Origin of the sequence: Streptomyces sp. NPDC048560 (assembly GCF_040650955.1) — a bacterium.
Classification (GTDB): Bacteria; Actinomycetota; Actinomycetes; order Streptomycetales; family Streptomycetaceae; genus Streptomyces.
In genome coordinates this window covers 402,718-627,378 of the sequence record NZ_JBEZIJ010000003.1, presented here as the reverse complement: position 1 = coordinate 627,378, position 224,661 = coordinate 402,718, and the positions used below count along the sequence as shown (strand labels likewise).

Genomic DNA, 224,661 nt, shown 5'->3' with positions numbered 1-224,661 from the left:
CGGCCGGGCAGCAAGCACCACATCCTCGTCGACGGCCAGGGCATCCCGCTCGCGGTGTCCCTGACCGGCGGAAACCGCAACGACGTCACCCAGCTAATGCCGTTGCTCGCCAAGATTCCGTCGGTCCCGGGGCTCGTTGGACGGCCACGTCGACGGCCCGATGCACTGCTCGGTGACCGCGGTTACGACCACGACAAGTACCGCCGCCTGGTCTGGGCTCGGGGCATCAAACCGGTCATCGCCCGCCGCGGTGTCCTGCACGGTTCCGGCCTCGGAGTTCACCGATGGGTTGTCGAGCGCACCATCGCCTGGTTCCACGGCTTCCGACGTCTGCGCATCCGCTGGGAACGGCGCGACGACATCCACGAAGCCTTCCTCGGCCTCGCCACCTGCCTCATCACCCACCGCCACGTCCAACGCCTTTGTTAGGACCTCTTAGGCCCAGTCCGCACCGTCGGCGCCCTTCAGCTGCCGCACCCGCCCCGGTCACTCGAAGGCCTGCACGGCATCCCGGCCACCAGGGCGGGCGGCAGCCGTCGAGGTCGCGCAGGGCAGGAGACCGGCCGCCCGGGCCACCCAGGGCGGGGTCCGCGGGAAGGGCAGTTCTGTGGCGGCATCGACCGCCCCGGCCGCTCAGGGCGGGATCGGCCCGGACGGTTTGCCGCTCAGGGGCGGGAGCGGCAGGCCGTGCTGCCCAGGGGCTTCTCCAGAAGCGTGAACGACTTGGGCGGCGCGCCGCCCGCCTGGGGCTTACCCGCCTTGTGGCCGACGACCTCGTAACCCTCGGCCACGTAATAGGCGTTCAGGCGGGTGTTGCCGGCCAGGCAGTCCAGCCGTACGCTCATCCGCCCCCGCTCGGCCACACGGCGCTCCGCTGCCCGCAGCAGCTGCCGCCCGGTGCCCGGCCAGGCTCCGCCCCGGTCCACCATCAACCGGTGCACATATCCGGCCACCGGCGGTTGCGGGCCCCAGGCGTCCTCGTCCTCCCACCACAACTCCCATGCGCCGACCACCCGGCCGTCGTTCTCGGCCAGCCACGCCTCGCCGTCGGTCATGATCCGGCGGAAGTGGTCCTCGTCCAGCTCACCGGGGTGCCACTGATCGTTGATGCCCTGGGTGAGCATCCAGCGGGCGGCGTCGTCGCGCAGGCGGACGAGAGTGGCGAGGTCGGTGTCGGCGGCGAGGCGGACGTGCAGATCGTTCACGCCGAGATCCTCGCACGCGTCGATCCACACACGGACCGCTCCTCACCTGGCCGGGTCCGTGGCCCCGGCCGGGTGAGGAGCCGGGGCCACAGCCGCGTGACTCCGGTCAACGACCGGATGTCGCACGCTGCTCAGGCGTTGGGGTCGAACGCGATCCCTGCCGGCTTGGCCTTCTCCAGGTGGGCGTTGAAGCTGCCGTCCTTCAGCCCGAAGACGGCGCTGCCGAAGTTGGCCTGGCTCAACTTGTCGCGAAGACCAGCCGGGTAGCCGTTCCAGCCGACGAGGCTGGGGAACTGCCAGCTGTGGTGGTGGTTCTCCGGCGGCTCGTCGTTGGTGTTCGCCGGGCGGAAGCAGTGCGTACTCACGCCGTCCTTGTGATAGACGACCTTGGGGTGGGTGCCGTCCCAGCGGATCCGGTCACGGCTGTATATGTCGAAGTTGCCGTGGGCGGAGGTGGACACGTACCGGGCCTCGTTGTTCTGCACCCAGACCACGACGTGCTCCCAGTCGTGGCGGTGCCCTCCGAGGCTGCTGCCGGCCAGGGCCTGGTCCTTCTCGAAGTACAGGCCGTACATGATGGCGCACCAGCCGTTGTTGCACTTCGAGCGCGAGTATCCGTTGGTGTTGTCGAGGTCCCACGCGTCACGGCACTGGCCGTTCAGCGCTCCGCTCGGGTTGAGGCCGGTGGCGACGGTGCCGTCCGGCCCGATGGCGGCCGTGGAGTAACAGCCGTCCGTGTCGTAGTCGTAGGCCGGTTGGAACGTCTGCTCCAGGCCGTCCGCGGCGGCGGGCAGGGCCGAGGGCGGAGCCGCGTAGGCTCCGCCCGGGAAGGCTATGACCAGGGCGACGGCGCTGCCAAGGGTCAGCGTCACTCTTCGAATCCGCGAGCTCTTCTTCAACTGCGTCCTCCTGATTGACCGCGGTGTGGGGCGCGCGACGTGATTGACATGCCCATATCAGCCTTCGCGAACCTCTTTGCGGGACTGATCCCTTGGGGTGTCACCACGGTGAAGCGACGGCCAACACGAACGGCGCCGAGAACGCACCCGCCGCTACGCCCGCCCGACTGGTGTCAGGCAGGCAACACCCGAGCCTCGGCGTCGGGGAGCTTGGCCCACCAGTGGTTGTAGCGGCTGTACACCCGGGGGTCCCGGCCGGCCAGCACCGCCGTCAGGGAGCGCGCTTCCGCCCCGAGTGCGTCCCACACCGCAGGCGGCAGCTCATGGAAGGCGGTGGCCTCGATACCTCCGTCCACCGGACGCCACACACCTGCGACGTAACCGTCGACGAGGAGAGTCGGCAGCACGTCGCCGTTGTTGCGGATCACGAGTCGGCGGTAGTCCGGCGGGATCACGCGGCTGCGGTCGGCGTACGCGAGGAGAGTGCTGTCCCACATGGCCATGAGCCGAGGTGGGGCCGGGGTGTGGGCGGGCGGTCGGGAGGCGCCCGGGATGTCGTACAGGACTGCGCCCCCGGGGCCTTCGAGCTGCTCGACGGACTCGCCGAGCGCGATCAGTGCCTCGCGGATCGGCGCGCGCCGCACCATGGCGAACTGGGCCACATCCAGGACCGAGGCAGGCCCGAACCCTTCCAAGTACCGCAGGATCAGGGCTTGCAGGGCCGGCGCGACCGTGTCCCGGCCGCTGGGCACCGGACCGGTCCGCGCCGAGACGAACGACGCCCGGTCGGCGAACGACCACGGCCCACCCGTCGGAGCGTGATGCAGCGGTGCGTAGGCACGAAGTCCCCACCAGGCCCCCGGCTGCTTGTCGGCACCGAGCCGGGACTCGAGCCACGTCTTCATCTCCACGGTCGTCCTGGGCCGGTCGGCGAATGCGAGCAGCTCCGGCACCAGCTCATGGCCGTCATCGGGCGTGAGCCCGGAGGCAGCGAACCGGAAGCCGAGACGCGAGGAGTACAGAGTCGGCTGCATCGCCTCGCGGAACGCCTGGTAATCATCGGCATGAACCGTGTGCAGCGTGATCCGCATCAACGTCGCCTTGACCACCGAGCGGGCGGTGAAGCCCGCGTCCAGATCGGCCGGGTCGAAGTCCACCACCCGGTTCCACAGGGCGACGTACGGCGAGGGTGCGTGCTGCGCCTGGACGGCAACGACACGGCGCACCGCCTCGGTGGCGCTCAAAGCCCCACGCTGCAGCAGCAGTTGTCGGTCGAGTGTGGCACGGTTGAGCTCGCGCGCAGTGATCTTCACGCCTTGGATTCTGCCGCTAACCGACCGCCGGACGCCAGGATGATCTGACGCATACGCAGACAGGGCCCCCGGGAGAGTACCTACACACGCTCCAACGGACGGGGCGGACCGGCGGGCAGCTCGACCCCGACAGCGTCACCGGGGTGCACGTCGCCCCCCTTCCTGACCACCCCCATGATCCCTGCCTTGAAGGTGAACTCACCTGTCTCCAGGCTGATTTCGAACATTTCCTGGAGCAGGCCCTTTTGAAAATCGTTGATCTTCGAGCACGGGTTCCTGAGCCCCGTCACCTCGACGACCGCCTCCTCGCCGAGACGCAGAAGGGCCCCGGTGGGCAGTCCGAGCAGGTCGATCCCCCGGGTCGAGATGTTCTCGCCCAGCTGACCAGGGGCCACGGTGAAACCCTTGGCGGCCAAGTCGTCGAAGAGTTCCTCATGGATGAGGTGGACCTGGCGCAGGTTCGGCAGGTCCGGCTCGTACGTCATGCGGAACTGGTGCCTGATGGTCTCCCCCGCATGGACGTCCCCCTCGACGCCGAGACCGGCGAGCAACGTGATGCCCGTCCGGTTCGGCTTGCTGAAGGAGTACGTCCCCTTGCTGCTCACAGCCGTAACCCGTGCCATTGCGCTGCCCACTTCCCCTCGCCGTCGCACTCCGAGCCGGCCGGCGTGTGCGGGCGCCGGACGGCAGGGACATCCGCCGTGATCCGTACGGCCCTGTGAAAGTGCCCCTACTGTGACCTGGTGACAACTCGGATGATCATTCTCAATGGCGGATCCAGCTCGGGCAAGTCCGGGATCGTACGGTGTCTGCAAGCCGTGCTGCCGCAACCGTGGCTGGCGTTCGGGGTCGATTCGTTCGTGGACTCCCTGCCCGCGAGAATGCAGGACTCGGAGGCGGGTATCGAGTTCGCGGCTGACGGCCGAGTGAGCGTCGGGGCCGACTTCCGGGCGTTGGAGGCGGCCTGGATGGAGGGCATCGCAGCCATGGCGGGTGCGGGAGCCTCGGTGATCGTCGACGACGTCTTCCTCGGTGGGGCGGCTTCTCAGCAGCGGTGGCAGAAGGCTGTCGGCGGACTGACGGTGCTGTGGGTCGCCGTCAGGTGCGAGAGCACGGTGGCCGCTGGGCGTGAGGCAGCACGAGCGGACCGGGTTCAGGGGATGGCGGCGTCGCAGGCGGACGTGGTCCATCAAGGGGTGACCTATGACGTGGAGGTGGACACGACGCATACCGAGGCGATGGCGTGCGCGCGAACCATCGCCGCGTATGTGAGCTGATCAGCGAACGACGGATCGGCGAATCCACCGAAACTCGTGGGTCTGCGGACCGACGGATCGCTCGACCGGCGGATCGCTCGACCGGCGCCCGCAGAACACGACGTCGGGATGCGGAGCCCAGCCGCGGAGCCGTTCACGAACCGATTACGGACCCGATTTCGGACCCGATTGGGGACTCGACTGGGGACCCGACCGAGGATCTGCGAGCGCATCGGCCGGTCTGTCGATGCGGTAGACGAAGTGAGTGCGGTCATCATCCGGGTTGTCCGGATCGAGGTCGGCAGTGCCGGTCCTGCGCAGCCCGGCCTTCTCCAGCGCCCGCCAGGACGCTCGGTTGGCCGTGTGGACGGGGACGACGACGGCGGAGGCTTCCGAATAGTCGGTCCAGGTCGCCTCGACGATCGCCCGGATGATGCGCGGGCCCAGCCCTTGCCCTACCCTCGCCGGATCTCCGACCAGGTAGTCGATCGTGACCGCCGTGTCGGGCAGTTCCGTCTGGTCGGCCAACTCGGCCACGTAGTCAGGGAAGTCCGCGAATCTGCACCGCTGGACGAGTGCGACCGGGGTGCCGTCCAGCATGACCAACAGGTCCTCGGAGGGATCCTCACCACGGGCCGCGGGACCGAAGTCGCGTGCGACCGCCTCGACGGACGTGTCGTGATGCCACCAGCGGGCGACATGGGGCTGCGCGAGCCAGCTCCGCAACAACCCGAAGTCGTCCTCGGTCAACCGCCGCCATGTGATCACGACGCCTCCTTGCAGCCGCCCTGGGTATCGACGCATTCTGTTGGCCGGAAATCAGCATCCGGCGCACGGTCGACGGCGCTGCCGTCCGGCTTACGCCCGAACGCGGCAGCAAGGACCGCGGGCAGGTCGGTCGCCGGGACTCCGGCACGTAGCCGGGTCAGGACCCGGGCGAACTCATCGTCGTCGATCATCCCCAGATACTCCTGCCGCATGCCGGACACGACCTCCACGAGCTCTGGCCTCAGCCGCATCCAGGCCCGGGACGTCCGGATCTCCTCGTCGACCTGGTTCATGAACCATCGCATGACCTCGTACGGGATGTCCGTATGTGCGCCGCGGGTGTCGAAGCAGACGGTCGGCTCCCGCGCCGGGTCCTCATCGGGAACGATCGCGGTCACGAGCGTGCGGTCGTCAGCCAGGAGGTCCAGTTCCAGGTACCAGGCGGCGTCGGGTACGGAGTACATCACGGTGACCGCGTAGTCGCCGTGAGGGATGGTGGGCATGGCGGCATGTTGTCAGTCCCGGCCCCGGGAGAAAGCGAATACTTCGCTGCCGGGCACGATTGGGCCTTGGCCCGATATTTCGGCTGGCGGCGTCCGGCGTGCTGGTGCTTGGATGCCCTGCGTGACGTCTACGAATCTTGATGACCGCTCTGAACGAGTACTGCTGGAGCAGATCGAGCGGTACTACGACGCGGTGCCGCGTCACAGTGCCCGGGTCGAGGAACTCGGGGCGCTGACGCTGTTCGTACGGGAGGGCCGAGGGTGGCCGTTCTACGCGCGGCCGGCCCGGGGCTGGACCGGTGAGGTGAGCGCCGCCGCAGTCGCCCGGGTCCGCGCGCGGCAGCGTGAACTCGCGGTGCCGGAGAGCTTCGAGTGGATCGACGAGGTCACGCCCACGCTTCGGGCCGCGGTCGAGGGCGCGGGGCTCGTCGTGCACGAACACCCCTTGATGGTGCTGGACCCGGACGCCCGAGTGACCGGCGCCGAGGCGGTGTCCGGCGACTCGGCGGTGCGGATCCTGGGGCCGGACGACCCGGCGCTGGCGAGCGCACTCGCGGTGCCGCACCTGGCTTTCGCTGAACCCGGAACGGGCGTCGGCGCGGCAGGAGTCGCCGAGCTCGCGGAGATCGTGCGATCCCAGGAGGGCGACGGATCGGTGGAACCCTTGGTGGCACGGATCCGGGCGGGACTGACGTCCGTGGCCGCGGTCGTGAAGGACGGAGCGGCGCTGTGCGCGGGCCAGCACCAGCCGGTCGGAACCGTCAGCGAGATCGTCGGCGTCGGAACGCTGCCCGCTGCGCGGCGGCGTGGTTTTGGGCTCTCGGTCACGGTGGCACTGGTCGCCGATGCCCGGTCGCGGGGCGTGGAGACCATCTTCCTGTCGGCAGGTGACGACGACGTCGCCCGGCTCTATGCCCGCCTCGGCTTCCGCCGTGTCGCCACCGCCCTGATCGCCGAGCCCTCTGAGTGACGAGCCGGCCGACCCGGGGGCGGAACGCTGACCATCTGCCGGTATGCACTCCTCGCACGACAACGTGCCTGGAGAGGCTGACGCTGCGGTCCGTCAGATACCCCAGCCCCTAGGAGTTGTCCGGCCGATCATGCTGCTCGTTAGGCTGGCGCCCAGGGAGGCTGTGATGGGTGCCGTGAAGATGAGCCGGACTGGAGCGGTCGCGCTCGTGCAGCGGGTCATGGATGCGGACTATGCGTCCGAGGACGAGGCGGACGGGTGGTTGGACATGCTTGACAGAGCCCTGGCCTGTCCATCCGGCCACGTCAGCGGCCTGATCTTCTGGCCGCCAAAGCGAGAGCTCTCTGCCGATGAGGTGGTCGATCAGGCATTGGCCTATCGGGCGATCGCGTTGTGACACACGGGCTCAGGTGCGAAGCCAGATAACGAGGCCTGCTGCCGTTGCGGTGCCGAGGAAGACGTAGCTGCGCTTGTCGTAGCGGGTGGCCACTGCTCTGGCGTGCTTGAGCCGGTTGATCGCCCGTTCGACGGTGTTGCGTTTCTTGTACCGCTCTTCGTCGAAGCCGGGTGGCCGCCCGCCATGTCGAGAACGCGGGAGGGGGTGATTCATCCCTCCGGCGACGGTGAGGCGAGCCAGCTGCCGTCCTGCAGCTCAGCGGGCACCTCGTCCTCCCACGGATCGATCCCGCGGCGTTCCAGCTCGTCGAACCACCGGTCTCGCTGCGACTCGGGGAGGCGCTGACCACACCAGGGACAGAAGTGGATCCGCACGCTTGATGTGCCGCCGTCGTGGATGATCAGCCCGTACTCCTGGAACTTGGCAATGAAGCCAACCAATGCGTCCGGCAGGCAGTGACGTCATCGTGTCGGTCGCAGGACACGTTCACGCGGTTGTTCATCGTCTCGCAGCAGTGGCTGGTCATGCATCGGCCCTCTCGTTGATCGGGACGCAGGATGCCCACTGCCGACCGCCCGGGGCCGTTTCGCTTGATCTCCTACGGTCCGCCCGGTGATCCGAACGAACTGCCCGGCTCACTCGCCTTCCAGCGCTGTGCGCACAGTCTTCGAGTCCATACTCTTGGGCTCGAAGAGGTTGACCACCTGATCGACGAGCCAGGTGCCGCGTTCGTCGGGAACGAGTCGCAGCGCGATGTCAACGACCACGGCGAGTCGCTTGGAGTCCATGGTCATTCCCAGTCCGATTCCCGCCGGGTGCGGGCCGAAGGCGGAGACCTCTACCGCTTCCCTCGTGCTCATCCGCGCGTCGCGGTCGTCGCCGGGTTTGGGCGCCGTAATAACCTCGACGCACTCGGCGATGGTGTTCATCCCTCGACTCCGTCGCAGGCGTTCGGTCATGGCCTCGCAGGCGGACTCCCAGTCATGGTCCCATTGGGCCTGCTGATAGGCCCGAGCCGCCTCGATCGCAGCCTTCGCACGTTCCTTGCTGCTCCCCCCGGTCGCAGTGCCGTCGGTGCCGCCGCAACCGGCGAGCGACAGAGACACGGCCATAACGAGCACCCCAGCGAAACGTCCCACCCAAGCAGCCAACTCCCCGCCCCCTCACCTCGGATCGGCCCTTCCCGGAACGGGTAGGGCCGATTACAACAACCACCTGTCGGTGGCCCCTCCACCGCCCACCCCGCCTCGGCGAACGGTCCGGTAGCAACGGCTCGATCCTCGCCCCAGCCACGGGAGTTCATTCGGGTCAGCGTGCACCCCTACGGCATCCCACCGGCGGTAGCAAGTTGTGCCATGTGTCCGCAAGTGCCTTTGCAGTACGTCCGCCTGCGGCGGGTGTCGGCAAATCATCACCGAGGGGTTAGCCGAAGGCGGGCGGCACGGCTCCTCGGGGTCGCGGTCCGCCGGTCGATGGCCTCTGGACGATTGCGGAACCTTTGGAGCCATAGGCAGGCCGCAGGTTCCGCAATCGTCAACAGGGGGCACTTCGTGGCGAGTGCTGTGTGGCTACGCAGGGACCCTCGCGCCGGCGAGCGAGTCGTCGGGCTCGTCGGGCTCGGGATCCGCCTGAGGCTCCGGACCGGCCGATGGGTCGCTGAGCTGGTCGCGCACGTAGTTCCAGACCACCGCGATCAACGCCGCCACCGGGACGGCGAGCAGGCTGCCCACGATGCCGGCCACGCTGCCGCCCAGGGTCACCGCCAGCAGGACCACCGCGGCATGAAGGCCGAGCCCGCGGCTCTGGATCATGGGCTGGAACACGTTGCCTTCGAGTTGCTGCACCACGAGGATGATCGCCAGCACGATCAGCGCGTCCGTCAGACCGTTGTACACCAACGCGATGAGCACCGCGACGAGACCGGCGAACAGGGCGCCAACGATGGGGACGAACGCCGAGATGAAGGTGAGTACGGCCAGCGGAAGCGCCAGGGGCACTCCCAGGATCCAGAGACCGAGGCCGATGAAGACGGCGTCGAGCAGGCCGACGAATGCCTGCGAGCGCACGAAGGCACCCAGCGTCTCCCAACCACGTGAGGCCACGATCGGGACGTCGGTGGCCAGACGGCCGGGGAGCTGACGGGTGAGCCACGGCAGGAACCGCGGGCCGTCCTTGAGGAAGAAGAACATCAGGAAGAGCGACAGGAAAGCGGTGACCACACCGTTCAGCACGGTGCTCAGACCGGTGCCGACCGCGGTGACCATGCTGCCGATGCTGTCCTGGACGCGCGCGATGGCGGAGTCGAACGCACCACTGATCTGGTCGTCGCCGATGTTCAGCGGCGGCCCGGCTGCCCACTCGCGCAGTTTCTGAATACCCTCGACCACTCCGTCGGTCAGCTCGCCGGACTGGGAGGCCACCGGCACAGCGATCAGCGCCAGGATGGCCGCGAAGAAGAGGAGGAACAGGACGGTCACGACCGAGGCCGCGAGCGCGGGGTGCCAACCGTGCCGGCGCAGGAAGCGGGCGGGTGGCCAGGTGAGAGTGGTGAGGAACAGGCCGACGACGATCGGCCATACGATCGGCCACATCCACCCCAGCATCCACACGGCCGCGGCCGCCGCGACGATGACCAGCAGCAACTCGACGGATACGCGTGCCGTTGTTCGCAGCGCGGCGGCCGTCTTTATGGAGTTCAATGTGGCAGACATGGGGCCACCCTAGTGAAATCCTGGTCGTCCTTCGAAATGACCGTCGTGCGGCACACGTTGCCGTCCCGTCACTCCCGTCCCACCGGCGCGGTGTCAGGCCCGGAAGCCCGGATCCCCCGCGCCGTCGTCGCGCCGGGCCGTACTCCGCCGAAGGGGCACGGCCCGGCCCGCCGGGGTCCCGAGACCTCCGTCGCGCGATCGTGGGTCAGCAGGTTCGGCCGACGTAGAAGGCCCCCTGGATCCTGCTCGCCGAGCCGAGCCAGGTGTCGCCGGGGCCCACACAGCGCTCGTAGTTGGGGCCGAAGACCTCGACTTCGATGATGACGTTCGACCCGTCCGACGTGCAGTGGTTGTACCGGGCGTCGGAGCCCGTCTCGTAGAACCCGCAGGGGTTCATGGCCGTGGCGGCGTGTGCGGGGGCAGTGGCCGTCGCGGCCGGCGCGAGACCCACGGTCAGTACGGCCGCGGCAGCGGCGGACAGCAGCGAATGGCGAATACGCATCGCGATCTCCTCATCGAGCATGTGCCGGGCGCTGATCACCCGGACACTCGATGATCACGGAGCCGCACATCGGGTGGCTGCCACATTGCCCCGTACGGAGCAGTGAGTACAGCCGATCGGGACGCAGGTGGTGACACTGCCGGCTTCCTCGGCGCCTCGGGAGCCGAGCGGTTCACCGACGAGCACACCGGCGCGGCTCAGCGGCGCCGCGCGTCCACCGGCAGGCGAAGCGAAAATGTGCGCAGAACCCGCGCGCGCCGTCGCGCTCGTCACGACCAGGTCATCGATACGGCCGTGACGGTCACGAGCACTTCGCGCGAGGCGACCGACGGGCCGACGATTCCCTTCGCCCTGGCTTCCCCGATCGACCTGATCCGTGTGGCGTCGAGTTCCGCGGGACAGTCGTACAAGTCGCCCGTCGGGGTGCGTGCCGGGGCGGGCGAACAAGGACGCACCCCCGCGAGCGCACCACTGACGCGAAGTGGGGAGCGGGGGTTGTGCCGTATGCGAGAACGTCATGAAAACGCCTTCTCCCGGTTACGCAAGCCGCCTTCGCCCCGTGCCATGCTCCCGATGACAAAAAGTCAACACGCGTAGAACGCGGCGCCGTTGGGGCAAAAGCCGCGTTGCGGCGCGTGACGTTTCCGGAAAGGGCACCCCCCATGTCCGTTGCTCACATAGGAAGATGGAAGGTGCTGGCGACAGCCATAGCCACCGTCCTCCTCGGCCTCACCCTTCCGACGGTCGCCGCGAGTCCCGCGAGCGCTACGACCACCGCGTACGACAGTACGTACTACAAGAACGCGATCGGCAAGACCGGCACGAGCCTCAAGTCCTCGCTGCACACGATCATCAGCCCCCAGACCAAGATCTCGTACGACGCGGTCTGGAACGCGCTGAAGGTCACCGACCAGGACCCTGCCAACAGCGGCAACGTGATCCTGCTGTACAGCGGTACGTCACGCAGCAAGAGCCTCAACGGCGGCGACGTCGGTGACTGGAACCGTGAGCACGTCTGGGCCCAGTCGCACGGCAACTTCGGCACCTCGGCCGGCCCCGGCACCGACCTCCACCACCTGCGCCCCGCGGACGTCCAGGTCAACAGCATCCGGGGGAACAAGGACTTCGACAACGGCGGCAGCGCTGTGAGCGGCGCGGCAGGCAGCTACACGGACACCAACTCCTTCGAGCCGCGAAACGCGGACAAGGGCGATGTGGCCCGCATGATCCTCTACATGGCCGTCCGCTACGAGGGGGACGACGCCTGGGCGGATCTGGAGCCCAACGACTCGGTGTCCAACGGCAGCGTTCCCTACCACGGCCGCCTCTCCGTGCTGAAGCAGTGGAGCGCGCAGGACCCGCCGAGCGCCTTCGAAGAGCGGCGCAACCAGGTCATCTTCGACACCTACCAGAAGAACCGCAACCCGTTCATCGACCACCCGGAGTGGGTCGAGGCGATCTGGTAGACCGCACGTGACGTCGGCTCATCTCCCCGCCGCCGCGGGAGGATGAGCCGACGGGCAGCCGGCCGGACCCCTACGCCAGGTGGGCGAGCATCCCCTCCGCGCGGATCTTCAGATCCGCGGCCAGGTCCCCCTGCATCGCTTCGAGTTCAGTGATGAAAGCGGCCACTCGACCGGTGGCGTCGTCCGCACGGCCGAGTTCCTTCTCCGCCCGCGCGGCGTAGAGCTCGCACTGGAACCGGTCCACGAGCACGTCGTCGCCCAACTCCGCGTAGAGCGCTGCAGCCCGCTCGAACAGGTCCGCTATCTCCTCGCGTACGGCCCGTACCCCCTCGGGCGAGGACTTCTCCCGGCTCTGGCCGTCACCCTCACCGCCGCCGACGCCGACGTCCTCGTCCTCGTCCTCGTCCTCGTCCTCGTCGAGTGTGTCCTGGAGCAGCCGGGCGAACTGCTGCCAGGTCTGGGCCCGCTCCTCCCGCATCGAGGGCTCATCCGACGCGTCACCGACGGCCAGCGCCTGCTCCATCAGGTCACGCGCGCGTCCGCGCCCCGAGTCCCCCTCCTCGTCCTCCTCGTCCTCCTCGTCCTCCACAGCGAGCCAGGCCAGCGAGCGCAGCAGCCTTACCTCGGCGCCCGGATTGCCGCCGTCGCGCCGCCAGAGCTCCAGGGAACGCTCGTAGGCGGCCACGGCCTCGCTGTGCAGGCCGGCGGCGCCGAGCGACTCCCCGGCCGAGTGCGCGAGGCCGGCCTCGTACTGCGGTTCGTCCCACCCCTTGGCGGTCTCCGCGGCCAGCAGATACTGCTCCGCCGCGGCACGCGGGTCGTGCAGCTCCCGGAGAAGTCCGCCGAGCAGCTCCCTGGCTTCCACGCCTTCCCACTGGCCGTGCTCCAGGAGGTCGGGCAGGGCCGACTGGAGCACCTCCCCGGCCTCGGCGGTGCGCCCCGCCGCCGCGTACGCCCTCGCCAGGAGCAACCTGGCCCGGGCCCCTGCCCCTGCCGCGAGACCGGCCTGGTCGAACCAGTGGGTCGCGTCGAGGGCATACGGCACCGCGTCCTCGGCCTCGCCCCGGCGGAGCAGGATCTCGGCGAGTGTCAGCCGCAGTCCGCCCTGGGACGCGCCGTCGGTCAGCTCGGCGGCGTGGTCGAGTGCGGCGCGGGCGGCGGCCTCCGCGCTCTCCAGTTCGCCGCGCGCGGCGAGCACACCGGCGTGGAATGACAGCGGTCCGACGGCGTCCCATGGCTGCTCCGCCGCCTGGAGGCGTCGTGCCGCCGAGTTCAGCAGTGGCGTCACCCGCTCGAAGTCGTCGACTGCCATGGCCATCTGCGCGAGAAGCAACTCGCTGTCAGCGACGATGTCGGCCACGCTCCCGGGACCGGCCGTCAGCGCCGCGGGCTCGCCGCCGTACGTGGTGACGAAACCCTCCAGGCCGGCCGCCAGACAGTGGTCGACGGGCGACGCCGGGTCGTCCGTCACCCGCAGGCGCAGGTACGACTCGATACGCAGGACGGTGACTTCGGCGGCGGCGATCCGGCGCGGGCGCTCGGGGTCGGCCCCGTCCAGTTCCTGGGCCGCCAGCTGCGCCGTGGCGAGCAGCTCACGTATCTCGTCGGCGTCGGTGTCGGACTGGGCGGCGCATCCCGCGACGGCCAGCAGGGCGTGGGCGGCGCGGCTGTGGTGTCCGGCAGCCCGGTAGGACGCGGCCGCCTCGGCGTAGAGGACGCGGGCCTCCGGGTCGCCCGCGCCGGCGGCGGTCATGGCCCTGTGCGCGAGTAGGTCCCCGGCCAGCGCCGGGTCGGGCAGGCAGCCTTCGCCCGTGCCTTCGGCGGCGTCGACGAGCCGGGCCACCTCGGCCCACAGTCCGGGGGCGGACGGGTGTCCCTGTCTCCGGGCGGCCCGTGCACGTTCGACGAGCTCGGCCGGATCCGGTCCCTCGCCGCCCTCGGCGGGGCCGGGTTCCGTGGCGCGCGGGCGTCCGCTGCGGTCCTGCGCGGCGGCCTGGCCCGGCAGGGGCAGCTCCGCACTGCGTACGCCCAGGGGAAGCGACTGCACCAGGGGCTGCTGTCCGATCCGGTCGACCAGCCGCTGGGAGACGAGCGTCGTGCCGTTGCGTGCGTCGAAGCGGGCGGCGATGTCCGTGGCCGCGGCGTACAGCAGCTCGTACAGCTCCTTCACGCCGCGGACTGCGCCCCGGTGGGAGACGGTCGGGCTGTCCCCGTGTCCCAGGTCGGTGAGCCTGCGCAGCAGGACGAGCACTCCCCCGGCGAACTCCATCTGTGATTCGACGTCCGCCAGCGGGCCGAGGTGTCCGGCGTGCTCGGCCAGGATCTCCAGGCCGCGTGACTCGTTCCCGGTCAGCGCACAGAATTCGATGTGCTCGCCGACGGAGCGGAGCAGGTTCTCCTTGCCACGGACCATGCGGTAGCCGCGCACATGGTACGTACGCGCCTCGTCGGTGCGGCCGAGCCGCGCGAGCGGGAGCAGGGCGTGGGCCAGCACCCGGTGGGGCTCCTCCATACAGCACAGGCCGTCGGTGAGGACCGGCTTCCAGACCTCGATCGCCTTCGCGTCGTCGCCCTTGCGTGCCCAGTACCAGCCCTGGGTGTTGATCTCGCAGGCGTGGCAGTCGCTCATCGAGTCCCGCTCGGCCGCCGCCCACCCGGTGATCGCCCGCTCCATCCGGGCGTGGTCGCCGGTCGCGTCGGCCAGGTGGAACTCGGCCTGGCGTACGGCCCGTTCGCTGTATCCGGCCATCCTGTAGCGGCGTTCCATGTCCATCAGCCAGCCGTCGACGGCCGAGAGCGGGATCTCCGGGGACTCGACGATCCGCCCGGCCACCCACTTGAAGCGCCAGAACAGCCGGTGCACCTCATGGGCGGCGAAGGCGCCCGGGTCGCGGTCGTACTCCTGGAGCAGCCGGGCGAAGGGAACCACCATCTTGGTGCGCTCGGCGCTGTATTCGTAGGCCTCGATCATGGCGACGAGGGCCCGGCGGAACAGCTCTCGGTCTCCCGTGGCCTCGGCGGCCGCGCCGAGTGCCTCGGCATGGGCATTGCGCGCCGTGCCGTGGGGTGCGCGGGCGTTCTCGACCAGCTCGCGAAGGATGTCGTCGGGGGTCATGGTGGTCACTTCTGGTTCTCCTGGGGGTTCGCGTGGGTCGCCCATTCCAGAAGCCCGAGGAAGGCACGGTTGAGCAGGGTGGAGTCGGCGGGGCGCAGGGGCCGCTGCGACATCAGCAGGGCCTGGCCGTACAGCGACTCGACGGCTGTGCCGGTGAGTTCGACGTCGGGCAGACCGGCGATCCGGCGGATGAGCGGGTTGTTGTGGTTGAGGACCAGCCGGGCCCGGGGCGCCGAACCCCGCAGGGAACCGAGGATGTCGGTCCACAGCGAGTCGGCGTTCTCCTGGGCGGTGACGCGGTCCCGCTCGTGGCGCGCCTGACGGTCGTCCAGGAAGAGCGCGGGCACACTCACCGGCTGGAACGCTCGCAGCGCCACGTCGCAGCCGTGCGGGTCCAGCCGGGTGCGGGCCGTGGCGAGGAAGGAGGCGAGGGCCAGCTCATCGGTGGTGGAGACCGGGTCGAGCCGCTCGGTGACGGCTCCGGCATCGAGTTCGGTGACCTTCAGACCCGGACGGATCGTGGGGAGCAGGGTGAGCAGTTCGGCGTCGTAGGTGTATCCGGCGTTGACGACACCGAGGCCGTGGGCGGCGGCGATCGGGGCGATCTGCCGGAACTCCTCCACGGTCCGGGTGAAGTGGATCTCCTTGTGCGCCGCGGCGAACTCCTCGAGACCGAGGTTTCCGTCGCTGGTCTCGAACGGCAGCCAGGGCAGCATGAGTTCGAAGAGCTCGGCGTCGTGGCGTGCCAGCGACTTCACGCCGAGGTGGTGGACGCGCAGGAAGTCCGCGAGTCGCTGGGGGTCGCCTGCGGCGAGCTCGGTCAGCCATTGCCGTACCCGTCCGCCGAGGGCGTCGCGCACGGCGGCGAGGGTTTCGTCGTCGTACAGGTTCTCGCGCGAGGCCGTCGGCCGCAGCGAGTCCGTGTCCACCACGGCCCGGACGAAAAAAGCCCAGTCGGGCAGCAGGTTGCTCGCGTGGTCGGTGAGCAGCATGCCCTTGAGGTAGGTGCGGTGACCGGCCTTGTGCGCGGGGCTGGTCGGTTCGGGGAGTACGTACGCGACCCCGCGCACGCCGGCCACCGGCAGGTCGAGGTCGATCGTGTCGAGCGGCGTGAATCCGAAGACGTTGGAACAGTGCCCGGCGAGCGCCACGCGGCGGGAGGCGGGGGTGGGGTATGTACGGTCCCAGACCGCGGGCCGGTCCGTGACGGGGCGTTCGGTGCCGTCGGCTCCGGCGAACGTGATGTCGTACGGGAGCAGGGAGCCGAAGTCGCGGGCCAGGGCCTCCACGCGGGAGGGCTCCATCCACTCCGTCGAACCGGGGCGCGCCTCCAGGTACACGGTGGTGCCCGCTTCGGGACGAGCGTCGTCGGTCAGCACCCGGACGGTGTACGAACCGTCGTCGGACGCGAGCCACTCCACCGGGAGGGCATCGGGGGTACGCGCGGAACGGGTCACCACCCTGATCCGCCGCGCCACGACGAAGCAGGCCAGCAGACCGATGCCGAACTGGCCGAGGAACTCCCGTCGGGCGGACTCCAGTCCGTGCTCGCCACCGCGCTTGGAACTGCGCCCGATGGTGGCGAGCAGGGTGTGCACCTCGTCGGAGGTCAGACCGATACCGCTGTCCTCGATGGACACCGTCCCGTCGGCGGCGCGGAGCCGGATGGCGGACTGGGCGGAGGGGTCGAGCGCCTGACGGGCGGTGACGGCGTCCACGGCGTTCTGCAGGAGCTCGCGGACGTATACCCGGGGACTGGAGTACAGGTGGTGGGACAGCAGGTCGACCAGCCCCCGCAGGTCGACCTGGAAACTGTTGACGTCCGGCGCCGTCTCTTCGTGCGGGATGGCGGAAGTCATGGTGCATCACCTCGTGTGCGCATGGGTAAACAGACGACCTCGAGGTACCCCCCCTCACAGATCGCGAAGTGAGACACAGCGTAGGCGGCGGCACCGACAACCGCCCGCGAGATATGGCCGTCAAGCCGCTGGAGTGGATGGCTCCGCGTACGCCGTCCGCTCCTGCTCGCCGTCGGAGTTGGAGGGCGCATGTCTCCCGGTCACACCCGGCACCCACCGGGCGGGTAGGCCCCCAGGATTTCGCAGACTGCCCGCGCACGAACAGCTACGCCGCGACGGCCCGGCGCGGCTCCTCCCGGTCACGGCCCGGTGAGTTAACCGGCGCCGTCCGAGGCAGTGACCAGGCGGACGTCGGCCGTGGTCAGGCCGGCCGGGTGCAAGGCGAAGACCTCGCTGTGAGCGGGCAGCGTGATGTGGCCGCGCAGCAGGCAGGCGAGCGAGGCCTGCGTGATGTCGGCGTCCGGCACGTCGGCGGGCGCGGGCGTGCCGAGCCGGGCGGCGAAGGCGCCGTACAAGGTGCGTTTCGCGATCGCACGGCCTTGGGCCGCCCCCTGTGAAGGCAGCGGCCACTCAGGGAAGGCGGGTCGAGTACGTGACGCGTTCGAGGTGGTAGTAGTCGGCTACGCATCCGGCGGGCCAGGGGCTGCGCCCTTGTCGGCTGAACGGCTCCAGCATCCCGCTCACGGTGACCGCCTTGTACGGGAGCACCTCGGAGCCCGCCGCCTCCCGCTCGCGCAGCCAGCGGTCCTGATGGTCCCAACGCTGGGCGCGCGCCTGCATGTTGGTGTCCAGGCGCACGAGCGAGACAGCGGGTCCGAGACACGCCAGGACACACAGCGCGGCGCAGGCGGCCTTGACCGGCGCGGTGTTGCGGGCGAGCAGCCGAACGGCCTGGCCGAGGAGCAGACCCGCGCCGACGAGCAGCACGACGTAGAGCAGCAGATAGTCGTTCCAGAGCCGGTTGGCGAGCGCGACGCGCTCACGGAAGACCGGGTAGGTGATGACCGTACAGAGATACCCGGAGACGAGAAGAGCGAGTGTCCCTGTGACGGCGAGCAGTGGCCAGCGTGTGTGCGGACGCATCGGTTGTCCGTCGGCCCGGTCGGCGACCAGACCCAGCAGGATCCCGACGGCGACCGCTCCGATGTACTGCCACGTCGTGGCGACCGTGACGATGATCTCTCCGAAACCTCGCAGCGATCCGATGAGCGAGTCGGGGGCGAGCAGGGCGGCGTTCTGCGCACCGAACCGCTCGCGGCGGGTCTGCGAGCCTGGCGAGGCCAGCAGTACGAGGCCGCCGATCGCGGTCCCGGCGAGGCCTGCCGCGCACCAGGCCCAGCAGTAGCCCCGGTTGCCGGCCGGGAAGACCCAGCGGCCGATCAGCATCGCCGCGACGAGCACGACCCCGACGACGACGGTGGTCTCCTCCGAGAGCGTGCCGATGAACAGCCCCATGAGGGCGCTCACGGCCAGCGCGAAGGCCTTCCCCCGACGTGAGCGTGCCCGCAGCAGCGGAATCACCGCGGCACAGGCGAGCACGGGAGGCAGGGTGTGCGAGACGGAGGCGGCGGGCCAGTAGAACGTCTTGTACGTGTTCGTGGTCACGAACAGGAAGAGCGCGGTGACCATGGCGGCGATCAGGAGCGCCGTGCCGCGGGGCACCGTGACTCCCGCCCGTCGAAGGGACGACACCGTCACCGCCCACAGGATGCCCAGCATCAGCACGCCGCTGAAGAACGCGAACCACTGGTGGCCCGCGACACCGAACTCGGCGTAGGCGCCGACCAGCAGCCCGTTCGCGATCCGTCCGTTGTCGTCGAGATAGAACTTGCCGACGATACCGGCGAGGCCCTCGTCCCGTACGACCGGGAGGAAGCACCAGTCGTCGGCACTGGGACGGACCCAGCGCCCGGACCAGGACGCCGCGGCCAGCAGGGCCAGGGGCACGAGGGCGAGGGCGCTCACCCAGAGGCCGGTCCACGGTCGCTGCTCCGGCGGGCGGCGCGCCTCGTCCGGCGCCGGACCTCCCCCGGCGGACCGGCCCTCCGTGACCGGCCTACGTTTCTCGTCCGGCGTTGCTCTCTTGTCCGGACTTCCCTTGTGGTCCGGACCTCCCTTCTCGTCCGGCTGTTCCGGAACGGCGGTTCCAGGGGCGCTGCCAACCATGTGCGGAGGTGCCTTTCGACGCCGGAGGGGGTGTGCGCGCGGCGGGGGCCACGGAATCGGGGGCTGCCGCTCAGAGGCTGTCGGACTTGATCATCGGCGGCTCGGGAGTCCTGTCGTCCGGCCGGTCGGGCGGCGCGCCGGCACGGCGGCCGGAGGTGATCGCCCAACGGGCCAGCAGGAAGGAGATCGGTGTGACGAGCACTCCCGCGACCAGGGCCGCGAGGTTCTTGTCCATGTCCAGGCGGGTGACCGCGAAGTGGAGCAGAGCACCGGATGCCACCAGGTTGATGACACTGGACAGCGGGTAGCGCACGAACCCGCGCCAGGTAGGTCTGGTGCCCACGGTGATGTAGGAGTTCAGCAGGAACGAGCCGATGACGCTGACGGTGAAGCCCACGGCATGGGCGGCCAGGTACGGGATCACCTGGTTCAGCACGTAGTAGACGCCCAGATACACCGCCGTGTTGGCGAAGCCGATCAGGACGAACGAGGCGAACTGACGCATGGTGCGCGACCGGCCCGCGGCGATCTCACTCAGCTCACCCGGGACGATCGGCTCCGGGGTGCCGGGCAGCACGGGACACGATTCGCTCGTCTCCCGTACGACATACGGTGGCCGGTGTTTCGCCTCGTGGTAGATGCGGCCCACGTACTCCCCGATGACGCCGAGTGTGACCAGCTGGATTCCGCTGAGCGCGACGACGGCGGTGAGAAGGGTGGCGTAGCCGGGGGTCTCCGCGCCGTTCAGCGCGACGTTCACGACCGTCCACAGCGCGTAGACGAGCGCCGAGACGAAGACCCAGAATCCGGTGTAGATGGCGAGGCGCAGGGGTCGGTTGTTGAAGGACAGCAGTCCGTCGATGCCGTAGTTCAGCAGCCTTCTGCTGCCCCATTTAGACTGCCCGGCCGCACGCTCCCTGTTGCGGTAGCGGAAGCTGACCGTGTCGAAGCCGATCCAGGAGAAGATCCCCTTCGAGAACCGGTTGCTCTCCGGAAGCGAGAGCACGCTGTCCACCGCTCGTCGTGACAGCAGCCGGAAGTCTCCGGAACCGTCCACGACTTCCACGTCCATGCAGCGGCGGACCAGTGCGTAGTAGGTGTGGCTCAGCGCGTTGCGCAGCACACCGTCGCCCGTACGGTCACGGCGTGGGATGACCTGGTCGTAGCCGTGCCGGTGCAGTTCCATCATGCGGGGAATGAGTTCCGGCGGGTGCTGCAGGTCTGCGTCCATCAGCACGACCGCAGCACCCCGGGACATCCGGAGACCGGCGAGCATGGCCGCCTCCTTGCCGAAGTTGCGGCTGAAGGCGGTGTAGCGGACGCGCTGGTCGAGTGCCGCGAGGCCGCCCAGCAGCAGGCGCGTTCCGTCGGTGCTTCCGTCGTCCACGTAACAGATCTCCAGCTCGTCCCCCAAAGACTCGAGGGCGGCGAGCAGCGCGGCGTGGAAGGTCTCGATCGCTTCCGCCTCGTTGAAACAAGGCACCACGACGGATAGCTGAAGGGCAGTCATGTCACGCTCCCCGGAATCGGCTGACCGCCTGTCTCTGGGTAACCGGTAACGACCCGGACCTGCGCATCGGACTGGGCGTCACTTTCCGACGCCGTCCACTGTGCGGTCTTCCGCCCTTCCCCACGGTTATCCGGGCTCCGCACGCGCGGACGGCGCCTCCTTTTCATACGAACAGCGCACGCGTCGCCCTGATGACGGGCGGCACGGCGGGAGCTTCCACCGGGCCCGGCGGCACTTTCCGGGAGGTGGCCAGTAGGGCGTCCGGACACTCCCGTCGTTGCGGGCGCGGGTGGATCCGGCGAGGCCGACGAGCAGCCGCGCGAGCCCTCCGACACGGCCGGCTTCCGGAGTGATGCCGGTGACGGAATGCCGGAGGGCGGTCATGCGGTGCTCACCGAGGGGGGCGGGCGGTGCTCGCAGGGGTGAGCCGCTGCCACAGGAACGTGTGCACCAGCGCGTTGTTGTGGGCGGACTGCTCGTTGTCGGTGGCGCCCGCGTGCCCTCCCCCCGTGTTCTCGTACAACAGCACGTCGTGGCCCAGTTCTCGCAGTCGGGCGGCCGTCTTGCGGGCGTGGCCGGGGTGCACACGGTCGTCCCGGGTGGACGTCATCAGGAGGACCGGCGGGTAGTCCCCGTCCGCGTCGAGCCGGTGGTACGGGGAGATCGCGCGGAGGTGGGGACGGTCCGCCTCGTCGTCCGGGTCCCCGTACTCGGCGATCCAGGAGGCGCCGGCCAGGAGCCGGTGGAAGCGGAGCATGTCCAGCAGCGGCACCTGGGTGACGATCGCGCCGAAGAGGTGCGGGTAGCGGGTGAGCATCGCGCCCATGAGGAGGCCGCCGTTGCTTCCGCCCTCGGCGCCCAGCATCGCCGGCGTCGTGATGCCGCGTGCGACGAGGTCCTCCGCGACAGCCGCGAAGTCCTCGAAGGCGCGCGGCCGTTCGGCGCCGAGGGCGGCCTGGTGCCAGTCCGGCCCGTACTCGCCGCCGCCCCGGCTGTTGGCGATCACGTAGGTGCCGCCCCCCTCCAGCCACGCCCGTCCCGTCACGGCACCGTAGTGCGGGGTGAGGGAGACCTCGAAGCCTCCGTATCCGTAGAGCAGGGTGGGGCCCGGTCCGGTGGTGGTGCGGTCGGGACCGATCACGAAGTACGGGACCCGGGTGCCGTCCCGCGAGGTCGCGAAGGCCTGTTCCACCGTCAGGCCCGTCGTGTCGAAACGCGCCGGGACCTGCTTGACGATCTCCGTGTCCGCGCCGATCTCGCCCCGGTAGAGGGTCGAGGGCTGCAGGAAGCCGGAGACGTCGAGGTAGAACTCGTCGGAGACGTCCGGGTCCGTGTCCACCACCGTGACGGCCGACAGGGCCGGCACGTCCGCGAGCGGCTTCCGTGCCCAGCCACGACCGCCGGCGGAGGCGTCGGAGCCCGGGGTGAGGACCTCGATGCGGGCGCTGACGTCCCGCATCGTCTCCAGGATCAGATGGTGACGGGTCCATGAGTGCCCGGCGAGAGCCGTCCGCTCGTCCGGGGTGAAGAGCACCTCGGCGGTGCGGTCACCCGCGAGGAAGGCGTCGAAGCCGAACGCCAGCAGGGATCCCGCACGGTGTCCGAGCCAGTCGGACTTCAGGGTGACGATCAGGTACTGGCGGTGGGCGTACGCACGGGCGTCGTCGGGAACGTCGATCTTCACGAGCGTGTCGTCGGGCGCCAGGAGGTAGGTCTCGCTCCGGAAGAAGTCCATCGAGCGCCCGACGAAGTCCCGCTCGAAGCCGGGGGTGCTGTCGTGCCAGGCCGCGGCGGACACGTCTCCCGCCCCGGCCTCGAAGACGAGGGCGGCGTCCTCCAGCGGCGTGCCGCGCCGCCATCTGCGGACCGTGCGCGGATAGCCGGAGTCCGTCAGGGAGCCCGGGCCGAAGTCCGTACCGACGAAGACGGTGTCCGCGTCGATCCAGCCGATCCGCGTCTTCGCCTCCCCCACCTGGAACCCGTCGTCGACGAAGGTCCGGGTGGCCATGTCGAACTCGCGGACCACGAATGCGTCGCCGCCGTCGCGCGACAGGCACACCAGCGCCCGGTCGTAGGCGGGGTGGCGCACCCGCGCACCGGCCCACACCCACTTCTCACCCTCGGCGGCACGCAGGGCGTCGACGTCGAGGAGGATCTCCCACTCCGGGAGGTCCTTGCGGTACTGCTCCGGTGTCGTACGCCGCCACACCCCGCGTACGTGCTCGGCGTCCCGCCAGAAGTTGTAGAGGAACGCTCCCCGGCGGACGGGGTACGGAATGCGGTCCGAGGCGTCCAGCACCTCCCGCAGGCGGCCCTTCAGGGAGGCGAAGCCCGCGTCGGCGGTCAGCGCGGCCTCCGTCTCGGCATTGCGCTCGGCCACCCAGTCGAGAGCGGCCTCACCCTCGACATCTTCGAGCCACAGGTACGGGTCGTCATCCATCACAAGCGAATTGTGCAGGCACGTGAAGCACCGCGCGACCACCTTTCCCGTGTCCCCGGCCGCGCGGGCACGACGTATGCCGGACGTCGGTCCCCGCCGCTGACCGTGCGGGAACGCGATCAGGACAGCCGGACTACCCGGGCGAAGGGGAATGATTGAGGCATTAACCAGATGCCGAACAGATGCCACCGTCACACTCACGGCCCTCGGGCGACGGCGCCGCGACGACAGACCTCACCAACACCAACCCGGGGGCGACGACCGTTTCCGTGCGAATCTGTGCGCCAGCGACGCCCCAGGAACGGGGACGGAATCCGCCGGGCCGGGCGGGGACCGCGCCCGTCGCGCCGGACGGGCGGGCCGTGCGGCGCGACGACTGAACTGGAGAAACGGTACGAGAGGTTCCGCTCCGGCCCCGCACCTCCGTCACGTCACCGGCACGCTCTCCGCGTCCACTGAAAGACCATCAGCAAACGTCCGCAAGCATTTGCGATGCACCTCCCCTCCGCCCGCCGGGCGGATGCCGGGCCGGCCGCCAGGCCGTGCCTCGGCACGCCACGCCACATGAACGCGCGTAGACGGCCGAAAGGCGTCCTTGCAACGGAACGCCGCCTGCACCCAGGATTCGTCTCGGCGAGATTGGCAGGTCCATGGCGGACTATCCCCACCTGGACGTGCCCGTCCCGCAACGACGGCCCGCCCACCCAGCGAGCCCCCCACTCCCACCGGAGGATGCAGTGAATCTCAAGCGTCTGTCCCCCCTCGGCAGCGTCGCGAACGGCGCACGGCTGATCGCCGTGGCCACCGCGCTCGTGGCTGCCGCAGCGCTTGCCGCACCCACCTCGTCCGCGGCCACCACGGCCGACAGCCGGGCCACCACCGCCCAGCTCGCCGTCGCCAGCGACGCCGTGCGCGGAGCCGACGTCGCCGGAACCGCCTGGTACACCGACGGGACGACCGGAAGAATCGTCCTCACCGCCGACTCCACCGTCTCCGCCGCCGAGATCGCGAAGATCAAGAAGGCGGCCGGCGACCGGGCCACCTCGCTGGAGATCAAGCGCACCCCCGGCACGTTCAGCAAGCTCATCGCGGGTGGCCAGGCCATCTACGCGGGCGGCGGGCGCTGCTCGCTCGGCTTCAACGTCCGCAGCGGCAGCACCTACTACGCCCTGACCGCGGGCCACTGCACCAACATCGGCAGCACCTGGTACACCAACTCGTCCAGCACCACGCTGCTCGGCACCCGCACGGGCTCCAGCTTCCCGACCAACGACTACGGCATCATCCGCCACTCCAACGCCTCGGCGGCGGACGGCCGTGTCTACCTCTACAACGGCAGCTACCGCGACATCACCGGCGCGGGCAACGCGTCCGTGGGCCAGTCGGTCCAGCGCAGCGGCAGCACCACCGGCCTGCGGAGCGGAACGGTCACGGGTCTCAACGCGACCGTCAACTACGGCAACGGTGACGTCGTGTACGGCATGATCCAGACCAACGTCTGCGCCGAGCCCGGCGACAGCGGCGGCTCGCTGTTCTCCGGCACCACCGCCCTCGGCCTCACCTCGGGCGGCAGCGGCAACTGCTCCAGCGGTGGCACGACGTTCTTCCAGCCGGTGACCGAGGCGCTCAGCGCGTACGGCGTCAGCGTCTTCTAGGACCGGCGGAGCGCTGCACCCCGGGACTCCCGGGCGGGCAGTTGGCAGTGACGTTCACGGACACCTTGGGCCGGCGATCCTTTCCCGATCGCCGGCCCTCGGTCGTGCTCCGCGGGCTCCGGCCGCTGCCGGGCGGTCAGTCGCGCGGCAGGAGGGAGCCGAGCGGCCCGAGGTCGAGATTGAGGTCCTCCGGGCGCACGCCGTGCTGCTCGCACAGCTCCTTCATGCGGTCGTCGAGGAGCATGAGCGTCGTCCCGATCTCGTCGGCCTGCTCGTCGCTGAGGTCGCCCTGTTCGACGCGGCGGATCGCCTGGCGCTCCATCAGCTGCCGCAGGAGCTCGACGACGGTCAGCACGAGAGTGACGAGGTCCTGCCCCATCCGCTCCCGGTCCAGGTCGACACGCGCGCTCGTCACAGCGGGCCGCTGTCCGCCCATGGTGCGGGCACGCGTTCGTTGACGGATGACAGCAGGGCGTGCAGCGACAACCGGACGAGAGGTACGTCCGCGATCGCGATGACCAGGTCGCCACTGATCACCACACCCGTGGCGAGGAGGCGGTCCAGGAGGTCGACGAGCGGCACACCGATCGGGCCGCTCAGGGGTTCGGGCGTGTCCCAGGGCACCACCTGCGAGGGCACGGTCACACCTCCCCGACGAAGGAGTACGGGACCCAGGGGCCGGACAGCTCGATCGCGGCGCCGGTCCGGTCCCGCAACACCTCCGCGAGCCGGGCCAGTTCCCCGGCCCGCTCCTCCGCCACCAGGTAGGTGGCGTTGAGCACCTGCACCCGGTGTTCCCCGGGCTGCTGCGGTCCGTGGGGCCGCAGGCGACGGAACGCCGTGGCGAGAAGCCGCAGCTCGGCGTCGACCTCGTCGGCGGCGCGCGCCGCCTCCTCCTGCCGCCGCTCGCGCGCCTCCTGAAGCCCGCGCTTGCGGTTCAGATAGGCCAGGCCCGCCCCGGGCGCCGGGCGGGCTCGCTCGGCGGGGGCGGGCGTGTCGGGGACGACCGGGGTCCGGGCAGCCGGGGCGAACACCTTCACCCCCCACTCGGCATGGTGGGCGATGCGCCGCAAGGCGGTCTCGAAGCGATCCGACTCCCGGGCCAGCGCCTCGCGCGCCCGGTCCTCACCGTGGTACAGCGTGGCGAGCGGCAGCGGGACCGTGGGGCACCGCGCGGCCACCGCGCTCACCACCGCATGGTGGGCGCGCGCGTAACGTTCCAGCTCGCGCTCGTCGGCCAGGCGCGCCTGCCAGGCCTCGTCGGTGAAGTCGGCGGCGCGCACGGACTGCACTACCGCGGTGAGCGGGCCGAACGGCAGAGTCCGTACGGGTCGGTCATCCGGGACACCGGGCAGACCGGGCAGACCGGCCACCAGCGCCGCACCGGGAGCGCGGCAGGCGGCGAACACGTAGAGAGCGGTGGCTTCCGGGACTTCGGGGCCGCGCTGGGTCATGTGCCTTGCTTCTCCTTGATCGCTGCGGGCGTCCCGGTGTCGTCGTCCTCGGACTCCAGCTCGTCCAGCCGTCGGCGCAGTTCGCGGTTCTCCTCCCTGAGTTCGTCACGCGCCGCGCGCGAACTCAGGGCCGGGTCCGTCTCCCACCAGTCGATGCCGGCCTTCTTCGCCGTGTCCACGGAGGCCACGAAGAGGCGGAGACGGATGGTGAGCAGCTCGATGTCGAGCAGGTCGATCTTGATGTCGCCGGCGATGACGATGCCCTTGTCCAGGACGCGTTCCAGGATGTCTGCGAGATTGGTCGTCTGGGGGCCGGGCACCGGGGAGACTTCCTGACGGAAGTCGATGTCAGTCACGCCGACGGCCCCTCTTCTTCTGCTTCTGCCTGGGCTGGGGCTCCTCGTCCGGCTCCGCCTCGTACTCCTCCTCTTCCCCGGGTTCCTCCTCCTCTTCGTCCTCGGGCTCCTCCTCTTCCTCGGGCTCCTCCTCCTCTTCCTCGGGCTCCTCCTCCTCTTCCTCGGGCTCCTCCTCCTCTTCCTCCTCGGGTTCCTCCTCGCCTTCCTCTTCCTCTTCGCCTTCCTCTTCCTCTTCGCCCTCGTCCTCGTCCGCGTACTCGTCCTCGGGCTCCTCCTCGTCCCGGTCCTCCTCAGCCTCCTCCTCGTCGCCCTGCGACTCCTCGGACTCGGCCTCTTCCTCCTCGATCGCCTCGTCGTGGGACTTGACGACCTCGCCGTCGCGGATCTCGCCCCGCCAGCCGTCGGCTTCTTCCTGGGCGAGCGTGACGTGCCGCTGGAAGTTCTTGAAGTCCAGACGCATACGGCGCCCCTGGGCGCGCCACAGGTTGCCCGTCTTCTCGAAGAACCCGGAGGGGTAGTACTCGACGACGAGGACGATCCGCGTCAGGTTCGGCGCCAGTTCGTGGAAGCTCACAGCGCCGCGCGTCGTCCCCTTGGCCCCTTCCGAGGTCCAAACGATGCGGTCGTCGGGCACCTGCTCCTGGACCGTCGCCTTGAAACCACGGGTGGAGGGGCCGATCTTGACCTTCCAGTCGCTCACCATCTCGTCGTTCTTCGAGACGTCCTGGACGCCCTTGGCGAAGCTGCTGAACTCCTCGTACTGCGTCCAGTGGTCGTAGGCGAACCGCAGCGACACTCCCACATCGAGGACCTCGATGATGTTCATGAGCTTGCCGCCGCTCGACTTGCGCTTCCCCTTCCCGCCACCACCGCCGAAGGCCTCCTTGGCCTTGCCCACGACCTTGTCCTTCATATCCTTGGTCTTCTGCCCGAGGAATGCCTTCATCGGCGACTCGCCCTGCAGCACGCGCGCGCCGATGGCGGGGAGCGACCCACCGCTCTGAGCGACATCGCTGAGCTGACCGGTCATGTCCGTCAGCTTGTCGCCCGCCTTGGCCGCCAACCGCTCCACCTGCGCACTGAGAAACCCCGACACCTCTTCGCGGAGACGGTCGACGCCCGACTCCCCTTGCTCCTCGCGCTCGTCCGATTCAGTCCTGGCCATGGCCGCCTACCTCCTACGGTCCGCGCGCTTGGACGCTGCTCGCTTCGATGACGTCGTCTTCTTCGCTGCCGACTTCTTGGCAGGCGCCGACTTCTTTGCAGCGGACTTCTTCGCCGGAGCCGACTTCTTGGCCTGGCCGGTCTTCTTGGCCGGAGCCGTCTTCTTCGCTGCCGTCTTCTTCGCTGCCGTCTTCTTCGCTGCCGTCTTCTTAGCCGGAGCCGTCTTCTTGGCCGCCGTCTTCTTCGCGGGGGCCGACTTCTTCGCGGGCGCCTGCTTCTTGGCCGGAGGGGCCTTCTTGGCGGCCGTCTTCTTCGCGGGGCCCGTCTTCTTGGCCGCGGCCTTCTTCGTCCGGGCGCCGGACGGTTCACGGGACGAGGGCTCGCTCTTGCCCCTTCGCGCCGGCCGCCGCTGAGGCTCTTCCGGCTCCTCTTCTTCTTCCTCCTCCTCCTCTTCTTCCGGCTCCTCCTCTTCGGCCTCCTCCTCTTCCTCTTCTTCTTCCTCCTCCTCTTCCGGCTCCTCCTCTTCCGGCTCCTCCTCTTCCGGCTCCTCCTCTTCCGGCTCCTCCTCTTCCTCCTCCTCGCCTTCCGCCCCTTCGTCCTCGGGCGCGTTCTCGTCCTCGTATTCCTGGTCCTCGTCCTCGTCGCCCTCGTCCTCGCCGGCGACCTGGGGTACCTCGCCGAGCCTGGCCGTGCGCTCGCTGATGACATCGGCGAGCGAGTTCATGCTGCGGTTGGCGGCAGCCGTCACCGCCTCTCGGCCCGCATTGAGCACTTCGCCCTTCAACTGTTCCTGCAGCGCCGCGAACTGGGGCATCTCCCCGAGCCGACGCATCCCCTCAGCTGCGAGCTGGCGTGGTTCGAGTCCGAACCGCCGGCCGGCGAGGTAGGTGGCGACGGTGATCGCCATACGCCCCTTCTTCGTGCGGCCGAGTACGTAACCGCCCACCACTGCGGCCGCAAGCGTCACTTTGGTCGTGTCATCCATCGCTAGTCACCTTCGCTCGTGCGGTGCCGGGCCGACTTCCTGCAGCGTGCAGCCGGTCGAGCAGCCGTTCCTCTTCCCGCTCGAATTCCTCCAGTTCGATGTGTCCGTCTTCGAGTTCCCGGTTCAGTGCGGCGAGCTGGGCGCGGATCACACCGGGATCGTGCAACTCGCGCTCGGCCGCCTCGTGGACCTTCTCCGCCACCCAGACCACACCGCGGACGGGGGCCAGGGGGAGCGTCAGAAGCCCGGTGATCAGTCCCACGTCAGACACCCGCCGCGGTGACGGGACCGGTCTCGGCGCCGACGAAGCTGTAGCAGGGCAGGGGCCCCGCGAGACGCAGTTCGGCGTGGTCGCGGTACTCGTCGGCGAGCCCGAGCGCCGTGGCCCGGAAGGAGTCGCTGTCGCTCCGGTCCACGAGGAAGGACACGTTGACCGCGCAGCCCTGGACCTCTGGTCCCGGGCGAACCGACCGCGCGAGGGGTGTGAGCGTGCGAAGCGCCTTCCTGCCGGCTTCCGCGGCCCGGCGCGACAGGGCCGCCGCGACGGCTTCGCCCAGGCGCACGCTGGCGTCGTAGTCGGGGCGGCGGCGCACCTCCTCGCGCAGGCGCCGGACGTTCCTGTCCTCGGCCACGAGCGCCGCGAGCGCGTCCTGCGCGGGAAACGCCTTGAGATTCACCTCGACCCGGCCGGCCAGTTGTTCAAGGGTGGCGAGGTGCGCGGATTCGGCCCGTCCCAGTTGCGCGGTGACGGTCTCCTCGTCCGGCGCGACCATGCCGAAGCGCATCGGCAGGACCGGCCCCCCGTCGGTGAGACGAAGGAGCAGGTCCTGGTGTGCCAGGAGGTCACGCCGTCGTGCGCGCAACTGGGCGGGGGCCTCGCTGACCACTGCGGCGATCTCTCCCTGCCGGACCGTTCGCACGGTGACGGCCGGGCCGCCCACTCCGCCGACGCCGTCCGGCAGAGCCCGGTCGGCATGGATGATCGCGTAGACGTATACGCCGTTGGCTGTCACCGTCACGCCTCCACACGTCGACGGCGGGCCGCCGTGCCGCTGCCGCCCGCGGGGGCACGCCGCTTCCGGGGCTTTTCCTCGCGCTCTTCGTCGTCCTCGTCGACCTCGTCGCCGTCGTCACGCCCGCCGACCGCCTTGCGCACGGTGTCGCCGACCGACTCGGCGGCCTTGCGGACCTTGCGCTTCCCGATGGATTTGGCCGCTCCGCCGCCCAGGAGCTCGGGGATGGTGGTGCTGCCCGAATCCCGCTCCAGGTCGAGCCGGTTGCACGCCTCGGCGAAGCGGAGATAGGTGTCCACACTCGCGATGACGATGCGGGCGTCGATCTTGAGGATCTCGATGCCCACCAGGGACACCCGGACGAAGACGTCGATCACCATTCCCCGGTCGAGAATGAGCTCGAGTACGTCGTACAGCGTGCCCGCACGCGGCGGGCATGGTGCCACTTCGTCCGAATAAGTCGTCGTGGGCATGGGTGTCCTTCCAGCTGTTCGGGCACGCACGGATCACTCGTCGGCGGCGCCCCGCCGATATCTGCGGACCCTGCGGTACTCCAGGAGGTCGCCGTCCTCGTCGAGTTGCACCTCGTAGGCGGCGAGAAGGCTTGTCGTATCGGGGATGCGCGGCACTTCCAGCACATCGACGACGACACACCAGCCGTCATCGCTGCGCCGCACGGCGGAGACCCCCTCCGTGGGATGGCCGAGCAGGCTGTCGAGGCTCTGACAAGCGGCCTGAGCGGCCTGAGCGGGCCCTCGCACGGACGTCGAAATGCTGCGGGAGTGGGGCGCTGTCGAAGTCTGCGCACTGCGCTTGCGACGTTGCTCTGCCATGAATCCCAGTCTGATGACCCTGGCCCAGCTCGCATCTCGGGCGGGTCCATCGGCAGGGATCGGCAGGTGCGACCCGGGCTTCAGCCGTGGACGGACGGCCCGTCCGGACCGGGGTGTACGCGTGCGGGACACGGCCCGAACGGCACCGTCGGACCAACGGGCCGTACGGGTGGCATCAGGCGCCGTTGCGGCGCCGGTTGTCGCTGTGCCGGCGCAGGGACTCGGCCCGGCTCGTGATGTCGGCGACCTGGGCCGCGAGGTCGGGGTGGGCGGGGCGCAGGTGGCGCTGTGTGTCGCTCAGCGGGGCGACCAGCAGCGCGGCGTCGTTCTGGGCGAGTGCGTGGGTCAGTTGCGTCACGGAGCCCCGCGCCGGGGCCGGCAGGTCGAGTGCGGTGATCTGCCCCGCGAGCCGCCGCAGGACCGCGGCGTTCTCGCGGGCCCAGGCGACGACGCTACGGTGCGCGGCGCGGTGGTCCCGCGTCGCCTGCACGCGCTGCTCGCCCGTACTGCCCGAAGGGCCGGGGCGCAGGCGCAGATACCGGCGCTCAGCCGCCTGACGGCTCGTGACGCCCAGCGGTCCCGCCAGGTCGGCCCAGCTGATCCCGTCCGCGCGGGCCTCCTCGATGAGGCCGGGCTCCCAGGCGGCCAGCCGCTGCCTGATCTCGCGGAGGAGGAGAAGCGCCGCCAGCGCCTCCTCGCCGTTGGGGGCCGGCGGGGCGCCGACGGGCCGGGGACGTGCGTCCGGCGACTGGGCACCCGCCACCGCGGCCTCGATGACGCTCAGGGCATCCATCGCCGCGAGGGCCGTGGAAGCCCCGGCCGCCGGCTCCGTCCGCACTTGCTCCCGCATACGCCGGACCGCCTTCCGGAGTGTCGCCTTTCAGGCGACATTTCGTTTGTCATCACTTCGATGACATGTTACAACGGAGTGGAGGCGAAGCGCATGGCGCACTGACTCACAGGAGGTGTTCACCGATGCTGATGCGCACCGATCCCTTCCGCGAACTCGACCGGCTCGCCGAGCAGATCACCGGCACGTGGTCCAAGCCGTCGGCCATGCCGATGGACGCCTATCGCGACCAGGACTCCTACGTGGTGGCGTTCGACGTCCCGGGTGTCTCCAAGGACGCGATCGACATCGACGTCGAACGGAACATGCTGACGGTCCGGGCGGAGCGCCGCCCGCTCCAGAGGCCCGAGGACGTGCAGTTCGAGCTCTCGGAGCGCCCTCTTGGTGTCTTCTCCCGGCAGATCGTCCTGGCCGACACCCTGGACACGGAGAACATCCGCGCCGACTACGAGGCGGGCGTGCTGACTCTGCGCATCCCGATCGCGCAGCGCGCGAAGCCGCGCAGGATCAGCATCGGCAGCCCGGAGACCGCCCGCACGGAGATCGACAGCTAGCCGGGCCTGATCCGGCCCGAGAGCGGCGGGGGACGGGACACGTTCTCCCCCTCCCATGACCCGCCCCCCGCTTCCTCCCCGGACCACGACGGGAGGTACGAGGTGACTCATATGAACTGGTCGGCGTTTCTGGACGCCGTCCGGGATCGCGGCAGCTACCGCTCGCCGCACGAAGCGGAACGGGCAGCACGCACCGTTCTCGCCCTGCTCGGCGCCCATGTGGTGGGCAAGGAGCGTTCCGAACTGGCGGCGAAACTGCCGGACACGTTCGCCCTCATCCTGATGAACCCTCTGCAGGCGGCCGAGCCCCTCTCCCCCGAACGATTCGTCCGGGCCACGGCTGCGTGGATCGACGGAGCGACCGAGCGGACCGCCGTCTGGGATGTCGGCGCGGTCCTGAGCGTGACCGCCGATGCCGCAGGTGAAGACCTCACCCGGAGGCTGCTGCTCCAGCTGCCCCCGGGCTACGACCTGCTCTTCGGGCACCCTGCCCCGCCCGTGTCCGCCGCCGAGGACTGAAGGAGAGTGCCATGATCCACGGCAGCAGCGTGATCGCGGAGATGCGGGCCGATCACCGTGAGACCGAGCAACTCCTCGCACGTCTCGAAGCTCTGCCCTGCCAGGAGCTGCAGTGCCGTGCCCTGGCCGACGAGCTGACGGCTCACCTGGTGCGGGCCGCGGTCGCCGAGGAGACGCATCTCTATCCGGTGGTGCGCGAGCGCCTCGCGAACGGCCGGGAACTCGCCGACGAGGAGGTGTCGGCCCAAACCCGTATCGAGAAGATCCTCAAGGAGATGGACGACCTGGAGGCCGACGACCCCCGCTTCGCCGAGGAGCTGGGCAGGCTGAAGACGGTCGTCTCGGCCCATATCCGTGACGAGGAGGTACGCCTGTTCCCCGAGCTCGCCCGCGTCTGCTCGGAGGAGGAGCTGAACACCCTGGGGCGGTTCGTTCGGCGTACGAAGGAGACGGCACCCACCCGGCCGCATCCCTCGCTGCCCACCTCGCCGCCCGCCATCAAGGTCGTGGCGCCAGGCGTCGGATTCGTCGACCGGCTCCGCGACACCCTGAGCGGGCGCCCGCACTGAGCACGGACGTCCGTCCGTGACTCACTGTCCCGCCCGGCCGCCCCCACCGGAATCGCGGCGGCGGCCGGGCGACATCTCCCGCACCCCGGCCTTGATGCCCTGATGTCCTGGCGCAGGGCGCGTACGCCGGGCTACCGGCCGCCGTACGGAAGGGGCTGTACGTGGGGGCCGGTTGCCACCGCCGCCTTCGACGCGAGCTGTCTCTGCCGCTCGGCGCGCTCCTGGACCAGGCGGCGGAAGCCGATGAGCGCGGCGCGTTCCCGGGGGTACCCGCTGCCGCCGGGCAGCTCGGCCAGGGCCTCCATGACCTGCTGGGGCTGGGCCTGCCATCCGACGACGAGCACGCGCAGGCCGCGGGACTCCGCCCGCCGGTGCAGGTCGAGGAAGAGAAGCAGGCCGGCCGAGTCCATGAACGGCACTCCGTGCATGTCGAAGATCACGACGGCGGTGCAGAGCGGCAGGCTGTCGAGGGCGCGGGCGAGAGGAGGCCGGGCGGCGGCATCCAGATCGCCGGTGGCGCTGACCAGAACGGAACTGCCGGTGTTCTGAAACGCTGTTCCGAAAGTGACTGTCACACCCATGTCCTCCATCCGCCGAGGTGTTCCATTCGCCATCGGCCCAGATCAGCCACACAGAATGCCGCACCCACGGGGAGGCGGCGGCGAGGCGCGCCGACCGCCGGCCGACCGCGGGTCCAGGACCGCTCGGTCAGCCGAGAAGGCGGCACGCCGTCATTTCCCGGAGGTTCGGCGCCTTGCGGATCCGTCGCTTCCTGCCCTCGCCCGCCGGCGCGAACTTGAAGTGCTTCACCGCGTTGGTGAAGTAGACCTGCTCCTCATCCATGTCCGCGTCCGCGAGTGCCCTGCGCAGGAGCCTTCCGGCCGGTCCGACGAAGGGCTCACCCTCCCGGTCCTCCCGGTCGCCCGGCTGTTCGCCGACGACGACCGTGCGCGCGTGGACGGGCCCGGCCCCGAACACGGTCTGTGTGGCGTGGAGCGGACAGCCGCGGCAGCCGGCTGCGGCGCGGCGGAGCGCGGCGACGCCGCCCCGGGCGGGGACGTACGCAAGCGCTCCGTCCGACGACTTCGGCGGCGCCGTATCCGACGCCTCGCGCCGCTTGTGCGAAGTGGACACGACAGACACCTCCCGCGTCGCCACACGCTCGCCGGCGCCTCCGTACGCGTGTTCACGCGGCGTCAGGCCAGAGCGGGCCGGTCCCAGAACCTGTGCCTGCCGATCGCCGCCGCGAACGCCGTACGGAAGCCGTCGTCACCGGCCGCGGCGGTGATCACGCCGTGCGCGTCCCCTTGCGTGCCGGTCACGGCCGCCGGCAGCAGCTCCGCCAGGGCGGATACGGCTTCCCCGTATCCGCCGATGGGCTTGCCGTGGCGGTAGGAGTTGCGGACGAACCTGCGGACCGGGTCGTCGGAGAACTGGGCGCCGTCCGGCAGCAGGACCGCGTCGTACAGCACGGCGGCCACCGTGGGCAGTGCCCGGTCCACGGGGAGCGTCCCGCCCCCTGCCGTGCGGACCGTGCCGTCCTGCGGCGCCAGCAGGTCGACGATCGCGCCGTCCGCGGTGAGTGCCTCCTTGACCGCCGTGACCTGGCTGTCGTCGATGCCGTCGGTGACCAGTACGGCGATCTGCCGGGTGGCGATCGACCCGTCACCCCTGTTGTTCTCCAGGCTCAGGGCCGGTGAGGGCTCGGGGGTCGGGGTCTGCGAGCCCTCGGGCGCGTGCACGCCGACGCCTTCGGCGACGGCCTTGGCGAGGGCCGCCGACACGAGGGCCAGTTGCTCGACGGTCCGGGCGCGCACGTCCTTCGCCGAGACCTTGCCGAGCTCGAAGCGGAACGCGTCGATGATGTGCTGCTGCTCCCAGGCGCTCATGCTGCGCCAGAACAGGGCGGCCTGGAGGTAGTGGTTGTCGAAGCTCGGGCTCCGGCGCCGGATCTTCTGTCCGTCGACCTGCTCGGTGAGGTGGCGGTACGCGCCCGCTTCGGTCGAGGCGAGGACCGGGCAGCCCGCGCCCAGGGAGTTCGGTGTGTAGTTGGTCCCGGTGTGGATCTGCTCCTGGTGGAAACCGTCGCGCTGGTTGTTGCGCACACCGGCGACGGGCCGGTTGACCGGGATGTGCGCGAAGTTGGGGCCGCCCAGCCTCAGCAGCTGGGTGTCCAGGTAGGAGAAGTTCCGTGCCTGGAGCAGCGGGTCGTTGGTGAAGTCGATGCCGGGCACCACGTTGGCGGTGTGGAACGCCACCTGTTCCGTTTCCGCGAAGAAGTTGTCCGGGTTGCGGTTGAGGACCATGCGACCGATGGGACGGAGGGGGACCTGTTCCTCGGGCACGATCTTCGTGGCGTCGAGCAGATCGAAGTCGAACGAGTGCTCGTCCTCCTCCGGGATGAGCTGCACACCGAGTTCCCATTCCGGGTACTGGCCCGCCTCGATGGTGCCCCACAGGTCGCGCCGGTTGAAGTCCGGGTCCCGGCCCTGGATCTCCTGCGCCTCGTCCCAGACGAGGGAGTGGACGCCGAGCTTGGGCTTCCAGTGGAACTTGACGAATGTGCCACGTCCGGCCGCGTTCACGAAGCGGAAGGTGTGGACACCGAAGCCCTGCATCATGCGGTAACTGCGCGGGATCGCACGGTCGGACATCAGCCACATGATCGTGTGCAGGGTCTCGGGCTGGAGGGAGACGAAGTCCCAGAGTGTGTCGTGCGCGGACGCGCCGGTGGGGATCTCGTTGTGGGGTTCGGGCTTCACCGCGTGTACGAAGTCCGGGAACTTGATGCCGTCCTGGATGAAGAAGACGGGGAAGTTGTTCCCCACCAGGTCGTAGTTGCCCTCGGGCGTGTAGAACTTCGTGGCGAACCCTCGTACGTCCCGGACCGTGTCGGCCGAGCCGCGCGGGCCCTGCACGGTGGAGAACCGTACGAACACCGGTGTCCGCAGGGAGGGGTCCTGAAGGAAGGCGGCACGGGTGAATTCGGCGCACGACTCGTAGGGCTGGAAGAAGCCGTAGGCGCCCGCACCTCGGGCGTGAACCACCCGCTCGGGAATCCGTTCATGGTCGAACCGGGTGATCTTCTCCCGGAAGTGGAAGTCCTCGAGCAACGTGGGACCACGGTCCCCGACCGTGAGCGAGTCGTCCGTGTGCTCGACGGCCACGCCCTGATCCGTCGTGAGCGGACCGTCCGACGGGTCGGGCGCACGCACGCTGTCGCGCTGCTTCTGCTTCTCGTCAGTCATATGACTCTCCTGGTGGCGGTTCGATGCCTCACATGCCTCGGCGCGGGCCCGCCCCCGGTGCGCCGGGCTGCTGTGTATCCGCCCCGCGGCGCGCCAAACACCAGGTCATCCGGATGGGTGCGGATCAACGGCCCAAGGTGCTCCGGGGAGGGTGCGAGTCGGCGGCCCGACGTGTCCCGGGGGCAGGTCAACGGCCCGACCTGTCCCGGGGGGCCTTCGCCCGGTCTTCCGCCTGCCGGGCCGCGGCTTCCAGATTCCGTCCCTCTTCCCGGCGGCGTGCGTCGTCCAGCGCGGCACCGTCTTCCCGGCGGCGTGCGTCGTCCAGCGCGGCACCGTCCGCCTTGAGCTTGGCGGCTTTCACTCTTCGGGCCGTGGCCCGGACAAGGTCCGCGTGCCTTCCCATATCTCTCCCTCGGCCTGTGCCGTACCACGCGACGGCGCCGGGTGCTTCCCTCTGCGCGACTGGGTTCCCCCGATGCGATGCTTCAATCGGGACCGCACATCTTCCGGCCATCGCGTTTGTGCCGGAGGGCACGGGTACCCCGTACAACACGCCGCCGACGTACGCGGCGGCGCAGGCGCTGATGGTTGGGAAGACAGCCCCAGCGCCGCCCGCTCCTGCCACGGGGCCGGGTCGCTGAGGTGAACCCCCCGCGATGTTTGGCCCCCGGGCGCGGGGGGACCCAGGGAGTCGGCCGAGCGGCCGGCCACGATGGACCGGGCCGGGGAGATGGGATTCAGGGGCCTTCCCCGGCCCGGTCCGCCGCAACACACCGCACGCATCGCTCCGGCGGACGCAGGTGAGCCGCGCACATCGCTTCGGACCAAGCTCGGCCGCGCACATGGCCGTTGACTCGTGACGGCGTCCGCGGGCGCGCGGTCGGACGACTGGAGACTATGAGCCTCCTCCTGCCACCACCGAAGGCTGGGGAGCGGGGCTGAGCTGGGCGTAAACCCGTAGGATGCCGTCAGTCGCCTCTTCCCAGGTGTACCGGGCAAGGGCGTGGGCCCGGCCGGCTACTCCGTAACGGGCCCGCCTGGCCGAGTCGTCGAGCAGATCCCTGATGGTGGCCGCGAGGTCGTGGTCGGGGGTCCCCCAGGGCGGCACCAGGGTGCCCGTCACCCCGTCGGCCACGGTGTCCAACTGGCCGCCGACGGCCGTGGCCAGGACCGGTGTGCCGCAGGCCATGGCCTCGATGGGGACGAGACCGAACGGCTCGTAGCGCGGCAGGGAGAGCAGCAGGTCGGCGCCGGACATCAGCTGCGGCATCGTGTCCTGCGGTACGCAGCCGAGCAGCCGCACCCGCTCGGCCACCCCGTACTCGAAAGCGATCTTGCGCAGCCGTTCGGCTTCCGGGTCGGCGAACAGCAGTGACGCTTCCGGGCCGCCCGCGATGAGCAGTTCGGCGTTCGGGACGGCCGCCAGGGCCTTGATCGCGCGGTCGAATCCCTTGCGGGGGTCGAGCCTGCCGACGGACAGGAGCCGGTAGGGGGCTCCGGGCCAGCGGCCGCCGACGGGTGAGGGCGAGAAGTGGGTGGTATCGACTCCGCAGGGCACGACAGTGATCCGGGTGCGCGGGATACCCATGGCTACGAGTTCGTTCACCTCGTCGGCGCAGGTCGCGATGATCCGGTCGGCCTCCCGCCCGATGCGTGACTCGATGTCGACACGTTCGCGCGGGCTGGTGTCCTCGGTGCCCTCGTAGCGCCGCTTCACGGTGCCCAACGCGTGGAACGACTGGACGACGGGGATCCGGGCCTCTCTGGCCCCGGCGAGGGCGGCCAGGCCGGACATCCAGTAATGGGCGTGCACGACCTCGGGACGCGCGAGCCGCCACATGCGGGACAGATAGGCGCCGAAGTCGGGCATCCAGGGCAGCAGTTCGTCCCTGGGCACGACGGCCGGCGGCCCGGCGGGCACATGGACGACCTTCACGCCCTCCGGGGTGCGCACCATCGTCGGCGTACCGGCGCGGTCCCGGCGGGTGTACACGGTGACGTCGTGTCCGCGCCGGGCCAGCCGGCTCGCCAACTGCGCCACGTACACGTTCTGGCCTCCCGCGTCGGGGCTGCCCAGCTCGGCGAGGGGACTCGCGTGCCCGGACACCAGGGCGATCCGGCCGCGGCGGGGCGAGGGAGGCGTCATCGCGTGACCTCCTTCATGAGTCGCTCCCGGTCGTCCAGCGGGACGGCGGCCGGCCGCAGCGGCAGGGCGGCCGGCGGAGGGCACCGCCGGAGGGGGCCAGGACGAGGACGGCCTCACCGGCATGTTCGCGCGGCCTGGTGACCGGGCCCATGACGTCGGCCTCCTCGCCCGGTCCCGGGTGAGCGCCGTCCCGCGACGCCTGCCGGACGATGACGTCGTCCACGCCGGGGTTCATGGGCGCGGCGGGCCCGGCGATCAGGGCCACGCCGAAGCTGCCGGGCCGTTCGACGACTACGTTCATGCCGGCCGCCTGTCCGTACGCGGCACGTCCTGGGGCTGCGCGGGGCGGGCCAGGAGGCGCAGGACGGCGCTGAGGACGTCGGGGGCCGGTTCGGCCTCGGCCGCGATCTCCTCGGGGAGGGTCGCCCCGTTGGGAACCAGGATGGCTTCGGCGCCGGCCGCCCTGGCCGCGAGCACGTCGTCGCCGACGTCGCCGATGAGCACGCAGTCGCTCGGTCGCACGCCGAGGCGCCGGGCAGCGTCCGTGACGAGGCCGGGACGCGGTGTGCGGCAGGGGCATCCAGTGTCCGGGTGGTGGGGACAGTAGACCCAGACGTCGAAGGGCCCGATCAGTTCGTCGACGCGGATGTTGACCCGGCGCACCTCATCGTGGGAGAGCAGGCCACGTCCGATGCCGGACTGGTTGCTGACGACTCCTGTGGACATACCGGCCTCGCGTACGAGCCGTACGGCCTCGGCGGCGCCACGAACCGGGCGGACCCGCTCGGGGTCCCCGTTGTGGGGCACGTCGTGGACGAGCGTGCCGTCGCGGTCGAAGAGAACGGCTACCGGCCGGAACGGTATCGGGCCGGTGGGCGGGGGCGACTGACTGCGCCGGTGCTCGGTCATGGGGTGCCTCCCCGGGGAGTTGCTCGGCAAGTGGCGTCTGACTCATCGCAGTTGACGTAACGGAATCCATCGCGTCCGGCGAGGTGCGCCACGTCGGCGGACGACCCGGACGACAGGTTGCCGGCGCAGCCCATCCCGACCCCGCCGTCCGGCAGGCGCTCGCGGAGATGCGCGCCCAGGAATCCGGCGCCGCTCCCCACCGCGCGTCGCCGAGGGAATCGCTCAGTCGTCCGGTCGTCATGCACCCACTTCTCCCTTCCGGCTGTGCGACGAATTCGCGCAAGGAATAGAGGAACGCGCACCTAGGACATCGCATCGTCGCGTCCTGGACGATCCGCGGGGAGCAGATGGATTTCGTACGCCCGTGCTTGCTCGATACGGCCGACGATCACGGGAACCGTGGCACCGTATTCGGCTGACACGGAAATCGGGCTGCCCCGGTGGAATGCCGCGTCCTGTCATGCCGCCGCTTTCCTGACGGCACCGAGCGGAGTTCTTCGCCGCTCGGTTCTCACACGTTGATCCTGCCGGACCGTGTCTCCGCCGCATCTCCGCGGCTACCGTTGGAATGAATCGAGGAGGGGGCGCGAGCAGGCCCGCCGCGGTGCTCCCGGCTCTACCGGGCGTCGGCGGCCGTGCCGGTACCGCCGTCGGTGAGTCCTTCCGCGGCGATCGCCATGTGGCCCACGATCATCTCCACGCACTTGGCCTCGGCCATGGAGAACGGCGGGCTCGCCCCCGTCCGCAGGAGGGTCAGCGCGCCGCGTGCCGGTGTCTCGCCGGCCACGGCGGCGAGCGGCACGGTGAGGAGGGAGCTGACGTCGGCGCGTCCCATCAGCGGGGCTCCGTTGTCGTCCGCGCCCAGCCGGTCGAGGGACTCCGCAAGTGCGTCGAGGACCATGGATCCCGTACTCACCACCTGAACGACGACGGGGCAGCGGCGTGGGTCCTGCTGCACGAGCGTCTTCTCCAGCCCGGGGTCCTCGTTGCCCTCGGGTGCCTGCACGGCACTTCGTGTCAGCCCTCCCCCGGCCAGGAGGTCGAGCACGGCCCAGTCGGCGATCCGGTCCCTGATCAGACCGGTCACGGTCCGCAGCGCCTCGGCCGCGTCGCGCGCGCCTCCTCTCAGAAGGATGCTGGTGGTCCGGTCCATCAGGTCCGTGAGCTCGGCCTCACGGACCGCCGCGCGCACAGCCCGTGCCGGGCGCTCCGAGACTTCCGGGGCTCTCGGAAGCCCGGAGGACGGCCAGAGCGCCACGAGCACGGTGGTGTCCGTGTCACCGGGCAGGACGAGCTCACTGAGAGTGACCCGGACGTGGCTGCCCGTCCGGGGCTGGAGGTGGACGGAGAGGCTGCGGCTGCCCTCCCCCCGCGCGACAGCGGCCGTCTGGCTCCGCAGCGCCGGCCTGTCACCCGGGCGCAGGATCCCGCTCAGCGGTCTGCCCGCCGCGTAACCGGGAGGCAGGCCGGTCAGGTCGGCGGCCGCGGCATTGAGGCGCCGCACCACCGTTTCGCCGTCCACCAGGACCACGGGAACCGGCAGACCTTCGAAGACAGCCTTGAAGAGTTGCTGTTCGGCCTTGCCACCGGGGTGCCTGCCTCCCGCGCCGGTGACGAATTGCTCGTACGCCGGGCGCAGGCCGTCGACCGCGTGCTGCAATTCCAGGATGGCCGCGTCGAGCAGAACCGAGCGTTCGGCATCCGGGCGGGCCCGCGCCGCACGCAGTTCTTCCACGCGGGCGACGAAGTCCTGAAACTCGCTGCCGAAGTCCTCTGACGGGGTCATAAAGTGAAGTTAACGGATTCGGCCGGATTCCGGACGGGAGGCAGGCTGAATCGTTCCGTGCGAAGGAGGGATCGGAGTGTCTCCACCGACCGAGGTGAATACGGAATCCGCGTCCGCCGTGCAGCGGACGACTCAGTTGAGTATTCGGGCCCTGGAATGCGCACCGGCCTGCTGCGGCACCGCCGTGACTCTGCGGGTACCGGGCGGCGGACACCGGACCACGGCCACCCATCCCGACCTCGCAGCCCTGGCCCGGCTCCAGGAGACTACGGGCGAAGGCCCCGAAGCCGACGCCTTCGCGCTGTGTGAACCCGTCGTCTCCCAGGACCTGATCACGGATACCCGGTGGCCGCTGTTCCGCGCCCAGGCGCTGGCGACGGGGCTCAGGGCCTGCCTGGCCGTTCCGGTCCGCACCAAGGACCTGCTCACGACGGTCACGCTGTACGCGTTCCGGCAGGACGCACTGCCTCTCTCGGTCCGGCAGCCCGTCCGGGCGCTCGCCGAGGACTTCGCCGACGGGCTGCTCCGTGATCACGCCTATGCGTCGGCCCAGGTCGAGGTACGGCAGCTGAAGAAGGCCATCACGTCCCACGCGGTGATCGACCGTGCGTGCGGCATCGTCATGCGGGTGGTGGGCTGCGACGCGGACGAGGCGTTCGCGCTGCTGCGGGCGATTTCGCAGGGGACGAACCACAAGCTGGGCGAGATCGCGGAAGAAGTGGTCGCGTCGAACGGTCACGGCCTGGCCCACAGCCTGCGGCGCCTTCGTCACACGGCCCCGCCGTCCCGTCGTAACGGGACGGCGAACCGCTGAAGGGGCCTTTCCCCGGCAACCGTTCCCGCAGTCCGCACATCCAGGGCTTCCCGCTCCGGGTAAACGGTTGAATCAGCTGGACGCCCCGGCCGGAGCGGGCGCCCGGTCGTCCTGAGACGCATGTCCACGGATTTCGGGGGAACCCAGGGAGCTGCGATCGACGCAGGCGGCAACGTCCGGGAAAGGTGACCCTTGATGACTGAGAATGACGTGAGCAAGCGGAACGTACTGGCCATCGTCACCAATTACGGTGTCGAGCAGGACGAGCTCGTGGTCCCCGTGGAGCACCTGCGCGGCTGGGGCGCCCAGGTCGACATCGCCGCCACGTCGATGGACGACATCGAGACGCTCGTCGGCGACAAGAAACCCGGCAGGACGGTCCGGCCCGATCTGACCCTGGCCGACGCCGACCCCGCGGGCTACGACCTCCTGCTCGTACCCGGCGGCACCCAGAACGCCGACACGCTCCGGTTGCAGGAGCCCACCACAAAGATCGTCCGCGCCTTCAGGGATTCAGGGCGGCCCGTCGCGGCGATCTGCCACGGATCGTGGGCTCTCGTCGAGGCGGGCGTGGTCGAAGGGAAGCGGCTCACCTCCTACGCCTCGCTGAAGACCGACATCGGCAACGCGGGAGGCGACTGGACCGACGCGCCGGTCGTCGTCGACGACAACGGCGGCTGGAAGCTCATCACCTCACGCAATCCCGGTGACCTGGACCCCTTCGTACGTGAGATCGACGAGGCGCTCGCCGTCTCGCGGTAGCCGGAGTCCACGTCCACCCAGGACCGAGGTGCAACCCCTGGGTTGCACCTCGGTCCTCGTCGTGCAACCCTGGAGTTGCACGCGATATCGGATGAACGAGACCGAGGAGTCACGTCATGAGCGAGGACCGGATCGAACGCGAAACCCTCATCAACGCATCCCTGGACCGGGTCTGGTCACTGGTGGCCCAGCCGGGCTTCTGGGTGGCGGAGGAGTCGGCTCTGGCCGGCACGGTGGCCAGGGAGGGAGAGTCCATGGTGGCCAAGAACCCCGAGTACGGCGACTTCCCCGTGCGGGTGGAGAAGGTCCGGCCGCAGTCGTACCTGGCGTACCGCTGGGCCAGCGCCTTTCCCGGGGAGCAGCTGCGCGAGAACAACAGCACGCTCGTGGAGTTCACCCTGACCCCGGAGGGCGACAAGACGCGGCTTCGCGTCGTCGAGAGCGGGTTCGCGGCCCTGGCAGGCTCCGACGAGCTGCGGGACAAGGCCGTGGAGGACAACACCGGTGGCTGGCCGCAGGTGCTCGACGCGTTCAGGAAGCGCGCCGAACAGTCGTCCACGTGACCGACGAGGGCGGGGCGGAAGCGGTGGACGGCGTGCTGGCGGCACTGGCCGATCCGACGCGGCGTCAGTTGCTCGACCTGCTCGCCGCGCAGGGCGAGGCCACCGCGACGACACTCGCCGCGCGGCTTCCCGTCTCACGCCAGGCGGTGGTCAAGCACCTGGCCGTCCTCGACGCGGCCGGTCTGGTCTCCGGCAGCCGGGTCGGCCGCGAGATGCGGTACACCGTGCGGCCCGCGGCCCTGGACGCGACGTCCCGGTGGATGGCCGCGCTGGCGTCGGACTGGGACCGCAGGCTGGCGAGCATCAAGCGGATCGCGGAGACGGCGGAACGTGAGGAACGGGAGCAACAGGAGGATCGGACCTCGGATCCGTAGCCGGCTCACCGGCCCGGGCCCCGGATAGCCCAACCGGGGCCCGGGCCGGGCCGGACGGCATGTCGCGGGTCCGCCCGGCGGACCTGGCTCTACTGTCTCCCGGACGGGCCCTGGGCCGCGGGCGGCGCGACGGAGTCGCTGCCGCGCGGGCCCCTTCGACGGCCGCCGACCCGAGGCAGCCATGCCACGCAGGCCCCGGAGGACCCACAGAGTGCCCGAAGTCACCGACCCCTTGCTGAATCTCGTCCGGCGGCACAACGAGCCGGTGGTCGTACAGACGATCCGGTCGACCGTGGCTGCCGTGATCTCCTACGTCGTCGCCCTGATGCTGAGCAGTGAACCCGCCCCGCTCACCGCCCCGCTGACCGCGCTGCTCGTCGTCCAGGTCACCCTCTACTCCACACTCACCACGAGTATGCGCAGGGTGAACGCGGTGGTGGCGGGCGTGGTCATCGCCATCGGCTTCAGCGCGTTGGTCGGGCTGAGCTGGTGGAGCCTGGGCCTGATCATCCTCGCGTCCCTGACCCTCGGCCGCTTCGTACGGGCCGGTGAGTTCGTCCCCGAGGTGGCGATCAGCGCGATGCTGGTGCTGGGCGTGACGCGCGTGGCCGCGACGGCCTGGGACCGGGTGCTCGAAACGCTCATCGGGGCGGCGGTCGGGCTGCTGTTCAACGTGCTCTTCGCACCGCCGGTGTGGGTGCAGCCGGCCAGCGAGGCCATCGAGCATCTCGCGGGCCGTATGGGGCGGTTGCTGGTCTGCCTCAGCGACGAGGTGGTCGGCCACACGAGCGTGGAGGTGGCCGCCGACCGTCTGCACGAGGCCCGTCGGCTGGATCACGACATCGTCCAGGTGGACGCGTCACTGCGGCAGGCGGAGGACAGCCTCCGGCTCAATCCGCGCGTCAAGGAGGGAATGCTCTTCCGGGTCGTGCTGCGGACCGGCCTCGACACCCTGGAGATCTGCGCGGTCGTACTGAGGACCGTGTGCCGCACCCTGACCGATCTCGCCAAGGCACGGACCGACGAGCCGCTCTTCCAGCCCGAGACCTCCGCCGCCCTCCATGAACTCCTCTCCCATATGGCCCTCGCCGTCGAGAGCTTCGCCGAACTCATCACCACCCAGGTCAGCGCCAATGCCGACGCGGCGGAGGACCGGCTGGTCAACGAGCTCGCCGCCAGCCGTGCGAGCCGGGAGACCGCGGCCTTCCTTCTGCTCGGCGTCGTACAGCAGCATCCACGCCAGTGGCAGTTGCACGGTGCGCTGCTGGCCGAGGTCGACCGGATCCTGGACGAGCTGGACGTGGAGAAGCGGTCGGAGCGACTGGTGGAGGAGCTGGACCGCCAGTCCCGCGAACAGCGGGAGAAATACCCGCTGGTGGACAAACTGCGGAGCCGGTGGCGCATCGGGCGCTCGCGTCCGTCCGACGACGAGATGGCCGGCCTGTCCGACGAGCGCGACCGGGACTGACCCCGCACCGGCCGCCGGGCCGCACCGTCAGAGACCCCCGAGCTCCGCGATGAGCTCGGGGTCACGCATACCGGGCAGGGCATACCCCTCGGTCTCGTGCCACGGGACGTCCAGGTCGTCCATATGGACCCGCCACTCCGCGCCTTCGACCGCTCGGCGCAGTTCGGTCACGGAGTCGAGCACGCAGGCGATCAGCGGCAGGAGCCGGCCCGGATCGAGCGGCATCTTCGTGGAACCGCCGAGGATCTCGCGCTCGTCGGTGCCGTCCGGAGCATAGAGATACAGGGAATCCTCCTCTCCGCCGTACGGGAACGAGGCCATGTGGGCGGCGACGACCCGCTCGACGGAGGCCCTCTCGGCCTCCGTCAACGCGTGGTCGCGGCGCGCGCCGTAGTACAGCGAAACACTCATGCGGTGAGCGTACGACGCGGGTCCGACAACGCCGCTCGCCCGCGCGCCGCCCGTGACGTGAAGGCGCGGGGGCAGCTCCGTGGAGAGATCTCACGCATTTTGTTACCGGGGGTAGGCCTGCGCGCCGCTCTTGTTGTACCTTCCGCCTAACAGCTTGCTAGACGCCGTGTCTAACAAGCGTGGATGGCGCGCGGCGGCCATCGCTCCTCACGAGCGGGCACGGGGTGGGGAGCGGCACGGCTGCCGGCGTCGGGCCGACCTCTCGATTCAAGGAGCCGCAGCATGTCAAGCAGCACACTTCGGCCGGAGGAACAGGACCGGCTCCAGGAGCAGGACGTCGCACGGCGACTGCTCGACTCATCCGCGAAACTCTCGTACGACCCGGCCACCGAGGTGGACTGGGACACCCCGCTGGACAAGGGCTTCCACGGCGCGAGCCCCGAGTGGAGCACGCTGTACGGAACGGCCTACTGGCGGGAACTCAGTGACGCCCAGCGCAAGGAACTCACCCGTCAGGAAGCCGCGTCGGTGGCAAGCACCGGCATCTGGTTCGAGATGATCCTGCAGCAGATGGTGCTCCGTGACATCTACACCAAGGACCCGACCGACGCGGAGTTCCAGTGGGCGCTCACCGAGATCGCCGACGAGTGCAGGCACTCCATCATGTTCGCCCGGGGCGCCGCGAAACTGGGAGCCCCCGCCTACAAGCCCCGCCGCGGCGTCATCGAACTCGGCAGGGCCTTCAAGACACTTGCCTTCGGCGAGGCCGCGTACGCCGCGATCCTCGTGGCGGAGGAGGTCCTCGACGTCATGCAGCGCGACTGGATGCGCGACGAGCGGGTCGTGCCGTTCGTCCGGACGATCAACAACATCCATGTCGTCGAGGAGTCACGGCACATGAAGTTCGCCCGCGACGAGACCCGCAAGCGGCTCCGTCACGCGGGTCCGGTGCGCCGGCAGCTGAACGCGCTCGTCATCGCGGTCGCCTCCTACTTCATCGTCACCAGCATGGTGAACCCGGGCGTCTACGCGAACGCCGGGCTCGACACGAAGCGCGCCCTCACCGAGGCGGCGACGAACGAGCACCACAGGTCCCTGATGCGTTCCAGCTGTGCGGGCCTGATGGAGTTCCTGTCCTCGGCCCGCCTCCTCACGAAGCCGGCGCTGTTCTTCTACAAGCGCGCCAACCTCATCTGATCCGAGACCTTCCCCCGAGGCCGACCCGGGATCTCACCCCAGATCTCACCCGAGCCGATCGCCCGACCGGAGCCGAGCCGACGCCATGACCTACGCCATCACCCAGACCTGCTGCAGCGATGCCACATGCATCGCCGTCTGTCCGGTCAACTGCATCCATCCCACCCCCGAGGAGCGGGAGTTCGGCAGCACGGAGATGCTGTACATCGACCCGAAGACCTGCATCGACTGCGGGGCCTGTGCCGACGCCTGCCCGGTCGACGCCATCTTCCCGGTCGACAGCCTCCCCGTGGCGCAGCGGGAGTACGCCGCCGTCAACGCGGACTACTTCGCGGACAGCCGGCCCGAACCGGTCGGTGCGGGGCCGAACTTCCACACGTGGGGCGCGCCGAATTTCGAGCGCCAAGTGCCCGCCGACTTCGCGCCGATCCGGGTCGCGATCGTCGGCACGGGCCCGGCGGGAATGTACGCCGCGGAGGACCTGCTGCTGCACACCAACGCGGAAGTGACCCTCGTGGACCGGCTTCCGGTCGCCGGGGGGCTCATCCGGTACGGCGTCGCTCCGGACCATCCCGCGACGAAGAAGATCGGCGACACCTTCGCACGCTTCCACGCCCACCCCCGGGCCCGGACGGTGCTCGGCGTCGAGGTGGGCAAGGACATCAGCACGGGGGAACTGGCGGCGCATCACGACGCGGTCATCTACGCCGTGGGGGCCTCCACGGACCGCCGGCTAGGCGTCGAGGGCGAGGACCTGCGGGGCAGCATCGCCGCCACCACCTTCGTGGCCTGGTACAACGCCCATCCAGAGGTGGCGGCGGACGCCGTCGACCTCTCGGGCGAGCGGGTGGTCGTCGTGGGCAACGGCAACGTGGCGGTCGACGTGGCCCGCATTCTCGCCACGGATCCCGAGGCGCTGGCCGGTACGGACATCGCCGACCACGCCCTCGCCGCCCTGCGGGCCTCGAAGGTGCGCGAAGTGGTCCTGCTCGGCCGCCGGGGTCCGGAGGACGCCGCGTACACCGCCTCCGAACTGCTCGCTCTCAAGCACCTCCCGGGTGTGGAACTCGTCGTCGACGACCACGATCCGCGTACCGGCGCGACGATCGACAGCGCATCAGCCGCGGAAAAGGGGAAGGGCAAAGGGAAGGCCGCGCTGCTGCGGGATGTGGCGAGAAGGACGGTCGACTGGTCGCCCACCCCCGCGACGGGACGCCGCATCGTCCTGCGTTTCCACTCCTCCACCGTGGAGGTGATCGGCACGGACTCGGTGCTGGCCGCACGGGTGACGGGAGTCGGGGGCGACGTCGACATACCGGCCGGGACGCTCCTGCGGGCCGTCGGCTACCGCGGGGTGCCCGTGGCGGGACTGCCCTTCGACGAAGCGACGGCCACCGTCCCGCACGAGGCCGGCCGCGTGACCGGACAGCCCGGGACGTACGTCGTCGGGTGGATCAAGCGCGGGCCCTCGGGCGGCATCGGGGCCAATCGCACCTGCGCGGCGGAGACGGTCAGCACGCTCCTCGCCGATGCCGTCGGGGGCGCGCTGCCCGCACCGGCCCGGTCGGCGACGGCGTTCCGCCGCCTCGTCAGGAACCGCACCCGTCATCTGATCGACGCCCGCGGCCTCGCGGCCATCGACCGGGCCGAACTGGCACGCGGCAGGGGTCAGGGACGGACGCGCGCCAAACTCGGCAGTGTGCCCGAACTGGTGGCCGCGGCGAAGGGCAGCCGCTGGGTGAGGCGCTGAGCGGTGCGCCCGGACGGGCGGGCCCGGAGGTCACGGGCCCGCCGCGTCCTGTTCCACCAGGGATGACGGGACAGCCCGTAGACTCGGCGGATGGCGAAGTACTTCGACGTGCACCCCGAGAATCCTCAGCGGCGCACCATCAGCAGCGTGGCCGACAGCATCCGCTCCGGCGCACTCGTCGCGTATCCGACGGATTCCTGTTACGCGCTGGGATGTCAGCTCGGCAGCCGCGACGGCATCGGCCGCATCCGCTCGATCCGCAACCTGGACGACCGGCATCACTTCACCCTCGTCTGCGAGAACTTCGCCCAGCTGGGCCAGTTCGTACAGGTCGACAACGACGTGTTCCGGGCCATCAAGGCGGCGACACCCGGCAGTTACACGTTCATCCTCCCGGCGACGAAGGAGGTGCCGCGCCAGCTGATGCATCCGAAGAAGAAGACGGTCGGAGTGCGCATCCCGGACCACGCCGTGGTGCAGGCGCTGCTCTCGGAACTCGGTGAGCCGATCCTGTCCAGCACCCTGCTCCTGCCGGACGAGGAGGAGCCGCTGACCCAGGGCTGGGAGATCAAGGAGCGGCTCGACCACGTCGTGGACGTCGTGGTCGACTCGGGCGACTGCGGTACCGAGCCGACCACGGTCATCGACTTCTCCGGCGGCGAGCCGGAGATCGTACGCAGGGGGGCCGGCGACCCCTCACGGTTCGAGTAGCCACGCACGACGGGGCAGGCCCGGGGCCGCCGTGCCGTCCTGGTCGCACAGGTGCCCCAGCACCGTGCGTACCGCGTGCTCGACCGCTCGGCGCGCCTCGTCCGTGTGGTCGATCGCTTCGAACGAGTGGTGCCCGGAGGGCACGTCGACCACTTCGACGTTCGCGTCGCACTCCTTGGCGGCGGTCAGGAACTCCTCGACCGTCGCCATGATCTCCGGCTGTTCCAGGCCGACCCGCGTCAGCACGATCGGCAGGCGCCCCGCGCCCCGCACCGCCGCCGAGGGCCGGAAACGGGGATCGACGAGCGTCCAGTTGGGCAGCGGCGCGAGCACCGGGTACGTCGCCGCCACGCACCGCAGCCACGGCGGGGGCGCGGCGAGCGGGTCCGCCGACAGCAGCCCGCCGCCGGAGAAGTACCAGAGCGCCACCCGGTCCCCGTCGACGCGCGGATCTGCGCGTACGAGCTCGACAGCGTCGAGGACGTCCTGAGCCGCGCGCCCGTAGTCGGTGAAGTCGTGGAGCCGGTGGTCGAGCGTCACGCCCACGCCACCGAGGTGCGCCACGTACTGCCCGTAGCCGACGAGGGTCGGCCAGTCCCGGGGGGTGGGCCGCGCTCCGGCGGGCAGCGGGCCGCCGTGCACGAACACCACAGCGGGCCGGGGGCCTTCGCCGCCTCGCCCGTCGTCCGGCAGATGGAGGTCGACCCGGCCGATCCGCTCGCGGGGCCGCTCCGGTACGTCCAGGAGGAACGGCCGCAGATGGACGGGCCGCTCCTTCGCCGTCGCGGCCAGCCGGTGGCCCTCTCCTGCGGCGGCCCGGACCAGCACCCCGGCCAGTTCGCCGGGGACGGAGAGCATCGGCCAGTGCCCGGTGGCGAGTTCGAAGAACGTCACGCGGGGATCGGTGAGCGCCTGGAAGCGCGGGTCCCCGAACCCCACCGCCGACTCGACGAGTTGGATGCTCGACCCGTTGGCGGTGCACAGGACGCCGGTCAGCGGAAGCTTCCCGACCGCTTCGGTCAGCGGAAGCGGCTGGGTGAGCGTGGCCGCGGGCTGCGGCACGGCACGGCGGTCCAGCTTCGCCAGCCCCTCCGCGTCGATGCCCTTCACGCTTCCCCAGCGCTGCCAGCCGTCGAGCGGTGGCGGGGCGAGCGGTCCGTCGTCATCGGCCGCCCCGGAAGGATCCAGCAGCCGGTCACGGAGTGCCTGGTCGGGTACGAGGCCCAGCGCCGGGTCGCCGTCCTGGGGCAGTCCGCCGTCCACGTTGACGATCCGGGCAACACGCTCCGGGCGCCGGCCGGCGGCGCCGAGCACCGGGTACAGGCCGTAGGAGTGGCCGACGAGCACCACCTGGGCCGCGTCCACCCGGTCGATCTGCCGCACCACATCCTGGATGTGGGTCTCCAGATCCGTGCCGGGTGCCGCCGGAGGGCCGCCCTCGCCCATGCCGGTGAGCGTCAGCGGATGCGCCTCGGCGCCCGACTCCCGTAGCCCCGCGGCCACCTCCTGCCAGATCCAGCCGCCGGTGAAGGTGCCCGACACCAGGATGAACGCCGTCATGTACGTCTCCTCGCACGCAGTCGTCCGACGGGCCTGCCACCTGGGCCGCCCGCCCTCGCCGGTACCGTAGTAACTCCCCCTGAGGGAGGTTCAAGCGTTGTCGCCTGACGGCATGTGGAGCATCGGAGAGCTTGCCCGGCACACGGGCGCGTCCGTCAAGACCGTCCGCTTCTACTCGGACCGGGGTCTGCTGCCGGAGGCTGCCCGCAGCACCGGCGGACACCGGAGGTACGGGCCCGACGCGGTCGAGCGGCTCCGCCTCATCCGCTCGCTGCGGGCCCTCGGCCTGCCCGTACCGGAGGTGGGCCGCGTCCTCGACGAGGAGGGCGCGCTGGAGGACGTCGTCGCGGCGCAGCTGAAGGAACTCGGCTCCCGGCTGGCGGGCCTGCGCTGGCGCGAGGCCGCTCTCCAGCTGCTCCAGGACTGCACCCCGCGGGAACGGGCCGAGCGGCTCCGGCTGATCGGCGCCGTACCCCTCCCGCCGGACACCACCCTGCTGGCGCGCTTCTGGCGCCGCTGGCTGCCCCCGCGCCTGCCGGCGCCCGTGGTCTCCGCGGTCGTCGACGAGGCCGTCCCGCAGCCGCCCGCCGACCCCACCCCTGCCCAGGTCCTGACCTTCGCCCGGCTCCACGCCTTCGTGTCGGGCGTGCACGTCGCCGCCGCGCACTGCCAGCCGGAAGCGCACAGGACCGGGAAAGGGTACCGCCCGGACGTGCTCTACGACGGTCTCGGCGAGGCGTACGCGCTGGCGTCACCGCAGCTCCGTGCCCGGCGGCCGGGGCGCGAGGGCGAGGCGCTCGACTGCTTCGTCTCCGCCTACGCCCGCTCACACGGCACGCGTGACACTCCGGGCTTCCGCCGCCGGCTCGCGGGAGTGCTCGCGCAGGACCCTCGTATCGACCGCTACTGGCAGCTGGTGGCCGAGGTGTCCGGCCCGTCCCGGCCGACGGCCGGGGCCGCCCACGACTGGCTGCTCGCCGCGCTGGACGCTCAGACCGGCCGGGCCGGGAGCGCGCCCTCGACGTCGAAGGACACCTGGTCCTCGTAGCACCACCACCAGCTCTCGCCCTTCTCGAAGGAGCGGATGAGCGGGTGGCCGCTCGCGGTGAAGTGCGCGGTGGCGTGCTTGTTCTTCGAGGAGTCGCAGCACCCGACGTGGCCGCAGGTCTGGCATTCCCGCAGGTGCACCCAGGTGTCGCCCTGCGCCACACACTCCGGGCACGCGTCCGGGCTGTCGGGGTTCACGGGCCGTACGTCGTCGAGGTGCCGACAGATCCGGAACGTCTCGTCGTCCTTCATCGTCCGTCCTCCTTCACGTCGCTCGCGCGGCCGACCGCTGCCGGGCGGGGTGGCGGACCGGCACATCGACAACCCTCCCACCCGGCCGCCGCATGTCAAACGGAACCGGATTCGACCCTCCGGACACGGGCCTCCGCGGCGCCCGGCGGCTCGGCGCTGCGCGGGGCCGGTACGCGTACGGTGTCCGGCGAGGTCCGCTCGCGGCGCACCAGCGTCGCGCCGATCGCACAGGCGGCCCCGGCGAGGACGAAACCGTAGGGCGGGGTGCTCCCCGTGGGGTGCGTCTCGTACACGAGACCTGCCGAGAGGACGGCCACCACGAGGCCCGCGCGGCTGTGCGCGGCGGTGGCGGCGACGACGGCGGTCCCCCACAGCAGGTACCAGGGCTGCACCATCGGCGAGAGGGCGACGAGGGCGAGGAGCGCGAGGCCCAGGGCGTGCACGGGTTCCGTCCGGCCTCGCAGGGCGCGCCAGGCGAGATGGAGGATCAGAGCGACCGCCGCGGCGAGGCCCAGCGTCTGCACGACGGACTTCACCGTGGCGGGGTCGGAACCGGTCAGCGGGTGGAGCAGGTGCCCGAGGCCGAGCCCGATGTCGCTGGTCGCGGAGAGCGCTGTATGGATGGTTCCCGCGACGTTCTGCGTGGCGAGCCAGCCGAAGCCGGTCCCGGCGAGGAGGGTCGTGGCCACGGCCACCGCCGCCGCCACCAGGCCGGGGCCCAGGAGGCCCTTCACCAGCCGTCGCGCGTACGGGCCGGCGACCACGCTGATCATGATCACACCGATGAACAGCAGCGCGACAGCCGCCGGGGACTTGATCATCATGGCGAGGCCGACGAGCACGCTGCCGGAGATCCAGCGGCCCCGCAGGGTGAGGACCACGCCGGCCAGCATGAGTCCGATCATCAGCCCGTCGTTGTGCATACCGCCGACGACGTGCATGAGGAGCAGCGGATTGAGCGCACCGAGCCAGAGAGCGGTGCTCTCGCTCCTGCCGTGCTCGCGCGCGAGGTTCCGCAGCGCCCACACGATCAGCAGGAGCGCGGCCACGGCGATGAGCCGCATACCGAGGACCGCGGGCACGATCGTGCCGCCGGTCAGCCAGGTCACACCGCGGGCGAGCACGAGGAAGAACGGCCCGTACGGCGCCGGGGTGTCGGTCCAGTGTCCGCCGACACTCGCGGCCGCGTCGCCGCCGAGCCCGCCAGGGTCGAGTACCGAGGGCCCCACGACGTAGACGTCGTGCCCCTCGATGACCATGGCGCCCTGGGCGATGTAGCTGTAGACGTCGGCGCTGTACAGCGGCGGCGCCAGCAGCATCGGTGCGGTCCACCAGGCGAGCGTGACCAGCGACTCGCGCACCGAGGCGCCCGCACGCCCGTACTGCCACCAGGCGACGACCAGCAGGGTCAGTCCGGCGTACGCCAGGACGGCGGCCGACGTGGTCAGCAGGGCCCCGTGGGGCACCCACAGACCCCACGGATCATGGGCCGGCAGCTTTCCGGCGGCCCAGCCGCCCAGAACGGCGGCGGCGGATCCGGCCGCGCCGAGCCGACGGTATGCGACAGCGCTCAATGCCCACATGACCGGTCAACCTATCGAACGGGTGAACGGTTTCCCAGTGAGGACCGTTCGGCCGGGTACTCGGTGATCAGTGGGCCGGTGTGGCCGGGATCACCGGAACGCCACGGGCGCCCGAAGGTCGCTGAAGTCGATTGCGCGTTCCGCGTCGCGGAGTGCCTGCTCGGCCACCCGGCGAACCTCGGCCAGCACATCTCCGTGCTCCTGCACGAGACTGGCGTAGATCGGTGCCTCGGACCTGTCTGCGGAACTCATGTCGAACTTCTCCGTCAATCAGTTGCGTACACTCCCCGCCGGTGGGCGCGAGTGCGGGCCGAGTGTACGTGCTCCGCCATACGCGCCGCAGCCCGTATCGCGCCAAGGGGTCTCGGCCACGCGTTCACGTACCGCGTCACACCGTGGTGACGTACCGCATCACACCGTGGTCACGAACCGCGTCGAGCGGTCATCTCGCGGGCGGGGAGGAGCCGGGCGGTTCCGGCCCACGCGGCGGCATCGCGGCCGATTCACCGGTCCCGGCCTTCTCCTCGGGGACGTCTCCGGCCGGGACCGCGGGCAGGGCGCCGCCACCGCGCAGCCGCTCCAGGTCGTCGGGGCGCACCTGGATGACGATCAGGGCGATCAGTGCCGCGACGATCGCCAGGACGGCGGCTCCGATGAACGCGCTCGAGATGCCCGAGGTCAGCACCTGGTCGCCCCAGGTTCCCGGCAGTTCCCCCGTCCTTCGGAACTCGGCGAGTTCGGCCGGGGTCGCCTCCGCCAGGAAGCTCGGCACCTGGTCGGTGGCCTCGTTGCGGCTGGCCGTACCGAAGATCGTGACAAGGATGGACAGACCCAGGGATCCGCCGACCTGCTGGGTGGCGTTGAGGATGCCGGAAGCCGCCCCGGAGTCCCGGGCGCCCACCCCCGACACCGCCATCAGCGTCAGCGAGACGAACTGCATGCCCATGCCGAGCCCGAAGACCAGCATCGGACCGAGGATGCTCCCCAGATACGTACTGTCGATGTCGGTAAGCGTCAGCCACCCGAGCCCGACCGCCGCCAGGACCGCCCCCACCACCATGAACGGCTTGGGCCCCCAGCGGGGCAGCAGCTGCGAGGCGATGCCCGCTCCGATCGCGATGATCACGCTGACCGGCAGGAACGCGAGACCGGCCGCCAGAGGGCTGAATCCCAGGATGTTCTGCACGAACAGCGTCAGGAAGAAGAACATGCCGAACATCGCCGCGGCGAGGCTCAGCATCATTCCGTAGGTACCGGCGCGGTTGCGGTCGCGGAACATCCACAGGGGCGTGATGGGCTGCTTCGACCTGGTCTCGATCAGCAGGAACACGGCGAGCAGCACGATGGCGGCGGCGAAGGAGGCGAGCGTCAGGCTGTCGCGCCAGCCGTCCTCGGAGGCGCGGATGAAGCCGTAGACCAGCAGCACCATGCCCGCGGTCGAGGTGAGCGCGCCCAGGATGTCGAAGTGTCCCGGGTGTCGTTCCGACTCACGGATGTAGCGAGGCGTGGCGAGCACGATCAGCAGACCGATGGGCACGTTCACGAAGAGGATCCAGCGCCAGTCGAGCCATTCGACGAGCAGTCCTCCCGCGAGCAGCCCGATCGCGCTGCCGCCCGCGGATACGGCGGCGAACACGCCGAACGCCCGGTTCCGCTCGGGTCCTTCACGGAAGGTCGTGGTGATGAGCGCGAGGGCCGTGGGGGAGGCGATGGCGCCGCCGACGCCCTGGAGGGCACGGGCGGCGAGCAGTTGCCAGGATTCCTGCGAGAGTCCGCCGAGCAGGGAGGCGAACACGAACAGCAGGATGCCGAATATGAAGACCCTGCGACGGCCGAGGATGTCGCCGAGCCGGCCGCCGAGCAGCAACAGGCCGCCGAAGGTCAGCGTGTAGGCGTTGATCACCCAGGACAGGGTCTCGGTGGAGAAGCCCAGCGACGTCTGGATGTGTGGCAGGGCGATGTTCACGATGGTGATGTCGAGGACCACCATCAGCTGGCAGGATGCGATGACCAGCAGGGCCATTCCACTGCCGCGGCCCCGCTCCGGGGCTGCGGCGACTCGGGAGGATGGTGCGTTGGGGCTTGTCATGGCATCTACGCCTCGCGTCAGCGGTGAAGGCATTCGCTCACCCCACCGACGTTAAGCCTCGCCTCCCGGCCCCGCCAATCGAGCGCCCTGGTCAGTCCCCCACGGCCGCCCGGTGCAGGATCGCGGCCAGTTCGCCGGGCCGCGAGAACATCGGCCAGTGCCCGGTTTCGATGGTGACCAGCCGCCAGTGCTCGCTGTTGAGCAGTTCGGCGACGTCCGCACCGGGCTCGTCGCCGTCGAGCAGGCACTTGACGTACGTCACCGGAAGACCGCCGAGCGGACGGGTCAGGACAGCCGGCTCGGTGAGCGTGGCACCGGGATGCGGGGTCGACCCACCCACGAGCCGCGCCGTCTGCTCGGCAGTCAGGTCCTGACCCTCGCAGTCCGCGGCGGTGAGCGGAGCCCAGAAGCCACCGTTCTCCCTGATCGGGGTCTCCAGCTTCTCCGGGCCCTCCCACCACGCGGAGGCGAACGACTCACCGTCGGCCGGAACGCTGGAGTCCACGAACACGACGTGGGCCAGCCGGTCCCCCAGCCGCTCGGCGGCCTGGCCGACCGGAATGCCCGAGTAACTGTGCCCCACCAGGACGACGTCGCGCAGACCGAGGCGCTCCACCTCGTCGACGATGTCCTGGACGTGGGTCTGCTGGCCGGCCGCGATGCCCTTCTTCTCGGCGAGGCCGGTCAGGGTGAGCGGATGCGCGCCGTGCCCCGCGGCCCGTAGTCCGGGCACCACCTCGTCCCAGGCCCACGATCCCAGCCACGCCCCTGCCACCAGTACGAATTCGCTCATGAGTGCAACCTAGCGGGTGGGTACGACAGTCGGGCTCCGCCCGGAGCGGGACCGGCGCCCGCCCCGGGCCGTGAGGCCCTGGGACGGACGCCGGTCATCGGTCATCGGTCATCCGGACGTGCCGCGGATCAGCTCACGTGGAGGGTGACGTCGTCCACGACGTAGGAGGTCTGGAGGGACTGGTCCTCCACGCCGTTGAACTTCAGGGTGACCGTCTGCCCTGCGAACTCGGAGACGTCGTAGGACTTCAGCGCGTATCCGGTGTTCGCGTCCAGGTTCGACAGCGTCGCAAGGGTGCGGCCGCCGACCGACACGGTGAAGGTGTCGTAGGCGACGCTCTCGGTCTCGTCGGTGTCGATGTGCAGATAGAACGACAGCCGGTGAGTGGCGCAGCCCGACGGGATGGTCAGCGACTGCGCGGCGCTGTCCGTACGTGCGGTGCCCCACCCGTTCAGCCATGCCTTGTAGGAACCGCCGTGCGGTGGCTGTCCCGCCTGGTTGGTGATCACGCCCGAGGTGGTGGTCCACGGGCTGGTGCCGCTCTCGAAGCCACCGTTGACGACGAGCTGACGTGCGGTGCAGGTACCGCCGCCTCCGCCGACGGTGAGCGTGTAGGTGGTGCTGTGGCTCACCGTTCCGGAACCGGTGACCGTGAGGGTGTAGGTGCCCTGCTGGGCGGAGGCCCCGATCTGCACGGAGAGGGTCGAGGAGTTGCCGGACTGTACGGAGGACGGGCTCAGCGTCGCCGTCACGCCGCTCGGCGCGCCGGAGACCGAGAGCGCGACGGTCTGCGCACTGCCACTCAGGGTGGTGGTGTTCACCGTCGAGGTGACGCTGCCACCCGGTGCGGCGCTGCCCGAGGACGGGCTGGTGGAGAGGGAGAAGTCCTGCGCCGGGATGTCACTGCCGACCGCCTGCTTCCAGACGGCGTACGCGATCCCGTCCGCACTGCGGTCCAGGACGGTCGCGTTGATGTTGTTCGTCGTGTCGCAGGAGCTGTGGTAGCAGGGGTCGTAGGCGGCGTTGGCCGTGCCGCCCCACTTGGCCGCCTGCGCCGAGGTCTTGCGGGTACTCGCACCGGCCGCGTACCCGGAGGTGGGGATGCCTGCGGCCTGGAACGACGCGTCGTCGCTGCGCCCCTGGCCCTCGACGTTCTCCTCGGGTGCGAGGTTGAGGGAGGTCCAGTACGCCTTGAGCGGGGCGGAGGTGGTGGAGTTGACGTTGTTGATGAAGTAGCCGGCGTTGGTGGAGCCGATCATGTCGAAGTTGTAGTAGCCCTTGATGGCCGTGCGCTGGGAGCTGCTGAGCTGGTTGACGTAGAACTCCGAGCCGTTGAGGCCCTGTTCCTCGTCCGTCCACCAGGCGAAGCGCACGTGCTTCGTCATGGTCGGGTTCTTCTGCGCCAGGACGAGCGCGTTCTCCAGCAGGGCCGCGGAGCCTGAGGCGTTGTCGTTGATCCCGGGGCCCGCCGCCACGCCGTCGAGGTGAGCGCCGAACATGACGGTCTGGTCGGCGGGACCGCCGGGCCAGTCGGCGATGAGGTTGTTGGACGGGTAGGTGCAGGTGGAGCAGGTCTGCTCGGTGACGGTGTAGCCGGCCGCCTGCAGCTTGGCCTTCACATAGGCGAGCGACTGGGTGTAGCCCGCGCTGCCCGCCCGTCGGTGGCCGCCGTTCTGGGCGGCGATCGTGCCGAACTGCGCGAGGTGCGCCTGGACGTTGGCGACGGCGATGTTCGGCGGGTCGGTGCCAGGCTGTGTTCCGCCGACGTTGAGCGTGTAGTCGACGGTGTGCGACAGGGATGTGCCCTGCCCCTTGATGACGACGGTGGACGCGCCGGGCGCGGCGGTGGTGGCCGCGGAGAGGGTCAGGACCGAGGACTGGCCGGACTGGACCGTGGCCGGGCTGAAGGAGGCGGTCACTCCGGAGGGCAGGCCGGTGGCGGTGAGGGTCACCGACTGGGCGGTGCCGGTGGTGGTGTTGGTGACCACGGACGTGGTGACCGAGCCGCCCTGCTGGACGGTGCCGGCGGAGGGGTTCAGAGCCAGGGAGAAGTCGCTGTTCTGCCCGGTCGGTGTACAGGTCGGGTCACCGGCCTGGGCCGGCACGCTGATCGCGTCCCACGCGGCCTTGGTCTTCTGGAAGAGGCCGCAGGTGGCGAGGTCGAGCGACTTGGCCGAACTCAGCGTCGCCGTGCGGTATTTCTTGTACGACATGCTGCTGGTCTTGAGCAGCATCCCGCCGTAGAAGATCTTTCCGGCGTTCTGGATGCCGACGCCGGTCAGGGTGGTCTGGTTGCAGGTGGTGCTGCTCGGCTTCCCGCCGCCCGGGTTCGTCCCTTCGGCGAGCAGGTAGAACCAGTGGTTCAGTGGCCCGGCCGCCGCGTGCACCTCGGTGCCGGGTATCGCGGAGCTGTAGCAGGCCGGGTCGTTGTTGACGGCCGGCGGGTTGTACATGTTCCGGATCGGTCCCCGGCCCTGGAGGTTGATCATCTCACCGACGGTGTAGTCGGGGACGTCGTACGGCGAGGGCTGGTTCATGTACGCCTCGGTCAGCGCGCCGAAGATGTCTCCGGTGCCCTCGCCGAGTCCCGACTCCTGACCGCCGGTGCCGCCCGGGGTGGTGGTGTCGATGGCGTGCCCGTACTCGTGGGCCACCACGTCCGCTCCGGCGATCCACTCGTTGGCGCTGTTGCGGCCGATGGTGACCTGGCTGCCGTCCCAGTAGGCGTTCATCTCGGGCAGGCCGACCTTGGCGGGGAAGGTGCGGCCACTGCCGTTGACCCCGTTGCGGCCGAGCCACTGGCCGAGCATGTCCCACTGCTTCTGCGCGGCGAACATGAGGTCCACACAGCCGGTCTCCTTGGATGTGGGGTTCCCCGTGCCCCAGGAGTCCGACGCCTTCGAGAAGACGGTGCCCGTGCTGTAGTCCGCGCAACTCAGTCCGGCCCGGTTCGGGTCGCGCAGGCTGTAACTGCCGCTGGAGGCGGTGGTGTCGATGGTGAGCGGCCCCGGACCGTTCCACTTGCTGGTGCCGCTGCCCGCGGCGACCTCGTCGTGCGTTCCGACGACCTTGCCGGTGCGGGCGTCCACGTAGACGTGGAGTCTGCTGGGCGCCTTCCTCGTACGGCCGGAGAGGACCGTTTCCCAGGCAAGGGTCTGCCTGCCCCCGTCCAGTCTGACGACCAGCCGGCTGCTGCGGACCTTGTCGACCTTGGCCAGTTTCGCCCGCGAGACGGTTTCGGCCTTCTTCGCGGTGACGACCGGTTCGGTCGCCACGTCGATCCGGGTGGAGGACGCCGACTGAAGGGCGCGCACGTCACCGTCGCCGTCGGCCAGCACGACCGCGTCGCCGCCGACGACCGGCAGGCCGCGATAGCTGCGCTCGTAGGCGACGGAGTAGAGGCCCTTCACCCAGGGTGTGACGAGGCGCCGTTCGTACTGTTCCTGCGAGGAGTTCACCAGGGAGTCGAGACCGCTGTCGACGGCCCGGTCCGCTGCGGCGACCGCCCGCGCGAGCGGAGTCGTGCGGGCGTCGGCGGTGCTCGCCGGGGCTTTCGTCTGCTGGGCGACCGAGGTGCCTGTCAGCCCGGCGAGCATGGCGAGTGTCAGGCCGGCCGTCACCGTTCTTCGTTTCATCGGGGCTCCAATGCGTGGGGGAGGCTGGTTCGTCGCCGCCGAGTATGGGCGTGAGCATGACCAGTGAGGGACATCCCGCCAGGCATAAGGCGCGAGTTATGGTGCGACGGCGGCACGCTGCGTACGCTGCTGAAATGCAGCTGGAACTGAGGCATCTGCAAGCCGTCTGCCGGATAGCGGAGGCGGGCAGCCTGGGTCTCGCGGCGCGCCGGCTCGGGGTGTCACAGCCCGCGCTCTCCGCTCAGCTGCGCCGGATCGAACGCGTCGCGGGCGGTGAGCTCTTCGTCCGCACCAGGCACGGCGTGGAGCCCACGTCGCTCGGCCAGTTCGTGCTGGGCAAGGCCCGCCGGGTGCTCGACGAGATGGACGCCCTGGGTGCGGAGTCGCGCGCGTTCGTCACGGGCAGGCCGCTGCGGCTGGGCTGCATCCTGCTGGTGCTGGTCGACGGACTGCTGGAGCAGACGGATCTGGCCATGTCGGGGCAGGAGATCACCGTCGATCTGGAACACTCGGCGACCGCGCTTCTCCGTATGCTCGGAGCGGGGAAGTACGACGCCGTCGCGTACGGAGAGGTCAACGAGCACGAAGTCCCGCTCCCCACCGGTGTGATGGCCAGGACCTTGATCCCCAAGGAGCCGTTCTGTATCCGGATGTCGGCCGGACACCCCCTCGCGGACCGGGAGTCCGTCGAACTCGCGGACCTGTCCGACGAGTCGTGGATGACGCTTGTCGAGGACGACGACGGCGGCCCCGAGGCGCTGGTCGCGGCCTGCGCGAAGGCAGGGTTCGTTCCGTCACTGCGCTACCGGATCACCGACCGCAAGATGCACTACGGGCTGATCGCCGCGGGCCGCGCGATCTCGCTCAGCCAGCCGACGGCGCCGTACGCCCGGGGCACGGTCCTGCGGCCCCTCGTCGGCACGCCGATCACCGGCCGTATCCGCCTGGCCTGGAACCGCTCGACGGTCTCGGCGGGACAGGCGGAACTGCTGTACCGGGCGGCCGCCCGCGCCTACCTGGCCAACGTGGACAACAACCCCTTCCACCGGGCCTGGTGGGACGCACGCCCCGAGCTGCATCCGGCTCTCGACTGAGGCGCGCAACCCTGCCGCAACGTCGGAGCGGGTTCACTGGGGCGGTCAGCCGTAGTCATCGTTCTCAGAAGGGCGGCGCGCAGGTGAACGCGTACGAGACGGACGAACCCGGCGGCGCGGCGGCCCCCGCGGTGGAGCTCACCCCGGCCGCCGCCGCTCTGCTGCGTACGCTGCGGGCCGATCACGGCCCGCTGATGTTCCACCAGTCCGGCGGCTGCTGTGACGGCAGTGCGCCCATGTGCTACCCGGCCGGCGAGTTCCGGACGGGCAACTCGGACGTGCTGCTCGCCTCCCTCGACGTCACCGGCGTCGCGGAACCGGTCCCCTTCTGGATGTCGAGGAGCCAGCACGAGGTGTGGGCCCATACGCGGCTGATCGTCGACGTGGTCGAGGGGCGCGGGAGCGGGTTCTCGCTGGAGGCTCCCGAAGGGGTGCGGTTCCTGATCCGCTCCCGGCTCGTCGGAAGGTGACGGCGCTCAGCGCTGCGGCTTCCGCGGAGGCTTCGGGTGCTGCTTGCGGGAGCGGTTGTCCAGCATGGCCCGCCTGATCTCGGATGCGGTGGCACGGGCGTGCGCCGTGGTCGCCGTGTGGTCGGCCACCGCCGTGACGAAGCGGTGCGTGGGCTGCCGGCACCGTCCGCACGGCGTGTCGCCGGTGACGAGGTAGCCGTCCTCGCACTGGGGGTCGGAGCAGTGGCCCGGCTGCAGCAGCTGCTCCGCGATCCCCTCGACGGTCCAGCGGCGGCGGCCGTCCTCGTCCTTCTCGTGCAGGGCGTGGGACCAGCGCGTGTTCCACCGGCGTTCCATCCGGTCGACGAGCTGGGCGGGCGTGCGGCGCCCCAGTTCCTGGTGGATCAGCTCATGGATTTCCGACGGCATGCGGCGGCCGAGCGCCTGCGTGAGCGGCTGCGGAATGGCGCGCAGAACGTAGCCGACGGGATCGGCGCCCGCCCGCTGGTGCCAGGTCCGGCACCCGCATTCGCCCTCGGGCGGCATCGGGGTGTGGCAGCGTGCGCACAGCCCCCGGCACTCTCCGCAGAGCCCGTCGTTCAGCCCGTCCAGGTGGGGTGCGGGTGATCTGCCGCACTCCCGGCAGCAGGCGGCGCACAGTCCGCAGAGCCGCTCATTGCCCAGCTTCGTCGTCCAGGAGCGCTGCTGGCACCGGCAGCAGAGCCCCGTGTTGCAGTACTCGTGGTGAGCGGCGCCCGACTGCCGTCCGGGGGGCGGGAAGGACATTGCTGCGTTCTCCAGATACGTGGCGGGGGCCGTCCGGAGCAGTGCGCGGCCGGGTTCCGTCGCCATTGTCCCGTATCGGACGCGGGTGTGTCGTGCGAAGGGCCGGTTACGGGGATCCGTGGCAGGTCAGGGGTGCAGGCTGCTCACGATGTCCGCGGTGGCGGTGATCCCGTCCTGGATGGTCGGCGCCATGCTCGTACCGGCGAGGAAGAATCCGAGCAGGGCGCAGACCACCGCATGGGAGATCTTGAGTCCTCCGTTGCGCAGGAAGATCACTGCGAGAATCAGCAGGAGCAGCACCAGTGAGATCGAAATGGCCATGCCAACCTCCTCCGCCGCGCCGGAATTGCGGCATTCGGCCGCCAGTGTGGCGTAGGGAAGGGGCCGTCCGGCGCACTGGCGTGTCCGCCGAACGGGTGTTGACTCGGCGTGACCGTTTCGGCGCGGCGGAGAAGGTCAGGCCGTGCGCCCGTCGCGTGCGCGGGCGCGCAGGAAGGCTGCCAGTCCGGCCAGGTCATCGGTGTTGAGGTGGTCGACTCCGGCCGCCAGGAGCTCCGTCCACAGGGCGTCGCGGTCAGGTCCCGGTACGTCGGGTGTCGCCCAGAAGCGGACACGCCGGCCCTGGCTGTGCGCGGCGTCGACGAGGGTGCGGAGCCTGTCCCGCTCGGCGGTGGGGAAGGGGCCTGCCCCGCGCCAGGCGAAGCTCTGCGTCCAGTTGGCGCTGATGAGCGGAATGAAGGAGGCGGCCGCCGGGCCTGTGAGGTCGTCGAGCCTGCCGTCGTAGAAGGCGTACCGCGTGCGCTGGGGCTCCATGGGTACGCGAGCGGCCCGGTCGCCGGAGATCACGGGGGTGACCGCACCGGTGTGGATGCGGCCGTTGCGGTAGCGGGTGAGGATCTTGCGGTAGGGCTGCAGCTGCCGGTCGAGTTCGGCGTAGGCGGCTGCGCCCTCGTTCTTGATGTCGATCAGCAGTTGCAGCGGGGCGCGGTGTCCGGCGTGCACCGTGCCGTGGTTGGCCGTGACGCGGGCCAGCAGGGGGTCGAGATAGAGCGAGGCGAGGGTGCGGGTGGGGTCGAGCCCGGCGGGTTCGTGGGCCACGAGCAGTTCGCCGCCGACGAGGAAGATGTCCGCCTCCACGCTGGTGAATCCCTGGTCGAGCGCGTCGTGCAGCGGGCGCGGGTGCAGATAGTCGTTGTGCGCGTGGGCACGGTCCAGGGGGCGCGGGCCCGGCCGGCCGGTGGAGGCGGCGGCCGTCTGCGCGGGGATCACCACGCCCGCGGCCGCGGTGACGAGGGCGGTGGTGACGACTCTGCGACGGGTCGGATCTGCCATGGCGTCTCCCTGGGGCGAAGGGCTGGACCGGAGGACGGACGCGACCGAGTATGGAGCCGGGCCGCCCCCGGCGGTCAGGTACCTGCCAAAAATTGGACCGCCCTTCGCCCGTCCGTCGACCGCGACGCCTCTGCTGTTCGCCGGTGCGGCGGAGCAGTCGATCGTCCGCCGCAACCGGAGCGGCTACCCGCGCGGGCCCACGGCGTCGGCGTGCTCGTGCTGCCCTGCCAGCTCCTCCCACCGCACGGTCCGGTCGCACCAGCGCTCCAGGAGCACCCGGTCGTGACCCACGGCCAGCAGCGCGGCACCGGACCGGGCGCGGTACGTCTCCACGACCGCGACGAGAGCGGCGGTCGTCGAGGCGTCGAGCATCGCCGTCATCTCGTCGCAGATCAGCAGCCCCGGCCGGAGCACCAGGGCGCGGGCGAGGCAGGCCCGTTGCAGCTGCCCGTCGCTGACCGCGTGGGGGCGGCGTCCCAGGAGTTCCTCGGTGAGCCCGACCTCCCGCGCCAGTTCCCCGACGCGCTCCGTGACTTCGCGGCGCCGTCCGGTGGACCTCAGGGGCTGGGCGATGAGCTCGCGCAGACTCAGGCGGGGATCGGCGGAGAGGCGCGGCTGCTGGAACACGACACCCACGGCGGTTCGCCGCTCCTGCGGGGCTCTGTGCCGCCAGCCCCGTACCGCGGTGCCGTCGAGGACCACCGAACCGGCCTCGGGGCGGTGCAGCAGCGCGGCGACCCGTGCCAGCGTCGACTTGCCGCAGCCGCTCGGGCCGAGCAGCCCGACCGACTCCCCCCGCGCGACGCCGAGCGAGACGTCACGCACGACGGGGGCGCGCCGGTCGTATCCGGCGGTGATGCGGCTGAGCTCAAGCATCGGCGGGCTCCTCGGCTCGGCGGATCCCGTCGCCGGCGACGTGGTGGCAGGCCACCCCGCTCTTCAAGGCCGGCTGCAGCGCGCACCGCGCGTCGGCGCGCGGACAACGGGCGGCGAAGGCACACCCCGCGGGCAGGTCGCCCAGCTCGGGCGGCATCCCCGGGATCGGCGCGAACTCCCGCTCCGGCAGGGCGTCCAGGAGACCCCGCGCGTAGGGGTGGCGGGGGCCGGGCCGGCCGAAGAAACAGCTCGCGTCGGCGAGTTCGACGATGCGGCCCGCGTACATCACGGCGACCCGGTCGGCGATCCGCTCGGCCGCCGCCAGATCGTGCGTGATGATCAGCAGCGCCCTGCCCCCGTCGGTGTGGCGCCGCAGTTCGTCCACGGTCCGCTCCACGAGTTCCCGGTCGAGTCCCGTGGTCGGCTCGTCGGCGAGGAGCAGCGGCGCGTCACCGATGAGGGCGAGCGCGGTCGCGGCGCGCTGCGCGAGCCCCCCGGAGAGCTCGTGCGGGTAGCGGTCGAGGTGATCGGCGGGGAAAGCGGCGCGTCCGGCCGCCACCGGCGCCGCGTCACGTACGGCGGCTCCCCGCATTCCGGTCAGTTCGCGCAGGGTCTCCTCAAGCTGCGCCCGGACCGTTCGTACGGGGGTGAGGTGGGCGGCGGGACTCTGCGGTACGAGTCCGATCCGGCGGCCCCGCACGGTGCGGGCAAGGGTGCGTTCATCGGTGGTGAGGAGGTCGGGGCCGCCGTCGAGGAGCGCGGTCCCCGAGGTTTCGGCGTTCGCGGGCAGCAGTCCGAGCAGCGCCGACGCGAGGACGGACTTACCGCAGCCGCTCTCGCCGACCAGGGCGAGGCACTCCCCCGCCGCCAGGTCGAAGGTGGCGTCGGTGACCGCGGCGACATGCCGCCCGCCGCGCATCCGGAACCTTACGGACAGTCCCGACACGGAGAGCACGGGTGGTGTGGCGGATGTCTGCTTCACAGCATCAGCTCCGATCGGCGGCGCGGGTTGATCCGCTCCCGCCAGGCGCCGGCGAGCCCCGCGAGCGCGAGGGTCGGGATGATCAGGAAGAGGCCGGGGAAGAGCGTCGGCCACCAGTCCCCCGCCAGCAGCGAACCGCGCGCGGACTGCACGAGGTTGCCGAGGCTCGCCTGATGGGTGGGCAGGCCGAGGCCCAGGAACGACAGCGCGGACTCGTGCCACATGGCGTGCGGCACCATCAGCACCGCCGCGAGACCGGCCTGCGGCAGCACTCCGGGCAGCAGGTGCCGGACGATGACCCGGCCCCGTGAGGCGCCGCCGGAGATCGCCGCGTCGATGAAGGGCCGTGAGCGCAGCGACAGCACCTCGGAGCGCACGATCCGCGCGGTCGAGAGCCAGTGGGTCAGTGCCACGGACACGATGACGGGCCAGACCCCGGGCCGGAACATCGCCACGACGAAGATGCCGAGCAGGAGGTGCGGGACGGACGAGAAGGTGTCGACGAGCCGCATGACGACCCGGTCGGTCCAGCCGCCGGACGCCGCGGCGAGCGCGCCGACCGCCGTACCGATCACGGTGGCGGTGAGCGCGGCGACGAGGCCGACGAGGAGGGAGACCCGCAGCCCGTACACACAACGCAGCAGAAGGTCCCGTCCGACGTCGTCCGTGCCAAAGGGGTGGGCCGGGGAAGGCGGCCGCAGCTTGGCCCCGAGGTCGACGGCCTGCTGGTCGAGCTGGACCAGCGGGGGCACCAGGAGGACGGCGAGCACCACCGTCACGAGGATCGCGGCCGAGGTGACCACCCGGGTGCGGCGGGCGGCGCCGCGTGCGGGTTGCCGGAGTGCGAGGTCAGCCATCGAAGCCCACTCTCGGGTCGGCGAGTCCGTACAACAGGTCGGAGAGGAGGTTTCCGAGGAGTACGGCCGCGGTGGCGAGCACGGTGAGTGCGGCGAGCAGGGAGAAGTCCACGGATGTGGCGGCCTGCACGGTGGCCGCCGCGATACCGGGCCAGCTGAAGACCGTCTCGACGAGCAGGGCGCCGGTGATGAGTTCGGGCACGCGGGAACCGATGAGGGTGAGCATGGGGAGCATCCCGGAGCGCAGGGCGTGGCCCAGCAGCACGGTGCGTTCGCGCAGTCCGCGGGCCCTCGCGCCGCGTACCGGGTCCTCGTCGAGGGCGTCGGTGACTCCCTGGCGTACGTACAGGAAGAACCAGGGCAGTTGGGAGATACCGAGGACGCCGGCGGGCAGGACCAGGTGCGTGGCGACCTGACCGAAGGTGACGGTGTCGCTGCCGGCGTCGGTGAGTCCTCCTGCCGGGAGGACGTCCAGCTTCAGGGCGAAGAACCAGATGGCGAGCAGTCCGAGCCAGAAGGCGGGCGCCGCCTCAAGGGTGTACGCGGCGGAGCTGACGCACCGGTCGAGCGCGCCGCCGGGGCGGCGGGCGGCGAGGACGCCGAGTCCGGTGCCCAGCAGGATCGCGATGACGAACGCGCAGGTGGCGAGCAGCGATGACCAGCCGGCGCGTTCACCGATGACGTCGGCGACCGGCATGCGCATCACGCTGGAGTCACCCAGATCGCCCTGGACGGCGGACGTCAGCCAGTCCCACCAGCGGGTGACCAGAGGCTGGTCGACGCCGAGGTTGGCCCTGAGCTGGTCGAGGTTCTCCTGCGAGGCGGTCAGGCCGGCGGTGCCGGCGTACGCCTTGACGGGGTCGAAGGGGGATGCGGCGGCGACGGCGAAGACGCCGAACGTGACGGCGATCAGGACCGGCACGGCGGACAGGGCCCGCCGTGCCGCCATCCGTGCCATCGGCCCCCAGGGGAGGCGGTGGCTCACTTGTCCGCGCCCTCGGGGTTCCACTTCTCGACGTTCCACCACGGACCGGAGGCCAGGCCGTGGTCGTGCGGCTCGACCTGGGTGCTGAGGTGGCCGTACCGGCTGCCGACGACGTACACGTGGTCGATGTGGGTGAGGAAGGTGTAGCCGGGGTCCTTGGCGAGTTCGCGCTGGACGGTGTCGTACGCGGCCTTGCGTGCGGCCGGGTCGCCGCTCCTGCGGCCCGTCTCGACGGCCTCGTCGACGGCCCTGTTGTCGTACCAGGCCATGTTGTTGAAGCCGTCGCCCGCCAGCGTGGACTTCAGCAGGGCGTACTGGTCGAAGTCGGGGTCTGCGGGCGATCCGCCGCCCGCGAGCACGGCGTCCTGCTTCATCCGGGGCTGGATGACCTCCCAGGTGCCGGCCTCGGTGGTGATGCCGATGCCCGCCTTCCTGGCGTCGGACGCGTAGGCGAGTGCGTGTTCCTGACGGAGCTTGTCGCCGGTGAGGTACCAGAGCGGGAAGGCGGCGCGCACCCCGTCCTTGCTGCGGATTCCGTCCTTGCCGGGCTTCCAGCCGGCCTCGTCGAGGATCTTCTTCGCGGCGTCGAGGTCGTGGACACGCTCGGTCCCCTCCGCGAACCACTCGCTGCCGGTGGGGACGGGGCCGTAGGCGGGCTTGCCCGCACCGTTGAGGATGGCGTCGACCATGGCCTCACGGTCGACGGCGACATCGAGGGCACGACGGATGGCGCGGTCGCCCGCGATCCTGTTGTGGGTCGGGAGGGTCACCGTGCGGTAGTCGTACGTCTTCGCCGCGTACGTGCTGAGCCCGTTCTCGTCCTTGAAGCCCTCGGCCAGGTTGGGCGGGAGGATCGCGCCGTCGAGCTCACCGGAGCGCAGCCGGGTGGCACGGACGTCGTCGTCCTTGATGACCGCCATGGTGAACCGCTTCACCTTCGGCTCGCCGCCCCAGTAAGCGGGGTTGGCCCGGAAGCTCAGCTTCTCGCCCTTGGACCACCGGGTGAGGAGGTAGGGCCCGGTGCCGACCGGCTGTGTGGTGAACGCCCCGGTGTTGACGTCCTGCTTCCCCGCGATGTGTTCGGGGGCGATGGGCAGCACCGTGCGCCGGGCGAAGGGCGCGTAGGGGTACTTGAGCGTGAAGACGACACGGTCGTCACCGACGGCCTCGACGCCCTTGACCGCGTCCAGTTCGGTGCGCGAGGGGTTGTTCGTCCTCTTGTCCAGGATGGTCCGGTAGGTGAAGACGACGTCCTTGGCACCGAACGGTTCGCCGTCACTGAACTTCACGCCCTGGCGGAGCCTGTACGTGTACGTGAGCCCGTTGTCGCCGACGTCCGGCAGCGCGGTGGCCAGCGCGGGCCGCAGCTCCAGGTGCTCGTCGAGGGCCAGCAGCCCGTCGAATATCTTGGAGTTGCCGTCCTTGCCGTAGCCGAGCAGGGGGCTGAGGCTGTCGGGCTCGTACGCGATCCCCACGACCGCGGAGTCCGCGGAAGCGGCGCCCTTGCCGGAACCGCCCGGATTCGAGCAGGCTGCCGCGCTGATCGAGAGCACGGCCGCCAGCGCGGCCGAGATCCCTCCCCGTACCGATCGGGCCCTCATACGCTGCACACCCCTATTGAAGATCAACTGTTATTGCGAACGATGCGCAATTAAACAGCACGCGCAGGGGGCGCCGGTACCCGGCCTCGGCGGGACATGCCGGAGCGGGGGCACGCACGTGCGTACCCCCGCCCCAACTACATTGACCTGTCGGCCCGTTCGGCTACGGCGCCGGAAGGTCGACCAGTTCCGCGATCACCTCGCGATGCCGGCCCGCCGTTCCGTACGCGATCGAGTCGGCCTTGGCGCGCTTCAGGTACAGATGCGCGGGGTGCTCCCAGGTCATGCCGATCCCCCCGTGCAGCTGGACGCACTCCTCGGCCGCGTGGACCGCGACTCCCGAGCAGTACGCCTGGGCCACGGCCACCGCGAGCGGTGCCTCGTGGCTGCCGGTGGCCAGTTCGCCGGCGGCGTGGCGGGCGGCGGCCCGGGCGGAGACGATCTCCAGCCAGAGCTGTGCCATCCGGTGCTTCAGCGCCTGGAAGGAGCCCACCGGCCGGTTGAACTGGTGGCGTTCACGGGTGTACCGGACGGTCTCGGTCAGACACCACTCGGCGATTCCGAGCTGTTCGGAGGCCAGCAGACCGGCGCCCACGAGGAGACCGCGCGCCACCGCCGGGACGGCGGAAGCCGCGTCGGCGACCAGGACACCCGTCGCACCGTCCAGGACGACCGTGGCGAGAGGGCGGGTCAGGTCGAGCGCGACCAGCGGTTCGACGGTGACGCCGTCCGCCGCCGTCTCCACCGCGTACAGCCCGTCGGTGGTGGGGACGAGCAGCACATCGGCGGTGGCCGCGTCGGCGACACCCGTGATGGTCCCCTCCAGCTTGCCGTCCACCGCGCTCGCGGGCTGGGCCTCGTCGGCCGCCGGTGCGGAGAACGACACGGCGAGGGCCGCCGTCCTGCGCCCCGCGGCCAGTTCCCCCAGGAGCTCGACGACGGCGCCGTCCTGCGCCGCCAGCGCGAGCAGCGTCTCGGTCGCGACGACCGAACTCGTCAGGTACGGCACGGGCGCGACGCTGCGCCCGAGTTCCTCCAGGACCACGGCGGCCTCGCGGTAGGTGGCTCCCTGACCGCCGAGCTTCTCCGGTACGAGGAGTCCGGCGGCGCCGATGTCGGTGGCGAGCGCCTTCCACAACCGGGCGTCGTACGGCGTGTCGGACTCGACCCGGGCGATGACGCCCGGCGCGTCGGCCCGGTCCGCGAGCAGCGCGCGGACGGCGGCACGCAGGTCCTCCTCGGCCTCCGAGTACAGGAGGACGGGCATCGGGCTCGGTTCGTCCTGTCCCGGCTGTGCTGTCTGTGCGGTCATCGGGAGAGGTCCTTCCAGGCGATGTCCTTGTCGTTGCGCGGCTCCGAGGGCAGCCCGAGCACCCGCTCGGCGACGATGTTGAGCAGTACCTCGCTCGTACCGCCCTCGATGGAGTTGCCCTTGGAGCGCAGATACCGGTAGCCGGCGTCGCGGCCGGTGAAGTCGACCAGTTCCGGGCGGCTCATGGTCCAGTCGCCGTACAACAGGCCCTCGTCGCCGAGCAGTTCGACCTCCAGCCCACTGATCTGCTGGTTCAGCCGGGCGAAGGCGAGCTTCATGGCCGACCCCTCGGGGCCGGGCTGCCCCGCGACGAGCTGCTGACGCAGCCGCTCACCGCTGAGCCTGGCGACCTCGGCCTCGACCCAGAGGGTGAGGAGTCGCTGGTGCAGGTCGTGGGTGCGCAGTTCGGGGCGTTCGCGCCAGGTCCGCGCGACGGTGCCGATCATGCCTCCCTCGCGCGGGATACGGGCCCCGCCGATCGACACGCGCTCGTTCATGAGGGTCGTCTGTGCGACCTTCCAGCCGTCGCCGACCGGGCCGAGCCTGTGGCTGTCCGGGATGCGTACGCCGGTCAGGAAGACCTCGTTGAACTCGGCCTCGCCGGTGATCTGCCGCAGCGGCCGCACCTCGACACCGGGGTCGGTCATGTCGCAGATGAAGTAACTGATGCCGCGGTGCTTGGGCAGGTCCGGGTCGGTGCGGGCGATCAGGATCGCCCAGCGGGCCACATGGGCGCTCGACGTCCAGACCTTCTGCCCGTCCACGACCCAGGAGTCACCGTCCCTGACCGCGCGCGTACCCAGCGCGGCGAGGTCGGATCCGGCTCCCGGTTCGCTGAAGAGCTGGCACCAGACCTCCTCGCCGACCCACAGGGGGCGCAGGAAGCGCCGCTTCTGCTCGTCGGTTCCGTAGCCGAGGATCGTCGGGGCCGCCATGCCGAGGCCGATGCCGATGCGGCGCGGGTCGTTGTCGGGGGCCCCTGCCGCGGCGAGTTCGGCGTCCACGATCTGCTGCATGGAGCGGGGCGCGTCGAGACCGCCGAGCCCGGCGGGATAGTGCACCCAGGCGAGGCCGGCGTCGAAGCGTGCCTTGAGGAATTCGGTACGGTCCGTGGTGGCCGGAGGGTACGAGGCCACCAACTCATGCGTGAGGCGCCGGACTTCGCCGGCGTCGACGGGGGCGGTCATCGTGCACCCCCCGCCGGGAGGACGACGATGCGGCCGGTGCTCGTACCGTCCGCGACACGCTGAACGGCGTTCGCCGCGTCGGCCATGCCGACGCGCTCACTGATCAGCGGCCTGACGACTCCCTGCGCGGCGAGCTTGGTGAGTTCGTCGTGGCAGGCGCGTACGGCGGCGGGGTCCTTCGCGTTGTACAGCCCCCAGTGGAGGCCGGCGATCGTGTAGTTCTTCACCAGGGCGTGGTTGAGCCCGGGGGCGGGGATGGTGCCGCTCGCGAAGCCCACGACGACGACGCGCCCCTCGAAGGCGATGCACTTCACGGACTTGGCGTAGGCGTCGCCTCCGACCGGGTCGTAGACGACGTCCGCACCGCGCCCGCCGGTGGCTTCCTTGACGAGCGCGACGATGTCCTCAGCGCGCCGGTCGATGACCACGTCGCAGCCCAGCTCACGTGCCACGCGGGCCTTCTCCGGGCCTCCGACGACCCCGATGACCGTGGCCCCGGCGGCCTTGCCGAGCTGCACGGCCGCACTGCCGACACCGCCGGCCGCCGCGTGCACGAGCAGCGTCTCGCCCGCCTGGAGGTGGGCGCGCCGGTGAAGTCCGAACCAGCCCGTCTGGTAGCCGATGTGCATCGCGGCCGCTTCGGCGTCGTCGAGCGTGTCGGGAGCGGGCAGCAGGGCCGCCTCGTCCGCGACGACGTATTCGGCGAAACCGCCGTGGGGAAGGGCGGGTGTGGCGAGCACCCTGCGTCCGTCCTCGGTCTCCCCGCAGATCTCCACACCCGGCGTGAACGGCAGCGGCGGCCGCGTCTGGTACTGCCCCCGGCAGAGCAGCGCGTCGGGGAAGTTGATGTTCGCCGCGCGCACCCTGAGCAGCACCTGCCCGTCCCCGGGGGTGGGGCGGTCGGTCTCCTCGAGCTCCATCACCTCGCTCGGCTCGCCGTTCCGGTGCACTCGCCATGCCTGCATGAGGGGCCTCCACAACACTGTCGGCATTACCACTGCTCCGGCGCATACTAAGCGGTCGCTTGCCCATCTGGGAACACCTTGGCCGCCCCGGGAGCGACGCCCGTCACTGCTTGGGCCGCGCCTTGACGTGCATCCGCTCCCCCTGCGGTCCGAAAAGGCTCAGGTACTCCACCGGCTGCTCCCCCACCGGCCCGAACCAGTGCGGCAGCCGGGTGTCGAACTCCGCCGCCTCACCCGCGTCCAGCACCAGATCGTGCTCGGCCAGCAGCAGCCGCAGCTTCCCGGAGAGCACGTACAGCCATTCGTAACCCTCGTGCGTGCGCTGTTCCGGCTCCTCGGTGCAGCCGACGCGGTGCACCACCTTGTACGCCTGGAGCCCGCCCGGTCTGGCGGTCAGCGGCATGATGGTCCGCCCGTCGCGCTCGATCGGCTTGACCCGGATACGGGGGTCGCCGACCGGTGGCGCCCCGATGAGGTCGTCCAGCGGCACCTCATGGGCGCGGGCGATGGGGAGCAGAAGCTCCAGACTGGGGCGCCGGCCACCGGATTCCAGCCGCGAGAGGGTGGACACGGAGATGCCGGTGGCCGCGGAGAGTGCGGCCAGCGTGACGTCCCGGTCCTTGCGCAGGCGGCGCAGGCGGGGCCCCACACCGGTGAGCACCGCGTCGATCTCCGGGTCGTCCCGGCGCTGTTCGTTCATGCACCCATTGCAGGATCGGCAAACGCCGTTGTCAATCGGATGCGACGATCGCCGGGCGGGCCCGGAGCCCGGCCCCGCCCGGCGGTCCATGATCCCGGGCGCGGCAGGGGCCTTCTTCTACCGCGGGACGACCGCCCCGGCGTAGACGTTCTTCGGGGTGACGACCTCGGTGATCGCCCGGGCGAGCAGCGTGGACGGCTCCTGGCCCCCGCTCAGGGAGTCAGTGTTGATCATGACGACCAGCGTCGCCTTCTTCGAGGGCAGGTAGACGGTCACGGTCTCGTACCCCGGCAGGGAGCCGTTGTGCCCGATCCATCCGTTGGTCTCCAGAATGCCGAGGCCGTAGGTGGTACCCGGGAAGCCGGTCGGCAGCGTCTTGAGGCGCTGCGCCTGGGTCTCGGGGCTGAGCAGCTCTCCCGTGGCGACGATCCTGGCCCAGCGGCGCAGGTCGTGCAGATCGGAGATCATCCCCCCGGCGGCCCACGCCCAGCTGGGATTCCAGTCCGTGGCGTCCTCTGTCTCGCCGCTCAGCGTCTGGTCGGTGTAGCCGCGCGGGTGCGGCTCGGGGAACTCCGACCCCGTGGGGAACAGCGTGTTGCGCAGGTGGGACGGGCGGAGCACCCGCCTCTCGATGAAGCGCTCGAGCTTGCGTCCGCTGACCTTCTCGACCACGAGGCCGAGCAGGATGAGGTTGGTGTTGGAGTACTCGAACGTGGCGCCCGGCTTGAAGGTGTTCTTGTGCTTCATCCCGTACGCGAGCAGTTCCTGCGGGGTGAAGGAGCGATGCGGGTCACTCAGCAGGTCGTGATCGAAGTCCGGGTCGGACGTGTACGGGAACAGACCGCTGCGCATCTCGGCAAGGTGGCGGAGAGTGATCCGGTCGCCGTTGCGCACGCCGGGGACGTACGCCGAGATCGGGTCGTCGAGCTCGACCAGGCCGTCGTCGACGAGTTCGAGCAGCGCCGTGACCGTGAAGGTCTTGGTCTCGCTGCCGATCCGGACGAAGGAGTCGGCGGCCATCGGCTCACCGGTGGTGGTGTCGGCGACGCCGGTCGCGCGGACGTAGCTCCCCTTGCCCGGCATCCAGAGCCCGACGACGACACCGGGGATACCGGCCTCCTCGCGGACGTCGGCGATGGCCTTGTCCAGCCGGGCGTTCACCTCGTGGCCGAGGCCACCGGGCGGGCAGTCCTCCTGGCCGTGCCGGTCCACGCCTGCGGCGTGGACCGCGGGGGCGGGTGCCACCGCCATCGGGGCCAGCACGGACGCCACGAGCAACGCCGCGGCGAACAGACGTCGGGTGGAGGTGCGACTCATGTGGGGATGCCTCTTCCAGGTCGGGGAACGGACGGCAACATCACCATCCGGACGCCGGGCGGAGGGCCCCGTGCGCTACGCGCTCCTCAGAGTCCACTCGTTCGGACCGCGTGGATTTCGGGGGCGGCTCGGGGGCGGCCGAGGTCCCGCTCCGGGGGCGCCTGCCGCACGGACCGGGGCCTCGCACGGCCGCCCGCCGAGCGGCCCGCTCAGCGGGCGAACACCTCGAACGCCACGGCGGGACGATCCCCGAACCGGCCGGCGGCCATCCGGGACATGCCCTGCAGAAAGTGCGGCAGTACGTCTCGGGGTCTTCCTCGGTCAGCACCTCGATGTACGTGCGGTGAGCGAGCAGCGCCTCGACGGAGCGCTCGAAACCCTCGGTCGCGTCCACCGCGTGCGTGGGCCTGTCCGTCCCCGCCACGGCGATCCAGCGCACCCCGTCCCACGGCTCCAGTCCCTGCTCGGTCAGCTCCGGGAAGATCCACCGGTTCCCGGCGTCGCCCGCCGCGTCGAGCGTCGCCCGGCCGACCGCGCGGTGGTCAGGGGTGTTCCAGGCGCCACCGCCCCAGGTGTCACGGTGGTTGAGCGTGATGACGAGTTCGGGACGGTGCCGGCGGATGGCCGCCGCGATGTCCCGGCGCAGCCCGAGGCCGTACTCGATCACCCCGTCCGTGTGGTCGAGGAACTCCACCGTGCTGACACCGACGACCGCGGCGCTCTTCCGCTGTTCACGCTCCCGGAGCGGGGCGCACTCCTGCGGGGCGATCGTGTCGATGCCCGCTTCCCCGCGGCTGGCGAGGAGGTAGACGACGTCACGTCCGGCGTCGGTCCAGCCCGCGACGGCCGCGGAGCAGCCGTACTCCAGGTCGTCGGGGTGGGCGACGACGGCCAGCGCGCGCCGCCAGTCCGTGGGCATGGGCTCCAACTGCTGCGTCATGCGGGCAGGCTATCGGCGCGGGGGCCACGTGAGCCGGCATTCCCCCGGGCGGGCCGGGCCCGGCAGCCGGTCGGCCGACCAGGCGGGTCGACCGACCAGGCGGTCGACCAGTCGCCCCGGGTCGGAAGGGGTCAGCCAGTCGGCCCGTTGCGGCCCGTCGGTCAGTCGAGTCCGGCCTCTGCCGAGTCAGTCGGTCAGGCCAATGAGAGGAAGAGTTTCTCCAGGCGGGCCCGCATCCGGTCGCGGTCGGCGGGCTCCGCTGTACCGTCGGCCATGCAGTGCTGAAGCCCCGTCGCGATGATCGCGAACCCGGCGCGGTCGAGCGCCCGCGAAACGGCCGCCATCTGCGTGATCACGTCCTCGCAGTCCCGCCCCTCCTCGATCATCCTGATGACCGCGCCGAGCTGCCCCTGGGCGCGGCGCAGGCGGTTGAGGACCGATTTCAGTTCATCGGCCGCCATGTCGAGTTCCACACATCCTCCTCGCATACCCGTGGGGGTATTCTAGCCCGTCCGGGGCAAGAGAGACGGAGTCTCCTGTCCGGCCCGGTGACCGAAAGGAATCTCAGATCGTGACCAGCCCCGTTTCCCTCTCCCCCGCACAGGCGGCAGCCCGTCTGCAGGAGTTCACCGTCATCGACGTGCGGGCTCCCGGCGAGTACGCCTCCGGCCATGTGCCCGGTGCGCTGAACATCCCTCTCGACCGTCTCCAGGAGGCCGTGCCCGCACTCAAGGCCGCCGCGGCCCGGGGTTCGCTGCTGGTGGTGTGCGCCTCCGGCGTGCGTTCCACGCGGGCCTGCGAGATCCTCTCGGGCGCCGACATCGACGCCTGCGCGCTGAGCGGCGGCACCTCCGCCTGGGAAGGCGAGGGCCGCGACCTGGACCGCCCCGTGGGCGCCCGCACCACCTGGCCCATGGAGCGCCAGGTGCGGCTGGCGGCCGGTTCGCTCGTGGTGGCAGGACTGCTGGCCGGGACCCGCTTCCCGGCGGCCCGCTGGCTGTCCGCGGGCATCGGTTCGGGGCTCGTCTTCTCCGCTGTGACCAACACCTGCGGCATGGCGGCGGTCCTGTCGAAGCTCCCGCACAACCGCGCCCCGCTGGGTGCCTCGGACCTCGGCGCCACGCTGGACGCACTCCAGAGGTGAGCCTGACGCGAGAGGGAGCCGGCCGCGCGTGACGCGCGGCCGGCTCCCCGGTTCACCGAGCCCGTACGGCTCAGATCTCGTCCCTGACCAGGGCAAGCAACCGGTCCAGTACGCGCGGCCCGCCGGCCCGCAGGCCGTCGTGCTCGAACTCGTCCGTCACCCACGTACGCAGTCCGCGGATGGCCGCCGCGGTGCGCAGCGCGTGCTCGGTGTCGACGTACATGTCGTCGTGGTAGACGGCCGCGGCCACCGGTACGTCATTGGCGGCCAGCCGCCCGGCGTCGTAGAGCGGGGCCCAGTCCGTGCGGGCCGCCAGCAGCTCGGCCGTCTCCCGCAGCGGCCGGAGCGCCGGATCCACCTCGAAGTGCCAGGGGTGGATCGACTCCCCGGTGAACAGCACGGGCCCGTCGCCCTTGAGCGCTTCCGCCGCGTCGAACCGCGGGAACTCGGCGCGGACCCGTTCGGCGGCCCAGCCGGTAGGGCGCTCCCCCTGGCCGTAGATCGCCTCGTGCAGAAGGGCGTACAGGGGGTGACCGGCGAAGGAGTTCGCCGTGCGCATGGCCTCCTGGAAGGTGTCCGAGAGTTCGGTGCCGTACGGAGTGCGGACGAAGGCGTTCTCCAGCAGGTAGTGCAACTGGTGGCTGCCGTTCCCGCCGCCCAGCATGATGCCGAGGGACTGGAAGCCTTCCACCGTCAGCCGGTGACCGGTGCTCTCCGGGCGGTGCTCGAAGAGGTGGGCCGCGATGTCCCGGGCACGCTCGACGTCCTGCGGGTAGCGGGCGTAGTGGGCCGCGACCTTGCGCTCGATCCGCGGATACGCGGCGCGGTACACGTCATCGGCGTGGGAGTCGAGCGACGGCAGTCCGCCGGTGATCAGCACCGCCGTGAGCCCTTCCGGGGCCGTCGACAGATACCTGACCGCGCAGAAACCGCCGAAGGACTGGCCGAGCACGGTCCAGGGGGCACCGCCGGTCAGCTGCGGACGGATCAGTTCGCAGTCACGGACGATGGAGTCGGACCGGAAATGGGCCAGGTAGTCGGCCTGTTCGCGCGGACCGCCGCGCAGCGGGAGCGTCTGACGGTTGGCCGGGGTGGAGAGACCCGTACCGCGCTGGTCGAGGAGCAGCACCCGGAACTCGCGTACCGCCCGGCCCAGCCAGGCTTCCGTTCCGACGAACCGGCGGGCACCGAAGCCGGGACCGCCTTCCAGATAGACCAGCCACGGCAACGCGTCGTGCGCCCTGCCGCTCGCCACGGCCTCCCGGCCGAAGATCTCGATCTGCTCCCCGCCCGGGTCCGTGTGGTCGAGCGGGACGGTGAAGCGACGGTCGGTGAGGACGACGCCGGGCTGACGGTAACTGCTCAAAGGGGGGCTCCTGAAATCCGATGGTCCGAGGACAGTCCAGCACAGGGCCGGCACCCGGACAGTCCCGGCCCGTGTGCGCCGCGCGCGGGAGGCTCCTAGCGTGCAGTCATGATCCGGTTCGAGCAGGTCGGCAAGGTCTATCCGGACGGTACGACCGCGGTCGACCAGCTGTCCTTCGAGGTGGGCGAGGGGGAACTCGTCACGCTCGTCGGCCCTTCGGGCTGTGGCAAGACCACGACGATGATGATGGTGAACCGGCTGACCGAGCCGACGTCCGGCCGCATCCTGGTCGACGGCGAGGACATCGCGACGATCGATCCCGTGAAGCTCCGCCGAAGGATCGGCTATGTGATCCAGCAGGTCGGCCTCTTCCCGCACCGGACCGTTCTGGAGAACACCGCGACCGTCCCCGCGCTGCTCGGCTGGAAGCGGACGAGGGCCCGGGAGCGGGCGGCGGAACTGCTGGACCTCGTGGGGCTCGATCCGAAGACGTACGGCTCCCGCTACCCCGCTCAGCTCTCCGGCGGGCAGCGCCAGCGGGTGGGGGTGGCCCGGGCGCTGGCCGCGGATCCGCCGGTCCTGCTGATGGACGAACCGTTCGGAGCGGTCGACCCGGTGGTGCGCGAGCGGCTGCAGAACGAGTTCCTGAACCTGCAGGCCACCGTGCGCAAGACCGTGCTGATGGTGACGCACGACATCGAGGAGGCCGTGCGGATGGGCGACCGGATCGCGGTGTACGGCGAGGGTCGCATCGAGCAGTTCGACACACCGGCGGCGGTGCTCGGCACGCCCGCCACACCGTACGTGGCACGGTTCGTCGGCGCCGACCGCGGTCTGAAGCGCCTGTCGGTCACGACGATCGAACCGGATGACCTCCAGGAGCCGCCGGTGGCCGGGATCGACGAACCGGCCCACGCGGCGGCACAGCGGCTGAACGCCTCGGGAGCGCGATGGGCCGTCGTGCTCAACGCGGACGGCGAACTGCACGGCTGGGTATCGGCGGACGCGCTCCGCGTCGCCGGGGAGTACGGCACGGTCGGTGAGCTTGCGCGGCGCATGGACGCCTGGGTGCCGGTCGGTGCTCCCCTGAAGCAGGCGTTCAGCGAAATGCTCCAGCACGATGCGGGGTGGGTGGCGGTCCTGGACGGGGCGCGCTTCCTCGGCGTACTCACCCCGGCCAAGCTCCACGAGGCGCTGCGGCGCTCGGTGGACGCGGACGCGCGGGGGGTCGGGCGGGACAAGGTGCGGTTCGACTCGGTGGCCGACGCGTAGGGGTGCCGTTCGCCCGGGCACCGGTTCGCCGGGAGCCGCCGCCCCGCGGAGCACCGAGCCGCCGTGGAGAAGAATCCGGTCCGGCTCCGATGCCGACCGCGGCCGCACGCCTGTTCATACCGGCGTGGGAACCGGGCCACGCAGGCGCACGGCGGCCGAGGTCGGAACAGAGCGACGAAAAGGCGGTTCGCCTCGGCCGATGCCTTCGAACCTCCGGAGCCCGCGCCGTCATGGCCGCGCTGGGCGATTCACCGGGCCGGCTTCAACGTACGTGCCCCGGAAGAGAACTGGCGCCGCGTCAGCTTAGCCGCCGGTAGCTGCTGCCGTCCTTCGGCCGGACCAGCAGCCCCGCCACGACCAGGTAGCGCCGTAGCGCCGAACAGTCCTCGTGCACGGTGCGCAGCGCCTCGTTGACCTCGTACTCGCTGTAGACCCGGTCTCGTTCGAACAGGGTGTGCGCGAGGTGGTGCAACAACTGCTCCCGGCGGGCGGCCTTGCGCGGGATCGCCGTCAGGCGTCCCTGCGAGAAGAGGTCGGCCACCTGGCGCGTACTGCTGGAATCTCTGACGGACATGCCGCGAAGCGTCGCAGCCGCCCGCCCGACGGGCAACGTGTTTTCGCGCGTCCGGGGTTCGGCTGCGCCGCGTTGACAGCCGACGGCCGCCTCGTTCTAATGGTCTGCGTGCAGCGTGGCGCCGGCCGAGAGATGTGGGCAGGCCGACAGCCGGGCCGGCACCTTCATCCAGGGACGACGCCATGAGTTCACTCTCAGCCCCCTGCTTCTGATCCACACGTCAGGCCCTCTGTGCCGTCGTGCGTCGCCGTGCTCCCGCGCGGCCCATCCCCGCGCACCGACGTCGTACACCCGCCTGTCCGTCCTGCCTCCGGCCGCTCCGGGACCACCGAGTGACGCCCCGGGCAGCCGCACACACCTTTACGGAGATCCGGCACCCCATGTCCCTGTCCTTCAACCAGTCCGTCATCGAGGAGTTCCGCTCCCACGCGGGCAAGGTCGGCGGCCCCTTCGCGGGCGGCGACCTCCTTCTCCTCACCACCACCGGCGCCAGGACCGGCCGGCCGCACACCACACCGCTCGGTTACGTCGCCGACGGCGACCGGCTGCTGGTCGTCGGCTCCAACCTCGGCGCTCCTTCGCATCCCGCCTGGTACCGCAACCTGCTCGTCCGCCCCGTGGTGGACGTCGAGGTGGGGACCGAGAAGTACGAGGCGATCGCCGTCCCCGCCGAAGGAGCCCGGCGTGACGCGCTGTTCGAGCTGATCGTCCGGGTCGCGCCCGGTTACGGCGACTACCAGGCAGCTACGGAGCGCGTCCTGCCCGTGGTGGCACTGGAGCGGTCCGAGGCCCCGGCGGGCGAAGGACCCGCCGAGGTCAACACGCTCGCCGACAAGATCCTGGAGGTACACACCTGGCTGCGCCACCAACTGCGCGAGGTGCGCGCCGAGGCGGACGCCCACTTCGCCGCATCGGCCGCCCACCGCGCGTCCGGGCAGCCCGGCGGGCCGCCCGCGCCCGGGCTGGGTCTGCAGATCCGGCAGCGCTGCCTGGCGTTCTGCCAGGCCCTGGAGTTCCACCACACCGGCGAGGACGGCCACGTCTTCCCCGTCATGGCCGGCTATCACCCGCACCTCGCCGACGTGTTCGAGAGACTGCGCGAGGAACACCTGGCCATCGGCGCCGTCCAGAGCGAGCTGGCCGCTCTGCTGGACGGCGTCGGCGCCACCGTGCCCGAGCGGTTCCGCACCGAACTGGCCCGGATGTCGCAGCAGCTGAACGCCCACTTCGCCTACGAGGAGGAGCAGTTGCTCCCCGTTCTGGCCGATGTGCCGTGGCCGCCGGCCAAGGGGCCTGACACCGCTCCCTGAGGGCGGCCGCCGACCGTAGGGTGTGATCACTGAGCCCTGCGACGAAGGCGGTTTCCCATGTCCTTGTTCGATCTGCCCCTCGACGAACTGCGCACGCACCGCAGCACGTCGGTGGAGCCGGAGGACTTCGACGCGTTCTGGTCCAAGACGCTCGACGAGGCGCGCTCCCATGATCTGGACGCCCGGTTCGAGCTGCGTTCCGACACCGCGCTGAGCACGGTCGAGGTGTACGACGTGACCTTCGCGGGGTTCGGCGGGCACCCCGTCAAGGGCTGGCTCGTCCTCCCCGCGGGCACCACGCGCCCGCTGCCCGTCATCGTGGAGTACATCGGCTACGGCGGCGGGCGCGGGCTGCCGCACTCGCACCTGCTCTGGGCGTCGGCGGGCTTCGCCCACTTCGTGATGGACACACGAGCGCAGGGCAGCACCTGGCAGCCCGGCGACACCGCCGACCCGGTGGGCAGCGCCCCGTCCTTCCCCGGCTACATGACCCGGGGCATCGAGGACCCGGAGACGTACTACTACCGGCGGGTGTTCACCGATGCCGTACGAGCGGTGGAGGCCGCGCGCTCGCATCCCCTGACCGATGCCACGCGTACCGCGGTGATCGGCGAGAGCCAGGGCGGCGGCATCACCCTGGCCGTCGGCGGGCTGGTGCCCGATCTGGTGGCCATCGCACCGGACGTGCCGTTCCTGTGCGACTTCCCGCGCGCCATGACCGTCACCGACCGGTCGCCCTACCGCGAGATCGGCAACTACCTCAAGACCCACCGGGGCAGGACCGAGCGGGTGCGGGCGACGCTTGCCTACTTCGACGGGGTCCACTTCGCGGCACGCGGACGGGTTCCGGCCCTGTTCTCGACGGGCCTGGAGGACCAGACCTGCCCGCCGTCGACGGTCTTCGCCGCCTTCAACGCCTACGCCCACGAGGACAAGGAGATAGAGGTGTACCCCTTCAACGACCACGAGGGCGGTGGCCCGTTCCAGCAGGCCGCGCAGCTCGCCTGGCTGCCGGCGAAGCTGCTGGCCTGACCACCGGGCACCCCTTGACCCGGCTCCCCGATCGAGCCTAGGTTCCGGGGAGAAAGCGCTTGCTACCAGGCAGGCGCACCCTCTCTCCCACTCAGGGGTGCCTGTCATGCCCGCATTCATGCCGGACGCGAAGCCGGTCCGGGTCGCGATCGTCGGCACGGGCGCGATCGCGCGCGGCAGCCATCTGCCCGCAGTCCTCGCGCTCGCCGCCGAGCAGCCGCTGGAGATCGTCGCGGCGGTCGACGTGGATGCCGGGTCGGCGGAGGCGTTCTGCGCGGACGCGGGCGCCGGCCGCCCGTACACGGACCTCGGCCTCATGCTGGCGCGGGAGCGGCCCGACCTGGTCACGCTCTGTACGCCGCCCCGGTTCCACCGCGACCAGACCATCGCCGCGCTGCGGGCCGGGGCCTGGGTGTGGTGCGAGAAGCCTCCGTGCCCCTCGCTGGAGGACTTCGACGCGATCGAGGCGGCGGAGGGGCCGGAGGCCGTGGGCCCGTTCGCCGCCATCGTGTTCCAGCACCGCTTCGGATCTGGCTCCGGTCATGTCCGCGAGCTGCTGGCCGGGCAGTCGATGGGCCGGCCGCTGGTGGCCCACTGCCAGACGACCTGGTACCGCGACGAGGAGTACTACGCCGTTCCCTGGCGCGGGAAGTGGAGCACCGAGGGCGGCGGCCCCGCGATGGGGCACGGCATCCACCAGATGGACCTGCTGCTGGATCTCCTGGGCCCGTGGTCGGAGATCCGCGCCATGGCCGGCCGGCTGGTGCACGACATCGAGACCGAGGACGTCTCGACCGCCCTCGTCCGCTTCGAGAGCGGCGCGATGGCCACGATCGTGAACAGCGTCCTCAGCCCTGACGAGGTCAGCCGGATACGGATCGACTGCGAACGCGCGACGGTCGAGCTCACCCATCTGTACGGGCACCGCAACGCGGACTGGCGCATCACTCCGGCGCCAGGTGTGACGGCGGAACAGTCCGACGCGTGGAACGACTTCGGACCCGACGTCCCCAGCTCGCACGAAGCTCAGCTGCGCGGGCTGCTGGCCGACATGCGCGCCGGGCGCAGGCCGCGCAGCAGCGGGCCGGACGGCCGCACGAGCCTGGAACTCGTAGCGGCGCTCTACAAGGCGGCCTTCACCGGGCAGCCCGTCCGCGCGGGCGAGATCGCGGCGGGCGACCCCTACTACAGCGCGCTGCACGGCGACGCGGAGGGCTGGGCCCCGGCGCGGCAGGGGCTCAGCGAGGGATGAGCCGCCGGGACGTCAGGTAGTTCCGCGCGACGTCCTCGGGCAGCCTGCGCCAGCTGTCCACCTGTTCGTTCATGCGCGCCAGGTCGGCGGTGGTCAGGACGGTGTTCAGCTTCGCGAGGGCGTCGCGTACGCCGGTGCTGCCCGCGCGGGAACGATTGACGACGGGGACGAGGTGGTCGGCGTTCTGGAGGCCCTTGTCGTCGGCCAGGAGCACGAGTCCGAAGTCGTCCAGCGTGGCGTCCGTCGTGGTGGTCAGGACCAGCTGGTTCTGACCATTCTGGACGGCCTGTTTGGCCTGGGTGGTGCCTACACCCCTGGGATCGACGGCGGTGACGTCGATGCCGTACGTCTTCCTGAGCCCGGGCGCGCAGTAGGGGCGCTGCACGCATTCGTCGCCTGCGGCCAGCCGTACGGGGAGCTTGGTACGGCCCAGGTCGCTGAGCGTCCTCAGCCGGTGCTCGGCGGCGTACGCGGAGGAGACCGCGAAGGCGTTCTGGTCAACGGCCCGGCCCGGGTCGAGCACGGTGAGGCCGCGCGGCACGGCGAGGGTACGCAGTGCCTTCATCGTGGTGGCGAGGTCGGGCGAGCCGACGGGCGGTGCGTCGGCTCCGTTGGCCTTGGCGTTCAGCCAGTCGGCGAAGGTCGCGGCGTATTCGGGTACGACGTCGATCTGGCCGTTCTCCAGGGCCGGTTCGTAGAGCTCCCTGTTGGTCACCGAGATGATCTCGGTGGAGTATCCGGCGTGGTCCAGCAGGAGGGCGTACATCTGGGCGAGGAGGTCGCTCTCGGTGAAACCCGCCGAGCCGACGGTGAGTTCCCTGCTGTCGCCGGGCGGCGTGGTCACCTCGCCCTGGTCCTCCAGGCTGGGGCCGGTGGAGCAGGCGGTGACGACCAGCAGGGCGAGGAGTGCTGCGGCCGTACGCGCGGTCCTCATACCGCCGCCCGCTCGCGGGTCCGCTCGGGGGCCAGGCGCAGGCCCAGTTCGAAGAGGCCCTCGACGAGGAGGGCGAACAGGGCGACGAGGACGGCTCCCGCCACGACCTGCGGCGTCGAGGCCAGGTTGAAACCGGCGGTGATGATGCGGCCGAGTCCTCCGCCGCCGGCGAGTGCGGCGAGCGTCGCGGTGGCGACGAGCTGCACGGCGGCGATGCGTACGCCGGTGAGCAGGAGCGGCAGCGCGAGGGGCAGCTCCACCCGTACCAGCATCTGGCGGCCCGTCATGCCCATGCCCCGCGCCGCCCGTACGACATCGCGGTCCACCTCGCGCATCCCCACGTACGCGTTGGTGAGCAGGGGCGGGACGGCGAAGAGCACCAGCGCGATGATGGTCGACCACTGGCCGTGCGTACCGATCGGGGTCAGGAGCAGCAGCACCAGGACGGCGAAGGTGGGAACGGCCCGGCCGATGTTGGAGATGTTGACGGCGAGCGCTCCGCCCTTCCCCAGGTGGCCGAGGACCAGGGCCACGGGCAGGGCGATGAGGCAGCTGATCAGCAGGCAGACGACGGTGAGGTAGAGATGTTCGGCCAGCCGGTTCCAGACGCCGTCGGCACCCGACCAGTTGGCCGGGGTGGTGAGCCACGTCCAGGACTCGGAGAGCGTCGTCATGACCGCGCCCTCGTCCACGGGGTCAGGATCCGCTGCACACCGAGGAGCAGGAGGTCGGCGGCGACGGCGATGACGACGCAGAGGACGGACGCGGTGAGCACCTGGGCCTTGAAGTAGGTGTTCATCCCGGAGTAGATGAGGTTGCCCAGCCCGCCGTGGCCGACGATCGCGCCGACCGTGACCAGCGAGACCGCCGATACGGTGGCGATGCGCAGGCCCGCCATTGCGGCCGGCAGGGCGAGTGGGAGCTCGACGGCGAGAAGGAGCCGTACGGGGCCGTAGCCCATGCCCCGCGCGGCCTGCCGGGTCTCCTCGGGCACCGCCCGCAGTCCGGCGAGGATGTTGCGTACGAGGAGCGTCAGGGAGTAGAGGACGAGCCCCGCGACGACGAGCACGGCGGATAGCCCGTACACCGGGAGCAGCAGCGAGAACATGGCGAGCGACGGGATCGTGTAGAGGATCGTCGTCAGGCCGAGGACCGGCCCGGCCGCCCAGCGCAGGCGGCGGGCGGCGAGGGCGAGCGGGAGGGCGAGAGCGACTCCGACGAGCACGGAGACGACGGTCAGCTGGACATGCTGGACGCTCGCGTCCATGAGGATCTCGCTGCGACTGGACAGGTAGTCGCCGCAGATCCACTCGTTGCGCGCGAGGCAGTCGTCGGGAGGCGCGGTCACAGGTCCATTGCAGCCCGGGGGCGGGATGATCGCGCGTGGTGATCGACTGTTCGTGGAGCCGCGTCCCTCAGGACGCGCTCCTGGTGTAGCGGAGAAGGACCACCCCGTTGCCGAAGGTTCTGCTGCCGGCCGGGGTGAGTGCCGTCCTCGTCTCCGACTGCGGGAAGAGCGGTGTGCCCCGGCCGAGGAGGATGGGGTGGACGTAGAGACGGAACTCGTCGATCAGGTCGTGGCGCATGAACGACGCGGCGAGGTTCGGCCCGCCGATCGCCATGTCTCCGCCGGGCTGGGCCTTCAGCGCCCGGACCTCCTCGGGCACGACCTCCCGCTTGATGGTGGTGTTCCACTCCGCGCGTTCCAGGGTCCTGGAGTAGACGATCTTCGGCATCTCCCGCCAGATCCGGGCGAATTCCGCCACCGGTGCTTCCGCAGCGGGATCGGCGTCCGCGGTCGGCCAGTAACCGGCCATGAGCTCGTGGCTGACCCGTCCGTCCAGGAACGCGCTCATGGTCCTGAGCTCGTCGTTGAAGTGCTGGTGGAGTTCCTCGTCGACCAGATGCCAGTCGAGCTCACGGCCGGGGCCCTCGATGTACCCGTCGAGTGACACAGACATGGCCAGGATGATCTTTCTCATGCGGGTGCTCCTTCGCACGTGGTTCCACCGGTACCGGAACGTGAGCGCCATGGTGACGAAGTCCGGCCCCGGCCGCCCGCATGACGGAGAATCTCGGCGCGGCGGACCCGGGGACGGCACCTCCGTGGTGTGCCATGCCCCTCGGGGGTGCGCATTCCGTCGGTGACCCGCGCACTACGCCGGGTCGAGGCACATCCGCATGTTCCGTGGACATCACCCTGCGGTTACAGACCACATCGGTGGGCACGCTGCCCCGACAACTCGTCGTCTCCGCACGGCATTTGAGTGACCGCGTGCCTGTTGTGGCACAGGTCACCCCGCCCGAGACTGTCGCCCCCGGAGCAACGGGAGCGCGAAGAATGAGAGAGGGTGCGCAATGTCAGACAAACCCACACGTGAGGTCCAACGGCTCAAGGCGAATTCGGTGGGGCTGGTCGGTGTGGTCTTCATGGCGGTGGCCACCGCCGCCCCGATCACGGCCATGACCGGGAACCTGCCCATCGCCGTCGGCTTCGGCAACGGGACGGGCGCCCCGGCCGGATACCTGTTCGCGACCGTGGTGCTGACCGTCTTCTCGGTCGGCTACGTCGCGATGGCGAAGCGCATCACCGCGGCGGGCGCCTTCTACGGGTACATCTCGCACGGTCTCGGCCGGATCGCCGGCCTGGCGTCCGGCATGCTGGCCGTCCTCGCGTACATCGTGTTCGAGGCGTCGATCGTCGGGATCTTCGCGTACTTCGGCCGGACGACCGTCGCCGACCAGCTCGGCATCGACATCCCCTGGATCTTCTACGCCCTCGGAATGCTCGCTCTGACCGCCGTGCTGGCCTACTTCGACATCAACATCACGGCCAAGGCACTCGGTGTCATGCTCGTCGGCGAGATCGCGGTGCTCTTCGCCGTCGCCACGGCCGTCCTGCTCGCCGGCGGCGGGCCGGACGGCATCCCGGTCGAACCGCTGAACCCGGTCAACGCCTTCACCGGCACCTCCGCCGGGCTGGGGCTCTTCTTCGCCTTCTGGTCCTGGGTCGGCTTCGAGTCGACCGCGATGTACGGAGAGGAGTCCCGCGACCCGAAGCGCGTCATCCCCAGGGCGACGCTCATCTCCGTCATCGGCGTGGGCATCTTCTACATCTACGTCTCCTGGATGACGATCGCGGGCAACGGGCTCGAAGGGTCCGTCAAGGTGTCCTCGTCCGCCTCACCGCTCGACCTGTTCTTCAACCCGACCGAGTCGTTCATCGGGCCCTGGGCCGTCGACGCCTTCCAATGGCTCCTGCTGACAGGCTCGTTCGCCTGCGGCATGGCCTTCCACCAGTGCGCCTCGCGCTATCTCTACGCCATCGGCCGTGAGGGCTTCCTGCACCCGGCACTCGGCAGGACCCACCCCTCCCACGGCTCCCCCTACATCGCCTCGTACGTCCAGACCGGCATCGCCACCGCGCTCGTCTGCGCGTTCTGGCTGGCGGGCGAGGACCCGTACATCCACCTGTACACCCTGCTCGCGATCCTCGGCACGATGGCGATCCTGATCGTCCAGACCCTCTGCTCCTTCGCGGTGATCGGGTACTTCCGGAGGAACCACCCGGAGGACCGCCACTGGTTCCGGACGTTCACCGCACCGCTGCTGGGCGGCATCGGCATGATCGCCGTGGTCGTCCTGCTCATCCTCAACATGGAGACCGCGGCCGGACTCGCCGCCGACTCCCTCTTCTTCAAGCTGATCCCGTGGATCGTCGGCGCGGTCTTCATCGGCGGACTCGGGCTCGGCTTCTACCTCAAGGCCAGACGGCCGGAACGCTACGAGATCATCGGCCGCATCGTCCTCGACGACGCGACCGAACGCACGGACGCCGATACCGGTTCCGATTCCGATTCCGATTCCGATTCCGATCAGGCCACCGCGAACGTCTGAGGAGCACCCGTGTCCCGTACGCACACGATGCACGCACTACGCCGACTCGCCGCTGAGCACGCCGCGGCCCGCAGACTGCGCATGCCCGTCGCCGACGTCCGCGGCTCCAGCCGTCGCCAACTGCTCGGCCGGGCCGCGGCGCTGGGCCTCGGCACAGCGCTGGGAACCGGCCTCGCCGCCCGGCCGGCCGCCGCCACGGGTACCTCCGCCGCCCGGCCGGTGACGGATGCCCGGTCCCCCGTCATCGCCGTGGTCGGCGCGGGAATCGCCGGGCTGACCGCCGCGCTGACACTCCAGGACGCCGGGCTCGACTGCACCCTGTACGAAGCGAGCCGGGAGCGGGTCGGCGGGCGGATGTGGACGCAGCGCGACCACTGGGCGTACGGCCAGACGTCGGAGATCGGCGGCGAGCTGATCGACACGAGCCACAAGAAGATCCTGGAGCTGTGCCGCCGATTCGGCCTCGCCACCGAGGACTTCCTCGGCGGCGGGCCGAACGGCGCCGAGGAGATCCTCTGGTTCAACGGCGCCTACTACCCTCGGAGCCAGGCCGACGAGGACTTCAAAGCGGTCTACCAGGCACTGCACCGCGACCTCCAGGAGTCCGGCGAGGTGCGGTGGAACGGGACCACGCCCGCCGGGACGGCGCTCGACTCCATGTCGGTCCACGAGTGGATCGACTCCCGCGTCCCCGGCGGTCACGCCTCCCCGCTCGGCCGTTTCATGGACGTCGCGTACAACGTCGAGTACGGCGCGGACACCACCGAACAGTCCGCGCTCGCCCTCGTCCTGCTCATGGGGTACCAGACCAATCCGGGACGGTTCAACATCTGGGGGCTGTCCAACGAGCGCTACCACATCAGGGGCGGCAACGATCAGCTCCCGAACGCCATCGCGCGCACCCTGCCCGCCGGAACCCTGCGCATGGGCAAGCAGCTGACCGCCCTGCGCGCCAACAGCGACGGCACCCAGACCCTGACGTTCACGGACGCCGGCACCGTCACGACCGTCGTCGCCGACCACACGATCCTCTGTGTCCCGCTGCCCGTCCTCCAGGGGCTCGACCGGTCGGCGGCCGGCTTCGACCCTCGGATGACGAACCTGCTGCGGGACGCCCGCATGGGCCACTGCACCAAGCTCAACATGCAGTTCACCTCACGGCCCTGGCGCGGCACGGGGCCGTGGCACGGCGTCAGTGCGGGCGACTGCTTCACGGACAGCGACGTCCAGCAGACCTGGGACACCACCAAGATCCAGCCGGGCAGCGGCGGCATCCTCATCCAGTACGGCAGCGGCCGGCTGGCCAGGGACCTGACACCCGCCACGCCCTTCGCCACCGAGTCCGACCCGTACGTACGGGACCTCGCGTCGCGTCGCCTCACCGGCGTCGACGCGTTCTTTCCCGGCACGAAAGCGGCCTGGACAGGCAAGGCGCAGCTGTCGGCCTGGCACCGCAACCCGTACGCCCTGGGAGCGTACTCGTACTGGCCCGTCGGCTATCTGCACCGCTACGCGGGCTACGAGGGAACACCGCAGGGCAACATCCACATCGGCGGAGAGCACTGCAGCTACGACTTCCAGGGGTTCATGGAGGGCGGGGCCACGGAAGGGGAACGTGCGGCCAGGCAGGTGATCGGCAAACTCACCGCGTGACGCGCGCCCTGGTTCGCGGCGGCGTCCGGAGGATCCTCCGCCGCGAACCAGGCCCGTCACGGCCGGCAAGGGCTGGTCACTCGCGCCGCCGATGACCGGCGGACGAGCCCTGTGCCGTGTCGCGGGACAGCTCCCGGACGCCATCCGAACGACAGGCTATTCGCTCGGGTAGATGTCGCCCGCGGCCATCGAGCTCAGCTGTTCGCTCTGGCTGCGGAGCCGGGCGGCCTTCTCCTTCAGCCGTCGGCTCTCCTTGTCGTCGGACGCCTGCTTGGCGGCCTCGGACAGCTGATCGGCCTTCTCACGCATCTGATGAACCTTGTTACCGATCTCGTCAGCCATGATCATCACCCATTCCCGGCACTCGCGAGGATCTCGTTGACCGTGCCCCGATTTTCCCTCACCGTCCGCTCCCCAGCCATCCGGCAAGCGGCGGGAGGTGCCGCGCGGGCCTGGTCAGCGGGTCAGCGGGTGTCGCCGCGCCAGTCCCACTTCAGCGGGTCGGTGCGTCTGCTCCGGTACTCGGCCCGCCCGCCGGGGCCGTACGCTCCGATCTCCGTGATCAGCGCCGCCCCCTCGCACAGCGCCGCGTCGGTCCACCCGGTCACGTCCAGGAGCAGGCCGTCGAGAGGACCGCCGACCAGCTCCCGGTAGTCGTGTCCCGGCTTGGGGCCTGGGTCCGGGTCGTCGTGGTCGGCGCCGTAGACCCGGCGCTGCCGCATGAGCTCGTCCATGCGGACAGCATTCCACCGGGCACTGACAACGGCCTGTCCGCCGCCCGTCCGCCCGGGGCGGACGCCCGCGCCCGAGCGGTCAGGAATCGAGAAGCGCGGCTCCGGGGCCGGGGCTAGCGTGACGTTCATGGACAGCACGACCGGATCCACGACATCAGGAGCGATCATGACCAACTCTTCCACCGAGGGAATCAAGACGGTGCTGCACCCCGTCTCCGACCTTGCGGCGGCCAAGGCGGTGTACACCGCACTGCTCGGTGTCGCCCCGCAGACCGACGAGTCCTACTACGTGGGCTTCGAGGCGGCCGGCCAGCACATCGGGCTGCTGCCGGGCGGCGGACCGCAGAACATGACCGCACCCGTCACCTACTGGCACGTGCCGGACATCGAGGCGAAGCTGGCCGAGGTGACGGCCGCCGGAGCGACCGTGACGGAGAAGGCGCACGACGTCGGCGGCGGCCGGCTGGTGGCCACCTTCACCGACCCCGACGGCAACGTGCTCGGGGTACTCCAGGACAGCTGAAACCCCTGCGTGCGGGCGCACGCGCGATATAGGGTCCGGAGCCTGCCGGACGAGCAGGGCGAGGCCCACGGGACCGCGCGGCGGCCCCGCGTAACAGATGGAGACACGATGAGCACGGCCAAGAGAACCGGTGCGCAGCCTGCGCCGCACGCTGCCGACGCGCACGATCTGATCCGTGTGCACGGTGCGCGCGTGAACAACCTCAAGGACGTCAGCGTCGAGATCCCCAAGCGCCGCTTGACGGTGTTCACCGGTGTCTCCGGTTCGGGCAAGAGCTCCTTGGTGTTCGGCACGATCGCCGCCGAGTCGCAGCGGCTCATCAACGAGACGTACAGCGCCTTCGTGCAGGGTTTCATGCCGACGCTGGCGCGGCCCGAGGTCGACGTACTGGACGGCCTCACGACCGCCATCATCGTCGACCAGCAGCGGCTGGGGACGGACCCCCGCTCCACGGTCGGCACGGCCACCGACGCCAACGCCATGCTGCGCATCCTGTTCAGCCGCCTCGGGAAGCCGCACATCGGGTCGCCCAACGCGTTCTCGTTCAACGTCGCCTCGGTGAAGGCGAGCGGTGGGGTCACCGTCGACCGCGGGGCCGGCAAGACCAGGACCGAGAAGGTGACCTTCACCCGCACCGGCGGCATGTGCACGCGGTGCGAGGGCCGGGGCTCCGTCTCCGACATCGACCTCAGCCAGCTCTACGACGACTCCAAGTCGATCGCCGAGGGCGCGTTCACCATTCCCGGCTGGAAGTCCGACAGCTTCTGGACGGTACGGACGTACGCCGAGTCGGGTCTGCTCGACCCCGACAAGCCCATCCGCAAGTTCACCAAGAAGGAGATGCAGGACTTCCTCTACCGGGAGCCCACCAAGGTGAAGGTGGAGGGGGTCAACCTCACGTACGAGGGGCTGATCCCCAAGATCCAGAAGTCGTTCCTCTCGAAGGACCGGGAGGCGATGCAGCCGCACATCCGGGCGTTCGTGGACCGGGCGGTCACCTTCACGGAGTGTCCCGAGTGCGAGGGCACCCGGCTCAGCGAGGCGGCCAGGTCCTCGAAGGTCGGCGGGATCAGCATCGCGGACGCGTGCGCGATGCAGATCAGCGACCTCGCCGAGTGGGTGCGCGGCCTCGACGAACCGTCGGTCGCGCCCCTTCTCACCGCGCTCCGGGGGGCCCTCGACTCGTTCGTGGAGATCGGCCTCGGCTACCTCTCGCTCGACCGTCCCTCGGGCACGCTGTCGGGCGGCGAGGCGCAGCGCGTCAAGATGATCCGCCATCTCGGCTCCTCGCTCACCGACACCACGTACGTGTTCGACGAGCCGACGATCGGAATGCACCCGCACGACATCCAGCGGATGAACAGCCTCCTCCTGCGTCTGCGGGACAAGGGCAACACGGTGCTCGTCGTGGAGCACAAGCCGGAGACGATCGCGATCGCCGACCATATCGTCGATCTCGGTCCCGGCGCCGGTACGGCGGGCGGCACCGTCTGTTTCGAGGGCACCGTCGAGGGGCTGCGGGCCGGTGGCACCGTGACCGGCCGTCACTTCGACGACCGGGCCGCCGTCAAGGAGTCGGTGCGCAAGCCCACCGGGGCGCTGGAGGTCCGCGGCGCGACGCGCCACAACCTGCGCGGTGTCGACGTCGACATCCCGCTCGGGGTGCTCTGTGTGGTCACGGGTGTGGCGGGCTCCGGCAAGAGCTCGCTCATCCACGGGTCGATCCCGGTGGGCGACGGCGTCGTCTCGGTCGACCAGGCCGCCATCAAGGGTTCGCGGCGGAGCAACCCGGCGACGTACACGGGGCTGCTCGACCCGATCCGCAAGGCGTTCGCGAAGGCCAACGGCGTGAAGCCCGCACTGTTCAGCGCCAACTCCGAGGGGGCCTGTCCGACCTGCAACGGCGCCGGTGTCATCTACACCGACCTGGCGATGATGGCAGGGGTCGCCACCCCCTGCGACGAGTGCGGTGGCAAGCGGTTCGAGGCATCGGTCCTGGAGTACCGCTTCGGCGGGCAGGACATCAGCGAGGTGCTCGCGATGTCGGTGCGCGAGGCCGAGGAGTTCTTCGGCGCGGGCGACGCACGTACGCCGGCCGCGCACCGCATCCTTGAGCGGCTCGTCGACGTGGGACTCGGCTACATCACCCTCGGCCAGCCGCTCACGACCCTGTCCGGCGGCGAGCGGCAGCGGCTGAAGCTGGCCGGCCACATGGCCGAGAAGGCCGGGGTCTACATCCTGGACGAGCCCACCACCGGTCTCCACCTCGCCGACGTCGAGCAGCTGCTCGGGCTGCTCGACCGGCTCGTGGACTCCGGCAAGTCGGTCATCGTCGTCGAGCACCACCAGGCCGTGATGGCGCACGCGGACTGGATCATCGACCTCGGCCCGGGCGCGGGTCACGACGGCGGGCAGATCGTCTTCGAGGGCACGCCGGCCGACCTGATCGCCGCCCGTTCCACGATCACCGGCGAGTACCTGGCCAAGTACGTCGGCGCCTGACGGAGACCTGGGGCCCGCCGTTCGCGTCAAGCCGGGCTCGTGGGCTCCGGCCTGATCCGGGCGAAGGACCCTGGGCCGCCCCACACGGAAAGTAGACTGGACCGCACAGTACTGACGACAGTGCTGTGCGGTCCGGTTGCATGTCGTGCGGGTCATGTCGTACGGGTCCCGCACCCCGGTGACTCGCGCGTATCAAGGGGGAGTTCTGATGGACACGGTGTTTTCCGCGGACGGTACGGTCATCGCCCACGAGCGGGCCGGCCAGGGGCCGGCTCTCGTACTCGTGGGCGGAGCCTTCCAGGTCCGTACCGATTTCGCGGAGCTGTCCGCACTGCTGGCCGAGCGCTTCACCGTCATCACCTACGACCGTCGGGGCCGGGGCGACAGCGGAGACACGCCGCCGTACGACGTCCGGCGGGAGGTCGAGGACCTCGACGCGGTGATCGGGCGTGCCGGTGGGTCCGCGCTCGTCTTCGGTATGTCCTCCGGCGCCGCCCTGGCCCTTGAGGCGGTGTCCCGTGGCAGTGCCGTCTCCCGGCTGGCGCTGTACGAGCCGCCGTTCGTCGTCGACGACACCCGCCCGCCCCTGCCCGAGGACTACATCGGCCACCTGCGCGCGCTGACGGCCCGCGATGCGCGGGGGGAGGCCGTCGAGTACTTCCTCACCCGGGCGGTGGGTGTGCCGGCCGAGGTGGTGGCCGGTATGCGGCAGGCGCCGTTCTGGGCGGGCATGGAGGCGGTCGCCCACACCCTCTCCTACGACGGCACGGTCATGGGCGACACGATGTCGGGGCGCCCGCTGCCCGCCGGACGCTGGGACGCGGTGCGCATCCCCGTCCTGGTGGGCGAGGGCGGCGCGAGCGAGGCGTGGATGCGCAACGGTGCACGGGCGCTCGCCGGTCTGGGCGCGAACTACACCCTGCACACCTTCGCGGGCCAGGACCACGGCATCGCTCCGAAGGTCCTGGCCCCGGTACTGGCGGACTTCTTCTCCGAGGCGCGGGTGTAACCGAGCCGGCCCGCCGCCGGTGTCAGGAGGAGGTTCCGGGAACGGGCTCGGCGGCGGCCCGCCGACGCGGCCGGGCGACGAGTTCGCCTCCGCAGTTGGGGCAGGTGGCGTGCATCGCGTCGGCGCACGCGACGCAGAAGGTGCACTCGTACGAACAGATCCGGGCGGCAGCCTCCGGCGGCAGCTCCGCGGTGCCGCAACGCTCACAGAGCGCACGCATGTCCAGGGCCATGACTCTCCCGAGGGTCGTGCCGGTCCGCACGGGCGGAAGGCGGACGAGACGTCCATACTCCACGATCCGCCGACCGCGCCTGAACCGGGGGCCGATCCGGCGGAGTTGGGCGGTCGGCAGACCGTCGGAGAAGCCCTTTTCGCGTACGCAAGCAGGCGGAGAGGCCGCGTGGGCAACGGATTTCGCATACTCCGGATACAGCTCGCGCGGAGCGCACTACACAACGGAAAGCCCGCAGGTGGCGAGACTGATCGGATTTCCTCGACGGGGCACCCGGGGACAGTCGTGGTCTGCTCGGCGCACTGTGGTCGGCTTCCGGGTACATCGCCGCGTTCATCCGCGCTTCGAACGCCGTCTACGACATTCCCGAGGGCCGACCGGCCTGGAAGGTACTGCCCGTACGCGTCGGCCTGACCCTTGTCCTGATGGTCCTCGCGTGCGTGAGCGCGCTGATCGTCCTCACCGGCGGCCTCGCCCGCCAGATCGGCACGGCGCTGGGCATCGGGGACACGGCTCTGACCGTCTGGCCCTTCGCCAAGTGGCCGGTACCCGTGGCGCTGGTGACCCCATCATGATCGCGATCCTGTACTGGGCGGCACCGAACGCCAGGAACCGCGGCTTCCGGTTCGTCACCCTGGGCAGCCTGCTGGCCCTGCTGATCTGGCTGGTCGCCCTCGGTGGCGTTCGCCTTCTACGTGGCCAACTTCGGCTCGTACAACAAGACTTACGGCACGCTCGCCGGAATCATCATCTTCCTGGTGTGGCTGTGGATCACGAATCTGGCGATCCTGCTGGGGCTCGAGTTGGACGCGGAGATCGAACGCGAACGAGCGGTCATCGCCCGCCAGGACGCGAACGAGGAGCCCTACGTCGAGCCGTGTGACACCCGCAAGTGGACGGATGAGGACCGGAGAGACATGGGCGCGGCCGGGCCCCGCGAGGAACGGAGCAGGCGCGACTGATCGTCCCGGCCGCAGGAGCAGGAGTCGCCGGCAGCTCGATGAGGAGTACACAGAGGCCTCCCGCGCCGTTCTGGCCGAGCGGCGTCGTGCCGCACGGCGTGGCATCGTAGGGGCATGACCATCGAGGTGCGCCCGGCTTCGGTCTTCGAGGACGTTCGTGCGCTGCTCGGCCCGAAGTCGCCCACGGCCAACGTCTGCTGGTGCCTGAGCTACCGGATCCCGTCCAAGCTCAACAACGCGCTTCGCGGCCCGGCCCGAGGAGAGTACGTCGCCGAACTCTGCCGCACAGGGCCCCCGCCGGGCGTGCTCGCGTACGACGGCGAGGAGCCCGTCGGCTGGGCCGCGGTGGCCCCCCGCTCGGAGACCTCGTTCGCGCGCAGCCGCAGGATCCCGCACGTCGACGACCTGCCCGTCTGGTCGCTGTGGTGCATCCGCGTGCGACCTGGTCATCGCAAGCAGGGGATCTCGCACGCTCTGATCGCCGGGGCGGTCGACTTCGCCCGCGCCCAGGGCGCACCGGTGGTCGAGGCCTATCCCCTGGACAACGGCGACGCCAAGGTAGATCTGACGATGGCGTACGCCGGGATCCGGAAGAACTTCGAGCGTGCCGGATTCACCGTCGCTGCGGACACCACGTCGGTACTCGCCGGCCACCCGCGGGTCCTGATGCGGCTCGACCTGCGCTGACGGGCCCGGGAGGCATCGCGCCGCTCAGCAGACGGCGACCTGCGGCTTCGTGATCGAGATCGACTTACCTGCCTCGGTTCACCATCTGCGAGGACCTCTTCAACGAGGGCATGGACTTGGACGCCTGCTCGGAGCTGTCGTACGCGGCCATAGGGAGCGGCACATGGCGGGCCTCGGCGCCTCGGCGGCCTCCGCGGGCAGCCCGGGGCAACATGAGCATGGTCCTGGCCCGTGTGCGTAAGACGTCGTCGTGGTGGCTCGTGAGATCGAGAAGTACCCTCGCCGCCGGAACGTCTCCCTGGCCGGCGCGCTGGGCGGTCTCTCTTCAAGTGCCGCCATGCGCAGTGAGTGCGACGACCCGCATCGTGTAGAGGTCGAAGCCTCGAAGTCGGCAGCGAAGCGGACCACCCCCACCCCCGACGACCAGTCGCGTCGGCGTAGGACAAGATGATCACGTGAGCGCCTCCGCAGAACCGCCCGCCCTGCGCCCCGTGCAGGGAGTGACCCACGTCGCCGTCGCCGCCCTCCTCCTCGCCGGAGCGGCCTGGGCCGCTCTGGCGGTGTGGCACGTCCGGCTCGCCGCTGCCGGGCAGCCGGCGTCCGGGCCGCCGGACCAGGGCGGCGGTCGGCACCGCCCGCTGAACGAACTGGAGAACGCCTACCACCTCGTCAGTTCCCTGACCGAGGTGGCGACAGCGCTGTGCGCGATCGTCTTCCTGGCCTGGCTGTGGAGCGTCCGCGACAACGCGCGCGCCCTCTCCGGGGAGCGCCCCCGCTACGCCTGGCCATGGGTGTACGCGGGCTGGGTCGTCCCCGTCGCCAACCTGTGGGTCCCCCGCGGGATCATCGCGGACATCCACCGGTCGAGCGCCCCGGACGAACGGTTGCCGCGCGCCCTGAACTGGTGGTGGGGCCTCTGGCTGGTCGGCACCCTGACCGGGACGGGCCTGCTGCACGCCGACACGGCGGACAACGTGATCGCCCGGGCGTACACGGACGTCGCACCCCTGCTGTTCGTCGATGCCGCCGTCATCGGTACGGCCGTGGCCGGGGCCCTGATGATCCGCGCCGTCTCCGCCGTACAGCGGAAGCACATGCCGGAATCGGCGCCGCGGGCCACCGGCACCGATGCCCCCGCCGGGTGGTGACGTGGGGCTGATGGACCGAACGGGGGCCGTCGTCTGCGACGGCCCCCGAGCCGTTATCCGGCGTAGGTCTCGAATTCGGCGACCTTGGGGGTACCGGTCGAGCTGGTGATCTGGAAAGTGATCTTGCTCAGAGAGGTCCGGGCGAAGGAGATGACGCCCGCCCCGCTGCCGGAGGTCAGGACGGCACCGGTGTCACCGTTGATGACCTTCCATGCGCCGATGCTGCCCGCCGAACCCGACGCCTCTCGGATGTTGACCGAGGACACGGCGGTGGCGGAGCCCCACTTGACCGAGACGGAACCGGTCGAGCCGGCCGGCGACCAGAAGGTGCTCATGTCACCGTCCCGCACGTTGCCGTAGCTCGTTCCGTCGGCCTTGCTGGTGCCGTCGGAACCGGCGCCGATGCTCAGGTTGGTGCCGCTGGGCTGGGTCGGACCCGGGGTGGGGGTCGTCGGTGACGGCGTGGGGTCGGTCGGCGTCGGCGTGGGGTCGGTCGGCGTGGGGGTCGGCGTCGGCGTCTGCGGCGTGCAACTGCCGTCCGACACCTTCAGCCCCTTGTTGGCGCCCGCGGTCGCAGCCACGACGGCGGGCACGCAGCTCGCGGCGTCGAGGCTGTAGGCGTAGGGGATGCTGACCGTGGTGTTGGACTGCGGGTTGGGGCCGGCGGGGTTGTGCTCGCTGGTGCGGGCGGACCAGGTCACGTTGTCGAAGGTGTTACCGCTGACCTGCCAGTACCCGGCCGCCGTGGTGTAGAAGGTGCCCAGGACGTCCTTGGAGTCCTTGAAGTAGTTGTTGTCCACCTTCGCGCGGGCCCCGGCACGGGAGTTGATGCCGGACTCGTTGAGCTTCACGTAGTGGTTGTTGTACATGTGGGCGATACCGCCACGCAGCAGGGGCGCACGGGAGTCGATGTTCTCGTACAGGTTGTGGTGGTACGTGATGAAGCCGTTCGACAGCTCCGTCTCACTGGACCCGACGAGGCCGCCACGACCCGAGTTGCGCAGCGTGCTGTAGGACAGGGTGACGTACTGGGTGTTGTCCTTCATGTCGAACAGGCCGTCGTAACCCTCCGACTCACCACCCGACGCTTCGAGGGTGGCGTGATCCACCCATACGTTGCGGACGTCGCTCTCCATGCCGATGGCGTCACCACCGTTGGACGTGGGCGAGCCGGACTTCTTGACGTTCCGGACCGTCACGTTCTGGATGATGATGTTGCTGGACTCGCGGATGTGGATGCCCAGTTGGTCGAAGACCGCGCCGCTGCCCACACCGACGATCGTGACGTTGCTGATCTGCTTGAGCTCGATCACACCGTCGGCCGTGTTGCAACTGGCACCGGACACCTTGGTGGTGTTGCCGTGGTTGATGGTCCCTTCGACCTGGATGGTGATCGGGGTGGCGCTGCTGGCCCGGCCGCACAGGGCCGCGTGGATCGCGGTCCCCGTCGTGGCCCGCACCGTCTGCCCGCCCGCACCGCCGGTGGTCCCGCCGTTCTGGGTCGCGTAGCCGGTGACGCCGCCGGTCGCCGCCGAGGCCTCGGGCGTCGAAAGCACCACACCGCCCACAGCCGCGACGGCCAACGTGGCCAGCGCCGCACTGAGTCGGAGTACGAATGGTCGTCTCATTCCGGTCTCCTCATTCCTCTTCGCATGTGTCGGATATCGATAGCAATGCCATGCACATGTCAGACAACCCCCTGAGGTTGCCCGGACCGCCGCTGAGCAGGTCCTGGTGTTCCACACATCCGAGGGCTCTTCAATGCGGTCGGGTCGCACCGCGTACTGCACCCACCCCCCGCGCCGAACCGATAACGACTCATGTACCGATGCGGCCACACCAGAGGGAAAGCGCTTTCTGGCGCGCAGCTTAGGGCTGGTTCCGCAGGACTGGCAAGACTCCTGTCGCTTTCCGGATCCGCCAACTCGTCCAACCTCTCCCCCTGTTGCCGTTCCCGCTACCCCCCGATCGAAGAGATCGCATATCAGAGGCTTGGAACCGCCCCCTCACGACACCCCGGCCCCGACGCCCGGGGCTCGTGACGCCGTTGTCTCGACCGAGGGGTCCAACACCCGGAACCCGGGGAGCACCACACCGGTCACCGTCACAGCAAGCGCTATCACCGCTCCTTCAGCAGGCCGACGACAGCAGTGAACCTCCGCCTGCGAGGAGACCTCCAGCGATGGCCCCGGCTCTGGACACGGGGCGAAGGAGGTGGGGTGCGTACATGCCGCTGAGCCGACGTGCGTGACCGACGTGAACGACTGTCGGTGAGCGACCGCTGTCTCCGAGGAAGGAACCATGCAACTCGCCCACGTCTACCGCGTCACCAAGTACGACCCCGCCGACCGTGACGAACGCGGGCACTACGTCGGCATCGAGGACGTCACCAGCGACCACGGGACGGTCGAGGCCGCATATCTCCACGCGTTCGCGGCATTCGCCGAGGATTCCGGCATCGAGCACCTGGCTGTACGCGAACCGCAGGTTCCCGCCTACGCGCACTTCGGCATCGAACCTCCGGTGGAGGGTCTCGGGCTGGACGGGCTCCTCCCTCTCGGTCTCTCCGGTTTCCATGACGGCGCCGAGGTCCCGCTCGCTGTCGCGCTGGAGCTCGTGCGGGCCATGCTGCGCGACGAGGGCGTCTGGTGCCGGCTTGAAGTCGAGGGCATGTTCTCGGTCCACGTGGGGTGGGACCAGTACCTCAACATCGGCAGCAGCCGCCCGTGCGTGGACGCGCTGCGCCGGACCCGCCGGCTCGGACTTGTTCCCCGAACGCCTGAGCGCCTCCCCGTACGCCTTCGAGGCCGACGAGGAAGGCATCCAGCGGCCCGGCGACGACGACTACTGGGCATACGTGCGCCAGGCGGTCCACAACGGAAGCGCCGGGATCCTGGAAGCGATCGGTTTCGCGCCGATGTGGCGGGCGATCCGGAGCCGTGGTACCGCTATCGTGCAGCCGTGACCGCCACTCCCTCACGTCCGCTGCTCTTCCTCGATGTCGACGGACCACTCATTCCCTTCGGCGCGTCACCGCAGGAGTATCCGGACGGCTACCCGACCTACCGGGCCGCTCATGAGGCCGGTCCGCCCACGTCGAATCCGTTGCTGGCCAGGATCGACCCCGAGCACGGACGGCAGCTGATGGCCCTGCCCTGCGATCTGGTCTGGGCCACGACGTGGATGCATGAGGCGAACGACTGCGTCTCTCCGCGGATCGGACTGCCGCGGCTGCCCGTGGTGGTCTGGCCCGAGCCCTCCGATTCGGCGGACGAAGAGGCCGACGAGCGGGAAGGGCTGCACTGGAAGACGCGGGCCCTCGTGGAATGGGCTGCGGGGCGCGCGTTCGCGTGGGTGGACGACGAGATCAGCGAGGCCGATCGGGCCTGGGTGGCCGCCCACCATCACGGGCGGGCCCTGCTGCACCGCGTCGATCCCAGGCATGGGTTGCGCGGTGCCGACTACAGGACTCTCAGCGCCTGGTTGCACCAGGCAGGCGCGCGACAACGGCCGCACCGAAGCGGGGCTTGAGCCGGGTCCGCGCAGGGCGTGGCGGGACCGAAGTGGTAGCAGCCTGCCGGGCACCCTGGTGCCGCCGTACCCGACGCCTGGCGGCGTACGGGACACGGCGGCACGGTGAACACGTCGGTGCGAAGGCGTCGGGTCACACCGCGGGCAACGCGTACAGCCGCTTCCCGTGCATCACGGCGAGCCGCTTGCCCGCCCCTACGACGTACCACTGCTCGATGTCACCGGTCTTGTCGTTGTACGTCCATCGCAGCTTGCCGGTCGCCGCGTCGAAGGCGTGCACTCCGCCTTCCTCGTCGAACTCGGTCGCCCCGTACAGAGTGGCGCCCACCTTGGCGAACTGCCACGCCTGGGCGGCCGACTCCAGCAGGTCCTCGTTGTGCCAGATCTGCTTGCCCGTGGCGGGGTCCACCGCCCACAGGCTGCGCACGCTGTCCGACGCGTAGAGCACTCCGTCCAGTACCTGCGGGTCCTTGAACAGGCTGAACTCCTCCGTCGCGAGGGACCAGCTCTCCTTGCCGGCGGCCAGGCCGAACGCCCGAAGCCGCTGCCCGTCCGCCACGATCACCAGGTCCTCGTGGACCGCGAAACGACGGTAGTTGGACTTGCCGATCTTCTTCGTCCACACCTGACGGCCCGACGTCGTGTCACGGACGGTCAGGTTCTTCCGGTAGTCCGTGTACACCAGACGCGTGCCGACGACCGACGCGGTGATGCCGTACTCCTCGGTCCCCGCGTCGCGCTTCTCCCTCCAGGCCACCTTCCCGGTGGTCGTGTCGATCGCCGCGATGACGTTGGTAGGCGTCGAGAAGTCCTTCTCCAGGACTCCGGCGAGCACGTACACATGGCGGTCGTCGGCCGCGATCGGGCGCGGCTGCTGGTACGACTTGCCGAGGCGGCTGCGCCAGGTCTCCTTGCCGGTGGCCGGATCGAGACCCACGACGTCGCCGTCGTACTCGGCGCTGGAGAGGTACAGCGTTCCGCCGCCGATGATGAGCCGGGCGCCGGGGGTCGTGATCCCCGCCCGCGACCACTTCTCCTCACCGCTGACGACGTCCCGCCCCACCAGGGGATCGCCCGACACCAGGGCTGTGTCCCCGACGACGGCGAGAGCCTGGATACCGGCGAGATTGTCGGTCGTCGTGTCCGCCTGCCACAGGGGCTCGGGCGCGGTACCCGGAGGTGGAGTGGTGAAGGTGTCACCCTCCTTGCCCCCGCCCGGCTTCGCGCCGCCTGACGGCTCCTCGGGTGTGTCCTCGGGCCCGCACCCCACCGCTGCGGCCCCTGTGACGGCAAGCCCCAGCCCCGCCCCCGCCAGCCTGAGTATCCGCCTGCGCGACACCGCTCGACCCTCGCCCGCATCCATGCCCGCTCCCCGCTCTCGTCCGACTGCAACGACATCCCTCGGACGTCTTCAGCGCCGACAGACTAGGCGTCGGATGTCGGCCGGACGGGCGGCGGTACGTGATCGGGACAGTCCTGTGAAGTTCTCGTCATCGCGTCACAGAGCCCGCCACCTGCGCAAACGGTGCCTCAGGCGCTTTCTTGCCGGACGAGGAGGACCGTCCGTGCCGGGGCGCCAGGTCCAGGGCTCGGCACGGGTGGCGCAGGAGCGTTCAGGATTCGACCGCCGCGGCGGCCCGCGCCTCACTCACCGCAGTGCGCCGGCAACAGCGTCGCACCCGCGGCCAGTTCACGCGGACGTCGGCCGATGATCCGCAGGCACGCTTCGAGGCTGCCGTCCACCGGCGGGTATACGAGGGCAACCTCCCCCAGCAGGGCGGTGGAACCGTCGACGTGCAGCTCAGCCGCATGGGGGACACCGCCTTGGAGATACCCCGCCAGGAGCCCGAGGGCTGCCGTGCCGTCGCCGTCCGCGACACACTCCTGGATGTCGAAACGCCAGTGCGCAGCCGCGTCGGCCAGCAGGAATTTACCTGCGCGGCCCTGCCCGGCGAGGAATGCGGCCCGGGCCCGCAGATGGTGGGCGATGGCACAGCAGATACGGACGGACCGGCCGTAGGGGGTCCTCACCCGCTCGTACCCGGCACGAGGCCGGAACGACAGCGCTTCGTCGAGCAACCCCAGCGCTGCCTCACGAGCCACGGGGTGTCCCTGTTGTGCGATGTCCAGGAGAAGCGGGGCCGCCGCCGCAGCCGCCGGAAACACCGCTCCGCCGTGGTCGTGGACGATTCCGCCGCAGCCCAGAAGAGAGCCTGCCTCGGCAGCCTGAACGCGGTTCGTCGCACCGGCCAGGGCACGCAGACCGGTGGCGACGCGGTCCGGCTCGTACCAGTCGGGAGGACCAGGTACGGCACTCCAGTCGACTGCCTCGATCACATCCAGCACACCGCATCCTCACACACCTGGTTCGCACGGGTATGTGGCGCGACCAGCGCGACCAGCCACGGTGCGGTGTGCGTGCGACATCACTGCTTCCGGGCGGAGTTGAGACGGGCGGCCTGGCGCGTCAGGTGATCCCGTTCGGCGAGGTCGGGTGCCTTGCGGGCCGCCTCCGCGTACAGCCGTGCCGCCGTCACCGGATCACCGTCGCGCTCGTGGAGGTACGCCGCCACCGCCGCGTGACGCGGCAGCGAGTCGTCCAGCCCGGCGAGCGCCGCGAGGCCCGCACGTGGTCCGTCGGCCTCACCTACGGCCACCGCACGGTTGAGCAGGACCACCGGGTTGTCGGTCAGGCGGGCGAGCTCGTCGTACCACTCGACGATCTGCACCCAGTCGGTCTCCCCGGCGGTGGGTGCGTCGGCATGGAGTGCCGCGATGGCGGCCTGCGCCTGGAACTCTCCCAGCCGGTCGCGGGCGAGGGCCGCCTGCAGGATCTCGACGCCTTCGGCAATCGACTCGGTGTCCCACCGGCTTCGGTCCTGCGCGGCGAGCGGCACCAGACTCCCGTCGGGTGCCGTCCTGCCGGCACGCCGGGCATGGTGGAGCAGCATCAGGGCGAGCAGTCCCGCCACCTCGGGGTGGTCGATCGCGGCCGCGAGCCGGCGGGTGAGCCGGATGGCTTCGGCGGCGAGGTCGACATCTCCGGAGTAGCCCTCGTTGAAGACCAGGTAGAGGACGCGCAGCACGGTGGCGACATCGCCCGGCTGGTCGAACCGCACGCCGGAGACAGTGCGTTTGGCCCGGCTGATCCGCTGGGCCATGGTCGCCTCGGGCACGAGGTAGGCCTGGGCGATCTGCCGTGTGGTCAGCCCGCCGACCGCGCGCAGGGTGAGTGCGACCGCGGACGACGGCGTCAGTGACGGGTGGGCGCACAGGAAGTAGAGCTGGAGTGTGTCGTCCACCATGGGGGCCGGCCCGGGCGCGGGCTCCTCGTCGACGACGTGCTCACGCCGGCGGCGCGCGCTGTCCGCCCGGGTCGCGTCGAGGAACCGGCGCCAGGCCACGGTGACCAGCCAGCCCTTCGGATCCCTTGGCCGGTCGGCCGGCCAGACGCGGACCGCCTCGACCAGCGCGTCCTGCACGGCGTCCTCGGCCGCCGCGAAGTCGGCACCGCGGCGGACGAGGATGCCGATCACACTCGGTGTGAGGCTGCGGAGCAGGGCGTCGTTCACCTCGGTGTCACTCCGTGATGGTGGGCGGCGCGGCCAGGAACGGGCGGACCTCGAGCCACTCGTGGATCGGTTTTCCGCCCGCCCCGGGAGCGGCCGAGAGCTCCCCGGCCAGTTCGACCGCGCGCTCGTGACTGTCGACGTCGATCACCATCCAGCCGGCGATGAGGTCCTTGGTCTCGGCGAACGGGCCGTCGGTGACCGGCGGGCGGCCCTCCCCGTCGTACCGGACGAACGTGCCCTCGGGGGCGAGCGCCTGGCTGTCGACGAACTCGCCGGTCGCTTCGAGACGGTCCGCGAAATCGTGCATGTACCGCACGTGGGCCGAGATCTCTTCCGGCGTCCACCGGTCCATGGGAACGTCGTTGACCGCGGCCGGGGCGCCCCGGTAGTGCTTGAGCAGCAGGTACTTGGCCATCGTGCTTCTCCTCGGTACTGGTGCGACCCATTCTGGTCGCGCTCACTACGGGGACGGAGCCGGACACGGGTTCTCGACATCGCTGCCCCGCATCTTTTCGAGCTGATGGAGCGAGCGGGCCGGTCGCACGTACCGACCGCGGCCTCCGCCCGCTCTCACGCCGAGGAAGAGACGGAGAGCTGCTGGTCAGCGGCCCACGAGGCGAGGATGCGCAGACGGTCGTGGGTGGAGCTGCCCGCCGCAGCGGTCCAGATGACCAGCTGCTGGCCGGGGTCGGTGCTGGCCGTGAGGGTGTCCCAGTCGAGGGACAGTTCACCCACGACGGGGTGGTTGAGCACCTTGGAGCCGATGGCGAGTGCGGCCACCTGATGAGCGGCCCACCACTCGCGGTAGTGCCCGTCCTGGACCGACAGCTCCCCGACCAGAGCAGTGAGCCGGGGGTCGTCCGGATACTTCGCGGCTTCCATGCGGAACTGCGCGACGGCCGTGCGGGCGACCTTCTCCCAGTCGGCGTACAAGGTGCGCATGACCGGGTCGGTGAAGAGAATGCGGAGGTAATTCCGTTGCTTTTCCGGAATGCGGGAGAAGTCCGTGACCAGGGCGGCCGCCAGCTGATTCCAGGCGATGACGTCCATGCGCCGTCCCAGGACGACAGCGGGCGTGGTGGTCAGGTCGTCCAGCAGTCGCTGCAACTGCGGCTGGACCTTCTGCCGGGCACGCCTTCGCGGGCGCGGCGTCTCCTTGCCCGCGAGCCCGAAGACGTAGTCGCGTTGATCGTCGTCGAGGTGCAGAGCCTGGGCGAGGGCGCTGAGAACGGGCGCGGATGCCGGCAGCCGGCCCTGTTCCAGCCGGGTGTAGTAGTCGGTGGAGATCGCCGCGAGCTGGGCGACCTCCTCCCGGCGCAGTCCCGGCACGCGCCGGGGCCTGGGAGGGTCCGGCAGCCCGACGGTACGAGGGCTGAGCTCGGCCCGGCGGGCTTTGAGGAACTCACCCAGTTCGTTGAGATGCGGGTCGGGACTCATGCCACCAGTCTCGCATCGCGGGGGCCGGGCTGAAGGGGGAGAGTTTCTTCCCAGGATGACTTCCTCCCAGGAAGAAAGCCTCCCCTTTTCATGATCGATGGGCGATGTGACAGTGGTGGATATGCGGCTGCCGGAATGGCAGGACGACTGTCCGTCGGACAGGAATGCCGTGGAGAGGCGCCGGACGGACACCGGCTCTCGACGAGCAGGGCCCTGGGCCCGGTCGGCCGGGGCCTTCCTGACCGCCGATCGGCCCAGGTCTCGTCGGATCCCCGGCACCCCCGCAGTCCGCAGTCCCACCACCGGGTACGCCGCGGACCCACCCCCGGTACGCCGCGGACCCACCCCCGTACACAGGAGCACTCCTTCCCATGAGCAAGGTCATCTTCGTCTCCGGCGTCGGCCGTGGACTGGGCACCGATATCGCCCGCCGCGCGCTCGCGGCCGGCCACCAGGTCGTCGCGACCGGCCGCCGCCCCGAGAGCGTTCTCGAAGCACTCGGCGGCAAGCAGGACAACCTGCTGGTCGCCTCCCTGGACATCACGAGCCCGGATGCCGCGCGGGCGGCCGTCGGTACCGCCGTCACGCGGTTCGGGCGTATCGACGTGCTGATCAACAACGCCGCCACCTTCCAGGCCGGCTATTTCGAGGAGATCTCGGACGCGCAGATGCGGGCCCAGATGGAGACGAACCTCTTCGGCCCGATGAACACCACCCGGGCCGTCCTGCCCGTCATGCGCGCCCAGCGCTCCGGGCACATCGTCACCGTCTCCTCGATCGCCGGTCTGGTGGGGCAGGAGTTCTGTGTCGCCTACGCCACCTCCAAGTTCGGCATCGAAGGCTGGATGGATTCCCTGCGCTTCGACGTCGAGCCCTACGGCATCCGCACCACCGTCGTCGAGCCCGGCTTCTTCCGCACCGAGCTGCTCGTTGACGCCTCCACCAGTTGGGCGGAGCTGTCCATCGACGACTACGCGGAACGCACCCGGACGACGAAGGCGATGTGGCAGTCGATGAACGGCCGACAGGCGGGTGACCCGGCGAAGCTCGCCGACGCGCTGCTGAAGGTCATCGCTTCGGACGAGCCCCCGCTGCGGTTCGTCGCCGGGGACGACGCCATCGCCACCGCCGAGGCGAAGGGAGGGGAAATCACCGCCCAGGCCACCGCCTCGCGCGCCCTGGGCTCGGGTCTCGCCCACTCCGACGCCGCCTGAACCACTCCCCCACCCCGTACCCCCGCATCCCCGCTCGGCCCAAGGAGCACCCGTGGAATTCGTCATGCCGCAGCCCACCGGCAAGGGACCCGCTGACTGGTTCGACGGTGACGTCTGGTTCGACGTCATCCACGCCGGTCAGGAACCCTCCCGACTCCGCGCCAACATGGTGCGCTTCGCGCCGGGTGCCCGCACCGCGTGGCACCACCACGCCGTCGGCCAGACCCTGCACGTCGTCGCCGGTGTGGCCCTGGTCGGTACGCGCGACGGCACCGTGTTCGCGGCACACGCGGGCGAGACGGTCAGCTGCCCGCCCGGCGAGGAGCACTGGCACGGCGCCGAGGAGGACCGGTTCATGCAGCACCTGGCGCTGTGGGAAGGCACCGCGCCCTCCGACGGGCGCCCCGAGACCACCTGGCTGGAACACGTCACCGACGAGCAGTACGCCGGCCCGCGCACCCGTCACCCCTGACCGAGCGGTCCACCTGCCCGGGTCCGGCACACCCGCGGACGCCCGGACGCCGACCGTCCGGCCGCCGAGCACCGAACCACCCCGCCGCCCTCCCCAAGGAGTCCCCTCATGCAGAACGTCAGGCTGAACAACGGCGTCGAGATGCCGATCCTCGGTTTCGGCGTCTACCAGATCCCGCCGGAGGAGACCGAGCGGTGTGTCACCGAGGCCCTGGCGGCCGGCTACCGGCTGCTCGACACCGCCGCCGCGTACCAGAACGAGGAGGCCGTGGGCCGCGCCATCAGGAGCAGCGGCATCCCGCGCGAGGAACTGTTCGTCACCACCAAACTGTGGGTCCAGGACGCGCCCGCGCAGGAGCACACCGAGCGGGCCTTCGAGACGTCCCTGACCAAGCTGGGCCTCGACCACATCGACCTGTATCTGATGCATCAGCCGTTCGGTGACGTGTACGGCCAGTGGCGTGCCATGGAAGGCCTGTATCGCGAGGGCCGTACCAAGGCGATCGGTGTCGCCAACTTCTACCCCGACCGGCTCGTCGACCTCATCCTCAACAACGACGTCACGCCTGCCGTCAACCAGATCGAGACCCATCCCTTCTTCCAGCGGACCGCCGACCAGGAGCTCATGCGCGCGCACGGGGTCCAGATCCAGTCGTGGGGCGGCTTCGCCGAAGGCAGGAACAACCTCTTCACCCACCCGGTTCTGAGCGCGATCGGGGAGAAGCACGGCAAGTCCGTGGCTCAGGTCGTGCTGCGCTGGCTCATCCAGCGAGGTGTCGTCGCCATCCCCAAGTCGGTCCGGGCGGAGCGCATGGCGGAGAACATCGACGTCTTCGCCTTCGAACTCACCACCGACGAGATGGCGTCCATCGCAGCCCTGGACACCGGCGCCTCGTTGTTCTTCGACCACCGCGACCCCGCCATGGTCACCCGGCTCGGCGGCGTCCGGACGACCGGCTGACCACTGCACTTCAAGGAGGTACGTCATGACTGCCTGAAGTGCCACCCAGCTGGACCGCCTCGCCGCGGCCGAGGAGATCGACCTCGAATCGGAGCGCGCGGACGGCACGCTGCGAGCCCCGGTCACGATGTGGATGGTCCGCGCCGGTGACTGTCTCTACGTCCGCTCCGTCAAGGGCCGCGAAGGGCCGTGGTTCGTCGGCACGCAGACCTGCCACCGAGGACGCGTCCGGGCGGGCGGCGTCGTCGAGGACGTGGGGTTCGAGACCCCGGACCCGGGCGTGCGGGCGGCGGTGGATGCCGCCTATCGCGCGAAGTACGGCACGCGCTATCCGAAAATCGTCGACGACGTCCTGACCGAGCGGGCGCGCGAGGCGACCCTCCAGCTCGTTCCCCGCTGAGCTCCTGCGGGAAGCAGCAGATGGTGGATCCGGCCGCATCAGCCGGATCCACAGCAGGTTCGGCCCACCTGCGCTGCGCGCACCCTTCTCCCCGCCGAAAGCCCGGTGCCGAGGTGCACCGAGGCCGACGGTCTCGGGCGCGCTCCCAGTGGCCTCGCATCGTCGGGCACTGCTGCTCGTCGGCACTGCTGTTCCTCGGCACCCCCGGCCTCCGGCACCGCTGTCGAGAGTCCGCCTGCCACACCTGTTCCCAACCGTGGGCGTCGTTCATTCAACGGCTCCCCCGGTGACGGGAATTCGCCGGTCGACAACCCGATTCACCGAGGTCCTCTCGGTCATGTGGCTCGAATGCCGTCGGTCGCCCGGCTAAACCCCGTCTGCGGCAAGATCACTGCTTCGAGTAGCGCCATCGGACTCGTCGGGCGAGTCAGGCGTAACGGCCCTTACTGTTCAGCGAGTTCTGGACGAAAAGCCCGCGCCGTGACGTTCGCATGTCTTCACCGGTCGGGCGCGTGCACACCATCCCCTCGCCAAGGAGAGCTCTCCCGATGACCGTTGAGACCAGCCCGCAATCGCAGCTGGATCCGCCCCCGCCGTCCAGCCTGAGCACAGCAGCCGCCCGCAACCTGGCCACCACGACCAAGTCCGCCCCGCAGATGCAGGAGATCACCTCCCGCTGGCTTCTGCGGATGCTCCCCTGGGTGGAGACCAAGGGCGGCGCCTACCGGGTGAACCGCCGGCTGACGTACACCGTCGGCGACGGGAGCATCGAGTTCGTCCAGGACGGCTCCGATGTCCGGGTGATCCCCCGGGAGCTCGGCGAACTGGCCCTGCTGCGCGGCTTCGAGGACGTGGAGGTGCTGACCGCGATCGCGGAACGGTGCGTCCAGCGCGACTTCCGTTCCGGTGAGGTGCTCGTCGAGCGCGGTACCCCGGCCGGCGAGATCCATCTGATCGCCCACGGCCGTATCAACAAGAACTCCGTGGGCAAGTACGGCGACGAGATCGACGTGGGCGTGCTCGCCGACGGCGATCACTTCGGGGAGACCGCGCTTCTCGATGCCGACGCCAAGTGGGACTACACCGCGACCGCCGAGACCCCCGGCACCCTGCTGACCCTGTCCCGTGCGGACTTCGCCGCCGTGATGAGTTCCGCGTCGAGCCTCCAGGCGCACATCCGCCAGTTCAGCTCGCTCCCCCGGCAAGGCCAGAACCGGCACGGCGAGGCCGAGATCGCGATGTCGGCCGGGCACGTGGGCGAAGTCGACCTGCCCGGTGCCTTCGTCGACTACGAGCTCAAACCGCGCGAGTACGAGCTCTCCGTCGCACAGACCGTTCTGCGCATCCACACCCGGGTCGCCGACCTCTACAACGGGCCGATGAACCAGACCGAGGAGCAGCTCAGGCTCACCATCGAGGCGCTGCGGGAGCGCCAGGAGCACGAGCTGATCAACAACCGGGAGTTCGGCCTGCTCCACAACGCCGACTTCAAGCAGCGGATCCAGACCCACTCGGGCCCGCCCACCCCGGACGACATGGACGAACTGCTCTGCCGCCGCCGGGGTACGAAGCTCTTCCTCGCCCACCCGAGGACGATCGCGGCGATCGGGCGCGAGTTCAACGCCCGTGGGCTCTACCCGGATCACGTCGACGTCGGCGGACAGCAGGTCCCGGCCTGGCGCGGGGTCCCGATCCTTCCCTGCAACAAGATCCCCATCACCAAGGAACAGACCAGCTCGATCCTCGCCATGCGCACCGGCGAGGACAACCAGGGCGTCATCGGCCTGCGTCAGACCGGCTTGCCGGATGAGTACGAGCCGGGCCTGTCGGTGCGGTTCATGGGCCTGAGCGAGCAGGCGATCATCTCGTACCTGGTCACCACCTACTACTCCGCCGCCATCCTCGTTCCCAACGCGCTCGGCGTGATGGAGAACGTGCAGATCGCCCGCAGGCGCGACTAGAGGTCCGTACGACGGCCACCCACCGGTCCGGACTTCCTCCGGCCGGGCGGGCGTGGCCGGATCCGGGAGAGACCATCCACCTCACCAAGGAGCCACGGATGCCCGACCCTGGGCCTTCCCCTCTGCAGTCGGGTCTGCCTGCCGCGGCGGCCGGCTTCGGGGCCGCCCTCCGCCACGCCGACCTCCGAACAGCCGACATTCCCCCAGCAGACATCAGCCCCGCCCTGGGACGGATCCTGGGCGGCCCCAGCGGTCTGGGCACGGCGAGCCTGCACCTCGGCCGGCGCGAGGCCGCGCCGGAACCGCCGCCGTCCCCCGGGGCGCCGACGGAGGGCAACCCGATTCCCGGCCTGTACCACCACCCCGTTCCGGAGCCCGATCCGGTACGGGTGGAGGAGGTCAGCCGCAGGATCAAGTCCTGGGCGGTGGACGAGGTCGAGTTGTATCCCGCGGAGTGGGAGGGCCAGTTCGACGGATTCTCCGTCGGGCGTTACATGGTCGCCTGTCATCCGGACGCTCCGACGATCGACCACCTGATGGTCGCCACGCGGCTGATGGTCGCCGAGAACACCGTCGACGACTGTTACTGCGAGGACCACGGAGGCTCACCCATCGGCCTCGGGGGGCGCCTCCTGCTGGCACACACCGCCCTGGACCCCCTGCATTCGACGGGTGAATACCAGCCCCAGTGGGCGGAGTCCCTCCACGTGGACGCTCCGCGGCGCGCCTACCGCTCCGCGATGGAGTACTTCTCCCAGCAGGCCACCGCCTCCCAGGCCGACCGCTTCCGCCACGACATGGCCCGCCTGCACCTGGGCTACCTCGCGGAAGCCGCCTGGGCGCAGACGGACCACACGCCCGAGGTGTGGGAGTACCTGGTGATGCGGCAGTTCAACAACTTCAGACCGTGCCCCACCATCACCGACACCGTGGGCGGCTACGAACTGCCGGCCGACCTCCACGCCCAGCCCGCCATGCAGCGAGTCCTCGCTCTCGCGGGTAACGCCACGACCATCGTCAACGACCTGTACTCGTACACCAAGGAGCTGGCAGCCCCGGGCCGGCACCTGAATCTGCCCGTGGTGATCGCCGACCGCGAAGGGGTCTCCGACCAGGAGGCCTACCTGAAGGCGGTCGAGGTCCACAACGACCTCATGCGCGACTTCGAAGCCGAAGCCGCCGCCCTGGCTGCCGCCTGCCCCGTCCCCAGCGTGCTGCGCTTCCTCCGGGGCGTGGCCGTGTGGGTCGACGGCAACCACTACTGGCACCAGACCAACACCTATCGGTACAGCCTGCCCGACTTCTGGTAAGGACGGAATCATCTGTGACCAGCACCGAATGCACCACCCTCAACAGCACCTCCGCGTTCATCCCCGCCCCGGCATCCCCCTACCAGGGCGACATCGCGCGCTACTGGAACAACGAAGCGCGGCCGGTGAACCTGCGCCTCGGCGACGTCGACGGGCTCTACCACCACCACTACGGCATCGGCGACGTCGATCACGACGCCCTGGGCGACGCCGCGAGCAGTGAGTACGAGAAGAAGCTGATCGCCGAACTCCACAGGCTGGAGTCGGCCCAGGCCGAAGTCCTCCTGGACCACCTCGGGCCCATCGGACGTGACGACACGCTCCTGGACGCCGGCTGTGGCCGGGGCGGCTCGATGGTGATGGCCCATCAGCGCTTCGGATGCGCGGTCGAGGGCGTCACGCTCTCGACGAAGCAGGCCGACTTCGCCAACCACCGCGCCCAGGAACTCGGCATCGGCGACCACGTCCGGGCCCGCGTGTGCAACATGCTCGACACCCCCCTGGAGACGGGACAGGCCGCGGGCTCGTGGAACAACGAGTCCAGCATGTACGTCGACCTGCACGACCTCTTCGCCGAGCACTCCCGGGTCCTCGAGGTCGGAGGCCGCTACGTGACCATCACCGGCTGCTGGAATCCGCGCTACGGCCAGCCCTCCAAGTGGGTCTCCCAGATCAACGCCCACTTCGAGTGCAACATCCACTCCCGCCGCGAGTATTTGCGCGCCATGTCCGACAACCGTCTCGTACCGCAGGCCGTCATCGACCTGACTCCCGAGACCCTGCCCTACTGGGAGCTGCGCGCCACGTCCTCCTTGGTCACCGGCATCGAGGAGGCGTTCATCAACTCGTACAAGGACGGCTCCTTCCAGTACGTCCTCATCGCCGCCGACCGCGTCTGACCGCGCGCTGCGCCGAAGAGACCGGGCTCCTGCACGGACCGCCTCTTCGGCGCAGCCGCCGGGCGGCTGCGCACGTGACAGGACCTCCGTCAGCCCGGCGGCCTGTGGCGGCGCGACGGAGGAGTGATGCCGAAGTGGGCCCCGGCGCCGTCCCCCCGCGCCGGTGTATACGGTCCCCGTCCACCGCACTCAGAGGGCCTCCGCCCAGCCGTTCCGCACCGCGTAGGCGCCGAGTTGCATCCGGGTCCGTACGCCGGCCAGATCCATGAGGTGACGCAGACGCCGGTGCAGGGTGCGTGGTGACAGACCGAGTTGCGTCGCGGCCGTCAGGTCCGTCACGCCGGCCAGGAGCAGCCCGATGATCCTGCGGTCGAGTTCGCTGGGGCCCTGCGGACCGACCTCGACGCCGGCCTCGGACGCGTCCCCCGTGTCCGACAGCCCGAGCGGGTGGGCAGTACGCCACACCGTCTCGAACAACGCGTCCAGCGCGTCCAGCAGACCACTGCGGTGCAGCAGCACCGCGCCGGGCTCACCCGCCGGTGTGACCGCGAGGGGGACGAGGCCGAGGTCGGCGTCGGCGAGCACGAGCTTCATCGGCAGGTGGTCGGCGACACGCAGTCGCACCCCGTTGCGCAGGGACTCGACCGCGTCGTGGACGATGCCCGGCTCCGCCAGCGCGGCGCGGTCCAGAACCGCCCGGAAGAGCACTCCGCGGTCGAGGGCCAAGGGCTCGGCCGTGTTCTCGTCGGGAGGCAGGGCGACGAACGGCGCGGTGATGAAGGAACGGACCTCCGTACGGGCCGCGTGCTGCACCTGAAGGAAGCGGTGACGGATGGCATCCACGCCCGTGACGACCTCGATCAGATCGTCGATGCTGCTCCCGGTCATCGCCGCCCGGTGCTCCTCGGCGAAGGTCGCCAGCGCGTGCTCCGCCATGCGCAGCCCGTCCCGGCGCCGGCTGATGAGGGAGCCGAGCGCCATGGCGGGTGGGGCGGCGGTGAACAGTTCGTCCGCCGACCTGATCACCAGTCCCCATCCGACCAGGCGGGACAAGGCCTTGTCGACGTCGGCCCGGGATACGGCCAGCAGATCCGACAGCAGCGTCGCGGTGGAACCGGGCCGTCCGAGCAGTGCCCGGTAGACACACTCGTCATCGGGTTCCAGACCCAGAACATCCAGCATCGGCAACCGACTCCGTTCCCCTTGCGGCAGCGGAGAGAGTATGCGCCATGGCGGCAGACCCTGAATAGTCCCTGGTGGGAGCGGGTGTGACGGGGAGGGCCCCGGGGAGTCGCCTCCCCGGGGCCCGACAGTGCGGTTCATCGAAGGCCGTACGCCCGGATGATCTCGTTCTTGACGCTGAAGCCCTTGTCCGTCGCGGCGCTCGCGCGTACCGAGACGTAGCCACCGGGCTTCCTGGCCGTCTTGAACGAACCCGTCCAGTAGCCCTCGGTGCCCTTGGCCAGGGTCACCTTCTGCCAGGTGGAGCCGTCGTCGTAAGAGACGTCCAGCGTCACCTTGTTGACGGTGCCCGGCACGGCGCCGAGGTCCATGGACACCGGCTTGAGCGCGATCCGCTGGGTGGCGTCGGCCTTGACGTCCCCGTGCAGGTCGGTCTCCAGTCTGTAGTCCAGGTTCAGCACCGAGAACCGCTCGAAGTAGTCCGACTCGACGGTGTCGGACATGAAGGTCCACTCCGTGTGGGTGCGCGTCGAGAGCCGGAAGACGTCACCGGGCCGCTCCACGTCGAGGACGGTGCGGTAGGGCAGGTTGCCGGCCGGTACCTCCACCCACTGCATGTCACCGCTGACCGGGTTGTCGTGGATCAGGGTGTCGCCCTGGTAGACCTTCAGGTGGGACGGCGTCTCACCCCAGGGCAGGAAGCCCCCCAGCCGCATGTTGTCGCTCGCGGAGGCCCATGCCTGTACGTTCCAGGTCATGTAGTTCTGCCAGCGGGAGTTGTACACACCGAAGGACTCGCCCTGGCCGGGCCGGGTCGCCGGAGCGAACCAGTCCAGCTGGGTGGTGCTGCCCTTGGCGTACGTGTTGTCGCCCGACACCATCACCCACGGCAGGTTGCCGTCGACGCCCTGCGCGTGGAACTCCCTCCAGACCTGGCCCGGGGTCACCCATTCGGTTCGGGTGCCCGGGTGCCACTCGGCCTCGGGGAAGTTGAACGACGGGCTGAGGGTGAAATCGGACCGGTAGCCTTCCGCCGCCTTGCCGGTCGTGGCCGAGTAGTAGCGGGCGTCGATCCTGGCGAGGTCACGCTTTGTCGGCTTGTAGACCAGGGATCGGTCCGGCACCTGGCCCGGGTACTCCCGGGTCAGGTCGTAGACGAAGGGCGTGTGCTCGGTCTGCTTCACGGTCAGCTTCAGTACCCCGGTCCTGGCCATCGAGACGAGGGACTTGCCCGCGTCGCGGTGCACGGTGGCGACCGGGATGGTCGACTCGCCGACGTACTCCATCAGGGCGCCGACACCGTCATTGACCACGATCAGCGCCTTCGCACCGGCTGCGACCGCGGCCTCGGTGCGCTCCGCCGGCGAGACCTCGTCGCTGCGCGTGATGACGACGACCTTGCCCTTGGCCTTGATCGTCTCGTATCCGGCCGCCGCACCGTTGCCCGCGTAGACGGCGTCCATCTTGTCCGTGGCGGTGTCCAGGGCGCTGCCCGCCTGTACCAGTGTCTCGAAGCGGAGCCGACCGCCCGACGTACTCAGGCTGAGCGCAGGCTCGCCCTTGCGCCAGCGGGTGGTCAGGACGAACTCGCCCTGTGCCATCGGTTTCGTCGGCGCGACGTAGACGTCGTCGTACGTCGGCGGCAGCACGTACGCGCTGCGGTAGTCCATGTACGGGTCGAGGCCCTTGTAGTGGACGTTGAAGTCGACCTTGCGCTGCCGGTTTTCGGTGCGCTGCGGCGCCTCGGTCTGCAGCAGGCGTGCCTTGCTCGCGTCCAGCACCACGTCCGCGGAGCCGTCCTTGAGCACGGTCTCCGGGGCGACCAGCACGGCCAGACCCGAGCGGTCCGCCTTCTCGCCGGCCACGTCGAGGTACCCCGCGACGGTGTACAGACCGGGTGCCATGCGCATGGTGGTCTGGCCGTCGACGTAGACCGACCACGGCCAGAAGTCGCCTGCGAGGTTGACTGTGACCTGACCGGCGGCGGGCTTGCCGTCCCGGCCGACCAGCTTGATGTTCAGGTCGTAGCGCTCCTCCTCCTCGATCAGCGCGAGGGATGTGCGGGTCATGGGCCGGCCGGTGGCCGCGTCGGTGGTTATCACGTAACCGACGTGCCGGCCTGCCGAGGCGGACTGCGGGTCACCGGTCACCGGGACGGTGGCGGTGCCGCCCGCCGGGACGCTCACCGTGGTGGCTCCGAGCGTGAACGGGCCGCCGTCACCGGTCAGGGTCAGGTTCAGCTTGACCTCGGCGGATCCGGTGTTGGTGAGGACCATGTCCTTCTCGACCGCGCCGTCGCTCGGCTCGTGCGGCCACGTGTAGTTGCCGAAGAAGAGCGATCCGGTGCTGCGGACCTTGCTGTTCACGGCGGCGGCCACGTCGAGACGGCCGGTTCCGACCTCGTAAGGCGAGTACCCGCCGTCCAGGCCCTTCGCGGTGCTCATCAGGTGTTCCTTGAGCTGCGCGCCGGTCCAGTCCGGGTGCTGCTGGGCGAGGATCGCCGCCGCGCCTGCCACGTGCGGGGTGGCCATCGAGGTACCGCTGATGGTGCGGTAGAGGCCCTCGCCCCCGTCGGTCATCTCCTGCGAGCGAGCCGCGGTGATGTCCACGCCGGGCGCCGCGATGTCCGGCTTCATGCTGCCGGAGTAGGCCAGCGGGCCGGTGCTGGAGAACGGTGCGAGCTGGTCCTGCTTGTCCGTGGCGGCCACGGTCAGCGCCGAGGCGGCCGCGCCGGGGGCCGAGATGCTCTCCGGACCCGAGTTGCCGGCGGCGATGACGAACAGGGTGCCGTACTGCTCGGACAGTGCGTCCACCGTCTGCGACATCGGGTCGCTGCCGTCCGTCGGGTAGGAGTCGCCGAGGCTCATGTTGACGACGTCCGCACCGGTCTCGGCGGCCCACTGCATGCCTGCCATGACCCAGGAGTCCAGGCCGGAGCCCTCCGCGCCGCCGAGCACCTTGCCGACGAACAGGTCGGCGCCGGGGGCGACGCCCTTGTTGTCGCCGCCGGAGGCGGCGCCCGAACCGACGATCGTGCCGGCTACATGCGTGCCGTGACCGTTGACGTCGGTGACGGCCTCACCCGGTACGAAGCTGGCCGTGCCATCGATCAGACCCGCGAAGTCGGGGTGGTTGACGTCGATGCCGGTGTCGAGCACCGCGACCTTGACGCCCTTGCCGGTGTATCCGGCCTCCCAGGCCTCGGGAGCGCCGATCAGCGGCACGCTCTCCTTGAGTGCGGCCTTCACCCGACCGTCGAGCCACAGCTTTGCCACACCCGCGCCCAGCTTCGCGCTGCCCTGCGGCGCGACGCTGGTCCAGAAGGTGCGGGTCTGCCGCTTCTCGGTGCTGAGCACAGCGCCGTTGATGCCCTTGAGCTTGCGGGTCAGTCTGCTGCCCCGGGGGGCCGTCGGCTCGACGGCGGACCGGGACTTCGGCTGGACGTACGTCGCGATGAGCGGCACCGTGGCCGACTTCGCGTCGTCGTACCCCATCTCGATCAGGTCGGTGACGTTGAACAGCCGCCTGTCCAGCTTGTCCGTGCCCAGGAGCGGCGCGGCCTCGTCAGGGACGACGAACAGGTCGCCCTTGACCTGCTGGATCTTCACGCCGCCGACGGCGCTGTCCGGCCGGTCGACGTCGGCGGTCTGCTTGCCGTCGGCCATGGTGGTGACCGTGACGACGTCGCCGGTGACCAGGGTGACCTTGTGGGTCGCGGAGGGCTTGGCGGGAACGGTGGGTTTGCTCGGAGCGGCTTGTGCGGGTGCGTGCAGAATCGCGAGCCCCGACGCCAGTAGGGGCACCACGGTGGCTGCCGAGATCAGCTGCCAACGCCCGCGCCGGAAGGCGGAAGCCTGAGAGGGGGAGTACATGCCATGGGTCTATCGACCGGTGGACACCGTCGGGAAGACCTCATGGCGGCAAGTCCTCGCCATGGCACATGCTTGCCAGCCGCGAACAGTGCGAATCCTGGCGGAACGGCCCAAAATCCACGGTGGCCCCAGCGGTGACGAGGTGTTCCGTACAGGCACGGTTTGCCGCGCGCGACGAGTCGGCGGCACGGGCCCTCTCGTTCGGCCGAGATGCGCCAAGGGCCGACCGGGGTCAAATTGGAGGTACCCGGCCCACCGGACGGAGACGCCACGGTGGGCCGACCGGACCACAGCTAGGAGCCAGCCATGACGACCCATGCGAGCGCACCCGGTCGGCAGAAGGAAACGCACAGCAGCGGGTGGCTGGTGTTCGCTGGGGTCATCATGACCTTCAGCGGCATCATGACGCTCCTCGGAGGCATTTCCGCCATCGCCAAGGACGACGTGTTCGTGGCCACGCGCAATTACGTCTACGAGCTCAACCTCACCGGCTGGGGCTGGATCCACCTCATCCTCGGCATTCTGATCCTGCTCACGGGTATCGCCCTGTTCACGGGCGCCACATGGGCCAGGATCGTCGGCGTGGGGCTGGCCGGTCTCAGCATGATCGCCAACTTCATGTGGCTTCCCTACACGCCGTGGTGGGCGCTGTTGCTCATCGCGATCGACGCCCTCATCATCTGGGGCCTGTGCGTGGCGCCCGGGCCTCTGAAGGACTGACGGCCGGGAGCGACGCCCGTGTCACACGCAGCAGCGACAGGGGAGCAGCCTCGACTGGTGCTCCTCGTCGGCGTCGCCGGGTCGGGAAAGTCGACCATCGGGCGCCTGCTCGCCGACCGGCTGGGCTGGGTGTACAGGGACGCGGACGAGTTCCACTCCGCGGCCAACCGCGCCAAGATGGCCGCCGGTCACGCTCTCACGGACAAGGACCGGGAACCCTGGCTCGAAGCCATCGGTTCCTGGATGGACCGTGAGACCGTGGCCGGTCGCCGTGCCGTCGTGACCTGCTCCGCGCTCAAGCGGGCGTACAGGGACACCCTTCTGGCGACGCGCCCCGGAGTCCGGCTGGTCTATCTGCACGGAACGCGGGAGCTGATCCGCTCGCGGCTGGCCGCCCGGCACGGTCACTTTTTCCCGACGGACCTGCTGGACACCCAGCTCGCTGACCTGCGGGAGCCGGAGGCCGATGAGCACCCGCTGGTGGTGGAGATCGATCAGCCTCCGGAGGCCGTCGTCACGGCGGTGCTGTCCCTCATGCGCGTGGAAGCCCCTTCCGTACCGATGCCGGCCGGAACCCTCACGGAGAGTGCCGAGTTGAGTGAGGAGTTTTCTGTGCCCCCCAGCCACACCGGCGCGCAGTGGCGGTTGACCCACGGCGAACAGAGCGCCGTGGTGGTGCAGTTGGGGGGCGCCCTGCGCGACTACACGGTGAACGGCCGGCCTGTCCTCGACGGATTCGCGGCCGGTTCCGCCATCACGGGCGGGCGGGGACAGTTGCTCGCGCCGTGGCCTAACCGCGTGGGCGGCGGACGTTACCGGTTCGGCGCATCGGATCTGCAACTCCCGCTCACGGAACCGGAGAAGAACAACGCGATCCACGGCCTGCTCCGCTGGACCCTGTGGAATCTGCTCGCCCACACCGACGACGCCGTGCGAATCGGCACGACGCTCTGCCCCCAGCCCGGCTACCCCTTCCTCCTGGATGTCTGCGTGGAGTACCGGCTGGGGCCCGAAGGGCTGGAGGCCGCCGTCACAGCCACCAACTCGGGTACGGCTCCGGCACCTTACGGAGTGGGTCAGCACCCCTATCTGACCGTCGGCACCGACGTTGTGGACACCGCGCTGCTCACCGTTCCGGCTCGCCGCTTCCTTCGTACCGACGACCAGGGTCTGCCGCTCGACCAGGAGCCCGTGGCCGGCACCCCGTACGACTTCCGCACCGCCCGCCCCATCGGCGATCTGCGTCTGGACACCGCCTTCACCGGACTCGACCGCGCGCCCGACGGCCGGGCCGTCGTACGACTGGCACATCCCTCCGGGCTGCGGGGTGTCGATCTGTGGCTCGGCGAAGGCACCAGGTACGTGCAGGTGTACACGGGCGACACGCTGGCCGAACCGGGACGCCGGCGCCGCGGTGTCGCCGTGGAGGCCATGTCCTGTCCGCCGGACGCCTTCCGCAGCGGCACGGATCTCACCGTCCTGGAAGCGGGTGCCACACACGTGCTCCGCTGGGGCCTCAGCCCATGGGGAGCTCCGTGACCCCGCTCGACGGCGCGGGCGGCCATCTGGCGCTCCGGCACCGGCCCCGCTGCCCTGGAGATCGCCGTCCGGTGGACCGAAGCGGTGGGCCGCTGGTCCGATCGGACGAAATTTTCGGCCGAAAGGCCCACACGTGGTGCGCCGGACACCGTGCCCGCCATGGCCGGTGATTCCTTGACCACCGTGCACCGCCCGGCCGCATCCGGGCGGACCGAGCGCGCAGCGAGGAGGCAGCTCATCATGGATTCCGCCATGTCAGCACCGCAGGGTGTGATCCCGGCAGATCTGCTGAAAGGCCAGAAGGCGCTGGTCACCGGAGCCAACTCGGGCATCGGGAAGGCCACGGCCATCGGCCTGGGACGGGCCGGCGCGGACGTGGTCGTGAACTACGTGGCCGGCCGCGAGGCCGCCGAGGAAGTGGTTCAGGAGATCACCTCGTTCGGGGTGCGCGCGGCGGCCTACGAAGCGGACGTGTCCCAGGAGGACCAGGTCACGGCCATGATGGACCGGATGGTCCAGGAGTTCGGGACCATCGACATCCTGGTCGCCAACGCCGGGCTGCAGCGGGACGCCCGGTTCACCGAGATGACCCTCGCCCAGTGGCAGAAGGTCCTCGACGTCAACCTCACCGGGCAGTTCCTCTGCGCCAGGGAAGCGACCAAGGAGTTCCGGCGCCGCGGAGTCGTCTCCGAGGTGTCGCGCGCGGCCGGGAAGATCATCTGTATGAGTTCGGTCCACCAGCTCATCCCCTGGGCGGGCCACGTCAACTACGCCTCATCCAAGGGTGGTGTGCAGATGATGATGCAGACCCTGGCCCAGGAGCTCGCTCCCGAGAAGATCCGGGTGAACGCGGTCGCCCCGGGGGCGATCAGGACGCCGATCAACCGCGACGCCTGGGAGACGCCCGAGGCACGGGAGGATCTGCTGAAGCTGATTCCGTACCACCGGATCGGCGACCCCGAGGACATCGCGCACGCTGTGGTCGCACTCGCCTCGGACCTCATGGACTACGTGGTGGGGACCACCCTGTACGTGGACGGCGGAATGACCCTCTTCCCTGGTTTCGCGACCGGCGGCTGACCCCTCTCCCCCGACTGTCATGAAGAGCAAAGGCGTGTATGTCCCCCTCGTTCCATCTGCTGGCGGACGCCCCGGCCCAACTCCTGCCGGCCCGGGAACTCATGGCCTTCACGCTGGCATCCCACATCATCCTGGTGCCGCTCGGCGTGGCGTTCCCGTTCATCACCCTGGTCATGCACTACCGCGGCCTGCGTCGCAAGGACGCCGCAGCGCTGCTCCTTGCGCGGCGCTGGTCGGCCGTCATGGCGGTGCAGTTCGCGCTCGGCATCGTCACGGGCACGGTGCTCTCCTTCGAGTTCGGCCTGCTCTGGCCCGGCCTGATGGGCAGATGGGGTGATGTCTTCGGCATCGGCTTCGGTGTCGAGGCGTGGGCGTTCTTCCTCGAAGCAGTGCTCATCGCCATCTATCTGTACGGATGGCGGCGGCTGAAGCCGCGTACGCACTTCCTGCTGGCACTGCCGCTCCCGGCTACCGCGCTGCTCGGGGCCTTCGGCATCCTGGCGGCCAACGCCTGGATGAACACGCCCCAGGGCTTCTCCCTCGATTCCGAGGGCAACCCGGTCGACGTGAACGTGTGGAAGGCGATCTTCACGCCGATGTTCGGGCCGCAGTACTGGCACTTCGTCGTTGCGATGATCATCACCGCGGGCTTCATGGTGGCCGGTGTCTACGCCGTGGGCTGGCTGCGCGGCCGCCGCGACCACTACCACCGGCTGGGTTTCGCCGTCCCGTTCACCATCGCCGCGCTGGCCACTCCGGTGCAGTTCGTCCTGGGCGACTCCATCGCCCGGTCGGTGTTCCACAAGCAGCCGGTGAAGTTCGCCGCGATGGAGATCGTCTGGAAGACGGACACGCGCGTGCCGGAGTACATCTTCGGACGTCTGAACGAGGACGGGACCATCTCGGGCGGCATCAAGATCCCGCTGCTCGACTCCGTCCTTGCCGGATTCCGCCCGGACACCAAGGTGGTGGGACTGACGTCCGTACCGGCGGACCAGCGCCCCACGGCCACTCAGGCGACCATCGCGCACTGGGCCTTCGACATCATGGTCCTGATCGGTTCCGCCCTCGTACTGCTGGCGCTCTGGTACGGACTGATCTGGCTACGGCATCGGCGGCTGCCCGCATCGCCGTGGTTCTACCGCTCCGCCGCCTGTGCGGGTGTCGCCTCCGTCGTGGCCGTCGAGTGCGGCTGGATCGCCACCGAGGTGGGGCGCCAGCCGTGGATCGTCTACCAGAACATGCGGGTGGCCGAGGCGGTGACCTCGACCCGTTCCACGACCCTGTGGATCATGCTCGGGGTGGTGATGGTGGTGTACGTGTTCCTCTTCAGCTCGTTCGTCGTCGTCCTGCTCAAGATGCGCACCCGGTGGCGGCTCGCCGACGAGCAGCGGGCCGCGGACGGTGCGGCCCACGCGCCGGAGGCGGACACCCCCTACGGGCCGCGGGAACCCCTCCCCGCGGGTGACGCCCACGCCGGCGGCGCGGCCTCCCGACCCGAGGACGGCCGGCCATGACCGCGGATCTCATCGCCGTGGCGCTGCTCCTCGCCGTGGCCGCGTATGCCTGCGCGGGCGGCACGGACTACGGGGCCGGCTTCTGGGACCTGACGGCCGGCGGGACGGAACGCGGCCGGCGCCCCCGGTGGCTCATCGACCACGCCATGGCTCCCGTATGGGAGGTCAACAACGTCTGGCTGATCTTCGTTCTCATCATCATGTGGACCGGCTTCCCCACCGCGTTCCAGACCGTGTTCTCCGCGATGTGGCTCCCCCTGGCGCTGGCGGCCATGGGCCTGGTCCTGCGCGGCGCCGGTTTCGCGTTCCGCAAGCCCTCCCGGCGGCTCGTCGACCGACGGCTGTACGGTGCCGTGTTCGCCGTGGCCTCGCTCGTCACGCCGTTCTTCCTGGGTGCCGCCGTCGGCGGAGTGGCTTCGGGACGCGTGTCGCCCGGTACGGACGCCTCGGTGGATGCGTGGTCCAGCCCGACCGCCCTCATGTTCGGACTCGTCGCCGTCGCGACGACCGCGTTCCTCGGCGCGGTGTTCCTCACCGGGGACGCATGCCGGTTCGACGCCCCCGATCTGGTCGGCTACTTCAGGCGCAGGGCGCTGACCAGTCTCGCCGTGGTCTCCGCGCTGGCGCTGACCACCGGGGCCGTCACCCATGAGGACTCCCCCCATGTGTGGCACGGACTCACCCACGGCCTGGGGCTGCTCTTCGTCGTCGTGGCCGGGGTCTCCGCACTGGCGACCGCGCTGCTCCTCGTGCGGACGCCAGGCACATGGGTGCGCGTCACGGCAGTCGGAGTCGTGGCCTGCGCCGTCATCGCCTGGGGCATGGCGCAGCGCCCCTACCTCGTCCCCACCTCGCTGACCGTGGCCGACGCGGCCGGCGCGCCCGCCACGCTGACGTGGCTCGCGGTCGTCACCCTGGTGGCCCTCGTGCTCGTCGTGCCGGCTGTCGTCTTCCTGTACTGGCTGGACACCCACGGTGAGCTGGAAGAGCTCACCGACGCCGAGCTCGTGGGAGGAAGCGGCGCCGACGGTGGCGACGTGTCACGCGGCGGCTGACCGCGCCCGCCCACACCGGAACACCCCCTCGCGCCCCGACTCCGACGAAGGAAGCCGCTGTGACCGACGACGAGATCCTTCTCGGACTCGCCCTGACGGTGGTGCTCGCCACCGGCTCGCAGATCCTGGCGAACAAGCTGCGCGTCCCGGCCCTGATCATCCTGCTGCCGGCGGGATTCGCCGCCGGTGCGGCAACGGACATCATTCACCCGGACAAGCTGCTGGGGCAGAACTTCTCCGCACTGGTGTCGCTGTCCGTGGCGGTGATCCTCTACGACGCCGGTCTGGGGCTCGACCTGCGCAAGCTCGCCCGCCACACCCGCGGGATCGTGGGAAGGCTGCTGCTGTACGGGGTGCTGCTCACGTTCCTGGTCACGGCGTCGGTGGCGCCCGCGCTGTTCGACATGCCCCTGCGCGTGGCCGCGATGCTCGGCATGATCCTGGTCGTGTCGGGGCCCACCGTGGTGGGTCCGCTGCTCGACTTCGTGCGGCCGAGCGACAAGGTGCGGCGCATCCTGATCTGGGAGGGGACTCTGACCGACCCGATCGGCGGCATCCTCGGTGCGCTCACCTTCCACGCCATCGCCACGGCGCACCAGGTCGACATCGGCCGGGGTTACCAGCTGGGGCAGTTCGCCCTCAGCCTGGCCGTCGGCCTGGCCGGCGGCGCGGTGGGTACGGCCCTGCTGTGGTTGACCCTGCGCGTCCTGCGGCTCGGCGAGACCCTCGGCACGCTGGCTCAGCTCGCCACCGTGCTCGCCGTATCGGCGGTCTGTGACGTCGTGCGCGACGACACCGGGCTCATCGCCGCGATTCTCGTGGGTCTGGCCGTCGCCAACATCCGCGGTTTCGACATGCCGGCCCGTCGCCCGTTCTTCGAGACTCTGGTGCAGCTCGTCATCGGACTGCTGTTCATCTCCATCTCCTCCACCGTCACCCCGGCGTCCCTGGTACCCGTCCTCCTTCCCGCCCTGGTCCTGCTGGCGATCCTCGTCCTGGCCATCCGGCCGGCTGTGGCCTTCGCCGCTTCCGTGCGCACGGACCTCTCCCGGGGTGAGCGTGCCTTCGTCGGATGGATGGCCCCGCGCGGGATCGTCGCGGCGGCCACGGCGTCGGCCTTCTCCGCCGGCCTGGTCGACCGGGGTGTGAGCGGGGCCCAGCGCATCCTTCCGGTGACGTTCCTGGTGATCGTGGGAACCGTCCTGCTGTACGCCCTGAGCGCGGCGCCGGTGGCCCGACGGCTGGGGGTCGTCAAGCCGGCCGGCACGCGCGTCCTTCTGGTGGGCGGCGACCCCTGGGTGGTCGACCTGGGAAGTGCGCTGCGGTCCGCCGGCCTCGACGTGCTGATGTGGGCGGGCCGCGAGGAGGAGCGGGCACGGATCGGGGACGCGGGCATCGAGCTGGCCAAGGGCGCTCTGCTGGCCACGGCCATCAACCCCGGCGCACGGCTGGAGGGGGTGACAGCCGTGTTCCTGGCCACCGACGACGACGACTTCAACGCGCTCGCCGCTGTGGTGATGCAGGACAACGTCGAAGGGCCCGTGTACCGGGTCGGGCCACCGCACGGCAGCCACGGAGTGGTCGCTCCCTACACGGGCGGGGACATCCTGTTCGGCCGGTCCCTCGTCCGTCACGTCCTCACCGACCGTTACGAGCAGGGCGCCCGCTACGTGGTGCAGCCCGCCTCCACCCCGCTGCCGCCGGAGCACGACCTCCTCTTCGTGGTGCGGGCCAACCAACGGCTGGACCCGGTCACCGAGAGGCAGCAGATCGTCCCGCAGGAAGGAGACACCGTCGTCCTCCTCGGTTCCGTCCCCTCGCACGCCGGACAGTGAACCCGGCACCCGGGCTCCGGGCGCTAGCCGCCGTGGCCGCGCTCCGCATTGAGCCTCGCGTCCAGGGTGATCGCCGCGTCGATCAGGGCCAGGTGCGTGAACGCCTGCGGGAAGTTACCCAATTGACGTCCCGTCAGGCCGATCTCTTCGGAGTACAGGCCCAGGTGGTTGGCGTAGGTGAGCATCTTCTCCAGCACCAGCCTGGCCTGGTCGGTGCGTCCGGCCCGTGCCAGGGCGTCGACGTACATGAACGTACACAGGGAGAACGTTCCCTCGGAGCCACGCAGGCCGTCGGGTGACGCCTCGGGGTTGTAGCGGTAGACCAGGCTGTCGCTGACCAGCTCACGCTCCATCGCGTCCAGCGTGGACTTCCACATCGGATCGTCCGGCGTGATGAAGCCGACCGTCGGCATACGCAGCAGCGACGAGTCGAGAACGTCGTCGCCGTAATGCTGCACGAAGGCCTGCTTCTTCGGGTCGAATCCCTGGCTGAGCACCTGCTTGAAGATCGCGTCACGCGCGTCCACCCATCGGCCGCGGGCCGCGGGGCGGCCGTCGTCGTAGGCGATCCGAATGGCACGGTCGAAGGCCACCCAGGACATCACGCGGCCGTACGTGAAGTCCTTCCGGCCGCCGCGGGTCTCCCACAGCCCTTCTCCGGGCTGGTCCCAGTGGTCGACCAACCAGTCGAGGAGTGTGTGCAGCGCGGTCCACCCCCTGTTGTCGAGGTGCATGCCGTGCTGGTGCGCGAAGTAGATGCTGTCGAGCGCCTCGCCGTAGATGTCCAGTTGCAGCTGGGCGGCCGCTCCGTTGCCGATGCGGACCGGGGCGGATCCGCGGTAGCCCTCCCAATGGTCCAGCGTCTCCTCGACGAGGTCCGATGAGCCGTCGACGCGATACATGATGTTGAGTGGGCCGGTTCCGTCTCCCTGGCCGGCCTCCTCCTTCACGCGGTCGTGCAGCCAGCTGATGAACGCCGTCGCCTCTTCCTTGAAACCCAGGCCCAGCAGGGCGTACACCGAGAACGACGCGTCACGGATCCAGGTGAACCGGTAGTCCCAGTTGCGCTCTCCGCCCAACTGCTCGGGCAGAGCGGCTGTGGGTGCCGCGATCAGGGCGCCGGTGGGCGCGTAGGTCATGAGCTTCAGCGTCACGGCCGAACGCTCGACGGCTTCCCGCCACCTGCCCGTGTAGGTGGACTGGCCGAGCCACGTGCGCCAGAACTGGACCGTCTCGTCGAAGAGCTGCTCGAACTCCGCGACTCCGACCTCGTGCGGCGGTCCGCCAGGAGACGACTCCATCACCAGTCCCCGCTGCTGACCCGCTCGCAGAGTCAGGGAGAAGCGCAGGTCCTTGTCACCCGAGAGGACGCTCAGCAGCCGCTCGTCCTGCGGCTCACGGACGAGGTGGACGGCGAGATCCATGTCCTGCGAAGTGAACAGGGCCCCGCGCTCGGTGATGTGGAGCTCATGCGGCTGACGGCCGTAGTCGAACCGCGGGGCGATCTCCCCCTCGAACGTCATGCTGCCGCGCACACAGCGCAACATGCGGACCAGGCGGTGCCGGTCCGTCACCGTCTTGCCGGTCACCGGCATGAAGTCGACGACCTCCCCCGCCCCGTCCTCGGTCATGAAGCGCGTCACGAGAACTGCGGTGTCAGGGTGGTAGAGCTGCTTGGAGGTGTACGTTTCCGCGGCCGGCCTGACGGTGAAGTGGCCGCCCTTCTGCCGGTCGAGCAGTGCTCCGAAGATGCTGGGCGAGTCGAAGCGCGGACAGCAGAACCAGTCGATCGTCGCATCGGTGGTCACGAGAGCAGCGGTCTGCAGATCACCGATCAGGCCATGGTTCTCGATCAGGCCGTAATCGTCCATTTCGTGCCCCTTTCGGCCGCGATCGCCAGCCTAAGTCAACGAGGCCACTCCGTCCTGGCGAGAAGTGACGCGCGGTAGCGGCCGGGCACTCCGCACCTGCGCCGCTCCGTGAACGGCCCTACGGTGAGGTGACAGCGGTCCCGTTCAAGGGTCCGCGGTCCCGCGTGCACCTGGTGAGCACCGGACGACTCCTCCGGACAAGGGGGCGTGACGTGGGTGTCCTGCCGTCCTGGGCGACCAGATTCAGGTTGTGGCAATACATCAAGGCAAGCCTGTGGATCGTGCCGATGTTCGGCCTCGTCCTCGGCATCCTTCTCGCCGAGCTGGCCCTGACGGCCGACAGCGCCGACTGGCCGCCGAGCGGCTGGCACTACTCGACCACGACGGCGAGCGACGTGCTCACGGCCATCGTCGGGGCGATGGTGGCGCTGCTCGGCTTCGTCGTCACCATCGGCGTACTCGTCGTGCAGCAGGCAACGGGAACCCTCTCCCCCCGCTATATGCGCCTGTGGTACCGGGACCGGCTGCAGAAGGCGGTGCTCGCGACCTTCACCGGGACGTTCGCGTTCGCGTTCTCCTTGCTCCGCAGCATCGAATCCGGCTCCGTCCCCGACCTGGGTGTCACCCTGGCCGGCGCGGCGGTGGGCATCAGCCTCGTACTGCTGCTGATCTACCTCAACAGGTTCACCCACAGCCTCAGACCGGTGGCCATCGCCGAGTTGGTCGCGCTCATGGGAGAGGACGTCGTCACGGCCGGGGCGGCGGGGATCCGGGACGCGGCCCCACGGGGAGAACAGGACGTGGCGTCCGGCGCACCGGTGATGCGGATCAGCACCCCACGCGGCGGAGCCATCCAGGCGTTCAACGTCGCCGGGCTGGTCGCCGAAGCGGCCCGGCACGACTGCGTCTTCGTCGTGACCCGGCTGATCGGGGACTTCGTCACGCCGGGGACCGTTCTCGTCGAGGTCCACGGGGGCACATCGAGGCCGGACCCTGACCGGGTGACCGGCCTCGTCGCCCTCGGGGCCGAGCGCACCATCGAACAGGACCCCGCCTTCGCCATGAGAGTCCTCGTGGACGTCGCCATCAGGGCGCTCTCCCCCGCCGTGAACGACCCCACGACCGCGGTGCAGGTGATGAACTACATCGAGTCGTTCCTCCACACGATCGGCAGCACGCCCCTCCGCGACCGCTATGAACTCGCCGACGCCGACGGGCACGTCCGGCTCGTACTTCCGGGACGCGACTGGGAGAACCACCTGGAGCTCGCCGTCTGCGAGATCCGCGACTACGGCGCTTCGTCGGTGCAGATCTGCCGAAGGCTGCGTTCCATGCTCGACGGCCTGATCGAGACCCTGCCGCCCCGACGGCACCCGGCGGTGCAGGCCGAGGTGCTCCTCCTGGAGGAATCGATCGAGCGGGAGTTCCCCGACGCGGCCCGCAGGTCCATCGCGCGGAGCGCCGACCGCCAGGGCATCGGCGGGCGTCGCCGTCCGCGGACGTAGCCGAGGACGCCTACGCGTATCCGGCGGCCTGTTGCTGCTCGCGCGGGCCCGGCCGCCTCCGTTTGGGCGCCGCCGGGGCTCGGGCCCTGACACCCCCTGACCACCGACGCCCGCCGCACCCGCTGACGGCCCGCCGACGCCCGGAAGCGTTGTTACCTCGCGGAACGTCGTTCCGTCGTTCCGCCCCTCGTCGCCTTGTCCCCGCCCCCATCGTCGCCCGGAACCGTTGCTCGGTGACCGAGGCACGCACAGGACCCCTCACACCTCTTGCATGTTCTATGCCATACCCCATAAGTTACTGACAGGTAGCCCCTTTGGCGGGCCGAATCGTCCTCGGGAAGGTGCGAGTCAGTTGAGCGCGCGCAGGAGCGACAGTCGTGACCGGATGGTCCTCAGCGCGGCGGCACTGCTGCGTGAGCACGGCGCGGGCGCGACGAGTATCGACCGGGTACTCGCCCACAGCGGAGCCCCTCGCGGATCGGTGTATCACCACTTCCCCGGCGGGCGGGCGCAGCTCATCGACGAGGCGGTGCAACTGGCGGGCAGTTTCATCGCGGGTCTGATCGACGCCGCCATGCAGGCCGACGACCCGGTGGAAGCGATCGACTCGTTCTTCGTCCTGTGGCACGACCGGCTCGTGGAGAGCGACTTCAGGGCCGGCTGCCCGATCGTGGCCGTGGCCGTGGAGACCAACGACGACGCCCCTCAGCTGGCCCGCTCGGCCGCCGCCGTCTTCACCCGCTGGCAGGAGGCCCTCGCGGCCCTGTTCGTACGACACGGCCTGACCGAGGAACGCAGCCGCAGGCTCGGCGCCTTCATCATCGCTGCGGTCGAGGGCGCGGTGATCATGTGCCGGGCGGAGCGGAGCACCGCCCCGATCGAGGCGGCAGCCGCCGAGATCCACGACCTGCTCCTGTACGCGCTGCGCGACCGCCCGGCAGCTCGACCCCCGCTCCGACCGCAACCACAGCCCCGAGCCCGGCCCTAGCCGGCCCGCACCCTCACACGCACCTCACACGCCCCCGCTGTCACTTGCCCAGCTCGAAGGAGTCTCCATGCCCTCGCTCGACCGTCACGACAACGTCTTCGTCCTTGATCTCGGAGACGGAGAGAACCGCTTCCACCCCGTCTGGCTCACCGCGCTCGGTGCCGCCCTCGACGAGGTGGAGAAAGCGGAAGGTCCTCGCGCTCTGGTCACCGCCGCGACAGGCAAGTTCTATTCCAACGGGCTTGATCTGGACTGGCTGTTCGCCAACGCCGACCAGCACCAGGCGTACGTCGTCTCGGTCCACGAGCTGTTCGCACGGATGCTGTCGCTGCCGGTCATCACGGTGGCCGCACTTCAGGGGCACACCTTCGCCGCCGGCGCGATGTTCTCCCTCGCCCACGACTTCCGCGTCATGCGCGCCGACCGCGGCTACTGGTGCCTGCCCGAAGCGGACATCAACATCCCCTTCACCCCTGGCATGGCCGCCCTGATCCAGTCCCGGCTGACGCCGCAGACCGCTCACGAGGCGATGGTCACCGCCCGCCGCTACGGCGGTTCGGATGCGGCGAACGCCGGCATCGTCGACCGGGCGGTCACCGAGGACGCCGTACGCTCCACCGCCATCGAGCTGGCCCAAGCGCAGGTGAACAAGGCGGGCGACACCCTCGGCACCATCAAGTCCCGCATGTACGCCCCGGCCCTGGCAACCCTGCGCGACACCACCAACCCGCTCGGCTGACGACACCTCGACGACCGCACGCTTCCGCGCGCCCAGCACCCCGGGGCACTTTCGCCCGGGGTGCGTTCAACCGCGCCCCGCTGTCCTGCCGCAACCGACTGATCGGGCCTGACGGACGCACCGTCGACCAGCACCACCCAAGGAGAACCAGCGTGACCACCACCGACTTCACCTCCATGACCGGCCTGGAACTGATGCGGTGGGTGCAGACAGAGCGCCCTACTGACATTCCCTCCATCGGCCGCCTGCTCGGTATGCGCTTCGACGAGGTCGAGCACGGCCGCATCGTCATCTCACTCGACACCCGCCCTGACTTCGCCAACCCCTTGGGCACCGTTCACGGCGGTATCGCCGCCACCCTCCTCGACTCGGCGATGGGCTGCGCCGTCCACACCACGCTTCCGGCCGGCTCCGGCTACACCACGCTCGAACTCAAGGTCAACTACATCCGAGCCGCCCGTACCGACGAACAGACACTCACCGCCGAAGGCACGGTCATCCACGTCGGCCGCCGTACCGCGACCGCCGAAGGCAAGGTGCTGGACGACCAGGGCAAGCTCATCGCCCACGCCACCACCACCTGCATGATCCTGTAGGCCGCTCGCAGCTCACCGAACTTCACTCCGAGTCGGGCTCCTGGTAGAACCGGCGCATGGCATACAGGTTCACGGCCCGCGCGGTGGCTGCCGAGACCGATGGTGACGGCGAGCTGCAGGCCGGCGTGGCAGAGGAGGACGAGGGCTTCTTCCTGCTGTTCACGAGCACTGCCGGTGAGCCGTCCGCACAGGAGATCTCGCTCGGATTCGACACGTACTGCGTGATAACTCCGGACCAGAGCACGGCCTACGGCTGTGTCCGCGAGGTGGCTCTGGCCGGCACCCTGCTCACGGTATCGCTGGACCCCGGTTGCCTGGACGACTTGGAGGCCGAGATGTGCGAGGTGCTGGCCAGGGTGCTGACCTCCGGACGCGAGGAAGCCCGGCCTCGGCTGACTGGCTTCCCCATGTGATTCCGCCCTCTCAGGAGGCGGTGTCGATCCGGGGCACATGAGTCAGCATGTCCAGCCTCCGGCAGAAGCAGTCGGGTTCAACCCGCCCAGCCCCGCCCGCTGTCCTGCCGTCCCGCCGTCCCGCCGTGGTGGGGACCAGGAGGCTCCCACCACGGCGATCAGAATGTGATCACCTGTACGCCCAGGGGCTACCCCGCCGTTTCCGGCTTCCAGTCCCGGGCGAGGAGACCGAGCAGTACCTCGTCCAGGAACTCGCCCATCACCCAGGCCGAGGAGCGCAGAACCCCTTCGCGGACGAAGCCGTTGCGCTCTGCGGAGCGCAGCATCGCCGCGTTGTCCGCCAGGGTCTCGATCTGCAGACGCTGCAGGCCGCGTACGACGAAGCCGTAGTGGCACAACACCGCTACCACGTCGGTGCCGTAACCCTTGCCGCGGCAGGACGGAAGCAGCCCCAGCCCGATGTGCGCGGACCGGCTGTGGTTGTCGATCCCCCAAAGCGTCGCGGTGCCGACCAGCGCACCACCGTCCAACTCCACTACGGAGAACGGGACATGCCCGTGCTCCGTGTCATCCACCACGAGCCTCGCATCCTTCGAGCCGGGCGTGATCGGCCGCCACGGCCGGCTCTCGGCCCGGGAGGAGTTGACCACGTCGTCGTAGAGCTCGGTCCGCAGGACCGGGATGTCGTCCTCGTGCCGGGCCCTGAGCCCGACCTTGTTGCCCTTTAGCATCCACGGTTCCTATCCGACCGGGCTCGCGAACGGCAACTCGATATCGCACCGCACGGGCACCTCCAGGTCGGCCGGACATCTCACCTGACTGACCCGACGGATCCGGAATCCCCAAGACCGGGCCCTTCGAGAACTCATCGGCGAGCTGTCCACGTGCAGTCCCAAGTGGGGACGACCGGGTTCGTACCAACAGGTCTGCTGCCCGAGATGGCGGGTGACCTTCACGTGAGCGTGGCCCGCGGTGGGCGCTGAAGCCGAAACCCTCGCCGTCTTCTCACTCGGTCACACCGTCGTCGCCCTCGGCTGCTGAGGGCACGGCCCTGACGGCCGTCGCGAGCGGAGTGTCCCGGGCGGTGGCCTATGTGGTGGTCGGCAGATCGCCGGACCTGCCGCGAAATCCCGTGCGCCGGGTGTCGTGGGGGGGCTGCGTTCTGGGCCCTGGGAGGCGGCTACGGCACGGTCCGCCCCCTCCTCGGGCGGAGGGACGACGCCATCCGACGGTGCGGCTGCACGGCAACCGGCGCGACTGCGCGTCCCGACTCCTGCCGTCCCACAACCACCACGTTGGGTGGTGCCGCCGTCACCGAACGCGCAAGCGGCGGGGCTTCCACACCGCCTCCGGACCGCTTGCGTACGGCCTCCGGCCCAGTCGAAGCCGGCCCTTCCTGCGGGTCGACCGGATACTCGACACCGTGATCGGCGACAACGGCCCCTACGCGTCGGCTCCGTACGTCCCGTACTCCGGAACGCCGGTCGACTCGTAGACGTGCACCGCAATTCCGCTCGGCGTCGTCTCGTTGTGCAACATGCGCAGTCCGACCGGGGTGCCGCCGTCCGGGAACAGGCGTCGTCCGCTGCCCAGGACCACCGGGGCGATCGCGAGCCGCACCTCGTCGATCAGGCCGGCGGCCAGCAGCGACTGGCCGAGCCGAGCGCTGCCGTGGATCTGGAGCTCGCGGCCGGGCTGTCGCTTGAGTTCGGCGACCTGGGCGAAAATGTCGCCGGACAGGATCGTGGTCGGTTCCCACCCAGCCTTGGTGAGGCTCTGGGAGGCGACGTATTTCGGCGAGTCGTTCAGGATGCGGGCGTTCGGGTGATCGGTCATCTCGGGCCAGTCCCGAGCGAAGTTCTCGTACGTACGGCGGCCGAAGAGGAACGCGTCCGCCGTGCCGAGCCAGGTGGTCACCACCTGCTCGAAGGCCTCGTCCAGGTGCGGCACGAACCAGCCGCCCTGCGTGAATCCGTCGCTGGTGTCCTCATCCGGGGATCCGGGCCCCTGGGAGACACCGTCCAGGGACAGGAACTCCTGTAGTACCAAACCTCATCGCACACCAACTCTCTCAGGCGGGGAGACATCCGTCCCCGCCCCTTCAGACTCCGTGACGTGCGGAAATTCATCGGTCAACCTGCGGCGCGCATCCCCGCACGATCATTCTCTCCATGTGCTGGGGCGCAACCTGTGGCCTGTCGACCGCTTCGCTTCTCCCGCCCTCCGACCGACGCCCTGCGCGATCATCGAGCGCGAGCCCTCCTCACACTCGTGAGCAACCGACCGACTACGCCAGCTGAGAAGACAGGCAGAACACCCGTGAGTTCCACGTTGATCCGCTTGATCGAGCCTTCCGACGGCCCCGCGCTCGCCAGCCTGCTTTCCCATGACAAGCAAGCGTATGCGCGCTGGCTGCCCGCGAGGCCCGCCGAGTTCTACACGCCCGACGGGCAGGCCTCCGTCATCGAATCCCTTCTCGCCTCCCACGACAGCGGGGTCGCGTGGCCCGGCGTCGTGGTCTCCGGCGAGACCGTCATCGGGCAGGTCAGCATCAGCTCCATCCTGCGTGGCCCGTTCCAGAAGGGCTTCCTCGGTTACTGGGTCTCTTCTCTTCACCAGGGACTCGGGCACACGAGCCGCGCCGTCGGCCTCGCTCTGCGGATCGCCGAGGACGAGCTGCACCTGCACCGGCTGGAGGCACACACCCAACTGGAGAACCTCGCTTCTCAGGCGATCCTCCGCAAGCACGGATTCAACTCCTGGGGCATCGCCCATGAGCACTTCTACGCCGACGGCGCATGGCGCGACGAAGTGTTCTGGGAAAGGAACCTGTCCGACAGGCCCGCATCCTGAGGTCATCCGGCCAAAGACCCTCACCGCGCTCCGTGGACGCCGGCTTTCGCTGTCCGGGTGGCGCGCCTACCAGGTGCTTCTTCCGGACACGGAGATCCGCGAGCGGGTCTCCGCCATGCACGCGCTGCCGTGGAACGGCTCCCCTCCCGTCCCGGACACGGGACGGCCGTACGTCCGGGCCGTGTCCGGGACGTGTCCGGGACGGCCGGGCGCGTCGGCTGCCGCCGCCGGACGGGTGACGCCCTCACCCGCTTGCCGGTCATCAGGTTGGGACTAATCTCGATATGTAGGACATAAGCGCATCCTCGTTGCCGCGCTTTCCCGGCGAAGGGGCGGCGCCGCGCGAAAGGAGCCTCCCATGACCCGTACATTGCGGGGTGCGATAGCACTGGCAGGAGCAGCGGCCCTCTCGCTGGGCGCGGCAGCGTCCATCGGAGCGGCGGACGCGGGAACGGAACGCGCGGCAGCCCAGGACGTCAAGATCGGCCTCCTGCTGCCGGAGAGCAAGACGACCAGGTACGAGAAGTTCGACCGGCCCTACATCGAGCAGAAGATCAAGGAACTGGCGCCCGACGCCCAGATCGACTACTACAACGCGGCCGAGAGCCCCACCACGCAGCAGCAGCAGGTCAACACCGCCCTCGCCAAGGGGGACAAGGTGCTCATCCTGGATGCCGTGGACGCCAAGTCCATCCAGTCCTCCGTGCAGAAGGCCCGTGACGCGGGTGTCAAGGTCGTGGCCTACGACCGCCTCGCCCAGGGTCCCGTCGACGCGTACGTCTCGTACGACAACCGCAAGGTCGGCGAGTTGCAGGGCAAGGCACTCCTGGCCGCGCTCGGTGACAAGGCCGAAAGCGGCCAGATCGTGATGCACAACGGTTCGCCGACCGACCCGAACGCCGCCGAGTTCAAGGCCGGAGCCCACTCCGTCCTCGACGGCAAGGTGAAGATAGGCAAGGAGTACGACACCCCGAACTGGGACCCGAACAACGCCAACCAGCAGATGTCCGGAGCCATCAGCGCACTCGGCAAGGACAACATCGTCGGTGTCTACTCCGCCAACGACGGACTCGCCGCAGGCATCGCGACCGCCCTCAAGGCCTCTGGCATCAACGTGCCGCTGACCGGCCAGGACGCCCAGCTCGACGCCATCCAGCGGATCCTGCTCGGCACGCAGACCATCACGATCGAGAAGCCGTACAAGCCCGAGGCCGACGTGGCGGCCACGATGGCCGTGAACCTGGCAGAGGGCAAGGAGATCCCCTCCTCCCTGACTCCCACCACCGTCACGAGTGGCAGCGGCGAGAAGGTGCCGGCCACGCTGCTGACCCCGGTCGTCGTCAACAAGGACAACATCAAGGACACCGTCGTCAAGGACGGCCTGTACACGGTCGACGAGATCTGCACGCCCAACTACGCCGATGCCTGCAAGGAGGCCGGACTCCAGTAGTCGCACGAGCGGCTGATGGCGACGGGGGAAAGGCGCGGCCCGAGCGGGCCGGTGGAGGAGGCGGTTCCGTTGCCGGAAGGACCTGTGCTCACACTGCGGGGCATCTCCAAACGGTTCGGTGCGGTCCAGGCGTTGTCGGGTTTCGACCTGGACGTACACGCCGGTGAGGTGGTCGCACTCGTCGGCGACAACGGCGCCGGGAAGTCCACCGCCGTCAAGGCGATCGCCGGGGTGAACCCACCCGACGAGGGCGTCATCGAATGGCAGGGCCACCGCGTCACGATCAACCGGCCCCACGACGCCCAGCACCTCGGCATCGCCACCGTCTACCAGGACCTGGCGCTGTGCGACAACCTCGACGTGGTCGGCAACCTGTTCCTCGGCCGCGAGATCACCCGCTTCGGCGTGCTCGACGAGGTCCGCATGGACAAGCGCTCACGCGAGCTGCTCGACACCCTGTCCATCCGCATACCCAGCGTGCGCATCCCCGTCGCCTCACTCTCCGGTGGCCAGCGCCAGACCGTGGCGATCGCCCGCTCGCTGGTCGGCGCACCGAAGGTCGTCATCCTCGACGAACCCACCGCCGCCCTGGGTGTGGAACAGACCGCCGAAGTCCTCGACCTCGTCGAGCGGCTTCGCGAACGCGGCCTCGGGACGATCCTGATCAGCCACAACATGGTGGATGTGATGGCGGTGGCCGACCGGATCGCCGTCATGCGCCTCGGCCGGAACAACGGCTTCTTCGACAAGCGCTCCACCACGACGGAGGAGATCATCTCCGCGATCACCGGCGCCAGCGACAGCGCCGTGACCCGCCGCCAGGCCCGCAGGCGGGAGGAGGAGCGATGAAGCGTGACAGAGACCCCGGCGATTCCGGTACGCAGCAGCCCGCACGCGACGCGATGCCCGCCGTCGACACCCGGCTGCTCGTCCGCGAGGAGGGCATCAAGGGGTACCTCGGCGAGTTCCGGCGCAAGCTGCGGAGCGGAGAGCTCGGTTCACTTCCCGTCGTCCTGGCCGTGATCATCATCTGGACCGTGTTCGGCAGCCTGAACAGCACGTTCCTCTCGGCTCAGAACCTCTCCGACCTCAGCCAGCAGATCGTCGGCACCGGCATGATCGCCGTCGGTATCGTCTTCGTCCTGCTGCTGGGCGAGATCGACCTGTCCGTCGGCTCGGTCAGCGGCCTGTGCGCCGCCATCTTCGCGGTGCTCAACGTCCAGAACGGCATGAACCAGTGGCTGGCGCTCCTGGTCGCCATCGCAGGCGGAGCCGCCGTCGGACTCATCCAGGGCTTCTTCTTCGCACGGGTCGGCGTGCCCGCCTTCGTGGTCACCCTGGCGGGCAACCTCGCCTGGAACGGGCTGATGCTGCAGGTGCTCGGCGCCAGCGGCACGGTCAACATCCCCAGCGAGAGCATCGTCACCAAGCTCTACTCGACCATCTTCGGCAGCCCCGCGGCCAGTTACGTGACGGCGGCGGTTGGAGTCGGGCTGTTTCTCGCGGCGTCGCTCCTGGACGCCGGACGCCGGAAGGCGGCCGGGGTGCCGTTCAGACCGGTCGCCGAGATCGCGCTGCGTACGGTGTTCCTGGCGGCCATCGCCTTCGCCACCGCGTACATCCTGAACCAGTACCAAGGCCTCCCGCTGGCCCTCCTGCTCTTCCTGATCCTGCTGGTCCTCGTGGACTTCGTCCTGCGCCGCACCACGTACGGCCGGCAGATCTTCGCCGTCGGCGGCAACATCGAGGGTGCGCGCCGTGCCGGTATCAACGTGGCTCTCATCCGGATGTCCGTCTTCTCGATCGCGGGGACCATGGCCGCCGTGGGAGGCATCTTCCTCGCCGGGCAGATCCAGTCCGCGAGCCAGACATCGGGCGGCGGCAACCTGCTGATGAACGTCATCGCCGCGGCCGTCATCGGCGGCACCAGCCTGTTCGGCGGACGCGGATCCGTGTGGTCCGCCCTGCTGGGTGCTCTGGTGATCGGCTCCATCCAGTCGGGCATGAACATCATGGGCCTCAGCAACGCCATCCAGTTCATGATCACGGGTGCGGTCCTGCTGGCCGCCGTCGTCGTCGACTCCCTGTCCCGCCGTAGCCAGCGGGCAGCAGGACGGGCCTGATCCGGCCCGCTGTACCGACCGGCCTCGACGCACCCTCGACTCTCGCAGTCGTGCCTGCGCGGGCCGTCGTGGCGGGCGTCCTCGGGAAGCCCGTCAGCCGCACCTGGCAGAGCAGTCTTCCGGGTACGTCCACAGCGCGCGGCCTCGCCGGAGCATGACCGCCGACCAGGCCGGGAGTTCGGCGGGCACCAGGCTTGCGGAACATGGCGAAGTTCAGTCCATTGACGCGAGATGGTCGGCCTCACCGGCGCGCCACTCGATGAGGAAGACGGTCGCGTCGTCACTGGTGCGCCCGCCCCGTTCCTCTTTCAGCGCGTTCGAGAGTTTCAGAGCCGCTGACCGCATCCCGCCGTTGGTCCGGCCGATGCGGCCGACACAGCGGATGAGTCGCTCCTCGCCGAACAGCTCTCCGTCCGCGTTCCGCTCCTCGATCACGCCGTCGGTGTAGCACAGCACGCGGTCACCGCGTTGGAGTCGGTACTCGCCGACCGTGGGGCGCTCACCGCCGAGTCCGACCGGCAGGGTGGTCGGACTCACCAGGGCACTGACCGTGTCCTGCCTGATCAGCAGCGGAGCGTGATGCCCCGCGTTGACCCACTGGAACAACCCGGTGGTGACGTCCAGCTTCATCATCTGAGCGGTGACGAAGTGATCGGGTCCGAACTGGTCGGAGACGGCCTGGTCCATGTAGGCGTACATGTCCGAGAGATCGACGCCCGCACGCCTGGCGTGCCGGTACGCGCCGATGGTGACAGTCGCCATCGTGGCAGCGTCCAGGCCGTGGCCCATCGCATCGATCACTGCCGCGTGCAGAACGTCGTCGTTGAGCGCGTAGTCGAAGCTGTCGCCTGCGATGTCGTAGGCCGGCTCGACGGCCCCGCTGACCGACACCTGGGGCACGGACATCGTCAGCGGCGGCAGCAGGGACCACTGCATCTCCGCTGCCACGCTCATCGGTTCACGGCGTCGGGCCTGGAAGAACCTGTCGGTGTAGGAGTGCTTGGTGACCAGCATGTCGGCGACCAGTCCGGCGAGTCTGCGCAGCAGTCGCCTGTCGTCGTCGTCGACGGTGTCCAGGGTGAGTGCCATCACTCCTACCTCGTCGCTGCCGTCCAGCAGCGGCAGATACATGCGGACGCCGTCCGGCTCTTCCACCTCGACCGTGGTGGCCGTCAGGAAGGCTCTGCCCGCAGGGGAGTCACTGATCCCTTCGGGGTCACTCACCGACAGCCCGCGACCCGACAACGGCACCAGCATTTCTCGCGCGTAGTCCTGCAGGAGGATCGAGACGCCCCTGCCGCCGATCCGGGCCACCTCCTCCGCGATCAGAGGAGCGATCAGTTGCGGCGGCATCTCGTGCGCCCGGTCCAGCAACACACCCAGCAACCGCTCTCCGAACCCCTCCGACCGGTCCACCGTCTGCTTGTCGGACCGTTGCTCACCTTCCGCCACAGTCGCTCCCTCCTCTGGTCTGACCAGCCGACAGATCGATCGGCCAATGGCGTCCACGGTCTCGGCCGGAGAAGCACTGACGCGATCATCGGCCAAAGGAACCCGGCTCATCGTCCGCAACGGCTGCAGAACCCGACGAATCACGCGTTCGGCGTGCGGCCGTCCGGCCTCGTGTCCCGGAGGAGGGCACCGGCGTCGTCCCGCCGAAGCGGGCCTCCATGGCCCCTACGCAGCCGCCGGCGCCCGGACCACCGGGGCAGACATCTGTTTGGCATGCCGGACGGCCCGGTCAGTCAACTGGCTGGTTGTCTCTCCGTTGCGCACCGATCGCGTCGGGGGCTGTCGTGTCGGCGCGGCCCGGCAGGACGGGAGGCACCTTGGCGGTGCCGGGGTCCGCCACCACCACCACATGGTCCCCGGCGCTCCAGACGCGCCGTTCGTCCTTCGGCGGATTGAGCCGGATCCCCTGGTCCGCGAGCCCGGCGGGGACATCGCAGCGGCGGTAGCCGATCGCGCACTCGCCACGGTCGCGCGCGGCGGCGACGACGGTGGCGAAGGACGCCTCGGCGCCCGGGCGGATGTACGCACTCGCGGGGCGCAGGCACACGGTGGCGCCGTCCGCGGAGAACAACTCGTCGAAGACCGGAACCAGGTGCCGGTTGTGCGCGATCTGCGCCATCAGCAGGCCTGTCAGCTTTCCGCTCACGATGACATCGGAGCCCGTGCCGACCGGCGCCAGCAGCCGGTTGCGGTCATCGGTGAGTTCGGTGACGACGCGCACCTCATGTCCGGTGCGCTCTGCCAGAAGTCGAAGGGACAGCAGGGTGACCAAGGTCCAGTCGTCGGGGCGGTGCGGACCGTCGCCCCGGTCCGGACCGAGCACGACCAGCCCGTCGTACGGGCCGATGTCGAGTCCGAGCAGGGTTTCGGGCCGCGACAGGGCCGCCGACCGGAAGCGCACGTACGGCCCCGTGGGCGTCACGCCTTCCCGCTCCGGCTCTCTCGGCCCCGGTACGGCGCTGTCGGTGACCACGTCGAGGACCGAGCCGGCAACGGCCGTGCGCAGCAACTGGCCGACGACGAGGGGTGCCCGCCGGTTCCAGCCGAGCAGCAGGAGCCGTGCCGGGCCGACCTGCGCCGACGGGGCCGAAACGATCACCGAGCGGTCGACCAGGTGCCGGCAGTCGTCCGTCCGTGTGCTCCCGTCGTCTCGGGCGAGCACGATCAGCCGGCTGCCCGGCAGGACGACTGTGCCGGCCGGCGGGTTCAGCAGCGTACGGCCCTCGGGGGTGAGCAGTCCGACCACGCAGGAGTTCGGGTGGCTCAGCAGGGCCGCCCCGAAGGAGCGGTTCGCGAACGTGTCGGCATCGGCGAGGTGGAACTCGTCGCCGGCGAAGTCGAGGAGGTCGCGAAGGACGTGCGACAGGCCGGACTGGCCGACGCACCGGGCGATCAGCCGGGCCGTGACCGTGTCGGTCTCCAGCACCGTGCCGTGCGGACCGGCGGCCAGCCGCGCCGGAGCGCGGTACCGGTCGTCCCGCACCGCGGCGAGCACCGGCGGCCCGTCCGCCCCCTCACCCAGGACCGCGCGCAGCGCCAGGAGGATGCGCAGCACCTCGGCGTCCGCCGCAGGCTCCGCCGACGGCAGGACCAGCACCGTGCCCGCCGTCCGGGGGCTGACGAGCGCGAGCACGTCCGGGTCGCCGGCGGGACCACTGCGGCAGATGATCCGGGCCCTTGCGGCCGGGGGGACCCGGGCGGCCAGCACCCGTTCCATCTCGGCCTTGTCCTGGTCCGCGAGCAGCACGATGGCGCGCGGCCGGTGCGGGGCCTGGGCGGCGACCAGTTCACTCACCACGGTGGCCACCTGATCCGACCAGCCGAGCACCACGACATGCCCGTGCTCCAGGACCGTCGACCGTCCCCGGCTCAGCTCCGTCATCCGCTCGGCCAGGCCCGTCGTGATGACCCCGACCAGGGTCGACACGCAGAGCAGGGCGACAAGCCCGAGCAGGGCCGAGAGCGCCAGGCGCAGCGGTGTGCCGTCGGCCGCGCCCAGGCGCAGCGTCTCCGCACTGGTCCGCCACGCCGCCGTCAGCCGCCCCGACAGCGACGGAGGCGAGCCGGGATCCGTCCACACGAGCAGCGTGCTCACCGGGAGGACCACGGCCAGGCAGGTGATCACCAGCCAGCCCATGAGGGTGCCGGTGGAGCGGGCCAGCGTACGGTCGAAGCGGTAGCGTGCCCGGTCCCGCAGCGAGACCCGCGGCCGCCCCTTGGCTGTTCCCACTGCCACTCCCCCTCGCCCGCCGCCGGGCACCTCACCAGGGGTACGGCACCCCCGCCGCCCCTGCGAAACAGTGCTGCCCCAGGTGCCGGGACACGCCGGGTTCGCTGGCCGGTTCACCCTTTCGGGAAGGCGGCCCGGGTTGCCCAAGAGGCAGGCGGGCCCGACCGGGCCGCACGCGTGGACCCGTCACCGACGTCGCCGTGCACCGGCTGTGCACCTTCGAGTGAAATCCGGGGGTTCTCCGGGCGAGTACGCCCCGGTGAGCGAGAATTTACGCTCCGCTCGACCGGAACGGACCGCAGCCACCGGGAGAGATCGTCGTGCACATCCTGCTTCTCGCGAGCGCCTTCAACAGCCTCACGCAACGTGTCCGGGCCGAGCTCACGGACCACGGGCACTCCGTGGCCGTGCAGCTCATGCACGAGGAGGGCCACGCCCTGGAGGCCGTGCGCCGGGAGTCCCCGGACCTCGTCGTAGCCCCGTATCTCAAGTCCGCGATTCCGAGGGACGTGTGGTCGGTCCACACCTGCCTCATCGTCCACCCGGGGCCGGTCGGCGACCGGGGGCCCTCCTCCCTCGACTGGGCCGTCCACGGGGAGGCGGACAGCTGGGGCGTCACGGTCCTGCAGGCGAATGCGGAGATGGACGCGGGCGACGTGTGGGCGTCCGTGCCCTGTTCGCTGCCCCCGGTGGGCAAGAGCGACCTGTACCGCAACGAGGTCTCGGACGCCGCCGCGGAGGCGGTGCTCCTGGCGGTCGGGCGCTTCGCCTCCGGGACGTACACCCCGGCGCCGCAGACCTCCGGCACCGGCGAGGGCTGCCACCCCCTGTTCCGCCAGTCGATGCGCCGCATCGACTGGCAGTCGGACTCCACGGCGACGGTGGTCCGCAAACTCAGGGCCGCGGACTCCCAGCCCGGCGTGCTCGACGAGATGCTGGGCGGCGAGTGGTTCCTGCACGGCGGGCATCCCGAGCCCCGGCTGAGCGGTCGTCCGGGCGAACTGGTCGCCACCCGGGACGGCGCGATCTGCCGGGCGACCACCGACGGCGCGGTGTGGATCCCCGAGCTGCGGCCCCGGCGGGAGCCTGGCGGTCCGGCCACCTTCAAGCTCCCAGCCACCTCGGCGCTGGCCGGGAGGCTGTCCGCGGTGCCGGAGCGGCCGGCTCCGCTGCACAGGACCGGACACGAGGACACCTGGTCCGAGATCGGCTACCGGGAGGAGGCCGGGACCGGCTTCCTGTCGTTCTCGTTCCGCGGCGGCGCGATGAGCACCGAACAATGCCAACGCCTGCTGAGCGCCTACCGGTTCGCCTGCTCCCGGCCCACCTCGGTGCTGGTCGTCGGCGGCGGCCGGGACTTCTTCTCCAATGGCATCCACCTCAACGTCATCGAGGCGGCGGCCGATCCCGGCGCCGAGTCCTGGGCCAACATCAACGCCATGGACGACCTGGTGGAAGCGGTGCTGACCACCACGGACCGGCTGGTCGTCTCCGCCCTGGCCGGAAACGCCGCGGCGGGCGGGGTGATGCTGGCCCTCGCCGCCGACGAGGTGTGGTGCAGGGCGGGCGCTGTGCTCAATCCGCATTACCGCCTGATGGGGCTGTACGGGTCGGAGTACTGGACGTACACCCTGCCGCGCCGGGTGGGTGCGGCGACGGCCGACCGGCTGATGCGGGACGCCCTGCCGGTCAGCTCCGCGGCGGCACTGCGGCTCGGGCTGATCGACAGGACGATCGAATGCGCTCCCCGGTCGTTCGACTCCGAGGTCGGCGCCCTGGCGACCCGCCTGGCCGCCCTGCCCGCGACGCGGTCCCGTATCAACACGAAGAAGGCGGAGCGCGACCGCGTCGACCTCACTCCGTACCGCGAGGCCGAACTCGCCCACATGCGGCGGATCTTCGCGGACCCGCATCACCCGTACCACGGGCTGCGACGGGCGTTCGTCCGCAAGGAACGCCCCGCGTCCGCCGCGGTTGCCCAGCACCCCCCACGGTCCCGGGGCTGACCACGGTCCGACGGCGGTGCGGCTACGACTGCTGCGCCAGCCAGTCGTACCAGTGGGCCAGACCCTCGCCGGTGGTCGCGGAAACCGTGAGCACGCGCACGTCAGGATTCACCGAGCGGGCGTGCCGCACGCACTGCTCGACGTCGAAGTCGACGTACGGGAGCAGATCGGCCTTGTTGATCAGGATCAGGTCGGCGGCGGCGAACATGTAGGGATACTTCAGCGGCTTGTCGGTGCCCTCGGTGACCGAGATGATCACGACCTTGGTTCGCTCCCCCAGGTCGAACAGGGCGGGGCACACCAGGTTCCCGACGTTCTCGACCATGAGCAACGAGCCCCCGGCCGGTGACAGCGCCGTCAGCGCGTCCCTCATCATCTCCGCGTCGAGGTGGCATCCCGCTCCGGTGTTCACCTGCACCACGGGGCAGCCCGTGCGGCGGATCCGGTCGGCGTCGATCCTGGTCTCCTGATCGCCCTCGACGACCGCCACCGGCCGGCGGCCGCGGAGATCGGTGATGGTGCGTTCGAGCAGGGTGGTCTTGCCGGCGCCGGGTGAGCTCATCACGTTCACGGCCACGACGCCGCGGTCGTTCATCCACGTCCGGTTGCGGGCCGCGAGAAGGTCGTTCTTGGCGAGCACCTTCTGCTCGATGGTGACGGTCTCGCCGGCGCTGTTCGGCTGAAGACGCCCGTACGGATGAGGATGCGGATGTCCGTGGTCCGGTGCATCATCCTCCCGCAGCATGACGATCCTGGTCCCGCCGGACTCCTCGGAACAGCCGCAGGTTCCGCACATGGTTCAGCCCACTTTCATGGAGACGATCTGCAGTTCCTGTCCCGATGTGATCTCCACATCCGCGCTGCCGCAGGGACACAGCAGAATCAGGTCGGTCAGGGTGAATTCGACGGCACAGGTGCGACAGCGGCCGGCGCCGGGCGGCTGGTCGATCTCCAACAGCGCCCCCTCGGCCGCCGTTCCCTCCGTGACCAGGCCGAAGCAGAACCGCATCGATTCGGGCACCACAGCTGTGAGCACACCCACGCGGACGCGGACCGACCGGACCGGACGCCCCGCGGCGCGTTCGCACACCGACTCGACGACGCTCTGTGTGATGGCCAGCTCGTGCACCGGTGCCTCGTCCTTCCGCGGGTGGCTCCGACCGTAGGGCCATGAAGGGAGGGTGGCACCGTCCGACCGGACCGGTCCCCCGGCCGGATCACCCGGACGGCCCACCGTATGCGGTCATTCGGCCCCCGGGCATGGGGCGGGGACGGAGATTCCCCGTGTTGCCGATGCACTCGAATCGAGGCGTGATGGTAGCAATGTGCGCATACCCATCCAAGGAGCCGATGGCCGGTGGGCCGTCATCCTGAAAGGCGGCACTGCCATGCCGACAGAGGAAGCGGTAAAGGCGGAGGAAACACTGATCCACGTACTGTGGATCAACGCGGGACTGAGCTGTGACGGCGACTCTGTCGCTCTGACCGCCGCCACTCAGCCGAGCATCGAGGAAATCGCACTCGGCGCCCTGCCAGGACTTCCGCAGGTTGCGGTCCACTGGCCGCTCATCGACTTCGAATGCGGGCCCAACGGCGGCGCGGACGATTTCCTCGAATGGTTCTTCAAGGCCGATCGCGGAGAACTGGAACCGTTCGTCCTCGTGGTCGAGGGATCCATCCCGAACGAGAAACTGCACGACGAGGGGTACTGGTGCGGATTCGGCAACGATCCCGCCACCGGCCAGCCGATGACCACCAGCGAATGGCTCGACCGGCTCGCCCCGAAGGCCACCGCGATCGTCGCGGTCGGCACCTGCGCGACGTACGGCGGCATCCACGCCATGGCGGGCAACCCGACCGGCGCGATGGGGGTCCCCGACTACCTGGGCTGGGACTGGAAGTCCAAGGCCGGGATCCCGATCGTGTGCGTCCCCGGCTGCCCGATCCAGCCGGACAACCTGTCGGAGACACTCACCTACCTGCTCTACATGGCCACCGACCAGGCTCCGATGATCCCGCTCGACGAGGCGCTGCGGCCGACGTGGCTGTTCGGAGCCACAGTCCACGAGGGCTGCGACCGGGCCGGGTACTACGAGCAGGCGGACTTCGCGACGGAGTACGGCTCGCCGAAGTGCATCGTCAAGCTCGGCTGCTGGGGCCCCACGGTCAAGTGCAACGTGCCCAAGCGCGGCTGGATGAACGGCATCGGCGGCTGCCCCAACGTCGGTGGGATCTGTATCGGCTGCACCATGCCCGGGTTCCCGGACAAGTTCATGCCGTTCATGGACGAACCCCCCGGCGGAAAGCTCTCGACCAACGCGGTCGGACTGTACGGGTCGACGATGCGGCGCCTGCGCCACATCACCACCCACACCCTGGACCGCGAACCGAAATGGCGTAAGCCTGGCAGGGAACTCAAGACCGGCGCCACACGCACCTGGTAAGTGACCGCGAAATCACCGCAACGGACAGAAAGATGAGGCGGCGCAATGACCGCGACGCAGCACAAGGGTGCCGGAGGAGGCCGGGGGCAGAATGACCTGGTCGAAATGGCGTGGGATCCCATTACCCGGATCGTCGGCAGCCTGGGCATCTACACGAAGATCGACTTCAAGCAGAAGGTGGTCGCTGAGTGCCACAGCACCAGTTCCATCTTCCGCGGCTATTCGGTCTTCATGAAGGGAAAGGATCCGCGGGACGCGCACTTCATCACTAGTCGCATCTGCGGAATCTGCGGTGACAACCACGCCACGTGTTCCTGTTACGCGCAGAACATGGCGTACGGGGTGAAGCCGCCGCACCTCGGCGAATGGATCGTGAATCTCGGCGAGGCCGCGGAGTACATGTTCGACCACAACATCTTCCAGGAGAACCTGGTCGGGGTCGACTACTGCGAGAAGATGGTCGCGGAGACCAACCCCGGGGTGCTGGAGCAGGCCAACCGCACCCCCTCACCGCACGCCGACGCCCACGGGTACAAGACCATCGGCGACATCATGCGGTCGCTGAACCCGTTCACCGGCGAGTTCTACCGCGAGGCCCTCCAGGTCAGCCGTATGACCCGGGAGATGTTCTGTCTGATGGAGGGCCGGCACGTCCATCCCTCCACGCTGTATCCCGGCGGCGTAGGCACCGTGGCGACCATTCAGCTGATGACGGACTACATCACCCGGCTCCAGCGGTACGTCGAGTTCATGAAGAAGGTCGTGCCGATGCACGACGATCTCTTCGACTTCTTCTACGAAGCCCTGCCGGGGTACGAGCAGGTCGGCAACCGGCGCATCCTGCTGGGCTGCTGGGGCTCCTTCCAGGACCCGGAGTACTGCAACTTCGAGTACAAGGACATGACCGACTGGGGACGCAAGATGTATGTCACCCCCGGTGTGGTCGTCGACGGGAAGCTGGTCACCACCGACCTGGTGAAGATCAACCTCGGCATCCGGATCCTGCTCGGTTCGTCGTACTACAACGACTGGGACGAGCAGGAGACGTTCGTCTCCCACGACCCGCTGGGCAATCCGGTCGACCGGCGCCACCCGTGGAACCAGCACACCAACCCGCAACCGCAGAAGCGGGATCTGGACGACAAGTACAGCTGGGTCATGTCACCGCGGTGGTTCGACGGCAAGGACTACCTGGCTCTCGACACGGGTGGCGGGCCGCTCGCGCGGCTGTGGACCACAGCGCTGGCCGGGCTGGTCGACATCGGCTACATCCAGGCCACCGGCCACAGCGTCAAGATCAACCTCCCCAAGACCGCGCTCAAGGGGCCGGTGGAGCTGGAGTGGCACGTCCCGAAGTGGAGCAACACCATCGAGCGCAACCGGGCCCGCAGCTACTTCCAGGCGTACGCGGCCGCCTGCGCGCTCCACTTCGCGGAGAAGGCGCTCGTGGAGATCCGCTCGGGAAACACCAAGACCTGGGAGAAGTTCGAGGTGCCCGAAGAGGGGGTGGGCTGCGGGTTCACCGAGGCGGTACGCGGTGTCCTCTCGCACCACATGGTGATCCGGGACGGAAAGATCGCCAACTACCATCCGTATCCGCCGACTCCCTGGAACGCGAGCCCTCGCGACACGTACGGCACTCCCGGTCCCTACGAGGACGCCGTACAGGGCCAGCCGATCTTCGAGGAGAACGACCGGGAGCACTTCAAGGGCATCGACATCATGCGCACGGTTCGCAGCTTCGACCCCTGTCTCCCCTGCGGCGTGCACATGTATCTCGGCGAGGGCAAGAAGCTGGAACTCCTGCACTCCCCCACCCAGTCCGCGGGCAGCGAGTGATGGCGCAGGAGGAATCCCCGGCCGCGCCCGACTGGCGTGCGACCGGTGAACGCATCGACACGCTGATCGCCGCCAGCGCCTCGGGCGGCGCGGTCGCCCGCGAACGCAGCGAGGAACTGGTCCGGCTCGTCGCCGACTTCTACGGCGCCGGGCTGGAACGGCTGCTCGACCTCGTGCACGAGCAGGGGCGGCTGGACGACGACGTCCTGGCCGCTCTGGCCGGCGACGACCTGGTGGCCAGCGTCCTGCTGGTCCACGGGCTGCACCCGTACGGCGTGGAGACCCGGGTCGAGCAGGCGCTGGAGAGTGTGCGGCCGTATCTGGGGTCGCACGGCGGTGATGTCGAGCTGCTCGCTGTCACCGACGAGGGCACCGTCCGGTTGCGGATGCTGGGCAGTTGCGACGGCTGCCCTTCGTCCACGGTCACGCTCAAGCTGGCCGTGCAGGGGGCGGTGGAGGCCGCGGCTCCGGAGATCACCTCGATCGAGGTCGAGACCGCGGCCGACGAGGAAACCGGGGCGGCGGGGCCGCTGGTGCCGGTGGACTCTCTGTTCGCCCGGCTGCACGCGGACGCTGCCGCCGGCGACGACGGCGCCTTCTGGCAGGTCGTGCCGGAACTGTCGGGGCTGGAGCCCGGCGCCGTGGCCCGGGTGGACGTCGGCAGAATGCCGGTGGTGGTCTGCCGCGTCGGCGCGGACCTCCTCGCCTTCGAGGACCGGTGTGCGCGCTGCGAGCGGCCGTTCGAGGGCGCCACGCTGACGCGGCGGCTGGGCGGCGGGCCCGCAGACGCGATCCTTCGCTGCGCCGGGTGCCGTGCCCACTACGACGTGCGGCGGGCCGGGGTCTGCCTCGACGAGGACGGTGTGCACCTGGCCCCGCTGCCCCTGCTTTCGGACGGTGCGGCGGTCTCCGTTTCGGTGCCCGCGGCGGTGGCGCCGTGATCGCGGCCGGCCGTTCCGCCTCCCCCGCATCCACCCTGCTGCGCCTCACGCGCAACCGGCCGCAGCCGCCTGCCGGTGAGCGCTGCGAGATGTGTGCGGCGCCGATCGGCGAGGACCACCCCCACGTGGTGAACCTCGACAGCCGCGCCCTGATGTGCGGCTGCCGGGCCTGCTATCTGCTGTTCACCGACGAGGGGGCACAGCTGCGCTACCGGGCGGTCCCCGATCGCTATCTGCACTTCGACGGGCTGACCGTGGACGGGCGCGCCTGGGACGAACTGCAGATCCCCGTAGGGCTCGCCTTCCTGTTCCGCAACTCCGTCATGGACCGCATGGTCGCGTTCTACCCGGGCCCCGCCGGGGCCACCGAGTCGGAGCTGCCGCTGGACGCCTGGGCGGCCGTCGTCGAGTCGAGCCCGGAACTCACCGTGCTGCGTCCCGACGTGGAGGCGCTGCTGATCCGGCGCACGGCAGAGAGCGGCGGATCGTGCCATCTGGTGCCGATCGACGCCTGTTACGAACTGGTGGGTCAACTGCGCACACTGTGGCGCGGGTTCGACGGCGGCTCCGAGGCGCGTGCCGCGACGGACGGCTTCTTCGCTCGGGTGGCGGACCGCAGCCGGCCCGCCGCCGGGATCGGGGCGCGGTGAACGACTTCGTGTTCTCCGTGCTCGACGTGTTCGCCGAGCCGTACGCGGCCGCGCCGCAGCTCACCGCTCGACTGCGGATCGAGGAGCGGACGGGCCGGCGCATCCACGCCATCGCGCTGCACTGCCAGGTCCGCATCGAGCCGCAGCGACGCCACTACGACGATGCCGAACAGAGCGGGCTGGTGGCACTGTTCGGCGGCCGGGAACGCTGGACTGACACCTTGAAGCCGTTCCAGTGGATGAGCTGCGACACCACGGTGCAGGGGTTCAGCGGCGCGACCGAGGTGGACCTCGCCCTGCCCTGCACGTACGACTTCGACGTGATCGGTTCCCGCTATCTGCACGCCCTGGGAGAGGGCTCGGTCCCCCTTGTCCTGATGTTCTCCGGCACGGTCTTCACCCGCGGCAGCAAGGGCTTCGGGGTCGAGCAGGTGCCGTGGGACTGCGAGGCCCGGTACGCGATGCCGGTCGAGGTGTGGCGGCGCATGGTGGCGGCGCACTTCCCGAACACCGGGTGGATCAGGCTGGACCACGAGGTGCTCGCGCGCTTCGCGGACTTCCGGGCCCGGCGCGGGCTGATCAGCTGGGACGAGACGGTCCAGGCACTCCTGGCCGAGCACGACGAGGTGGTCCTGTGAGCCTTGACCAGGTGCGTTCGATCGCCGACGCCGTCCTCTACGAGGGGTACCTCCTCTACCCGTACCGGGCGAGCTCGAACAAGAACCGCTCACGTTGGCAGTTCGGAGTCCTCGGCCCGCCGCACGCCTCGGCGGCGAGTTTCAGCGAGGAGCCGGAGATGGAGATGCAGTGTCTGCTGGCACCGGGCGACGGGCCGGCGGCCGTCACCATGCATCTGCGCTTCCTCCAGCTCCAGGTCCGCGAGGTACGGACCACGGGCGAGGACGGGGTGGACAGACCGGTCGACCACCTCACCGTCGACGGGGTGTCGGTGATGTCCTGGGACGAGGCGGTCGAACAGGAAGTCGTCCTGACGGCCTTGCCGTTGACGCAGGAGGCGGACTCCGTCCACCAGGTCCCGGGCGGTGAGGACATCGAGCCGGTGACCGACGCACAGGGCGTGGAGGTGGGCCGGATCGTACGGCGCCGACTGCCGTTGGCGTTCCGGGTCCGTGCGCGACCCGTCGTCGACGGCGGATACGTACGCCTCTCCGTGGCGGTACGCAACGAGCACCCGGAGCCGGCCGTCACCAAGGACGCGGCGATCCGGTCCTCGCTGATCGGCGCGCACCTCCTGATCCGGGCGCACGACGCGGAGTTCGTCTCACTGCTCGAACCGCCCGCCGGGGCGGCGGCAGCCGCCGGCCGGTGCCGACAGCGCAGGTGCTGGCCCGTGCTGGTCGGGCCGAAGGGGACGACAGACACCCTGCTCGGCGCGCCGATCATCCTCTACGACTACCCGGAGGTCGCCGAGCAGAGCCCCGGCGCGCTGTTCGACTCGACCGAGATCGACGAGATCCTCACCCTCCGGGTCATGACCATGACGGAGGAGGAGAAGGCGGAGGCCCGGGCCACCGATCCCCGCGCCCGGGAGATCATCGACCGGTGCGACGGCATGTCGCCCGCCGACCTCCAACAGCTGCACGGACTGCTGCGCGACCCCCACCCGCCCGAGGCGGCGGCTCTCGTGGGGAAGGCGGCCGACGTCCGGGACGTCGAGCCCGCCACCTTCGACACCGCGGGCGCACCCTGGTGGGATCCGGCGGCCGATGCCTCGGTACGGCCCGGGAGCGACGCGGTGCTGATCGACGGGGTCCGGGTGGCCAAGGGCAGCCTGGTCCGGGTCCATCCGTCCCGGCGGGCCGACGCACAGGACCTGTTCTTCGCCGGCCAGGTGGCACGGGTGACGGCGGTCCTCTCGGACGTGGACGGCGGTACGCACGTCGCCCTGGTCCTCGTCGACGACCCGGCGTCGGACCTGCACGACTGGTACGGCCGCTACTTCTACTTCGCGCCCGATGAGCTGACACCCCTGTCCGTCGAGGAGACGGCGCAGCACCGAGAGGAGAACCAATCGTGAAGAACCTGGGCATCATCACCGTCGGCGTCGCGGCGGCCGTGGCGGTCGTCGCCGTGGGGGTCGGGATCAGGTCGATCCCCGACGTCCGCCGCTACCTGCGAATCCGTTCGATGTGAAACCCCCGATCCGAATGATGTGAGTGAGGAGCACCCCATGGCGGACGCACCGGAGAAGAACAGCGGCGTCGAGGAGGAGCCACAGGAGGAACGGGGCCCGAAGGGGTCCCGCGACACCGGCTCGGACAAACCGGAAGGCGGCCCGGTCGACCGCCCCTCGGGCACCTCGGACGAACGCTCGGACACCTCCGTACAGCCGAAGAAGGCCCAGGACCCGGAATCGCCCGACCTCCAGTCCGGTGGCGGCTGAGCCGAGGATGACGCAAGAACAGGACACGGCCGCCCGGGTGCTGGTGGCGGGCATCGGCAATCTGTTCCTCGGCGACGACGGCTTCGGCCCGGAGGTCGTACGCCGGCTGGCCCGCGCCGAGGGGATGCCCCCGCAGGCCCGGGTGGTGGACTACGGGATCCGCGGAATGCATCTCGCGTACGACCTGCTCGACGGGTACGACGCGCTGGTCCTGGTCGACGCGTACCCCGGGGGCGGCGCCCCCGGGGAGGTGACGGTGCTCCGCATCGGCGCGGAGGACCTCGGTACGGGTGAATTCGACGCCCATGGGATGAATCCGGTCGCTGTACTTGCAAATCTGGATCAATTGGGCGGTACTCTTCCGCTCACCTACCTCGTCGGCTGTCCGCCCGCCGGAGTCGAGGAGGGCATCGGGCTCAGCGAAACAGTCGACAAAGCGGTGCCCGAGGCGATCCAGGCAGTGCACACCCTGGTCCGGCAGCTCGTGCCGGCCGCGTCCCTGAACAGCGCCGAACCCCGGAGACCCTGATCATGTGCCTAGGAATCCCTGGCCGCGTCGTGGAACTCGTGGACGGGTATGCGGGCCAGCTGGCTCTGGTGGACGTGGAGGGCGCCCGACGCCGCGTCAACATCGGCATGCTCGACGAGGCACCCGGTTGCGACGACTGGGTGCTTCTCCACATGGGCTTCGCCGTCGAGCTCATCGACCACGCGAAGGCCCGGGAGGCGCTGTCGGGTCTGGAGATGATGGGCCGCGGCCGGGAGCAGCGGATCCGGCGGAGGTTCGAGGTGCGCGGTGTCGTGCAGGGCGTGGGCTTCCGGCCCTTCGTCTACGTCACCGCCTCGGAGCTGATGCTCACGGGTTCCGTGACCAACACCGGCGACGGAGTGCTCGCCGAGGTCGAGGGACCGGCCGAGGCCGTGGAGGAGTTCGGCCGCCGGCTCCGTACCGACGCCCCGCCGCTCGCGGTCGTCGAGGACGTGCGCACGAGCGACCGGCCGACGCGCGGGGGTACGGGCTTCGCCATCGAGCGCTCCAGCGCGTCCGGCCGGGCCAGAACGCTCGTCTCGCCCGACATCGCCACCTGCCGTGACTGCCTCGACGAGCTCGGCGATCCGTCGAACCGGCGCTACCGCCACCCGTTCATCACGTGCACGCACTGCGGCCCCCGCTTCACGATCGTCACCGGCCTTCCGTACGACCGGGGCGCCACCACGATGGCGGACTTCGAGATGTGCGGGGCCTGCCGGGCGGAGTACGAGGATCCGCGCGACCGGCGCTTCCACGCCCAGCCGATCGCCTGTCACGACTGCGGACCGCGGCTCGAACTCGTCGGCAAGGACGGTGTGTCCCCGTCCCACGACGCGAACGCGCTGCGGACCGCGCGGGAGCTCCTCGCCGGCGGCGGGATCGTCGCGGTCAAGGGCCTCGGGGGCTATCACCTGGTGTGTGACGCCCGCAACGATGACGCCGTGACCGAGCTGCGCCGACGCAAACAGCGCGCCGGCAAGCCCTTCGCGGTCATGGTCCCGGGCCTCGACGTCGCACGGGAGCTGGTGACCCTCACGGAGGACGAGGAAGAGCTCCTGACCTGTGGCCGCCGGCCGATCGTGCTCCTCCCCCGGCACCCCGGCCGGGCCGGGGCGGGGGTGTCCGAAGCCGTGGCACCCGGCAGTCCTCACCTCGGACTACTGCTTCCGTACACCCCGTTGCACGTCCTGCTCTTCGGAATCGGTGACGACCGGCCGGGCCCGGACGCACTGGTGATGACGTCGGCCAATCTGTCGGGCGAGCCGATCGTCACGGATGACGGGGACGCGCTGACCGTCCTCGCCCCGCTGGTCGATGCCTGGCTCCGGCACGACCGGCGGATCCATGTGCCGTGCGACGACTCGGTCAGCCGCTATGCGGCCGGTGCTGAACTGCCGCTCCGCCGCTCGCGCGGATACGCCCCGCTTCCGCTCGCGCTGCCCTTCGACGTTCCCCCGACGCTCGCCGTGGGCGCCGATCTGAAGAACACCTGCGCGGTGGCCGAAGGCCGTTACGCCTGGCTGAGCCAGCACATCGGAGACATGGACGACCTGTCCACGGTCGACGGGCTCACCCGGATCGAGAAGCACCTGGAGGACCTCACCGGGGTGGCGCCCGCCGGGCTGGTGGCCGACCGTCACCCCGGTTACCGCTCAGGCGACTGGGCCCGCGCCCACGCGGCCGGACGGCCGGTCCGCACGGTGCAGCACCACCACGCGCACATCGCGTCCGTGATGGCGGAGCACGGCCTGGGCGCGGACGAGCGCGTGATCGGCGTCGCCTTCGACGGCACCGGCCACGGCGACGACGGGGCGGCCTGGGGCGGCGAGGTCCTGGTGGCCGGCTACGCGTCGTTCCGCAGGGCCGCGCACCTCGGTTACGTACCGCTGGCCGGGGGCGACGCGAGCGTCCTGCGTCCGTACCGGATGGCCCTCGCTCATCTGCACGCGGCAGGCGTCCCCTGGGACGAGGACCTGCCCGCGGCCCAAGCCTGCCCACCCGCTGAACGCGGCGTACTGGCACACCAGTTCGCCACCGGCTTCGGCTGCGTGCCCACGTCGGGAATGGGCCGGCTCTTCGACGCGGTCGCCTCCCTGGCCGGCGTCCGGCACGAGGTGGCCTACGAGGCGGAGGCGGCCATGGAGCTGGAGGCACTGGCCCGCTCCGCGGCGGCCGGCTTCGCGACGCAGGAGGGCGGCTACCGCTTCGGAATCCTGCCCGGTACGGGAGAGGAACCCACCGTCGCGGACCCGGGCCCGGTCGTGCGGGCCGTGGTGTCCGACGTGAGGGCCGGTGTTCCCGCCGGGCTGATCGCCGCACGCTTCCACGCCGCCGTCGCCGCCCTTGTGGTCGGCCTCGCGCACCTGTGCCGCAGGGACACCGGCCTCGATGCCGTGGCCCTGGGCGGCGGCGTCTTCCAGAACGCCGTACTGCTCGAAGCGACGCAACGCGGCCTGAGTGAGCGAGGCTTCACCGTCCTGCGGCCGCGGCTGCTCCCGCCGAACGACGGCGGGATCGCCCTAGGCCAGCTGATGATCGCCGCATCGGGCTGACGCCGCGGCGACCCGTACCCCACGAGGGATCCACAGAGAAGAGGGACCATGTGTCTGGCTGTTCCGGGGCGTGTCCTCAGTACCGCCGAAGTCGACGGCACGGTGATGGCCGAGGTCGACTTCGGCGGGGTGCGCAAGGAGGTGTGCCTCCAGTACGTCCCTGATGTGACCGTCGGTGAGTACGTCGTCGTGCACGTCGGGTTCGCCATCCAGCGACTCGACGAACGGTCGGCACAGGACACCCTCGCCAACTTCGAGCGCCTCGGCATCCTCGCCGAGGAGTTCGGCGACGGCTTCGAACGCGCGGCTCAGCAGAGCGCATCCCCCGAAGGAGCCGGCCGGTGAAGTACCTCGAAGAGTTCAGCGACCCGGATCTCGCGAAGAAGCTGATCGACCAGATCCACGCGGCCACCACCCGGAAGTGGGCGATGATGGAGGTCTGCGGCGGCCAGACCCACTCGATCATCCGACACGGCATCGACCAACTCCTGCCGGACAGCGTGGAGATGATCCACGGCCCCGGATGTCCCGTCTGTGTCACCCCGCTGGAGATGATCGACAGGGCACTGGCGATCGCCGCCCGCCCCGGCGTCATCTTCTGCTCGTTCGGCGACATGCTGCGCGTGCCCGGCAGCAACCAGGACCTGTTCTCCGTCAAGAGCGCCGGCGGCGACGTACGGGTGGTGTACTCACCCCTCGACGCGCTCAGACTGGCCCGTGAGAACCCCGACCGCGAGGTCGTCTTCTTCGGAATCGGCTTCGAGACCACCGCCCCCGCGAACGCCATGACGGTGTACCAGGCCAAGAAGCTGGGGGTGCGCAACTTCTCCCTGCTGGTCTCCCACGTGCTGGTCCCGCCCGCGATCGCCGCGATCATGGAATCCTCGACCTGCCGGGTGCAGGCGTTCCTCGCCGCGGGTCATGTGTGCAGCGTGATGGGAACGGCCGAGTACCCGCCGCTGGCCCAGAAGTACAAGGTGCCGATCGTGGTCACCGGCTTCGAACCCCTGGACATCCTCGAAGGCGTCCGCCGGACCGTCATCCAGCTCGAGGCGGGCCGGTACGAGGTGGAGAACGCCTACCCCCGGGCCGTTCGCGACGAGGGCAACGTACCCGCGATGAAGATGCTCGCCGATGTCTTCGAGGTGACGGACCGGACCTGGAGGGGCATCGGGGCCATTCCCCGTAGCGGCTGGCGGCTCTCCGAGAAGTACCGGGCGTTCGACGCGGAGCAGCGGTTCGACGTGGCGGGCATCCACACCGCCGAGTCGTCGCTCTGCCGGTCGGGCGAGGTGCTCCAGGGTCTCATCAAGCCACATCTGTGCGAGGCGTTCGGCAAGGAGTGCACACCGAGGAACCCGCTCGGCGCAACCATGGTGTCGTCCGAGGGCGCCTGCGCCGCGTACTACACCCACCGCCGGCTCGAACTGGTCGATGCGAAGTGACTGACGCGATGCAAGACGTGACCGAACGGTCCGGAGCGACCGACGTGACGGCGGAAGTGCCCGACCTCGACTTCGAAGGATGGACCTGCCCCGTACCGCTACGGGACACCCCGTCCGTCGTCATGGGCCACGGGGGCGGCGGCGCGATGTCCGCCGAGCTGATCGAGCACCTGTTCCTGCCCGCGTACGGCGCCGCGGCAGCCGCCGACCTCGGTGACTCCGCCGTCCTGCGGGTCGGCTCGGAAACCCGCATCGCCTTCTCCACGGACTCGTTCGTGGTGAAGCCGATGTTCTTCCCCGGCGGGTCGATCGGTGACCTGGCGGTGAACGGTACGGTCAACGACCTGGCCATGTCCGGCGCGACGCCGCTGTTCCTCTCGACCGCCTTCATCCTCGCGGAGGGCACCGAACTGAGCGCCCTCGGCCGGATCGCCCAGGCCGTGGGACGGGCCGCCGAGTCCGCCGGCGTCCGCCTGGTCACCGGGGACACGAAGGTCGTGGAGCGCGCCAGTGGTGACGGCGTCTACATCAACACCTCGGGCATCGGTGTGGTCCCTCCCGGTGTCGACATCCACGCCCGCCGCGCGCGCCCCGGCGACGCCGTGCTCGTCAGCGGTGACATCGGCGTGCACGGGGTGGCCGTGATGAGCTGCCGGGAGGGCCTGGAGTTCGGTACGACGGTCGAGAGCGACACCGCCCCGCTGCACGGGCTGGTCGCCGCGATGCTCGCCACCGGTGCGGACCTCCATACGCTCCGGGATCCCACGCGAGGGGGCGTGTCGGCTTCGCTCAACGAGATCGCCCGCGCCTCGGACGTGGGCATCGAAGTGGTCGAGCGGCTGCTGCCCGTGCCGCCCACGGTGCTGGACGCGTGCAGTCTGCTCGGGCTCGACCCGCTCCAGGTGGCCAATGAGGGCAAGCTGATCGCGATCGTCCCCGCCGAGGACGCGGACCGGGTACTGGCCGCGATGCGGTCCCATCCCCTGGGCAGGTCGGCGTGCAGGATCGGCAGCTGCGTTCCGGACCACGCCGGGATGGTGGTCGCGAAGACCGGGCTGGGCGGGAACCGGGTGATCGGGCTTCCGATCGGCGAACAACTACCGAGGATCTGCTGAGTGAGTGCCGAGGGCGCACTGCTGTTCGCGCGATACGCCTACCCACCCAATGAGCTCGGCTACTGCGGCCCGGCCGACGCGGCGGCTCTCCTCCGCCGTGACGCGACCGCCGACATCGAGCGGCGGGCCAGGCAGTTCGAGGGGGCCTGGTGCTATCTCCAGTTCCTCGCGGAGACTGCCGGGCTCCAGGACCCGCTCGACGTGCGGGTGGTCGAGGCCTACTGGATCGGCGGCGAACTGCTGGACCGAGCCGATCCCGTCGCCCTGCTGGAGCGCATGACCGACCGGTTCCAGGGGCAGCTCGGCGGCACCTGGCGCGAAGCCGGGCGCCGTGCCCTGGCCCATCACAGTTTCCAGGTGTTCGAGGTGTATCCCTGGGCGCCGATGCTGCGGAGAAGCGGCCATCCGACCGCCCTCTCCGTGCTGGACCAGTGCCGCATCCGCACGGGAGTGGTCGTCAGTGCCGACAGCGACGTGGCGACCGTGCGGTCGCGTCCGCTGTGCTGGGACGGCACGGGACTGGTCGTCGGCGCGTGGCGGCAGGAGACCGTGCGCTGCTCCGCCGGCGGGCGGACGCTGATCGACGGGCTCCACCCCGGCGATCGGGTGGCACTGCACTGGGACTGGGTGTGTGATGTGATCACCGACGAACAGGCCCGCCGTATCGAGTCACTTGAGGAGCACCGGCGCACCGCACTGGGTCTGCTCGTCATGTGAACCGGGACGGACCCCCGGTTCCAGCAGGTCCTCCCGTACGCCAGTCGGATCCGGAGGCCCAGGTCGAGACCTGACAGCCGGTCCGCCGGACGGCGGACCGATGGTTCCCGCCGGGCGCCACGGCCGACGGGGTGACAGTCGCGGGGAGGAGAGCGCCGGATGACGTACGACGTGGACAGGCTCGCGGTGGTCTCGCTCAGCGACGCCGAGGCCCGCGAGCGGGACCTGTGCGGTACCAAGGCCGCCAATCTGGCCCACGCGGCGGCCGAGGGCCTGCCGGTACTCCCCGGCTTCGTGATCGTCCCTGCGACCCGGGCCCCACGGGCACCGCGCGGCCCCGAGGCGCTGCGCGCGGCCTGGCGGGAGCTGGGGGGCGAACGACAGCCGCTGGTCGTCCGGTCCTCCTCGGTGATCGAGGACACCGAACAGTCCTCGATGGCCGGCCGCTTCGAGTCCGTGCTCGACGTCCGGGCCTGGAACGCCTTCGGCGAGGCGGTCCGCCGCGTTCTGGACTCCGCGGGCCGGTCGGCCCCGCCCCCGACGCGCGACCGGCCGACTGCCCACCCCGCCGCCCTCGACATGGCGGTGCTGGTCCAGCCGATGCTTGAAGCGCGCGCCGGGGGCGTGATGTTCGGCGCCGACCCCGTCGAGGGCCGTTTCGACCGGATCCTGGTGAGCGCCGTCAGGGGCGGCCCCGACCAGCTGGTCAGCGGCCGGACCGAAGGAGTCCGCTACCAGCTGACCCGCTACGGACACCTGCTGCACACGGAACCCGCCGTCCCGCGTCGCAGTCGGCCACTGGGCCGCCGCGCCCTGGCGCAGCTCGTCCGGCTGGCCGGCCGCACCGAACGGGTTTACGGCAGCCCGCAGGATGTCGAGTTCGCCTTCGACTCCGGGGGCAAACTGTGGCTTTTCCAGTCCCGCCCGATCACCGCGATGGCCGGGCGACCTCCGCGCGGCGCCCGCCTGCTGGGCCCTGGACCGGTCGCCGAAACCCTGCCGCACGTCCTCCAGCCCTTGGAGGAGGATCTGTGGCTGGCACCGATGAACCAGGGCCTGACTCTGGCCCTGGACATCACCGGCGCAGCACCACGCCGCACTCTGCGCCGGCTGCCGGTCGCCACGTCCGTCGACGGCCGGGCCGTCGCCGATCTGCTGCTGATCGGCGCCGCCCCGGCAGCTCACCCGGTGCTGAAGTTCATCAACCCGGCCCCCGGCGCCCGCCGCGCCGCAGCGGCCTGGCGGGTCGGCCGACTGCGCGTCGCCCTCCCGCTGCTCGCCCGTGACCTCATGGCCGACGTCGACCGCCAGCTGCACGACCTCGTCGTCCCCCGGCTGCTGCTGAGCGGCGAACTGCTGGGCGCGATCGCCTGGGGTCGTACCGTACTGGCCTCGCTGCACGCCCAGGAGTCGCTGGCCGGGGCGCTGCTGGACAACGACACCGGGAACACCGCGGCCGGCGAGGCGCTGGCGGTGCTTGCCGAAGGCCGGGCAGGCGGGCTCAGCGAGGAGGAACTGCTCACCCGGCACCCGGTCCTGCTGACGCTGCTGCCGCCCACACTCGGCGAACGCCCCCCGCTGCCCCCGCACGCCGACCGGCACGACGTACCGCGCGGCGTCGCCTCCCTGTCCCTGCGCGAGGGGCTGCGACTGCGCATCCGGTGGGTACAGGAGATGCAGTCCGCGATGGTGGCCGAGATCGGAAACCGGATGGACCAGCACCACCTGGCAGGCGAGCGCCACAAAATCGCGCTGCTGCGCTGGCCCGAACTGCTCGGCCTGGGGGACCACGGCACCCGCCCGGTGGACCTGGCCAACAGGGTTCCACGCCCCGATACCCCGCAGCTGCCCGCCGCCTTCCGGCTCGCCGACGGCCGGCCACAGGCCGTGCCGGCCGGCCGCCGCCACGGTCGCGGAGGCGATGGGCACGAAGGCCAAGCCGCAGGCGGCGGCTACGGCACCGGGACCGTCTGGCACGGTGAGGGTGCGGTTCCGCAGGACGCGGTGCTCGTGGTCGCCACACTCGACCCCGCGCTGGCGCCGCTGCTGCCGGACCTGTCCGGACTCGTGGCCGAGACCGGCAGCGTGCTCTCGCACCTGGCGGTGCTGGCCCGCGAGCACCAGGTCCCCACGGTCGTGGGGGTGGAGCACGCCACCGACCGCTTCCGCCCGGGCACCACCGTGCGGGTGGACGGTGCGACGGGCACTGTCGAAGCGATCCCGGCCGCCGGCCGCGCCGATGACGGCATCGATGGCGGCGAGTCGGGGACCAACGGGCGCGGCCCACGCCGTCCGGGCGGAAGGAACCCGATGTGAAGTACATCGCCTATCTCTTCGGCGGCCTGTGCGCCTCCGCCTCCGGCGCCTACCTGATCCTCTACCTCTACCGCTGGGAATGGCAGCGGGCCATCATCTGCGGCCTCATCCTGGTCACCGTGGAGGGCTTCCTCATCTGCGCGATCCTGCTCGGGCGGATGGGCCGGCTGGAGCGGCGGATCGCCGACGGCGACGCCCGGGTGGAGGAGATCACAAGGCGTCTGGAGCACGCCCGCGACGAGTCGGCCGTCAGCCCTTTCCGCTGGCTGGGCACCGATCCGTACGGCGACGGGCCCGGCGGTACGAACAGGACCTTCGTCTTCGTGCCGATGCTGCTGGTGACCGGCGTCGTGCTCACGGGCGTCGCCTGGCTGATCCGCCGGATTGCCGCGACCACCCGCCCCGGCGCCGAACGCCGGCTCGCCGGCCGCCTGGCACCGCTCGCCGCCCCGCCCGCCGGTATCTATGGCCCGCTGCCACAGCTGGAGGACCGCCCCGCGGTCCCCGAGGGCGATCCCTGGCGCGTCCTGCTCGCCGTAGTCGGCACGGGCGCGCTGGTCACGCTGCTGATCCTCGGTGTGCACGTGCTGGAGGAGGCCACCGAGACGCGCGCCGAGAGGCCGCCGAACGCGGCGGCGACCACCATCGTCTTCAAGGTGGAGGTCCACGGTCCCACCGGCCCTGTGGCCCGTGACCTCGCGGCCCGCGCCCTGTGGGGGGTGTGCAGCCGCTCGACCAGGCAGCTGAGCGCCCATTCTCCGCTCAGCAGGCTCTCCGACGGGGTCTACGCGGGCCTCGTCCGCCCGGCGTTGGGCTCACACGACACGCTCCGTCTGCGCGGCTGCCTGTCGGATGCCGCAGTCAACCGGGCGAGCGCCGTCGTGCTGGGCGACGGGCAGGCCGAGCGTCCTCGTTGACTGGTACCTGATGAGGGTAATGTTACGTTTTGTACAGAAGCGCCAGGTCGAGCGGGTACGATGCAGAGAGCCGGTAGCGCGCGGAGTCTCCCGCCCGGGGTCGGCGCCGACCCGCACGCAGCCTGGCAGTGTCGGCGGTTTTCCCCAGGAGTGGTGGAAGCGCTCGTTTCCCTCCTTCCCCACCTTGGTGGTGTCCCCGTTTTGATTTCTGCGCCCTCCCCGACAACCCTCCCCTCCCCCGCCCCGCCCACGGCCGACGCGCTCCCCCCGGACAAGACCCCTCCCCGATCCCGCCGCCGGTGGGTACGCCGAGTCGTCGCGACCCTGTTGCTCTCCGTCATCGGTTACGCCCTGCTCTGGGGCGGCGTGGCCGGCGGCATCCTGTTGGTGTCCGCGTGGGCCAGGGACGACCACATCTCGTCCGGTCAGCGCACCGCGGCCGGCATCAACCACTTCCTGCGGGTCGACGCCAAGGTGTGGCGCGGCTCGGCGCCCAATTCCGCCGGCTACCGGGAACTCGCCCACCAGGGCATTCGCACGGTCGTCGACCTGCGGGCGGAGAAGATGTCCGCCCACGGCCGCTCGCTGCCCGCACAGGCGGGGCTGACAGCAGTCCGCCTGCCGATCCGCGACGGTCAGACCCCCACCGAGCGGCAGGTGGACACCTTCCTGAAGGCCGTCCGCCAGTCACCCGGGCCGGTCTACGTGCACTGCGGCGCCGGCGTCGGCCGTACCGGCGCGATGAGCGCCGCCTATCTGGTGGGGACCGCACAGGCCACCTCCGAGCAGGCCGCGAAGCGCAACCTGGCGGTGGGACCGCCGTCCGTGGAGCAGATCTACTACGCGCTGAACGTCTCGGCCGACAAGGCCGACAACCAGCCGCCGGACCTGATCAAGGCCCTCAGTCGGGCCCTCGACGCACCGCGGCGGATCTTGTCGTACCTGTGAGCAGGGATTCGACCTTCCGTACTGCACCCGCCAGTTCCCGAATTCCGCGACTGGTCGGGCCGCGGTTGTAGCACCCCCCGATCTCGTCCGTCGGCGGCTTGTGGAGCCCGGGCGGCAAGGTCCCTGAAGACCGCGAGCAGCACCGAGCGAGGGCGGCCGGCCGAGCAAGCCGTGGAACGGGTGCCACACCTCGGGGCTTCGGAAGGCCGGCCTGGTGATGGGCAGCGAAGGATAGGAAGATCGGTGTATGGGCACGGGTCCGGAGCGAAGTGCCGGCGCCGGGAAGGACAGCGCCGTCGGAATGGGCAGCGGCGTCGACGCGGTGCCCCGGACGGCGCTGCGGAGGCCGGCGCTGCCTGCGGAGGTCGTTGACGCACTCTCCAGCACTCCCGACGGCCGGGAAGCCGTCCGGCCGTGCTACTGGCGCCCGCGCCGTGATCTCACCAGCGGCCATACGATCCGGTGTCGCACCCACCCGGTGTGAGTCGACCCTTGTCAACTTTATTGCAACGCGCTATATAGGTGGTGTCGCCACGTGCATCCGTGACGACAGGGAGAGGAGTGAACGATGACGCTCCTTAGGACCGATCCCCTACGTGAACTGGACCGGCTGGCACAGCAGTTCGCCTTCGCGCTTGACCTGCCCGGTGTCCACCGCGAGTCCATCGACCCCGACGTCGAACACATCGTCCTCAGCGTCCGGGCGGACCGGCGGACCACCGCTTCTGGAGACCACCGCGACGTGCTGATCGCGGAGCACCCCTCCGGCAGCTTCAGCCGCCGGCTGTTCCTCGGCGAGACGCTGGACACCGACCGTATCGAGGGCTCCCACGAGGCCGGCGTACTTCGGCCGAGCATTGCGGTCGCCGAGGAGGCAAAGCCTCGGACGGTCGAGATCAGGGCCGTAGACGGCTCACGCAAGGAGATCAACGCGTTGTCCGGCGGTACGCGCGTGGTGAGGCCGATGTCAGCGGAGTCGAGCTCTGCGACCGCTTCGGACTCGGCGTCCTGCCGGAATCCCACCGCCGCCCGGCGAGGTGAACAGTCGAGAGGTTCATGGATCTGAGAGGAGCGGATGATGACACGCGCAGTCGGGATCGACCTGGGCACGACCAACTCCGTCGTCGCGGTCCTGGAGGGCGGCGAGCCCACGGTCATCACCAACACCGAAGGAAACAGGACCACCCCTTCCGTGGTGGCCTTCGGCAAGGGCGGAGAGGTCCTGGTCGGAGAGATCGCCAAGCGGCAGGCGGTCACGAACGTCGACCGCACGGCGCGGTCCGTGAAGCGCCACATCGGTGAGGCGGACTGGCGTTTCCCGGATGCCGGCGACATCGGCGGAAAGCGGTATACGGCGCAGGAGATCTCGGCACGCGTCCTGCAGAAGCTGAAGCGCGATGCCGAGGCGTATCTCGGTGAGGACGTCACGGACGCCGTGATCACCGTTCCGGCGTACTTCAACGACTCCCAGCGCACCGCGACGAAGGAGGCCGGCGAGATCGCGGGGCTGAAGGTGCTGCGGATCATCAACGAGCCGACGTCCGCGGCGCTGGCGTACGGGCTGGACAAGGAGAACGACCAGACGATCCTCGTCTTCGACCTGGGCGGCGGCACGTTCGACGTGTCGCTTCTGGAGATCGGCGAGGGGCTGGTGGAGGTCAAGTCCACCAACGGTGACACCCACCTCGGCGGCGACGACTGGGACCAGAAGATCGTCGACCACCTCGTGAAGCAGTTCCAGAACGGGTACGGCGTCGACCTGTCCAAGGACAAGATGGCGCTCCAGCGTCTGCGCGAGGCCTCGGAGAAGGCGAAGATCGAGCTGTCCGCCGCCACCGGGACCGACATCAACCTGCCGTACATCTCCGCGTCCGCCGAGGGCCCGCTGCACCTGGACGAGAAGCTCACGCGCTCCCAGTTCGAGCAGCTGACCGCCGACCTCCTGGAGCGCTGCAAGGCGCCGTTCCACAACGCCGTCAAGGACGCGAAGATCAAGGTCTCGGACATCGACCACGTCATCTTGGTCGGCGGCTCGACCCGCATGCCCGCCGTGACGGAGCTGGTCAGGGAGCTGACGGGCAAGGATCCGCACAAGGGCGTCAACCCGGACGAGGTCGTCGCCATCGGCGCCACCCTCCAGGCCGGTGTGCTCAAGGGTGAGGTGAAGGACGTCCTGCTCCTCGACGTGACCCCGCTGTCGCTTGGCATCGAGACCAAGGGCGGCATCATGACGAAGCTCATCGAGCGCAACACCACGATCCCGAACAAGCGCTCCGAGATCTTCACGACGGCCGAGGACAACCAGCCGTCCGTGCAGATCCAGGTCTTCCAGGGCGAGCGCGAGATCGCCGCGTACAACAAGAAGCTCGGGGTGTTCGAGCTCACCGGCCTGCCGCCGGCCCCGCGTAGCGTGCCGCAGATCGAGGTCGCGTTCGACATCGACGCCAACGGCATCATGCACGTCACCGCCAAGGACCTCGGCACCGGCAAGGAGCAGAAGATGACCGTCACCGGCGGGTCCTCCCTGCCTCGCCAGGACATCGACCGCATGGTCCGCGAGGCCGAGCAGCACGCCGAGGAGGACCGCCGCCGCAAGGAGGAGGCCGAGACCCGCAACAGCGCCGAACAGCTCGTCTACCAGACCGAGAAGCTGCTGCACGACAACGAGGTCAAGGTCCCGGTCGGCCTCAAGGCGGAAACCGAAACCGCGATCGCCGACCTCAAGGAGAAGCTCAAGGGTCAGGACACGGCGGCCATCCGCACGGCGACGGAGCGCGCCGGCAACGTCGCGCAGAAGATCGGGACCGCCCTCTACGAAGCCCAGGGGGCCGCAGGCGGTGACAGGCCGGCCTCCGATTCCGGGTCGTCCGGCGCGGGTGAGGAAGTCGTCGACGCGGAGATCGTCGACGACGAGAGCCCGAAGGGAGACGCGCGATGAGCCCACCGAAATCATCCGACGGACCGCGAAAGCAGCCGCCCCCCATCGTGATCAGGGACAAACGACCCATCGACCCTGTCACCCTCGAGCTCGGGGCAGGCGACGGCAATCCCGAGCACAGCGGGACCGGGAGCGGCGAGTTCGGGACGTCCGGCGACGCCTCTGCCGCCGGGACCGACGCTGTGCAGAGCCTGCTCGCCGAACGGACCGCCGACCTGCAGCGCCTCAAGGCGGAGTACGACAACTACCGCAAGCGGGTACGGCGTGACCGCCTCGCGATACGGGAAATCGCTGTCGCCAACGTCCTGGGCGGCCTCCTGCCCGTCCTGGACGCCATCGATCAGGCCCGCAAGCACGCCACCCTCGATCCCGGCATGCGAGCGGTCGCCGACGCGCTCGAAACCCAGCTGGCCACGCTCGGCCTGCAGGAAGTCGGGGCCACAGGAGAACCCTTCGACCCCACCCGCCACGAAGCGATCTCCTACCAACGGTCCGACAAGGTCGACCGGCCAACCTGCACCACCGTCCTCCGCGCCGGCTACCGCGTCGGACAACACCTCCTGCGCCCGGCCCAGGTCACGGTGAGCGAACCACCCGACCAGGAGGAGCGCGGATGAGCACGGCAGACCACATGCCGCCCGCCTGCGGAGATGCCCACTCCGGCGGAGGGTGGGGTACCGGTCAGGACAGGTGGAACTGATCGCGATGCGCGGTCAGCCAGGTTCGGAAGTCCTGCAGCCCGGGGTGGAGGGCACGTACGGCGTCGAGGTCGCGGGCGGTGGTGAAGGCGTGCTCGCAGTCGGCGTAGTACTGGAACATGTTGCCGGCCTCGTCGGCGCCGGGAAATCCGAGCGCGCGGAAGGCGTCCGGCGTCAGGGGGCGGTATCGCACCGGCTCGCCCAGCGTGTCGGTCATGGCAGCGGCCATGTCCGCGACGGTGAGATGCTCACCGGCGATGCTGATGGTGGCGGGGATGAAGTCGGTGCCGCCTTTGAAGAGGGCAAGCGCGGTCTCGCCGATGTCGGCGACCGCGATGCCGGAGAGCCTGCTGTCACCCATGGGGTAGGCGAGTTCGAGGGTTCCGTCCTCCCCGCGCTGCGGGACGAACATCGACAGCAGGTTCTCCCAGTAGAAGGTGGTCCGCAGGAACGTGGTGGGTACGCCGGCGTCGGTGAAGAAGTGGTCGGCCTCCGCCTTGGCGTCGAAGTGCGGCACGTTGTAAGTGCCCTGCAAGATGGGCATCCGGCCGTCGTCGAGCGGGATGCACTCGCGCGTGTCCTCCAGCGTGGACCAGATCGCGTGCTGCACCCCCACATGCCCGGCGGCCCGGGCCAGTTTCTGCGCCTGATCCTTCTCGTGGGCCGCGGACATGTCTTCCCAGAAGTTGGTGACCAGGAAGGCGCCATAGGCGCCCTCCAGCGCCGGTCCCAGGCTCGCCTCGTCATCCATGTCGGCCCTGACGACCTCAGCACCGAGACCTTCCAGCTCTCTCGCCCGGTCCGAATCCGGCCTGCGAGTCACAGCCCGCACAACGAAACCGCTGTCCTTGTCCCCCAAAGCCGCCCGCGCCACCGCCCCGCCTTGCTGTCCCGTCGCGCCGAACACGGTGATGATCCGCCTGTTGTCCATCGCCAGCACCTCTCCCTGCCGCAGCCACCTCTAGGAACCTGGTAGCGAAACCTACGGCGGCACAAACCCCCCGACGCCGACGTACACGCCGAGATGCCCCACCGCCACCCACACGAGGGCTCCGCCCGGGCAGACCGGACGCACTGCACTGCTCGGCTTCGTCCGCGTCGCCTGGCCGCCCGATCTCTTACGGAGTCGGACCGTGACGACCGGTACCCCTCTTCGTCGCGTACGTGTGCGCTTGGCAGGCGAGGCGCGGGTGGTCATTGACCGCGTTGCGAATGCAGCTGCTACCCGGCTCAGGAGCGGATCTTGCACCCTGCCTGGCGGCACAGGGCCTTGCGTCCCGCCCCGGGATCACTTCGGAGAGGGACTGATGTCCTTGGGCATTCTCCGTACCCGACTACGCCGCGAGGGCCGTGGCAGACGGCTGATGAGCCCGGCGCTGTTCTGCCCAGATCGTCTTTCCCACACCGGTGTGCCGAATGCCCCACCGCTCACACAGCTGCGCGACCAGGAGCAACCCCCGACCGCCCTCATCCATGGCGTGGGCCCGACGGGCGTGGGGGGAGGTGCTGCTGCCGTCGGAGACTTCGCAGATCAGCATGCCGTCGTGGATGAGCCTCAGCTCGATCGGCTCGGCGGCGTACCGCAGGGCGTTGGTGACCAGCTCGCTCACGATCAGCTCGGTGGTGGGCGCGTCCTCGTCCAAGCCCCAGTCCTTCAGTTGGGCGACGGTACGCCGACGGGCCTCCGGGACCGCGGCGGGGTCAGCGTGGATTTTCCACGAGGCGACATACGTGTCGTCCAGTGGGTGGGTACGGGCGATGAGCAGGGCGACATCGTCGTCCGGAGGACCTTGGAGAAGGGATTCCAAGACCGTGTCGCACACCTCGTCGAGCGAGGAGGCCGGGGTGGTGAGGGCCTGGAGCAAGGCACCCAGGCCGGTATCCAGATCCCTGCCACGGGCGCCGATGAGCCCGTCGGTGAACAGTGCCAGGAGGCTGTCGGCCGGCAGGGCGAAATCGGAGGCCACGAAGGGCACGCCCCCTACGCCCAAAGGCGGCCCAGGATCCAGTTCGAGAAGGCCGACGGTGCCGTCCGGCCTCACCACCGCCGGTGCCGGGTGACCGGCGCTGGCCACGGTGCAGCGGCGGGAGACGGGGTCGAAGACCACGTACAGGCAGGTCGCCCCGAGTTCCCCCTCGGAGCTGGTCCTCTCCCGGGCCTCGTCGATGATCAGCGCGTCGAGGTCAGTCAGCAGCTCTTCGGCAGGCAGGTCGACATCCGCGAGAGTGCGCACCGCCGTACGCAGCCGTCCCATGGCGGCGGACGCCTGGATGCCGTGGCCGACGACATCGCCGACGACGAGGGCGACGCGGGCCCCGGACAGAGGGATGACGTCGAACCAGTCGCCGCCGACGCCCGCGTGTGGATCCGAGGGGAGGTAGCGGGTTGCGGTTTCCACCGCATGCAGGCTCGGCAGGCGCTGCCGAAGGAGACTCTGCTGGAGCGCCAGCGCGGCCAGGTCGCTTTCGTGCGGAACGGCTGCGTGCAAGGACCACGACTGGATGCGGCCGTCGACGCCGAGCAGGGGTGTTGCCCGCAGCTCGGTCTCGATCCGGTCACCGGCTTTGTCCCGCAGGACGACCCGGCCCATCCATGTCCTGCGTTCGAGCAGCTGCCGACGGGCCTGGTCGGGCAGCCGCCCGTCCGCCAGCAGCCCGGAGGCGGTTCGGCCGACAATGTCGCGAGGGCTGTAGCCCAGCAGCGTCTGGGCGCCGGGGCTCCATGCGATGACTCTGCCCCTGGAGTCGACGGCGGCCGCCGGGGACTCTGTCGTCGGCAGAGGGCCGTCACTCTTCGGACGGGAATGTATGCGGTTGCCGCTCATCATCTTCACCCCTGCCTCGCGCGCCTCAAGCAGCGGTCACGACCCTCGCGAGGCATATACAGACGGCAGAGCAAGGTCGCTCACATGCCTCCCACGGTCACATGGACGGGGATCAAGCATCTGACGTCTCGGCGCCGGACCACGGACACCCACGAGGCACGGTGCTCTGGCTCGCCCCGTACCTTTTTGTTCTTGTTAAAGACTATATGATGTGCTATGCGGGATGTGTGGGGTCAATCGGCGAGGTGCCGGGCTGATCCCGGGCACGGTGATGTGGTCCGCCGGTGGCGGTCAGCGCGCACTGTCCGGTCATCTGACTCACGGGGCCAAGCTGCCCACTGCGACGCCGCACTACTGCTCTGCGCCAACCCCTGTACCTGGCACATGCGCGACGGACAGCTGGTCCGGGGACGATTCCGGAAGCCGCCGGACCGATTCGGCTTCTGAGCATGGGACCGCGCCGCCGCGCCCAGGAGCGCACCCGGTCCCGGCCATATAAGCGCGGCTCAGCGCACCCTCCCCCGCGGCTTCAGCGCCACAGGCGGCAGTTCCGGGGCGGCCAGCCGGCCCCCGTCGTAGCCGCGCACCTCCCCGAAGCGTGCACCGGCCGCCCAGTCCGACCGCGCCTGCTCGATCTCCTCGTGCGAACGCCCCACGAAGTTCCACCACATCACGATCTCCTCTTCGAACGGCTCTCCGCCGAGCAGCATGAGCCCCGCGTCGGAGAGGGCCCGCAGAGGAAGTTCGGTGCGGCCGCAGCCCAGATAGAGCATCGAGCCGGGGAGCATGGGGACGCCGTCGACCTCAGCTTCGCCTGACATCGACAGGACCGCGTACTCGAAGTCCGGGTCCAGCGGGACCTGGGCGTCCGCGCCGCTCGTCAGGGCGAGGTCGGCTCCGATGATCGGGGTGTACGTGGTGCCGGGCGAGGTGGCGCCGTCGAGTTCTCCGAGGATCACGGTGGCGATGAGGCCGGGTGCCACGACCGTGGGGAGATCCGTGTGGTGCTGGAAGTGCGGCTCGACGTTCCGATGGACGTCGGGCAGGGCCACCCAGAGCTGGGCGCCGTGAAGGAAACGGGCGTGCGGCTTCGGGCTCTCCTCCGAGTGACTGATCGCCCTGCCCGAGGTCATCAGGCCCAGCTCACGGGGACGGATCGTGCGCAGGCTGCCCACGCTGTCGCGATGAAGCACTTCGCCGTCGTGCAGCCAGCTCACCGTTTGCAGACCCATGTGCGGATGCGGCGGTACCTGCATCCCGGGCTCGTCGGCGATGTCGTCGGGGCCGTAGTGATCCACGAAGGCCCAGGCCCCCACCATCCTTCGGCCCAGATTCGGCAGCAGTCTGCGGACCTCGGTCGATTCGCCCAACTGGACGTGACGCGGGGCGAGTAGTTCGCGCACCGGCTCGGCGACGACGAAGCCCCGTCCTCCGCAGACGGAGGGTGTGGCCTGGCGATCGAGATTGCTCATGGCACTCAACCTATTCCCGTGGAGCCCGGGAACGCGCCCGTCCCCACGCCGAAAATTCTGTGGAATGTTCAACCATCATGCTGTGTTGAAGGCCCTGAACGGATCACCGCGGAAGCCGCGGAGCACATCCGCCGACAGCTTGGCCGAGGAGGACCAGTGGACGAGACCTACTACGAGTTCGGCACGACCGCCGACCGCTGGGACCGGGCGCAGATGTTCTTCGAGGCGAAGGAGTACGTCACCGCCGCCCGCATCCTGGGCGGGCTGGTCGAGGAGGTGCCGGAGCAGGTCGCGCCGCGGCTGCTGCTCGCCCGCGCCTACTACCACTCGGCGCGCCTCGGGAAGGCCGAGGCGGAACTGCGCGCCGTACTGGAGCGCGACCCCGTGGAGGACTACGCGCAGCTGATGCTGGGCCGCACCCTGGAGCGCCAGGGAAGGCACACGGAGGCCCAGCCCCACCTGCGCATGGCGGCGGCGCTGACCGGAGACTTCACTCCGGGTGCGCCGTAGCGGAGGCTGCCCGGAACGTCGGTGCCGGTGCCGGTGCCGGAACCGGCGCCTGGCCCTCGCCGGTCCTGTCAGGAGACCGTGAGCTTCGGTTCCGGTGCACTCCGGGAGCTGCTTGAGCTCCGGTGTGTCGTCAGGCCTGGAGCTTCGGTTCCGGTATGTCGTCAGACCCGGGGCTTCGGTTCCGGTGCGTCCTCACAGCCGGGGCTTCGGTTCCGGTAGTCGTCAGACCCGGGGGCCCAGGGTGGATTCAGCCCCGGGGCCCCGGGTCGCTCTGCGTGTTGGAGACACGGTCCAGCCATTCCGTCATCAGGGCCGCCTCCGCGGTGCTGAGCCCGGCTCCGTGGGACTGCCGCAGCAGGGCGCTCAAGGTGGCTGCGGTACTGGGAACCGCGACTGCCGCGAACGGGGCGGCCGTGTCCGCCACACCGGCGTCGGTCGCATCCGGCGTCAGGACGGCAGCATGCACGGCATCGCGTACCCGTTGCGACGCCGTGGGGTCCGAGAAGGTCGCCGGGCGTGCCACCAGCATGAGTGCGACACCCACGTTGGCCGACATGATCATCTGTGCCGCCAGCTCGGGAGCGACCAGCAGCCTGCCCCGTGCCGCCGCCCGCTCCAGGTCCCGGGTGAGAATCCGGTGCGCTTCCAGAGCCGAGGCCGGCGGGGTGCGCATCGCGGGCGAGTTCATCAGCCGGTACAGATTCGGGTTGCGCAGGGCGAAGTCCACATGACTGTCCCAGCCCTGGCGGAGATCCTGCACCGGGTCCGTGGACTGGTCGCGTTCCCGCTTGGTGGCCAGGTAGGCGTCGAAGCCGTGGTCGACGACCGCCGACAGCAGGCCTTCCTTGTCCCCGAAGTACCGGTACAGAGCAGGAGCTCCGACCTGTGCGGCCTCACACACGGCACGCGTGGAGACATCGCCGTCCGGGGACGCCGCGACCAGCCCGGCCGCCACCTCGAGAATGCGCGCTCGTGTACTCATCGGACGGACGCTATCAAGCACCGCCCTGCGCAGCTCAGACGCGGGCATGTGGGGTCAGGAGGTCTTCGAGTCCTATACACCCGAGGAACTCGGCGCGGACGCGGTCGGCGGCGACACCGACCGCCTCGGAGCCGCCGCCGACCGCCAGTTGATCGGGGGTGAACTTCTCCATGCGGCCTGTGCCCATACGACGGGCGTTCTCGTTGACAACTCCGGGGCCGCTCGCGACTGCTGTCGCCTTCAGGGCTGCTGGGGCGTTCGTGACTGCTTCCGCGTGCGTGACGGTCTCGTTCATGCCCGCACTTCCTGTCCGTGGCGGATTACCGGGTCGATCGCAGGGTCGGTACCAGGCCCTTCGGCTGGTCGGTCGCGTCAGACGATGCCACCGTTGGCGCGCACCACCTGGCCGTTGATCCAGCGGGCCGGGCCTGCGAGGAAGGAGACGACCTCCGCTATGTCCTGCGGGGTACCCAAGCGCTCCAGCGGCGCCTGGGCTGCCATCCGCGCAACGGTTTCCTCATCCTTGCCGTCCAGGAACAGGGCGGTAGCCGTCGGTCCGGGCGCGACCGCGTTGACAGTGATGTCCCGACCACGCAGCTCGCGGGCGAGGATGAGGGTCATGGCCTCGACGGCGCCCTTGGTGGCCGCGTAGGCGCTGTAGCCGGGAAGCGAATGGGACAGTACGGAGCTGGAGAAGTTGATGATCGCTCCGCCTTCTCGCAGGCGACGTGCGGCCTGCTGGTCGACGACGAAGGTGCCACGGATGTTGGTGCGGTGCATCCGGTCCAGGGCGTCCAGGTCCGTATCGACCAGCGGGGCCAGCGTCATCACACCTGCGGCGTGAACGACCACGTCGACACCCCCGAACGATTCCTCTGCGGCGTCGAAGAGGGCGGCGACGGCGATCTCGTCCGCCACATCGGCACGGTGAGCAAAAGCGTCGCTGCCCGCCGCGACGATGCCGGCGACCACGGCCTCGGCCTCGGCCTGGTTGCCCGCGTAGTTGACGACGACGGCGAAGCCGTCCGCCGCGAGCCGTGCGGCACTCTCGCGTCCGATGCCGCGCGAGCCACCGGTGACGACGGCGACCCTGCGGCGTGCGGGGGCGTTCTGCTCGCTCATGACGTTGCTCCCTGATGACGTAAGTGGTGCGGACGGCGCCCTCCCCGGCGAGGAGATATCAACGCTAACACCGATTCGTTACCATCGCTACCCTACTGACATAGCGACGCTACTTATCAGCGCTACCCCTCCCCCGCTGCGCATATTCGGATGCACTCGGCACATGCGCCGTGATACTCCCCTGACATGGATGATCTTGTGACGCCACGCCTCACCCTGCACCTGATGAGCCCGGCCGAAGCGGCGGACATAGTCGCGGGGGAACCGGGTGCCGGCACCCGGTGGGCCCCCGGATATCCGTCCGAGGGCGACAAGGGCGCCGCGAGGCGCTACCTCGATACGTTCGAGACGGCCGGGGATCCCCGGCCGTTCGGCTCGTTCGCCATCAGCCTGCGGGAGGACGGTCAGGTGATCGGCGGCATGGGCTTCCACGGCGTCCCGGACGAAGACGGCCAGGTGACCATCGGCTACGGCCTCGCCCCCGCGGCCCGAGGTAAGGGCTACGCCTCCGAGGCACTTCGCGCCGTACTGGAGTTCGCCCGCTCGCAGGGCGTCGCATCCGTGAAGGGTGACGCGGACCTCGACAACATCGGTTCGCACCGCGTCATGGCGGCGGCCGGTATGCGACTCGTAGGGGTGGACGACCAACTGCACTACTACCGAGCCGACTTGAACAGCGAGGACGCGGGGGACACACCGCGCGCCCAGGAAGCACCCCACACGCACGACACACGGGCTTCCCGGGACGCCAAGCGCGCATAGGAGACCTGGCGGTCGAGGGGGCGCTCCGGCAGGCAGGGGCGCCGCAACTCACAACAGCGCAACCCGCCGGACGGTGCCCGGCGGGTTGCGAAGGGGATCGGCAGATGTCAGTAGGGGCTTGGTGTGACCGATGGGGCCAGTCACCGCCACCCCTCAGGTCAGCGACCCCGCCCGGGACCCGGCGGACCCGGCTCTCGTGTCCGCGCGCGGTCCGTCCGCCCCCGGGTCCAACAGACGCTCGGTCAAGTACCCGAAGACGAGGCCGAAGGCGGCCCACAGCGTCCCCTGGATGGCGAGCGTGGACAGCCGGAACTGCCAGAGGAGCGTGGCCGGGAAGTCCTCGCCCACCTCGTTGAACGAAGGCAGGAAGGCGTACGCGAGGCCGATGAGGAACACGAATCCGGCGAACGCGGCGATGGACGCGTTCCAGTTGCCCAGCCGGGGTGCCAGCCGTTTACCGAGGATGACCGCGGCGAGAGCGAGCAGCACACTCAGCGCCACCATCAGGAAGAACAGGGCGGTGCGCTGTCCGATGGTGCCGGGATCCCCGACGGCCGGCGGGTTGGCCGGGTACTTCAGGAACGGCACGACGTACACCGTCAGCAGCGCGGCGCCGGCGACGAAGGCGGCTGTGGCCCTGGGGCCGAAGTCGCCGATGCGGCCCAGCGCGTAGCAGAAGACGAGTGCGGCGATGCCGCCGACCGCGACGCCGAACACCAGGATGCCGGTGGCGAGTCCGCCGGTGGCCTGCGTCGTACGGCTGACGAGTTCCTCGCCGCCGTGGTCGTGGTGGTGGGCCGCCTCCAGTGCGATGGCGGCATCCACCTGGGACTCGCCGAGGAAGTAGGCGACGACGAGAGCGAGCACGCCCGCGACGAGGCCCGCCAGCATCCCTCGGACGAGCAGAGCTCTGACAGATATGGAGTTCACGAGACTGTCCCCTGCGTATCGGTTACTCAGTGGCAGGGGAAACCGAGCAGGTGCCGGCCGTCGTGAACCCACTCGTGCACGCCCTCACCCGCGATGACCGAGATGGCGCCCTGCTCGGCGCCCACGAAGTAGAGCAGGACGAGCATGAGGATGCCGAAGAAGGCCGCCCACGGGGCAAGGGCCTTCAGCGAGATGGGAGTGATGGCGGGTGCGCCGGTGATGGGGGCAGCGGACTGTGCCATGGCAGAACCTCCTGTGGGAACACGCGTCCCGATCGTGGTGCCTGAGACGACAGTGCCGGGTCTGACTTCCCGCACAGGTACGGGTTCACAGTGGCGCGACCGTGCCGGACTTTCACCGGCTTCCGTCACACCGTCGTCATGGTGGTCGTGACCATACCGTCTGTGGCCGGGCACCGCCATGGTGCAATCGGTTCGGCGGCCGACCCGCATAAGCCCTGCACCATGGGCCACATGGGCAGGTGAGGGTGTGGAGGGAGTGCAGTGACGGTACGGGTGATGTTGATCTCGCCTGCGATGAACGCGGCCTTGCGCGAGGCCCGGTTCGAGGGCGACGCGCCCCTCGACGCGGCCGGAACACGTCGCGCTCGCGCCGCGGCGGGTCAGGTGCCGGGGGCGGATCTATACGTGAGCGGGACCTCCGAGCGCTGCCTGCGGACCGCGGCCGCGCTCGGGCTGCACCCCACGCCCGAACCCTCCCTCGCCGACTGGGACATGGGCCGCTGGCGCGGGAAGCGGCTGTCCGAGGTGAGCGACGGCGAACCCGAGGCGGTGGCGTCCTGGCTGGCCGACCCCTCCGCCGCTCCGCATGGTGGGGAGTCACTGGCTGAGCTGTCCTCACGGGTCGGCAACTGGCTCGGCGACCTGGACGAGAGCAGCGGCCGCGTGCTCGCCGTCGCCGAGCCCGCGGTCGTGCGCGCCGCGATCGTCCACGGACTCGGCCTGCCTTCGGCGACGTTCTGGCGCCTCGACGTGGCCCCCTTGACCATCACCGAACTCAGCGGTCGCCGGGGCCTCTGGAACCTGATGTGCGGCCAGGTTCTGTGAGTGCGTGAGTGAGCGCGCGGGTGAGCGCGCCATGCGCCGGATCAGCCACTGGCGAACCGCTCGCGAGCGCCGTCGTCGCGCCTGTCACGCACACCGCTGCGCCGCTTGAGCCGCCCACGCGACGGATGCCGCGCGCAGCGGTCACGCGCAGCGGTCAGATGAGGATGGCGTAGACGAGGAAGAAGGCCGCCACCACGACCGCGAGGAAGAGGATCGCGATCAGTGGCCCCTTCGCCCATCCCCTGGGCGGCTCGTTCCACGGCCCCGCCTCCGACGTGCTGCTTTCCGCCGGGGGCGTATCACCGGTGGGAACGCCCCCGCCGGGCTCCAGTCCGGGCGTGTTGCGCGGGTCCGGGTCGGGATTCGCAGTGCTCATACCTCTCCGCGTACCCATTCAGCCACAAATGCACCAAATCTCATGAATCTTCCTCCGGAGACTCCACCAAGACCCCCCCCCGGAGACCTCCGGACGCTCCCGAGACCCTTTTTGAACATGGAAATCATTGCCATATAGTGTCGCCATGGCACGCAACGAAGTACGCCCGATCATCAAACTCCGCTCCACCGCCGGCACCGGGTTCACCTACGTCACCCGCAAGAACCGGCGGAACGACCCGGACCGGCTCGTACTGCGCAAGTTCGACCCGCTCGTCCGCCGTCACGTGGACTTCCGCGAAGAGCGTTGATCCCCTGCGACCCGAAGGACATCACCATGCAGCCCGGAATCCATCCCTCGTACGGCCACGTCGTCTTCCGCGACAAGGCCGCCGACTTCGCCTTCCTGACCCGCTCCACCCTCACGAGCGCTCGCACCGTCGAGTGGGAGGACGGCAACACCTACCCCGTCGTGGACGTGGAGATCTCCTCCGCGAGTCACCCCTTCTACACCGGTACGGCCCGAGTCCTGGACACGGCGGGCCGGGTCGAGCGGTTCGAACGCCGCTACGGGAGCCGTGAGGGCCGGTGACCGGGAAGGACCGGAAGCTGCCCGTCGTCATCGTCTGCGGGCTGCACTCCGATGCCCGGCGCGAAGTGGTGGAAGGGCTGCTCAGAAGCGTTCCGCACAGCGTCGCGCTGCACCACGATCTGACGACGGCCTCGAAGGGAACGGTGCGCCGGACTCTCCGTGACGCCTCGGGAGAACAGTCCGGCGGCGAGGCACCCCTCGTCAACGACTGCGCCTGCTGTGCGCTGCGTGAGGACCTCATCCCGGAGCTGGAACGGCTCGCGGACAGCGGACTCACCGCGCTTGCCGTCCTCGAACTCTGGGATTCCGTCGAGCCGAAGGCCATGGCCGAGGTCATCGCCGCTCACGCACAGGAATGGGCCGAGGTGACGAGCGTCATCACCGCGGTCGACCCAGCCCTCGTACAGCCCTACCTCGTCAACGGGGACGACCTCGCGGAAGCCGGGCTCGCCGCGGCGGCAACCGATCAGCGGACCGTCGGAGACACCTGGGCCCGCCAGCTGGAGTACGCCTCCGTCGTCGCTCTGGTGGACAGCGGGGGCGCAGCGGACGGGGAAGGCGGGCAGGGCCGGGAGGCGGCCGACGAGGACCGTGCGCTGATCGGGCAACTCCATCCCACCGCCCGGCAGGCGGCGGCCGGATCGGATGCGCTGACGGCCCTGGCGCTTGCCGGGTTCGACGTGGAGGCAGCAGGTGCGGCCCAGCACCCCGCCTGCGCCCTCCTCCCCCAGGACGCGGACGAGGCAGGGGTGAGCACCCTCGTGTGGCGCAGGCACCGGCCCTTCCACCCCGAGCGCCTGTACGCGGCACTGGAGGATCTGAGCTGTGCGGCCGCACGCAGCCGGGGACGCTTCTGGCTCGCCGACCGGCCCGACACCCTCCTGTCCTGGGACGCCGCGGGCGGCGCACTCTGCGTCGAGAACGCGGGTCCGTGGCTCGCCTCACTGCCGGACGCCGCCTGGGACATGGTGCCGCCCTTCCGGCAGGCTGCCGCCGCGCTCGACTGGCACCCGGTCCACGGCGACTGCTGCCAGCACCTGGTCTTCGTCTCCCCCGGACTCGACCGCGACGGCCTCACCACGTTGCTGGACTCCTGTCTGCTCACCGACGACGAGTACGGACCGGGACGTGAGGCGTGGCGCAGCCTCCGTCCCGCCTTCGACTCACTTCTCGACCCGGTCCACTGACCACCCGGAACCGACCGCACACCTTCCGAGGAGAACTGATGCCACGCCGCCCGGATCCCCACAGGCCCGCCAGGCCCCGGCCCAACCCGCTCGACGCCGCCAGGATCACGTACATCGACTACAAGGACACCGACCTGCTGCGGAAGTTCATCTCCGACCGGGGCAAGATCCGCAGCCGCCGCGTCACGCGGATCAGTGCCCAGCAGCAGCGGCTCATGGCCACCGCGATCAAGAACGCGCGGGAGATGGCGCTGCTGCCTTGAGAGCTGGACACCTCGGGTGTCCCGTCCGCCTCCGGTGACTGGCGCTTCGCTCCGCTTCCCCGGTAAACGGCGGACGTCGAGGCGAGTGCCGGGAACGGTGGAAGCTCGCTCGCCCTGCCGAAAGCCGCGCCGGACGAGGACCTGACCTACAACTTCGCCGAGTACGTCACCACGCGCTGCCGACGGAGTGAGGCGACCTGCTCCGGGGCGTACCCGGAGCAGGTCGGGAGTTCGTCGCCGTGAGGTCAGTTGGGGTTGTTGGCGTGGGTCAGGGTCTCCCACGCCACGAACAGGTTGTTCGACGCGGCCGGCCGCTGCCGCTCGGTGAGGGTCTGGGTGTTGGTCATGGCGTACCCCATGCGGTTGTGCAGGGCGTTGAAGCCCACCTCGGTGACCGGGCCCAAGCTGTCCTTGAGCGTGCCACCGCACAGCGAGGGCGGTACGGCCGCGCCCAGCTGGTAGGTGGCGTGCAGGCCCAGTGCGTGCCGGAGCCGGTCGGCGATCTCCGGGTAGAGGTCCTGGCCCTGGATGCGGCTGGTCTCCGCGATGTGGGAGATCGCGGAGAGCCCGTAGCCCGTGTGGGTCAGGTCGCGGCACGTCTCCTGGGAAAGCCCGTTCATGAAGGTCGACTGCCCCTGCCAGTACCTGACGATCTCGTCCCGGGTGTCGAGACCGCTGCCGGGCGCCGCTTTCGGCAGCGCGCCGTCCGCGGTCACATAGATGTACGCCGGGACACGTCCGCGGAACTTGGTGACGGCCTTGTCATAGGCGCTCCGGTCCTCCAGGAAGACCGCGATGCCGAGAGCCGCCTCGGTCATGGACAGTTCCCAGTTGCCGTTGCTGTGCGAGCCGTTGCTGACCTCGGGCAGATAGACGTCGCGCAGCATCGTGGCGAAGCGGCCGGAGTTCGGCCAGCCGGTGTAGGTGTACTTGATGATCTCGGCCGCCCGCGGCCAGGAGGATCCGGCCCAGCCGGTCTGCAGCGGTGCGTTGCTGTTCGTGTGGTCCTTGATCACTCCGGACCAGGCATCCATGATCTGGATGGCCTTCTGGGCGTACCGGCTGTCCTTGGTGATGAACCAGGCCAGCGAGAGGGTGTACGCGGCTATCGCGTCCTCCCGCTCGTCGGTGCAGCCGTAGTTGGGGTTGGAGTACGAACCGCACTCGACGATCGCACGGGGCTTGGCGGTCCGGGTGAGGGAGGCGTACGCGCCGGCCATCATCTGGTCGTACGCCGACTTCCAGGGCTGGGCGCCGGTCAGGACCTTCTGGCGGACGAAGTCGAGCTGGGGGCGGCTGACCAGGACACCGGGATGGGTGAACGAGGCAGGGGCCGCCGCCTGTCCGGTCGTTGCGGGAGCAGGGGCGGCGGTGGCGGTTCCGGCCGCGGCCGGGGCTGTGATGGCCGTGGTGAGCAGTGCGGCCAGAGCTGCCGCCGTGCCCAGGGCGCGCGCGATGGTGCCGGTTCGCATGGGGGGTGCCTTCCAGTGGGGGAGATTCAAGCCCGCCCGTCCACGATCGTTCATGTATATGAACATCGAGTCGGGTTGTGAACCTGTCAATGAGTCAGGAACCTAGAACCAACCTGAGCGCCCGTCAAGCGTGCGGCCGACCGCCCGGCCCGAGGCCGCAAAGGTTCAACGGCGAGATCGCGCCTGCCCTGAGGCATCTCCATGACGCAGCGACCGTCCGCCTGCTCGACCTGACGTCTCGTCCGCGAGACCTGCTCGGCGACAAGGATCTGCGGACGGCAGCGCCTGGACCCACCCGGCCGCACGGCTTCGCGCACGTAAGCCGCGCGCCGCTCCCCGGATGAGGGAGCGGCGCGCGGCTTACGTGACGCCTGCGGCTCACATGGTGCGGGCGGTCGTCTCCGACGGTGCGTCGTCGGGTGTGTCCGCGCCCAGGAACTCCACCACCGCGAGCGCGAGGAGCAGCACGAGGGCCAGCCCGACGACCACCCACCCGGTGGGGTGGGACCACAGGAGGTAGACGACCAACGCGGCGGCGACCAGGACCCGGATGATCCAGGCGCGGAAGCGGCGGACGAAGGGGCCCACCGGGCCCGTTCGCAGACCGGCGCGGCCGGCCGTGGTGCGCGCCGCACCGATACCGGACGTCCACAGGCCCCTGACCAGGCCGGCACGCCTTCCCGGGCCGGACAGCCAGGCGGCCAGCGCGACGACGACACCCAGCGCGACAGCCATCCGGATCATGGTGTGCAGCAGATGCGTCAGGGTGTCGTACACCTCTCCGGCGGCGTCCGGATCCACGCTCGCAGGCAGCGCGTCGAGGTAGATCGCACGGAACACGTGCAGCCCGATGCCGAGCAGTCCTGTCGTGGCGGCCACCGCCAACGCACCGGTGATCAGAGCCCGGCGACGGCGTTGCGAGAGCAGGACTCCGCCGGCCACCAGGACGACGGCGAGAACCGGCAGCCAGTTGCCCGCGATCTGCAGGACACGCACATACGTCTTGACCTTGCCGACGTCTTCCGACCGCACGAGGACGAAGTCGGTGTGGATCTCCGGGATCCGCTTCGCGACCTGCATTCCCTCGTCGACGAGACGCTGCTTCACGAGGTCGACGACGGGGGCGAGGTCGAGGGTGACGGTGTCGTTGTCCAGCTGCACCGCTCCCCCACCGCTGCCGGTGAGCGCCTTGTCGACGGATGCATGGATCTTGCGGTTGGCCTCCGTCCAGATGGTCGCGAAGGCGTCCGAGGCGGCGATCTCCCGCGCCTTGTCGTGCACGAAGCTGCGTACCGCCCCCTCCAGGGAGTCGCCCAGCTTGCCTAGCGCCTTCTCGAGGCGCGGCCGGTCCTGCGGAGCCACGTCGGACAGCAGCGCCGACAGGTCCAGACGCGTCATGAGAGCCCCGGTGACCCTGTTGGCCACGGCCTCCTGGATGTGCGGCTTCGAGGCGAGTGGGGCCACGGTCTCCACGTAACGGTCCGTGTCACCCACCACGTCCGCCGCCCAGGCGGAGACGATTCCGAGGGGCGCCAGCAGACAGCCCAGGACGATCAGCACCGTGGCCAGAACCGACCTCGCGTGGTGCCGCGGGCTCGACCGGCCGGCTTCGAGCGACGTGACACGGGCGCGGAGTTCATGGAGCTCCGACTGATCACCGCCGTGTGCGGAAGGTCCTGTGTCCGCCACCGGCGCCTCCTTATCCACGTGGACCACTGTTGGGTGTCAGCCGACCGCCGTTCGCGCGGGTACGCCAACGGAGCGCGCCCGTTGGAGCGACGGCGCCGTCGGCCGATCACGGTCCGTTTGCCCGGCACACCTGCCATGTGCCGGGCGTGCCGGGAGGCCGGCCTCGCGGTCGTCCTGGCGGTCTACCTCCTGGGGGGCGGTGCAGGTCCGCGGCGGGGATCATGGGGCGGCCCTTCCCTGAGCGACCGGCGACCGGCGACCGGCGACCGGCGACCGGCGCAACTCGCCGGGACCAAGGATCGGTTGCACCATGGGTGTCCCGGACTCAGCCGGATCTGACCCACCGCAGATCAGACCCACCACCCAGTTCAGACCCACCCAAGCTCAAGACCCGTCCCGGATACACCCCGCCGTCGAGAGCAGGAAGACGATGAACGTTCTCAGGCCCTCTGCCTCGCCCGACGGCCCCGTCCGACGGCCGCCGCGCCCGCTGCGATGACGCCGCCGCCCTCTCGCGCACGTTTCCCCAGGCGGAGCAAGGGCTCCCATCGCGTCCGGAGCGCCCGCAGTCGCAGCGCCGCGGTCCTGCTGGTGCTCGCGGGGGGACTTCTCGGATGGGGAATGCCTCGGTGGGAGCGGCACCTCCCCGAAGCCGGCCTGGGCTTCGACGCCTCGACCGCTCAGGCGACCCTCGCCGCCATCGCCGGCGGCATGATCACTCTCGCCGGCTTCATCGTCACGGCCATCACGCTCATCGTGCAGACCGTCCAGGCCATGTCGCCCAGACTGGTCTCCGCACTCGGCCACTTCAGCCGCTACCTCGTCCTGTTCGGCCTGCTCATCGGCACCGCTCTGTTCGCGCTGGTGGTCCTGAGCCAGGTACGGGACGACGACGTGCCGCGCGCAAGCGTGACGCTCGCCGTGGGCCTCGTACTCGTCGACTCCGTGATCGTCCTGCGCCTGCTCGACTCGCTGCGCCACGCCGTCACCGGTGGCGGTCTCGCCCGCGCGGTCGGCGACCGGCTGCGGACCGTCATCGACCAGGCGTACCCACAGGATCCGGAGGCGCCACCGCGGCTCAGCGTGGATCAGTCGCCGACAGCGGTACGGGTGCCGGTCCTCCACCACGGCCGACCTGCCGTCATCCTCGCGATCGACGAACCGAAACTGGTCAGGATCGCCGCCCGGCATCACGTGCGGGTCCGCTTCGTCCGCGCCGTCGGCGACTTCGTGGCCGAGCCGGCGAAGATCGCCTTCCTCGAGCCGGCGCGGCCGGGCGGGGGCGTCGACCGGAAGCTGGCGGAGCATGTGGCCGCCTGCGTCCGGTACGGCCCGAGCCGCACCGTCGAACAGGACACGGCCTACGGGTTCCGTCTCCTGGCCGACATCTCCGTCAGGTCCCTCTCCCCGGCGGTCAACGATCCCACCACGGCCGTGCAGGCGCTCGACCAGATCGAGGACGCCCTGGTGCGGCTGGCCGGCCGCTCGCTGGGAGACGCCTGGCTGCTCGACGACACGGGCGCTCCCAGCGTCTCCTACCCCGCGCCACGATGGCAGGACTTCATCTCCCTCGCCCTGGACGAGACGCTGTTGTACGGAGCCATGAACCCCCAGGTGGCGCGGCGGGTGCGCGCGTTGCTGGCCCACGTGGCGGCCGCCGCACCAAAGGACAGGCTGGCGCCGGTGGGAGAGCGCCTGGACGCCCTGAACCGCATGGTGACGGCCGCCATGCATGATCCGCTGCTCAGGGATGTCTCCGGTACCGCCGATCCGCAGGGGCTGGGCGGGCCCTCCGGCTGAGACGGTGGCGGGACCTGAAGCGGCGTCACAGCGGTGTCGGTCATGTCCGGCGGGTCTGTGACCACGACGCGGCCCTCGGCCACCTCGCCGCCCGCGCTCCTGCGGATGTGAGGCCGGAGGGGGGATCCGACTGTGGGGCCCGCCCGGCGTCAGTCGTCAGTCGTCAGTCGTCAGTCGTCAGTCGTCGAGAGGGTGGGGCGTGTCCCGAGCCTGTGGCTCAGTGGCGGCTCCTGGGCCAGCACGGCGCCGATGGTGAAGGCGAAGGTGAGCGCGGCGCACACCACGATCAGCCAGGACAGCATGGTCAGGACCAGCCCCAGGGAGCCGTACTCGGCCAACGCCCTGTTGAGCGCACCGGGCATGTAGAGCCGTGCGGTGAGCCCGAGGACGGTCGTGGCCGCCGCGGCCAGGAGGGCGCCGGGGAGCAACGGCAGCCATGCGACACGGTTGGCGAGCAGCAGGTGCTGGGTCCACAGCCACACCGCCGTGCTCGTGAGGAAGAACAACGGTGTGCCCAGCCACAGGCCGGCGCCGAAACCTTCACGGACCGGTGCCTGAAGAAGCACCACCAGGAGCAGCGCCAGCAACCACACCATCCAACGCCACACCGCGATCCTGGTTCCCGACTTGGGCAGCCCCCAGGCCCGCTCGCAGACCCTGGACATGGCGCGGCTGAAGCTCGTGGCGGATACGAGTGCGACGACCGCGCCGACGGACCCCGTGGTCTCCCGCAGTTCGTCGGAGCCTGAGTGATCCAGCACCTGTTGCAGCTCACGGTTGGACGGACCGTTCAGACCGAACATGGCGCGGAGCGACTCGCCCAACTGGTCACGCACGGTGTGCGGGGCGAAGGCGGCCAGGGCGAACAGGAGCGGAACCGCGGCCAGGAACGCCTGGGCAGCGAGGCGGGTGGCGGAATCCAGCAGGTTCCCGCTCACCAGCCTGAGGGTCAGCTCGGAGAGCACGGGGAAGCGTTTCTCGGCCCCACTCCGGATGCTCCGCACCCGGGTCGCCCACGACATCCCCACCTCCCGACCCCACCCCGCCCGATCCAGGCCATTGGAGACGACAGCGGTCGCGCAGGCGAGCGGTGATCCGCCGTTCGGGCACCGAGGACGGACGGATGGGGCCGCCCACGGCTCCGACGGCGTGGCACCGGACGGCGGACGGAGACTGGTGGGAGGAGGCTCGCGCGCCTCGATCGGAACGCCCGGCGCGTGATGGGAACACCCGGTGCACGACAGGGACACCCAGCACATCGTGGAGGCGCTGTCCCCCGGCCACGCGCAGACATCGTTGTGGCAGGCCGGTCATCGGCCCTCGTGCGCGCCGGTGCGGTCCACGGCCCTGCCGCCCGGCCCGAACCGTTCCTGGTCCGCCGAGGACGAACTCGCCGTCCACACGACGAGTCCGATGAAGGCCACCATCACGCCGAACACGACGCGCGTCACCATGCGCAGGCGGTCATCGCTTCCCGTGCGGACCGACCCGACCAGCGGGATCGTGGAGGCCGACACCTCCCGCACGAGCGCGCGCAGCCCGTGTTGCAGGTCAGCCCCGTCCTCACAGGCACGAACCTGCTCCTCCAGGTACGTCCTGGCCCGGAACAACCGGTTCCTGACGGCCGGTTCGCTGGCGGCTGTCTCCTCGGCGGCGTGTTGCACGCTCAGCCCGAGGCCGTCGCAGAGCAGGAGCGTGCGCCGGTGCAGCGGCGGCAGGGCGAGCAGAGCCCGGTGGAGGACATCGGACGGCGGGACGACGGGCCGCTTGGACGCGCGTCGGAATCTGTGCCAGGGCGAGAGCGCGTACTCATGCGCCTGCGCCCGCACGGTGGTCAGCGGCTCCGGGTCGTGGGACAACTCGGGCCAGTGCTCCCAGGCGTGACGGAAGGCGTGCTCGACGGACTCGAAGGCGAGAGTGCGGTGCCCGGTGAGCAGGAATGCCTGCTGGACGAGCCCGTGCGCGGCCCGTGCGTAGAGCGCGTCGAACGCCTCCTCGGGGTAGCTGGGCGGGCACCACCCGGCGGAGACATCGGCTCGGCGGTCACCTTGGTGTGCCGGCTCGACGTCCCCACGCCGCTCCCCCCGCAGGGGAAGCAGTTTGACGTGTACCTCCTGGCGTCTCGCACGCGCGTATCCGAGGCGTACCAGCCACGCGTCGAGGGCTCCGCGGACGAGATCCCGACAGGGGCCGGCGCCGTGCCTTACCGGGGCCGCTCCGCCGGACAGCGCAGACGCGTCAAGCGGCACACCGACGGAGCGGCCGGTCTCCGGCTGCTCCGCCGACGTGTGACAACTCCGGGGCTCCACACCGCCCCGGTGCCGACATCCTCGTCCCGCGGCCGGACTCGGGACGAGGTGCTCAGCTGAGAATTCGTTCATACGACAAGGCTGGCAAGGAACGCGCACGCCATGGCCCGGATCGCCCATCACGGCCCCGGAAACCCCCGTACGGGTGAATCCCGACGTACCGGCCCCCGCGGTACGTCACGCAGGGCTCGTCGATCAGCGATCGGCGATCACCTGACCGGTCACGCGTCCCCTCCTCGCTCAGCCCCGGTACGTCTCCAGCAGCCGCAGCCACACCTCGCTGATCGTCGGGTACGCCGGGACCGCGTGCCACAGGCGGTCGATCGGGACCTCGCCCGCCACCGCGATCGTGGCGGAGTGGAGCAGTTCACCGATGCCGGGGCCGACGAAGGTGACGCCGAGGAGGATCTCGCGGTCCAGGTCCACGATCATGCGGGCGCGGCCGCGATAGTCCTGGGCGTACAGGCCGGAGCCCGCGACCGAGGCCAGGTCGTAGTCGACCGCCCGTACCCGGTGGCCCGCGTCCTCCGCCTCCTTGAGGGTGAGGCCCACCGAGGCGGCCTCCGGGTCGGTGAAGACCACCTGGGGTACGGCCGCGTGGTCGGCGGTGGCCGCGTGGGCGCCCCAGCGGTCGGTCTCCAGGAGCGGGACGCCCTGTGCGCGCGCCGCGATCGCGGCACCCGCGATACGGGCCTGGTACTTGCCCTGGTGGGTCAGTAGCGCCCGGTGGTTGACGTCGCCGACCGCGTACAGCCAGGTGCTGCCCTCGACGCGGCAGCTGTCGTCGACGTCGAGCCAGGAGCCGGGTTCCAGGCCCACCGTCCCGAGCCCGAGGTCGTCGGTGCGCGGAGCGCGGCCGGTGGCGAAAAGGATCTCGTCGGCCTGAACCTGTTCACCGTTGTCCAGCTCGACGGTGACCGGTCCGTCCGGAGCGGCTCGCCGTACGGCGGTGGCGGACACCCCGGTACGGATTCGGGCTCCCGCCTCGGTCAGCGCTTCCGCGACCAGCTCACCGGCGAAGGGCTCCATCTTGGGGAGCAGCCCCTTTCCGCGGATCAGCAGCGTCACCTCCGCGCCGAGTGCCTGCCAGACCGTGGCCATCTCGACGCCGACCACGCCGCCGCCCACCACGATCAGCCGGCCCGGGACCTCCTTGGCGCTGGTCGCCTCGCGGCTCGTCCAGGGGCGGGCCTCGGCGATGCCGGGCAGGTCCGGGATGACGGCCCGGCTGCCGGTGCACACGGCCACCGCGTGACGGGCGGTGAGCCGGTGCTCCGTGCCGTCCTGCGTGGTGACGGAGACCTGCTTCGTGCCGGTCAGCCGGCCCATGCCCCGGTAAATGTGCGCGCCGACGCCTTCCAGCCACTCGGCCTGGCCGTCGTCCTTCCAATGGGACGCGTACTCGTCGCGGTGGGCCAGGACCGCGTCCGCGTCGAGCGGCCCCCGTACGGCTGCGCTGAGCCCCGGAACCCTGCGGGCGTCCGCCCGGGCGACGACGGGGCGCAGCAGCGCCTTGCTCGGCATACACGCCCAGTAGGAGCATTCGCCCCCGATGAGCTCCGACTCGATCACTGCCGTACTCAGCCCTGCGGCCCTGGCCCGGTCCACCACGTTCTCCCCGACGGGACCCGCACCGATCACTACAACGTCGTATTCAGCGTTCTCCGCCACTTCAGTCATGCGCACAGTCTGATCGTGGGTGTGCGCGACGGCCACATGGGCAGGCGGAATAGCGCCAGTCCAGTCACGGTTGTGCCCGACAGGTCCGAACGGGCCCAGGAAGAGGTATCAGAGCATGAGCACCGTAGAGCTCACCAAGGAAAACTTCGATCAGGTCGTGAGTGACAACGACTTCGTACTGATCGACTTCTGGGCTTCCTGGTGCGGCCCGTGTCGGCAGTTCGCCCCGGTGTACGACTCGGTCTCCGAGCGTCACCCCGACCTGGTGTTCGCCAAGGTCGACACGGAGGCCCAGCAGGAGCTGGCGGCGGCTTTCGAGATCCGGTCGATTCCCACGCTGATGATCGTCCGGGACAACGTTGCGGTCTTCGCCCAGCCCGGCGCGCTCCCCGAGGCGGCCCTGGAGGACGTCATCGGGCAGGCCAGGAACCTGGACATGGACGAGGTGCGCAAGTCCGTCGAGGAGCAGAAGGCGCAGGCGCCGGAGCCGGAGCAGAACACGGCGTAGGCCCGATGCGTGTCGGCCCTGGACAGGTGCTGACGTCGTGGTGACCGTGCGGGCGTCCGGGCGGTCAGGACCCGGCCGGTCCACACCGGCCGGGTCCTGCCATGCCGCCACGGAGCCGGGTGCTGCCGCGCCAGGTACGCGAACAACGGATCCGCATCCGACACCGAGGATCCGTGTGCGTCACTGAGGGTCCGTGTGGCTCACTGAAGGTCCGTGTTGCTGAGGAGTTCCCTGCTCCTCACGGGCCGGGTATGGATCTTGGAGACGCACGCAGGGACGCCCTCGCCCTGCTCGTGGCCGCGCGCCCGGTAAGCGCTGGGGCTCTCGCCGACGAGCTCCGTGAACCGCGTGCTGAAGGTCCCCAGCGAGGTGCAGCCGACCGCGAAGCAGATGTCCGTCACCGACATGTCGCCGAGCCTCAGCAGTGCCTTCGCCCGCTCGATCCTGCGGGTCATCAGATAGCTGTACGGCGTCTCCCCGAACGCGGCACGGAAGCTCCGGGAGAAGTGGCCGGGCGACATGTGGGCCGCGAGAGCGAGGGCGGGAACGTTGAGTGGTTCCGCGTAGTCGCGGTCCATCCGGTCGCGCGCCCGGCGGAGCCGGACCAGGTCGGAAAGCGTCACCCGTCCAGGATCGCACGATCGGCGTGCGGTGCGGGGCTGTCCGGCAGAACACTCAGTCGCCGGACTTCTCGGCGATACGGACCGTGAGCCCGTAGTCCACCTCCGCACCGTCCACGAGCAGGGCCTCCACGGTGTGGGTCGCCGGATCGATGTCCGCCTCCATGCCGTCCCCGGCATAGCGCGGATAACCCGATGCCCCGGTGTCGCCCGTGGCCGCCACGACCGCCGAGCGGATGGCGGCGCCCGGCCGGGGCTCCTTGCCCGATTCGACGAACTCCGGGATCAGCAGGATCTCGTAACTCTGCGGATGGCTCATGCCAAAGACGCTAGACATCCGGTGTGCGCGGCGCACTTCGTCGCAACCCCCGGGGCGGCGGTTTCAGCTGGACTGGCGCGGCACGGCCGAGGCGCGCAGCAGGTCGTGGCGTTCCGGGGTTCCGCCGGGGTGGCGCACCAGCCGGTCGATCAGCTCGGCGGGTGCCTGCCCGGCCGCCAGTTCCATCCGGACGGTGCTGAGTCGGGGGCGCAGCAGCCTGCCGAGCATGAGGTCGTCCGCGCCGATCACGGCGGTCTCACCCGGGACCGCGACACCGGCGTCCTGGAGTGCTCTCATCAGGAGCATGGCGTACTCGTCGTTGTAGGCGAAGACGGCGTCCAGGCCGAACGTCCGCCATCCGGCCGCGAGTCGGGCCGCCGACTCCTCCTCGTACCGCAGGGGCAGCGGCAGGACGCTCGCGCCTGCCGCCTCCGCGGTGCGGCGGGCGCCGGCCAGCCGTGGTTCGCCGAACAGGGCGAGGCCCGGCTCCTGCGGGAGGACCACGCCGATCCGACGACGGCCCCGGGCCAGCAGGTGCGCGACCGCGCAGCTGCCGACCACCCGCTGGTCCATGACGAGGGCGTGCGCTCCCTCGACCGGCTGCGGGCCGAGCGTGATGACGGCCTTGGCACCGGAACGGGTGAGGACGTCTATGCCGTACGGGGTGAGAGCGGGTCCGCCGGGAGAGACGACCGCGACCGGGCGCAGCTCGGCCCAGGACCTGGCCGCCCCGTCCGCGTCGAGCCCCGCGCTGCCGTACTGCACCACGGTGTAGTCGAGGCGGCGCAGATCGGACTGGAGGGCATGGAAGAAGCGCTGGTGGAGCGGGCCCGATGGGCTGTGCCAGGAGGGCAGGAGCACCATCCGGCTGTGTCCGGCGCGCAGGCTGCGGGCCGCCGCGTGCGGGACATAACCGAGGCCGGACGCCGCTTCCCTGACTCTGCGGCGGGTCTGTTCGCTGATCCGCACGGTCGCGTTGTTGTTCAGTACGTAGGACACGGTGGCCCGGGAGACCCCGGCCACGCGCGCCACGTCGGCGCTGGTCGGCACGGTGGCCGCGGCGGGCTGCTCGGGTAACTGGCTCATGGCGTCGGGCAGTCTTCCAGACCCCTCCGCCGCGCCCGTGCGCCGGGGGCACCGGGCGCGGCACCGGCTGGACGGTGATCAGCCCCGGGCGAGGACCGGCCACACGGCGGGGTCCTCGAAGTTCAGGGCCCAGATCGCGGTGTTGCGGACGCCGTGGCGGCGCAGCACCGGCATGTGCGTGGCGACTCCGCGGGCGTCCTGGTACCAGACCTCGCGGCGCTCGTCGCCGTCCAGGTAACTGAAGTGCGGAGTTCCTGAGACCTCGTCGAACTGGTACGGCGCCCCCTCCTTGCGGCGCAGGGCTTCGGCGGTCTTCCACGTCACGTGCCCGGTCTTGGCCTCGCTCGCCGGGTCGGACGGCCAGTCCCAGCCGTAGGCGGGCAGTCCCATCTCCAGTTTCTCCGCCGGGACCAGGGCGGTGGCCCGGGTCAGGATGTCCTCGTACCAGGCGGTGTCGGAGATGGGGCCCGGTGTGCCGCTCGACCAGTGCAGGTTGTAGCCCATGATCCGCATCCGGTCGGCGACGCGGCCGATCGCCGCGTAGTCCCAGATGCGCCCGGTGGTCCTGGTCTTCGGGAACACCGTGATCACGCACTGCTTGCGCAGCTCGTGGAGGCGGGCGCAGAGGTCGGTGGCGAGGGCGGTGAAGCCGTCGCGGACCTGACGGTAGGTGCTCTCACCGGTCGCCGCGATGGACTCGTAGTCCAGGTCGAGGCCGTCGTAGTCGCGTGTGGCCACCGTGCGCATCAGCGCGTCGGCGTGTTCCTTGCGCTGGGCGGGGTCGGTGAGGATCGCGGCGAGGGCGCCCTTCTTCATCGTCTCCATGACGGTGGGGACGACCTTCGCCCCGGCTCGGTGCAGTCCGTCGATGATGCGGCGCTCGCCGGCGCCCGGGTGCGGGTCGATCCGGCCGGCCGAGATCGCCTGGTACCAGAAGGGGCTGACGGTGTGCAGCTGGTCCGCGTGGAGCAGGGCGTTCTGGTAGGCGCCCTCCTGGTCCCAGTAGGGCAGCCACGCCGACACGGTGCGCGGCAGGGCGGCGCCGCCGCCCGCGGGGGCCTCGGGCTCGGGGCCGGGAGCGTTCGTCGAGAGGGGGGGTGGCGGGGTCGGGCGGGCGGGCAGCGGGGCTGACGCCACGGCAGACGCCGTGGGGAGCAGGGCTGCTGCGAGCAGACCTGCGACGGTGAGGGCGACGGTACGGCAGGGATGTGCGAGGACTCCGATGACCATGTGGTCGAGCCTGATGGCCATTCAGCCGCCCCGCTCCGTGGAATGGGCCGTACAGGTTCTACGGTGTCCTGATGACGTTCCTGCACAGCTCAGCCACCACTGACAGCTCGTCCGACTTTCCCGGCCGCAACGGTCCGACCGCCACGACGGAGGCGGACCCGCGCGACGCGGGCCCGGTCCGCACCTCCTACGCACCCGACCGGGACGGCGATCCCGACCCGGGGGAGATCGTCTGGACCTGGGTGCCGTTCGAGGAGAACGACGGGCGCGGCAAGGACCGGCCCGTGCTGGTCGTGGCGCGTGAGGACGGCGGGACCCTGCTGGCCGTACAGCTCTCCAGCAAGCAGCACGACATGGACCGTGAGTGGGTGGCGCTCGGCGCGGGGCCCTGGGACAGCTCCGGCCGGCAGTCCTGGGTCGATCTCGACCGGCTGCTGCGGGTGCACGAGGACGGGATGCGACGGGAGGCCTGCGCACTGGACCGGGAGCGGTTCGATCGTGTGGCCGGTCGGCTGCGGGAGCGCTACGGCTGGCGCTGATCGGCGAACGTCCGCGTGAACGCCGCCCGGGTGGCGGAGTCCGGACCTCGGTCGAGGATGCCGAAGACGATCTGTTCGAAGTGACCCGCGAACCGGCCACCGCCGGTGAGCAGCGCGCGGAACGCGCCGGCCACCTGCGCGGGGTCGTTGCGGAACACGCCGCAGCCCCAGGCGCCGAGCACGAGCCTGCGGTAGCCCCGCACGGCGGCGACTTCGAGCACCCGTTCGGCGCGGCTGACGAGGACGTCCGGGATGCGGTCCGCCTCCTGGGGCGTCCGGCTGTGGATCACTCCCGCGTTGGGTGCCGGGGATGTGAGGAACCCCGCGGTGTACGGGGTGGCGAGGAGACGCCCCCGGTCGTCACGGAAGACCGGGACGCCGGGCGAGTGGATCACCCGGTCGGAGTAGAAGGTGCTCCTCTCCGCGCGGTGGTGGGCGTAGAACTCGGGGGCCCGCAGCAGGGTCGCGTACAGCGCCGAACCCCGGCAGAGGGCTTCCTCCTGGGCCTGTGCGCCGTTCAGGTAGCCGCCACCCGGATTGCGGGCCGAGGCGTACGTGAGAACGGCGACCTTGCCCGTCGCCTCGCTGGTGAGCCGGTGTGCGGCCTGCAGACTGCTCTCGCCGGTCACCTCGAAGGCCGTGACACGGTCGGTGTCCAGGACGGCGACGGGGACCGGGCCGGGGCCGTACAGCCGGGTGCCGGAGAGCGCGGCGGTCAGTGCGCGTTCGATACTGACCTCGCGGCCGTCGGCCGTGCGGTAGCCACCCGCCTCGACGATGGCCTCGGTCTCGCGCGCGATACCGCGCAGTCTCGCGCTCATCGGCGCGCCCCCATGTGGTGCATACGGGGCATCGTCGGCGTTCCTCCGGCATGGGCGCAAGCGGATTTCCGCTCGGCGAGGGCACCCTTGTGCGATCTCCCGGAAGGGGTTTGGGTGGTGCGGAGGTACCTGGACAGGAGGACCGAACATGCCCCCGGAAAGCCCCGGAGCAGACCGTAAGGCGGAGTGCGGCGCCCCCCTCGGTGAGAGCGATGCCGAGGATTTACTGCGCGGCATCTGCTTCAAGACGGGACCGCCCCGCAAGGTCGGCGTGGAACTCGAATGGCTCATTCACGACGTTGAACATCCGCACGTTCCCGTCGCGGAGGACCGGCTCGGCGTGGCTACGGACGCCGTCCGCGCCCTGCCCCTGAGCGCGTCCCTGACCTTCGAACCGGGCGGTCAGCTGGAGCTCAGCTCCGCTCCCGCGGACTCCCTGACGGAGTGCGTCGACGCCATCGCCAAGGATCTGACGGCCGTACGCGACACGCTCGGGCCGGCGGGTCTCGCCCTCGTGGGACTCGGGGTCGATCCGTGGCACAGCCCGCGCCGTCTGCTGCGCGAGCCGCGCTACGCCGCCATGGAGCGCTCCCTCGACCGGTCGGGACCGGCCGGTCGCGCCATGATGTGCACGTCCGCGTCCATCCAGGTGTGCCTGGACGCCGGTGAGGAGGAACCGGGGCCGCTCGGGTACGGGCGGCGGTGGCATCTGGCACATCTGCTGGGTGCCGTGCTCGTGGCCGCGTTCGCGAACTCGCCGTTCCGGCAGGGGCGGGTCACGGGGTGGCGTTCCACCCGGCAGGCGCTGTGGGCCGAACTCGATCCGGCACGGTCGCTCGCGCCGTCCTGCCGTCTCGCGCCGCGCGACGCCTGGACCGCGCACACCCTCGACACCCCGGTGATGTGCATCCGGGGCGGTGCGGACGGGCCGTGGGAGGTTCCCGACAGGCTCACGTTCCGGGACTGGATGCGGGGCGGCGGGCCGCGGCCACCCGAACAGGCCGATCTCGACTACCACCTCACCACCCTCTTCCCGCCTGTCCGGCCACGCGGTCACCTCGAACTGCGCATGATCGACGCGCAGAGCGGTGAGGACGGGTGGCTCGTGCCGCTCGCCGTCACCACGGCCCTTTTCGATGATCCGGAGGCCGCGGAATCCGTGTACCGGGCCGTGAAACCGCTGGCCGAGACGGCGGGCCCGCTGGCCGCCCCGCGCAATCCGCTGTGGACCGCCGCCGCCCGTGACGGACTGAGTGACCCGGAGCTGGGAGCGGCGGCGATCACCTGTTTCGAGGTGGCGCTGGACGCGCTGCCGCGGACCGGGGCGAGCAAGACCGTCCGGGACGCCGTCGCGGACTTCCATGACCGGTTCGTCGCCCGGGGACGCTGTCCGGCCGACGACCTGACCGACCGAGCACACGACGGCGCACCGCTCCAGGGAAGGGGCATCCACTCATGACCGACCTCTCCGCCGACGGCTTCCCGGACCTCGCGTCCACATCCGTCGAACTGGACCCCGAAGCTCTTCGGCAGCGTGCCCTCGCCGCGCTCCTGGCGGCCCGCGAGCGCACCTCCCTGCTCACCGACAGCGTCGACGACGGTGAACTGACCGCGCAGCACTCCCCGTTGATGTCTCCTCTGGTCTGGGATCTGGCGCACATCGGCAACCAGGAGGAGCAATGGCTGCTTCGGGCGGTCGGGGGCCGTGAGGCGCTGCGTCCGGAGATCGACGGCCTGTACGACGCCTTCGAGCACTCGCGGGCGAGCCGCCCCTCGTTGCCGCTGCTGCCGCCAGCCGAGGCGCGGGCCTACGCCGCGGACGTGCGCGGCCGGGCTCTGGACATCCTCGAAGGGACCCCGCTGCACGAGGGCGGCCGGCCGCTCGTACGGGCCGGGTTCGCCTTCGGGATGATCGCGCAGCACGAACAACAGCACGACGAGACCATGCTGATCACCCATCAGTTGCGCGCCGGCCCTGCCGCGCTCTCCGCGCCGGAGCCGCCCGCCCCGACGGACGCGGCGGCTCTGCCGGCCGAAGTCCTGGTGCCCGGTGGTCCGTTCACGATGGGTACCTCGGCCGATCCGTGGGCGCTGGACAACGAACGGCCCGCACACCGGCGGGAGGTGGCGGAGTTCCACATCGACACCTCCCCTGTCACGTGCGGCGACTACGAGCGCTTCATCGAGGACGGCGGCTACTCCGAACGACGCTGGTGGGCGCCGGAGGGCTGGGACATGGTCAAGGCGCACGAGCTGACGGCTCCGCTGTTCTGGCGCCGGGACGCCGGTCAGTGGCTGCGGCGCCGCTTCGGCGTGACGGAGCCGGTGCCGCGCGACGAACCGGTGCTGCACGTGAGCTGGTACGAGGCGGACGCGTACGCCCGCTGGGCGGGGAGGCGGCTGCCCACGGAGAGCGAGTGGGAGAAGGCGGCCCGGCACGACCCCGCCTCGGGGCGCTCGCTGCGCTATCCGTGGGGTGACGAGGACCCGTCCCCGGACCACGCCAACCTCGGGCAGCGCCACCTCCGTCCGGCCGAGGCCGGTGCCTATGCGGCGGGCAGGTCGCCGCTCGGCGTGGGCCAGCTGATGGGCGACGTGTGGGAGTGGACGTCGAGCGACTTCCTCCCGTACCCGGGCTTCGCTCCGTTCCCGTACCGGGAGTACTCCGACGTGTTCTTCGGCCCGGAGCACAAGGTGCTGCGCGGGGGGTCGTTCGCGGTGGACGCGGTGGCCTGCCGGGGCACGTTCCGCAACTGGGACCTCCCGGTGCGTCGGCAGATCTTCTCCGGCTTCCGCACCGCGAGGAGCGCCTGATGTGCCGTCATCTCGCCTACGTCGGGGATCCGGTGCCGCTCGGCCAGATCCTCGAAGCACCCGCGCACTCCCTGATACGCCAGTCCTGGGAGCCACGCCGACAGAGGTACGGGACCGTCAACGCCGATGGCTTCGGGGTCGGCTGGTACGCGGAGGGGGACCCGGTTCCCGGCCGCTACCGGCGCAAGGGCCCCATATGGGGCGACGAGACGTTCGCCGACCTCGCCCGGGTCGTTCGGAGCTCGGCGTTCCTCGCCGCTGTCCGTGATGCCACCGAGGCGGGTGCGGACGGTGAGGCCGCTGCCGCCCCGTTCGCCGCGGACGGCCTGCTGTTCAGCCACAACGGAGCGGTGCGGGGCTGGCCGGCCTCCCTGGCACGGCCGGCCGCCACCCTGCCCGCGACCGCACTGCTCAGCCTGGCCGCACGCAGCGACTCCGCCCTGATCTGGGCACTCGTGCGCCACCGGATCGCCGAAGGCGACCCCCTCCCCCAGGCCGTCGCCGACACCGTCATCGACATCGCCGTCCCTGCCCCCGGTTCACGGCTGAACCTGCTGCTCACAGACGGTTCCACGATCGTGGCGACCGCCTGGGGCGACACCCTCTGGTACCTCACGGAGCCGGGCCGCCGCACGGTGGTGGCCTCGGAGCCGTACGACGACGATCCGCTGTGGCGCGAGGTTCCCGACCGCACCCTGCTGACCGCGACCCGAACCGACGTACTGCTGACCCCGCTCAAGGAGCCCACCGCGTGAGTCCCTTCCGACTGACCCGCACCCTGCCGGTGGACGCGACGGACGCGGCGCTGCGCGCCGACGTGCTCAGCGGCCTCAACCGGCAGCCGAAGACCCTGCCGCCCAAGTGGTTCTACGACGCGCACGGCAGCGAACTGTTCGAGGAGATCACCCGGCTCCCCGAGTACTACCCGACGCGCGCCGAGCGCGAGATCCTCGTCGCCCGCGCCCCGCAGATCGCGGAGGCCTCGGGGGCCAGGACCCTGGTCGAACTCGGCTCCGGCTCCTCGGACAAGACCCGGCATCTGCTGGACGCCCTTCCGGAACTGCACAGTTACGTGCCCGTCGACGTCAGCGAGAGCGCGCTGAGAGGCGCGGCCGACATCCTGCTCGCCGAGCGGCCCGGCCTTTCGGTGCACGCGCTGATCGCCGACTTCACCCATGTCCTGCGTCTGCCCGAGACGCCGGGGCCGCGGCTGGTCGCGTTCCTCGGCGGGACGATCGGGAACCTGCTGCCGGAGGAGAGGGGGCAGTTCCTCCATTCCGTGCGGGAGTTGCTCTCCCCCGGCGACAGTCTGCTGATCGGCACCGACCTGGTGAAGGACGAGGCCACGCTCGTCGCGGCGTACGACGACGCGGCCGGGGTGACGGCGGCGTTCAACAAGAACGTGCTGTCCGTCATGAACCGTGAGCTGGGGGCCGACTTCCTCCTCGACGACTTCGACCACGTCGCGGTGTGGGACCCGCGCGCGGAGTGGATCGAGATGCGTCTGCGCGCCCGCCGGGACCTCACGGTGAAGATCCCGGAGGTGGACCTCGCGGTGACGTTCGCGGCCGGGGAGGAGATGCGCACGGAGGTGTCGGCGAAGTTCCGCGAAGACCGCGTACGGGGCGAACTGGCGGACGCCGGGCTACGGCTCGGTCACTGGTGGACGGACACGGCGGGCCGTTTCGCGCTGTCGCTGGCGACGGCCTTCTGAGCCGCGCGGGCGAGCGCACCTCTGCCGGTCCCGGGCGCCGCCGGGACCGGCGGTAGGACGCGGACCTCCGCCGTGAGCCCGGCGGCCGTCACCACACGCCAGAGGGACGCGGCCAGAGGGTCGTCCCCGACGAACGCGACCGCGCCCGTGTGGTCCCCGTGGCCGCCCGAAGGGCACGGACGGCCCGCTGACCGGTCACCGCGGGGCCCCGCCCTCACCGCCGGTGCCCCGGCCGTGAGGGCGGGGCCCCGCCGCGTGACGCGGTAGCCGAGCCGTACCGGGCGGACGGAGGCGCCCGCGTCGATCGCCGCCTGGAACACCGCGGGACCGAACCGCCCGCCGGGCCCACGCCCGCAGCGGGTGGTGCCCTCCGGGAAGACCACCACCCTGGACCCTGCCCGCAGCGCCTGCGCCACGGCGCTCACGGCCTGCGGCAAGGAGCGCAGGCGGTCCCGCTCGATGAAGAGCGTGCCGCCGATGGCGGCGAGCGGACCGAGCACGGGCCAGTCGCGGATCTCCTTCTTGGCGAGCATCCGGCCGGGAAGCACGGCCGCAACGAGCGGGATGTCCAGCCACGAGACGTGGTTGGCGACCACCAGCTCGCCGACCGGCGACTCCCCCCGTACACCCGCCCGGTCTCCCACCGGCTCCCCGGTGACCAGCACCCGTACGCCGAAGGCACGCACCACCGCGTACGCCCAGCGGCGGATCAGCCGGTCACGGCGGGAGGCGCGCAGGAGCAGTACGGCGGGCACGCACATCACACCCAGCAGGGTGAGCAGGCATCCGGCCGCGAGCAGCACGGCGGCGGGCAGCGGCCCCCGCCTCGTGCCGGGGTGCGCGGCGCAGTCCTGCGGCGTGCAGCGGGCGACGGGCAGCCAGCCGTTCATCGGGGCGCGAGGGAGAGGAAGTGGCGCAGGTAGCGCGGGTCCGTGCGGCGCAGGGAGAGCAGGACGTAGAGGTCGGCGACGTTGAAGTCGGGGTCGTACGCGGGTGCTCCGCAGACCCAGGCCCCGAGGCGGAGGTAGCCGCGGAGCAGCGGCGGAAGGGCGGCGCGTGCCGCGGGGGTTCCGGTGGGACCTGTGGCGCTCCAGAGGCGGTGCGGGGTGACCCAGTACTCCTGGGGTGCCAGGTGCCTGGCCCGTACGGTGTCCCAGGCGGCGGAGGCCGCCGCGCCACCGTCGGCGAGGGGTATGGAACAGCAGCCCGCGAGCCAGTTGTGGCCGCCGCGCTCCATGTAGCGGGCGAGTCCGGCCCAGATGAGTGCGATGACGGCGCCGTCCCGGTGTGCGGGGTGGACGCACGACCGGCCGACCTCGACGAGGTCGTCCCGGACGGGCGCCAGCCTGCCGAGGTCGAACTCGCCCTCCGCGTAGAGGCGCCCGGCCACCCGGGCTCGCTCGGGGGGCAGCAGCCGGTAGGTGGCGACGACGTCACCGGTGGCCGTCTCGCGTACCAGCAGGTGGTCGCAGTAGGCGTCGAAGGCGTCGCTGTCGAGTCCGGGCTCGGGGCTGTCGAGCAGGGCGCCGAGCTCGCCGGCGAAGACCTGGTGGCGCAGGCGCTGGGCTGCGCGCACGTCCTCCTGGTCGACGGCGAGCGAGACCCGGTAGGCCGGGGCGGCGGCCGTGTCCGTGACGGGTGCGGGGGTGATCGGGGCGAGGGGCAGCGCGGTCATGGCAGTCTCCGGGGACGGATCAGCGAGGGCGGCTGCCGGGCCGCCGCGCAACCGCGACGGCCCGGCCCCTTACTTCTTCCGTGACCGGCTTGACTCGACGTGACCGCAACGGAGAGCGGGGATGTGCGACGGCTGAATCCCGGGCGCGAACCCCTCCGGCGCGAGTCCGTCGGCTGACCGGCTGCGCCGCGTCAGTGCTCCCGGGGTGCCGGCTCCAGGACGAAGACCGGGATCTCCCGGTCCGTGTTCTTCTGGTAGTCGTCGTAGTCCGGGTACGCCTCGACGGCCCTGCCCCACCACACGGCCTTCTCCTCCCCGGTCACCTCGCGCGCCACCATGTCCTGGCGCACGGGACCGTCCTGGAGCTCCACCCTGGGGTCGGCCACCACGTTGTAGTACCAGACGGGGTGTTTGGGGGCACCGCCCAAGGAGGCGACCACCGCGTACGTGCCCTCGTGCTCCACCCGCATGAGCGGGGTCTTGCGGATCTTGCCGCTCTTCGCGCCCAAGGTGGTCAGAATGACGACGGGCAGGTCCCGCCGCCTCTCGTCGTCCGGACCGACCAGGCTTCCCAGCGTGGTTCCCTCGGTGCCCCCGGAGCTCTCGTACAGCTCCACCTGGTCCCTGACCAGCTTTGTCGCGCTCGGCTCGTACTCGCCCTTGAGCGGCATGGTGCCTACCTCCGTGCTGTCGATAATGCGCCCGGCCTCGGCTTCCACCCCGGCCGGGAACGGGACGTACTGCTCAGGCCTCGGCGCCCTCGTGGGCCGGGTTGCCGCCCGGCCCGTGCGAGACCTCGGCCTGGGCCAGGAGTTCCCGGGCTTCGCCATCGGCAAACTCCGTGGCGTCCACACCGGCCGACCGTGAAGGCGATGGTCAGCTGCGTGCCAGGATCGCCGTGATGCGCTCGGACGCCGCGGTGGCCTCGGCGACCGGGTCACCGCCCTGGAGTACGGCGGTCATGTACGGCTTGATCGGGTTGGCGGCCTCGACGGCCGCCCACTGGGGCGAGTTGGGGGTGGCGCGGCCACGGGTGGCCCCTTCGGCCATCGCCGCGGTGCCTTCCTGACCTTCGATCACGGGGGCGAGGCTCGGCTTGTTGGGTACGTAGCTCATGGCCCTGGCCAGTTCGGTCTGCCATTTCCTGCTCGCGAGCACCTTGATCACGTCGATCCCCGCCCTGCGCTGATCGGCCTTCTTCGGCACGATCAGGTCCGAACCGCCGGTGAACACCGAGCCCGGGGCCTTCGCCGACTTTCCGGGGATGGGGAAGTAGCCGAGCTTTCCCTTGAGTTCCGGGTTCTTCTGCTCGATCAGGGCGGCGCTGCCCGGCACGGAGATGATCTGGGCGACGTCGCCCTTGGCGAAGACGTCGGTCTGCGGGGGCTTCTCCTCGTCGGCGTCCTTGGGACCGTTGCCGAGTGCCTGGAGCTCCTTGTAGAAGTCCATACCCCTGAGCGCGGCGGGAGAGTGCAGGGCGCCCTGCCAGTCGCCGCCGTTCTCGTCGGCGAGCTCACCGCCCTCGTCCCATATGAACCCCGCCAGCACGTACCAGTTCTGACCGGCGAGGTACATGCCCTGGGTGCCGTAGCTGTTGAGCTCCTCGGTGTCCTCGATCCATTCCTGGCGGGTGCGGGGCGGGGACTTGATGCCTGCCCTGGCGAAGAGTTCCTTGTTGTAGATCACCACGCGGTTGGCCGCGTACCAGGGGATCCCGAACTGCATCCCGTTGATGCTGCCGGGTTCGGCCAGGCCGGGCAGCCAGTCCTCGCTGCCGAGGTCACGCATCGATTCGAGGGTGAGGTCACGCAGTCCGCCGCTCTCCGCGTACTGGGCGACCTGGGTGTTGCCCACCTCGATGACGTCCGGCGCGTCCTCGCTGCCGAGGGCCGCGATGACCTTGGGGCCGATCCCGCCCCATTCCTGGATCTCGAACTCCAGCTGGACGTCGGGGTTGTCGCTCTCGTACGACTCCGTGAAGCGGTCCAGGAAGTCCTGCGAGACGCTGTCCTTCATCAGCCACACCGTGACCGTGACATCTCCTCCGCCCCCACCGGGAACGAGGCCGCAGCCGCTCAGGACTACACAGGACACGAGCGCGACGGCTCCGGACAGCAAGCGGTTCTTCACGTGGTCACCTTCTGCGAAACGGCACGACGGAACAGGGACCCGGTGTGGGGGACTGCGGGCGGCGCTCGCACGGGCGTGTGGCTGGATTTTGGTATGGACCAATGGGTAGGTCAAGGGCCGGTCAGGGCAGATCGCCCGACCCGATGCCTCGCGCGCCGCGCCCGGGTAGGGCACCGTGGAAGCACGAGAGGAGACATTTGATGTCCAATCACACGTATCGGGTCACCGAAATCGTAGGAACCTCCGAGGAAGGAGTCGATGCGGCTATCCGCAACGGCATCGCCAGAGCCTCGGAAACGTTGCACAATCTCGACTGGTTCGAGATGACACAGGTGCGGGGCCACATCGAGGACGGGCGGATCGCGCACTACCAGGTGGGCCTCAAGGTCGGCTTCCGGCTCGACGAAAGCACCTGACCAGCCACTTCACGTGGTCAGGTACGCCCCTCGCGTTCCTGCGCGTCCTCGAGTTCGGGCGAGGGCATCGCCCAACGGGCGCGCACCACCGTGAATCCGGCCGCCTCGGCCGCGTCGCAGACCAGTTGGTCGTCGTCGACGAGGACCCGGATCTCACGCTCCCGGCCCAGCCGCTTCAGGACCTCCAGCTTGGTGCGGCGGGCCGGCCGCCGGTCGTCGTTGCGACGCATGTACACACGCCCCTCAGGCAGTCCGTTGCGTGCCAGCCAGGCCAGCGTGTCGCGACGGCAGCGCTCCGGGCGGCCGGTCAGGTAGACGACGTCGCACTCCTGTGTGCTGGCGAGCACCAGGCGGACGCCCTCGGCCAGGGGCGGGTCGTGGACGGCTGCGGAGAAGAAGCCCTTCCAGTCGCGCCGGGCTCCCTCCAGGAAGTGCTGACGGTGGGCGGTGTCCGCCAGCGTCCCGTCCAGATCGAAAACGGCCAGCGGCCGGGCATCGTCTCTCACACGGCTGAGCCTAGAGACTCCGCGGGCATCCCGGGAATCACGACGGAGCGCACGCGTTGAACCAGGCGTGAGCTCCGTGATCGCACGCACCCGCTTCTCCGTCCTCGACCGCTCCCGTACGCGCGAGGGGCACGACGGCGGCGAGGCGCTGCGGGACACCGTACGACTGGCCGGGACGGCCGAAGCCCTCGGCTACCACCGCTTCTGGGTCTCCGAGCACCACAGCGTGCCCGGAATCGCCGGTTCCGCGCCGACCGTGCTCGCAGCGGCCGTCGCCGCCGCCACCTCGACCATCCGGGTGGGCACCGGTGGAGTGATGCTGCCCAATCACCAGCCCCTCGTCGTGGCGGAGCAGTTCGGGGTGCTCGCCTCCCTGTTCCCCGGGCGCGTCGACATGGGCGTGGGCCGGTCGGTGGGCTTCACGGACGGCATCCGCACGGCGCTGGGCCGCGACAAGGCGGACGCCGACGACTTCGCCGTGCAACTCGCCGAACTGCTCGGCTGGCTGGACGGCACCCAGCGCAGCCACCCGCAGGTGCACGCCCGTCCGGCCGAGGGCCTGCGCATACCGCCTTACGTCCTGGCCACGGGCGAGGGCGCCTCGATCGCCGCGGCGGCCGGCCTGCCCCTGGTCGTGGGCGATCTGCGCGGCCGCGAGAAGCTCGTGCGCGCCGTCGAGGGCTACCGCAAGGACTTCCGTCCTTCCACCTGGACGCAGACCCCGTACGTCGTCGTGGCCGGCACGGTCGCCGTCGCCGGGACGGAGGCTGAAGCCCGGCGGCTGCTCGTCCCGGAAGCCTGGTCCATGGCGTACGCGCGAACGCACGGCTCCTTCCCGCCACTCGCCCCGGCCGGGCGGATCGAGGCGCTGACGATGACGGCGAAGGAGCGGGGCCTCTACGAGAGCGGGCTGCGCGGGCACGTGGCCGGTACGCCGGAGCAGGTCGCCGGGGAACTGGAACGGGTCATCGAGGAGACCGGGGCGGACGAGGTGCTGGTCACCACCAGCACCTACGACCGCGAAGGCATGGTGGACTCGTTGCGGAGGCTGGCCCGGCTCGCAGGCCTGACCGGCGCGTGAGGCAGCGACTGCTCCCCCGCCTCTGCGCCGCCTAGAATCTGCCGTTTCCCCTACTTTGCGTTCCTCTGTGCGTTCATCCATGCGTACGCCGAACGGTTCGGAGCCGCGTCCATGCACACCCCCCACGATGCGTACGTCCGGGTGCGCGGCGCCCGTGAGCACAACCTCCAGGACGTCCACGTCGACATCCCCCGCGACACCCTGACCGTCTTCACCGGCGTCTCGGGCTCCGGCAAGTCCTCGCTCGCCTTCGGGACCATCTACGCGGAGGCCCAGCGCCGCTACTTCGAGTCCGTGGCACCGTACGCCCGCCGGCTGATCCATCAGGTGGGCGCTCCCGACGTCGGCGAGATCACCGGGCTTCCGCCCGCCGTCTCCCTCGAACAGCGCCGCTCGGCGCCGGGGTCGCGCTCATCGGTCGGGACGGTCACCACACTGTCGAACTCGCTGCGCATGTTGTTCTCCCGGGCCGGTGACTATCCGCCGGGCGCGGAGCGTCTCGACTCCGACGCGTTCTCCCCGAACACGGCTGTCGGTGCCTGTCCCGAGTGCCACGGGCTCGGCCGCGTCCATCGCACCACCGAGGACCTGCTCGTCCCCGATCCGTCCCTGTCGATCCGGGAGGGTGCCATCGCCGGCTGGCCGGGCGCCTGGCAGGGCAAGAACCTGCGCGACGTGCTGGACGCGCTGGGCCACGACGTGGACCGGCCGTGGCGGGAGCTGGCACCGGAGGACCGGGAGTGGATCCTGTTCACGGACGAGCAGCCGGTGGTGACGGTCCATCCGGTACGGGACGCGCACCGCATCCAACGGCCCTATCAGGGTACGTACATGAGCGCACGGCGCTATGTGATGCACACCTTCGCCGACTCCCGGAGCACGACGCTGCGCGCGAAGGCCGAACGCTTTCTGACCAGTGCGCCCTGCCCGGTCTGCGGAGGCAGCCGGCTGCGGCCCGAGGCGATGGCCGTCACCTTCGGCGGCCGCACGATCGCGGAGCTGGCAGCCCTGCCCCTCGCCGCTCTCGCCGCGGTGCTGCACCGGACGGGCGGCGGCGAGACGGCGCACGTGCTGACGGCCGACCTTCTGGCCCGGATCGAGACGGTGACGGAGCTGGGGCTGGGGTATCTCAGTCTCGACCGTACGGCCCCAACGCTGTCCTCCGGCGAGTTGCAGCGTCTCCGTCTCGCCACGCAGCTGCGGTCGGGCCTGTTCGGGGTGGTGTACGTGCTCGACGAGCCCTCGGCCGGGCTGCATCCGGCGGACACCGAGTCCCTTCTCACGGTCCTGGGACGGCTGAAGGACTCCGGCAACACGGTGTTCGTGGTGGAGCACCAGCTCGATGTGGTGCGGCAGGCGGACTGGCTGGTCGATGTCGGGCCGCTCGCGGGTGAGCACGGCGGCCGGGTGCTGCACAGCGGGCCGCCGGCCGGGCTGGTGGACGTGGCGGAGTCGGCGACCCGCCGGTTCCTCTTCGACGAGGCCCCGGCTCCCGCGCGGGAGCCCCGTACGCCGTCGGGATGGCTGAAGCTCAACGGGGTCGAGCGGCACAACGTGCGCGGCGCCGACGCCGCGTTCCCGCTCGGGGTGTTCACGGCGGTGACCGGGGTCTCCGGGTCGGGCAAGTCCACCCTGGTCGGGCAGGTGCTGGCCGGGGTGCTCGCCGACCGGCAGGCTTCCTCCGCCGCGGACCTCCCGGGTACTCCGCAGACGACGGGCTGCGCGTCGGCGGAGGGGCTGGAGGCGGTGGACCGGCTGGTCCAGGTCGACCAGAAGCCGATCGGGCGGACCCCGCGCTCCAACCTGGCGACGTACACGGGGCTCTTCGACGCGGTACGGAAGCTGTTCGCCGCAACGGAAGCGGCGCGGGAGCGGGGGTACAAGGCGGGCCGGTTCTCGTTCAACGTGGCCGGCGGCCGGTGCGAGACCTGCCAGGGCGAGGGTTTCGTCTCCGTGGAGCTGCTCTTCCTGCCCAGTACGTACACGCCCTGCCCGGACTGCCACGGCGCGCGCTACAACCCGCGGACCCTGGAGGTCACCCTTCGCGGGCTCACGATCGCGCAGGTGCTGGACCTGACCGTGGAGTCGGCGGCCGTGTTCTTCGCGGGGACTCCGACGGCCGAACGCAGCCTGCGTACGCTGATCGATGTGGGGCTCGGCTACCTGCGCCTCGGCCAGCCCGCCACCGAGCTGTCGGGCGGGGAGGCGCAGCGCATCAAGCTCGCCACCGAACTGCAGCGCACCCGTCGCGGACGCACGCTGTATCTGCTCGACGAGCCGACGACCGGGCTGCACCCCGCCGATGTGGAGGTGCTGATGCGGCAGTTGCACCACCTCGTCGACGCCCGCAACACGGTGGTGGTCGTGGAGCACGACATGGCCGTGGTGGCGGGCGCCGACTGGGTGATCGACCTCGGACCCGGCGGCGGCGACGAGGGCGGCCGGATCGTCGCCGAGGGCACACCGGCGGAGGTCGCACGGTCGGCGGGAAGCCGCACGGCGCCGTATCTGGCGCGGGCCATGCGGCTCCCGTGACGTGCTCGCGGACACGCGGTGAGGACGAACCGGCGGACGGGAGGCCTCAGCGGCGCACCTTCCGAGTCGCGCGGAGCCACTCCTTGTTCATCGCGGCGATCGACGGCAGCGGAATACCCTTCGGGCAGGCCGTGGCGCACTCACCCGTCAGGGTGCAGCCGCCGAAACCCTCCTCGTCCATGGTGGCGACCATGTCGAGGACCCGGGTCTCACGCTCGGGTGCGCCCTGGGGCAGCACGTTGAGGTGGTTCACCTTCGCCGATGTGAAGAGCATCGCGGAGCCGTTGGGGCAGGCAGCCACGCAGGCACCGCAGCCGATGCACTCGGCGTGCTCGAACGCGAAGTCCGCGTCCGGCTTGGGCACGGGCGTCGCGTGCGCGTCGGGTGCCGTGCCGGTCGGGGCGGAGATGTAACCGCCGGACTGGATGATCCGGTCGAAGGCCGAGCGGTCCACGACCAGGTCCTTGACGACCGGGAAGGCGGAGGCCCGCCACGGCTCGACGTCGATCGTCTGGCCGTCCTTGAACGACCGCATGTGCAGCTGGCAGGTGGTGGTGCGTTCCGGGCCGTGGGCGTCGCCGTCGATGACGAGGCTGCAGGCGCCGCAGATGCCCTCGCGGCAGTCGTGGTCGAACGCGACAGGCTCGTCCCCGTCGAGGATGAGCTCCTCGTTGAGGGTGTCGAGCATCTCGAGGAACGACATGTCCGGGGAGATGCCGTCGACCTCGTAGGTGGCCATGGCGCCGGGCGTTTCGGCGTTCTGCTGGCGCCAGACGCGCAGGGTGAGCTTCATGCGTAGCTCCGCTGAGTGGGGTGGACGTACTCGAAGACGAGGTCTTCCTTGTGCAGGACGGGGGCGTCGCCCGTGCCCGAGAACTCCCAGGCGGCGACGTACGAGAACTCCTCGTCCCGGCGGGCGGCTTCGCCCTCGGGGGTCTGTGACTCCTCGCGGAAGTGACCCCCGCAGGACTCGGCGCGGTGCAGGGCGTCGAGGCACATGAGCTCGGCGAGCTCCAGGTAGTCGACGATGCGATTGGCCTTCTCCAGCGACTGGTTGAACTGTTCGCCGGTGCCCGGGACCTTGATGCGGCGCCAGAACTCCTCCCGGATCTGCGGGAGTCGGTCGAGGGCCTTGCGCAGCCCCTCCTCGGTGCGGGCCATGCCGCAGAACTCCCACATGAGTTCACCGATCTCCCGGTGGAAGGAGTCGGGGGTGCGGTCGCCGTCGACGGCGAGGAGCAGGTTGATCCGGTCCTCGGTCTCCGCGACCGTCGCTGCGACGTCCGGGTGCGCGGCGTCGACCTCGCCGGTGTGCGGGTTGCGGGCCAGGTAGTCGTTGATCGTGGACGGCAGGACGAAGTAGCCGTCGGCGAGTCCCTGCATCAGCGCCGAGGCACCGAGCCGGTTCGCGCCGTGGTCGGAGAAGTTCGCCTCGCCGATCGCGAAGAGGCCGGGGACGGTGGTCCGGAGGTCGTAGTCGACCCAGAGCCCGCCCATCGTGTAGTGCACGGCCGGATAGATCCGCATGGGTGTCTCGTACGGATTCTCGGCGGTGATGCGGGCGTACATGTCGAAGAGGTTGCCGTACTTCTCCTCGACCTTCGCCTTGCCCATCCTGGCGATGGCGTCGGCGAAGTCGAGGTAGACGCCCTGCCCGCCGGGGCCCACTCCGCGCCCCTCGTCGCAGACGTTCTTCGCGGCGCGCGAGGCGATGTCGCGGGGGACGAGGTTGCCGAAGGCGGGGTAGACGCGCTCCAGGTAGTAGTCGCGCTCGTCCTCCGGGATCTCGTTCGCGGGCCGCTCGTCGCGCTTCGCCTTCGGCACCCAGATGCGGCCGTCGTTGCGCAGCGACTCACTCATCAGCGTCAGCTTCGACTGGTGGTCGCCGGTGCGCGGGATGCAGGTGGGGTGGATCTGGGTGAAGCAGGGGTTGGCCATGTACGCGCCGCGGCGGTGGGCCCGCCAGATGGCGGTGGCGTTGGAGTTCATGGCGTTCGTCGAGAGGTAGAAGACGTTGCCGTATCCGCCGCTGGCCAGTACGACGGCGTCGGCGAAGTACGTGTCGATCTTCCCGGTGATCAGGTCGCGGGCGACGATGCCCCGCGCCTTCCCGTCGACGACGATCAGGTCGAGCATCTCCGTACGGGCGTGGAGTTCGACGTTGCCTGCCGCGATCTGGCGCGCGAGTGCCTGGTAGGCGCCGAGGAGGAGCTGCTGCCCGGTCTGGCCGCGGGCGTAGAAGGTGCGGGAGACCTGGACCCCGCCGAAGGAGCGGTTGTCGAGGAGTCCGCCGTACTCGCGGGCGAAGGGCACTCCCTGGGCGACGCACTGGTCGATGATCTCGACGGAGATCTGCGCGAGCCGGTGGACGTTGGACTCGCGGGCGCGGAAGTCTCCGCCCTTGACGGTGTCGTAGAAGAGCCGGTGCACGGAGTCGCCGTCGTTGCGGTAGTTCTTGGCGGCGTTGATGCCGCCCTGGGCGGCGACGGAATGGGCGCGGCGGGGCGAGTCCTGGAAGCAGAACTGGACGACGTGGTAGCCCTGTTCGGCGAGTGTGGCACCGGCCGACCCGCCGGCGAGGCCGGTTCCGACGACGATGACGGTGTGCTTGCGGCGGTTGGCCGGGTTGACCAGCTTCGCTTCGAAGCGGCGGGTGTCCCAGCGCTCGGCGACGGGGCCGGCGGGGGCCTTCTCGTCGACGAGCGGTGCGCCCGTCGCGTACTGCGTGTAGTCGCTCATATCAGCTCACCACTCCGGTCATGACAGCGACGGGTACGGAGACGAATCCGGCCGTCAGCGCCAGCGCGAGGACGTCGGCCGTCGCCTTGAGGACACGGTCGCGGGTCGCGTTGCCCACGCCGAGGGTCTGTGCCGCGCTCCAGAACCCGTGCCGGACGTGCAGGCCCAGGGCGAGCACCGCGACGATGTAGACGACGTTGCCGTACCAGGTCGAGAAGGTGTCGATGACGTTCTGGTACGGGCGTCCGGACTCGAAGCCGCCCGGATGCGCGGTGCCGGTCGTCAGGTCGAGGATGTGCCAGACGATGAACAGCGCGAGGATGATCCCGCCCCAGCGCATGGTGCGTGTGGCGTAGCTCGCGCGCGGCTTCCTGTGAACGTACTTGCTGGAACGCGCCCGGATGTCGCGGCGGCTGAGCTGGTACGCGGACACCGCGTGCAGGACGACGGCGGCGACCAGCCCCACGCGGACGAGCCACAGCGCCCACTCGTGGTGGAGGACGGGCTCGCCCATGGTGCGCAGCCAGTGGGCGTAACGGTTGAACTCCCCGGACCCGAAGAAGATCTTCAGGTTCCCGATCATGTGGGCGACCAGGTAGAGGAGCATGGCCAGGCCGCTCACGGCCATGATCGTTTTTTTGCCGACGGTCGAGTTCCAGAGCGTGCGCGTCATGGACGGCCGCCGGTCCGTCCGTGTTGCCAGTGCCATGGATACGACGCTAAGGCCGGAGGGGTTAATCAGTCCAAGAGATGGACTGGCTCATGTCCATAGGCGTTCCCTATCATTACCGCTATCGTCGCCTCATGCAGTTCCAGCAGCTCGCCTACTTCGTAGCCGTGGCCGAGGCCCGGCACTTCACCCGCGCCGCCGAGGAGGTACACGTCTCCCAGCCCTCGCTCTCCCAGCAGATCAAGGCACTGGAGAGGGAGCTGGGCGCCGAGCTCTTCAGCCGGGCCCGGGGCAACATCGCGCTGACGGACGCGGGAGAGGCTCTGTTGCCGCTGGCCCGCCGGATTCTCGCCGACGCGGACACGGCACGGCACGAGGTGCAGGAGCTGGTCCAGCTGCGCCGGGGCCGCATCAGGCTCGGAGCCACGCCCAGCCTCTGCACCGGACTGCTGCCCGACGCCCTGCGGGCGTTCCACGATCTGCACCCGGGGATCCAGCTGCTGCTGGAGGAGGGCGGCTCGCACGACCTCGTACGGCAGCTGGCGCGCGGGGCGCTGGATCTCGCGCTGGTGGCACTCCCCCTGCCGGCCGCGTCGCCGGCGCTGACCACGGTGGAACTGCTGAACGAGGACCTGGTCGTGGTGTCGTCGGCCGCGGGGCCGGAGCCGGGCCGGAAGGGACGGGTCCGGATCTCCGACCTCCAGGGCGAACCGCTGGTGATGTTCCGGCACGGCTACGACCTGCGAGAGCTGACCGTCGCCGCGTGCCGGGCCGAGGGCTTCGAGCCGTCGTTCACCGTGGAGGGCGGCGAGATGGACGCGGTCCTCGGATTCGTACGGGCGGGGCTCGGCGTCGCGGTGGTACCGAGCATGGTGGCGAACCGGGCCGGGCACGACCTGCGGACGACGCCGCTGGCCGCGCCGGGACTGCGGCGGACGATCGCACTGGCCCACCGCAGCGATGTGGCTCCGCCTCGGGCAGCGCGGGAGCTGCAGAGGATGCTGCTGGGGCGGGGGCAGGGTCCGGCTGCCGGGTGAGGGTGCGCGGCGGGCTCGGGAGCGTGCGCGGCGAGTCCGCCGCCTGTCCCCAAGCGCCGGACACGTACGGCCTGCGGGGCAGGCCCGTACCCGTCCGGCGTCCGACTGCCCTCACGCCCGTCCGGGGTGAGGGCAGTCCTCAGGCCCGGCCGACGTCCGGGAAACAGCTCTCAGGCCTGACCGCCGTCCGGGAGAACAGCTCCCGGTGCCCGACGACGACCGCGCTCCTCCCGCCCCGCCCCCCTCACACCGCGTCGGCCAGCAGCAGCGCGTGGATGCGGTCCGGAGCGCCCGGACGGGCGTAGTACCACCCCTGGGCCGTGTCGCAGCCGAGCTGCCGCAGCTGCTCCGCCTGGGCGCCGGTCTCCACGCCCTCCACCGTCACGGCCAGATTCAGGCTGTGGGCCAGCGACACGATGCCCTCGACGATCTTCAGGTCGACCGGGTCGGCCGGGTGCTGCTGCATACCCTGCGTGAACGAACGGTCCAGCTTGAGCACACTCACCGGCAGGCGGCGGAGATTCGCCAGGTTCGAGTAGCCCGTACCGAAGTCGTCGAGCGCTATGTCGACGCCCATCTCCGCCAGTTGCCGCAGCGGCTTGAGCAGATCGTCATCGGCGCCGATCAGGGCGGACTCGGTGACCTCCAGGCAGAGTGCTCCCGGTTCGAGGCCGGAGCGCTCCAGCACGTCGACCGTCTCGGCGACCAGCCGCGGGTGGTGCAGCTGGGTCGGCGAGAGGTTCACGTTGATCCGCAGCGGCCCGCCGTCGCTGTGCCGCTCCTTCCAGAAGTTGGCCTGGCGCACCGACTCCTCCAGCACCCACCGCCCCAACGGCACGATGAGGCCGGTGTGTTCGGCGAGCGGGATGAACCGGTCGGGGCCGAGCACGCCGTGCTGCGGATGGCACCACCGCACGAGCGCCTCGGCACCGTGCACGCTGCCGTCACCGAGGTGCACCAGGGGCTGGTACTCGATGAAGAACTCACCCCGGTCCAGCGCCGCCGGCAGTGCCGTGGTCAGCCCGTGCCGCGTGATCGCACGTGCGTCGGCCTCCGCGTCCGCGAGCTCGAAGCGGTTGCCGCCCGCCGACTTGGCCCGGTACATCGTGATGTCGGCACTCCGCAGCACCTCTGCGGCGGTGCGCGCGCCGGCCGCCGGCCCCTCGACGACGCCGATGGACCCCCGTACCGTCAGCTCGCGGCCGTCGAGCCGGATCGGCGTGGCGAGCACCCCGAGTATCCGGCAGGCCAGCTCGTCGACCTCGTCCTCCGTGTGGGGCCCGGTCGTCAGGGCCACGAACTCGTCGCCGCCGAGTCGCGCCACCATCTCCCCCGGTGCGGTCGCACAGCTCTGCAGCCGGTCCGCTACCTCCACGAGCAGCCGGTCACCGGCCGCGTGGCCCAGGCTGTCGTTGATCGCCTTGAAGCCGTCGAGGTCCAGGTAGCAGAGCCCGAAGCGGGTCCCGCCCTTCGCCGCGAGGGTCTTCTCCAGCCGCTCGAAGAACAGCGTCCGGTTGGGCAGCCCGGTGAGCGCGTCGTGCGTCGCCTCGTAGCGCAGCCGCAGGTTGAGCAGCCGGCGCTCGGTGGTGTCCTCCATGAGGGCCAGCTGGTACTCGGGCGTGCCCTCGGAGTCCCGCAGCAGCGACACCGTGAGGTTGGTCCACAGGACGGTGCCGTCGTTGCGGTAGTAGGGCTTCTCGACGTGGTAATGCTCGCGTTCGCCGCGTACCAGCTCGTTGTAGTACTTCCACACGTTCGGCGAGTCCTCGGGGTGGACCCACTCGTTCACCTTGTGGCTGCGGACATGGTGCTCCAGGCCGCCGAACATCTGGGTGAGCGTGTCGTTGACCTCCAGGATGTTGCCTTCGAGGTCCGCGATGCCGATGCCGATCGCCGCGTCCTTGAACACGGCGCGAAACCGTGCCTCCGTCGCATGCAGGGCGTGTTCGGCATGGGAGCGGGCGGTGAGCGCCGAGCGGGCGATGGCCTCCTGCTCGGCAAGGGTCCGCTCCCGCAGGGCCAGCGTGAATCCGCCGGCGAGCGCGTGCTGCATCCGTGCGCAGCGAGCTCTGCCGTCCTCGGTCGGCAGCTCCAGCGTGCCGTTGCCCCCGCAGTAGAGCACCAGGTACGAGTCGATGACGCCGAGTGTCGAGCTGAGGGCGTCGGGGTCGGTGCAGTGCGCGGCGACCAGCGCGGCCCCGACCCCGTGCGCGGGCGCCGGGTCGAAGGGCCGCGCGTGCAGGATCTCGCTCAGCTCGCGTGCCAGCGGCAGCAGATGCTGTTCGAACTCCTTGCGGGTCATGTGGGTGGCCGTGGACGGAAAGATCGCCCGGCTCCAGATCGTGGCGAATCTTCGGAGCCGGCCCTCGGGACCGTCCGGTTCCGCGTCCGGGGCTCCGGACGCCTGGGCAGGGATGCTCACGCCTTGCGTCCCACTCCTGCGAAGCCCGAGAAGGCGAACGGGTCTTCCTGACCCTCCGTCACCGGGGTGTCCGGACGCCAGTCGGGCATCGAGACGAGGCCGGGGTCGACCATCTCGTACCCCTCGAAGAACCGGCTCACCTCGGTGCGCGAGCGCATGATGAGCGGGTTGCGGATGTCGCGGTAGACGCCGACCGCACCGCCCGCCTCAGCCTCGGTGAGCGGTATCCCCTCGTACGAGGCGTGGGTCAGGACGAGCAGGCTGCCGGGGGCGAGCGCCTCGCGCAGTTCGGCGACCGCGCGGTACGGGTCGTCGGCGTCCTCCACGAAGTGCAGCACCGCGACGAGGAGCAGCGCCACCGGCCGGTCGAGGTCGAGGAGCCCGGAGATCGCGGGGTTCTTCAGGATGTCCTGGGGACGGCGCAGGTCGGCGGCGGCGATCACCGCGTTGTCGACGCCCTCGAGCACGGCCTGGCTGTGCGCGACGGCGACCGGGTCGTGGTCGACGTACGCCACCTTGGCGGCCGGGTCGGCCGCCTGGGCGACTTCGTGGACATTTCCGAAGGTCGGAATACCGGAGCCGATGTCCAGGAACTGGCTGATGCCCTCGGTCACGGCGTACTGCACGGCCCGGCGCATAAAGGCGCGGTTCGCCTGCATGATCTTGGGAAGCCCCGGCAGGAACTCCATGGCCTTACGGGCCGCTTCCCGGTCCACCTCGAAATTGTGCGATCCGCCCAGATAGAAGTCATACATTCGGGACACGCTCGGCACCGAAATGTCGATGCCTTGCGGTGCCCAGGCGGGACGCTCCATCGATGTCTCCAACAAGTCGCCACGGCGATCCGGCCATGTTCATGGTCAGTGTTGACCAGAGGCTACTGATCGACCGCCAAGAGAGCGAGCGGAAACGGAAATTCGCGGTCCGTTATTGGTCACACATCAGGAGCATGTGCGGTGGTCCGTCGCTGCGGGTGCGCATTCAGCGACGGACCGGCACACCGGGCACTCGGATTCCGCTACTTGGGCGCTCCGACCAGCTTGGCGTCGGGCGACACCGCGTACCATGTCCCCCCGACGCCTTGCCCGTTGGTGTCTCCGGGAGCGGTGTCACCGGAGAAGGTGTAAATCGGCCAGCAGTCGAGAGTCTGTTGCTTGATACCGTCGGGCCGGTCGAAGGTGACATAGCCCTTGGTCGTGATGCCCTCCACCTCATTCTTCGCCACCGGTTCGACCACGGGCCACTTCTTGAGGCACTCGCCCGTGCAGGCGGTTTTCATCGGCCACGCGGAGTCCTTCTTGAACCGGTAAACGGTCATACCCTGCTTGTCGACGACGATGTCACCGAGTTTCGGGTCCTTGCGGACCGAAAGCCCCGCGAGGTCGGCCGGCTCCGCCTCGCCGCCCGCTTCGGCCTTCGCCCCGGCCTTCTTCCCGTCCGGTGCGGAAGCGAACCACGTGCCGCCGACCCCCTGCCCGTTGGCGTCTCCCGGGCCGGTGTCCTTGGCGTACCGGTACATGGGCCAGCCGTCGACGGTGAGTTGCTTGGTCCCGTCGGCGCGCAGGACCTCTCCGAGCAGTGCGGCGTCGGTTCCCGCCGCGGCCTCGACGTTGCCCGCGGGCACGATCGGCCAGATCTTCGCGCACTCACCCACGCAGTTCGACGCGGGCGGGTTCGCGGTGTCCTTGTCGAACCGGTAGAGCGTGAAGCCCGCGCTGTCGGTGAGCACCTTCCCCAGGCTCTTGCTGTCCCACACCGCGAGCTGACCGGCTTCCTTGGGCGCCGCGGCCTCTCCTCCGGCGTCCGAGCCGTAGCCGCCGTCGGAGCCGTAGCCGCTGTCGGCCGGCTGCTCGGCCGGGACCGCGTTGCCCACGACCTGCCCGTCGGGGCCCGAGGCTCCCTTCTCCTGACCACACGCCGTCGTCAGGGCGAGCAGGGCCGTCGCCGTCACCGCGAGCGAGGCGTTGCGCCAGGTGTTCATGTCGACTCCCGTTGTCCTACTGCCGGTTGCGACGCGAGTCCGCGTCACTCATGGCCCTAGGTACGGGTCGCCGGTCCCTCCTTGTTCAACGGGTCACGCAAAAAGTTTCACCGGCCCGCAAACATGAACCGAACAAGATCCACACCATCAGGGGATTACCTGTCGGCCCGGGCGTGTCCCGCTTCGGTCGGGTCCATGCTCCCGGTCGTGTACGGATCTCGCATCGGGCGGCTCTCGGCAGCCGCCGCCCTCGTTTGGCTGTGCGCGGTGCCCGTGCCCGCGACCGGTGACAGTTGCGCGGTCGCCTCCATCGGTCAGGGCGACGGCAGTTCGTCGGTCGCCGTGGCGGGGAGCTGCCCGCCACCCCCGGAGCCACCACCGCCTCCGCCCCCACCACCACCGCCTCCGCCGCCCCCGGAGCCACCGCCACCTCCCCCGCCACCACCGCCTCCTCCGCCTCCACCGGCCCCGGAGCCCCCGCCGCCACCGCCGCCACCGCCGCCCCCACCGGCCCCAGAACCTCCTCCACCACCACCGCCTCCTCCACCACCACCACCCCCGACGCCCGCACCTCCGGCGCCCGCGCCCCCGGCCCCCGAGCCGCCGGAGCCGGAACCCTCGCCCCCACCCCCGACAGTGCGCCCGAAACTCGCTCCGCCCAAGACCGTGGCCCTTCCCACCTACCGCAATACCGCCCGTAAAGCAGCACGCAGCGGCCCGTCCCTGGTCTCGCTCACCTTGGTGATCACCGCTCCCGCGGTATTCGCCGTCGCCGTCCTGCGTCCGCGCTCGTCCCGTTGATCCACGGAGATATCCATGTCGGAATGGCTTGTTCTGACCATTGCCATGGCCTCGGCCTGCGCTGTTGTGCTCACCATCGCGGTCCTCAACAACCGGCGCATCGGCGAGGACGACGACCCGTCCGAGACGCCGGACGTCATCGAGTACATGACGATGATGATCGGGGTGGTGTACGCGATCGTGCTCGGCCTCGCCATCGCGGGTGTCTGGGAGGGGCGCAGTGCCGCGCAGGAGTCCGTACGCCTGGAGGCCCAGGCCCTGCACGAGGTGAGCGCCCGGTCCTCCGTATATCCGGTGGAGATCCGTGACCGCATCCGTGCCGATGTCGATGCCTATGTCAGCTATGTGATCAACGAAGAGTGGGAGGCCATGACGGAGACGGGGAGCATCACCGAGCGGGGCACCCAGCTGCTCGACCGCGTGCGGGCGGATGTCACCGACTACCAGCCGAAGACGGATCACGAGGGGCAGTCGTACCAGCCGCTGGTGGACCAGGTGGCCGCTGCCGACGACGCACGCGGCTCGCGGGGGCAGAGCGCGGGGGCCACGATGCCGGGTGTGGTGTGGTTCGGCCTGATCACCGGGGCGATGGTGACGGTGGGGCTCATCTTCACCCTGCAGATCCGCAGAACGTTCCGTGAACTGCTGCTCGCGGGCCTATTCAGCGTGCTGATCGCCTTCCTGCTCTTCCTCATCTGGGACTTCGACTCGCCCTTCGGACGGGGCATCTCGGCGACCACCGCGCCGTTCGTCGACCTGTTCCCGCACGCCGTCGGCGGATAGCGGCTCACCTCGCCCCTCCCCCGGCCGGCATGTCTCCGGTGCGTCCGGCCGGGGGACAAGGCTGCCCCATTCGCCGGACCCCGATCGCGGGTGGTATGCGGCACTTCTAGCGTTTCGGGCATCGAGGTGCATTTCTGCTGCTTTGTGGAACCGTTCCGCAACTGCTCCTCGGGGACCCGGAGGATTCACCATGCGCGCGATACGTGTCGCACCCGCCGCCCTGCTCGGCTCCGTCGCTCTCGCCCTGACGGCTCCGGCCACGGCCGCATACGCCGCTTCGGCCGGCACGTCCACGTCGTTCACCCCGTCGGTCACCCCCTCGGTGGTCGCGCCGGGCGGCCAGGTCACCCTGGGCGCCATGGGGTGCGATGTGGCCGCCACCGCCTCGTCGGGGGTGTTCGACACGACGACGATCCCCAGTGGGCAGTCGGCCACGGCCACCGTCGACTGGGACGCCAGGCGGGGTGCCGTCTACGAGGTGAAGTTCAACTGCGGCGGAACCACGCGCGTGGTCGAGCTGACCATCACCGGCGGCGCCACGAGCACACCTACGAGCACACCCACCACGACACGCCCCACCGCCAGTACCACCGCGCTCGCCCCCAGTGGGGTACAGGGCGGTCTGGGCGGCAGCGTCGACGGCTTCGACGCCGGCGAGATCGCTGCGGGCAGCGCCCTGGTTCTGGCAGCCGCGGGAGGCGCCGTGTATGTCATGCGCAGGCGGCGAGGCAGCCACTGACCGGTATGCACCGCCGGACGCACGACAGTCGCCCCGGGTCCTGATCCAGGACTCGGGGCGACGGGCGTATCGGACCGGGCGGAAGGTTCGAAGCCTTAGACGGCCGCATGGCCGGTCCGCCGACGACGGACGATGAAGACGGCGCCGCCGATGGCGGACGCGGCCACGAGTCCGCCACCGATCTGCATCTCGACCGAGCTCGGCCCCATGGAGCCGCCGAGCCCGCCCTGTGCGCCCTGACCGGCGAGCACGGTGAACCGGGCCGTGGCGACTTCATCGCTGTCGTTGCAGCGCACGGACAGGTGGTACTGCCCGGGGGTCGCGTTGTCCCGGATGCGCGCGGTGGCGAACCCCGTGCGGCCTTCCGACAGCCGGACCGTCGGGAACGCGTTCGACGACACGGTGCCGCCCGCGCGACCGCAGCCCTCCGCGCTGACCTGCATGGTGGCGCCCTGGTGGACCGAGGACGGGTTGACGGTGACATTGGTCGGGCCACTGCCCTTACCGCCGGCGGCAGCCATCGGGGCAGCCAGCCCGATGGTGGCGATGGCGGTTGCGGTGACCGCGAGAGCGCGTGAAGCACGCATCGTTGAACCTCCAGTGGGAAGCGCCCCGAAGTCATGTCCTCCGGGATGATCGGTGGATACGCGTCCCATGACGAACACTCACCAGTTCTTCCGGTTGTCGCACTTCGGCACTGCTCCACCCTGGTGAGCCGACACGCCGTGCGGAGGCCGCCGGATCTGACGGAGCCGCAGGTCACAGACCGTCAGAACTTTTATCAGCTCATTACTCCGAAGAGCCTGATCCGGGCATCTGAGGGGTGACGGCCCCGCCTGACTCCCCGTCCGGCCGCCACCCGTTCGCCCTTCCCTGATCGCCGCGACCGCGTAGCGCACCTAGCGTTCCAATCGTCGCGACGAAGGGAGAACCATGGGCCGGGACCAATGGGGCGCCGAGCGGACCAGACGCGCGCCGTGGGGCGCGGTCGCCCTGGTGCTGCTCACGGGCCTCGCCCTCATGCGGAACGGCACCGAAATCACCGTGGGGCCACCGCAGCCCGCGGCCGCCGCCTCGCTGGAGGAGCGTCAGGATCCCGCGGCGGCGCCGCTGGCGGGCGAGCCCGTACAGCCGCTGCCGTACGCCCCCGCCGCCCGCGTGAAGATCGGCTCGATCCGCGTGGACGCACCGGTGATCGACGTGAAGCTGGACCTGAACGGCTGGATCGAGGCCCCTCCCCCCGAGGACCCCAACCTCGCGGGCTGGTACCAGAACGGCATCGCGCCCGGCCAGCGCGGCACCGCCGTGGTCGTCGGCCACGTCGACAACATGTCCGGGCCGGCCGTCTTCTACGGTCTGGGCGCCGTCAAGAAGGGACAGCGCGTCGAGGTGTCCCGCTACGACGGCCGGGTCGCGGTCTTCGAGGTGTACGGGGTGGACGTGTTCGCCAAGAACAACTTCCCCGGAGCCCGGGTGTACGGGGACACGGGCCATGCCGAACTCCGGGTCATCACCTGCGGCGGCGCCTACTCCAAGGCCGGTGGATACGACGGCAACGTGGTCGTCTTCGCCCGGATGGTCGCCACCCGCTGACCTTCCGCACGCTCACACCCGGTGCGGAACCGTGATGCGGTAGCCGTCGGCGATGAGTCCTGGCAGATACCGGCGCAGGGCGGCGACGCTCTGCGAGCGGTCGCCGCCCGCGTCATGGGACAGGACCACGACGCCGGGGGCCGCACCGTCCATGACCCGGCGGACGATGGTGCCGGTGCCCGGCGTCGTCCAGTCGAGGGTGTCGACGGTCCAGGCCAGGGGTTCCATGCCCAGGGCGGCACCGATCTCGAACGAGTTGCGGTTCCACGCCCCGTACGGCGCCCGGTACCAGAGCGGCGCTTCGCCGAGCGTCCTCTCCACGATGTCACTGGTGCGGCCCAGTTCGTCGCGGATGGCGGCCCGGCTCAGCCCGGGGATCAGCGGATGGGACCAGGAGTGGTTGGCGACGACATGGCCGTCGTCCGCCATCTCGCGCAACAGGTCCTGGTTGTCGACGGCCATCTCGCCGCACACGAAGAACATCGCCCGGACCCGGTGCTCGCGCAGGGTGGCCAGGATGTCCGGGGTGTACCGGCGATCGGGGCCGTCGTCGAAGCTGAGGACCATCGATCGGCCGAGGCCGGGCAGTTCCTCCAGCGGCCTGGTGCGTACGGGAGGCGGCGGCCTGCGGAACCGGGGCGGGGTGCGCTCCGTCATGGGCTGGAGGCGGTAGGCGGACGGCATCGCCCGGGCCTGCGCGGGCGGCCCGGCGGTTCCCTCCGCCGGCGGCGCGCCACCCGGGCGGACGGGTGTGGCGGCGGGGTCCGCGGCGATCAGGTGCACGGTGGCGGCGGCTCCCAGTCCGAGGGCCAGCCGGAGCAGTGTGCGTCTTCCCGGTCGCTGAATGGGCTGCTGATCTGATTTCATGGCCAACTGCTCGCACGGCCGTCCATCCGCGTGTATCCCCGACACCGGAGGAAGGTCGCATTGCACCCGATGGGACCAGCGAACCACCGCTGACCGGCGGTGGTCCGAGGGCTCGGGGCGGCCCGGACGGGCTGCCGCGAGGGGAGCCGATAGCCTCGCTGCCGTGACAGAGCAGCAACGCCATCAGTTCGAACGCGGCACTGACGGACCCAAGGTGATCGTCGCGGGCATCGACGGGTCGGACTCCTCCATGCGGGCCGCCGCCTACGCCGCAGGGCTGGCCCGGCGGCAGAACGCCACGCTCGCCCTTGTCTACGTCCAGCCCGTGATGTCCGCCGGGGTCGCTCTGGGGGCCCCGGTCGGCGACGTCACGGGTGAGGTGGCGGAGAGCCTGGTGCACGAGATCCGGGAGGCGACCGAGCGGCTCAAGGACATATGGAACGTGCGCTGGGAGTTCCACACGTTCCACGGCGACCCGTACAACGGTCTGGTCAGCGCGGCCGACGATCTGAAGGCGGACGCCGTCGTGGTCGGGGCGTCGGAGTCGGCCGGGCACCGGTTCATCGGTTCGGTGGCCGTCCGTCTGGTGAAGGCGGGCCGCTGGCCGGTCACCGTCGTCCCGTGACCGCGTGCGGCACCGGGGCGTCTCACGCGGCCTGTCGAGGGCTTCCAGCCGGAGCGGTCCCGCGCGGCGGATGAGCCGGCCTCGGCCGGCCCGGGGCGTGGCCGCTGGGGACGGGGGGTCACTTCCCCATGAGCAGTCCGTCCGCCGCGGCGCCACGGCCGAGGACGACATCGCGGATGCGGTCGCGTACCGCGCGGTGGTGGCCGGCGCCCTCGTCGATGGCGGCGTTGAGGCTGACGATCCGGCCGGTGGCGGTGTCGTACCACTGGGGGACGAACTCGGCCTTCGTGACCGTCCAGCGCTCCCCCGGCGCCGCGGGCGGCGCGAAGGTGAAGCGGCCCATGGAGCTCTGGTTGCCGCGCGGGTCCTGCGCGCCCTCGTAGTTGATCATCGCTCCGGCGATCTGGTCGCCCATGCCGTAGATGATCCAGGTGCCGTTGACCTTCTCGTACGCCTGCGGGACGTGGGCGTGCGTGCCGAGGATCAGATCGATGTCGGGGCGTCCCCCGGAGGTGGCGGCGGTGAGCGCCCGCCCCAGAGCGAGCTGCTTGTCGTCGGGTTCGTCCTGCCACTCGGTGCCCCAGTGCAGGGATACGGCCACCACGTCGGCGCCCGCTCTCCGGGCTGCCCGGGCGTCGTCGACGATCCGCTGTTCGTCGATCAGGTTGACCGCCCAGGGCCGGCCTTCCGGCAGCGGGACGTCGTTGGTCCCGTAGGTGTACGCGAGATGGGCGACCCTGGCGGCGTGTTCGCCCGGTCCGGCCTTCAGGAGGGTGGGGCGGGCGGCCTCGGCGGCGGAGCGGGCGGAGCCCGCGTGCGCGATGCCTTCCTTGTCGAGTGCGTCGAGGGTGCGGCGGATGCCGCCCACGCCGTCGTCCAGGGTGTGGTTGGAGGCGGTGGAGCAGGAGTCGAACCCGGTGGCGCGCAGGCCCTGCGCCACCTCGGGCGGCGATTTGAAGTAGGGGTAGCCGCTGTAGGGGCCGCCATCCTCCCCGTACACCGTCTCCATGTGACAGATCGCCAGGTCCGCCCCGGACACGAGGGGGGCGGCGCCCTTGAGCATCGGACCGAAGTCGTATCCGAGGCGTTTGGCGTCGGCGGCCGCCCGGTCGATGACCGAGGAGTGCGGCAGGATGTCACCGGAGGCCACGAGCGTGAAGGCGCGCGCCCTCTCCACGGCGACTCCGCCCGCTCCCCGGCCTGCCTGCCCGGAGGACGCCGGCTGCCCGGCCTCACCCGGGGCCGGGGTCTGCTGCCCGCCGCACGCTGTCGCCGCGAGCAGCACGGCGACGGCGGTCACGGTGCCCTGACGGATGCGCTTCGTCATCTATTCGACTCCCAACTCGACTCATTATGGACAATTGACTACACATATAGTCATACCGCCGAGTCAAGGATCAATGGTCCGCGCCTCCCTGAATCGGTCGTATCGCCGCCGTCCGACCGTTCACCGCACCACTCGCCGCTCCGTGCGACCGCTCGTCGCAGATCTCGGTGCGCTGCCTGTTCCTCCACGCCCGGATGCGTTCGTATACGGCAGGTGGCAGCGAGGCGGCAGAGGCCTCTCCTAGAAGGGACGTTCACCATGATCACGACGAAGACCGGCGAGCGGGCCCTCGCGGACCTCCAGCGGGAGCACGGCCCCGCGCTGTTCCACTTCCTGCTGGGGCTGACCTTCGGCGACCGGCAGCGCGCGGAGGATCTGCTCCAGGAGACGCTGGTACGCGCCTGGCAGCATCCCGAGGCTTTCGACGCCCCCTACGACTCGATGCGCCCCTGGCTCTTCACCGTCGGCCGGCGCCTGGCCATAGACGCCCGCCGCTCGCGGCTGGCCCGCCCGGCGGAGGTGAGCGACGCCGTACTGGAGAGCGCACCGGCCCCCCAGGACACCGCGGACTCGGCGGTCCGCGCGCTCGACGTGCGCGAGGCCGTGAAGACGCTCAGCCCGGAACACCGCGCGGTGCTGGTCCAGATCTACTTCCGCGGGATGAGCGTGGGCGAGACCGCGCAGGAACTGGGCATACCCGCCGGCACCGTCAAGTCCCGCTCGTACTACGCGCTGCGGCTGCTGTCACGCAGTCTGCCCGGCTATTCGAGCAGGTCCTCCTCGTTGAGCAGCCCCAGCATGGCCGAGGCCTCCACGACCTCGACGTAGGCGCCGGCGCAGCCGTCGCAGTGCTGAAGGTGCCGGGAGACCCGCACGCACTCCACGGCGCCGAGCGCGTCCAGGACGTACGCACCGAGCAACTGCCGCACATGCGGGACCTCGGCACGGTCGGCGGTCATCTCAACCTCGCATCTCCTGAACGAACTTGCTCTTCTGCCCACGCGAGGCATGTGCCCCCGGTTCAATGCTCCGTGAAGCCCTGTGCAGAGTATGGAAAGAGGCGAGGCGGGATGCGTCCGGAACGCACGGATGGGACGGGTGGGGGTGATCTGCTGATCCCCATGGCCTGGCTGTACGCCGAGTACCTCGCGGACGAACTGCTGGTGACCGGCGACCTCATGGAACCGACGACGCTGGAGTACCGCGCCGGGCGGGAGGCGCTCGCCCTGACGATCTTCCTCTCCGACGGGGCGGTGGCCGACGAGCTGCCGGCCGCCCGGGTGGACGAGCTGCTGCTGCTGACCGCGTACGGAACGCCCTGGCGGCAGTGGATCTGCGAGCGCCTCGGCGAACTGGACCGGCGGGCGGTGACCGGCGGGCCACCGGACCCCGGCCTGGCGCTGGCGCGCGACGCCTGGCGGTGGCTGGAGGAGACCGAGCTGCTCGCCGCGGATCTGGACGCGATCGGTCCGCCGTCCTGGGCTCCGCCCGGGCGTGCGGAGGAGGAGACCGCGCAGGTGTGGACCCCGGCGTGGCAGCTCGGACTTCCGCTGGGTCATCTGGCCGTTCACCTCTACTGAGGGCGAGCGCCCTCAGGAACCGTGTACGCCCGCACGGTACTTGGGGAGCCTCAACGTGATCTTCATCCCCGCGCCGACACCCGTCTCGATGACGAGCCCGTAGTCGTCGCCGTACACCTGCCTCAGCCGCTCATCGACGTTGAGCAGTCCGATGCCGGTCGAGGCACCGCCCTCGCCACGCAGGATCTGCCGCAGCCGGTCCGGGTCCATGCCGATGCCGTCGTCCTCGATGACGACCTCCGCCTCCGACCCGGCGTCCAGGGCGCTGATGGTGATGCGGCTGTCGCTGACGGCCCCTTCGAGGCCGTGTTTGACGGCGTTCTCGACCAGCGGCTGGAGACAGAGGAACGGCAGCGCGACGGGCAGCACCTCGGGAGCCACCTGGAGCGTGACGGCCAGACGTGCGCCGAAGCGGGCCCGCACCAGGGCGAGATACTGGTCGATGGAGTGCAGCTCGTCGGCGAGCGTGGTGAACTCCCCGTGCCTGCGGAACGAGTAGCGGGTGAAGTCCGCGAACTCCAGCAGGAGTTCGCGCGCCTGCTCCGGGTCGGTGCGCACGAACGAGGCGATCGCGGCCAGGGAGTTGAAGATGAAGTGCGGGGAGATCTGTGCGCGCAGGGCCTTGATCTCTGCCTCGATGAGCTTGGTCCGGGAGCGGTCGAGCTCGGCGAGCTCCAGCTGTACGCAGACCCAGCGGGCCACCTCCCCGGCCGCCCGCGCCAGCACGGCCGATTCGCGCGGGGCGTAGGCGACGAGCGTGCCGAGCACCCGGTGGTCGACGGTCAGCGGGACGGCGACGGCCCAGCGCAGCGGGCAGTCGATGTCGCCGCAGTCGGTGTGGAAGGCGGTGTCGCGGCCGCTGGCGAGAAGCCCCTGCACGTGTTCCATCACCTCCTTGCCGTGATGGTCGCCCTCGCCGTCCCAGACGAGCACCCGGTCGCGGTCGGTGAGACAGAGCGCCTCCGTTCCCAGCAGCGAGCGCAGCCGTCGCGCCGACCGTCGCGCGCTCTCCTCGGTGAGACCGGCGCGCAGTGGCGGCGCCGCGAGGGAGGCGGTGTGCAGCGTCTCGAAGGTGGCGTGCTCCACGGGTGTGCCGACGTCACTCGTGCGTACGGGCCTGCCCGTACGCCCCAGCAGGTAGCCCGTGCCGAACAGCAGCAGGGCGATGACGGCGACCACCGCGATCCCGGCTCCGGTCATCGCTCACGTCCCGAGGTCAGGGCCTCCGGCAGATGGAAGCGGGTCATGGCGGCGTTGGTGCCCGGCGGTATCCGGCCGGGGGTGGCGAGCGAGACGAGGATCATGGCGAGGAACCCGACGGGGACGGACCAGACGGCGGGCCAGGCGAGCAGGGCGTGCGGCCAGCCGGGCGGGCGCACCGCCCCGCTGACGGTGATGGCCACCGACAGGAGCGCCGAGCCGCC

Annotated in this window: 215 protein-coding genes, 6 pseudogenes and 1 riboswitch (1 of these 222 only partly in view); of the genes and pseudogenes, 101 read left to right on the top strand and 120 right to left on the bottom strand. The window is 70.2% G+C overall.

Translation table 11 applies throughout. The annotated features are described in order from the left end of the window. Nucleotides 1-429, top strand: a 429-nt coding sequence (locus AB0C82_RS12815) for an IS5 family transposase (RefSeq protein WP_362839794.1), incomplete at its 5' end; no start/stop codon positions are given. Between the two features lie 236 nt (nucleotides 430-665). Here the strand turns inward: AB0C82_RS12815 and AB0C82_RS12810 are convergent. The 4 genes from AB0C82_RS12810 to AB0C82_RS12795 form a co-directional block, all read right to left on the bottom strand. Next, nucleotides 666-1,205 (bottom strand): GNAT family N-acetyltransferase, encoded by a 540-nt coding sequence (locus tag AB0C82_RS12810; protein ID WP_362839879.1) that lies wholly within the window; start codon nucleotides 1,203-1,205, stop codon nucleotides 666-668. Nucleotides 1,206-1,336: 131 nt separating this feature from the next. Next, the gene (locus AB0C82_RS12805; RefSeq protein WP_362839791.1) at nucleotides 1,337-2,104 is read right to left on the bottom strand and encodes an NPP1 family protein; all 768 of its coding nucleotides are present in this window, start codon (nucleotides 2,102-2,104) and stop codon (nucleotides 1,337-1,339) included. A gap of 173 nt (nucleotides 2,105-2,277) precedes the next feature. Beyond that, nucleotides 2,278-3,417: a winged helix DNA-binding domain-containing protein gene (locus tag AB0C82_RS12800; protein WP_362839788.1), complete on the bottom strand. Its 1,140-nt coding sequence runs from the start codon at nucleotides 3,415-3,417 to the stop codon at nucleotides 2,278-2,280. 80 nt (nucleotides 3,418-3,497) lie between these two features. Next, a complete protein-coding gene (locus AB0C82_RS12795) occupies nucleotides 3,498-4,040 on the bottom strand; it encodes an MOSC domain-containing protein (protein ID WP_362839786.1) in 543 nt (180 codons plus the stop codon). Nucleotides 4,041-4,172: 132 nt separating this feature from the next. Between AB0C82_RS12795 and cpt the strand changes: the two genes are divergently transcribed. After that, nucleotides 4,173-4,694, top strand: a complete 522-nt coding sequence (gene cpt / locus AB0C82_RS12790) for a chloramphenicol phosphotransferase CPT (RefSeq protein ID WP_362839783.1) — start codon at nucleotides 4,173-4,175, stop codon at nucleotides 4,692-4,694. A gap of 144 nt (nucleotides 4,695-4,838) precedes the next feature. Here the strand turns inward: cpt and AB0C82_RS12785 are convergent, their stop codons facing one another. Continuing rightward, the gene (locus AB0C82_RS12785) at nucleotides 4,839-5,441 is read right to left on the bottom strand and encodes a GNAT family N-acetyltransferase (RefSeq protein WP_362839780.1); all 603 of its coding nucleotides are present in this window, start codon (nucleotides 5,439-5,441) and stop codon (nucleotides 4,839-4,841) included. Then, nucleotides 5,438-5,944 carry a hypothetical protein gene (locus AB0C82_RS12780; RefSeq protein WP_362839778.1) on the bottom strand — a complete coding sequence of 169 codons (507 nt, stop codon included), beginning with the start codon at nucleotides 5,942-5,944 and terminating at the stop codon, nucleotides 5,438-5,440. The genes AB0C82_RS12785 and AB0C82_RS12780 overlap by 4 nt, the downstream gene beginning before the upstream one ends. A 121-nt stretch (nucleotides 5,945-6,065) precedes the next feature. Between AB0C82_RS12780 and AB0C82_RS12775 the strand changes: the two genes are divergently transcribed. Next, the gene (locus AB0C82_RS12775; RefSeq protein ID WP_362839776.1) at nucleotides 6,066-6,914 is read left to right on the top strand and encodes a GNAT family N-acetyltransferase; all 849 of its coding nucleotides are present in this window, start codon (nucleotides 6,066-6,068) and stop codon (nucleotides 6,912-6,914) included. A gap of 166 nt (nucleotides 6,915-7,080) precedes the next feature. Then, nucleotides 7,081-7,311, top strand: a complete 231-nt coding sequence (locus AB0C82_RS12770; protein ID WP_362839773.1) for an e9imm peptide — start codon at nucleotides 7,081-7,083, stop codon at nucleotides 7,309-7,311. Between the two features lie 9 nt (nucleotides 7,312-7,320). Here AB0C82_RS12770 and AB0C82_RS12765 read toward each other — a convergent pair. From AB0C82_RS12765 to AB0C82_RS12745, 5 genes and pseudogenes are all read right to left on the bottom strand, one after another. Beyond that, a pseudogene (locus AB0C82_RS12765) lies at nucleotides 7,321-7,494 on the bottom strand (IS5/IS1182 family transposase); the annotation flags it as partial. Nucleotides 7,495-7,520: 26 nt separating this feature from the next. Then, nucleotides 7,521-7,751: a hypothetical protein gene (locus AB0C82_RS12760; protein WP_362839771.1), complete on the bottom strand. Its 231-nt coding sequence runs from the start codon at nucleotides 7,749-7,751 to the stop codon at nucleotides 7,521-7,523. A 195-nt stretch (nucleotides 7,752-7,946) separates the two neighbouring features. Further along, complete coding sequence (locus AB0C82_RS12755) at nucleotides 7,947-8,423, bottom strand: hypothetical protein (protein WP_362839768.1); 477 nt, start codon at nucleotides 8,421-8,423, stop codon at nucleotides 7,947-7,949. A 456-nt stretch (nucleotides 8,424-8,879) separates the two neighbouring features. Continuing rightward, nucleotides 8,880-10,022: an AI-2E family transporter gene (locus AB0C82_RS12750; protein ID WP_362839766.1), complete on the bottom strand. Its 1,143-nt coding sequence runs from the start codon at nucleotides 10,020-10,022 to the stop codon at nucleotides 8,880-8,882. A 205-nt stretch (nucleotides 10,023-10,227) separates the two neighbouring features. Beyond that, nucleotides 10,228-10,524 (bottom strand): DUF6355 family natural product biosynthesis protein, encoded by a 297-nt coding sequence (locus AB0C82_RS12745; RefSeq protein ID WP_362839764.1) that lies wholly within the window; start codon nucleotides 10,522-10,524, stop codon nucleotides 10,228-10,230. A 662-nt stretch (nucleotides 10,525-11,186) separates the two neighbouring features. On the opposite strand from AB0C82_RS12745, the gene AB0C82_RS12740 reads away from it, so the two are divergent. Continuing rightward, a complete protein-coding gene (locus tag AB0C82_RS12740) occupies nucleotides 11,187-11,990 on the top strand; it encodes an endonuclease (protein WP_362839761.1) in 804 nt (267 codons plus the stop codon). A gap of 70 nt (nucleotides 11,991-12,060) precedes the next feature. Here the strand turns inward: AB0C82_RS12740 and AB0C82_RS12735 are convergent, their stop codons facing one another. From AB0C82_RS12735 to AB0C82_RS12710, 6 genes are all read right to left on the bottom strand, one after another. After that, nucleotides 12,061-15,114 carry a hypothetical protein gene (locus tag AB0C82_RS12735; RefSeq protein ID WP_362839758.1) on the bottom strand — a complete coding sequence of 1,018 codons (3,054 nt, stop codon included), beginning with the start codon at nucleotides 15,112-15,114 and terminating at the stop codon, nucleotides 12,061-12,063. Then, nucleotides 15,111-16,964 carry an HSP90 family protein gene (locus tag AB0C82_RS12730; protein WP_362839755.1) on the bottom strand — a complete coding sequence of 618 codons (1,854 nt, stop codon included), beginning with the start codon at nucleotides 16,962-16,964 and terminating at the stop codon, nucleotides 15,111-15,113. Before AB0C82_RS12730 ends, AB0C82_RS12735 begins: the two co-directional genes overlap by 4 nt. Before the next feature lie 314 nt (nucleotides 16,965-17,278). Continuing rightward, a complete protein-coding gene (locus AB0C82_RS12725; RefSeq protein ID WP_362839753.1) occupies nucleotides 17,279-17,479 on the bottom strand; it encodes a hypothetical protein in 201 nt (66 codons plus the stop codon). A gap of 55 nt (nucleotides 17,480-17,534) precedes the next feature. Next, entirely contained in the window at nucleotides 17,535-18,929 is a 1,395-nt protein-coding gene (locus AB0C82_RS12720) for a DUF6056 family protein (RefSeq protein ID WP_362839751.1), read from the bottom strand. A 271-nt stretch (nucleotides 18,930-19,200) separates the two neighbouring features. Continuing rightward, a complete protein-coding gene (locus tag AB0C82_RS12715; RefSeq protein WP_362839748.1) occupies nucleotides 19,201-20,640 on the bottom strand; it encodes a glycosyltransferase in 1,440 nt (479 codons plus the stop codon). A 391-nt stretch (nucleotides 20,641-21,031) separates the two neighbouring features. Continuing rightward, a complete protein-coding gene (locus tag AB0C82_RS12710) occupies nucleotides 21,032-23,080 on the bottom strand; it encodes a prolyl oligopeptidase family serine peptidase (protein WP_362839745.1) in 2,049 nt (682 codons plus the stop codon). A 737-nt stretch (nucleotides 23,081-23,817) separates the two neighbouring features. Between AB0C82_RS12710 and AB0C82_RS12705 the strand changes: the two genes are divergently transcribed. Then, nucleotides 23,818-24,735: a S1 family peptidase gene (locus AB0C82_RS12705; protein WP_362839742.1), complete on the top strand. Its 918-nt coding sequence runs from the start codon at nucleotides 23,818-23,820 to the stop codon at nucleotides 24,733-24,735. 136 nt (nucleotides 24,736-24,871) lie between these two features. Here AB0C82_RS12705 and AB0C82_RS12700 read toward each other — a convergent pair whose 3' ends face one another. From AB0C82_RS12700 to AB0C82_RS12650, 11 genes are all read right to left on the bottom strand, one after another. Then, nucleotides 24,872-25,171, bottom strand: coding sequence for a gas vesicle protein K (locus AB0C82_RS12700; RefSeq protein ID WP_362839739.1), 300 nt, complete (start codon nucleotides 25,169-25,171; stop codon nucleotides 24,872-24,874). Further along, nucleotides 25,147-25,374 (bottom strand): gas vesicle protein, encoded by a 228-nt coding sequence (locus AB0C82_RS12695; protein ID WP_362839737.1) that lies wholly within the window; start codon nucleotides 25,372-25,374, stop codon nucleotides 25,147-25,149. The genes AB0C82_RS12700 and AB0C82_RS12695 overlap by 25 nt, the downstream gene beginning before the upstream one ends. A 2-nt stretch (nucleotides 25,375-25,376) precedes the next feature. Then, nucleotides 25,377-26,189, bottom strand: a complete 813-nt coding sequence (locus AB0C82_RS12690) for a GvpL/GvpF family gas vesicle protein (RefSeq protein WP_362839734.1) — start codon at nucleotides 26,187-26,189, stop codon at nucleotides 25,377-25,379. After that, complete coding sequence (locus AB0C82_RS12685; protein ID WP_362839731.1) at nucleotides 26,186-26,545, bottom strand: gas vesicle protein; 360 nt, start codon at nucleotides 26,543-26,545, stop codon at nucleotides 26,186-26,188. The genes AB0C82_RS12690 and AB0C82_RS12685 overlap by 4 nt, the downstream gene beginning before the upstream one ends. Continuing rightward, nucleotides 26,538-27,710, bottom strand: a complete 1,173-nt coding sequence (locus tag AB0C82_RS12680; RefSeq protein WP_362839729.1) for an SRPBCC family protein — start codon at nucleotides 27,708-27,710, stop codon at nucleotides 26,538-26,540. The genes AB0C82_RS12685 and AB0C82_RS12680 overlap by 8 nt, the downstream gene beginning before the upstream one ends. Nucleotides 27,711-27,716: 6 nt before the next feature. Beyond that, a complete protein-coding gene (locus AB0C82_RS12675) occupies nucleotides 27,717-28,694 on the bottom strand; it encodes a histone protein (protein WP_362839727.1) in 978 nt (325 codons plus the stop codon). Further along, entirely contained in the window at nucleotides 28,687-28,956 is a 270-nt protein-coding gene (locus AB0C82_RS12670) for a gas vesicle protein GvpG (protein WP_362839725.1), read from the bottom strand. Before AB0C82_RS12670 ends, AB0C82_RS12675 begins: the two co-directional genes overlap by 8 nt. A gap of 1 nt (nucleotide 28,957) precedes the next feature. Further along, complete coding sequence (locus AB0C82_RS12665) at nucleotides 28,958-29,707, bottom strand: GvpL/GvpF family gas vesicle protein (RefSeq protein WP_362839876.1); 750 nt, start codon at nucleotides 29,705-29,707, stop codon at nucleotides 28,958-28,960. 2 nt (nucleotides 29,708-29,709) lie between these two features. Next, nucleotides 29,710-30,180 carry a gas vesicle protein GvpJ gene (gvpJ, locus tag AB0C82_RS12660; protein ID WP_362839722.1) on the bottom strand — a complete coding sequence of 157 codons (471 nt, stop codon included), beginning with the start codon at nucleotides 30,178-30,180 and terminating at the stop codon, nucleotides 29,710-29,712. 33 nt (nucleotides 30,181-30,213) lie between these two features. After that, a complete protein-coding gene (locus tag AB0C82_RS12655) occupies nucleotides 30,214-30,540 on the bottom strand; it encodes a gas vesicle protein (protein ID WP_362839719.1) in 327 nt (108 codons plus the stop codon). Between the two features lie 175 nt (nucleotides 30,541-30,715). Then, nucleotides 30,716-31,390, bottom strand: coding sequence for a type III effector protein (locus AB0C82_RS12650; protein ID WP_362839717.1), 675 nt, complete (start codon nucleotides 31,388-31,390; stop codon nucleotides 30,716-30,718). 125 nt (nucleotides 31,391-31,515) lie between these two features. Between AB0C82_RS12650 and AB0C82_RS12645 the strand changes: the two genes are divergently transcribed. The 3 genes from AB0C82_RS12645 (at nucleotide 31,516) to AB0C82_RS12635 (ending at nucleotide 33,032) form a co-directional block, all read left to right on the top strand. After that, entirely contained in the window at nucleotides 31,516-31,944 is a 429-nt protein-coding gene (locus tag AB0C82_RS12645) for an Hsp20/alpha crystallin family protein (RefSeq protein ID WP_362839715.1), read from the top strand. A gap of 111 nt (nucleotides 31,945-32,055) precedes the next feature. Then, entirely contained in the window at nucleotides 32,056-32,463 is a 408-nt protein-coding gene (locus AB0C82_RS12640; protein ID WP_362839712.1) for a DUF2267 domain-containing protein, read from the top strand. A gap of 11 nt (nucleotides 32,464-32,474) precedes the next feature. Continuing rightward, nucleotides 32,475-33,032 (top strand): hemerythrin domain-containing protein, encoded by a 558-nt coding sequence (locus tag AB0C82_RS12635; protein WP_362839709.1) that lies wholly within the window; start codon nucleotides 32,475-32,477, stop codon nucleotides 33,030-33,032. Nucleotides 33,033-33,163: 131 nt separating this feature from the next. Here AB0C82_RS12635 and AB0C82_RS12630 read toward each other — a convergent pair whose 3' ends face one another. From AB0C82_RS12630 to AB0C82_RS12595, 8 genes and pseudogenes are all read right to left on the bottom strand, one after another. Continuing rightward, entirely contained in the window at nucleotides 33,164-33,607 is a 444-nt protein-coding gene (locus AB0C82_RS12630) for a sodium-independent anion transporter (protein WP_362839707.1), read from the bottom strand. A gap of 148 nt (nucleotides 33,608-33,755) precedes the next feature. Then, nucleotides 33,756-34,166, bottom strand: a pseudogene (locus AB0C82_RS12625) (uracil-DNA glycosylase family protein); the annotation flags it as partial. A gap of 62 nt (nucleotides 34,167-34,228) precedes the next feature. Next, on the bottom strand, nucleotides 34,229-36,280 hold the full coding sequence (locus AB0C82_RS12620; protein WP_362839704.1) for a catalase: 2,052 nt from the start codon (nucleotides 36,278-36,280) through the stop codon (nucleotides 34,229-34,231). A gap of 187 nt (nucleotides 36,281-36,467) precedes the next feature. After that, the gene (locus AB0C82_RS12615; RefSeq protein ID WP_362839702.1) at nucleotides 36,468-36,641 is read right to left on the bottom strand and encodes a hypothetical protein; all 174 of its coding nucleotides are present in this window, start codon (nucleotides 36,639-36,641) and stop codon (nucleotides 36,468-36,470) included. A gap of 534 nt (nucleotides 36,642-37,175) precedes the next feature. Beyond that, on the bottom strand, nucleotides 37,176-38,426 hold the full coding sequence (locus AB0C82_RS12610) for a glycosyltransferase (RefSeq protein ID WP_362839699.1): 1,251 nt from the start codon (nucleotides 38,424-38,426) through the stop codon (nucleotides 37,176-37,178). Nucleotides 38,427-38,439: 13 nt separating this feature from the next. Further along, nucleotides 38,440-38,727 (bottom strand): hypothetical protein, encoded by a 288-nt coding sequence (locus AB0C82_RS12605; protein WP_362839697.1) that lies wholly within the window; start codon nucleotides 38,725-38,727, stop codon nucleotides 38,440-38,442. Continuing rightward, nucleotides 38,724-39,335, bottom strand: a complete 612-nt coding sequence (locus AB0C82_RS12600; protein WP_362839696.1) for an HAD-IIIA family hydrolase — start codon at nucleotides 39,333-39,335, stop codon at nucleotides 38,724-38,726. The genes AB0C82_RS12605 and AB0C82_RS12600 overlap by 4 nt, the downstream gene beginning before the upstream one ends. A 616-nt stretch (nucleotides 39,336-39,951) precedes the next feature. Then, the gene (locus AB0C82_RS12595) at nucleotides 39,952-41,121 is read right to left on the bottom strand and encodes a PAS domain-containing protein (RefSeq protein ID WP_362839693.1); all 1,170 of its coding nucleotides are present in this window, start codon (nucleotides 41,119-41,121) and stop codon (nucleotides 39,952-39,954) included. A gap of 76 nt (nucleotides 41,122-41,197) precedes the next feature. Here AB0C82_RS12595 and AB0C82_RS12590 point away from each other — a divergent pair, with 76 nt between their 5' ends. From AB0C82_RS12590 to AB0C82_RS12570, 5 genes are all read left to right on the top strand, one after another. Further along, nucleotides 41,198-41,935, top strand: a complete 738-nt coding sequence (locus tag AB0C82_RS12590; RefSeq protein WP_362839691.1) for a GAF and ANTAR domain-containing protein — start codon at nucleotides 41,198-41,200, stop codon at nucleotides 41,933-41,935. Nucleotides 41,936-42,130: 195 nt separating this feature from the next. Beyond that, complete coding sequence (locus AB0C82_RS12585) at nucleotides 42,131-42,697, top strand: type 1 glutamine amidotransferase domain-containing protein (protein WP_362839688.1); 567 nt, start codon at nucleotides 42,131-42,133, stop codon at nucleotides 42,695-42,697. Nucleotides 42,698-42,813: 116 nt separating this feature from the next. Beyond that, a complete protein-coding gene (locus tag AB0C82_RS12580; RefSeq protein ID WP_362839686.1) occupies nucleotides 42,814-43,260 on the top strand; it encodes an SRPBCC domain-containing protein in 447 nt (148 codons plus the stop codon). Beyond that, nucleotides 43,257-43,634, top strand: coding sequence for a metalloregulator ArsR/SmtB family transcription factor (locus AB0C82_RS12575; RefSeq protein ID WP_362839683.1), 378 nt, complete (start codon nucleotides 43,257-43,259; stop codon nucleotides 43,632-43,634). Before AB0C82_RS12580 ends, AB0C82_RS12575 begins: the two co-directional genes overlap by 4 nt. Before the next feature lie 211 nt (nucleotides 43,635-43,845). Continuing rightward, nucleotides 43,846-45,102, top strand: coding sequence for an aromatic acid exporter family protein (locus AB0C82_RS12570; RefSeq protein WP_362839682.1), 1,257 nt, complete (start codon nucleotides 43,846-43,848; stop codon nucleotides 45,100-45,102). A gap of 27 nt (nucleotides 45,103-45,129) precedes the next feature. Here the strand turns inward: AB0C82_RS12570 and AB0C82_RS12565 are convergent, their stop codons facing one another. Continuing rightward, nucleotides 45,130-45,513 (bottom strand): hypothetical protein, encoded by a 384-nt coding sequence (locus AB0C82_RS12565; RefSeq protein ID WP_362839681.1) that lies wholly within the window; start codon nucleotides 45,511-45,513, stop codon nucleotides 45,130-45,132. A gap of 282 nt (nucleotides 45,514-45,795) precedes the next feature. On the opposite strand from AB0C82_RS12565, the gene AB0C82_RS12560 reads away from it, so the two are divergent. The 3 genes from AB0C82_RS12560 (at nucleotide 45,796) to AB0C82_RS12550 (ending at nucleotide 49,171) form a co-directional block, all read left to right on the top strand. Then, nucleotides 45,796-46,710 carry a diiron oxygenase gene (locus AB0C82_RS12560; RefSeq protein ID WP_362839678.1) on the top strand — a complete coding sequence of 305 codons (915 nt, stop codon included), beginning with the start codon at nucleotides 45,796-45,798 and terminating at the stop codon, nucleotides 46,708-46,710. Nucleotides 46,711-46,795: 85 nt separating this feature from the next. Then, nucleotides 46,796-48,460: an FAD-dependent oxidoreductase gene (locus tag AB0C82_RS12555; RefSeq protein WP_362839675.1), complete on the top strand. Its 1,665-nt coding sequence runs from the start codon at nucleotides 46,796-46,798 to the stop codon at nucleotides 48,458-48,460. A 90-nt stretch (nucleotides 48,461-48,550) separates the two neighbouring features. After that, nucleotides 48,551-49,171 carry an L-threonylcarbamoyladenylate synthase gene (locus tag AB0C82_RS12550; protein ID WP_362839672.1) on the top strand — a complete coding sequence of 207 codons (621 nt, stop codon included), beginning with the start codon at nucleotides 48,551-48,553 and terminating at the stop codon, nucleotides 49,169-49,171. On the opposite strand, the gene AB0C82_RS12545 is transcribed toward AB0C82_RS12550, so the two are convergent. Further along, nucleotides 49,157-50,731 (bottom strand): alpha/beta fold hydrolase, encoded by a 1,575-nt coding sequence (locus AB0C82_RS12545; RefSeq protein WP_362839669.1) that lies wholly within the window; start codon nucleotides 50,729-50,731, stop codon nucleotides 49,157-49,159. The two genes, AB0C82_RS12550 and AB0C82_RS12545, sit on opposite strands and share 15 nt — an antisense overlap. A 112-nt stretch (nucleotides 50,732-50,843) precedes the next feature. On the opposite strand from AB0C82_RS12545, the gene AB0C82_RS12540 reads away from it, so the two are divergent. Beyond that, nucleotides 50,844-51,779, top strand: a complete 936-nt coding sequence (locus tag AB0C82_RS12540; RefSeq protein WP_362839666.1) for a MerR family transcriptional regulator — start codon at nucleotides 50,844-50,846, stop codon at nucleotides 51,777-51,779. Here the strand turns inward: AB0C82_RS12540 and AB0C82_RS12535 are convergent. The 6 genes from AB0C82_RS12535 to AB0C82_RS12510 all read right to left on the bottom strand — a co-directional run bounded on the left by AB0C82_RS12535 (nucleotide 51,722) and on the right by AB0C82_RS12510 (nucleotide 60,130). Further along, nucleotides 51,722-52,030, bottom strand: a complete 309-nt coding sequence (locus tag AB0C82_RS12535) for a UBP-type zinc finger domain-containing protein (protein ID WP_362839663.1) — start codon at nucleotides 52,028-52,030, stop codon at nucleotides 51,722-51,724. The genes AB0C82_RS12540 and AB0C82_RS12535 overlap by 58 nt on opposite strands. Nucleotides 52,031-52,125: 95 nt before the next feature. After that, complete coding sequence (gene mptB / locus AB0C82_RS12530) at nucleotides 52,126-53,613, bottom strand: polyprenol phosphomannose-dependent alpha 1,6 mannosyltransferase MptB (RefSeq protein WP_362839660.1); 1,488 nt, start codon at nucleotides 53,611-53,613, stop codon at nucleotides 52,126-52,128. Between the two features lie 90 nt (nucleotides 53,614-53,703). Further along, nucleotides 53,704-53,865 carry a hypothetical protein gene (locus tag AB0C82_RS12525; protein WP_328907457.1) on the bottom strand — a complete coding sequence of 54 codons (162 nt, stop codon included), beginning with the start codon at nucleotides 53,863-53,865 and terminating at the stop codon, nucleotides 53,704-53,706. Nucleotides 53,866-54,055: 190 nt separating this feature from the next. Next, nucleotides 54,056-55,702, bottom strand: coding sequence for an MFS transporter (locus AB0C82_RS12520; protein ID WP_362839657.1), 1,647 nt, complete (start codon nucleotides 55,700-55,702; stop codon nucleotides 54,056-54,058). 91 nt (nucleotides 55,703-55,793) lie between these two features. Next, complete coding sequence (locus AB0C82_RS12515; RefSeq protein ID WP_362839655.1) at nucleotides 55,794-56,495, bottom strand: alpha/beta hydrolase; 702 nt, start codon at nucleotides 56,493-56,495, stop codon at nucleotides 55,794-55,796. Nucleotides 56,496-56,623: 128 nt separating this feature from the next. Next, entirely contained in the window at nucleotides 56,624-60,130 is a 3,507-nt protein-coding gene (locus AB0C82_RS12510; RefSeq protein ID WP_362839652.1) for a M28 family peptidase, read from the bottom strand. Between the two features lie 134 nt (nucleotides 60,131-60,264). Here AB0C82_RS12510 and AB0C82_RS12505 point away from each other — a divergent pair, with 134 nt between their 5' ends. Both AB0C82_RS12505 and AB0C82_RS12500 read left to right on the top strand, forming a co-directional pair. Then, nucleotides 60,265-61,224: a LysR family transcriptional regulator gene (locus tag AB0C82_RS12505; protein ID WP_362839649.1), complete on the top strand. Its 960-nt coding sequence runs from the start codon at nucleotides 60,265-60,267 to the stop codon at nucleotides 61,222-61,224. 83 nt (nucleotides 61,225-61,307) lie between these two features. Then, a complete protein-coding gene (locus AB0C82_RS12500) occupies nucleotides 61,308-61,694 on the top strand; it encodes a DUF779 domain-containing protein (RefSeq protein WP_362839646.1) in 387 nt (128 codons plus the stop codon). A gap of 6 nt (nucleotides 61,695-61,700) precedes the next feature. Here AB0C82_RS12500 and AB0C82_RS12495 read toward each other — a convergent pair whose 3' ends face one another. The 15 genes and pseudogenes from AB0C82_RS12495 to AB0C82_RS12425 form a co-directional block, all read right to left on the bottom strand. After that, the gene (locus tag AB0C82_RS12495) at nucleotides 61,701-62,459 is read right to left on the bottom strand and encodes a hypothetical protein (protein WP_362839873.1); all 759 of its coding nucleotides are present in this window, start codon (nucleotides 62,457-62,459) and stop codon (nucleotides 61,701-61,703) included. Nucleotides 62,460-62,585: 126 nt separating this feature from the next. Next, the gene (locus tag AB0C82_RS12490; RefSeq protein ID WP_362839644.1) at nucleotides 62,586-62,780 is read right to left on the bottom strand and encodes a hypothetical protein; all 195 of its coding nucleotides are present in this window, start codon (nucleotides 62,778-62,780) and stop codon (nucleotides 62,586-62,588) included. A 135-nt stretch (nucleotides 62,781-62,915) separates the two neighbouring features. Then, nucleotides 62,916-63,791: a phosphatidylinositol-specific phospholipase C/glycerophosphodiester phosphodiesterase family protein gene (locus AB0C82_RS12485; protein WP_362839642.1), complete on the bottom strand. Its 876-nt coding sequence runs from the start codon at nucleotides 63,789-63,791 to the stop codon at nucleotides 62,916-62,918. Nucleotides 63,792-63,974: 183 nt separating this feature from the next. Further along, entirely contained in the window at nucleotides 63,975-64,667 is a 693-nt protein-coding gene (locus tag AB0C82_RS12480; protein ID WP_362839639.1) for an ATP-binding cassette domain-containing protein, read from the bottom strand. Continuing rightward, on the bottom strand, nucleotides 64,660-65,586 hold the full coding sequence (locus AB0C82_RS12475) for an ABC transporter ATP-binding protein (protein WP_362839870.1): 927 nt from the start codon (nucleotides 65,584-65,586) through the stop codon (nucleotides 64,660-64,662). Before AB0C82_RS12475 ends, AB0C82_RS12480 begins: the two co-directional genes overlap by 8 nt. Before the next feature lie 59 nt (nucleotides 65,587-65,645). After that, nucleotides 65,646-66,506: an ABC transporter permease gene (locus AB0C82_RS12470; RefSeq protein WP_362839637.1), complete on the bottom strand. Its 861-nt coding sequence runs from the start codon at nucleotides 66,504-66,506 to the stop codon at nucleotides 65,646-65,648. After that, a complete protein-coding gene (locus tag AB0C82_RS12465) occupies nucleotides 66,499-67,464 on the bottom strand; it encodes an ABC transporter permease (RefSeq protein WP_362839868.1) in 966 nt (321 codons plus the stop codon). The genes AB0C82_RS12470 and AB0C82_RS12465 overlap by 8 nt, the downstream gene beginning before the upstream one ends. Nucleotides 67,465-67,487: 23 nt before the next feature. Beyond that, nucleotides 67,488-69,092 carry an ABC transporter substrate-binding protein gene (locus AB0C82_RS12460; RefSeq protein ID WP_362839634.1) on the bottom strand — a complete coding sequence of 535 codons (1,605 nt, stop codon included), beginning with the start codon at nucleotides 69,090-69,092 and terminating at the stop codon, nucleotides 67,488-67,490. Nucleotides 69,093-69,255: 163 nt separating this feature from the next. Beyond that, a complete protein-coding gene (locus AB0C82_RS12455; protein ID WP_362839632.1) occupies nucleotides 69,256-70,404 on the bottom strand; it encodes an acyl-CoA dehydrogenase family protein in 1,149 nt (382 codons plus the stop codon). After that, nucleotides 70,401-71,591, bottom strand: coding sequence for an acyl-CoA dehydrogenase family protein (locus AB0C82_RS12450; RefSeq protein WP_362839629.1), 1,191 nt, complete (start codon nucleotides 71,589-71,591; stop codon nucleotides 70,401-70,403). The genes AB0C82_RS12455 and AB0C82_RS12450 overlap by 4 nt, the downstream gene beginning before the upstream one ends. Next, on the bottom strand, nucleotides 71,588-72,556 hold the full coding sequence (locus AB0C82_RS12445) for an NADPH:quinone oxidoreductase family protein (RefSeq protein WP_362839627.1): 969 nt from the start codon (nucleotides 72,554-72,556) through the stop codon (nucleotides 71,588-71,590). The genes AB0C82_RS12450 and AB0C82_RS12445 overlap by 4 nt, the downstream gene beginning before the upstream one ends. A 103-nt stretch (nucleotides 72,557-72,659) precedes the next feature. Continuing rightward, the gene (locus AB0C82_RS12440) at nucleotides 72,660-73,256 is read right to left on the bottom strand and encodes an XRE family transcriptional regulator (RefSeq protein ID WP_362839625.1); all 597 of its coding nucleotides are present in this window, start codon (nucleotides 73,254-73,256) and stop codon (nucleotides 72,660-72,662) included. A gap of 117 nt (nucleotides 73,257-73,373) precedes the next feature. Further along, nucleotides 73,374-74,573 (bottom strand): serine hydrolase domain-containing protein, encoded by a 1,200-nt coding sequence (locus AB0C82_RS12435; protein WP_362839623.1) that lies wholly within the window; start codon nucleotides 74,571-74,573, stop codon nucleotides 73,374-73,376. 209 nt (nucleotides 74,574-74,782) lie between these two features. Beyond that, nucleotides 74,783-75,513: pseudogene (locus AB0C82_RS12430) on the bottom strand (PIG-L deacetylase family protein). 194 nt (nucleotides 75,514-75,707) lie between these two features. Then, nucleotides 75,708-75,986, bottom strand: a complete 279-nt coding sequence (locus tag AB0C82_RS12425) for a metal-sensitive transcriptional regulator (protein ID WP_362839621.1) — start codon at nucleotides 75,984-75,986, stop codon at nucleotides 75,708-75,710. Between the two features lie 98 nt (nucleotides 75,987-76,084). Here AB0C82_RS12425 and AB0C82_RS12420 point away from each other — a divergent pair, with 98 nt between their 5' ends. Beyond that, entirely contained in the window at nucleotides 76,085-76,657 is a 573-nt protein-coding gene (locus AB0C82_RS12420) for a rhodanese-like domain-containing protein (RefSeq protein WP_362839618.1), read from the top strand. Nucleotides 76,658-76,727: 70 nt separating this feature from the next. Here AB0C82_RS12420 and AB0C82_RS12415 read toward each other — a convergent pair whose 3' ends face one another. Further along, on the bottom strand, nucleotides 76,728-78,023 hold the full coding sequence (locus AB0C82_RS12415; RefSeq protein WP_362839615.1) for an alpha/beta fold hydrolase: 1,296 nt from the start codon (nucleotides 78,021-78,023) through the stop codon (nucleotides 76,728-76,730). Between the two features lie 108 nt (nucleotides 78,024-78,131). On the opposite strand from AB0C82_RS12415, the gene AB0C82_RS12410 reads away from it, so the two are divergent. Beyond that, on the top strand, nucleotides 78,132-79,295 hold the full coding sequence (locus AB0C82_RS12410) for a betaine/proline/choline family ABC transporter ATP-binding protein (protein ID WP_362839612.1): 1,164 nt from the start codon (nucleotides 78,132-78,134) through the stop codon (nucleotides 79,293-79,295). A gap of 298 nt (nucleotides 79,296-79,593) precedes the next feature. Here the strand turns inward: AB0C82_RS12410 and AB0C82_RS12405 are convergent, their stop codons facing one another. After that, entirely contained in the window at nucleotides 79,594-79,869 is a 276-nt protein-coding gene (locus AB0C82_RS12405; protein ID WP_362839609.1) for a DUF2087 domain-containing protein, read from the bottom strand. 380 nt (nucleotides 79,870-80,249) lie between these two features. Here AB0C82_RS12405 and AB0C82_RS12400 point away from each other — a divergent pair, with 380 nt between their 5' ends. The 3 genes from AB0C82_RS12400 (at nucleotide 80,250) to AB0C82_RS12390 (ending at nucleotide 83,463) form a co-directional block, all read left to right on the top strand. Further along, on the top strand, nucleotides 80,250-81,179 hold the full coding sequence (locus AB0C82_RS12400; RefSeq protein ID WP_362839606.1) for a nitroreductase/quinone reductase family protein: 930 nt from the start codon (nucleotides 80,250-80,252) through the stop codon (nucleotides 81,177-81,179). Nucleotides 81,180-81,236: 57 nt separating this feature from the next. Further along, nucleotides 81,237-82,211 carry an acetylxylan esterase gene (locus AB0C82_RS12395; protein ID WP_362839604.1) on the top strand — a complete coding sequence of 325 codons (975 nt, stop codon included), beginning with the start codon at nucleotides 81,237-81,239 and terminating at the stop codon, nucleotides 82,209-82,211. 106 nt (nucleotides 82,212-82,317) lie between these two features. Next, nucleotides 82,318-83,463 (top strand): Gfo/Idh/MocA family oxidoreductase, encoded by a 1,146-nt coding sequence (locus AB0C82_RS12390; RefSeq protein WP_362839601.1) that lies wholly within the window; start codon nucleotides 82,318-82,320, stop codon nucleotides 83,461-83,463. Here AB0C82_RS12390 and AB0C82_RS12385 read toward each other — a convergent pair. The 4 genes from AB0C82_RS12385 to AB0C82_RS12370 all read right to left on the bottom strand — a co-directional run bounded on the left by AB0C82_RS12385 (nucleotide 83,450) and on the right by AB0C82_RS12370 (nucleotide 86,379). After that, a complete protein-coding gene (locus tag AB0C82_RS12385; protein ID WP_362839598.1) occupies nucleotides 83,450-84,397 on the bottom strand; it encodes an ABC transporter substrate-binding protein in 948 nt (315 codons plus the stop codon). The genes AB0C82_RS12390 and AB0C82_RS12385 overlap by 14 nt on opposite strands. Beyond that, complete coding sequence (locus tag AB0C82_RS12380) at nucleotides 84,394-85,071, bottom strand: ABC transporter permease subunit (protein WP_362839865.1); 678 nt, start codon at nucleotides 85,069-85,071, stop codon at nucleotides 84,394-84,396. Before AB0C82_RS12380 ends, AB0C82_RS12385 begins: the two co-directional genes overlap by 4 nt. Continuing rightward, nucleotides 85,068-85,745, bottom strand: a complete 678-nt coding sequence (locus AB0C82_RS12375) for an ABC transporter permease (protein WP_362839595.1) — start codon at nucleotides 85,743-85,745, stop codon at nucleotides 85,068-85,070. The genes AB0C82_RS12380 and AB0C82_RS12375 overlap by 4 nt, the downstream gene beginning before the upstream one ends. A gap of 67 nt (nucleotides 85,746-85,812) precedes the next feature. Next, nucleotides 85,813-86,379 carry a dihydrofolate reductase family protein gene (locus AB0C82_RS12370; protein ID WP_362839592.1) on the bottom strand — a complete coding sequence of 189 codons (567 nt, stop codon included), beginning with the start codon at nucleotides 86,377-86,379 and terminating at the stop codon, nucleotides 85,813-85,815. A 376-nt stretch (nucleotides 86,380-86,755) separates the two neighbouring features. Here AB0C82_RS12370 and AB0C82_RS12365 point away from each other — a divergent pair, with 376 nt between their 5' ends. Together AB0C82_RS12365 and AB0C82_RS12360 are read left to right on the top strand one after the other, a co-directional pair. Next, complete coding sequence (locus AB0C82_RS12365) at nucleotides 86,756-88,294, top strand: APC family permease (RefSeq protein WP_362839589.1); 1,539 nt, start codon at nucleotides 86,756-86,758, stop codon at nucleotides 88,292-88,294. 9 nt (nucleotides 88,295-88,303) lie between these two features. Beyond that, on the top strand, nucleotides 88,304-89,947 hold the full coding sequence (locus AB0C82_RS12360; protein ID WP_362839586.1) for an FAD-dependent oxidoreductase: 1,644 nt from the start codon (nucleotides 88,304-88,306) through the stop codon (nucleotides 89,945-89,947). 156 nt (nucleotides 89,948-90,103) lie between these two features. Here AB0C82_RS12360 and AB0C82_RS12355 read toward each other — a convergent pair whose 3' ends face one another. Together AB0C82_RS12355 and AB0C82_RS12350 are read right to left on the bottom strand one after the other, a co-directional pair. Beyond that, nucleotides 90,104-90,295: a DUF6381 family protein gene (locus AB0C82_RS12355; protein WP_362839584.1), complete on the bottom strand. Its 192-nt coding sequence runs from the start codon at nucleotides 90,293-90,295 to the stop codon at nucleotides 90,104-90,106. A gap of 116 nt (nucleotides 90,296-90,411) precedes the next feature. Further along, a complete protein-coding gene (locus tag AB0C82_RS12350) occupies nucleotides 90,412-90,681 on the bottom strand; it encodes a hypothetical protein (protein ID WP_362839862.1) in 270 nt (89 codons plus the stop codon). A gap of 166 nt (nucleotides 90,682-90,847) precedes the next feature. Between AB0C82_RS12350 and AB0C82_RS12345 the strand changes: the two genes are divergently transcribed. The 3 genes from AB0C82_RS12345 to AB0C82_RS12335 all read left to right on the top strand — a co-directional run bounded on the left by AB0C82_RS12345 (nucleotide 90,848) and on the right by AB0C82_RS12335 (nucleotide 94,715). After that, nucleotides 90,848-91,204 carry a VOC family protein gene (locus tag AB0C82_RS12345; protein WP_362839581.1) on the top strand — a complete coding sequence of 119 codons (357 nt, stop codon included), beginning with the start codon at nucleotides 90,848-90,850 and terminating at the stop codon, nucleotides 91,202-91,204. A gap of 108 nt (nucleotides 91,205-91,312) precedes the next feature. Continuing rightward, on the top strand, nucleotides 91,313-93,706 hold the full coding sequence (locus AB0C82_RS12340; RefSeq protein WP_362839579.1) for an excinuclease ABC subunit UvrA: 2,394 nt from the start codon (nucleotides 91,313-91,315) through the stop codon (nucleotides 93,704-93,706). A gap of 208 nt (nucleotides 93,707-93,914) precedes the next feature. Next, entirely contained in the window at nucleotides 93,915-94,715 is an 801-nt protein-coding gene (locus tag AB0C82_RS12335; RefSeq protein WP_362839576.1) for an alpha/beta hydrolase, read from the top strand. A 22-nt stretch (nucleotides 94,716-94,737) separates the two neighbouring features. Here the strand turns inward: AB0C82_RS12335 and AB0C82_RS12330 are convergent, their stop codons facing one another. Beyond that, complete coding sequence (locus AB0C82_RS12330) at nucleotides 94,738-94,947, bottom strand: DUF1272 domain-containing protein (protein ID WP_362839574.1); 210 nt, start codon at nucleotides 94,945-94,947, stop codon at nucleotides 94,738-94,740. Nucleotides 94,948-95,237: 290 nt separating this feature from the next. Here AB0C82_RS12330 and AB0C82_RS12325 point away from each other — a divergent pair. The 3 genes and pseudogenes from AB0C82_RS12325 (at nucleotide 95,238) to AB0C82_RS12315 (ending at nucleotide 97,744) form a co-directional block, all read left to right on the top strand. Next, a pseudogene (locus AB0C82_RS12325) lies at nucleotides 95,238-95,909 on the top strand (YihY/virulence factor BrkB family protein). Nucleotides 95,910-96,023: 114 nt separating this feature from the next. Next, complete coding sequence (locus AB0C82_RS12320; RefSeq protein ID WP_362839571.1) at nucleotides 96,024-96,596, top strand: GNAT family N-acetyltransferase; 573 nt, start codon at nucleotides 96,024-96,026, stop codon at nucleotides 96,594-96,596. Nucleotides 96,597-97,051: 455 nt separating this feature from the next. Further along, nucleotides 97,052-97,744: a DUF4328 domain-containing protein gene (locus tag AB0C82_RS12315; RefSeq protein ID WP_362839568.1), complete on the top strand. Its 693-nt coding sequence runs from the start codon at nucleotides 97,052-97,054 to the stop codon at nucleotides 97,742-97,744. Nucleotides 97,745-97,797: 53 nt separating this feature from the next. On the opposite strand, the gene AB0C82_RS12310 is transcribed toward AB0C82_RS12315, so the two are convergent. Then, nucleotides 97,798-99,372: a pectate lyase gene (locus AB0C82_RS12310; RefSeq protein WP_362839566.1), complete on the bottom strand. Its 1,575-nt coding sequence runs from the start codon at nucleotides 99,370-99,372 to the stop codon at nucleotides 97,798-97,800. 1,333 nt (nucleotides 99,373-100,705) lie between these two features. Between AB0C82_RS12310 and AB0C82_RS12305 the strand changes: the two genes are divergently transcribed. Beyond that, entirely contained in the window at nucleotides 100,706-101,275 is a 570-nt protein-coding gene (locus AB0C82_RS12305) for an HAD domain-containing protein (RefSeq protein ID WP_362839859.1), read from the top strand. 133 nt (nucleotides 101,276-101,408) lie between these two features. Here the strand turns inward: AB0C82_RS12305 and AB0C82_RS12300 are convergent, their stop codons facing one another. The 5 genes from AB0C82_RS12300 to AB0C82_RS12280 form a co-directional block, all read right to left on the bottom strand. Then, the gene (locus AB0C82_RS12300; RefSeq protein WP_362839564.1) at nucleotides 101,409-102,638 is read right to left on the bottom strand and encodes a PQQ-binding-like beta-propeller repeat protein; all 1,230 of its coding nucleotides are present in this window, start codon (nucleotides 102,636-102,638) and stop codon (nucleotides 101,409-101,411) included. Between the two features lie 281 nt (nucleotides 102,639-102,919). Continuing rightward, entirely contained in the window at nucleotides 102,920-103,621 is a 702-nt protein-coding gene (locus tag AB0C82_RS12295) for a hypothetical protein (protein ID WP_362839561.1), read from the bottom strand. An 80-nt stretch (nucleotides 103,622-103,701) separates the two neighbouring features. Further along, on the bottom strand, nucleotides 103,702-104,847 hold the full coding sequence (locus AB0C82_RS12290; protein ID WP_362839559.1) for a DUF6596 domain-containing protein: 1,146 nt from the start codon (nucleotides 104,845-104,847) through the stop codon (nucleotides 103,702-103,704). Nucleotides 104,848-104,854: 7 nt separating this feature from the next. Further along, nucleotides 104,855-105,262 (bottom strand): YciI family protein, encoded by a 408-nt coding sequence (locus AB0C82_RS12285; RefSeq protein WP_362839556.1) that lies wholly within the window; start codon nucleotides 105,260-105,262, stop codon nucleotides 104,855-104,857. A 155-nt stretch (nucleotides 105,263-105,417) separates the two neighbouring features. Beyond that, nucleotides 105,418-106,284, bottom strand: a complete 867-nt coding sequence (locus AB0C82_RS12280) for a helix-turn-helix transcriptional regulator (RefSeq protein ID WP_362839553.1) — start codon at nucleotides 106,282-106,284, stop codon at nucleotides 105,418-105,420. A gap of 371 nt (nucleotides 106,285-106,655) precedes the next feature. Between AB0C82_RS12280 and AB0C82_RS12275 the strand changes: the two genes are divergently transcribed. The 7 genes from AB0C82_RS12275 (at nucleotide 106,656) to AB0C82_RS12245 (ending at nucleotide 113,500) form a co-directional block, all read left to right on the top strand. Then, complete coding sequence (locus AB0C82_RS12275) at nucleotides 106,656-107,498, top strand: SDR family oxidoreductase (RefSeq protein WP_362839550.1); 843 nt, start codon at nucleotides 106,656-106,658, stop codon at nucleotides 107,496-107,498. A 52-nt stretch (nucleotides 107,499-107,550) separates the two neighbouring features. After that, nucleotides 107,551-107,970: a cupin domain-containing protein gene (locus AB0C82_RS12270; protein WP_362839548.1), complete on the top strand. Its 420-nt coding sequence runs from the start codon at nucleotides 107,551-107,553 to the stop codon at nucleotides 107,968-107,970. 108 nt (nucleotides 107,971-108,078) lie between these two features. Beyond that, on the top strand, nucleotides 108,079-108,930 hold the full coding sequence (locus AB0C82_RS12265; protein WP_362839545.1) for an aldo/keto reductase: 852 nt from the start codon (nucleotides 108,079-108,081) through the stop codon (nucleotides 108,928-108,930). Nucleotides 108,931-108,979: 49 nt separating this feature from the next. Next, nucleotides 108,980-109,330: a DUF2255 family protein gene (locus tag AB0C82_RS12260; RefSeq protein ID WP_362839857.1), complete on the top strand. Its 351-nt coding sequence runs from the start codon at nucleotides 108,980-108,982 to the stop codon at nucleotides 109,328-109,330. Nucleotides 109,331-109,878: 548 nt separating this feature from the next. After that, nucleotides 109,879-111,291 carry a family 2B encapsulin nanocompartment shell protein gene (locus tag AB0C82_RS12255; protein WP_362839543.1) on the top strand — a complete coding sequence of 471 codons (1,413 nt, stop codon included), beginning with the start codon at nucleotides 109,879-109,881 and terminating at the stop codon, nucleotides 111,289-111,291. A gap of 98 nt (nucleotides 111,292-111,389) precedes the next feature. Next, nucleotides 111,390-112,601, top strand: coding sequence for a family 2 encapsulin nanocompartment cargo protein terpene cyclase (locus AB0C82_RS12250; protein WP_362839540.1), 1,212 nt, complete (start codon nucleotides 111,390-111,392; stop codon nucleotides 112,599-112,601). A gap of 14 nt (nucleotides 112,602-112,615) precedes the next feature. Then, nucleotides 112,616-113,500, top strand: a complete 885-nt coding sequence (locus AB0C82_RS12245; RefSeq protein ID WP_362839537.1) for a geranyl diphosphate 2-C-methyltransferase — start codon at nucleotides 112,616-112,618, stop codon at nucleotides 113,498-113,500. A gap of 189 nt (nucleotides 113,501-113,689) precedes the next feature. On the opposite strand, the gene AB0C82_RS12240 is transcribed toward AB0C82_RS12245, so the two are convergent. Both AB0C82_RS12240 and AB0C82_RS12235 read right to left on the bottom strand, forming a co-directional pair. Then, entirely contained in the window at nucleotides 113,690-114,682 is a 993-nt protein-coding gene (locus AB0C82_RS12240) for a helix-turn-helix domain-containing protein (RefSeq protein WP_362839534.1), read from the bottom strand. A gap of 137 nt (nucleotides 114,683-114,819) precedes the next feature. Then, nucleotides 114,820-118,554, bottom strand: a complete 3,735-nt coding sequence (locus tag AB0C82_RS12235; RefSeq protein ID WP_362839531.1) for a S8 family serine peptidase — start codon at nucleotides 118,552-118,554, stop codon at nucleotides 114,820-114,822. Nucleotides 118,555-118,860: 306 nt separating this feature from the next. On the opposite strand from AB0C82_RS12235, the gene AB0C82_RS12230 reads away from it, so the two are divergent. The 6 genes from AB0C82_RS12230 to AB0C82_RS12205 all read left to right on the top strand — a co-directional run bounded on the left by AB0C82_RS12230 (nucleotide 118,861) and on the right by AB0C82_RS12205 (nucleotide 126,300). Continuing rightward, nucleotides 118,861-119,274: a hypothetical protein gene (locus AB0C82_RS12230; protein ID WP_362839528.1), complete on the top strand. Its 414-nt coding sequence runs from the start codon at nucleotides 118,861-118,863 to the stop codon at nucleotides 119,272-119,274. A gap of 18 nt (nucleotides 119,275-119,292) precedes the next feature. After that, on the top strand, nucleotides 119,293-120,813 hold the full coding sequence (locus AB0C82_RS12225) for a gluconokinase, GntK/IdnK-type (RefSeq protein ID WP_362839526.1): 1,521 nt from the start codon (nucleotides 119,293-119,295) through the stop codon (nucleotides 120,811-120,813). A 252-nt stretch (nucleotides 120,814-121,065) separates the two neighbouring features. Beyond that, a complete protein-coding gene (locus AB0C82_RS12220) occupies nucleotides 121,066-121,893 on the top strand; it encodes an SDR family oxidoreductase (RefSeq protein ID WP_362839523.1) in 828 nt (275 codons plus the stop codon). A 38-nt stretch (nucleotides 121,894-121,931) separates the two neighbouring features. Beyond that, nucleotides 121,932-123,410: a cytochrome ubiquinol oxidase subunit I gene (locus AB0C82_RS12215; RefSeq protein WP_362839520.1), complete on the top strand. Its 1,479-nt coding sequence runs from the start codon at nucleotides 121,932-121,934 to the stop codon at nucleotides 123,408-123,410. Then, nucleotides 123,407-124,465, top strand: a complete 1,059-nt coding sequence (locus AB0C82_RS12210; protein WP_362839518.1) for a cytochrome d ubiquinol oxidase subunit II — start codon at nucleotides 123,407-123,409, stop codon at nucleotides 124,463-124,465. The genes AB0C82_RS12215 and AB0C82_RS12210 overlap by 4 nt, the downstream gene beginning before the upstream one ends. A 59-nt stretch (nucleotides 124,466-124,524) precedes the next feature. After that, a complete protein-coding gene (locus AB0C82_RS12205; RefSeq protein ID WP_362839515.1) occupies nucleotides 124,525-126,300 on the top strand; it encodes a cation:proton antiporter in 1,776 nt (591 codons plus the stop codon). A gap of 23 nt (nucleotides 126,301-126,323) precedes the next feature. Here AB0C82_RS12205 and AB0C82_RS12200 read toward each other — a convergent pair whose 3' ends face one another. Continuing rightward, entirely contained in the window at nucleotides 126,324-128,171 is a 1,848-nt protein-coding gene (locus tag AB0C82_RS12200; RefSeq protein WP_362839512.1) for a glycoside hydrolase family 15 protein, read from the bottom strand. Nucleotides 128,172-128,383: 212 nt separating this feature from the next. Here AB0C82_RS12200 and AB0C82_RS12195 point away from each other — a divergent pair, with 212 nt between their 5' ends. The 5 genes from AB0C82_RS12195 to AB0C82_RS12175 all read left to right on the top strand — a co-directional run bounded on the left by AB0C82_RS12195 (nucleotide 128,384) and on the right by AB0C82_RS12175 (nucleotide 132,412). Beyond that, entirely contained in the window at nucleotides 128,384-129,676 is a 1,293-nt protein-coding gene (locus AB0C82_RS12195; protein WP_362839509.1) for a DUF2254 domain-containing protein, read from the top strand. Nucleotides 129,677-130,028: 352 nt separating this feature from the next. Then, on the top strand, nucleotides 130,029-130,664 hold the full coding sequence (locus tag AB0C82_RS12190; protein WP_362839507.1) for a TetR/AcrR family transcriptional regulator: 636 nt from the start codon (nucleotides 130,029-130,031) through the stop codon (nucleotides 130,662-130,664). Between the two features lie 67 nt (nucleotides 130,665-130,731). After that, nucleotides 130,732-131,403, top strand: coding sequence for an enoyl-CoA hydratase-related protein (locus AB0C82_RS12185; RefSeq protein ID WP_362839504.1), 672 nt, complete (start codon nucleotides 130,732-130,734; stop codon nucleotides 131,401-131,403). Between the two features lie 152 nt (nucleotides 131,404-131,555). Further along, the gene (locus AB0C82_RS12180) at nucleotides 131,556-131,999 is read left to right on the top strand and encodes a PaaI family thioesterase (protein ID WP_362839501.1); all 444 of its coding nucleotides are present in this window, start codon (nucleotides 131,556-131,558) and stop codon (nucleotides 131,997-131,999) included. A 56-nt stretch (nucleotides 132,000-132,055) separates the two neighbouring features. After that, complete coding sequence (locus tag AB0C82_RS12175) at nucleotides 132,056-132,412, top strand: hypothetical protein (RefSeq protein ID WP_362839498.1); 357 nt, start codon at nucleotides 132,056-132,058, stop codon at nucleotides 132,410-132,412. 188 nt (nucleotides 132,413-132,600) lie between these two features. Here the strand turns inward: AB0C82_RS12175 and AB0C82_RS12170 are convergent, their stop codons facing one another. Both AB0C82_RS12170 and AB0C82_RS12165 read right to left on the bottom strand, forming a co-directional pair. After that, entirely contained in the window at nucleotides 132,601-133,143 is a 543-nt protein-coding gene (locus tag AB0C82_RS12170; RefSeq protein WP_362839495.1) for a GNAT family protein, read from the bottom strand. Between the two features lie 712 nt (nucleotides 133,144-133,855). After that, the gene (locus AB0C82_RS12165) at nucleotides 133,856-134,461 is read right to left on the bottom strand and encodes a dihydrofolate reductase family protein (protein WP_362839493.1); all 606 of its coding nucleotides are present in this window, start codon (nucleotides 134,459-134,461) and stop codon (nucleotides 133,856-133,858) included. A gap of 291 nt (nucleotides 134,462-134,752) precedes the next feature. On the opposite strand from AB0C82_RS12165, the gene AB0C82_RS12160 reads away from it, so the two are divergent. From AB0C82_RS12160 to AB0C82_RS12145, 4 genes are all read left to right on the top strand, one after another. Continuing rightward, the gene (locus AB0C82_RS12160) at nucleotides 134,753-135,265 is read left to right on the top strand and encodes a GNAT family protein (protein ID WP_362839490.1); all 513 of its coding nucleotides are present in this window, start codon (nucleotides 134,753-134,755) and stop codon (nucleotides 135,263-135,265) included. Nucleotides 135,266-135,623: 358 nt separating this feature from the next. Further along, nucleotides 135,624-136,715, top strand: coding sequence for a sugar ABC transporter substrate-binding protein (locus tag AB0C82_RS12155; RefSeq protein WP_362839488.1), 1,092 nt, complete (start codon nucleotides 135,624-135,626; stop codon nucleotides 136,713-136,715). 69 nt (nucleotides 136,716-136,784) lie between these two features. Continuing rightward, nucleotides 136,785-137,564 (top strand): ATP-binding cassette domain-containing protein, encoded by a 780-nt coding sequence (locus tag AB0C82_RS12150; protein WP_362839484.1) that lies wholly within the window; start codon nucleotides 136,785-136,787, stop codon nucleotides 137,562-137,564. Continuing rightward, nucleotides 137,561-138,838: a sugar ABC transporter permease gene (locus tag AB0C82_RS12145; RefSeq protein WP_362839482.1), complete on the top strand. Its 1,278-nt coding sequence runs from the start codon at nucleotides 137,561-137,563 to the stop codon at nucleotides 138,836-138,838. Before AB0C82_RS12150 ends, AB0C82_RS12145 begins: the two co-directional genes overlap by 4 nt. Nucleotides 138,839-139,051: 213 nt before the next feature. Here AB0C82_RS12145 and AB0C82_RS12140 read toward each other — a convergent pair whose 3' ends face one another. Both AB0C82_RS12140 and AB0C82_RS12135 read right to left on the bottom strand, forming a co-directional pair. Then, nucleotides 139,052-140,290 carry a PP2C family protein-serine/threonine phosphatase gene (locus tag AB0C82_RS12140; protein WP_362839480.1) on the bottom strand — a complete coding sequence of 413 codons (1,239 nt, stop codon included), beginning with the start codon at nucleotides 140,288-140,290 and terminating at the stop codon, nucleotides 139,052-139,054. 289 nt (nucleotides 140,291-140,579) lie between these two features. Further along, nucleotides 140,580-142,580 (bottom strand): NAD-binding lipoprotein, encoded by a 2,001-nt coding sequence (locus AB0C82_RS12135; protein ID WP_362839477.1) that lies wholly within the window; start codon nucleotides 142,578-142,580, stop codon nucleotides 140,580-140,582. Between the two features lie 320 nt (nucleotides 142,581-142,900). Here AB0C82_RS12135 and AB0C82_RS12130 point away from each other — a divergent pair, with 320 nt between their 5' ends. Further along, a complete protein-coding gene (locus AB0C82_RS12130) occupies nucleotides 142,901-144,586 on the top strand; it encodes a hydrogenase maturation protein (RefSeq protein ID WP_362839475.1) in 1,686 nt (561 codons plus the stop codon). A 22-nt stretch (nucleotides 144,587-144,608) separates the two neighbouring features. On the opposite strand, the gene hypB is transcribed toward AB0C82_RS12130, so the two are convergent. Together hypB and AB0C82_RS12120 are read right to left on the bottom strand one after the other, a co-directional pair. Continuing rightward, nucleotides 144,609-145,331 carry a hydrogenase nickel incorporation protein HypB gene (hypB, locus tag AB0C82_RS12125; protein WP_362839472.1) on the bottom strand — a complete coding sequence of 241 codons (723 nt, stop codon included), beginning with the start codon at nucleotides 145,329-145,331 and terminating at the stop codon, nucleotides 144,609-144,611. 54 nt (nucleotides 145,332-145,385) lie between these two features. After that, a complete protein-coding gene (locus AB0C82_RS12120; protein ID WP_362839470.1) occupies nucleotides 145,386-145,715 on the bottom strand; it encodes a hydrogenase maturation nickel metallochaperone HypA in 330 nt (109 codons plus the stop codon). Between the two features lie 259 nt (nucleotides 145,716-145,974). Here AB0C82_RS12120 and AB0C82_RS12115 point away from each other — a divergent pair, with 259 nt between their 5' ends. The 19 genes from AB0C82_RS12115 (at nucleotide 145,975) to grpE (ending at nucleotide 166,961) form a co-directional block, all read left to right on the top strand. Then, a complete protein-coding gene (locus tag AB0C82_RS12115; RefSeq protein WP_362839467.1) occupies nucleotides 145,975-147,030 on the top strand; it encodes a hydrogenase expression protein HypE in 1,056 nt (351 codons plus the stop codon). Between the two features lie 45 nt (nucleotides 147,031-147,075). Then, nucleotides 147,076-148,869 carry a nickel-dependent hydrogenase large subunit gene (locus tag AB0C82_RS12110; protein WP_362839464.1) on the top strand — a complete coding sequence of 598 codons (1,794 nt, stop codon included), beginning with the start codon at nucleotides 147,076-147,078 and terminating at the stop codon, nucleotides 148,867-148,869. Further along, a complete protein-coding gene (locus AB0C82_RS12105) occupies nucleotides 148,869-149,810 on the top strand; it encodes a NifU family protein (RefSeq protein ID WP_362839462.1) in 942 nt (313 codons plus the stop codon). Before AB0C82_RS12110 ends, AB0C82_RS12105 begins: the two co-directional genes overlap by 1 nt. Continuing rightward, the gene (locus tag AB0C82_RS12100) at nucleotides 149,807-150,460 is read left to right on the top strand and encodes a DUF5947 family protein (protein ID WP_362839459.1); all 654 of its coding nucleotides are present in this window, start codon (nucleotides 149,807-149,809) and stop codon (nucleotides 150,458-150,460) included. Before AB0C82_RS12105 ends, AB0C82_RS12100 begins: the two co-directional genes overlap by 4 nt. After that, complete coding sequence (locus AB0C82_RS12095) at nucleotides 150,457-151,098, top strand: DUF6084 family protein (RefSeq protein WP_362839456.1); 642 nt, start codon at nucleotides 150,457-150,459, stop codon at nucleotides 151,096-151,098. Before AB0C82_RS12100 ends, AB0C82_RS12095 begins: the two co-directional genes overlap by 4 nt. Next, entirely contained in the window at nucleotides 151,095-152,498 is a 1,404-nt protein-coding gene (locus AB0C82_RS12090) for a hypothetical protein (RefSeq protein ID WP_362839454.1), read from the top strand. Before AB0C82_RS12095 ends, AB0C82_RS12090 begins: the two co-directional genes overlap by 4 nt. Nucleotides 152,499-152,651: 153 nt before the next feature. After that, nucleotides 152,652-152,864: a hypothetical protein gene (locus AB0C82_RS12085; protein WP_362839451.1), complete on the top strand. Its 213-nt coding sequence runs from the start codon at nucleotides 152,652-152,654 to the stop codon at nucleotides 152,862-152,864. Between the two features lie 7 nt (nucleotides 152,865-152,871). Then, complete coding sequence (locus AB0C82_RS12080; RefSeq protein WP_362839448.1) at nucleotides 152,872-153,393, top strand: hydrogenase maturation protease; 522 nt, start codon at nucleotides 152,872-152,874, stop codon at nucleotides 153,391-153,393. Between the two features lie 2 nt (nucleotides 153,394-153,395). Continuing rightward, nucleotides 153,396-155,948: a carbamoyltransferase HypF gene (hypF, locus tag AB0C82_RS12075; RefSeq protein WP_362839445.1), complete on the top strand. Its 2,553-nt coding sequence runs from the start codon at nucleotides 153,396-153,398 to the stop codon at nucleotides 155,946-155,948. A 48-nt stretch (nucleotides 155,949-155,996) separates the two neighbouring features. Beyond that, nucleotides 155,997-156,293 carry a HypC/HybG/HupF family hydrogenase formation chaperone gene (locus AB0C82_RS12070; protein WP_362839442.1) on the top strand — a complete coding sequence of 99 codons (297 nt, stop codon included), beginning with the start codon at nucleotides 155,997-155,999 and terminating at the stop codon, nucleotides 156,291-156,293. Further along, a complete protein-coding gene (hypD, locus tag AB0C82_RS12065) occupies nucleotides 156,290-157,393 on the top strand; it encodes a hydrogenase formation protein HypD (protein WP_362839439.1) in 1,104 nt (367 codons plus the stop codon). The genes AB0C82_RS12070 and hypD overlap by 4 nt, the downstream gene beginning before the upstream one ends. 8 nt (nucleotides 157,394-157,401) lie before the next feature. Continuing rightward, entirely contained in the window at nucleotides 157,402-158,508 is a 1,107-nt protein-coding gene (hypE, locus tag AB0C82_RS12060) for a hydrogenase expression/formation protein HypE (RefSeq protein WP_362839436.1), read from the top strand. Then, nucleotides 158,509-159,225, top strand: a complete 717-nt coding sequence (locus AB0C82_RS12055; RefSeq protein WP_362839434.1) for a DUF6390 family protein — start codon at nucleotides 158,509-158,511, stop codon at nucleotides 159,223-159,225. Nucleotides 159,226-159,384: 159 nt separating this feature from the next. After that, the gene (locus AB0C82_RS12050) at nucleotides 159,385-161,541 is read left to right on the top strand and encodes a PEP/pyruvate-binding domain-containing protein (protein WP_362839431.1); all 2,157 of its coding nucleotides are present in this window, start codon (nucleotides 159,385-159,387) and stop codon (nucleotides 161,539-161,541) included. Beyond that, complete coding sequence (locus AB0C82_RS12045) at nucleotides 161,538-162,458, top strand: hypothetical protein (protein ID WP_362839428.1); 921 nt, start codon at nucleotides 161,538-161,540, stop codon at nucleotides 162,456-162,458. The genes AB0C82_RS12050 and AB0C82_RS12045 overlap by 4 nt, the downstream gene beginning before the upstream one ends. A 201-nt stretch (nucleotides 162,459-162,659) precedes the next feature. Further along, nucleotides 162,660-163,406 carry a dual specificity protein phosphatase family protein gene (locus tag AB0C82_RS12040; protein WP_362839425.1) on the top strand — a complete coding sequence of 249 codons (747 nt, stop codon included), beginning with the start codon at nucleotides 162,660-162,662 and terminating at the stop codon, nucleotides 163,404-163,406. 568 nt (nucleotides 163,407-163,974) lie between these two features. Further along, the gene (locus AB0C82_RS12035; protein ID WP_362839422.1) at nucleotides 163,975-164,472 is read left to right on the top strand and encodes an Hsp20 family protein; all 498 of its coding nucleotides are present in this window, start codon (nucleotides 163,975-163,977) and stop codon (nucleotides 164,470-164,472) included. Nucleotides 164,473-164,484: 12 nt separating this feature from the next. Continuing rightward, complete coding sequence (dnaK, locus tag AB0C82_RS12030; RefSeq protein ID WP_362839419.1) at nucleotides 164,485-166,344, top strand: molecular chaperone DnaK; 1,860 nt, start codon at nucleotides 164,485-164,487, stop codon at nucleotides 166,342-166,344. Next, complete coding sequence (grpE, locus tag AB0C82_RS12025; RefSeq protein WP_362839416.1) at nucleotides 166,341-166,961, top strand: nucleotide exchange factor GrpE; 621 nt, start codon at nucleotides 166,341-166,343, stop codon at nucleotides 166,959-166,961. The genes dnaK and grpE overlap by 4 nt, the downstream gene beginning before the upstream one ends. 64 nt (nucleotides 166,962-167,025) lie before the next feature. On the opposite strand, the gene AB0C82_RS12020 is transcribed toward grpE, so the two are convergent. From AB0C82_RS12020 to AB0C82_RS12005, 4 genes and pseudogenes are all read right to left on the bottom strand, one after another. Next, complete coding sequence (locus AB0C82_RS12020) at nucleotides 167,026-167,973, bottom strand: NmrA/HSCARG family protein (RefSeq protein ID WP_362839413.1); 948 nt, start codon at nucleotides 167,971-167,973, stop codon at nucleotides 167,026-167,028. Between the two features lie 403 nt (nucleotides 167,974-168,376). Beyond that, nucleotides 168,377-169,495, bottom strand: a pseudogene (locus AB0C82_RS12015) (ATP-binding SpoIIE family protein phosphatase); the annotation flags it as partial. A gap of 39 nt (nucleotides 169,496-169,534) precedes the next feature. Continuing rightward, nucleotides 169,535-169,867: pseudogene (locus tag AB0C82_RS12010) on the bottom strand (PAS domain-containing protein); the annotation flags it as partial. Between the two features lie 506 nt (nucleotides 169,868-170,373). Continuing rightward, nucleotides 170,374-171,339, bottom strand: coding sequence for a pirin family protein (locus AB0C82_RS12005; RefSeq protein ID WP_362839410.1), 966 nt, complete (start codon nucleotides 171,337-171,339; stop codon nucleotides 170,374-170,376). Nucleotides 171,340-171,495: 156 nt separating this feature from the next. Between AB0C82_RS12005 and AB0C82_RS12000 the strand changes: the two genes are divergently transcribed. Further along, entirely contained in the window at nucleotides 171,496-171,849 is a 354-nt protein-coding gene (locus AB0C82_RS12000; protein WP_362839407.1) for a tetratricopeptide repeat protein, read from the top strand. Between the two features lie 247 nt (nucleotides 171,850-172,096). Here the strand turns inward: AB0C82_RS12000 and AB0C82_RS11995 are convergent, their stop codons facing one another. From AB0C82_RS11995 to AB0C82_RS11985, 3 genes are all read right to left on the bottom strand, one after another. After that, nucleotides 172,097-172,831: a TetR/AcrR family transcriptional regulator gene (locus AB0C82_RS11995; RefSeq protein WP_362839404.1), complete on the bottom strand. Its 735-nt coding sequence runs from the start codon at nucleotides 172,829-172,831 to the stop codon at nucleotides 172,097-172,099. A 34-nt stretch (nucleotides 172,832-172,865) separates the two neighbouring features. Beyond that, on the bottom strand, nucleotides 172,866-173,126 hold the full coding sequence (locus tag AB0C82_RS11990; RefSeq protein WP_362839401.1) for a hypothetical protein: 261 nt from the start codon (nucleotides 173,124-173,126) through the stop codon (nucleotides 172,866-172,868). A gap of 77 nt (nucleotides 173,127-173,203) precedes the next feature. Next, nucleotides 173,204-173,953 carry an SDR family oxidoreductase gene (locus AB0C82_RS11985; protein ID WP_362839398.1) on the bottom strand — a complete coding sequence of 250 codons (750 nt, stop codon included), beginning with the start codon at nucleotides 173,951-173,953 and terminating at the stop codon, nucleotides 173,204-173,206. A 186-nt stretch (nucleotides 173,954-174,139) separates the two neighbouring features. Here AB0C82_RS11985 and AB0C82_RS11980 point away from each other — a divergent pair, with 186 nt between their 5' ends. Then, nucleotides 174,140-174,715, top strand: a complete 576-nt coding sequence (locus AB0C82_RS11980; protein ID WP_362839395.1) for a GNAT family N-acetyltransferase — start codon at nucleotides 174,140-174,142, stop codon at nucleotides 174,713-174,715. Between the two features lie 153 nt (nucleotides 174,716-174,868). Here the strand turns inward: AB0C82_RS11980 and AB0C82_RS11975 are convergent, their stop codons facing one another. Together AB0C82_RS11975 and AB0C82_RS11970 are read right to left on the bottom strand one after the other, a co-directional pair. Further along, on the bottom strand, nucleotides 174,869-175,645 hold the full coding sequence (locus tag AB0C82_RS11975) for a CbtA family protein (RefSeq protein ID WP_362839392.1): 777 nt from the start codon (nucleotides 175,643-175,645) through the stop codon (nucleotides 174,869-174,871). Between the two features lie 26 nt (nucleotides 175,646-175,671). Next, nucleotides 175,672-175,887, bottom strand: a complete 216-nt coding sequence (locus AB0C82_RS11970) for a CbtB-domain containing protein (RefSeq protein ID WP_362839389.1) — start codon at nucleotides 175,885-175,887, stop codon at nucleotides 175,672-175,674. A 59-nt stretch (nucleotides 175,888-175,946) separates the two neighbouring features. Then, nucleotides 175,947-176,011, bottom strand: a riboswitch (cobalamin riboswitch). Nucleotides 176,012-176,163: 152 nt separating this feature from the next. Between AB0C82_RS11970 and AB0C82_RS11965 the strand changes: the two genes are divergently transcribed. Continuing rightward, nucleotides 176,164-176,712: a histidine phosphatase family protein gene (locus AB0C82_RS11965; RefSeq protein WP_362839387.1), complete on the top strand. Its 549-nt coding sequence runs from the start codon at nucleotides 176,164-176,166 to the stop codon at nucleotides 176,710-176,712. Nucleotides 176,713-176,866: 154 nt separating this feature from the next. Here AB0C82_RS11965 and AB0C82_RS11960 read toward each other — a convergent pair whose 3' ends face one another. Then, entirely contained in the window at nucleotides 176,867-177,088 is a 222-nt protein-coding gene (locus AB0C82_RS11960) for a DUF6480 family protein (RefSeq protein WP_362839384.1), read from the bottom strand. A 145-nt stretch (nucleotides 177,089-177,233) separates the two neighbouring features. On the opposite strand from AB0C82_RS11960, the gene rpmG reads away from it, so the two are divergent. Genes rpmG through rpsR form a run of 4 tightly spaced genes read left to right on the top strand, consistent with a single transcriptional unit; the run spans nucleotide 177,234 to nucleotide 179,129 of the window. Then, a complete protein-coding gene (rpmG, locus tag AB0C82_RS11955; protein WP_362839381.1) occupies nucleotides 177,234-177,398 on the top strand; it encodes a 50S ribosomal protein L33 in 165 nt (54 codons plus the stop codon). Nucleotides 177,399-177,424: 26 nt separating this feature from the next. Continuing rightward, nucleotides 177,425-177,679 (top strand): type B 50S ribosomal protein L31, encoded by a 255-nt coding sequence (locus AB0C82_RS11950; RefSeq protein WP_362839378.1) that lies wholly within the window; start codon nucleotides 177,425-177,427, stop codon nucleotides 177,677-177,679. After that, nucleotides 177,676-178,866 (top strand): GTP-binding protein, encoded by a 1,191-nt coding sequence (locus AB0C82_RS11945; RefSeq protein WP_362839375.1) that lies wholly within the window; start codon nucleotides 177,676-177,678, stop codon nucleotides 178,864-178,866. The genes AB0C82_RS11950 and AB0C82_RS11945 overlap by 4 nt, the downstream gene beginning before the upstream one ends. Nucleotides 178,867-178,904: 38 nt before the next feature. Further along, nucleotides 178,905-179,129 carry a 30S ribosomal protein S18 gene (gene rpsR, locus AB0C82_RS11940; RefSeq protein WP_362839372.1) on the top strand — a complete coding sequence of 75 codons (225 nt, stop codon included), beginning with the start codon at nucleotides 178,905-178,907 and terminating at the stop codon, nucleotides 179,127-179,129. Nucleotides 179,130-179,374: 245 nt separating this feature from the next. On the opposite strand, the gene AB0C82_RS11935 is transcribed toward rpsR, so the two are convergent. After that, the gene (locus AB0C82_RS11935; RefSeq protein WP_362839370.1) at nucleotides 179,375-180,601 is read right to left on the bottom strand and encodes an alginate lyase family protein; all 1,227 of its coding nucleotides are present in this window, start codon (nucleotides 180,599-180,601) and stop codon (nucleotides 179,375-179,377) included. Between the two features lie 378 nt (nucleotides 180,602-180,979). Beyond that, nucleotides 180,980-182,290 (bottom strand): hypothetical protein, encoded by a 1,311-nt coding sequence (locus AB0C82_RS11930; protein ID WP_362839367.1) that lies wholly within the window; start codon nucleotides 182,288-182,290, stop codon nucleotides 180,980-180,982. Nucleotides 182,291-182,785: 495 nt separating this feature from the next. On the opposite strand from AB0C82_RS11930, the gene AB0C82_RS11925 reads away from it, so the two are divergent. After that, entirely contained in the window at nucleotides 182,786-184,090 is a 1,305-nt protein-coding gene (locus tag AB0C82_RS11925) for a DUF2254 family protein (protein WP_362839364.1), read from the top strand. Between the two features lie 170 nt (nucleotides 184,091-184,260). Here AB0C82_RS11925 and AB0C82_RS11920 read toward each other — a convergent pair whose 3' ends face one another. The 3 genes from AB0C82_RS11920 to AB0C82_RS11910 form a co-directional block, all read right to left on the bottom strand. Next, a complete protein-coding gene (locus tag AB0C82_RS11920) occupies nucleotides 184,261-185,112 on the bottom strand; it encodes a YhjD/YihY/BrkB family envelope integrity protein (protein WP_362839361.1) in 852 nt (283 codons plus the stop codon). Between the two features lie 288 nt (nucleotides 185,113-185,400). After that, nucleotides 185,401-186,339 (bottom strand): sigma-70 family RNA polymerase sigma factor, encoded by a 939-nt coding sequence (locus tag AB0C82_RS11915; protein WP_362839359.1) that lies wholly within the window; start codon nucleotides 186,337-186,339, stop codon nucleotides 185,401-185,403. A 300-nt stretch (nucleotides 186,340-186,639) separates the two neighbouring features. After that, nucleotides 186,640-188,079, bottom strand: coding sequence for an NAD(P)/FAD-dependent oxidoreductase (locus tag AB0C82_RS11910; protein ID WP_362839356.1), 1,440 nt, complete (start codon nucleotides 188,077-188,079; stop codon nucleotides 186,640-186,642). A gap of 115 nt (nucleotides 188,080-188,194) precedes the next feature. On the opposite strand from AB0C82_RS11910, the gene trxA reads away from it, so the two are divergent. After that, nucleotides 188,195-188,587, top strand: a complete 393-nt coding sequence (trxA, locus tag AB0C82_RS11905; RefSeq protein ID WP_362839353.1) for a thioredoxin — start codon at nucleotides 188,195-188,197, stop codon at nucleotides 188,585-188,587. Between the two features lie 200 nt (nucleotides 188,588-188,787). Here trxA and AB0C82_RS11900 read toward each other — a convergent pair whose 3' ends face one another. From AB0C82_RS11900 to AB0C82_RS11885, 4 genes are all read right to left on the bottom strand, one after another. Then, a complete protein-coding gene (locus AB0C82_RS11900) occupies nucleotides 188,788-189,210 on the bottom strand; it encodes a helix-turn-helix transcriptional regulator (protein ID WP_362839351.1) in 423 nt (140 codons plus the stop codon). A gap of 52 nt (nucleotides 189,211-189,262) precedes the next feature. After that, nucleotides 189,263-189,526 (bottom strand): hypothetical protein, encoded by a 264-nt coding sequence (locus tag AB0C82_RS11895; RefSeq protein ID WP_362839348.1) that lies wholly within the window; start codon nucleotides 189,524-189,526, stop codon nucleotides 189,263-189,265. Nucleotides 189,527-189,589: 63 nt separating this feature from the next. Continuing rightward, complete coding sequence (locus AB0C82_RS11890) at nucleotides 189,590-190,612, bottom strand: LacI family DNA-binding transcriptional regulator (protein WP_362839345.1); 1,023 nt, start codon at nucleotides 190,610-190,612, stop codon at nucleotides 189,590-189,592. Nucleotides 190,613-190,690: 78 nt separating this feature from the next. Then, complete coding sequence (locus tag AB0C82_RS11885) at nucleotides 190,691-191,863, bottom strand: glycosyl hydrolase family 18 protein (RefSeq protein ID WP_362839342.1); 1,173 nt, start codon at nucleotides 191,861-191,863, stop codon at nucleotides 190,691-190,693. Nucleotides 191,864-191,913: 50 nt separating this feature from the next. Between AB0C82_RS11885 and AB0C82_RS11880 the strand changes: the two genes are divergently transcribed. Beyond that, nucleotides 191,914-192,381: a type II toxin-antitoxin system PemK/MazF family toxin gene (locus AB0C82_RS11880; protein ID WP_362839339.1), complete on the top strand. Its 468-nt coding sequence runs from the start codon at nucleotides 191,914-191,916 to the stop codon at nucleotides 192,379-192,381. Here AB0C82_RS11880 and AB0C82_RS11875 read toward each other — a convergent pair. Next, complete coding sequence (locus tag AB0C82_RS11875) at nucleotides 192,366-193,202, bottom strand: TIGR02452 family protein (RefSeq protein WP_362839337.1); 837 nt, start codon at nucleotides 193,200-193,202, stop codon at nucleotides 192,366-192,368. The two genes, AB0C82_RS11880 and AB0C82_RS11875, sit on opposite strands and share 16 nt — an antisense overlap. A gap of 148 nt (nucleotides 193,203-193,350) precedes the next feature. On the opposite strand from AB0C82_RS11875, the gene egtA reads away from it, so the two are divergent. The 4 genes from egtA to egtD are packed head-to-tail and all read left to right on the top strand — an operon-like array spanning nucleotide 193,351 to nucleotide 197,730. After that, nucleotides 193,351-194,661, top strand: coding sequence for an ergothioneine biosynthesis glutamate--cysteine ligase EgtA (egtA, locus tag AB0C82_RS11870; RefSeq protein ID WP_362839334.1), 1,311 nt, complete (start codon nucleotides 193,351-193,353; stop codon nucleotides 194,659-194,661). Beyond that, the gene (gene egtB, locus AB0C82_RS11865; RefSeq protein WP_362839331.1) at nucleotides 194,658-196,016 is read left to right on the top strand and encodes an ergothioneine biosynthesis protein EgtB; all 1,359 of its coding nucleotides are present in this window, start codon (nucleotides 194,658-194,660) and stop codon (nucleotides 196,014-196,016) included. The genes egtA and egtB overlap by 4 nt, the downstream gene beginning before the upstream one ends. After that, a complete protein-coding gene (gene egtC, locus AB0C82_RS11860) occupies nucleotides 196,016-196,771 on the top strand; it encodes an ergothioneine biosynthesis protein EgtC (protein ID WP_362839329.1) in 756 nt (251 codons plus the stop codon). The genes egtB and egtC overlap by 1 nt, the downstream gene beginning before the upstream one ends. Next, on the top strand, nucleotides 196,768-197,730 hold the full coding sequence (gene egtD / locus AB0C82_RS11855; protein ID WP_362839328.1) for an L-histidine N(alpha)-methyltransferase: 963 nt from the start codon (nucleotides 196,768-196,770) through the stop codon (nucleotides 197,728-197,730). The genes egtC and egtD overlap by 4 nt, the downstream gene beginning before the upstream one ends. Here the strand turns inward: egtD and AB0C82_RS11850 are convergent. The 4 genes from AB0C82_RS11850 to AB0C82_RS11835 all read right to left on the bottom strand — a co-directional run bounded on the left by AB0C82_RS11850 (nucleotide 197,673) and on the right by AB0C82_RS11835 (nucleotide 201,535). Further along, the gene (locus tag AB0C82_RS11850; protein ID WP_362839327.1) at nucleotides 197,673-198,620 is read right to left on the bottom strand and encodes a lysophospholipid acyltransferase family protein; all 948 of its coding nucleotides are present in this window, start codon (nucleotides 198,618-198,620) and stop codon (nucleotides 197,673-197,675) included. The two genes, egtD and AB0C82_RS11850, sit on opposite strands and share 58 nt — an antisense overlap. Continuing rightward, the gene (locus tag AB0C82_RS11845) at nucleotides 198,617-199,405 is read right to left on the bottom strand and encodes a GNAT family N-acyltransferase (RefSeq protein ID WP_362839325.1); all 789 of its coding nucleotides are present in this window, start codon (nucleotides 199,403-199,405) and stop codon (nucleotides 198,617-198,619) included. The genes AB0C82_RS11850 and AB0C82_RS11845 overlap by 4 nt, the downstream gene beginning before the upstream one ends. 191 nt (nucleotides 199,406-199,596) lie before the next feature. Beyond that, nucleotides 199,597-200,076, bottom strand: a complete 480-nt coding sequence (locus AB0C82_RS11840) for a nitroreductase family deazaflavin-dependent oxidoreductase (protein WP_362839322.1) — start codon at nucleotides 200,074-200,076, stop codon at nucleotides 199,597-199,599. Nucleotides 200,077-200,281: 205 nt separating this feature from the next. Beyond that, nucleotides 200,282-201,535, bottom strand: a complete 1,254-nt coding sequence (locus AB0C82_RS11835; RefSeq protein WP_362839319.1) for an extracellular solute-binding protein — start codon at nucleotides 201,533-201,535, stop codon at nucleotides 200,282-200,284. Nucleotides 201,536-201,735: 200 nt separating this feature from the next. Here AB0C82_RS11835 and AB0C82_RS11830 point away from each other — a divergent pair, with 200 nt between their 5' ends. Then, nucleotides 201,736-201,951, top strand: coding sequence for a dodecin (locus AB0C82_RS11830; protein WP_362839316.1), 216 nt, complete (start codon nucleotides 201,736-201,738; stop codon nucleotides 201,949-201,951). Nucleotides 201,952-201,968: 17 nt separating this feature from the next. Here AB0C82_RS11830 and AB0C82_RS11825 read toward each other — a convergent pair whose 3' ends face one another. Further along, complete coding sequence (locus tag AB0C82_RS11825) at nucleotides 201,969-202,457, bottom strand: hypothetical protein (protein WP_362839313.1); 489 nt, start codon at nucleotides 202,455-202,457, stop codon at nucleotides 201,969-201,971. A 67-nt stretch (nucleotides 202,458-202,524) separates the two neighbouring features. On the opposite strand from AB0C82_RS11825, the gene AB0C82_RS11820 reads away from it, so the two are divergent. Both AB0C82_RS11820 and uvrA read left to right on the top strand, forming a co-directional pair. Then, the gene (locus tag AB0C82_RS11820; RefSeq protein WP_362839310.1) at nucleotides 202,525-203,538 is read left to right on the top strand and encodes an MsnO8 family LLM class oxidoreductase; all 1,014 of its coding nucleotides are present in this window, start codon (nucleotides 202,525-202,527) and stop codon (nucleotides 203,536-203,538) included. Between the two features lie 111 nt (nucleotides 203,539-203,649). Continuing rightward, nucleotides 203,650-206,073 carry an excinuclease ABC subunit UvrA gene (gene uvrA, locus AB0C82_RS11815; RefSeq protein WP_362839308.1) on the top strand — a complete coding sequence of 808 codons (2,424 nt, stop codon included), beginning with the start codon at nucleotides 203,650-203,652 and terminating at the stop codon, nucleotides 206,071-206,073. A gap of 46 nt (nucleotides 206,074-206,119) precedes the next feature. Here the strand turns inward: uvrA and AB0C82_RS11810 are convergent, their stop codons facing one another. Genes AB0C82_RS11810 through AB0C82_RS11800 form a run of 3 tightly spaced genes read right to left on the bottom strand, consistent with a single transcriptional unit; the run spans nucleotide 206,120 to nucleotide 209,521 of the window. Beyond that, nucleotides 206,120-206,866, bottom strand: coding sequence for a succinate dehydrogenase/fumarate reductase iron-sulfur subunit (locus AB0C82_RS11810; protein WP_362839306.1), 747 nt, complete (start codon nucleotides 206,864-206,866; stop codon nucleotides 206,120-206,122). Next, a complete protein-coding gene (locus AB0C82_RS11805) occupies nucleotides 206,863-208,812 on the bottom strand; it encodes a fumarate reductase/succinate dehydrogenase flavoprotein subunit (protein ID WP_362839303.1) in 1,950 nt (649 codons plus the stop codon). The genes AB0C82_RS11810 and AB0C82_RS11805 overlap by 4 nt, the downstream gene beginning before the upstream one ends. 1 nt (nucleotide 208,813) lies before the next feature. Continuing rightward, a complete protein-coding gene (locus AB0C82_RS11800) occupies nucleotides 208,814-209,521 on the bottom strand; it encodes a succinate dehydrogenase (protein ID WP_362839301.1) in 708 nt (235 codons plus the stop codon). A 95-nt stretch (nucleotides 209,522-209,616) separates the two neighbouring features. Between AB0C82_RS11800 and AB0C82_RS11795 the strand changes: the two genes are divergently transcribed. Continuing rightward, nucleotides 209,617-210,519: a LysR substrate-binding domain-containing protein gene (locus AB0C82_RS11795; RefSeq protein ID WP_362839298.1), complete on the top strand. Its 903-nt coding sequence runs from the start codon at nucleotides 209,617-209,619 to the stop codon at nucleotides 210,517-210,519. A 244-nt stretch (nucleotides 210,520-210,763) separates the two neighbouring features. Here AB0C82_RS11795 and AB0C82_RS11790 read toward each other — a convergent pair whose 3' ends face one another. The 3 genes from AB0C82_RS11790 to AB0C82_RS11780 all read right to left on the bottom strand — a co-directional run bounded on the left by AB0C82_RS11790 (nucleotide 210,764) and on the right by AB0C82_RS11780 (nucleotide 214,922). Continuing rightward, a complete protein-coding gene (locus tag AB0C82_RS11790) occupies nucleotides 210,764-212,941 on the bottom strand; it encodes an EAL domain-containing protein (protein ID WP_362839295.1) in 2,178 nt (725 codons plus the stop codon). Further along, the gene (locus tag AB0C82_RS11785; RefSeq protein ID WP_362839292.1) at nucleotides 212,938-213,756 is read right to left on the bottom strand and encodes an SAM-dependent methyltransferase; all 819 of its coding nucleotides are present in this window, start codon (nucleotides 213,754-213,756) and stop codon (nucleotides 212,938-212,940) included. The genes AB0C82_RS11790 and AB0C82_RS11785 overlap by 4 nt, the downstream gene beginning before the upstream one ends. Before the next feature lie 203 nt (nucleotides 213,757-213,959). Next, complete coding sequence (locus AB0C82_RS11780) at nucleotides 213,960-214,922, bottom strand: SCO0930 family lipoprotein (RefSeq protein ID WP_362839289.1); 963 nt, start codon at nucleotides 214,920-214,922, stop codon at nucleotides 213,960-213,962. A gap of 293 nt (nucleotides 214,923-215,215) precedes the next feature. On the opposite strand from AB0C82_RS11780, the gene AB0C82_RS11775 reads away from it, so the two are divergent. The 3 genes from AB0C82_RS11775 (at nucleotide 215,216) to AB0C82_RS11765 (ending at nucleotide 217,245) form a co-directional block, all read left to right on the top strand. After that, nucleotides 215,216-215,623, top strand: coding sequence for a hypothetical protein (locus tag AB0C82_RS11775; RefSeq protein WP_362839882.1), 408 nt, complete (start codon nucleotides 215,216-215,218; stop codon nucleotides 215,621-215,623). A gap of 115 nt (nucleotides 215,624-215,738) precedes the next feature. Continuing rightward, a complete protein-coding gene (locus AB0C82_RS11770) occupies nucleotides 215,739-216,506 on the top strand; it encodes a hypothetical protein (RefSeq protein ID WP_362839287.1) in 768 nt (255 codons plus the stop codon). Between the two features lie 190 nt (nucleotides 216,507-216,696). Continuing rightward, a complete protein-coding gene (locus tag AB0C82_RS11765) occupies nucleotides 216,697-217,245 on the top strand; it encodes a hypothetical protein (RefSeq protein WP_362839285.1) in 549 nt (182 codons plus the stop codon). A 95-nt stretch (nucleotides 217,246-217,340) separates the two neighbouring features. On the opposite strand, the gene AB0C82_RS11760 is transcribed toward AB0C82_RS11765, so the two are convergent. After that, nucleotides 217,341-217,832, bottom strand: coding sequence for a hypothetical protein (locus AB0C82_RS11760; RefSeq protein WP_362839284.1), 492 nt, complete (start codon nucleotides 217,830-217,832; stop codon nucleotides 217,341-217,343). Nucleotides 217,833-218,178: 346 nt separating this feature from the next. On the opposite strand from AB0C82_RS11760, the gene AB0C82_RS11755 reads away from it, so the two are divergent. After that, nucleotides 218,179-218,838 carry a class F sortase gene (locus AB0C82_RS11755; RefSeq protein ID WP_362839281.1) on the top strand — a complete coding sequence of 220 codons (660 nt, stop codon included), beginning with the start codon at nucleotides 218,179-218,181 and terminating at the stop codon, nucleotides 218,836-218,838. A gap of 12 nt (nucleotides 218,839-218,850) precedes the next feature. Here AB0C82_RS11755 and AB0C82_RS11750 read toward each other — a convergent pair whose 3' ends face one another. Continuing rightward, nucleotides 218,851-219,705: a polysaccharide deacetylase family protein gene (locus AB0C82_RS11750; protein WP_362839279.1), complete on the bottom strand. Its 855-nt coding sequence runs from the start codon at nucleotides 219,703-219,705 to the stop codon at nucleotides 218,851-218,853. A gap of 163 nt (nucleotides 219,706-219,868) precedes the next feature. On the opposite strand from AB0C82_RS11750, the gene AB0C82_RS11745 reads away from it, so the two are divergent. Beyond that, nucleotides 219,869-220,330, top strand: coding sequence for a universal stress protein (locus AB0C82_RS11745; protein WP_362839276.1), 462 nt, complete (start codon nucleotides 219,869-219,871; stop codon nucleotides 220,328-220,330). 118 nt (nucleotides 220,331-220,448) lie between these two features. Here the strand turns inward: AB0C82_RS11745 and AB0C82_RS11740 are convergent, their stop codons facing one another. Continuing rightward, nucleotides 220,449-221,657 carry a CapA family protein gene (locus tag AB0C82_RS11740; protein ID WP_362839273.1) on the bottom strand — a complete coding sequence of 403 codons (1,209 nt, stop codon included), beginning with the start codon at nucleotides 221,655-221,657 and terminating at the stop codon, nucleotides 220,449-220,451. Between the two features lie 258 nt (nucleotides 221,658-221,915). Here AB0C82_RS11740 and AB0C82_RS11735 point away from each other — a divergent pair, with 258 nt between their 5' ends. Further along, on the top strand, nucleotides 221,916-222,485 hold the full coding sequence (locus AB0C82_RS11735) for a sigma-70 family RNA polymerase sigma factor (RefSeq protein WP_362839270.1): 570 nt from the start codon (nucleotides 221,916-221,918) through the stop codon (nucleotides 222,483-222,485). Here AB0C82_RS11735 and AB0C82_RS11730 read toward each other — a convergent pair. Continuing rightward, nucleotides 222,419-222,616: a zf-HC2 domain-containing protein gene (locus AB0C82_RS11730; protein ID WP_362839267.1), complete on the bottom strand. Its 198-nt coding sequence runs from the start codon at nucleotides 222,614-222,616 to the stop codon at nucleotides 222,419-222,421. The genes AB0C82_RS11735 and AB0C82_RS11730 overlap by 67 nt on opposite strands. A 111-nt stretch (nucleotides 222,617-222,727) precedes the next feature. Here AB0C82_RS11730 and AB0C82_RS11725 point away from each other — a divergent pair, with 111 nt between their 5' ends. Beyond that, complete coding sequence (locus AB0C82_RS11725; protein ID WP_362839265.1) at nucleotides 222,728-223,237, top strand: hypothetical protein; 510 nt, start codon at nucleotides 222,728-222,730, stop codon at nucleotides 223,235-223,237. Between the two features lie 12 nt (nucleotides 223,238-223,249). On the opposite strand, the gene AB0C82_RS11720 is transcribed toward AB0C82_RS11725, so the two are convergent. Together AB0C82_RS11720 and AB0C82_RS11715 are read right to left on the bottom strand one after the other, a co-directional pair. Beyond that, a complete protein-coding gene (locus AB0C82_RS11720; RefSeq protein WP_362839263.1) occupies nucleotides 223,250-224,437 on the bottom strand; it encodes a histidine kinase in 1,188 nt (395 codons plus the stop codon). Then, on the bottom strand, nucleotides 224,434-224,661 hold the 3' portion of the coding sequence (locus AB0C82_RS11715) for a cation acetate symporter (protein ID WP_362839260.1). 1,263 nt of this gene lie beyond the right edge of the window; only the last 228 of its 1,491 coding nucleotides appear in the window; its start codon lies beyond the right edge, outside the window — the gene reads right to left on this strand; it ends in the stop codon at nucleotides 224,434-224,436. Before AB0C82_RS11715 ends, AB0C82_RS11720 begins: the two co-directional genes overlap by 4 nt.

Bases quoted from the DNA above. Each gene is read 5' to 3' on its own strand.
- AB0C82_RS12550 (WP_362839672.1), top strand. From the start codon at position 48,551: ATGGCGAAGTACTTCGACGTGCACCCCGAGAATCCTCAGCGGCGCACC.
- AB0C82_RS11740 (WP_362839273.1), bottom strand. From the start codon at position 221,657: ATGACGAAGCGCATCCGTCAGGGCACCGTGACCGCCGTCGCCGTGCTG.
- AB0C82_RS12380 (WP_362839865.1), bottom strand. From the start codon at position 85,071: ATGACGACGCTCTCCGAGTCCTGGACGTGGCTCACCACCCCGGCCAAC.
- AB0C82_RS12745 (WP_362839764.1), bottom strand. From the start codon at position 10,524: ATGCGTATTCGCCATTCGCTGCTGTCCGCCGCTGCCGCGGCCGTACTG.
- AB0C82_RS12580 (WP_362839686.1), top strand. From the start codon at position 42,814: ATGAGCGAGGACCGGATCGAACGCGAAACCCTCATCAACGCATCCCTG.
- AB0C82_RS12085 (WP_362839451.1), top strand. From the start codon at position 152,652: ATGGCGGACGCACCGGAGAAGAACAGCGGCGTCGAGGAGGAGCCACAG.
- AB0C82_RS11925 (WP_362839364.1), top strand. From the start codon at position 182,786: ATGACGCCGCCGCCCTCTCGCGCACGTTTCCCCAGGCGGAGCAAGGGC.
- AB0C82_RS12440 (WP_362839625.1), bottom strand. From the start codon at position 73,256: ATGAACGAACAGCGCCGGGACGACCCGGAGATCGACGCGGTGCTCACC.
- AB0C82_RS12560 (WP_362839678.1), top strand. From the start codon at position 45,796: ATGTCAAGCAGCACACTTCGGCCGGAGGAACAGGACCGGCTCCAGGAG.
- hypE (WP_362839436.1), top strand. From the start codon at position 157,402: ATGCAAGACGTGACCGAACGGTCCGGAGCGACCGACGTGACGGCGGAA.
- AB0C82_RS12510 (WP_362839652.1), bottom strand. From the start codon at position 60,130: ATGAAACGAAGAACGGTGACGGCCGGCCTGACACTCGCCATGCTCGCC.
- AB0C82_RS12585 (WP_362839688.1), top strand. From the start codon at position 42,131: ATGACTGAGAATGACGTGAGCAAGCGGAACGTACTGGCCATCGTCACC.
- AB0C82_RS12475 (WP_362839870.1), bottom strand. From the start codon at position 65,586: ATGCGCGGCGGGCGGCATGTCGCCGCGGTCACCGACGCCACCTTCGAC.
- AB0C82_RS12350 (WP_362839862.1), bottom strand. From the start codon at position 90,681: ATGGACGAGCTCATGCGGCAGCGCCGGGTCTACGGCGCCGACCACGAC.
- gvpJ (WP_362839722.1), bottom strand. From the start codon at position 30,180: ATGCCCACGACGACTTATTCGGACGAAGTGGCACCATGCCCGCCGCGT.
- AB0C82_RS12730 (WP_362839755.1), bottom strand. From the start codon at position 16,964: ATGACTTCCGCCATCCCGCACGAAGAGACGGCGCCGGACGTCAACAGT.
- AB0C82_RS12405 (WP_362839609.1), bottom strand. From the start codon at position 79,869: ATGTCCGTCAGAGATTCCAGCAGTACGCGCCAGGTGGCCGACCTCTTC.
- AB0C82_RS11795 (WP_362839298.1), top strand. From the start codon at position 209,617: ATGCAGTTCCAGCAGCTCGCCTACTTCGTAGCCGTGGCCGAGGCCCGG.
- AB0C82_RS11875 (WP_362839337.1), bottom strand. From the start codon at position 193,202: ATGAGCGCGAGACTGCGCGGTATCGCGCGCGAGACCGAGGCCATCGTC.
- AB0C82_RS12545 (WP_362839669.1), bottom strand. From the start codon at position 50,731: ATGACGGCGTTCATCCTGGTGTCGGGCACCTTCACCGGCGGCTGGATC.
- AB0C82_RS12675 (WP_362839727.1), bottom strand. From the start codon at position 28,694: ATGGATGACACGACCAAAGTGACGCTTGCGGCCGCAGTGGTGGGCGGT.
- AB0C82_RS12445 (WP_362839627.1), bottom strand. From the start codon at position 72,556: ATGCAGGCATGGCGAGTGCACCGGAACGGCGAGCCGAGCGAGGTGATG.
- AB0C82_RS12750 (WP_362839766.1), bottom strand. From the start codon at position 10,022: ATGTCTGCCACATTGAACTCCATAAAGACGGCCGCCGCGCTGCGAACA.
- AB0C82_RS12170 (WP_362839495.1), bottom strand. From the start codon at position 133,143: ATGCTAAAGGGCAACAAGGTCGGGCTCAGGGCCCGGCACGAGGACGAC.
- AB0C82_RS12490 (WP_362839644.1), bottom strand. From the start codon at position 62,780: ATGGCCATTTCGATCTCACTGGTGCTGCTCCTGCTGATTCTCGCAGTG.
- AB0C82_RS11720 (WP_362839263.1), bottom strand. From the start codon at position 224,437: ATGACCGGAGCCGGGATCGCGGTGGTCGCCGTCATCGCCCTGCTGCTG.
- AB0C82_RS12110 (WP_362839464.1), top strand. From the start codon at position 147,076: ATGACCGCGACGCAGCACAAGGGTGCCGGAGGAGGCCGGGGGCAGAAT.
- AB0C82_RS12240 (WP_362839534.1), bottom strand. From the start codon at position 114,682: ATGCTGGATGTTCTGGGTCTGGAACCCGATGACGAGTGTGTCTACCGG.
- dnaK (WP_362839419.1), top strand. From the start codon at position 164,485: ATGACACGCGCAGTCGGGATCGACCTGGGCACGACCAACTCCGTCGTC.
- AB0C82_RS12645 (WP_362839715.1), top strand. From the start codon at position 31,516: ATGCTGATGCGCACCGATCCCTTCCGCGAACTCGACCGGCTCGCCGAG.
- AB0C82_RS11725 (WP_362839265.1), top strand. From the start codon at position 222,728: ATGCGTCCGGAACGCACGGATGGGACGGGTGGGGGTGATCTGCTGATC.
- AB0C82_RS11935 (WP_362839370.1), bottom strand. From the start codon at position 180,601: ATGCGAACCGGCACCATCGCGCGCGCCCTGGGCACGGCGGCAGCTCTG.
- AB0C82_RS12070 (WP_362839442.1), top strand. From the start codon at position 155,997: ATGTGTCTGGCTGTTCCGGGGCGTGTCCTCAGTACCGCCGAAGTCGAC.
- AB0C82_RS12370 (WP_362839592.1), bottom strand. From the start codon at position 86,379: ATGAGAAAGATCATCCTGGCCATGTCTGTGTCACTCGACGGGTACATC.
- AB0C82_RS12005 (WP_362839410.1), bottom strand. From the start codon at position 171,339: ATGAGCAATCTCGATCGCCAGGCCACACCCTCCGTCTGCGGAGGACGG.
- AB0C82_RS12340 (WP_362839579.1), top strand. From the start codon at position 91,313: ATGAGCACGGCCAAGAGAACCGGTGCGCAGCCTGCGCCGCACGCTGCC.
- egtA (WP_362839334.1), top strand. From the start codon at position 193,351: ATGCCCCCGGAAAGCCCCGGAGCAGACCGTAAGGCGGAGTGCGGCGCC.
- AB0C82_RS12365 (WP_362839589.1), top strand. From the start codon at position 86,756: ATGTCAGACAAACCCACACGTGAGGTCCAACGGCTCAAGGCGAATTCG.
- AB0C82_RS12310 (WP_362839566.1), bottom strand. From the start codon at position 99,372: ATGAGACGACCATTCGTACTCCGACTCAGTGCGGCGCTGGCCACGTTG.
- AB0C82_RS12300 (WP_362839564.1), bottom strand. From the start codon at position 102,638: ATGGATGCGGGCGAGGGTCGAGCGGTGTCGCGCAGGCGGATACTCAGG.
- AB0C82_RS12265 (WP_362839545.1), top strand. From the start codon at position 108,079: ATGCAGAACGTCAGGCTGAACAACGGCGTCGAGATGCCGATCCTCGGT.
- AB0C82_RS12480 (WP_362839639.1), bottom strand. From the start codon at position 64,667: ATGCTTGAGCTCAGCCGCATCACCGCCGGATACGACCGGCGCGCCCCC.
- AB0C82_RS11840 (WP_362839322.1), bottom strand. From the start codon at position 200,076: ATGCCGCTCAAGGGCGAGTACGAGCCGAGCGCGACAAAGCTGGTCAGG.
- AB0C82_RS11995 (WP_362839404.1), bottom strand. From the start codon at position 172,831: ATGAGTACACGAGCGCGCATTCTCGAGGTGGCGGCCGGGCTGGTCGCG.
- AB0C82_RS11770 (WP_362839287.1), top strand. From the start codon at position 215,739: ATGTCGGAATGGCTTGTTCTGACCATTGCCATGGCCTCGGCCTGCGCT.
- uvrA (WP_362839308.1), top strand. From the start codon at position 203,650: ATGCACACCCCCCACGATGCGTACGTCCGGGTGCGCGGCGCCCGTGAG.
- AB0C82_RS12230 (WP_362839528.1), top strand. From the start codon at position 118,861: ATGACGACCCATGCGAGCGCACCCGGTCGGCAGAAGGAAACGCACAGC.
- AB0C82_RS12640 (WP_362839712.1), top strand. From the start codon at position 32,056: ATGAACTGGTCGGCGTTTCTGGACGCCGTCCGGGATCGCGGCAGCTAC.
- AB0C82_RS12250 (WP_362839540.1), top strand. From the start codon at position 111,390: ATGCCCGACCCTGGGCCTTCCCCTCTGCAGTCGGGTCTGCCTGCCGCG.
- grpE (WP_362839416.1), top strand. From the start codon at position 166,341: ATGAGCCCACCGAAATCATCCGACGGACCGCGAAAGCAGCCGCCCCCC.
- AB0C82_RS12105 (WP_362839462.1), top strand. From the start codon at position 148,869: ATGGCGCAGGAGGAATCCCCGGCCGCGCCCGACTGGCGTGCGACCGGT.
- mptB (WP_362839660.1), bottom strand. From the start codon at position 53,613: ATGTGGGCATTGAGCGCTGTCGCATACCGTCGGCTCGGCGCGGCCGGA.
- AB0C82_RS11755 (WP_362839281.1), top strand. From the start codon at position 218,179: ATGGGCCGGGACCAATGGGGCGCCGAGCGGACCAGACGCGCGCCGTGG.
- AB0C82_RS12335 (WP_362839576.1), top strand. From the start codon at position 93,915: ATGGACACGGTGTTTTCCGCGGACGGTACGGTCATCGCCCACGAGCGG.
- AB0C82_RS12505 (WP_362839649.1), top strand. From the start codon at position 60,265: ATGCAGCTGGAACTGAGGCATCTGCAAGCCGTCTGCCGGATAGCGGAG.
- cpt (WP_362839783.1), top strand. From the start codon at position 4,173: ATGATCATTCTCAATGGCGGATCCAGCTCGGGCAAGTCCGGGATCGTA.
- AB0C82_RS12470 (WP_362839637.1), bottom strand. From the start codon at position 66,506: ATGGCTGACCTCGCACTCCGGCAACCCGCACGCGGCGCCGCCCGCCGC.
- AB0C82_RS12525 (WP_328907457.1), bottom strand. From the start codon at position 53,865: ATGAGTTCCGCAGACAGGTCCGAGGCACCGATCTACGCCAGTCTCGTG.
- AB0C82_RS12515 (WP_362839655.1), bottom strand. From the start codon at position 56,495: ATGAGCGAATTCGTACTGGTGGCAGGGGCGTGGCTGGGATCGTGGGCC.
- AB0C82_RS12035 (WP_362839422.1), top strand. From the start codon at position 163,975: ATGACGCTCCTTAGGACCGATCCCCTACGTGAACTGGACCGGCTGGCA.
- AB0C82_RS12285 (WP_362839556.1), bottom strand. From the start codon at position 105,262: ATGGCCAAGTACCTGCTGCTCAAGCACTACCGGGGCGCCCCGGCCGCG.
- AB0C82_RS12780 (WP_362839778.1), bottom strand. From the start codon at position 5,944: ATGCCCACCATCCCTCACGGCGACTACGCGGTCACCGTGATGTACTCC.
- AB0C82_RS11730 (WP_362839267.1), bottom strand. From the start codon at position 222,616: ATGACCGCCGACCGTGCCGAGGTCCCGCATGTGCGGCAGTTGCTCGGT.
- AB0C82_RS12535 (WP_362839663.1), bottom strand. From the start codon at position 52,030: ATGAAGGACGACGAGACGTTCCGGATCTGTCGGCACCTCGACGACGTA.
- AB0C82_RS12770 (WP_362839773.1), top strand. From the start codon at position 7,081: ATGGGTGCCGTGAAGATGAGCCGGACTGGAGCGGTCGCGCTCGTGCAG.
- AB0C82_RS11805 (WP_362839303.1), bottom strand. From the start codon at position 208,812: ATGAGCGACTACACGCAGTACGCGACGGGCGCACCGCTCGTCGACGAG.
- AB0C82_RS11845 (WP_362839325.1), bottom strand. From the start codon at position 199,405: ATGACCGCGCTGCCCCTCGCCCCGATCACCCCCGCACCCGTCACGGAC.
- AB0C82_RS12185 (WP_362839504.1), top strand. From the start codon at position 130,732: ATGCCCTCGCTCGACCGTCACGACAACGTCTTCGTCCTTGATCTCGGA.
- AB0C82_RS11885 (WP_362839342.1), bottom strand. From the start codon at position 191,863: ATGGCCATCAGGCTCGACCACATGGTCATCGGAGTCCTCGCACATCCC.
- egtB (WP_362839331.1), top strand. From the start codon at position 194,658: ATGACCGACCTCTCCGCCGACGGCTTCCCGGACCTCGCGTCCACATCC.
- AB0C82_RS12465 (WP_362839868.1), bottom strand. From the start codon at position 67,464: ATGGCACGGATGGCGGCACGGCGGGCCCTGTCCGCCGTGCCGGTCCTG.
- AB0C82_RS12755 (WP_362839768.1), bottom strand. From the start codon at position 8,423: ATGGCCGTGTCTCTGTCGCTCGCCGGTTGCGGCGGCACCGACGGCACT.
- AB0C82_RS11960 (WP_362839384.1), bottom strand. From the start codon at position 177,088: ATGAGCACTGCGAATCCCGACCCGGACCCGCGCAACACGCCCGGACTG.
- AB0C82_RS12605 (WP_362839697.1), bottom strand. From the start codon at position 38,727: ATGAACGTAGTCGTCGAACGGCCCGGCAGCTTCGGCGTGGCCCTGATC.
- AB0C82_RS12330 (WP_362839574.1), bottom strand. From the start codon at position 94,947: ATGGCCCTGGACATGCGTGCGCTCTGTGAGCGTTGCGGCACCGCGGAG.
- AB0C82_RS11800 (WP_362839301.1), bottom strand. From the start codon at position 209,521: ATGGCACTGGCAACACGGACGGACCGGCGGCCGTCCATGACGCGCACG.
- AB0C82_RS12435 (WP_362839623.1), bottom strand. From the start codon at position 74,573: ATGAGTCGCACCTCCACCCGACGTCTGTTCGCCGCGGCGTTGCTCGTG.
- AB0C82_RS11985 (WP_362839398.1), bottom strand. From the start codon at position 173,953: ATGAGCGAGCAGAACGCCCCCGCACGCCGCAGGGTCGCCGTCGTCACC.
- AB0C82_RS12555 (WP_362839675.1), top strand. From the start codon at position 46,796: ATGACCTACGCCATCACCCAGACCTGCTGCAGCGATGCCACATGCATC.
- AB0C82_RS11895 (WP_362839348.1), bottom strand. From the start codon at position 189,526: ATGAGCCATCCGCAGAGTTACGAGATCCTGCTGATCCCGGAGTTCGTC.
- AB0C82_RS12385 (WP_362839598.1), bottom strand. From the start codon at position 84,397: ATGAGGACCGCGCGTACGGCCGCAGCACTCCTCGCCCTGCTGGTCGTC.
- AB0C82_RS11810 (WP_362839306.1), bottom strand. From the start codon at position 206,866: ATGAAGCTCACCCTGCGCGTCTGGCGCCAGCAGAACGCCGAAACGCCC.
- AB0C82_RS12595 (WP_362839693.1), bottom strand. From the start codon at position 41,121: ATGACCCCGTCAGAGGACTTCGGCAGCGAGTTTCAGGACTTCGTCGCC.
- AB0C82_RS12020 (WP_362839413.1), bottom strand. From the start codon at position 167,973: ATGGACAACAGGCGGATCATCACCGTGTTCGGCGCGACGGGACAGCAA.
- AB0C82_RS12455 (WP_362839632.1), bottom strand. From the start codon at position 70,404: ATGACCGCACAGACAGCACAGCCGGGACAGGACGAACCGAGCCCGATG.
- AB0C82_RS12080 (WP_362839448.1), top strand. From the start codon at position 152,872: ATGACGCAAGAACAGGACACGGCCGCCCGGGTGCTGGTGGCGGGCATC.
- AB0C82_RS12050 (WP_362839431.1), top strand. From the start codon at position 159,385: ATGACGTACGACGTGGACAGGCTCGCGGTGGTCTCGCTCAGCGACGCC.
- AB0C82_RS12710 (WP_362839745.1), bottom strand. From the start codon at position 23,080: ATGGATGACGACCCGTACCTGTGGCTCGAAGATGTCGAGGGTGAGGCC.
- AB0C82_RS12210 (WP_362839518.1), top strand. From the start codon at position 123,407: ATGACCGCGGATCTCATCGCCGTGGCGCTGCTCCTCGCCGTGGCCGCG.
- AB0C82_RS12700 (WP_362839739.1), bottom strand. From the start codon at position 25,171: ATGGGCGGACAGCGGCCCGCTGTGACGAGCGCGCGTGTCGACCTGGAC.
- AB0C82_RS12320 (WP_362839571.1), top strand. From the start codon at position 96,024: ATGACCATCGAGGTGCGCCCGGCTTCGGTCTTCGAGGACGTTCGTGCG.
- AB0C82_RS12450 (WP_362839629.1), bottom strand. From the start codon at position 71,591: ATGACCGCCCCCGTCGACGCCGGCGAAGTCCGGCGCCTCACGCATGAG.
- AB0C82_RS12410 (WP_362839612.1), top strand. From the start codon at position 78,132: ATGATCCGGTTCGAGCAGGTCGGCAAGGTCTATCCGGACGGTACGACC.
- AB0C82_RS12795 (WP_362839786.1), bottom strand. From the start codon at position 4,040: ATGGCACGGGTTACGGCTGTGAGCAGCAAGGGGACGTACTCCTTCAGC.
- AB0C82_RS11850 (WP_362839327.1), bottom strand. From the start codon at position 198,620: ATGAACGGCTGGCTGCCCGTCGCCCGCTGCACGCCGCAGGACTGCGCC.
- AB0C82_RS11760 (WP_362839284.1), bottom strand. From the start codon at position 217,832: ATGCGTGCTTCACGCGCTCTCGCGGTCACCGCAACCGCCATCGCCACC.
- AB0C82_RS11890 (WP_362839345.1), bottom strand. From the start codon at position 190,612: ATGAGCCAGTTACCCGAGCAGCCCGCCGCGGCCACCGTGCCGACCAGC.
- egtC (WP_362839329.1), top strand. From the start codon at position 196,016: ATGTGCCGTCATCTCGCCTACGTCGGGGATCCGGTGCCGCTCGGCCAG.
- rpsR (WP_362839372.1), top strand. From the start codon at position 178,905: ATGCCACGCCGCCCGGATCCCCACAGGCCCGCCAGGCCCCGGCCCAAC.
- AB0C82_RS11920 (WP_362839361.1), bottom strand. From the start codon at position 185,112: ATGTCGTGGGCGACCCGGGTGCGGAGCATCCGGAGTGGGGCCGAGAAA.
- AB0C82_RS11750 (WP_362839279.1), bottom strand. From the start codon at position 219,705: ATGAAATCAGATCAGCAGCCCATTCAGCGACCGGGAAGACGCACACTG.
- AB0C82_RS12520 (WP_362839657.1), bottom strand. From the start codon at position 55,702: ATGACAAGCCCCAACGCACCATCCTCCCGAGTCGCCGCAGCCCCGGAG.
- AB0C82_RS12255 (WP_362839543.1), top strand. From the start codon at position 109,879: ATGACCGTTGAGACCAGCCCGCAATCGCAGCTGGATCCGCCCCCGCCG.
- AB0C82_RS12145 (WP_362839482.1), top strand. From the start codon at position 137,561: ATGAAGCGTGACAGAGACCCCGGCGATTCCGGTACGCAGCAGCCCGCA.
- AB0C82_RS12200 (WP_362839512.1), bottom strand. From the start codon at position 128,171: ATGGACGATTACGGCCTGATCGAGAACCATGGCCTGATCGGTGATCTG.
- AB0C82_RS12235 (WP_362839531.1), bottom strand. From the start codon at position 118,554: ATGTACTCCCCCTCTCAGGCTTCCGCCTTCCGGCGCGGGCGTTGGCAG.
- AB0C82_RS12345 (WP_362839581.1), top strand. From the start codon at position 90,848: ATGACCAACTCTTCCACCGAGGGAATCAAGACGGTGCTGCACCCCGTC.
- AB0C82_RS11950 (WP_362839378.1), top strand. From the start codon at position 177,425: ATGCAGCCCGGAATCCATCCCTCGTACGGCCACGTCGTCTTCCGCGAC.
- AB0C82_RS12215 (WP_362839520.1), top strand. From the start codon at position 121,932: ATGTCCCCCTCGTTCCATCTGCTGGCGGACGCCCCGGCCCAACTCCTG.
- AB0C82_RS12115 (WP_362839467.1), top strand. From the start codon at position 145,975: ATGCCGACAGAGGAAGCGGTAAAGGCGGAGGAAACACTGATCCACGTA.
- AB0C82_RS12390 (WP_362839601.1), top strand. From the start codon at position 82,318: ATGCCCGCATTCATGCCGGACGCGAAGCCGGTCCGGGTCGCGATCGTC.
- AB0C82_RS12600 (WP_362839696.1), bottom strand. From the start codon at position 39,335: ATGACCGAGCACCGGCGCAGTCAGTCGCCCCCGCCCACCGGCCCGATA.
- AB0C82_RS12715 (WP_362839748.1), bottom strand. From the start codon at position 20,640: ATGACTGCCCTTCAGCTATCCGTCGTGGTGCCTTGTTTCAACGAGGCG.
- AB0C82_RS12280 (WP_362839553.1), bottom strand. From the start codon at position 106,284: ATGAGTCCCGACCCGCATCTCAACGAACTGGGTGAGTTCCTCAAAGCC.
- AB0C82_RS11970 (WP_362839389.1), bottom strand. From the start codon at position 175,887: ATGGCACAGTCCGCTGCCCCCATCACCGGCGCACCCGCCATCACTCCC.
- AB0C82_RS12540 (WP_362839666.1), top strand. From the start codon at position 50,844: ATGTGGAGCATCGGAGAGCTTGCCCGGCACACGGGCGCGTCCGTCAAG.
- AB0C82_RS11980 (WP_362839395.1), top strand. From the start codon at position 174,140: ATGGATGATCTTGTGACGCCACGCCTCACCCTGCACCTGATGAGCCCG.
- hypF (WP_362839445.1), top strand. From the start codon at position 153,396: ATGTGCCTAGGAATCCCTGGCCGCGTCGTGGAACTCGTGGACGGGTAT.
- AB0C82_RS12620 (WP_362839704.1), bottom strand. From the start codon at position 36,280: ATGACTGACGAGAAGCAGAAGCAGCGCGACAGCGTGCGTGCGCCCGAC.
- AB0C82_RS12610 (WP_362839699.1), bottom strand. From the start codon at position 38,426: ATGACGCCTCCCTCGCCCCGCCGCGGCCGGATCGCCCTGGTGTCCGGG.
- AB0C82_RS11965 (WP_362839387.1), top strand. From the start codon at position 176,164: ATGTTGATCTCGCCTGCGATGAACGCGGCCTTGCGCGAGGCCCGGTTC.
- AB0C82_RS11990 (WP_362839401.1), bottom strand. From the start codon at position 173,126: ATGAACGAGACCGTCACGCACGCGGAAGCAGTCACGAACGCCCCAGCA.
- AB0C82_RS12655 (WP_362839719.1), bottom strand. From the start codon at position 30,540: ATGGCAGAGCAACGTCGCAAGCGCAGTGCGCAGACTTCGACAGCGCCC.
- AB0C82_RS12460 (WP_362839634.1), bottom strand. From the start codon at position 69,092: ATGAGGGCCCGATCGGTACGGGGAGGGATCTCGGCCGCGCTGGCGGCC.
- AB0C82_RS12635 (WP_362839709.1), top strand. From the start codon at position 32,475: ATGATCCACGGCAGCAGCGTGATCGCGGAGATGCGGGCCGATCACCGT.
- AB0C82_RS12395 (WP_362839604.1), top strand. From the start codon at position 81,237: ATGTCCTTGTTCGATCTGCCCCTCGACGAACTGCGCACGCACCGCAGC.
- AB0C82_RS12690 (WP_362839734.1), bottom strand. From the start codon at position 26,189: ATGACCCAGCGCGGCCCCGAAGTCCCGGAAGCCACCGCTCTCTACGTG.
- AB0C82_RS11830 (WP_362839316.1), top strand. From the start codon at position 201,736: ATGTCCAATCACACGTATCGGGTCACCGAAATCGTAGGAACCTCCGAG.
- AB0C82_RS12495 (WP_362839873.1), bottom strand. From the start codon at position 62,459: ATGTCCTTCCCGCCCCCCGGACGGCAGTCGGGCGCCGCTCACCACGAG.
- hypB (WP_362839472.1), bottom strand. From the start codon at position 145,331: ATGCTGCGGGAGGATGATGCACCGGACCACGGACATCCGCATCCTCAT.
- AB0C82_RS11735 (WP_362839270.1), top strand. From the start codon at position 221,916: ATGATCACGACGAAGACCGGCGAGCGGGCCCTCGCGGACCTCCAGCGG.
- AB0C82_RS11785 (WP_362839292.1), bottom strand. From the start codon at position 213,756: ATGGAGCGTCCCGCCTGGGCACCGCAAGGCATCGACATTTCGGTGCCG.
- AB0C82_RS11910 (WP_362839356.1), bottom strand. From the start codon at position 188,079: ATGACTGAAGTGGCGGAGAACGCTGAATACGACGTTGTAGTGATCGGT.
- AB0C82_RS12175 (WP_362839498.1), top strand. From the start codon at position 132,056: ATGGCATACAGGTTCACGGCCCGCGCGGTGGCTGCCGAGACCGATGGT.
- AB0C82_RS12650 (WP_362839717.1), bottom strand. From the start codon at position 31,390: ATGCGGGAGCAAGTGCGGACGGAGCCGGCGGCCGGGGCTTCCACGGCC.
- trxA (WP_362839353.1), top strand. From the start codon at position 188,195: ATGAGCACCGTAGAGCTCACCAAGGAAAACTTCGATCAGGTCGTGAGT.
- AB0C82_RS12740 (WP_362839761.1), top strand. From the start codon at position 11,187: ATGTCCGTTGCTCACATAGGAAGATGGAAGGTGCTGGCGACAGCCATA.
- AB0C82_RS12155 (WP_362839488.1), top strand. From the start codon at position 135,624: ATGACCCGTACATTGCGGGGTGCGATAGCACTGGCAGGAGCAGCGGCC.
- AB0C82_RS12485 (WP_362839642.1), bottom strand. From the start codon at position 63,791: ATGGCAGATCCGACCCGTCGCAGAGTCGTCACCACCGCCCTCGTCACC.
- AB0C82_RS12275 (WP_362839550.1), top strand. From the start codon at position 106,656: ATGAGCAAGGTCATCTTCGTCTCCGGCGTCGGCCGTGGACTGGGCACC.
- AB0C82_RS11880 (WP_362839339.1), top strand. From the start codon at position 191,914: ATGACGTTCCTGCACAGCTCAGCCACCACTGACAGCTCGTCCGACTTT.
- AB0C82_RS12355 (WP_362839584.1), bottom strand. From the start codon at position 90,295: ATGATCATGGCTGACGAGATCGGTAACAAGGTTCATCAGATGCGTGAG.
- AB0C82_RS12680 (WP_362839729.1), bottom strand. From the start codon at position 27,710: ATGGCCAGGACTGAATCGGACGAGCGCGAGGAGCAAGGGGAGTCGGGC.
- rpmG (WP_362839381.1), top strand. From the start codon at position 177,234: ATGGCACGCAACGAAGTACGCCCGATCATCAAACTCCGCTCCACCGCC.
- AB0C82_RS12220 (WP_362839523.1), top strand. From the start codon at position 121,066: ATGTCAGCACCGCAGGGTGTGATCCCGGCAGATCTGCTGAAAGGCCAG.
- AB0C82_RS11780 (WP_362839289.1), bottom strand. From the start codon at position 214,922: ATGAACACCTGGCGCAACGCCTCGCTCGCGGTGACGGCGACGGCCCTG.
- AB0C82_RS12565 (WP_362839681.1), bottom strand. From the start codon at position 45,513: ATGAGTGTTTCGCTGTACTACGGCGCGCGCCGCGACCACGCGTTGACG.
- AB0C82_RS12400 (WP_362839606.1), top strand. From the start codon at position 80,250: ATGTCCCTGTCCTTCAACCAGTCCGTCATCGAGGAGTTCCGCTCCCAC.
- AB0C82_RS11765 (WP_362839285.1), top strand. From the start codon at position 216,697: ATGCGCGCGATACGTGTCGCACCCGCCGCCCTGCTCGGCTCCGTCGCT.